This window comes from Tessaracoccus lacteus, from assembly GCF_029917005.1.
Taxonomy (GTDB): domain Bacteria; phylum Actinomycetota; class Actinomycetes; order Propionibacteriales; family Propionibacteriaceae; genus Arachnia; species Arachnia lactea.
Genome location: NZ_CP123967.1, coordinates 1,318,869 through 1,543,424 on the forward strand (window position 1 = coordinate 1,318,869; position 224,556 = coordinate 1,543,424).

Annotated in this window: 222 protein-coding genes, 6 tRNA genes, 1 other RNA gene, 9 pseudogenes, 1 riboswitch and 3 other annotated features (1 of these 242 cut by a window edge); of the genes and pseudogenes, 128 read left to right on the forward strand and 110 right to left on the reverse strand. The window is 69.0% G+C overall.

Annotated features, from left to right (window positions below; all coding sequences use genetic code 11):
* The 4 genes in view from QH948_RS05940 to QH948_RS05955 are tightly spaced (at most 59 nt apart) and all read left to right on the forward strand, a layout consistent with a single transcriptional unit that may run on beyond the window.
* Positions 1-709: the 3' portion of an AAA family ATPase gene (locus QH948_RS05940; RefSeq protein ID WP_438874125.1), read on the forward strand. 434 nt of this gene lie to the left of the window's left edge; 709 of the gene's 1,143 nt are visible here — the last part of the coding sequence; its start codon lies beyond the left edge, outside the window; the stop codon is at positions 707-709.
* A gap of 59 nt (positions 710-768) precedes the next feature.
* Entirely contained in the window at positions 769-1,791 is a 1,023-nt protein-coding gene (locus QH948_RS05945) for a DUF58 domain-containing protein (RefSeq protein WP_281146148.1), read from the forward strand.
* On the forward strand, positions 1,792-2,757 hold the full coding sequence (locus QH948_RS05950; RefSeq protein ID WP_281145930.1) for a VWA domain-containing protein: 966 nt from the start codon (positions 1,792-1,794) through the stop codon (positions 2,755-2,757).
* Positions 2,754-3,710, forward strand: a complete 957-nt coding sequence (locus tag QH948_RS05955) for a VWA domain-containing protein (protein ID WP_281145931.1) — start codon at positions 2,754-2,756, stop codon at positions 3,708-3,710. The genes QH948_RS05950 and QH948_RS05955 overlap by 4 nt, the downstream gene beginning before the upstream one ends.
* A 335-nt stretch (positions 3,711-4,045) precedes the next feature.
* Here the strand turns inward: QH948_RS05955 and QH948_RS05960 are convergent, their stop codons facing one another.
* A complete protein-coding gene (locus tag QH948_RS05960; protein WP_281145932.1) occupies positions 4,046-5,875 on the reverse strand; it encodes a prolyl oligopeptidase family serine peptidase in 1,830 nt (609 codons plus the stop codon).
* 187 nt (positions 5,876-6,062) lie between these two features.
* On the opposite strand from QH948_RS05960, the gene QH948_RS05965 reads away from it, so the two are divergent.
* The gene (locus QH948_RS05965) at positions 6,063-6,542 is read left to right on the forward strand and encodes a DUF3145 domain-containing protein (protein WP_281145933.1); all 480 of its coding nucleotides are present in this window, start codon (positions 6,063-6,065) and stop codon (positions 6,540-6,542) included.
* A gap of 116 nt (positions 6,543-6,658) precedes the next feature.
* Here the strand turns inward: QH948_RS05965 and QH948_RS05970 are convergent, their stop codons facing one another.
* From QH948_RS05970 to QH948_RS05990, 5 genes are all read right to left on the reverse strand, one after another.
* Positions 6,659-7,918, reverse strand: coding sequence for a beta-ketoacyl-[acyl-carrier-protein] synthase family protein (locus QH948_RS05970; protein ID WP_281145934.1), 1,260 nt, complete (start codon positions 7,916-7,918; stop codon positions 6,659-6,661).
* A gap of 101 nt (positions 7,919-8,019) precedes the next feature.
* Positions 8,020-8,265 carry an acyl carrier protein gene (locus QH948_RS05975; RefSeq protein ID WP_281145935.1) on the reverse strand — a complete coding sequence of 82 codons (246 nt, stop codon included), beginning with the start codon at positions 8,263-8,265 and terminating at the stop codon, positions 8,020-8,022.
* A 44-nt stretch (positions 8,266-8,309) separates the two neighbouring features.
* A complete protein-coding gene (locus tag QH948_RS05980) occupies positions 8,310-9,296 on the reverse strand; it encodes a beta-ketoacyl-ACP synthase III (protein WP_438874135.1) in 987 nt (328 codons plus the stop codon).
* 1 nt (position 9,297) lies between these two features.
* Positions 9,298-10,230 (reverse strand): ACP S-malonyltransferase, encoded by a 933-nt coding sequence (locus QH948_RS05985; protein WP_281145937.1) that lies wholly within the window; start codon positions 10,228-10,230, stop codon positions 9,298-9,300.
* Positions 10,231-10,389: 159 nt separating this feature from the next.
* The gene (locus QH948_RS05990) at positions 10,390-11,571 is read right to left on the reverse strand and encodes a PucR family transcriptional regulator (protein WP_219080017.1); all 1,182 of its coding nucleotides are present in this window, start codon (positions 11,569-11,571) and stop codon (positions 10,390-10,392) included.
* Between the two features lie 62 nt (positions 11,572-11,633).
* On the opposite strand from QH948_RS05990, the gene cobF reads away from it, so the two are divergent.
* From cobF to QH948_RS06010, 4 genes are all read left to right on the forward strand, one after another.
* Complete coding sequence (gene cobF, locus QH948_RS05995) at positions 11,634-12,368, forward strand: precorrin-6A synthase (deacetylating) (protein WP_281145938.1); 735 nt, start codon at positions 11,634-11,636, stop codon at positions 12,366-12,368.
* Positions 12,369-12,491: 123 nt separating this feature from the next.
* Positions 12,492-15,275: a pyruvate dehydrogenase (acetyl-transferring), homodimeric type gene (gene aceE, locus QH948_RS06000; protein WP_281145939.1), complete on the forward strand. Its 2,784-nt coding sequence runs from the start codon at positions 12,492-12,494 to the stop codon at positions 15,273-15,275.
* Positions 15,276-15,394: 119 nt separating this feature from the next.
* The gene (locus QH948_RS06005) at positions 15,395-15,832 is read left to right on the forward strand and encodes a DUF3052 domain-containing protein (RefSeq protein ID WP_438874126.1); all 438 of its coding nucleotides are present in this window, start codon (positions 15,395-15,397) and stop codon (positions 15,830-15,832) included.
* 17 nt (positions 15,833-15,849) lie between these two features.
* On the forward strand, positions 15,850-18,039 hold the full coding sequence (locus QH948_RS06010; protein WP_281146151.1) for a 6-phosphofructokinase: 2,190 nt from the start codon (positions 15,850-15,852) through the stop codon (positions 18,037-18,039).
* A gap of 9 nt (positions 18,040-18,048) precedes the next feature.
* Here the strand turns inward: QH948_RS06010 and QH948_RS06015 are convergent, their stop codons facing one another.
* A complete protein-coding gene (locus QH948_RS06015; RefSeq protein WP_281145940.1) occupies positions 18,049-18,858 on the reverse strand; it encodes a hypothetical protein in 810 nt (269 codons plus the stop codon).
* 97 nt (positions 18,859-18,955) lie between these two features.
* On the opposite strand from QH948_RS06015, the gene QH948_RS06020 reads away from it, so the two are divergent.
* Positions 18,956-19,801, forward strand: a complete 846-nt coding sequence (locus tag QH948_RS06020) for a TspO-related membrane protein (protein WP_281145941.1) — start codon at positions 18,956-18,958, stop codon at positions 19,799-19,801.
* On the opposite strand, the gene QH948_RS06025 is transcribed toward QH948_RS06020, so the two are convergent.
* Positions 19,792-20,826, reverse strand: a complete 1,035-nt coding sequence (locus QH948_RS06025) for a LacI family DNA-binding transcriptional regulator (protein WP_281145942.1) — start codon at positions 20,824-20,826, stop codon at positions 19,792-19,794. The two genes, QH948_RS06020 and QH948_RS06025, sit on opposite strands and share 10 nt — an antisense overlap.
* 83 nt (positions 20,827-20,909) lie before the next feature.
* Between QH948_RS06025 and QH948_RS06030 the strand changes: the two genes are divergently transcribed.
* The 6 genes from QH948_RS06030 (at position 20,910) to QH948_RS06055 (ending at position 27,538) form a co-directional block, all read left to right on the forward strand.
* Positions 20,910-21,911, forward strand: coding sequence for a Gfo/Idh/MocA family oxidoreductase (locus QH948_RS06030; RefSeq protein WP_281145943.1), 1,002 nt, complete (start codon positions 20,910-20,912; stop codon positions 21,909-21,911).
* A gap of 13 nt (positions 21,912-21,924) precedes the next feature.
* Positions 21,925-22,713: a TIM barrel protein gene (locus QH948_RS06035; RefSeq protein ID WP_281145944.1), complete on the forward strand. Its 789-nt coding sequence runs from the start codon at positions 21,925-21,927 to the stop codon at positions 22,711-22,713.
* Between the two features lie 47 nt (positions 22,714-22,760).
* A complete protein-coding gene (locus QH948_RS06040) occupies positions 22,761-25,235 on the forward strand; it encodes a phosphoketolase family protein (protein WP_281145945.1) in 2,475 nt (824 codons plus the stop codon).
* Positions 25,236-25,343: 108 nt separating this feature from the next.
* Positions 25,344-27,050 (forward strand): FAD-dependent oxidoreductase, encoded by a 1,707-nt coding sequence (locus QH948_RS06045; RefSeq protein WP_281145946.1) that lies wholly within the window; start codon positions 25,344-25,346, stop codon positions 27,048-27,050.
* An 18-nt stretch (positions 27,051-27,068) separates the two neighbouring features.
* Positions 27,069-27,338 (forward strand): metal-sensitive transcriptional regulator, encoded by a 270-nt coding sequence (locus tag QH948_RS06050; RefSeq protein ID WP_281145947.1) that lies wholly within the window; start codon positions 27,069-27,071, stop codon positions 27,336-27,338.
* A gap of 29 nt (positions 27,339-27,367) precedes the next feature.
* Complete coding sequence (locus tag QH948_RS06055) at positions 27,368-27,538, forward strand: DUF8730 family Cys-rich protein (protein ID WP_281145948.1); 171 nt, start codon at positions 27,368-27,370, stop codon at positions 27,536-27,538.
* On the opposite strand, the gene QH948_RS06060 is transcribed toward QH948_RS06055, so the two are convergent.
* On the reverse strand, positions 27,524-28,933 hold the full coding sequence (locus tag QH948_RS06060) for a dihydrolipoyl dehydrogenase family protein (protein ID WP_281145949.1): 1,410 nt from the start codon (positions 28,931-28,933) through the stop codon (positions 27,524-27,526). The two genes, QH948_RS06055 and QH948_RS06060, sit on opposite strands and share 15 nt — an antisense overlap.
* A gap of 104 nt (positions 28,934-29,037) precedes the next feature.
* Between QH948_RS06060 and QH948_RS06065 the strand changes: the two genes are divergently transcribed.
* The 7 genes from QH948_RS06065 (at position 29,038) to QH948_RS06095 (ending at position 33,540) form a co-directional block, all read left to right on the forward strand.
* Positions 29,038-29,850 (forward strand): ABC transporter ATP-binding protein, encoded by an 813-nt coding sequence (locus tag QH948_RS06065; protein ID WP_281145950.1) that lies wholly within the window; start codon positions 29,038-29,040, stop codon positions 29,848-29,850.
* Positions 29,847-30,533, forward strand: coding sequence for an ABC transporter permease (locus QH948_RS06070; protein ID WP_281145951.1), 687 nt, complete (start codon positions 29,847-29,849; stop codon positions 30,531-30,533). Before QH948_RS06065 ends, QH948_RS06070 begins: the two co-directional genes overlap by 4 nt.
* A complete protein-coding gene (locus tag QH948_RS06075) occupies positions 30,530-31,216 on the forward strand; it encodes an ABC transporter permease (RefSeq protein ID WP_281145952.1) in 687 nt (228 codons plus the stop codon). Before QH948_RS06070 ends, QH948_RS06075 begins: the two co-directional genes overlap by 4 nt.
* 13 nt (positions 31,217-31,229) lie before the next feature.
* Positions 31,230-32,141: an ABC transporter substrate-binding protein gene (locus tag QH948_RS06080; RefSeq protein ID WP_281145953.1), complete on the forward strand. Its 912-nt coding sequence runs from the start codon at positions 31,230-31,232 to the stop codon at positions 32,139-32,141.
* A gap of 87 nt (positions 32,142-32,228) precedes the next feature.
* Positions 32,229-32,480, forward strand: a complete 252-nt coding sequence (locus QH948_RS06085) for an SDR family oxidoreductase (RefSeq protein WP_281146152.1) — start codon at positions 32,229-32,231, stop codon at positions 32,478-32,480.
* Between the two features lie 32 nt (positions 32,481-32,512).
* On the forward strand, positions 32,513-32,872 hold the full coding sequence (gene cmtR / locus QH948_RS06090) for a Cd(II)/Pb(II)-sensing metalloregulatory transcriptional regulator CmtR (protein ID WP_281145954.1): 360 nt from the start codon (positions 32,513-32,515) through the stop codon (positions 32,870-32,872).
* On the forward strand, positions 32,869-33,540 hold the full coding sequence (locus QH948_RS06095) for a cation diffusion facilitator family transporter (protein WP_281145955.1): 672 nt from the start codon (positions 32,869-32,871) through the stop codon (positions 33,538-33,540). The genes cmtR and QH948_RS06095 overlap by 4 nt, the downstream gene beginning before the upstream one ends.
* A 24-nt stretch (positions 33,541-33,564) precedes the next feature.
* Here the strand turns inward: QH948_RS06095 and QH948_RS06100 are convergent, their stop codons facing one another.
* Both QH948_RS06100 and QH948_RS06105 read right to left on the reverse strand, forming a co-directional pair.
* Positions 33,565-34,266: a glutamine amidotransferase gene (locus QH948_RS06100; RefSeq protein WP_281145956.1), complete on the reverse strand. Its 702-nt coding sequence runs from the start codon at positions 34,264-34,266 to the stop codon at positions 33,565-33,567.
* Positions 34,267-34,702: 436 nt separating this feature from the next.
* Positions 34,703-35,859, reverse strand: a protein-coding gene (locus tag QH948_RS06105) for an IS3 family transposase (RefSeq protein ID WP_438874087.1) whose coding sequence is annotated in 2 segments (ribosomal slippage) — positions 34,703-35,595 and positions 35,595-35,859 — 1,158 coding nt in all. Because the reading frame shifts where the segments join, the coding sequence is not laid out codon by codon here.
* 183 nt (positions 35,860-36,042) lie between these two features.
* Between QH948_RS06105 and QH948_RS06110 the strand changes: the two are divergent.
* Positions 36,043-36,540 (forward strand): annotated as a pseudogene (locus QH948_RS06110) (helix-turn-helix domain-containing protein); the annotation flags it as partial.
* A 1-nt stretch (position 36,541) separates the two neighbouring features.
* On the opposite strand, the pseudogene QH948_RS06115 reads toward QH948_RS06110, so the two are convergent.
* From QH948_RS06115 to QH948_RS06145, 7 genes and pseudogenes are all read right to left on the reverse strand, one after another.
* A pseudogene (locus QH948_RS06115) lies at positions 36,542-36,751 on the reverse strand (helix-turn-helix domain-containing protein); the annotation flags it as partial.
* 155 nt (positions 36,752-36,906) lie between these two features.
* Positions 36,907-37,311, reverse strand: coding sequence for an arsenate reductase ArsC (locus QH948_RS06120; protein WP_281145957.1), 405 nt, complete (start codon positions 37,309-37,311; stop codon positions 36,907-36,909).
* Positions 37,312-37,327: 16 nt separating this feature from the next.
* Positions 37,328-38,320 carry a metalloregulator ArsR/SmtB family transcription factor gene (locus QH948_RS06125; protein WP_281145958.1) on the reverse strand — a complete coding sequence of 331 codons (993 nt, stop codon included), beginning with the start codon at positions 38,318-38,320 and terminating at the stop codon, positions 37,328-37,330.
* Positions 38,317-39,432, reverse strand: a complete 1,116-nt coding sequence (gene arsB / locus QH948_RS06130) for an ACR3 family arsenite efflux transporter (protein WP_281145959.1) — start codon at positions 39,430-39,432, stop codon at positions 38,317-38,319. The genes QH948_RS06125 and arsB overlap by 4 nt, the downstream gene beginning before the upstream one ends.
* Positions 39,429-39,752: a thioredoxin gene (gene trxA / locus QH948_RS06135; protein WP_281145960.1), complete on the reverse strand. Its 324-nt coding sequence runs from the start codon at positions 39,750-39,752 to the stop codon at positions 39,429-39,431. Before trxA ends, arsB begins: the two co-directional genes overlap by 4 nt.
* A complete protein-coding gene (gene trxB, locus QH948_RS06140; RefSeq protein WP_281145961.1) occupies positions 39,749-40,726 on the reverse strand; it encodes a thioredoxin-disulfide reductase in 978 nt (325 codons plus the stop codon). Before trxB ends, trxA begins: the two co-directional genes overlap by 4 nt.
* 147 nt (positions 40,727-40,873) lie before the next feature.
* The gene (locus QH948_RS06145) at positions 40,874-41,248 is read right to left on the reverse strand and encodes an ArsR/SmtB family transcription factor (RefSeq protein ID WP_281145962.1); all 375 of its coding nucleotides are present in this window, start codon (positions 41,246-41,248) and stop codon (positions 40,874-40,876) included.
* Positions 41,249-41,337: 89 nt separating this feature from the next.
* On the opposite strand from QH948_RS06145, the gene arsD reads away from it, so the two are divergent.
* From arsD to QH948_RS06165, 4 genes are all read left to right on the forward strand, one after another.
* Positions 41,338-41,784: an arsenite efflux transporter metallochaperone ArsD gene (gene arsD / locus QH948_RS06150; RefSeq protein WP_281145963.1), complete on the forward strand. Its 447-nt coding sequence runs from the start codon at positions 41,338-41,340 to the stop codon at positions 41,782-41,784.
* A gap of 12 nt (positions 41,785-41,796) precedes the next feature.
* The gene (gene arsA, locus QH948_RS06155; protein ID WP_281145964.1) at positions 41,797-43,548 is read left to right on the forward strand and encodes an arsenical pump-driving ATPase; all 1,752 of its coding nucleotides are present in this window, start codon (positions 41,797-41,799) and stop codon (positions 43,546-43,548) included.
* Positions 43,549-44,058: 510 nt separating this feature from the next.
* Positions 44,059-44,307: a restriction endonuclease subunit S domain-containing protein gene (locus tag QH948_RS06160; protein ID WP_281145965.1), complete on the forward strand. Its 249-nt coding sequence runs from the start codon at positions 44,059-44,061 to the stop codon at positions 44,305-44,307.
* Positions 44,308-44,312: 5 nt separating this feature from the next.
* Positions 44,313-45,613 (forward strand): IS3 family transposase gene (locus tag QH948_RS06165; RefSeq protein WP_281144193.1). Its coding sequence is split into 2 segments (ribosomal slippage): positions 44,313-44,604 and positions 44,604-45,613, totalling 1,302 coding nucleotides; the frame shifts between segments, so codons are not numbered across the junction.
* Positions 44,591-44,743: a sequence feature (AL1L pseudoknot), on the forward strand. Its footprint overlaps the gene before it by 153 nt.
* 203 nt (positions 45,614-45,816) lie before the next feature.
* Here QH948_RS06165 and QH948_RS06170 read toward each other — a convergent pair.
* Together QH948_RS06170 and QH948_RS06175 are read right to left on the reverse strand one after the other, a co-directional pair.
* Positions 45,817-45,893 (reverse strand) — tRNA-Val (locus QH948_RS06170).
* Between the two features lie 46 nt (positions 45,894-45,939).
* On the reverse strand, positions 45,940-46,398 hold the full coding sequence (locus QH948_RS06175) for a GatB/YqeY domain-containing protein (protein ID WP_281145966.1): 459 nt from the start codon (positions 46,396-46,398) through the stop codon (positions 45,940-45,942).
* Between the two features lie 82 nt (positions 46,399-46,480).
* Between QH948_RS06175 and prfB the strand changes: the two genes are divergently transcribed.
* The 8 genes and pseudogenes from prfB (at position 46,481) to QH948_RS14265 (ending at position 54,287) form a co-directional block, all read left to right on the forward strand.
* Positions 46,481-47,593, forward strand: a complete 1,113-nt coding sequence (gene prfB / locus QH948_RS06180; protein WP_281145967.1) for a peptide chain release factor 2 — start codon at positions 46,481-46,483, stop codon at positions 47,591-47,593.
* A gap of 118 nt (positions 47,594-47,711) precedes the next feature.
* A complete protein-coding gene (ftsE, locus tag QH948_RS06185; protein WP_219079959.1) occupies positions 47,712-48,398 on the forward strand; it encodes a cell division ATP-binding protein FtsE in 687 nt (228 codons plus the stop codon).
* A 19-nt stretch (positions 48,399-48,417) separates the two neighbouring features.
* Positions 48,418-49,320: a permease-like cell division protein FtsX gene (gene ftsX, locus QH948_RS06190; RefSeq protein WP_281145968.1), complete on the forward strand. Its 903-nt coding sequence runs from the start codon at positions 48,418-48,420 to the stop codon at positions 49,318-49,320.
* A 58-nt stretch (positions 49,321-49,378) separates the two neighbouring features.
* Positions 49,379-50,719: a M23 family metallopeptidase gene (locus QH948_RS06195; protein ID WP_281145969.1), complete on the forward strand. Its 1,341-nt coding sequence runs from the start codon at positions 49,379-49,381 to the stop codon at positions 50,717-50,719.
* Between the two features lie 19 nt (positions 50,720-50,738).
* Positions 50,739-51,221, forward strand: a complete 483-nt coding sequence (gene smpB, locus QH948_RS06200) for an SsrA-binding protein SmpB (RefSeq protein ID WP_219079953.1) — start codon at positions 50,739-50,741, stop codon at positions 51,219-51,221.
* Between the two features lie 64 nt (positions 51,222-51,285).
* Complete coding sequence (locus QH948_RS06205; protein ID WP_281145970.1) at positions 51,286-51,888, forward strand: DUF1707 domain-containing protein; 603 nt, start codon at positions 51,286-51,288, stop codon at positions 51,886-51,888.
* A 22-nt stretch (positions 51,889-51,910) separates the two neighbouring features.
* Positions 51,911-52,277: a transfer-messenger RNA gene (gene ssrA, locus QH948_RS06210) on the forward strand.
* Between the two features lie 955 nt (positions 52,278-53,232).
* Positions 53,233-54,287: pseudogene (locus QH948_RS14265) on the forward strand (AIPR family protein).
* Positions 54,288-54,513: 226 nt separating this feature from the next.
* Here QH948_RS14265 and QH948_RS06220 read toward each other — a convergent pair.
* Complete coding sequence (locus QH948_RS06220; RefSeq protein ID WP_281145971.1) at positions 54,514-54,870, reverse strand: hypothetical protein; 357 nt, start codon at positions 54,868-54,870, stop codon at positions 54,514-54,516.
* A gap of 241 nt (positions 54,871-55,111) precedes the next feature.
* On the reverse strand, positions 55,112-56,428 hold the full coding sequence (locus QH948_RS06225) for a glycoside hydrolase domain-containing protein (RefSeq protein WP_281145972.1): 1,317 nt from the start codon (positions 56,426-56,428) through the stop codon (positions 55,112-55,114).
* 230 nt (positions 56,429-56,658) lie between these two features.
* Between QH948_RS06225 and QH948_RS06230 the strand changes: the two genes are divergently transcribed.
* The gene (locus tag QH948_RS06230; protein WP_281145973.1) at positions 56,659-58,113 is read left to right on the forward strand and encodes an HNH endonuclease signature motif containing protein; all 1,455 of its coding nucleotides are present in this window, start codon (positions 56,659-56,661) and stop codon (positions 58,111-58,113) included.
* A 14-nt stretch (positions 58,114-58,127) separates the two neighbouring features.
* Here QH948_RS06230 and QH948_RS06235 read toward each other — a convergent pair whose 3' ends face one another.
* Positions 58,128-58,679 (reverse strand): type 1 glutamine amidotransferase domain-containing protein, encoded by a 552-nt coding sequence (locus QH948_RS06235; protein WP_281145974.1) that lies wholly within the window; start codon positions 58,677-58,679, stop codon positions 58,128-58,130.
* Between the two features lie 39 nt (positions 58,680-58,718).
* Positions 58,719-59,486, reverse strand: a complete 768-nt coding sequence (locus QH948_RS06240; RefSeq protein WP_281145975.1) for a DeoR/GlpR family DNA-binding transcription regulator — start codon at positions 59,484-59,486, stop codon at positions 58,719-58,721.
* Between the two features lie 134 nt (positions 59,487-59,620).
* Here QH948_RS06240 and QH948_RS06245 point away from each other — a divergent pair, with 134 nt between their 5' ends.
* From QH948_RS06245 to secA, 12 genes and pseudogenes are all read left to right on the forward strand, one after another.
* A complete protein-coding gene (locus tag QH948_RS06245) occupies positions 59,621-60,058 on the forward strand; it encodes a phosphotransferase family protein (protein ID WP_281145976.1) in 438 nt (145 codons plus the stop codon).
* 17 nt (positions 60,059-60,075) lie between these two features.
* Positions 60,076-60,381 (forward strand): hypothetical protein, encoded by a 306-nt coding sequence (locus QH948_RS06250; protein WP_281145977.1) that lies wholly within the window; start codon positions 60,076-60,078, stop codon positions 60,379-60,381.
* On the forward strand, positions 60,366-60,605 hold the full coding sequence (locus QH948_RS06255) for a hypothetical protein (RefSeq protein WP_281145978.1): 240 nt from the start codon (positions 60,366-60,368) through the stop codon (positions 60,603-60,605). The genes QH948_RS06250 and QH948_RS06255 overlap by 16 nt, the downstream gene beginning before the upstream one ends.
* Positions 60,606-60,611: 6 nt before the next feature.
* Positions 60,612-61,100: pseudogene (locus QH948_RS14215) on the forward strand (MATE family efflux transporter); the annotation flags it as partial.
* A gap of 362 nt (positions 61,101-61,462) precedes the next feature.
* Positions 61,463-61,948, forward strand: coding sequence for an MATE family efflux transporter (locus QH948_RS06265; protein ID WP_281145980.1), 486 nt, complete (start codon positions 61,463-61,465; stop codon positions 61,946-61,948).
* A gap of 27 nt (positions 61,949-61,975) precedes the next feature.
* Positions 61,976-62,539: a YqgE/AlgH family protein gene (locus QH948_RS06270; protein ID WP_281145981.1), complete on the forward strand. Its 564-nt coding sequence runs from the start codon at positions 61,976-61,978 to the stop codon at positions 62,537-62,539.
* A 171-nt stretch (positions 62,540-62,710) separates the two neighbouring features.
* Positions 62,711-63,349 (forward strand): MtrAB system response regulator MtrA, encoded by a 639-nt coding sequence (gene mtrA, locus QH948_RS06275; RefSeq protein WP_348634953.1) that lies wholly within the window; start codon positions 62,711-62,713, stop codon positions 63,347-63,349.
* Positions 63,350-63,401: 52 nt separating this feature from the next.
* A complete protein-coding gene (mtrB, locus tag QH948_RS06280) occupies positions 63,402-64,889 on the forward strand; it encodes an MtrAB system histidine kinase MtrB (RefSeq protein WP_281145983.1) in 1,488 nt (495 codons plus the stop codon).
* Positions 64,886-66,577 (forward strand): LpqB family beta-propeller domain-containing protein, encoded by a 1,692-nt coding sequence (locus QH948_RS06285; protein ID WP_281145984.1) that lies wholly within the window; start codon positions 64,886-64,888, stop codon positions 66,575-66,577. Before mtrB ends, QH948_RS06285 begins: the two co-directional genes overlap by 4 nt.
* A 57-nt stretch (positions 66,578-66,634) precedes the next feature.
* On the forward strand, positions 66,635-67,276 hold the full coding sequence (locus tag QH948_RS06290; protein ID WP_281145985.1) for a ComF family protein: 642 nt from the start codon (positions 66,635-66,637) through the stop codon (positions 67,274-67,276).
* A gap of 105 nt (positions 67,277-67,381) precedes the next feature.
* Positions 67,382-67,981 carry a ribosome hibernation-promoting factor, HPF/YfiA family gene (gene hpf / locus QH948_RS06295; protein WP_281145986.1) on the forward strand — a complete coding sequence of 200 codons (600 nt, stop codon included), beginning with the start codon at positions 67,382-67,384 and terminating at the stop codon, positions 67,979-67,981.
* A 145-nt stretch (positions 67,982-68,126) separates the two neighbouring features.
* Positions 68,127-70,925, forward strand: a complete 2,799-nt coding sequence (gene secA, locus QH948_RS06300; protein WP_498371060.1) for a preprotein translocase subunit SecA — start codon at positions 68,127-68,129, stop codon at positions 70,923-70,925.
* 4 nt (positions 70,926-70,929) lie between these two features.
* Here secA and QH948_RS06305 read toward each other — a convergent pair whose 3' ends face one another.
* Entirely contained in the window at positions 70,930-71,304 is a 375-nt protein-coding gene (locus QH948_RS06305) for an Rv3235 family protein (protein ID WP_281145988.1), read from the reverse strand.
* Positions 71,305-71,435: 131 nt separating this feature from the next.
* Here QH948_RS06305 and QH948_RS06310 point away from each other — a divergent pair, with 131 nt between their 5' ends.
* The 3 genes from QH948_RS06310 to QH948_RS06320 are packed head-to-tail and all read left to right on the forward strand — an operon-like array spanning position 71,436 to position 72,926.
* Positions 71,436-71,912 (forward strand): DUF6912 family protein, encoded by a 477-nt coding sequence (locus tag QH948_RS06310; protein ID WP_219079919.1) that lies wholly within the window; start codon positions 71,436-71,438, stop codon positions 71,910-71,912.
* 1 nt (position 71,913) lies between these two features.
* A complete protein-coding gene (gene ku / locus QH948_RS06315) occupies positions 71,914-72,720 on the forward strand; it encodes a non-homologous end joining protein Ku (protein ID WP_281145989.1) in 807 nt (268 codons plus the stop codon).
* Positions 72,720-72,926 carry a hypothetical protein gene (locus QH948_RS06320; RefSeq protein WP_281145990.1) on the forward strand — a complete coding sequence of 69 codons (207 nt, stop codon included), beginning with the start codon at positions 72,720-72,722 and terminating at the stop codon, positions 72,924-72,926. The genes ku and QH948_RS06320 overlap by 1 nt, the downstream gene beginning before the upstream one ends.
* 20 nt (positions 72,927-72,946) lie before the next feature.
* On the opposite strand, the gene QH948_RS06325 is transcribed toward QH948_RS06320, so the two are convergent.
* Positions 72,947-73,417 carry a DUF2505 domain-containing protein gene (locus QH948_RS06325; protein ID WP_281145991.1) on the reverse strand — a complete coding sequence of 157 codons (471 nt, stop codon included), beginning with the start codon at positions 73,415-73,417 and terminating at the stop codon, positions 72,947-72,949.
* A gap of 50 nt (positions 73,418-73,467) precedes the next feature.
* Between QH948_RS06325 and QH948_RS06330 the strand changes: the two genes are divergently transcribed.
* Both QH948_RS06330 and trpS read left to right on the forward strand, forming a co-directional pair.
* On the forward strand, positions 73,468-74,319 hold the full coding sequence (locus QH948_RS06330) for a PHP domain-containing protein (RefSeq protein ID WP_281145992.1): 852 nt from the start codon (positions 73,468-73,470) through the stop codon (positions 74,317-74,319).
* Between the two features lie 67 nt (positions 74,320-74,386).
* A complete protein-coding gene (gene trpS / locus QH948_RS06335) occupies positions 74,387-75,478 on the forward strand; it encodes a tryptophan--tRNA ligase (protein ID WP_281145993.1) in 1,092 nt (363 codons plus the stop codon).
* A 70-nt stretch (positions 75,479-75,548) separates the two neighbouring features.
* Here the strand turns inward: trpS and QH948_RS06340 are convergent, their stop codons facing one another.
* From QH948_RS06340 to ligD, 4 genes are all read right to left on the reverse strand, one after another.
* On the reverse strand, positions 75,549-76,997 hold the full coding sequence (locus QH948_RS06340) for a DEAD/DEAH box helicase (protein WP_281146153.1): 1,449 nt from the start codon (positions 76,995-76,997) through the stop codon (positions 75,549-75,551).
* 99 nt (positions 76,998-77,096) lie between these two features.
* A complete protein-coding gene (locus tag QH948_RS06345; protein ID WP_281145994.1) occupies positions 77,097-77,321 on the reverse strand; it encodes a DUF3107 domain-containing protein in 225 nt (74 codons plus the stop codon).
* A 44-nt stretch (positions 77,322-77,365) separates the two neighbouring features.
* Complete coding sequence (locus QH948_RS06350; RefSeq protein ID WP_281145995.1) at positions 77,366-78,181, reverse strand: PP2C family protein-serine/threonine phosphatase; 816 nt, start codon at positions 78,179-78,181, stop codon at positions 77,366-77,368.
* Between the two features lie 12 nt (positions 78,182-78,193).
* Positions 78,194-79,138 (reverse strand): non-homologous end-joining DNA ligase, encoded by a 945-nt coding sequence (gene ligD, locus QH948_RS06355; RefSeq protein ID WP_281145996.1) that lies wholly within the window; start codon positions 79,136-79,138, stop codon positions 78,194-78,196.
* Positions 79,139-79,199: 61 nt separating this feature from the next.
* Between ligD and QH948_RS06360 the strand changes: the two genes are divergently transcribed.
* The 3 genes from QH948_RS06360 to nudC are packed head-to-tail and all read left to right on the forward strand — an operon-like array spanning position 79,200 to position 86,274.
* The gene (locus QH948_RS06360; protein ID WP_281145997.1) at positions 79,200-82,289 is read left to right on the forward strand and encodes an ATP-dependent helicase; all 3,090 of its coding nucleotides are present in this window, start codon (positions 79,200-79,202) and stop codon (positions 82,287-82,289) included.
* Positions 82,286-85,447 (forward strand): ATP-dependent helicase, encoded by a 3,162-nt coding sequence (locus QH948_RS06365; RefSeq protein WP_281145998.1) that lies wholly within the window; start codon positions 82,286-82,288, stop codon positions 85,445-85,447. Before QH948_RS06360 ends, QH948_RS06365 begins: the two co-directional genes overlap by 4 nt.
* A complete protein-coding gene (gene nudC, locus QH948_RS06370) occupies positions 85,444-86,274 on the forward strand; it encodes an NAD(+) diphosphatase (RefSeq protein WP_281145999.1) in 831 nt (276 codons plus the stop codon). The genes QH948_RS06365 and nudC overlap by 4 nt, the downstream gene beginning before the upstream one ends.
* On the opposite strand, the gene QH948_RS06375 is transcribed toward nudC, so the two are convergent.
* Positions 86,261-86,461 (reverse strand): DUF7455 domain-containing protein, encoded by a 201-nt coding sequence (locus QH948_RS06375; RefSeq protein WP_219079895.1) that lies wholly within the window; start codon positions 86,459-86,461, stop codon positions 86,261-86,263. The two genes, nudC and QH948_RS06375, sit on opposite strands and share 14 nt — an antisense overlap.
* A gap of 163 nt (positions 86,462-86,624) precedes the next feature.
* On the opposite strand from QH948_RS06375, the gene QH948_RS06380 reads away from it, so the two are divergent.
* Positions 86,625-88,703, forward strand: a complete 2,079-nt coding sequence (locus tag QH948_RS06380; protein ID WP_281146000.1) for a DNA gyrase/topoisomerase IV subunit B — start codon at positions 86,625-86,627, stop codon at positions 88,701-88,703.
* 84 nt (positions 88,704-88,787) lie between these two features.
* Here the strand turns inward: QH948_RS06380 and QH948_RS06385 are convergent, their stop codons facing one another.
* The 4 genes from QH948_RS06385 to QH948_RS06400 are packed head-to-tail and all read right to left on the reverse strand — an operon-like array spanning position 88,788 to position 93,365.
* Complete coding sequence (locus tag QH948_RS06385) at positions 88,788-89,441, reverse strand: LutC/YkgG family protein (RefSeq protein ID WP_281146001.1); 654 nt, start codon at positions 89,439-89,441, stop codon at positions 88,788-88,790.
* Positions 89,438-90,922 (reverse strand): LutB/LldF family L-lactate oxidation iron-sulfur protein, encoded by a 1,485-nt coding sequence (locus QH948_RS06390; RefSeq protein WP_281146002.1) that lies wholly within the window; start codon positions 90,920-90,922, stop codon positions 89,438-89,440. The genes QH948_RS06385 and QH948_RS06390 overlap by 4 nt, the downstream gene beginning before the upstream one ends.
* Entirely contained in the window at positions 90,919-91,677 is a 759-nt protein-coding gene (locus QH948_RS06395; protein WP_281146003.1) for a (Fe-S)-binding protein, read from the reverse strand. Before QH948_RS06395 ends, QH948_RS06390 begins: the two co-directional genes overlap by 4 nt.
* A gap of 20 nt (positions 91,678-91,697) precedes the next feature.
* Entirely contained in the window at positions 91,698-93,365 is a 1,668-nt protein-coding gene (locus tag QH948_RS06400; RefSeq protein ID WP_219079884.1) for an L-lactate permease, read from the reverse strand.
* A gap of 141 nt (positions 93,366-93,506) precedes the next feature.
* On the opposite strand from QH948_RS06400, the gene QH948_RS06405 reads away from it, so the two are divergent.
* Positions 93,507-94,193: a FadR/GntR family transcriptional regulator gene (locus QH948_RS06405; protein ID WP_281146004.1), complete on the forward strand. Its 687-nt coding sequence runs from the start codon at positions 93,507-93,509 to the stop codon at positions 94,191-94,193.
* 6 nt (positions 94,194-94,199) lie between these two features.
* On the opposite strand, the gene QH948_RS06410 is transcribed toward QH948_RS06405, so the two are convergent.
* From QH948_RS06410 to QH948_RS06420, 3 genes are read right to left on the reverse strand one after another with little or no spacing between them, the layout of a single operon-like run.
* Complete coding sequence (locus tag QH948_RS06410; RefSeq protein WP_281146005.1) at positions 94,200-94,691, reverse strand: beta-class carbonic anhydrase; 492 nt, start codon at positions 94,689-94,691, stop codon at positions 94,200-94,202.
* Between the two features lie 21 nt (positions 94,692-94,712).
* Positions 94,713-97,217 carry a DNA gyrase/topoisomerase IV subunit A gene (locus tag QH948_RS06415; protein WP_281146006.1) on the reverse strand — a complete coding sequence of 835 codons (2,505 nt, stop codon included), beginning with the start codon at positions 97,215-97,217 and terminating at the stop codon, positions 94,713-94,715.
* A 59-nt stretch (positions 97,218-97,276) separates the two neighbouring features.
* The gene (locus tag QH948_RS06420) at positions 97,277-98,302 is read right to left on the reverse strand and encodes an App1 family protein phosphatidate phosphatase (RefSeq protein ID WP_281146007.1); all 1,026 of its coding nucleotides are present in this window, start codon (positions 98,300-98,302) and stop codon (positions 97,277-97,279) included.
* 42 nt (positions 98,303-98,344) lie between these two features.
* Between QH948_RS06420 and QH948_RS06425 the strand changes: the two genes are divergently transcribed.
* Genes QH948_RS06425 through QH948_RS06440 form a run of 4 tightly spaced genes read left to right on the forward strand, consistent with a single transcriptional unit; the run spans position 98,345 to position 101,910 of the window.
* Complete coding sequence (locus QH948_RS06425; protein WP_281146008.1) at positions 98,345-98,902, forward strand: DUF5998 family protein; 558 nt, start codon at positions 98,345-98,347, stop codon at positions 98,900-98,902.
* Complete coding sequence (locus QH948_RS06430) at positions 98,902-100,023, forward strand: alkaline phosphatase family protein (RefSeq protein ID WP_281146009.1); 1,122 nt, start codon at positions 98,902-98,904, stop codon at positions 100,021-100,023. Before QH948_RS06425 ends, QH948_RS06430 begins: the two co-directional genes overlap by 1 nt.
* A complete protein-coding gene (locus QH948_RS06435) occupies positions 100,020-101,267 on the forward strand; it encodes a glycosyltransferase (protein WP_281146010.1) in 1,248 nt (415 codons plus the stop codon). The genes QH948_RS06430 and QH948_RS06435 overlap by 4 nt, the downstream gene beginning before the upstream one ends.
* A complete protein-coding gene (locus tag QH948_RS06440; protein ID WP_281146011.1) occupies positions 101,260-101,910 on the forward strand; it encodes a thymidine kinase in 651 nt (216 codons plus the stop codon). The genes QH948_RS06435 and QH948_RS06440 overlap by 8 nt, the downstream gene beginning before the upstream one ends.
* Before the next feature lies 1 nt (position 101,911).
* On the opposite strand, the gene sepH is transcribed toward QH948_RS06440, so the two are convergent.
* Positions 101,912-102,811, reverse strand: coding sequence for a septation protein SepH (sepH, locus tag QH948_RS06445; protein WP_281146012.1), 900 nt, complete (start codon positions 102,809-102,811; stop codon positions 101,912-101,914).
* A gap of 197 nt (positions 102,812-103,008) precedes the next feature.
* On the opposite strand from sepH, the gene QH948_RS06450 reads away from it, so the two are divergent.
* Entirely contained in the window at positions 103,009-103,305 is a 297-nt protein-coding gene (locus tag QH948_RS06450) for a DUF4193 domain-containing protein (RefSeq protein WP_219079865.1), read from the forward strand.
* Positions 103,306-103,372: 67 nt separating this feature from the next.
* On the opposite strand, the gene QH948_RS06455 is transcribed toward QH948_RS06450, so the two are convergent.
* Positions 103,373-103,666: a DUF4235 domain-containing protein gene (locus QH948_RS06455; protein WP_281146013.1), complete on the reverse strand. Its 294-nt coding sequence runs from the start codon at positions 103,664-103,666 to the stop codon at positions 103,373-103,375.
* Between the two features lie 63 nt (positions 103,667-103,729).
* On the opposite strand from QH948_RS06455, the gene QH948_RS06460 reads away from it, so the two are divergent.
* The 4 genes from QH948_RS06460 to QH948_RS06475 are packed head-to-tail and all read left to right on the forward strand — an operon-like array spanning position 103,730 to position 105,749.
* Positions 103,730-104,191, forward strand: coding sequence for a DUF3093 domain-containing protein (locus tag QH948_RS06460; protein ID WP_281146015.1), 462 nt, complete (start codon positions 103,730-103,732; stop codon positions 104,189-104,191).
* Positions 104,188-104,649, forward strand: coding sequence for a dUTP diphosphatase (gene dut, locus QH948_RS06465; protein WP_281146016.1), 462 nt, complete (start codon positions 104,188-104,190; stop codon positions 104,647-104,649). The genes QH948_RS06460 and dut overlap by 4 nt, the downstream gene beginning before the upstream one ends.
* A complete protein-coding gene (locus tag QH948_RS06470) occupies positions 104,646-105,389 on the forward strand; it encodes a DUF3710 domain-containing protein (RefSeq protein WP_281146017.1) in 744 nt (247 codons plus the stop codon). Before dut ends, QH948_RS06470 begins: the two co-directional genes overlap by 4 nt.
* Before the next feature lie 3 nt (positions 105,390-105,392).
* Entirely contained in the window at positions 105,393-105,749 is a 357-nt protein-coding gene (locus tag QH948_RS06475) for an OB-fold nucleic acid binding domain-containing protein (RefSeq protein ID WP_281146018.1), read from the forward strand.
* A gap of 11 nt (positions 105,750-105,760) precedes the next feature.
* Here the strand turns inward: QH948_RS06475 and QH948_RS06480 are convergent, their stop codons facing one another.
* Complete coding sequence (locus QH948_RS06480) at positions 105,761-106,432, reverse strand: potassium channel family protein (protein ID WP_281146019.1); 672 nt, start codon at positions 106,430-106,432, stop codon at positions 105,761-105,763.
* Positions 106,433-106,448: 16 nt separating this feature from the next.
* Positions 106,449-107,096 carry a potassium channel family protein gene (locus tag QH948_RS06485; protein ID WP_281146154.1) on the reverse strand — a complete coding sequence of 216 codons (648 nt, stop codon included), beginning with the start codon at positions 107,094-107,096 and terminating at the stop codon, positions 106,449-106,451.
* A gap of 133 nt (positions 107,097-107,229) precedes the next feature.
* Between QH948_RS06485 and QH948_RS06490 the strand changes: the two genes are divergently transcribed.
* From QH948_RS06490 to dxs, 5 genes are all read left to right on the forward strand, one after another.
* A complete protein-coding gene (locus QH948_RS06490; protein ID WP_438874127.1) occupies positions 107,230-109,224 on the forward strand; it encodes an APC family permease in 1,995 nt (664 codons plus the stop codon).
* Entirely contained in the window at positions 109,221-110,345 is a 1,125-nt protein-coding gene (locus QH948_RS06495) for a class I SAM-dependent RNA methyltransferase (RefSeq protein ID WP_281146020.1), read from the forward strand. The genes QH948_RS06490 and QH948_RS06495 overlap by 4 nt, the downstream gene beginning before the upstream one ends.
* 274 nt (positions 110,346-110,619) lie before the next feature.
* Positions 110,620-113,295: an aconitate hydratase AcnA gene (gene acnA, locus QH948_RS06500; protein WP_281146021.1), complete on the forward strand. Its 2,676-nt coding sequence runs from the start codon at positions 110,620-110,622 to the stop codon at positions 113,293-113,295.
* Positions 113,296-113,387: 92 nt separating this feature from the next.
* On the forward strand, positions 113,388-113,777 hold the full coding sequence (locus QH948_RS06505) for a hypothetical protein (protein ID WP_219079850.1): 390 nt from the start codon (positions 113,388-113,390) through the stop codon (positions 113,775-113,777).
* Positions 113,778-113,847: 70 nt separating this feature from the next.
* Positions 113,848-115,767 carry a 1-deoxy-D-xylulose-5-phosphate synthase gene (dxs, locus tag QH948_RS06510; protein WP_281146022.1) on the forward strand — a complete coding sequence of 640 codons (1,920 nt, stop codon included), beginning with the start codon at positions 113,848-113,850 and terminating at the stop codon, positions 115,765-115,767.
* Between the two features lie 12 nt (positions 115,768-115,779).
* Here the strand turns inward: dxs and QH948_RS06515 are convergent, their stop codons facing one another.
* The 5 genes from QH948_RS06515 to QH948_RS06535 all read right to left on the reverse strand — a co-directional run bounded on the left by QH948_RS06515 (position 115,780) and on the right by QH948_RS06535 (position 118,975).
* Entirely contained in the window at positions 115,780-116,982 is a 1,203-nt protein-coding gene (locus QH948_RS06515; protein ID WP_281146023.1) for an HRDC domain-containing protein, read from the reverse strand.
* Positions 116,979-117,560, reverse strand: a complete 582-nt coding sequence (locus QH948_RS06520; protein WP_281146024.1) for a DUF3000 domain-containing protein — start codon at positions 117,558-117,560, stop codon at positions 116,979-116,981. Before QH948_RS06520 ends, QH948_RS06515 begins: the two co-directional genes overlap by 4 nt.
* A 48-nt stretch (positions 117,561-117,608) precedes the next feature.
* A complete protein-coding gene (gene msrB / locus QH948_RS06525; RefSeq protein WP_281146025.1) occupies positions 117,609-118,025 on the reverse strand; it encodes a peptide-methionine (R)-S-oxide reductase MsrB in 417 nt (138 codons plus the stop codon).
* Between the two features lie 37 nt (positions 118,026-118,062).
* Positions 118,063-118,833 (reverse strand): sirohydrochlorin chelatase, encoded by a 771-nt coding sequence (locus tag QH948_RS06530; RefSeq protein ID WP_281146026.1) that lies wholly within the window; start codon positions 118,831-118,833, stop codon positions 118,063-118,065.
* Between the two features lie 70 nt (positions 118,834-118,903).
* Positions 118,904-118,975: transfer RNA gene (locus QH948_RS06535), tRNA-Val, on the reverse strand.
* Positions 118,976-119,407: 432 nt separating this feature from the next.
* On the opposite strand from QH948_RS06535, the gene QH948_RS06540 reads away from it, so the two are divergent.
* The 19 genes from QH948_RS06540 to QH948_RS06630 all read left to right on the forward strand — a co-directional run bounded on the left by QH948_RS06540 (position 119,408) and on the right by QH948_RS06630 (position 132,164).
* Positions 119,408-119,480, forward strand: a tRNA-Gly gene (locus QH948_RS06540).
* Between the two features lie 48 nt (positions 119,481-119,528).
* Positions 119,529-119,599: transfer RNA gene (locus QH948_RS06545), tRNA-Cys, on the forward strand.
* A 1-nt stretch (position 119,600) separates the two neighbouring features.
* Positions 119,601-119,672: transfer RNA gene (locus QH948_RS06550), tRNA-Val, on the forward strand.
* A 157-nt stretch (positions 119,673-119,829) separates the two neighbouring features.
* The gene (locus QH948_RS06555; protein WP_281146027.1) at positions 119,830-120,714 is read left to right on the forward strand and encodes an EamA family transporter; all 885 of its coding nucleotides are present in this window, start codon (positions 119,830-119,832) and stop codon (positions 120,712-120,714) included.
* A complete protein-coding gene (ybaK, locus tag QH948_RS06560) occupies positions 120,671-121,156 on the forward strand; it encodes a Cys-tRNA(Pro) deacylase (RefSeq protein WP_281146028.1) in 486 nt (161 codons plus the stop codon). Before QH948_RS06555 ends, ybaK begins: the two co-directional genes overlap by 44 nt.
* Positions 121,157-121,165: 9 nt before the next feature.
* Positions 121,166-121,456 (forward strand): GNAT family N-acetyltransferase, encoded by a 291-nt coding sequence (locus tag QH948_RS06565; RefSeq protein ID WP_219079837.1) that lies wholly within the window; start codon positions 121,166-121,168, stop codon positions 121,454-121,456.
* A gap of 80 nt (positions 121,457-121,536) precedes the next feature.
* Positions 121,537-123,573, forward strand: a complete 2,037-nt coding sequence (gene thrS / locus QH948_RS06570; protein ID WP_281146030.1) for a threonine--tRNA ligase — start codon at positions 121,537-121,539, stop codon at positions 123,571-123,573.
* Positions 123,566-124,102 (forward strand): HIT family protein, encoded by a 537-nt coding sequence (locus QH948_RS06575; protein ID WP_281146031.1) that lies wholly within the window; start codon positions 123,566-123,568, stop codon positions 124,100-124,102. The genes thrS and QH948_RS06575 overlap by 8 nt, the downstream gene beginning before the upstream one ends.
* Before the next feature lies 1 nt (position 124,103).
* Complete coding sequence (locus tag QH948_RS06580; RefSeq protein WP_281146032.1) at positions 124,104-124,928, forward strand: LpxL/LpxP family acyltransferase; 825 nt, start codon at positions 124,104-124,106, stop codon at positions 124,926-124,928.
* Positions 124,925-125,953, forward strand: a complete 1,029-nt coding sequence (locus QH948_RS06585; RefSeq protein WP_281146033.1) for a glycosyltransferase family 4 protein — start codon at positions 124,925-124,927, stop codon at positions 125,951-125,953. Before QH948_RS06580 ends, QH948_RS06585 begins: the two co-directional genes overlap by 4 nt.
* Before the next feature lie 9 nt (positions 125,954-125,962).
* Positions 125,963-126,550, forward strand: coding sequence for a CDP-alcohol phosphatidyltransferase family protein (locus QH948_RS06590; protein ID WP_281146034.1), 588 nt, complete (start codon positions 125,963-125,965; stop codon positions 126,548-126,550).
* Positions 126,547-127,314, forward strand: a complete 768-nt coding sequence (locus QH948_RS06595; protein ID WP_281146035.1) for a DUF881 domain-containing protein — start codon at positions 126,547-126,549, stop codon at positions 127,312-127,314. Before QH948_RS06590 ends, QH948_RS06595 begins: the two co-directional genes overlap by 4 nt.
* A 9-nt stretch (positions 127,315-127,323) precedes the next feature.
* Positions 127,324-127,656, forward strand: coding sequence for a small basic family protein (locus tag QH948_RS06600; RefSeq protein ID WP_219079823.1), 333 nt, complete (start codon positions 127,324-127,326; stop codon positions 127,654-127,656).
* Positions 127,649-128,443 (forward strand): DUF881 domain-containing protein, encoded by a 795-nt coding sequence (locus QH948_RS06605; RefSeq protein ID WP_281146036.1) that lies wholly within the window; start codon positions 127,649-127,651, stop codon positions 128,441-128,443. The genes QH948_RS06600 and QH948_RS06605 overlap by 8 nt, the downstream gene beginning before the upstream one ends.
* Positions 128,444-128,539: 96 nt before the next feature.
* Positions 128,540-129,022 carry a double zinc ribbon and FHA domain-containing protein gene (locus QH948_RS06610; protein WP_281146037.1) on the forward strand — a complete coding sequence of 161 codons (483 nt, stop codon included), beginning with the start codon at positions 128,540-128,542 and terminating at the stop codon, positions 129,020-129,022.
* Positions 129,022-129,696, forward strand: coding sequence for a transcriptional regulator FtsR (gene ftsR, locus QH948_RS06615; RefSeq protein WP_281146038.1), 675 nt, complete (start codon positions 129,022-129,024; stop codon positions 129,694-129,696). The genes QH948_RS06610 and ftsR overlap by 1 nt, the downstream gene beginning before the upstream one ends.
* A 34-nt stretch (positions 129,697-129,730) precedes the next feature.
* Entirely contained in the window at positions 129,731-130,201 is a 471-nt protein-coding gene (locus QH948_RS06620) for a bifunctional nuclease family protein (protein WP_219079816.1), read from the forward strand.
* A gap of 170 nt (positions 130,202-130,371) precedes the next feature.
* Positions 130,372-130,920, forward strand: a complete 549-nt coding sequence (locus QH948_RS06625) for a MerR family transcriptional regulator (RefSeq protein WP_438874128.1) — start codon at positions 130,372-130,374, stop codon at positions 130,918-130,920.
* Between the two features lie 38 nt (positions 130,921-130,958).
* On the forward strand, positions 130,959-132,164 hold the full coding sequence (locus QH948_RS06630; protein ID WP_281146039.1) for a YhjD/YihY/BrkB family envelope integrity protein: 1,206 nt from the start codon (positions 130,959-130,961) through the stop codon (positions 132,162-132,164).
* Between the two features lie 54 nt (positions 132,165-132,218).
* On the opposite strand, the gene QH948_RS06635 is transcribed toward QH948_RS06630, so the two are convergent.
* Positions 132,219-133,439, reverse strand: coding sequence for a pyrophosphate--fructose-6-phosphate 1-phosphotransferase (locus QH948_RS06635; protein WP_281146040.1), 1,221 nt, complete (start codon positions 133,437-133,439; stop codon positions 132,219-132,221).
* Between the two features lie 152 nt (positions 133,440-133,591).
* Here QH948_RS06635 and QH948_RS06640 point away from each other — a divergent pair, with 152 nt between their 5' ends.
* The 3 genes from QH948_RS06640 to QH948_RS06650 are packed head-to-tail and all read left to right on the forward strand — an operon-like array spanning position 133,592 to position 135,021.
* Positions 133,592-133,951 carry a TadE/TadG family type IV pilus assembly protein gene (locus QH948_RS06640; RefSeq protein ID WP_281146041.1) on the forward strand — a complete coding sequence of 120 codons (360 nt, stop codon included), beginning with the start codon at positions 133,592-133,594 and terminating at the stop codon, positions 133,949-133,951.
* A gap of 14 nt (positions 133,952-133,965) precedes the next feature.
* Positions 133,966-134,367 carry a TadE/TadG family type IV pilus assembly protein gene (locus QH948_RS06645; RefSeq protein ID WP_281146042.1) on the forward strand — a complete coding sequence of 134 codons (402 nt, stop codon included), beginning with the start codon at positions 133,966-133,968 and terminating at the stop codon, positions 134,365-134,367.
* Between the two features lie 33 nt (positions 134,368-134,400).
* Positions 134,401-135,021 (forward strand): L-threonylcarbamoyladenylate synthase, encoded by a 621-nt coding sequence (locus QH948_RS06650; RefSeq protein ID WP_281146043.1) that lies wholly within the window; start codon positions 134,401-134,403, stop codon positions 135,019-135,021.
* A gap of 18 nt (positions 135,022-135,039) precedes the next feature.
* Here QH948_RS06650 and QH948_RS06655 read toward each other — a convergent pair whose 3' ends face one another.
* The 3 genes from QH948_RS06655 to QH948_RS06665 all read right to left on the reverse strand — a co-directional run bounded on the left by QH948_RS06655 (position 135,040) and on the right by QH948_RS06665 (position 137,037).
* Entirely contained in the window at positions 135,040-135,600 is a 561-nt protein-coding gene (locus QH948_RS06655; RefSeq protein WP_281146044.1) for a DUF4870 domain-containing protein, read from the reverse strand.
* Between the two features lie 5 nt (positions 135,601-135,605).
* Complete coding sequence (locus QH948_RS06660; protein WP_281146045.1) at positions 135,606-136,304, reverse strand: DUF937 domain-containing protein; 699 nt, start codon at positions 136,302-136,304, stop codon at positions 135,606-135,608.
* Between the two features lie 100 nt (positions 136,305-136,404).
* Positions 136,405-137,037, reverse strand: a complete 633-nt coding sequence (locus tag QH948_RS06665) for an MBL fold metallo-hydrolase (protein WP_281146046.1) — start codon at positions 137,035-137,037, stop codon at positions 136,405-136,407.
* A gap of 519 nt (positions 137,038-137,556) precedes the next feature.
* On the opposite strand from QH948_RS06665, the gene QH948_RS06670 reads away from it, so the two are divergent.
* On the forward strand, positions 137,557-139,089 hold the full coding sequence (locus QH948_RS06670; RefSeq protein WP_281146047.1) for a ParB N-terminal domain-containing protein: 1,533 nt from the start codon (positions 137,557-137,559) through the stop codon (positions 139,087-139,089).
* Positions 139,090-139,106: 17 nt separating this feature from the next.
* Here QH948_RS06670 and QH948_RS06675 read toward each other — a convergent pair whose 3' ends face one another.
* From QH948_RS06675 to QH948_RS06680, 3 genes are all read right to left on the reverse strand, one after another.
* Positions 139,107-140,009 carry a DNA adenine methylase gene (locus tag QH948_RS06675; protein ID WP_281146048.1) on the reverse strand — a complete coding sequence of 301 codons (903 nt, stop codon included), beginning with the start codon at positions 140,007-140,009 and terminating at the stop codon, positions 139,107-139,109.
* Positions 140,010-140,373: 364 nt separating this feature from the next.
* The gene (locus QH948_RS14155) at positions 140,374-140,856 is read right to left on the reverse strand and encodes a PIG-L deacetylase family protein (RefSeq protein WP_369076707.1); all 483 of its coding nucleotides are present in this window, start codon (positions 140,854-140,856) and stop codon (positions 140,374-140,376) included.
* 35 nt (positions 140,857-140,891) lie between these two features.
* Entirely contained in the window at positions 140,892-141,413 is a 522-nt protein-coding gene (locus QH948_RS06680) for a hypothetical protein (RefSeq protein ID WP_281146049.1), read from the reverse strand.
* A 119-nt stretch (positions 141,414-141,532) separates the two neighbouring features.
* On the opposite strand from QH948_RS06680, the gene QH948_RS06685 reads away from it, so the two are divergent.
* Both QH948_RS06685 and QH948_RS06690 read left to right on the forward strand, forming a co-directional pair.
* The gene (locus QH948_RS06685; RefSeq protein ID WP_281146050.1) at positions 141,533-142,675 is read left to right on the forward strand and encodes a hypothetical protein; all 1,143 of its coding nucleotides are present in this window, start codon (positions 141,533-141,535) and stop codon (positions 142,673-142,675) included.
* 391 nt (positions 142,676-143,066) lie between these two features.
* Complete coding sequence (locus QH948_RS06690; RefSeq protein WP_281146051.1) at positions 143,067-143,510, forward strand: PTS sugar transporter subunit IIA; 444 nt, start codon at positions 143,067-143,069, stop codon at positions 143,508-143,510.
* Between the two features lie 200 nt (positions 143,511-143,710).
* On the opposite strand, the gene lpdA is transcribed toward QH948_RS06690, so the two are convergent.
* Complete coding sequence (gene lpdA / locus QH948_RS06695) at positions 143,711-145,111, reverse strand: dihydrolipoyl dehydrogenase (protein ID WP_281146052.1); 1,401 nt, start codon at positions 145,109-145,111, stop codon at positions 143,711-143,713.
* A gap of 94 nt (positions 145,112-145,205) precedes the next feature.
* On the opposite strand from lpdA, the gene QH948_RS06700 reads away from it, so the two are divergent.
* The gene (locus QH948_RS06700; RefSeq protein WP_281146053.1) at positions 145,206-146,750 is read left to right on the forward strand and encodes a UDP-N-acetylglucosamine 1-carboxyvinyltransferase; all 1,545 of its coding nucleotides are present in this window, start codon (positions 145,206-145,208) and stop codon (positions 146,748-146,750) included.
* Here QH948_RS06700 and pdxY read toward each other — a convergent pair whose 3' ends face one another.
* Entirely contained in the window at positions 146,751-147,605 is an 855-nt protein-coding gene (gene pdxY, locus QH948_RS06705; RefSeq protein WP_281146054.1) for a pyridoxal kinase PdxY, read from the reverse strand.
* A gap of 51 nt (positions 147,606-147,656) precedes the next feature.
* Between pdxY and QH948_RS06710 the strand changes: the two genes are divergently transcribed.
* Together QH948_RS06710 and QH948_RS06715 are read left to right on the forward strand one after the other, a co-directional pair.
* Positions 147,657-148,427: a glycerophosphodiester phosphodiesterase family protein gene (locus QH948_RS06710; RefSeq protein ID WP_281146055.1), complete on the forward strand. Its 771-nt coding sequence runs from the start codon at positions 147,657-147,659 to the stop codon at positions 148,425-148,427.
* A gap of 59 nt (positions 148,428-148,486) precedes the next feature.
* Positions 148,487-148,828 carry an RNA polymerase-binding protein RbpA gene (locus QH948_RS06715; protein ID WP_281146056.1) on the forward strand — a complete coding sequence of 114 codons (342 nt, stop codon included), beginning with the start codon at positions 148,487-148,489 and terminating at the stop codon, positions 148,826-148,828.
* Between the two features lie 59 nt (positions 148,829-148,887).
* On the opposite strand, the gene QH948_RS06720 is transcribed toward QH948_RS06715, so the two are convergent.
* The 3 genes from QH948_RS06720 to lnt are packed head-to-tail and all read right to left on the reverse strand — an operon-like array spanning position 148,888 to position 151,734.
* Complete coding sequence (locus QH948_RS06720; RefSeq protein WP_281146057.1) at positions 148,888-149,361, reverse strand: FxsA family protein; 474 nt, start codon at positions 149,359-149,361, stop codon at positions 148,888-148,890.
* Between the two features lie 44 nt (positions 149,362-149,405).
* Positions 149,406-150,188, reverse strand: coding sequence for a polyprenol monophosphomannose synthase (locus QH948_RS06725; RefSeq protein WP_281146058.1), 783 nt, complete (start codon positions 150,186-150,188; stop codon positions 149,406-149,408).
* Between the two features lie 31 nt (positions 150,189-150,219).
* Positions 150,220-151,734, reverse strand: coding sequence for an apolipoprotein N-acyltransferase (gene lnt / locus QH948_RS06730; protein ID WP_281146059.1), 1,515 nt, complete (start codon positions 151,732-151,734; stop codon positions 150,220-150,222).
* A gap of 203 nt (positions 151,735-151,937) precedes the next feature.
* On the opposite strand from lnt, the gene QH948_RS06735 reads away from it, so the two are divergent.
* Positions 151,938-152,858: a 5'-3' exonuclease gene (locus QH948_RS06735; RefSeq protein ID WP_281146060.1), complete on the forward strand. Its 921-nt coding sequence runs from the start codon at positions 151,938-151,940 to the stop codon at positions 152,856-152,858.
* A 40-nt stretch (positions 152,859-152,898) separates the two neighbouring features.
* Here the strand turns inward: QH948_RS06735 and metW are convergent, their stop codons facing one another.
* The gene (gene metW / locus QH948_RS06740; RefSeq protein ID WP_219079775.1) at positions 152,899-153,501 is read right to left on the reverse strand and encodes a methionine biosynthesis protein MetW; all 603 of its coding nucleotides are present in this window, start codon (positions 153,499-153,501) and stop codon (positions 152,899-152,901) included.
* Positions 153,498-154,640, reverse strand: a complete 1,143-nt coding sequence (gene metX / locus QH948_RS06745) for a homoserine O-acetyltransferase MetX (protein WP_281146061.1) — start codon at positions 154,638-154,640, stop codon at positions 153,498-153,500. The genes metW and metX overlap by 4 nt, the downstream gene beginning before the upstream one ends.
* A 55-nt stretch (positions 154,641-154,695) precedes the next feature.
* On the opposite strand from metX, the gene QH948_RS06750 reads away from it, so the two are divergent.
* Positions 154,696-155,127 (forward strand): VOC family protein, encoded by a 432-nt coding sequence (locus QH948_RS06750; protein ID WP_281146062.1) that lies wholly within the window; start codon positions 154,696-154,698, stop codon positions 155,125-155,127.
* 124 nt (positions 155,128-155,251) lie between these two features.
* On the opposite strand, the gene QH948_RS06755 is transcribed toward QH948_RS06750, so the two are convergent.
* From QH948_RS06755 to QH948_RS06775, 5 genes are all read right to left on the reverse strand, one after another.
* Positions 155,252-155,665 (reverse strand): hypothetical protein, encoded by a 414-nt coding sequence (locus tag QH948_RS06755; RefSeq protein WP_281146063.1) that lies wholly within the window; start codon positions 155,663-155,665, stop codon positions 155,252-155,254.
* Between the two features lie 282 nt (positions 155,666-155,947).
* Positions 155,948-156,808, reverse strand: coding sequence for a carbohydrate ABC transporter permease (locus QH948_RS06760; RefSeq protein ID WP_281146064.1), 861 nt, complete (start codon positions 156,806-156,808; stop codon positions 155,948-155,950).
* 1 nt (position 156,809) lies between these two features.
* Entirely contained in the window at positions 156,810-157,778 is a 969-nt protein-coding gene (locus QH948_RS06765; RefSeq protein ID WP_281146065.1) for a carbohydrate ABC transporter permease, read from the reverse strand.
* Between the two features lie 73 nt (positions 157,779-157,851).
* Positions 157,852-159,243 carry an ABC transporter substrate-binding protein gene (locus tag QH948_RS06770; RefSeq protein WP_281146066.1) on the reverse strand — a complete coding sequence of 464 codons (1,392 nt, stop codon included), beginning with the start codon at positions 159,241-159,243 and terminating at the stop codon, positions 157,852-157,854.
* Positions 159,244-159,363: 120 nt separating this feature from the next.
* The gene (locus QH948_RS06775; RefSeq protein ID WP_281146067.1) at positions 159,364-160,080 is read right to left on the reverse strand and encodes a YggS family pyridoxal phosphate-dependent enzyme; all 717 of its coding nucleotides are present in this window, start codon (positions 160,078-160,080) and stop codon (positions 159,364-159,366) included.
* 113 nt (positions 160,081-160,193) lie between these two features.
* Between QH948_RS06775 and QH948_RS06780 the strand changes: the two genes are divergently transcribed.
* From QH948_RS06780 to QH948_RS06790, 3 genes are read left to right on the forward strand one after another with little or no spacing between them, the layout of a single operon-like run.
* A complete protein-coding gene (locus QH948_RS06780) occupies positions 160,194-161,285 on the forward strand; it encodes an LLM class flavin-dependent oxidoreductase (protein WP_281146068.1) in 1,092 nt (363 codons plus the stop codon).
* A 40-nt stretch (positions 161,286-161,325) separates the two neighbouring features.
* On the forward strand, positions 161,326-162,432 hold the full coding sequence (locus tag QH948_RS06785) for an AI-2E family transporter (protein WP_281146069.1): 1,107 nt from the start codon (positions 161,326-161,328) through the stop codon (positions 162,430-162,432).
* 52 nt (positions 162,433-162,484) lie between these two features.
* Positions 162,485-163,225, forward strand: a complete 741-nt coding sequence (locus QH948_RS06790) for a class I SAM-dependent methyltransferase (protein WP_281146070.1) — start codon at positions 162,485-162,487, stop codon at positions 163,223-163,225.
* A 1-nt stretch (position 163,226) separates the two neighbouring features.
* Here QH948_RS06790 and QH948_RS06795 read toward each other — a convergent pair whose 3' ends face one another.
* The 8 genes from QH948_RS06795 to QH948_RS06825 all read right to left on the reverse strand — a co-directional run bounded on the left by QH948_RS06795 (position 163,227) and on the right by QH948_RS06825 (position 168,269).
* The gene (locus QH948_RS06795; protein ID WP_219079750.1) at positions 163,227-163,586 is read right to left on the reverse strand and encodes a DUF2200 domain-containing protein; all 360 of its coding nucleotides are present in this window, start codon (positions 163,584-163,586) and stop codon (positions 163,227-163,229) included.
* Between the two features lie 24 nt (positions 163,587-163,610).
* Complete coding sequence (yddG, locus tag QH948_RS06800) at positions 163,611-164,519, reverse strand: aromatic amino acid DMT transporter YddG (protein ID WP_281146071.1); 909 nt, start codon at positions 164,517-164,519, stop codon at positions 163,611-163,613.
* Between the two features lie 63 nt (positions 164,520-164,582).
* Positions 164,583-165,242, reverse strand: a complete 660-nt coding sequence (locus QH948_RS06805; protein ID WP_281146072.1) for a VOC family protein — start codon at positions 165,240-165,242, stop codon at positions 164,583-164,585.
* A 259-nt stretch (positions 165,243-165,501) separates the two neighbouring features.
* Positions 165,502-165,981 carry an IS30 family transposase gene (locus QH948_RS06810; RefSeq protein ID WP_348634954.1) on the reverse strand — a complete coding sequence of 160 codons (480 nt, stop codon included), beginning with the start codon at positions 165,979-165,981 and terminating at the stop codon, positions 165,502-165,504.
* Complete coding sequence (locus QH948_RS06815; protein ID WP_255555829.1) at positions 165,978-166,223, reverse strand: hypothetical protein; 246 nt, start codon at positions 166,221-166,223, stop codon at positions 165,978-165,980. The genes QH948_RS06810 and QH948_RS06815 overlap by 4 nt, the downstream gene beginning before the upstream one ends.
* 4 nt (positions 166,224-166,227) lie before the next feature.
* Complete coding sequence (locus QH948_RS14090; protein ID WP_348634947.1) at positions 166,228-166,704, reverse strand: helix-turn-helix domain-containing protein; 477 nt, start codon at positions 166,702-166,704, stop codon at positions 166,228-166,230.
* A 13-nt stretch (positions 166,705-166,717) separates the two neighbouring features.
* On the reverse strand, positions 166,718-167,269 hold the full coding sequence (locus QH948_RS06820; protein WP_281146073.1) for a hypothetical protein: 552 nt from the start codon (positions 167,267-167,269) through the stop codon (positions 166,718-166,720).
* Between the two features lie 838 nt (positions 167,270-168,107).
* Positions 168,108-168,269 (reverse strand): hypothetical protein, encoded by a 162-nt coding sequence (locus QH948_RS06825; protein ID WP_219079745.1) that lies wholly within the window; start codon positions 168,267-168,269, stop codon positions 168,108-168,110.
* Positions 168,270-168,391: 122 nt separating this feature from the next.
* Here QH948_RS06825 and QH948_RS06830 point away from each other — a divergent pair, with 122 nt between their 5' ends.
* The gene (locus QH948_RS06830) at positions 168,392-168,790 is read left to right on the forward strand and encodes a hypothetical protein (RefSeq protein ID WP_281146074.1); all 399 of its coding nucleotides are present in this window, start codon (positions 168,392-168,394) and stop codon (positions 168,788-168,790) included.
* A 9-nt stretch (positions 168,791-168,799) separates the two neighbouring features.
* Here QH948_RS06830 and QH948_RS06835 read toward each other — a convergent pair whose 3' ends face one another.
* From QH948_RS06835 to QH948_RS06850, 4 genes are all read right to left on the reverse strand, one after another.
* Positions 168,800-169,255: a MarR family winged helix-turn-helix transcriptional regulator gene (locus tag QH948_RS06835; RefSeq protein WP_281146075.1), complete on the reverse strand. Its 456-nt coding sequence runs from the start codon at positions 169,253-169,255 to the stop codon at positions 168,800-168,802.
* Positions 169,256-170,866 carry an MDR family MFS transporter gene (locus QH948_RS06840; RefSeq protein WP_281146076.1) on the reverse strand — a complete coding sequence of 537 codons (1,611 nt, stop codon included), beginning with the start codon at positions 170,864-170,866 and terminating at the stop codon, positions 169,256-169,258.
* Between the two features lie 165 nt (positions 170,867-171,031).
* Complete coding sequence (locus tag QH948_RS06845; RefSeq protein ID WP_281146077.1) at positions 171,032-172,705, reverse strand: nuclease-related domain-containing DEAD/DEAH box helicase; 1,674 nt, start codon at positions 172,703-172,705, stop codon at positions 171,032-171,034.
* Positions 172,706-172,822: 117 nt separating this feature from the next.
* Positions 172,823-173,587: an SGNH/GDSL hydrolase family protein gene (locus QH948_RS06850; protein WP_281146078.1), complete on the reverse strand. Its 765-nt coding sequence runs from the start codon at positions 173,585-173,587 to the stop codon at positions 172,823-172,825.
* A gap of 109 nt (positions 173,588-173,696) precedes the next feature.
* Here QH948_RS06850 and QH948_RS06855 point away from each other — a divergent pair, with 109 nt between their 5' ends.
* Positions 173,697-174,407: an NYN domain-containing protein gene (locus QH948_RS06855; protein WP_281146079.1), complete on the forward strand. Its 711-nt coding sequence runs from the start codon at positions 173,697-173,699 to the stop codon at positions 174,405-174,407.
* A 24-nt stretch (positions 174,408-174,431) separates the two neighbouring features.
* Here the strand turns inward: QH948_RS06855 and QH948_RS06860 are convergent, their stop codons facing one another.
* Entirely contained in the window at positions 174,432-174,857 is a 426-nt protein-coding gene (locus QH948_RS06860) for an HAD family hydrolase (RefSeq protein WP_281146080.1), read from the reverse strand.
* Positions 174,858-174,927: 70 nt separating this feature from the next.
* Between QH948_RS06860 and QH948_RS06865 the strand changes: the two genes are divergently transcribed.
* Positions 174,928-175,782: an NAD-dependent epimerase/dehydratase family protein gene (locus tag QH948_RS06865; RefSeq protein WP_281146081.1), complete on the forward strand. Its 855-nt coding sequence runs from the start codon at positions 174,928-174,930 to the stop codon at positions 175,780-175,782.
* Between the two features lie 60 nt (positions 175,783-175,842).
* Here QH948_RS06865 and QH948_RS06870 read toward each other — a convergent pair whose 3' ends face one another.
* Entirely contained in the window at positions 175,843-176,205 is a 363-nt protein-coding gene (locus QH948_RS06870) for a hypothetical protein (RefSeq protein ID WP_281146082.1), read from the reverse strand.
* A 43-nt stretch (positions 176,206-176,248) separates the two neighbouring features.
* The gene (locus QH948_RS06875; protein ID WP_281146083.1) at positions 176,249-176,608 is read right to left on the reverse strand and encodes an iron chaperone; all 360 of its coding nucleotides are present in this window, start codon (positions 176,606-176,608) and stop codon (positions 176,249-176,251) included.
* 113 nt (positions 176,609-176,721) lie between these two features.
* Here QH948_RS06875 and QH948_RS06880 point away from each other — a divergent pair, with 113 nt between their 5' ends.
* Positions 176,722-177,468, forward strand: coding sequence for an FAD-dependent oxidoreductase (locus tag QH948_RS06880; protein WP_281146084.1), 747 nt, complete (start codon positions 176,722-176,724; stop codon positions 177,466-177,468).
* Positions 177,465-177,764, forward strand: coding sequence for a hypothetical protein (locus tag QH948_RS06885; protein WP_281146085.1), 300 nt, complete (start codon positions 177,465-177,467; stop codon positions 177,762-177,764). The genes QH948_RS06880 and QH948_RS06885 overlap by 4 nt, the downstream gene beginning before the upstream one ends.
* 592 nt (positions 177,765-178,356) lie before the next feature.
* On the opposite strand, the gene QH948_RS06890 is transcribed toward QH948_RS06885, so the two are convergent.
* A complete protein-coding gene (locus QH948_RS06890) occupies positions 178,357-178,929 on the reverse strand; it encodes an HNH endonuclease signature motif containing protein (RefSeq protein ID WP_281146086.1) in 573 nt (190 codons plus the stop codon).
* Between the two features lie 186 nt (positions 178,930-179,115).
* Between QH948_RS06890 and QH948_RS06895 the strand changes: the two genes are divergently transcribed.
* A protein-coding gene (locus QH948_RS06895; protein WP_438874087.1) for an IS3 family transposase occupies positions 179,116-180,272 on the forward strand; the annotation gives its coding sequence in 2 pieces (ribosomal slippage) (positions 179,116-179,380 and positions 179,380-180,272; 1,158 coding nt in all).
* On the opposite strand, the gene QH948_RS06900 is transcribed toward QH948_RS06895, so the two are convergent.
* Positions 180,248-181,102 carry a DUF222 domain-containing protein gene (locus QH948_RS06900; RefSeq protein ID WP_281146087.1) on the reverse strand — a complete coding sequence of 285 codons (855 nt, stop codon included), beginning with the start codon at positions 181,100-181,102 and terminating at the stop codon, positions 180,248-180,250. The two genes, QH948_RS06895 and QH948_RS06900, sit on opposite strands and share 25 nt — an antisense overlap.
* Positions 181,103-181,373: 271 nt before the next feature.
* On the opposite strand from QH948_RS06900, the gene QH948_RS06905 reads away from it, so the two are divergent.
* Both QH948_RS06905 and QH948_RS06910 read left to right on the forward strand, forming a co-directional pair.
* Complete coding sequence (locus QH948_RS06905) at positions 181,374-181,640, forward strand: acylphosphatase (RefSeq protein WP_281146088.1); 267 nt, start codon at positions 181,374-181,376, stop codon at positions 181,638-181,640.
* Between the two features lie 71 nt (positions 181,641-181,711).
* Positions 181,712-181,824, forward strand: a riboswitch (SAM riboswitch).
* A 34-nt stretch (positions 181,825-181,858) separates the two neighbouring features.
* On the forward strand, positions 181,859-182,692 hold the full coding sequence (locus QH948_RS06910) for a DUF3293 domain-containing protein (protein ID WP_281146089.1): 834 nt from the start codon (positions 181,859-181,861) through the stop codon (positions 182,690-182,692).
* Positions 182,693-182,740: 48 nt separating this feature from the next.
* On the opposite strand, the gene QH948_RS06915 is transcribed toward QH948_RS06910, so the two are convergent.
* Complete coding sequence (locus tag QH948_RS06915) at positions 182,741-184,552, reverse strand: phosphoenolpyruvate carboxykinase (GTP) (RefSeq protein ID WP_281146090.1); 1,812 nt, start codon at positions 184,550-184,552, stop codon at positions 182,741-182,743.
* Positions 184,553-184,679: 127 nt separating this feature from the next.
* On the opposite strand from QH948_RS06915, the gene QH948_RS06920 reads away from it, so the two are divergent.
* On the forward strand, positions 184,680-186,110 hold the full coding sequence (locus QH948_RS06920) for a helix-turn-helix domain-containing protein (protein WP_281146091.1): 1,431 nt from the start codon (positions 184,680-184,682) through the stop codon (positions 186,108-186,110).
* Positions 186,111-186,417: 307 nt separating this feature from the next.
* On the opposite strand, the pseudogene QH948_RS06925 reads toward QH948_RS06920, so the two are convergent.
* Together QH948_RS06925 and QH948_RS06930 are read right to left on the reverse strand one after the other, a co-directional pair.
* Positions 186,418-186,654 (reverse strand): annotated as a pseudogene (locus QH948_RS06925) (DDE-type integrase/transposase/recombinase); the annotation flags it as partial.
* Positions 186,655-186,938: 284 nt separating this feature from the next.
* Entirely contained in the window at positions 186,939-188,351 is a 1,413-nt protein-coding gene (locus QH948_RS06930; protein WP_281146092.1) for a ferredoxin reductase family protein, read from the reverse strand.
* Positions 188,352-188,456: 105 nt separating this feature from the next.
* On the opposite strand from QH948_RS06930, the gene QH948_RS06935 reads away from it, so the two are divergent.
* Complete coding sequence (locus QH948_RS06935; protein ID WP_281146093.1) at positions 188,457-189,392, forward strand: FAD:protein FMN transferase; 936 nt, start codon at positions 188,457-188,459, stop codon at positions 189,390-189,392.
* Between the two features lie 31 nt (positions 189,393-189,423).
* On the opposite strand, the gene QH948_RS06940 is transcribed toward QH948_RS06935, so the two are convergent.
* The gene (locus QH948_RS06940) at positions 189,424-189,801 is read right to left on the reverse strand and encodes a DUF2271 domain-containing protein (RefSeq protein WP_281146094.1); all 378 of its coding nucleotides are present in this window, start codon (positions 189,799-189,801) and stop codon (positions 189,424-189,426) included.
* Between QH948_RS06940 and QH948_RS06945 the strand changes: the two genes are divergently transcribed.
* Positions 189,791-190,060 carry a hypothetical protein gene (locus QH948_RS06945; protein ID WP_281146095.1) on the forward strand — a complete coding sequence of 90 codons (270 nt, stop codon included), beginning with the start codon at positions 189,791-189,793 and terminating at the stop codon, positions 190,058-190,060. The genes QH948_RS06940 and QH948_RS06945 overlap by 11 nt on opposite strands.
* 219 nt (positions 190,061-190,279) lie before the next feature.
* On the opposite strand, the pseudogene QH948_RS06950 reads toward QH948_RS06945, so the two are convergent.
* Positions 190,280-191,462 (reverse strand): annotated as a pseudogene (locus QH948_RS06950) (IS3 family transposase).
* 140 nt (positions 191,463-191,602) lie between these two features.
* Between QH948_RS06950 and QH948_RS06955 the strand changes: the two are divergent.
* The 3 genes from QH948_RS06955 to QH948_RS06965 all read left to right on the forward strand — a co-directional run bounded on the left by QH948_RS06955 (position 191,603) and on the right by QH948_RS06965 (position 193,305).
* A complete protein-coding gene (locus QH948_RS06955) occupies positions 191,603-191,992 on the forward strand; it encodes a DUF6933 domain-containing protein (protein ID WP_438874136.1) in 390 nt (129 codons plus the stop codon).
* Between the two features lie 85 nt (positions 191,993-192,077).
* Positions 192,078-192,857 carry an LEM-3-like GIY-YIG domain-containing protein gene (locus QH948_RS06960; RefSeq protein WP_281146097.1) on the forward strand — a complete coding sequence of 260 codons (780 nt, stop codon included), beginning with the start codon at positions 192,078-192,080 and terminating at the stop codon, positions 192,855-192,857.
* Between the two features lie 112 nt (positions 192,858-192,969).
* Complete coding sequence (locus QH948_RS06965; protein ID WP_281146098.1) at positions 192,970-193,305, forward strand: MazG-like family protein; 336 nt, start codon at positions 192,970-192,972, stop codon at positions 193,303-193,305.
* Positions 193,306-193,446: 141 nt separating this feature from the next.
* Here the strand turns inward: QH948_RS06965 and QH948_RS06970 are convergent, their stop codons facing one another.
* Both QH948_RS06970 and QH948_RS06975 read right to left on the reverse strand, forming a co-directional pair.
* The gene (locus QH948_RS06970) at positions 193,447-193,845 is read right to left on the reverse strand and encodes a GIY-YIG nuclease family protein (RefSeq protein ID WP_281146099.1); all 399 of its coding nucleotides are present in this window, start codon (positions 193,843-193,845) and stop codon (positions 193,447-193,449) included.
* The gene (locus tag QH948_RS06975) at positions 193,802-194,257 is read right to left on the reverse strand and encodes a hypothetical protein (RefSeq protein WP_281146100.1); all 456 of its coding nucleotides are present in this window, start codon (positions 194,255-194,257) and stop codon (positions 193,802-193,804) included. Before QH948_RS06975 ends, QH948_RS06970 begins: the two co-directional genes overlap by 44 nt.
* Before the next feature lie 238 nt (positions 194,258-194,495).
* On the opposite strand from QH948_RS06975, the pseudogene QH948_RS06980 reads away from it, so the two are divergent.
* Together QH948_RS06980 and QH948_RS06985 are read left to right on the forward strand one after the other, a co-directional pair.
* Positions 194,496-195,765, forward strand: a pseudogene (locus tag QH948_RS06980) (IS256 family transposase).
* Positions 195,766-195,904: 139 nt separating this feature from the next.
* Entirely contained in the window at positions 195,905-196,324 is a 420-nt protein-coding gene (locus QH948_RS06985) for a DUF6998 domain-containing protein (protein WP_281146101.1), read from the forward strand.
* A gap of 46 nt (positions 196,325-196,370) precedes the next feature.
* On the opposite strand, the gene QH948_RS06990 is transcribed toward QH948_RS06985, so the two are convergent.
* A protein-coding gene (locus QH948_RS06990) for an IS3 family transposase (RefSeq protein ID WP_281144193.1) occupies positions 196,371-197,671 on the reverse strand; the annotation gives its coding sequence in 2 pieces (ribosomal slippage) (positions 196,371-197,380 and positions 197,380-197,671; 1,302 coding nt in all).
* Positions 197,241-197,393 (reverse strand) — a sequence feature (AL1L pseudoknot). It overlaps the preceding gene by 153 nt.
* Before the next feature lie 381 nt (positions 197,672-198,052).
* On the opposite strand from QH948_RS06990, the pseudogene QH948_RS06995 reads away from it, so the two are divergent.
* Positions 198,053-199,317, forward strand: a pseudogene (locus tag QH948_RS06995) (IS3 family transposase).
* Positions 198,352-198,486: a sequence feature (AL1L pseudoknot), on the forward strand. Its footprint overlaps the pseudogene before it by 135 nt.
* A 224-nt stretch (positions 199,318-199,541) precedes the next feature.
* On the opposite strand, the gene QH948_RS07000 reads toward QH948_RS06995, so the two are convergent.
* From QH948_RS07000 to prcB, 10 genes are all read right to left on the reverse strand, one after another.
* On the reverse strand, positions 199,542-200,018 hold the full coding sequence (locus QH948_RS07000) for a hypothetical protein (protein ID WP_281146102.1): 477 nt from the start codon (positions 200,016-200,018) through the stop codon (positions 199,542-199,544).
* On the reverse strand, positions 200,015-200,596 hold the full coding sequence (locus QH948_RS07005) for a winged helix-turn-helix domain-containing protein (RefSeq protein ID WP_281146103.1): 582 nt from the start codon (positions 200,594-200,596) through the stop codon (positions 200,015-200,017). The genes QH948_RS07000 and QH948_RS07005 overlap by 4 nt, the downstream gene beginning before the upstream one ends.
* 436 nt (positions 200,597-201,032) lie before the next feature.
* A tRNA-Pro gene (locus tag QH948_RS07010) sits at positions 201,033-201,106 on the reverse strand.
* Positions 201,107-201,217: 111 nt separating this feature from the next.
* Positions 201,218-201,859, reverse strand: a complete 642-nt coding sequence (locus QH948_RS07015) for a class I SAM-dependent methyltransferase (RefSeq protein ID WP_281146104.1) — start codon at positions 201,857-201,859, stop codon at positions 201,218-201,220.
* 10 nt (positions 201,860-201,869) lie between these two features.
* The gene (locus tag QH948_RS07020; RefSeq protein WP_281146105.1) at positions 201,870-202,916 is read right to left on the reverse strand and encodes a YdcF family protein; all 1,047 of its coding nucleotides are present in this window, start codon (positions 202,914-202,916) and stop codon (positions 201,870-201,872) included.
* A gap of 27 nt (positions 202,917-202,943) precedes the next feature.
* Complete coding sequence (gene der / locus QH948_RS07025) at positions 202,944-204,272, reverse strand: ribosome biogenesis GTPase Der (protein WP_281146106.1); 1,329 nt, start codon at positions 204,270-204,272, stop codon at positions 202,944-202,946.
* An 80-nt stretch (positions 204,273-204,352) separates the two neighbouring features.
* A complete protein-coding gene (gene cmk, locus QH948_RS07030; RefSeq protein WP_438874137.1) occupies positions 204,353-205,021 on the reverse strand; it encodes a (d)CMP kinase in 669 nt (222 codons plus the stop codon).
* A gap of 11 nt (positions 205,022-205,032) precedes the next feature.
* On the reverse strand, positions 205,033-206,109 hold the full coding sequence (locus QH948_RS07035; RefSeq protein ID WP_281146108.1) for a prephenate dehydrogenase: 1,077 nt from the start codon (positions 206,107-206,109) through the stop codon (positions 205,033-205,035).
* Positions 206,102-206,749 carry a proteasome subunit alpha gene (gene prcA, locus QH948_RS07040; protein ID WP_348634955.1) on the reverse strand — a complete coding sequence of 216 codons (648 nt, stop codon included), beginning with the start codon at positions 206,747-206,749 and terminating at the stop codon, positions 206,102-206,104. The genes QH948_RS07035 and prcA overlap by 8 nt, the downstream gene beginning before the upstream one ends.
* Positions 206,750-206,751: 2 nt before the next feature.
* Positions 206,752-207,537, reverse strand: coding sequence for a proteasome subunit beta (gene prcB, locus QH948_RS07045; protein WP_281146157.1), 786 nt, complete (start codon positions 207,535-207,537; stop codon positions 206,752-206,754).
* Between the two features lie 108 nt (positions 207,538-207,645).
* On the opposite strand from prcB, the gene QH948_RS14220 reads away from it, so the two are divergent.
* Positions 207,646-208,710 (forward strand): GmrSD restriction endonuclease domain-containing protein, encoded by a 1,065-nt coding sequence (locus tag QH948_RS14220; RefSeq protein ID WP_438874082.1) that lies wholly within the window; start codon positions 207,646-207,648, stop codon positions 208,708-208,710.
* A gap of 3 nt (positions 208,711-208,713) precedes the next feature.
* Here QH948_RS14220 and QH948_RS07060 read toward each other — a convergent pair whose 3' ends face one another.
* The 4 genes from QH948_RS07060 to QH948_RS07075 all read right to left on the reverse strand — a co-directional run bounded on the left by QH948_RS07060 (position 208,714) and on the right by QH948_RS07075 (position 212,518).
* Complete coding sequence (locus QH948_RS07060) at positions 208,714-209,472, reverse strand: SDR family oxidoreductase (protein ID WP_281143769.1); 759 nt, start codon at positions 209,470-209,472, stop codon at positions 208,714-208,716.
* A gap of 12 nt (positions 209,473-209,484) precedes the next feature.
* Positions 209,485-210,504: an aldo/keto reductase gene (locus tag QH948_RS07065; RefSeq protein ID WP_281143770.1), complete on the reverse strand. Its 1,020-nt coding sequence runs from the start codon at positions 210,502-210,504 to the stop codon at positions 209,485-209,487.
* A gap of 1 nt (position 210,505) precedes the next feature.
* The gene (locus tag QH948_RS07070; RefSeq protein WP_281143771.1) at positions 210,506-211,390 is read right to left on the reverse strand and encodes an aldo/keto reductase; all 885 of its coding nucleotides are present in this window, start codon (positions 211,388-211,390) and stop codon (positions 210,506-210,508) included.
* A gap of 78 nt (positions 211,391-211,468) precedes the next feature.
* A complete protein-coding gene (locus QH948_RS07075; RefSeq protein WP_281143772.1) occupies positions 211,469-212,518 on the reverse strand; it encodes a zinc-binding dehydrogenase in 1,050 nt (349 codons plus the stop codon).
* A gap of 372 nt (positions 212,519-212,890) precedes the next feature.
* Between QH948_RS07075 and QH948_RS07080 the strand changes: the two genes are divergently transcribed.
* On the forward strand, positions 212,891-213,430 hold the full coding sequence (locus tag QH948_RS07080) for a GNAT family N-acetyltransferase (RefSeq protein ID WP_281143773.1): 540 nt from the start codon (positions 212,891-212,893) through the stop codon (positions 213,428-213,430).
* A 403-nt stretch (positions 213,431-213,833) separates the two neighbouring features.
* Positions 213,834-214,193, forward strand: coding sequence for a DUF3054 domain-containing protein (locus tag QH948_RS07085; RefSeq protein WP_281143774.1), 360 nt, complete (start codon positions 213,834-213,836; stop codon positions 214,191-214,193).
* A 755-nt stretch (positions 214,194-214,948) separates the two neighbouring features.
* Here the strand turns inward: QH948_RS07085 and QH948_RS14225 are convergent.
* Positions 214,949-216,543 (reverse strand): annotated as a pseudogene (locus tag QH948_RS14225) (HAD-IA family hydrolase).
* Positions 216,533-219,958, reverse strand: coding sequence for a methionine synthase (gene metH / locus QH948_RS07100; protein WP_281146160.1), 3,426 nt, complete (start codon positions 219,956-219,958; stop codon positions 216,533-216,535). The pseudogene QH948_RS14225 and the gene metH overlap by 11 nt, the downstream one beginning before the upstream one ends.
* 92 nt (positions 219,959-220,050) lie before the next feature.
* On the opposite strand from metH, the gene QH948_RS07105 reads away from it, so the two are divergent.
* Positions 220,051-220,887 (forward strand): proteasome assembly chaperone family protein, encoded by an 837-nt coding sequence (locus QH948_RS07105; protein ID WP_281143777.1) that lies wholly within the window; start codon positions 220,051-220,053, stop codon positions 220,885-220,887.
* Positions 220,888-220,900: 13 nt separating this feature from the next.
* Positions 220,901-221,551: an NAD(P)H-binding protein gene (locus QH948_RS07110; RefSeq protein ID WP_281143778.1), complete on the forward strand. Its 651-nt coding sequence runs from the start codon at positions 220,901-220,903 to the stop codon at positions 221,549-221,551.
* Between the two features lie 24 nt (positions 221,552-221,575).
* Here the strand turns inward: QH948_RS07110 and rpe are convergent, their stop codons facing one another.
* The 3 genes from rpe to fmt form a co-directional block, all read right to left on the reverse strand.
* Entirely contained in the window at positions 221,576-222,229 is a 654-nt protein-coding gene (gene rpe, locus QH948_RS07115; RefSeq protein ID WP_281143779.1) for a ribulose-phosphate 3-epimerase, read from the reverse strand.
* Positions 222,230-222,296: 67 nt separating this feature from the next.
* Positions 222,297-223,622 (reverse strand): RsmB/NOP family class I SAM-dependent RNA methyltransferase, encoded by a 1,326-nt coding sequence (locus tag QH948_RS07120; RefSeq protein ID WP_281143780.1) that lies wholly within the window; start codon positions 223,620-223,622, stop codon positions 222,297-222,299.
* Positions 223,619-224,530: a methionyl-tRNA formyltransferase gene (gene fmt / locus QH948_RS07125; RefSeq protein WP_281143781.1), complete on the reverse strand. Its 912-nt coding sequence runs from the start codon at positions 224,528-224,530 to the stop codon at positions 223,619-223,621. The genes QH948_RS07120 and fmt overlap by 4 nt, the downstream gene beginning before the upstream one ends.
* Between the last annotated feature and the right edge of the window lie 26 nt (positions 224,531-224,556).

The window sequence follows — 224,556 nt, forward strand, 5'->3', positions numbered from 1 at the left end:
GGACGAGATCAACCGCGCGCCCGCCAAGGTGCAGTCCGCCATGCTCGAGCTGATGGCCGAGAAGCAGGTCTCCATCGCGGGCAGGACCTACCCGGCGCCCAAGCCGTTCATCGTCATCGCCACGCAGAACCCCGTCGAGTCCGAGGGCGTCTACCCGCTGCCCGAGGCGCAGCGAGACCGCTTCCTGCTCAAGGTCGACGTGCCCTACCCGCGCGGCAACGAGGAGCTCGAGATCCTGCGTCGCATGAGCGTCTCCCCGCCCGAGGCCGACGTCGTGCTCAACCCCGCCGTGGTGCGCCACCTGCAGGACATGGCGAGCAACGTCTTCGTGCACAACCTGGTCGCTGAGTACATCGTGCGGCTGGTACTCGCGACCCGCACGCCGGCCGACTTCAACATGCCCGACCTCACCAGCGTCATCCAGATCGGCTGCTCGCCGCGCGCCACGCTCGGGCTGGTGGCCGCGTCCCGTGCTCTGGCCCTGATCAACGGCCGCGACTACGTGCTCCCGACCGACGTGCAGGCCGTGGCCCGCGACGTGATGGCGCACCGCATCGTGCTCGGCTTCGACGCGGTGGCCGACAACGTCTCCGTCACCGACGTCGTCGACCGGATCCTGGCGATGGTGCCCGCCCCGACGCCGGTGTGGAACGACCAGCAGCGCCAGGCCAGCCACCAGCAGCACGCCCACCAGCCCGGCCACAACTGAGACCCGTGGCCCGACCCGGATTCAGCCTCGACGGCCCCCCCGAGGGGCCGAGGCTCGCCGTGCCCGACCCGCAGGGCGCCGAGTTTTCGGTGCTCCGGGTCCCGACCGGGCCGACGGTGCCGCTGAACAAGCTGGCCCCCGAGGCCGCGCTGCGCCGCCTCGAGCTCACCATCGTGCGCCGCCTCGAAGGATTTCTGCACGGCGACCACCTCGGCCTGCTCCCCGGCCCCGGGTCCGACACAAACGACGCCCGCGTCTACCAGCCCGGCCAGGATGACGTCCGAAAGATTGACTGGGCCGTCACGGCCCGCACCACCGTCCCGCACGTCCGCGACACCATGGCGGACCGCGAGCTGGAGGTCTGGGCGCTGCTCGACGTGACCCCGTCGATGAACTGGGGCACCGAGGGCATCACCAAGCGCGACCTCGGGATCGCGGCCATCGCCACCATCGGCTTCCTCAGCCAGAAGATGGGCGACCGGTTCGGCGGCATGATGATGCGCCCCGATCAGGTCAAGAGGCTGCCGGCCCGCTCCGGCCGCACCGCCCTGTACGGGCTGCTGCGCAAGATGCTGACCGAGCCGATCGTCGCCGACCACGCGCCCGGCGACCTCGAACTGGCGGACGGCATCGAACAGCTCAACCGCTCGCAGCGTCGCCGCGGCATGCGGGTCGTCGTCTCCGACTTCCTGACCCCGGGCGACGCCGAGCTCGACCCCGAGGTCCCGCCGCCGTGGGAGCGGGCGATCCGCCGCCTGTCGGTGCGCAACCAGGTGCTGTGCATCGAGGTCGTCGACCGGCACGAGCTGGAGTTCCCCGACGTCGGCGAGATGCTCATCCGCGACCCGGAGACGTCGTTCGCGCGCTACGTCAACACCTCCGACGACGCCGCCCGCCGACGGATGGACGCCGCCTCCAAGGCACAGCGCGACCGTGTCCGGCTCGCGCTGCGCCGCGCCGGCGCCGGGCACATCCAGCTGCGCACCGACCGCGACTGGGTGGCCGACATCGCGCGCTTCGTGCTGAACTACCGCCGCGTCGCCGGCATGCTGCACCAGCCGCCGCAGGGGGTGAGCCGCTAGATGCTCGACTGGATCCCCGACTTCCAGAACCCGGACCGGCTGTGGACACTGGTGCTGCTGCCCGTCCTGATCATCGCGTACCTGATCCTGCTGCGGCTCAAGGGCCGCGTCGCGCTGCGCTACACCAACACCGGCGTGCTCGGCCGCATCGTCGGATCGCAGCGTCGCTGGACCCGGCACCTGTTCGTGGCGATGTCGCTCGCCTCGCTGATCGCGCTGGGCCTGGCCTACGCCAATCCCCTGGGCGTCGAGAAGCAGCCCCGGGAGCGGGCGACGGTCGTGCTCGTCGTCGACACGTCCCTGTCGATGTCAGCGACCGACGTCAGCCCCAACCGGCTGGCCGCCGCGCAGACCGCCGCCGTCGCGTTTATGAACGACCTGCCGAGCAGCTTCAACGTCGCCGTCGTCGGCCTCGACGGTGACCCGTCCATCGCGATCCCGCCGACCACCGACCGGGGCGCCACCCAGCGCGCGATCGAGGCGCTCCAGCTGAGCGACGGGACGGCGATCGGCGACTCCATCACGCAGGCGCTGAAGGCGGTCGACCAGGCCCCCGTCGGCGACGATGAGGAGGAGGCGCCCGCGATGATCGTGATGCTCTCCGACGGCACCAACACCGAGGGCGCGTCGGCGACGGAGGCCACCGCTGAGGCCCGCGACCGGGAGATCCCGATCTTCACCATCGCGTACGGCACCGAGAACGGGTACGTCGACGTCGACGGGCAACGCGAGAACGTCGCGCCGGACCCGGAGGCCCTGGAGCAGATCGCCACCGCCACAGGCGGGAAGTCAGTCGCCGCCGACGACCTCACCTCGCTCAAGGACGCCTACCGGCAGATTGGTTCCGTCCTGGGGTACGAGGAAGTGTCGAAGCCCATCACCGCGACCTACGCGTCCATCGCGCTCGGTTTCGCGGTCGTCGCGGCGCTCGGCGCGGTGTTCATGGCGGCGAGGTGGCCACGATGACCCCGCTCGCCATGGAGTTCCTCGCCGCGCCCCGCCTGTGGGCTCTGGTGGTGATCCCTGTGATCGCCGTGCTGTACGTGGTGCTGTCGGGTCGCACCGTGCAGCGGCCCATGAGCTCGCGGCTGCGGATCGTCGTCCCGAAGGACGCCGCCTGGAAGCGCCACGGGGCGGTGCTGCTCGCGCTGCTCAGCCTCGCGTCGCTCATCGTGGCCTGGGCGATGCCGACCGACCTCGTCGACAAGCCGAGGGACCGGGCGACGGTGGTCGTCGCCATCGACGTCTCGTGGTCCATGGAGGCCGAGGACGTCTCGCCGAACCGCATGCAGGCCGCCCAGACGGCGGCGAAGGAGTTCGTCGAGTCCCTGCCGGAGCGGTTCAACGTTGCGCTGGTCTCGTTCGCCGGCACCGCGTCCATCGCCGTGCCGCCGACCGTCGACCGCGACGTGATCGACCGCGCGATCGATGCGCTGGAGATGGGCCCGTCCACCGCGGTGGGCGAGGGCATCTACACGAGCCTCGAGGCGCTCACCCAGGTGCCGGAGGACCCCGACGATCCGGAGGCGATCGCCCCGGCGGCGATCGTGCTGCTCTCCGACGGCGCCACCAACATCGGCCGCTCGTCGGCGGGCGCCGCCGAGGTGGCCAAGGAACAGGGAGTCCCCGTCTACACCATCGCCTTCGGCACGGACAACGGCTATGTCGTGCAGGACGGGCAGCGCCAGCGCGTCGCCGTCGACCACTACGAGCTGAGCGAGATCGCCCGCATCTCCGGCGGCAAGAAGTACGCGGCCGCGTCGGCGGGGCAGCTGAACGAGGTCTACGAGGCCATCCGCCAGTCCGTGGGCACGGAGCAGGTCGCCGCGGAGGTCACCGACCGCTACGCAGGCCTGGCGATCATCTTCGCGGTCCTCGCTGCACTGGGCGTCATCTCGCTCGGCGCCCGCTGGCCCTGATCCTCCCGGTTCCCTGAGCTTGTGTCCCCGGTTCCCTGAGCTTGTGTCCCCGGTTCCCTGAGCTTGTGTCCCCGGTTCCCTGAGCTTGTGTCCCCGGTTCCCTGAGCTTGTGTCCCCGGTTCCCTGAGCTTGTGTCCCCGGTTCCCTGAGCTTGGTCGTTGGGCCCTGAGCGGAGCGAAGGGTTCTCCTCTCGCTTCGCTCGAGGCACCTCGACAGGCTCGGCGACCCGGTTCCCTGAGCTTGTCTCCTCGGTTCCCTGAGCTTGTCTCCTCGGTTCCCTGAGCCTGTCGAAGGGCCCTGAGCTTGTCGAAGGGTTCTCCTCTCGACAAGCTCGGCTACAGATTCTCGATCGGCAACACGGGCACGTCGGGGCTCTGGGGAAGGCCGAAGACCTGCTCCAGGAACGACACCTGCGCCTCGAGCGCGAGGCGGCGGGTCGCCATGGCTCGGAAGCCGTGACCCTCGCCCTCCAGCATGAGCAGCGCGACGGGCAGGTGCGCGGCGCGCACGGCGTCGGCCATCGCGACCGCCTGGTTCGGCGGGACCACCTTGTCGATGGTGCCCTGCAGGATCAGCATCGGCGTGCGTAACCGGTCGAGGTGGTTGATGGGGGAGCGGTCCTCGTAGACCTCGCGGCCCGCGGGCCACGGCGCGATCAGCGAGTGCGGGTAGCGCGACTCGGCCTTGTGCGTGTCGGTGACCAGCGTCGTGAGGTCGCCGATCCCGTAGCGGCTGACGCCGGCCGAGAAGACGTCGGTCGAGGTGAGGGCCCGCAGCGTCGTGTAGCCGCCGGCCGACCCGCCGGTGATGGCGACCCTGGCCGGGTCCGCCAGGCCACGGGAGACCACCTCGGCGACCGCGGCGGTCGCGTCGGACACGTCGTAGATGCCCCAGTTGCCCTTGAGGCGGTCGCGGTAGGCGCGGCCGAAGCCCGTGGAGCCGGAGTAGTTCACGTCCAGCACCCCGAAGCCGCGCGAGACCCAGAACTGGACGGTGGCGTCGAAGCTCGCGGTGGCCATGGAGGTGGGGCCGCCGTGCGTCATGACGATCAGGGGAGCCGGCGCGGCGCCGTCGGGCGAGTAGAGCCAGGAGTGGACCGGGCCGGCCTCGCCGTCGCACCACAGGGCAGCGGGGACCGTGACGTCGGCCTCCGGGTCGGTCGGCCCGGCGAGCTGAGTCACCGTGCCGTCGGCGGAAATGCGGTGCAGCGTCGCGGCGCGGTCGGCCCACTCGGCCACGACAAGGAGGTCCTCGCCGCTGACGGCCAGGGACTCGACGTAGGTGGTGCCGGGCAGCGGGCTGGCGACCTCGCCCGTGGCGGGGTTCCAGATGCCGACGGTGCCGAGGCCGTCATCGAGGATGAGCGACGCGATGCGGCCGCCGGGCAGCACGGCGGCCGCGGGCGGGTTCAGCACCCACGTCGGGGCGGCGCAGTCCAGGTCGGTTCGCCAGCGGGCCCCACCGTCGATGCGCCAGTTCCAGAACCCGCTGTCGTCGGCGACGAACGCGAGGTCGTCCGGCGCGACCCACAGCGGGTCCTTAGCCGAGACGTCGTCTCGGGTGTAGGCCGGGGCGGCGTCGGACGGGTCGGCGAGCGTGGCGGTCCACACCGAGCTGGTGTCCCAGCTCATGTTGGGGTGGTCCCACTGCATCCAGGCGACCTGACCGTCGAGGACCGTGATCGCCGCGTAGAAGTCGGCACCGGTGGCGATGACCCGACCGCCCGACGGGTTGTCGCCGTCGAGATCCAGGGCCACGATCTCGGTGCGCGCCTCCGGTTGAGCGTGGTGGTCCTCGCGGACGGCGAGCACGAGTCCCTCGGACGGCACCAGCTCCAGCCCGCCGTAGACGAAGCGGCGCTGGTCGATCGTGATGGGGCGTGTGCCGAAGGTGTCGCGGACCATGACCTTGCCGGTTCTGTCGTCGCAGAAGGCGAGCAGGTCCGCGGCCACCGCGTAGGCGCCGCCGCCGTACTCCATCGCGCGCGACCGCACGTTCGCGTCGGGGGTCAGGTCCTCCACGGCCCCGTCGCGGAGCCGGCGGACGGTGACCCGTCCGTCCTGGGCGGCGATCGAGGCGAGCCAGAAGACGGCGTCGTCGGTCGCGCGGACCTGCGAGATCGCGTCGGGGTAGTTCAGGACGGAGTCGAGCGAGCGTACTGCCATGGGTCAATTCCTACTTGCCCCCGCGTGGGCTTTCAAGGCCGGCGTTGCGCGTGGCCCCCGGCCACGGCAGAATTGGCCCCGCACCTGGACGGGCCCCGATCGCAGGGGAAGGCAATTAGGGCCCGACCAGGAGGTACCCACCATGACTGCTCGAACTCCTTCGACCAGCCAGCCCCAGGCGCGCGGGATGATCTACATCCACTCCGCGTCGGCGGCGCTGTGCCCTCATATCGAATGGGCGATCGGCGCGGTGGCGGGGGCACGCCTGCAGTTCGACTGGACGAATCAGCCCGCTGAGCGGGGAGCGCAGCGCGCGGAGGCCGCCTGGACCGGCGACATCGGCAGCGGCGCTGCGTTCGCGTCGGCGCTGGCGAGGCTCGGACAGGCGAGGTTCGAGATCACGGAGGAGCCGACGCGGTCCTCTGACGGTCAGCGGTTCTGCTTCACCCCGACGCTGGGGTCGTTCACGGCGATCGTCGGCATCCACGGAGACATCCACGTCCCGGAGGACAGGCTGAAGCACGCCGTCGCCACCGACGCGCTGGGCGGCGAGCCGATCCACAAGGCGCTCGAGAAGCTGCTGGGCGTGCCGTGGGATGAGGAACTCGATGTGTTCCGTTACGCGACGGAGGACGCCCCCATCCGCTGGTTGCACCAGGTCGTCTGACCCCGTCGCCCGAGGCCGCGATGAGCACATCCTCCTTCCCGTCGGGCTGAAACGGCCATGTGACCGTTCATCCTCGCGACGGGAAGTGTGTCGTGCTCATCGCACCTCGGGAGCCGTCAGTCGGTGACGTTCTCGTTGCTCACGACAATGGCGACGTTGTGGCCGCCGAAGCCGAAGCTGTTGTTGATCGCGACGAGGTCGCCGGTCGCGGGCAGGGCCCGGTTGGACGTGGCGACGTCGATCGGCAGGTCGGGCTCGATGTTGTCGACGTTGATCGTGCCGGGCACGACGCGGTTCTTCAGCGCCAGCACCGTCGCGACGGTCTCCAGTGCGCCGGCACCGCCGAGGAGGTGACCCGTCATGGACTTGGTCGAGTTGACGACGACGTGCTCGGCATCCGGGCCCAGGGCCTTGCGGATCGAGTGGGCCTCGGTGACGTCGCCCTGCGGCGTCGACGTGCCGTGCGCGTTGATGTGCACGACGTCGGCGGGCGAGATGCCGGCGTCGGCGACGGCGCGACGCATCGCGAGCGCCTGGCCGTAGCCGTCGGGGTCGGGCTGCACGATGTCGTGGCCGTCGGCGGAGATGCCGGAGCCGCGCACGGTCCCGTAGATCTTCGCTCCGCGGGCCTTCGCGGCGTCGAGGCGCTCGAGGACGAGCAGCGCGGCGCCCTCGCCGAGCACGAAGCCGTCGCGGTCGATGTCCCAGGGACGCGACGCGCGCTCGGGCTCGTCGTTGCGCCGCGACAGGGCCTGCATCTGGCCGAAGGCGCCGATCGGCAGCGGGTGGATGACGGCCTCGCCGCCGCCCACCAGGACGGTGTCGGCGCGGCCGAGGCGCAGCATGTCGAGGCCGAGCGAGATCGCCTCGTTCGACGATGCGCAGGCGGAGACGGGGGTGTGGATCCCGGCGCGGGCGCCCAGCCGCAGGCCGAGGTTGGCGGCGGGGGCGTTGGCCATCAGCATGGGGATGGTGAAGGGGGAGACGCGGCGGAGCCCCTTCTCCTTCATGACGTCCCACTGGCCGAGCAGCGTGTGCAGGCCGCCGATGCCGGTGGCCGCGACGACGCCGATGCGGTCGCGGTCGAGCTGGTTGTCCTCGCCGAGCCCGATGCCGGCGTCCGCCCAGGCGGCCAGCCCCGCGACCAGCATCAGCTGCGACGAGCGGTCGAGCTTTCGTGCCTCGACACGGTCGATCACCTCGAGCGGGTCGACCGCGGCCCGTGCGGCGATGCGGGTGGGCAGGGCCTCGGCCCATTCCTCGGTGAGGGAGACGACGCCGGAGCGTCCGGCGAGCAGGGCGTCCCAGGTGCTGGTGACGTCGCCGCCCAGCGGGGTGGTGGCGCCGATGCCGGTGATGACGATCGCGTCGGACATGTCTCTCCTGAACTCATAGCGGCGGGCCGATGGGCCCGGTGTGGGGGAGCGGCGCGGGGCGCCGGTCGGTGGGCGGCGACTGGCCGCCCACCGGTGAGGCGTCAGTTGGAGGCGCGCTCGATGTAGGCGACGGCGTCGCCGACGGTCTTGAGGTTCTTGGAGTCCTCGTCAGGGATCGAGACGCCGAACTTGTCCTCGCAGGCGTAGATGATCTCGACCATCGACAGGGAGTCGACGCCGAGCTCGTCGATGAAGGACTTGTCGAGCTGGACGTCGTCCGCGGCGACGCCGGCGATGTCGTTGACGATCTCGGCGAGGTCGGTGCGGATCTCTTCGGTGCTGGCCATGGTGGTTCCTTTTCTTGTTGGGTCTGTCAGGGATGGACGGTGGTTCAGGGGAGCAGCAGGGTCTGGCCCGCGAAGACCAGCCCGGCGCCGAAGCCGATGATCAGCGCGGAGTCGCCGCTCTTGGCCTGGCCGGATTCGAGGAGCTCCTCCATTGCCAGCGGGATCGACGCCGCAGAAGAGTTGCCCATGCGGATGATGTCGCGGCCGACGGTGACGGTCTCGGGGAGCTTGAGGTGGCGCAGCATCGAATCGGTGATGCGGTTGTTGGCCTGGTGCGGAATGAAGCAGTCAAGCTCGTCGGGGGTGAGGCCGGACGCCTCGAGTGCCTCGACGGCCTTGCCGACGATCGCCGTCGTGGCCCACTTGAAGACCTCACGGCCCTCCATGTGGATCTTGGGGCCCTCGTCGCCGGCGGTGCGCCAGTCATCGATCTCGATGACCTGGTAGGCCTCGGGCTTCGAGCCCCAGACGGTGGGGCCGATGGCCGGGGTGTCGGAGGGACCGACGACGACGGCGCCCGCACCGTCAGAGAACAGGAACGCTGTGGAGCGGTCGCTGAAGTCCGTGTAGCGCGACAGGGTCTCCGCGCCGAGCACGAGCACGTGTGTCGCGGAGCCGGAGCGCACCATCGACTCCGCCAGGGAGACGCCGTAGCAGAAGCCCGCGCAGGCTGCGGAGATGTCGAACGCGGCGGGGGCGTCCATGCCGAGCTTGGCGGCCATGATCGTCGCGAGCGATGGGGTCTGCTGGAAGTGGGACACGGTCGACACGATGATCGCGTCGATATCGGTCGCCTGCAGACCGGCCCGCTCGATGGCCTTCGACGCGGCCTCCAGCGCCAGGGTCTCGACATCCTCGCCCTCGGCGACCCAGCGGCGCTCGGTGATGCCGGTGCGCTGCGTGATCCACTCGTCGGTGGAGTCGATCATGGTGCACATCTCGGCGTTGGTGACCACGCGGCTGCCGCGCGCGGCACCCACGGACATCAGACGCGCGTACTGTGCGCCGGTAGAGCTCTTGAGGGGCACGATGTCACTCGCTTTCGGTGGTGGCGTGGGCAGCGACGAAGGCACGGGCCTCGTCGAGCTGGTCCGGGGTGTCGAGCTGGAAGGTATCGACGCCCTTCAGGTTCCTGGTGGCGATCTTCGCCAGGGTGCCGGCGGGCGCGAGCTCCAGCAGGCCGGTGACGCCCAGGTCGACGAGCGTGGCCATGCAGAGGTCCCAGCGGACCGGGTTCGCGACCTGGTTCACCATCCGCTCGAGCGCGTCCGCGCCGGAGGTGACGACGGCGCCGTCGCGGTTCGACAGCAGCGGCACGGCCGGGTCGTGCGTGGCGACCCCCGCGGCCACCGTGCGCAGGTGCGCGACCGCGGGCTCCATGTGCACGGTGTGGAAGGCGCCGGCGACACTCAGCGGCACGAGCCGGGCCCGGCGGGGCGGGTTCTCGGCGAAGGCGGCGAGCTGCTCGACCGTGCCCGCGGCGACGATCTGGCCCGTGCCGTTGTTGTTGGCGGCGGTCAGGCCGGCGGCCTCGATCGCGGCGAGCACCTCGTCGGCGTTGCCGGACAGTACGGCGGTCATGGAGGTGGGCCTGGCCGCGGAGGCCTCGGCCATCGCGCGGCCACGCTCGCGGACGAGTACCAGGGCGTCGTCGTCGGAGATGGCGCCGGCCAGCGCCATCGCGCCGAGCTCGCCGACCGAGTGGCCGGCGAAGGCACCGACAGCCGAGGTGTCGGAGCCCAGCAGCGCACGGCCGGTGAGCAGCGCGGCTGCGACCAGCAGCGGCTGTGCGACTGCCGTGTCGCGGATGGTGTCGGCGTCGGCCTGCGTGCCGTAGTGCGCGAGGTCCAGTTCGCTGACGGCGCTGAGGGCGGCCAGCTGCGCGGCGAGGGAGTCGTCCTCAAGCCACGGGGCGAGGAAACCGGGAGTCTGGGCGCCCTGACCTGGCGCGACGATGGCTAGCACATTGACTACCTTGCCCCCTCGGACCGGCCGAAGTTGGCTGCGAAACGTTGAAAATGCCGGGCGCGCGTTTGTGGGATCCCCACAAGGGGGTTGCGATGTGGACTCCGGGGACGGGCGTGGGCTTGTGGGGAGCGCTGAAAGCGTCCCGCCGAAGACGGCTCAGTCCTGCAGCCGCCCCAGGGTGATCGCCATCCGCAGGACGAACGCCTCGCGCGCGTCGGCGGGGTTGTAGCCGGTCAGGTCCTGGATGCGCTTGAGGCGGTAGCGCACGGTGTTGGGGTGCACGAACAGGGCGCGCGCGGTGGCCTCCATCGACGATCCGCAGTCGAGGAAGCCGACACAGGTCTCGAGCAGCTCCTTGCTGGCGGCCAGCGACGGGTAGACGTCGCCGGCCAGGATGCGGCGGGCATGTCCGTCTCCGGCGAGGGCCCGTTCCGGCAGCAGGTCGCTGGCGAGCAGTGTGCGGGGCCCCTCTGGCCAGGCCTTCGCCGCCCGGTAGCCGGACGCGGCGGAGCGGGCGGAACGGTGGGCGCCCGCGAGCCCGTCCACGGTGGGGCCGACGACGATCGGGCCGGGCGCGAAGAATTCGGCGAGCTGCCCGACCCGCTCGCAGGTCTCGACGGCGTCGCCGACGCCGGGGCCGCCGAGGATGCAGACCAGCCGGTCACCCTGCGGCGCTGCCAGCACCTCCATGCCCAGCCGGGACGCGCCGCGACGCAGGCCGTCGAGCTGCCTGGTGTCGGGGGCGCCGCCGATCGCGACGACGACCCTCGGGTCGGCCGGCCAGCCCAGTGTCGACGCCCGCGAGAGCACCGACTCGTCCGTCTCTGCCCGCACGACGGCGTCGACGATGGTCGCCTCGATACGGGAGTCCCATGCGCCGCGGGCCTCGGCCGCCTTGGCGTAGATGGCGGCGGCGGCGAACGCCACCTCGCGCGAGTAGTGCACGATGCCCAGTTGGAGCGGCTGCCGGTCGCTGCGGGGGAGCAGATGGGCGATCTGCTCCTCGACGACATCCGTGGTGGTGCGGACCAGGTCGACGGTCTGCGCGAGCGTGATGCGCCTGGCCATGGCGCGCGGCGCCGCGTCGAAGATGGACTCGGGGTCGAACTCCTCGCCGGCGAACCAGGTCACGAAGCCGTCGATGCCGGTGCGGGCCAGCACCCCGATCCAGGAGCGTGACTCTGGGTCGAGTTCGGAGAACCAGACGTGGCGCTCCGTCATGGCCGTCAGAGTCGCGGTGTTCATCTGGGCGGTGGCGGCCGTGAGTCTGCGGAGCATCGCCGAACGGGTGCGCGCGGAGGCGACCAGGGCTGGTGCGGTGCCGGGGCGGGGGTCCATCCCTGCACCCTAGTCCCCGCTCAGCACGCGTCGTGCGGCGGCGATCCACTATCGTGCGGCACGTGGCGCGCAACGTTTTCGTGATCGGTATGGGCCCCGGCGGGTTCGGGCACCTCACGTTGGATGCCGTCGACGCCATGAACAGCGTCGACGTGTTCCTGGTCGCGGACTCCGCCACCGACCAGGCCGACCTGGTGTGGCTCCGTTCGGAGTTGCTGCGTCGGCATGTGCGCCGTCAGCATCGCGTGATCACGGTGCTGGACCGGCCGGACGGCGGCGCCGTCGACGACCTGGATCAGGCGACGCTCGAGACCTATTCCGCCATCATCTCCGGGCTCGACGACGACGCATGCGTCGGGTTCCTCAGCTGGGGCGACCCGGCGCTGTACGACTCGATCCTGCGCATCGTCGACGCGTTGAGCTCGCGGCTGCCGCTGAGCGTCACCGTGATCCCCGGGGTGAGCGCGCCGCAGGTGCTGGCCGCGGCGCATCGCATCCCGCTCAACCGCACCGACGGCAGCGTCTCCTTCGTCAGCGGCCCGCGGCTGCTGAAGGACTTCGATCCGGCCCTCGGGGACGTCGTCGTCCTCAATGACACCGAGCTGGCCTGCCGCGGGCTCGTGGCGGAGTTCCCGGAGATCGAGGTGTTCTGGGGCGCCTACCTGGGCACCCCCGACCAGGTGCTGGCCAACGGGCCGCTCGGTCAGGTGATCGACGACCTGCTGAGGCTGCGGGAGCAGCTTGTCGCGCACCACGGGTGGATCCAGGACACCTATCTACTGAGGGTCCAGTCCTGACCTGTCCACCGCTTCGAGACGGGCCGTCGCGGGGTCCTTGCGGGGTCGACATGTCGGCGACGCGTTCCATAGCACGGTAGGGTGTCGGGAGCGGCAGCACCCCACGGTAAGGCTGCCGATCGTATGCGTGGAGAGGAACCAGAAGTGGCTCAGAACGAGGTCGGCCCGATTCTCAACGGCCTGCCAACCAATCTGCCCGACATCGACCCCGCAGAGACCGCCGAATGGCTGGAGTCCCTGGACGGCGTCATCGAGGCAGGGGGCAGGAACAGGGCCCGCTACGTGATGCTGAAGCTGCTGGAGCGGGCGCGCGAGCGTCAGATCGGCGTGCCTTCACTCACCGGCACCGACTACGTCAACACCATCCCCGCCAGCAAGGAACCGGCGTTCCCCGGCGACGAGACGCTCGAGCGCGGCATCCGTCGGCTGCTCCGCTGGAACGCGGCCATCATGGTGCACCGCGCGCAGCGCCCCGGCGTCGGCGTCGGCGGCCACATCGCCTCGTACGCCTCCTCGGCGACGCTCTACGAGGTGGGCTTCAACCACTTCTTCCGCGGCAAGGACCACCCCGGCGGCGGCGACCAGCTGTTCTTCCAGGGCCACGCGTCGCCCGGCATGTACGCCCGCGCGTTCCTCGAGGGTCGCCTGAGCGAGGACGACCTCGACGGCTTCCGCCAGGAGCACTCGCACTACGCCTCGGACGGGAAGCTGCACGCGCTGCCCAGCTACCCGCACCCGCACCAGATGCCGAACTTCTGGGAGTTCCCGACGGTGTCGATGGGCATCGGCCCGATCAACGCGATCTACCAGGCGCAGTTCAACCGCTACCTGCACAACCGCGGCATCAAGGACACCTCCCAGCAGCGCGTCTGGGCGTTCCTCGGCGACGGCGAGATGGACGAGGTCGAGTCGCGCGGCGCGCTGCAGCTGGCCGCAAACGAGGAGCTCGACAACCTGACCTTCGTCGTCAACTGCAACCTGCAGCGCCTCGACGGGCCGGTCCGCGGCAACGGCAAGATCATCCAGGAGCTGGAGGCGTTCTTCCGCGGCGCCGGCTGGAATGTCATCAAGGTCGTCTGGGGCCGCGGCTGGGATCCGCTGCTGGAGAACGATTCCGACGGCGCGCTGGTCAACCTGATGAACTCCACGACCGACGGCGACTTCCAGACCTACAAGGCCAACGACGGCGAGTTCGTCCGCAAGCACTTCTTCGACCGCGACCCCCGCACCTCCGCGATGGTCAAGGACTGGAGCGACGACGACATCTGGCGTCTGACGCGCGGTGGCCACGACTACAACAAGGTCTTCGCCGCGTACAAGGCCGCCACCGAGTTTACGGGCGCCCCGACCGTGATCCTGGCGCACACCATCAAGGGCTACTTCCTCGGCAAGCACTTCGCGGGCCGCAACGCCACTCACCAGATGAAGAAGCTGGCGCTCGACGACCTCAAGGGATTCCGCGACCGCGTCAACGTGCCCGTCACCGACGAGCAGCTCGAGGCCGACCCGTACCGCCCGCCGTACATCCACCCCGGCCAGGACGATCCCCGCATCCAGTACCTGCAGGAGCGCCGTCGCGAGCTCGGCGGCTACCTGCCGGAGCGTCGGGGTGACCGGAAGTTCATCTCGTTGCCCGGCGAGAAGGCCTACGCGTCGTCGAAGAAGGGATCCGGCAACCAGCAGGTCGCCACGACCATGGCCTTCGTCCGCCTCCTCAAGGACCTGATGCGCGACAAGGAGTTCGCTCCCCGCGTCGTCCCGATCATCCCCGACGAGGCGCGCACGTTCGGCATGGACGCGTTCTTCCCGACCATCAAGATCTACAACCCGCACGGCCAGAACTACACGCCGGTCGATAACGAGCTGTTCCTCAGCTACCGGGAGTCGAAGTCGGGCCAGATCCTGCACACCGGCATCAACGAGGCCGGATCGACCGCCGCATTCACCGCCGCGGCCACGTCGTACGCCACGCACGGCGAGCCGATGGTGCCGATCTACATCTTCTACTCGATGTTCGGCTTCCAGCGCACCGCCGACGCCATCTGGGCCGCCGCCGACCAGCTGTCGCGCGGCTTCCTGATCGGCGCCACCGCCGGCCGTACGACCCTGACGGGCGAGGGCACGCAGCACATGGACGGCCACTCGCCCATCATCGCCTCGACCAACACGGCCGTGGCCAGCTACGACCCGGCCTACGGGTACGAGATCGCGCACATCGTCGCCGACGGCCTGCGCCGCATGTACGGCGAGAAGCCCGAGAGCGTCATGTACTACCTGACGGTCTATAACGAGCCGATCGTCCAGCCGGCCGAGCCTGAGGGCGTCGAGGTCGAGGGCATCCTCAAGGGCATGTACCTGCTGAGGCCCGGCTCCTTCGAGGGCGTCGACGCCAACGCGCGTCGCGCGCAGATCCTCGCCTCCGGAGTCGGCGTCCCGTGGGCGCTCGAGGCCCAGGAGCTCCTGAAGAACGACTTCGGGGTGGTCGCCGACGTGTGGAGTGTCACCTCCTGGGGTGAGCTGCGCCGCGAGGGCCTGAGCCACGACAAGGCCAGGTTCCGCGACCCGTTCGGCCAGATCGAGCCCACCTGGATCGAGAAGAAGCTCGCCGACGCCCCCGGCCCCGTCGTGGCGGTGTCCGACTTCATGCGCGCGGTCCCCGACCAGATCCGCGAATGGGTCCCCGGCGACTACACGACGCTGGGAGCCGACGGATTCGGCTTCTCGGACACCAGGGCGGCCGCCCGCCGCTACTTCAACATCGATGGACCGTCGATCGCGGTCGCGGTGCTGCAGCGCCTGGCCGCCGCGGGCGAGGTTCCGCAGGAGTGGGCGACGCAGGCCGCCGCGAAGTACGAACTGGATGATGTGACCAAGGGGTCGTCCGGCAACGCCGGCGGCGACGCCTGACCTCCAGCCCGGATGCCCGACGGGGCCGGTTCCGAAAAGGCCGGCCCCGTCGGTCGTCCACCGGTCACTAGCGGGGGTCCCCGGTGAAAAGATGCGCACTATCTGGCAATCTTGAGTCCGTGGACAAGGCAGAAAGCAACGACCGCACATCGACCGATGCCCTCGCGGGCGCTGACCTCCTGGGGCTTGCACTCGGTCAGGTCGTCCAGGAGCTCGGGTGGGACGAGGACGTCGACGACGCGCTCCGCGACGACATCATGGACATCATCGACGCCGAGATGATCGAGGAGCCCCTCGAGGCCGTCGACGTCGTGGTGCTCTGGTGGCGCGACGAGGACGGCGACGTGGCGGACGGCCTCGTCGACGCCATGACGGACCTCTCCGGCAATGGCTGGATCTGGCTGCTCACCCCGAAGGTCGGCCGTCCCGGCTTCATCGATCCCGCCTCCATCGCCGAGGGGGTGACCGTCGCCGGGCTCTCGCTGACCAGCACCGCGAACTGCGCCGACGACTGGCAGGCAACCCGCGTCGTTCGCCCCAAGGGCGCGCGTCGGTGACGGCCCGCATCGGGGTCATGACCTCGGGCGGCGACGCCCAGGGGATGAACGCGGCGGTCCGCGCCATCGTGCGCGCGGGCATCCACAAGGGAGCCGAGGTCTTCGCGATCCGCGAAGGCTGGCAGGGGGCCATCGAGGGCGGGGACCACATCGTCCACCTCGGCTGGAGCGACGTCTCCGGCATCCTGAACAAGGGCGGCACCGTCATCGGGACGGCCCGCTCGACCGAGTTCCGCACGCCCGAGGGGCAGCTGAAGGCGGTCGAGAACCTCATCGCCCGTGGCATCGACCGCCTCATCGTCATCGGCGGCGACGGCTCGCTGACGGGCAGCCGGGCGCTGCTGCTCAGGTGGCCCGACTACGTCGCCCAGCTGCTCGAGCAGGGCCGGATCTCCCGGGAGCAGGCCGAGCGTCACCCTCGACTGTTCATCGCCGGCCTGGTCGGATCGATCGACAACGACATGGTCGGGACCGACATGACGATCGGCACCGACTCCGCGATGCACCGGATCACCGAGGCCATCGACGCGATCAGCTCCACCGCGGAGTCGCACCGGCGCACGTTCATCGTCGAGGTCATGGGCCGCCGCTGCGGCTACCTCGCGCTGATGACCGCCATCGCCGGCGGAGCCGACTACACATTCCTTCCGGAGTCCCCGCCCCGCGAGGGCTGGGAGGACCGCATGGTCGAGGTGCTGGGCCGCGGCCGAGCGGCGGGTCGCCGCGACTCGATCATCGTCGTCGCCGAGGGGGCCGCGGACCGCGAAGGCGAGCCCATCACCTCGCAGCGGATCCAGCAGGTCATGAAGGACCGCACGGGCGAGGAGGCCCGGATCACGATCCTCGGGCACGTCCAGCGCGGTGGCACCCCATCGGCCTACGACAGGTGGATGGCGACCGCGTGCGGCGTCGAGGCCGTCGACCAGGTGCTGAGCGCCAAGGCCGACGCAGAGCCGGTGCTCGTCGGCGTCAAGCGCGACCAGGTCTGCGCCCAGCCGCTGCTGAAGGCCGTCGAGGACACCACGAAGGTCGCCGACTTCATCGCATCGGGGGACTACGAGGATGCGGTCAAGGCCCGCGGCGCGGGATTCACCCGGATGATCGACATCTACCGGATCCTGATCGAGTCGACGCCCACGGTCGCCACGTCCGAGCATGCCAAGCGGATCGCGATCATGCACGCTGGCGCGCTGGCGCCCGGCATGAACCAGTTGGCCCGCGTGGCGGTCCGGGCCGGACTCGACCGCGGGTACCACATGATGGCCGTGCAGGGTGGCGTGCCGGGACTCGTGGCGGGCGAGATGCGCGAGGTGCTGTGGTCCGATGTCGAGGGCATGGCCAACACCGGCGGAGCCACGTTCGGCACCCGCCGCTACGTGCCGACCGAGGGCGACCTCTACCAGATGGCCCGCTCGCTCGAGGAGAACGAGATCGACGCGCTGCTGGTGATGGGCGGCCACCACGCCTACGCCACCGTCGACATCATGGAACGCGAGCGTCGCCGCTACCCGGCATTCAACATCCCGATCGCGCTGCTGCCGGCGAGCATCGACAACAACCTGCCGGCCTGGCCCATGGCGGTCGGCTCGGACACGGCACTCAACACGGTCGTCGATGTCATCGACATGGTCCGCATGTCCGCCTCCGCGTCCAAGCGGGCCTTCGTCGTCGAGACCATGGGCCGCGGCTGCGGCTTCCTGCCGCTGGTCGGCGGGCTGGCGGCCGGCGCGGAGAAGGCGTACACCCCCGAGGGCGGCATCACACTGGAGGAACTGACGCAGGACGTCGCGGCCCTGGTCGACTCGTTCGCGAGCGGTCGCTCCTTCTACCTCACCGTGATGGGGGAGGAGACCAGCGAGTTCTACACCAGCGACGTGGTGGCCAAGCTCTTCGAGGCCGAGGGCAGGGGCACGTACTCGGTGCGCCAGGCGGTCATCGGCCACATGCAGCAGGGCGGCACGCCCAGCCCCTTCGACCGCATCAACGCGACGCGGCTCGCCTTCATGGCCATCGCCAACCTCGATTCCCAGCTCTCCGAGGGCAGGAAGGACTATGTCGCGGCGGCCAGCGATGAGCCGGAACTGATGGCTCCCCTCCGCCGGGTGCTCGCGGGGATGGACTGGGACGTGCAGCGACCCCGCGAACAGTGGTGGACGGCACTTCGTCCAGTGTTCGACCAGCTCAGTCGCCGCCCCGGCCAGGAGTAGCGTCCCGTCTCAGTTGCAGCGGGTCAGATCGACGTCGAAGCTCGCCGCGGCCGAACAGATCAGCGCCTCCAGTTGGGCCGCGGCCTGCGTGTCGTCCGCGGCGGTGTCAGGCACGCTGGCGCGCAGCACCAGCGTGTGGGCGTCCGCGTCCCGGCGGAGGATCGTGAACGTGACCGTGCCGGGCTGTTCGTCGGAGGTCCGCTCGCCCCGGAAGCCGCAGCTGTAGCCCTCGCCCCCCGGCGCGACGGGGACGGTGAACGCCGTCGTCTGCGCCGGATCCGTGTAGTTCGACTCCAGTTCAGTCACCAGCAGGCCGCATGCCGTCGACAGGTCCCCGTCAACCGACGTGAGGGTCACGGCCTGCACGCGCACGCCGGTCCCGCCCTGTTCCAGCCGCACGAGCCGGCGGTCGTCCTGTACCTGCTCGTCGGCGTACACGTCCCAGCCCTCGGGGACCTGCAGCGTCGCGTCGTCCAGCGGGAGAGGGCTCGTCACGGCAGAGGGGCTCGGTGCCGGCGAAGCCGGTGTGGTGGGCGAGGCAGGGCGCGACGCAGTGGCCGTAGGGCCAGAGGAGCCGGGTAACCAGAACGCCGCGACCAGCGCTGCGGCAAGCAGCACACCCAGAGCGGCGAGCGGGACCCAGAACCGACGCGGGGACGGGTCCGGCGCGATGCCTCGTCGTGCCCCGCCGCGAGCGGACGGCTCTGAGGAGGCGGCCGGGCTGGCGGCGCCCCGGCGGGCCACCGTGGCGGGGGGCGCGTCCGCATCGGGTTCGTGGTCGTCGGCGGGAAGGCCGCGCCTGCCGAGCGTCTCGCCCATGGCCGCCTCCTTCAGCTCAGGTGTTCAAGCTTGCCATACGGGCGCCGGGCCGGGCGTGTCGGCACGGTCTGGGCGCCCCGACCCGTAGGCTCATCGCATGAAGGTCTCCCCGCCCACACCCTCGTCGGTCGCAGGCGGCCGGATTCTGGTGACGCTCGCCGCCGTGGTGTGGCTGCTCGGCACCGCCGTCGGAACCGGGATCCTCGGAGAGGGCGGTGTCGAGTCTCAGGCGGGAGGTCTGCTGTCGGACCACGCCACGCTCATTGCTCCCCACGGACCCGCATTCTCAGTGTGGCTCGTCATCTACGTCGGCATGGCCGGCTATGTCGTGTGGCAGTGGCTGCCACGTGCCACGACGTCGGTCTGGGCGTCGGCCACGCGCGTGCCCGCGGCCATCGCGCTGGCGCTGAACGGCATCTGGCTGCAGGCGGCCTTCGCGGGCCTGCTGGGGGTCTCGGTGCTCGTGATGGCCGGAATCCTCGTGTCGCTGTGCTGGATCGTGGCCATCGGCAAGCAGCTGCCGAAGGAGGGCCGCCAGGAGCTGGTGTGGGTGCAGGTGACCTGCGGGCTGTACCTCGGCTGGATCTGCGTGGCGACCGTGGCGAATGTCGCTGCCTGGCTGGTGGACCTCGGGGTCCCGCCGACGGGGGAGAACGCCGTCGGGCTGACGGTGGTGATGCTGCTGGTGGTCGTGGTGCTGGCGGCCGTCGTGTTGCGGTCGACCACCATGGTGGGCTTCCAGATCGGCTTCACGTGCACCGTCGCCTGGGGCCTCGCCTGGGTGGGTGTGGCACGGCTCACTGGGCAACTCATCAGCGCGCCCGTCGGGTGGGCGGCGGTGACCGCCGCGGGCCTCGTGCTCGTCGTCGGCACCATTCGCGTCGTCCAGCGCCTGGGGTCGGCCAAGGCACGCCCCGCCCAGCGGAGCGTGCCTCAGGGCTGAGGAGCCTCGGGCGCGTCGGGCACCCGAGGCCCGGTGCTCGTGCGCACCACGAGTGAGGTGGGGATCACCGCCGTGAACCGGTCCAGCCCCGGCGATGCGATGCGCTGGGCTGCCCGCGTCGTCGCCGCCCGGGCCAACGCCACGGGATCCTGCCGGATGCTGGTCAACTGCCGGTAGGAGAGGCTGGCCGTCTCGGAGTCGTCGATGCCCACGATGGAGACGTCGACTGGGACCCGCACGCCTGCCCGGGTCAGGACGTCCTGCATCCCGGCGGCTGCCGCATCGTTGAAGCACACGACCGCCGTCGGCAGCCCCTCGCGGGCCAGCAGCGTGCGCGCGGCCTCGGCCCCTCCCTCGATCCTCGATCCGCCCGCGACGACGTCTGGTGCCAGGCCGAGGTCATCCATGGCGCCGAGGTAGCCCGCCAGCCGCTCGGGATTGCCTCCGGACTCGGCCGACTGCGCGAAGGCGATCCGGGTGTGCCCCAGCGACGCGAGGTGCGCGACGGCCGCGCCGAGGCCGCCGGCGTCGTCGGAGACCACAGTGTCGACGCCGACCGCCTCGACGGTGCGGGCCACCGCCACGACGGGGATCCTGCGCGCCGTGGCCTCGAGGACGGCCCGGTCGAGACGGGAGCCGAGCGTGATGACCGCGCCGCAGCGCTGGCCGACGAGCGAGGCAACTGCGCGCTCCTCGTCGTGGCCTGGCGTGACCGCGGACAGGATCACCGGGTGGTCCGCCCTCCGGGCCGATTCGTAGATGGCGTCGATGAGGGCGGCGTGGAACGGCTGATCGGGCTGGAACGCGACGCCGATGGCGGCATTTCCCTGCCGCCTCAGGGCCTGGGCCCTGGCGTCCGGCACGTACCCGAGCCGCGCCGCGACCTGCTTGACGTGGGCGCGGGTGCGCTCGCTCGCGCCGGGGGCCCCGCGCATGATGATCGACACCAGGGCGCGCGAGACGCCCGCCTCCCGCGCCACGTCCAGCATGGTGGGGTTCCGTCCGGCGTCGGTCACGGGATCCATGGAACCACCCTACCGGCTCCTGTTGACACGATCTAGTGGATCGATCTAGTGTCGAGTCGTCGACCACTGCAAGGGAGCAGCCAATGGTGGAGGAAGCCGTCCGTATCGGACTCGTCGGTGTGGGCAGGATCGGCCGCAATCACGCGGAGATCCTTGCCCGCCACACACCGGGTGCCGTTCTGCAGGCGATCGCGGACCCGGATGCGTCGGCTGTGGCCGATGTGGCCGAGGCGCTGCGGGTGCCGCAGACCTGCTCGTCCTTGGCGGAGCTGCTGTCCTCGGGGGTGGACGGTGTGGTCATCGCCGCTGCGTCCACGTCGCACGCCGAACTCATCGTTTCGGCGGCTGCCGCCGGGGTACCCGTCTTCTGTGAGAAGCCCGCAGGCATGTCGCTGGCGGAACTGGACAGGGCCGCAGGGGCTGTCGATGGCTCAGGGGTGGTGTGCCAGGTCGGCTTCAACAGGCGCTTCGCACCGGGGTTTGCCGCGGCCCGCCGCGCCGTCGACGAGGGTCGGCTCGGCTCGGTGCAGTTGCTGCGGTCCACCACCCGCGATCCGCGGCTGCATGATCCCTCCGTCGTGCCGCCGTGGACCATCTTCACCCAGACCCTCATCCATGACTTCGACACGCTCAACTGGCTCAACCCCGGCGCCAGGGCTGTCCGCGTCTATGCTCAGGCCGATGCTCTGATCCGGCCGGACTTCCGCGGCGCAGGCCTGTTGGACACGGCGCTCGTCACCGTCGCGTTCGACAACGGTGCCCTCGCGGTGGCGGACGCTTCGTTCCAGGCGGCCTACGGCTACGACGTGCGTGCAGAGGTCTTCGGCTCCGGAGGGCTCGCGACAGCGGGACACGTGCGACGCACCGACCTCACCCTGTTCGGGGCCGACGGCATCTCCGTCGAGACCTCCCGCAGCGACACCGATCTTCTGCAGGACTCGTACCGCGCGGAGTTCTCGGCCTTCGTCGAGGCCGTCCGGACGGGTGTCGCCCAGGGCCCGACCCTCCACGACGCGCGCGCCGCCTTCGCCGTCGCCCAGGCCTGTATCGACTCCATCACCACCTCCCTTCCCGTCCACCTCTGACCAGGAGCCCTCCATGAGCACACCGTTCGTCCTCGCCGTCAGCGCCGAGACCATTCACACCGACCAGCCGTACACCGAGCGGCTGCGACGCATCGGTGCCCGCGGACTGGAGGCGGAGATCTGGGACTGGACGACCAAGGACATGCCGGCCCTGGCGGCCGTCGGCACGCCGATCACCTCGATGACCGGCTACATCCGCGGCGAACTTATCGACCCGGCAGGCGCGGACGAGCTGCTGCGGACCGCGGAGGAGTCCGCCCGGGCGGCCGAGATCATCGACTGCCCGCGCCTCAATGTCCACGGGACGGGCCTTGACGCGCAGGGACTGCCCGTGCGGCCGGGCGAGGCCACCGGTGGGGCCGACTGGCTGGCGGCGGCCAGGACGCTGGAGCGACTGGCCCGGCTGGGGGAGCGCGCCGGCCGGGTGTTCACGCTCGAGAACCTCAACCTGGCTGTCGACCATCCGGGCACGCCGTTCGCCCGCGCCCGGGACACCCTCGCGCTGGTCAGGGCGATCGACCACCCGAACCTCCGGCTCAACCTGGACCTCTACCACGCCCAGATCGGGGAGGGGAACCTCATCGAGCTGTGCGAGGAGGCGCTGCCGTGGGTCGGCGAGATCCAGGTCGCCGACGTGCCCGGGCGGATGGAGCCCGGCACCGGTGAGGTCAACTATCCCGCGGTGGCGTCGGCGCTGGCCCGGTTCGGCTACCGCGGCACCGTCGGGCTGGAGGCTTTCGCCTCCGGTGATGCCGAAGTGGCGGTCGACCGGTTCGTGGCGGCGTTCAGCCTTCCTGACTGACCGGCGGGTGCGTTTCAATGGGGCCCATGTCGACGAAAGGACACCCCATGACGAAGCGCTGGGCCCGCAGGGTGGAGGTGGCAACGACCGAAGTCAGCGATGAGAGACTGGGCGGCATCGACGCCTGGTGGCGTGCCGCGAACTACCTCTCGGTCGGCCAGATCTACCTACTGCGCAACCCGCTGCTCCGCGAGCCCCTCTCACGCGACGACGTCAAGCCGCGTCTGCTCGGGCACTGGGGCACCACGCCGGGCCTGAACTTCCTCTACGCCCACCTCAACCGCGTGATCGCAGAGCGCTCGCAGCGGACGATCTACATCGCCGGCCCGGGGCACGGCGGGCCCGGCATGGTCGCCAACTCATACCTCGACGGCACCTACACGGACTTCTACCCCGAGGTCTCGCGCGACGAGCAGGGCCTCCAGTGCCTCTTCAAGCGGTTCTCGTTCCCCGGCGGCATCCCGTCGCACGTCGCCCCGGAGACCCCCGGCTCGATCCACGAGGGGGGCGAACTCGGCTACTCCCTCTCGCACGCCTACGGCGCGGCCTTCGACAACCCCGACCTGCTGGTGTTCGCCGTCGTCGGCGACGGCGAGGCGGAGACGGGCCCGCTGGCCACCAGCTGGCACTCCAACAAGTTCCTCAATCCCGTCACCGACGGCGTCGTGCTGCCGGTGCTGCACCTCAACGGGTTCAAGATCGCCAACCCGACGGTGCTGGCCCGCATCCCGGAGGAGGAGCTCGCCGCGCTGATGGAGGGCTACGGGCACCGCCCGTACATCTTCACCGCCGGCTTCGACGACGAGTCGCACACGTCCATCCACCGTCGCTTCGCGAGCCTGCTGGACGAGGTGCTCGACGAGATCGCGGACATCCGCGGCTCCGCCGCCCAGGTAGACGCGGAGTCGGTCGAGCGGCCGCGGTGGCCCATGATCGTCTTCCGCACGCCGAAGGGCTGGACGGGGCCGAAGACCATCGACGGCAACAAGACCGAGGGCAGTTGGCGGTCGCACCAGGTGCCGCTGGCGAGCGCCCGCGACACGGCCGAGCACCTGCACGACCTCGACGCCTGGCTGAAGTCCTACCGCGCCGACGAGCTCTTCGACGAGGCGGGCCGCCTGCGCGAGGAGATCGCGGAACTCGCGCCCCCCGTCGGGCTGCGGATGGGCGAGCTCCCCGAGGCGAACGGCGGCCTGATCCGCGAGGACCTCCGGCTGCCGGACTTCCGTGACTACGCCGTCGAGGTGCCGACCCCGGGCGGCTCGGTCACCGAGGCCACCCGCCAGCTGGGCACCTGGCTGCGCGACGTCGTGAAGCTCAACCCGGAGCGGTTCCGGGTCTTCGGGCCCGACGAGACGGCCTCGAACCGGCTGCAGAACATCTACGAGGTCTCGGGCAAGCAGTGGCTCGCCGAATACGAGAGCCCGGACGTCGACCAGTTCCTCGTGCGGAAGGGGCAGGTCGTCGAGATGCTCAGCGAGCACCAGTGCCAGGGCTGGCTCGAGGGCTACCTGCTCACCGGCCGGCACGGGCTGATGTCCAGCTACGAGGCGTTCATCCACATCGTCGACTCCATGGTCAACCAGCACGCCAAGTGGCTGAAGGTCACCAACCACATCGAGTGGCGCCGACCGATCTCCAGCCTCAACTACCTGCTCAGCTCGCACGTCTGGCGCCAGGACCACAACGGCTTCTCGCACCAGGACCCCGGCTTCATCGACCACCTCGTCAACAAGAAGGCCGACGTCGTGCGCGTGTACCTGCCCGCCGACACCAACACGCTGCTCAGCACCTTCGATCACTGCCTGCGCAGCAAGCAGTACATCAACGTCGTCGTGGCGGGCAAGCAGCCCAACCCGAACTGGCTGACGATGGAGGAGGCTGTCAAGCACTGCGCCAGGGGGCTGGGGATCTGGGACTGGGCCGGCACGGAGGAGGTCGGCACCGATCCGGACGTCGTGCTGGCCGCGGCCGGAGACATCCCGACGATCGAGGTGCTCGCCGCAGCCGACATCCTCCGTCGCGAGGTGCCCGACCTGCGGGTCCGCGTGGTCAACGTCGTGGACCTGATGCGGCTGCAGGACGACTCCGAGCACCCGCACGGCCTCACGCAGCGGGACTTCGACACCATCTTCACCACCGCCAGCCCGGTCGTCTTCGCCTACCACGGCTACCCGTGGCTCATCCACCGCCTCACCTACCGCCGCAACGGGCACGCCAATATCCACGTGCGCGGCTACAAGGAGGAGGGGACCACCACCACGCCGTTCGACATGGTGATGCTCAACGACCTCGACCGCTTCCACCTCGTGATGGACGTGATCGACCGCGTGGAGGGCCTCGGCGCCCGGTACGCCGGGCTGCGCCAGAAGATGGTCGACGCCCGCCTGGACGCCAGGGCGTACGCCCGCAAGTTCGGCGAGGACGTGCCCGAGGTGCGCGACTGGGTGTGGCCCGACGCGAAGGGTGCCGTCGAGGACTCGGCGGCGGCCACCGTCGCGACAGGTGGAGACAACGAGTAGCGCCGGGGCCGATGTCGGTGGGTGGTCAGTCCCGCATGAAGCGCAACCGCTTCCTGGTGCCTGGGCTGGAGACTTGACACAGATACCCCCAGGGGTATTATTCACTTCATGAGTGAAGTTGGTCGCCGCAGGCGGATCGTTGTTGTCGGGGGAGTGGCCGGAGGGATGAGTTGTGCCGCGCGGGCGCGGCGCCTCGATGAGGAGGCCGAGATCGTCGTCCTCGAGCGGGGCGAGCACGTCTCCTTCGCCAACTGTGGGCTGCCCTATCACGTCGGCGGTGAGATCCCCGAGGAGAGCAGTCTGCTCGTTCAGACGCCCGCCTCGCTGCGGGCGGCGCTCGCGCTCGACGTGCGGCCCGGCCACGACGTCACCGCCCTCGACGTGGCGCGCCGCCGCGTCACGGTCGCGTCGGCCGACGGCGTGGAGGAGCTTTCCTACGACGCGCTCGTCCTGTCGCCGGGCGCGCGGGCATTCCGACCCGACATCGCGGGCATCGACTCGCCGCGCGTGCGGACCCTGCGCACGGTCGACGACGCCGTCGCGCTCAAGGGGCGCGTCGACGGGGGTGCCGGGCGGGCCGTGGTGCTGGGCGCCGGGTTCATCGGCCTCGAGGCCGCTGAGGCCCTCGCTCACCGCGGGCTGCGGGTCAGCGTCGTCGAGCTCGCCGACCACGTCCTCCCGCCCCTCGAGACGGAGCTCGCGCACCTGGTGGAGCGCGAACTGACCGACCTCGGCGTGGAGCTGCGCACGGGCGTCGCCGCGGCGGCGATCGAACCCGGGCCCGGCCACGACGTGGTCGTCCTCGCCGACGGCACGCGCATCGACGCCGACCTGATCGTGCTCTCGGTGGGCGTGCGCCCCGACACCGAGGTCTTCGAGGCGGCGGGCATCGCATGTGACCGCGGCGCGATCCTGGTGGACGACCACGGCCGTACGTCGGCCGAGGGCGTCTGGGCCGTCGGTGACGCGACCGCCACCACCGACCCGACGACGGGGCTGACCCGGCCTGTCCCACTCGCCGGCCCCGCCAACAGGGCGGGTCGCCTCGTTGCAGACGACATCATCCGCCCGGAGCTCGCCAGGCCGATCCCGCGGCCGCTCGGCACCGCGATCGTGAGGGTCGGGTCACTGACCGCCGCAATCACCGGGGCCAACGCGGCGACGCTGCGGGCGGCCGGAATCCCGCACGTCACCCTGCACCTGCACCCGAACCAGCACGCCGGCTACTTCCCCGGCGCGACCCAGGTCCACCTCGTCGTCCACATCTCGGAGGGCGACGGCCTCCTGCTCGGCGCCCAGGCCGTCGGGCTCGACGGCGTGGACAAGCGCATCGACGTGCTCGCCACCGCAATCCGCTCCGGGATGGCCGTCGGCGACCTGATCGACCTCGATCTCGCGTACGCCCCGCCCTATGGCCAGGCCAAGGACCCTGTGAACCTCGCGGGCATGGTGGGCAGCAACGTCCTGGATGGCACGCTGCGCCTCTGGTACGCCGACCAGCTCGACGACATCGCGTCGTCGTCGCTCGTGCTCGACGCGCGCAGCGCGGCCGAGTACGCGACGGGGCACGTGCCTGGATCGCTGAACATCCCCCACACCGAGCTGAGGGGGCGGCTGGACGAGGTCCGGGCGGCCGCCGATGGGCGACCGGTCCGGGTGCTGTGCGCCTCGGGAGTCCGCTCCGCCATCGCCCACCGCGTGCTGACTCAGGCTGGCTTCGACTCCGCGTCACTGTCCGGCGGGATGCTCACCCTGCGGGGACTGCTTGGACGTCGGGCCGACGAGGTGCTCGCCCGGTCCGTCCCCGTGGCCTGACCGAAGAGAGGAACCGACATGACTCCCGATCACACCAGCCAGCGCCGCATCGTCAACCGGCTGCGACGCGCCCGCGGCCAGCTCAACGCCGTCATCGACGCCGTGGAGGAGGGCGGCTCGTGCCGCGACGTCGTCACGCAGCTCGCAGCCGTCTCGTCGGCCCTCGACAAGGCCGGCTTCGCGATCATCGCCAGCGCCATGAAGAACTGCCTCGACGACCCCGAGGGTGTCACCGAGGACGGCATCACCGCCGAGGAGCTGGAGAAGCTCTTCCTCACCCTCGCCTGAACCGATATCACCAGAAGGAGAAACGAATCATGTGCAGAGCAGTCACCTGCAAGGTCTGCGGAAAGACCACCTGGGCCGGATGCGGCCAACACATCGAGTCCGTGAAGCGGACCGTCCCGCCCGCCCAGTGGTGCCAGGGACACGACCGGGCCGAGCAGGCGCAGCGCGGGGGACTGTTCTCCCGGCTACGCGCCCGCTGACCGGCGCGCCTCTCTGTCGGAGTCCAGCAGCCGGAGCCACAGCTCGGATGCGGTCGGATAGGACGGCACGGCGTGGGCGAGCAGTTCGAGCGGCACCTTCGCAGTAATCGCGATGGTCGCGGAATGGAGTAGCTCGGCGACGTCGGGCCCGACGAATGTCGCGCCCAGCACGGTGTCCGTGTCCTCGTCGATGACAAGGCGCGCGAAGCCGGCGGCGTCGTCGCGCAGGAGGGAGGCCCCCGCAGCCGAGCCGATGGGCACCTCGGCGATCCTCACCCGGTGCCCGTCGGCGCGAGCGGCCTCTACGGTCGGCCCGACGGCGGCGACCTGGGGATCGGTGAACACCACCTGGGGAACCGGGACGTCGTCGGGCACCGGGGCGGGGATGCGACCCTCCGCGAGCGCCGCGATCCGGTCGCCGACGAGCCTGGCCCGGTACTTGCCCCAGTGTGTGAGCGGGGCCTCGCCGCTCACGTCGCCGACCAGGTGCAGCCAGGTCGGCAGTGGCCCGTCGAGGTCCGCGGGCGTCAGGCCGATGCTCTCCAGGCCGAGGGCTTCCCTGGCCGGTCGCCGTCCGGTGGCGACCAGGACCTCGGCGTGCGTCGACTCGTGGCCATCGGCCTCCACCAGGCGGACCGGGCCGCCGTGGACCCGACCGAGGCCGGTGCGGCGCGCGTCCGGCCGACTGGCCTGGGCCAGCGCGACGCCGAAGCGCACCTCGACGCCTGCCTGCCTGAGCCCGTCGGCGACCGCCGCCGAGACGCCCGGCTCGAACCTGTCGAGCAGCCGCGGGCCGCGCACCAGCATCGTGACGTGCGATCCGAGGGCAGCCAGCCAGCGGGCCGCCTCGCACGCCACCACCCCGCCGCCGATCACGGCGATGGAGGCTGGCACCTCGACGATGCCGGTCGCGTCGCGCGAGCCCCACGGCAGCGCTGCGGCCAGGAACTCCGGTACGACCGGCCGCGAGCCCGTCGCCAGCACCACGGCGTGAGCGGCGCGCAGCCTGCGCGGTCCGTCGGGGCCGTCGACCTCGACGATGCGCTCGCCGCCGAGTCGGCCGGTGCCCCGCACGACGGTGATGCCTGCGCCCTCGGCCCACCCGACCTGCCCGCGGTCGTCGTAGAGGTTCACCCACGAGTCCCGCCGGCGCAGGAGGGCCGCCCGGTCGATGTCGATCCGGTGCGGCAGCCCTCCCAGGTGGGTGGCGGCCGCGTGCACGTCGAGGGGCTGCAGCAGCGCCTTGCTGGGCATGCACGCGTAGTAGGAGCACTCTCCGCCGACCAGTTCCGTCTCGATCAGGGCCGCGGTGCGGTCGCTGCCCCTGATCGCGTAGTCCGCCGCGTTCTCTCCGGCCGGTCCTGCGCCGATCACGACCACATCGAAGTCATCCATGGCCCCATTGTGTCGGCCGGGTCGTCCGGTGGCCGGGTACCGGGTAGCGTCGCTGGTGTTGCAGGCGTTGCCGCCCGGCTGTTGGCGCGTGTGGAGGAGGGGTGATGATCGAATTTGACGAGGTGACCAAGGAGTACCGACGCGGGTCCGTGGCCGTCGAGGCCTTCTCCCTGGAAATCCCGTCGCACCGCACGGTCGCGCTGCTCGGCTCCTCGGGATCGGGCAAGACGACGCTCCTGCGCATGGTCAACCGGATGGTCGAGCCGACCTCGGGCCGCGTGCTGATCGACGGCGAGGACGTGCGCGCCCGCGACGCCGTCGAGCTGAGGCGCTCGATCGGCTACGTGCTGCAGGCCGGTGGCCTCCTGCCGCACCGCACCGTGATCGACAACGTCGCCACCGTGCTGCGGCTGGGCGGCATGACGCGCAAACCCGCCCGCCTGAGGGCGGCCGAACTGATGGACCGCGTCGGGCTGGAGTCGTCGCTGGCCCGGCGCTACCCGGCGGAGCTGTCCGGCGGCCAGCAGCAACGGGTCGGCGTCGCCCGCGCCCTCGCGCCCGACCCGAACATCCTCCTGATGGACGAGCCCTTCGGCGCGGTGGACCCGATCGTGCGCCGCGACCTCCAGGACGAACTGCTGAGGCTGCAGGCGGAACTGGGCAAGACCATCGTGTTCGTGACGCACGACGTCGACGAGGCCTTCCGGCTCGGCGACGAGGTGGTCGTGCTGCGCGGCCACGGCGTCGTCGCGCAGCGCGGCACCCCCGCCGAGATCCTCGCCGCTCCCGCCGACGACTTCGTGGCCGACTTCATCGGCGCCAACCGGGCCGAGCGGAGCCTCAGCACCGTGGACATCGGTGGGCGCAGCATCGCCGTCGACGGGAACGGTCGCCCCGTCGGGGTGATGCAGAAGTGAGGTGGCTGGCGCTGAACTGGCCCCAGGTGCTCGAACTGGCCTGGGATCATCTTCTGCTCGCCCTGCCGTCCATCGTTGCGAGCGTGCTCATCGCGGTGCCGCTCGGCAGGCTGGCGCACCGGCGGCCCGCGGTCGGGGGACCGCTGCTCGCGGTAGCCGGCCTGATGTACGCGATTCCGGCGCTGCCGCTGTTGATCGTGATCCCCGCGATCCTCGGCATCGCGCTGCGATCGCCCGCGACGATGATCGTCGCCCTGACGGTCTACGGCGTCGCGCTACTGGTTCGCACGGCCGCAGACGCCTTCGCGGCGGTCGACGTGCGGACGCACGATGGGGCGGTCGCCATCGGCTACTCCCCGCGGGCGGTTTTCTGGCAGGTCGACCTGCCGTTGGCCGTCCCCGTGCTCCTGTCGGGAGTGCGCGTCGTGGCGGTGTCCACCATCTCACTGGTGACCATCGGGGCGCTGATTGGCGTGCCGAGCCTGGGGACGCTTCTGACCGACGGTTTCCAGCGCGGCATCGCCGCGGAGGTGGGCGTCGGCGTCGTGGCGACGGTGGCTCTCGCACTGCTGACCGATGCGGGGCTGCTGTTACTTGGGCGCCTCCTCACCCCGTGGCTGAGGCCGGCCCGCGACGGCCGACGAGCCGCCGCGAGCCCGGCGGGCCAGGGGAGGCGCGGATGAACCTGTTCTCCCAGGCGGTCGCCTGGCTGGGCGATCCGGCCAACTGGGTCGGCCCTGCCGGCATCCCCGTGCGGACGGCGCAGCATCTCCTGGTGACCGCCGTCGCGGTCGGCGCCGCCGCCCTGGTGGCGCTGCCCGTCGGGGTGGTGATCGGGCACACCCGGAGAGGGGCGGGGATTGTCGGCGCGATCGTCGGCGCCGCGCGTGCCATCCCCACGCTCGGCCTGCTCACGCTCTTCGGGCTCGCACTCGGCATCGGCATCGAGGCCCCGCTGCTCGCCCTGGTGCTGCTCGCCGTTCCGTCGTTGCTCGCCGGCGCCTACGCGGGTGTCCAGTCCATCGACCCCGCCATCGCGTCGGCGGCCAGGGCCGTCGGCATGAGCGGTCCACAGGTTATCGTCGGCGTGGAGTTGCCGCTTGCGTTGCCGGTGATGGTCGGCGGGCTGAGGGCGGCCACTCTGCAGGTGGTGGCCACCGCTACGTTGGCCGCCTACACCTCCGACACCGGGCTGGGGCGGTATCTGTTCGCGGGGCTGAAGTCGCGCGACTATCCGCAGATGCTCGCCGGGGCGCTGCTGGTCATCGCGCTTGCGCTGCTGCTCGAACTCGTCCTGGCCGCGCTCCAGCGGCTCTGCGCCCGCATCGCCGACCCCTCCCGCCAGCCCACCCGAACCCGATCCTGAGAGAGACACCACCATGACCCACCGCATCGCGCTCGCCGCGCTCAGTGCAGTCCTGGGAGCATCGCTGCTTGCCGGCTGCTCCGGGGCCGACCCGCTGGCCACCGAGACCGGCCAGAGCACGCCGTCGACCTCGATCGTGATCGGGTCCCAGGACTACTACTCCAACGAGATCATCGCCGAGATCTACGCGCAGGCCCTCGAGGGGGCCGGATACACCGTCGACAGGCAGTTCCGCATCGGCCAGCGCGAGATCTATCTCCCCGAGATCGAGGCCGGCAGCATCGACCTCTTCCCCGAATACACCGGCAACCTGCTCCAGTACTGGGAGCCCGACACCGACGCGCGGCTGGCGGACGACGTCTACGCGGCGCTGGAGGAGGCCACCCCCGACGGCCTGCGCGTGCTCGACCAGTCGGAGGCGAGCGACCAGGACTCCTACACCGTCACCCGCGAGTTCGCCGACATGTGGGACCTGACCACGATCGACGACCTGGCCGACGTCACCGAGCCGTTGACGCTCGGCGCCAACTCGGAGGCGGAGTCCAGGCCCTACGGCCCGAAGGGCCTGATGGACACCTATGGGATCGAGATCGGGTTCACCCCGATCGAGGATGCCGGCGGCCCGCTGACCGTCAAGGCGCTCAAGGACGGCGACATCCAGCTGGCCAACATCTACACGGCGGACCCGGCGATCAAGGCGAACGATCTCGTGTCGTTGCAGGACACCAAGGGTCTGTTCCTTGCCTCGCACGTCGTGCCGCTGGCCAGCGACAACGTCGACGACGCGGCGGCCGAGGTGATCAACACCGTCAGCGCCGCCATGACCCCCGACGACCTGATCGCGCTCAACGCCCGAAGCGTCGACGAGGAGCTTCCCGCCGCGACGATCGCCACCGACTGGCTCTCCGACGAGGGTCTGGCCTGACCCGGGCGGGCCCGCCAACCTCCGGAAGGAGTACCCCGTGACCATCGCAGTGGCGCGACCGGGGCCCTTGGCGGGCTCACCGCCCGGATTCTCGCCGAGCAGGGCGTCCCGCAGCGTCTGCTCGCCCACACGCCTGCCCGTGCGCCGCACCTGCCCGGCGCCACCGTGCACGCCTTCGACTATGCGGATGCGGACGCGTCTCGAGCAGCGCTGACGGGAGTGGACACGCTCCTGATGGTCTCCGCCCAGGCGCAGGTCAGTGACGCGGTGCGAAGCATCACGGGAACCGACCCGATCACGCTGGCCGACCACCTGAGGTCTCATCCGCCGACGGCGTGACAATTGGTCAGCGTCGGTTGTATGGTCAGCGCATGCTGACCATAACTACCCGGTTGGACGTCATGAATCGGCTCGGCCGCGCCATGGCGGATCCCACCCGATCCCGGATCCTGCTCGAGCTGCTCGACGGTCCTGGCTACCCGGCGACGCTTGCGGCGAACCTCGGGCTGACCAGGACCAATGTGTCGAACCACCTGGCCTGCCTCAGGGGCTGCGGAATCGTGGTGGCGGAGCCCGAGGGCCGGCGCACCAGATATGAGATGGCCGACGCCCACCTCGCCGCGGCCCTCCGGGCGCTGGTGGACGCGACGCTCGCCGTCGATGATGGAGTTCCCTGCATCGACCCGACCTGTTCGGTGGTCGGCTGCTGTGACGCGGGGGAGTCCCGGTGACCGCGACGGCCCTGGAGCCTGCCCGCAGGGACCTGCTCCGCCGCCGGATCCGGCTTGTCGTGGCGTTCACCATCACGTGGAATGTGCTCGAGGGTGCCGTTGCGCTCGTCGCGGGGCGGGCGGCCTCGTCTGCCGCCCTCATCGGGTTCGGCCTCGACTCCGTCGTCGAGGTCCTCTCCGCGGCGGCCGTGGCCTGGCAGTTCGCCTCGCCCGAGCCCGAGAAGAGAGAGCGCGCCGCGCTGCTCGTCATCTCCATCGCGTTCCTCGCGCTGGCCGCCTACGTCACCGTCGAGTCGGTCCTCGCGTTGACCGGGCTTCGCGAGCCTGAGCACTCGACCCTCGGCATCGTGCTCGGCGTGCTGAGCCTCGTGGTGATGCCCGTCCTGAGCTGGTTTGAGCGGCGCACCGGCCGCGAGCTCGGCTCCGCCTCCGCGGTCGCAGACTCCAAGCAGACGCTGATCTGCGCCTACCTGTCGGCCGCCCTCGTGGTCGGACTCGGGCTCAACGCCCTGTTCGGCTGGGCTTGGGCCGACTCGGTTGCCGCACTGTTCATCGCCGGGTTCGCGGTGCGGGAGGGCGTCGAGGCGTGGCGCGGCCGCGCCTGCTGCGCCGCCCCGGTGTCCTTACTGACGGGCGAGGTGCAGGCCTGCGACGATGGTTGCTGCTGAGGGCGGCCGGATTCACGGTGAGGTTCAGTCGGCGAGGCGGTCAAGCCAGGCGTCGATGACCCGGGTGGCCGCGCGGGCGAGGCCCGGCCCGAAGGCTGCGGCGTCGGTCCGGAGGCGTTGCGGGTCCACGCCCGCCGCGGCGAGCTCGTGGGCGTGGCCGATCAGCCAGCTCTCGATCCGGGTGTGATCGGCCTCGAGATGGAACTGGAGCGCCAGCACCGTGTTGCCCACCGCGAAGGCCTGGTTCGGGAAGCCGGGTGTCTCGGCCAGCTGCGTCGCCCCCTCCGGGATCTCGAACTGGTCCCCGTGCCAGTGCAGCACCGGGTGCCCCTCCAAGGGGGTGAGGACCGAAGCGCGCCCCTCGTTGGTGAGCGTCAGCGGCGCGTACCCGATCTCGTGGCGGCCGGTGGGCGCGACGTCGGCCCCCAGGGCCCGCGCGATCAGCTGGGCACCGAGGCAGACACCCATCGTCGGCAGACCCGCGTCGAGCCGGGCCCGGATCGCGCGCTGCTCCTCGACGAGGAAGGGGTACCGGTCGCCGTCGTAGACGCCGATCGGCCCGCCGAGCACCACCAGCAGAGCTGGTGCGAGCGCGCGCTCGGGCGGAATGCCGTCGAGGCCGGCTTCGAGGTACTCGATCTCGTAACCGTGCGCCTCGAGGGCGGGAGCGAGGATACCGAGGTCCTCGAACGGGACGTGACGGATCGCGAGCGCTGTGCGGGACATGGCGCGACCCTACTGCCGGAACGAGTCCCGGTCACCGGAGTCGAGCAGGCGGCCGGCACCGGCCCCAGCAGCCAGTCCGGATCCATGATGCTGCCCAGCTCGGGATCGTCCTCGGTCCCGATCACGCACGGGATGGCCACCCCGCACTCGTTGATGATCGAGACGATCTCCTCGAGATAGTCCAGCCCGTCGCCCTCGTCGTCATCCATCTCGAGCCCCCTTGCGTCAACAAGTGCTTCCCGAATGAGTGTGACGTAGCCTACCGACAGTTCCTGGTGGATCCTGTGGGCTGTGTGTGGGGGGAGGGGGAGCCGACAGGCGCAATCAGCAGGTCGGAAGACGGTGTGTAGAACCCGTGAGGCCAGCACCTCGCGCCGACCCTTTCCGCACAAAAAGGGACTGCCCCCAGTTTGCTTGACAGATTTCTAGGGGTGGGTCAGGCGGCCTGTGTGGTCGTGTGATGGACTGCTTCGAACTCTACTGGGGTGAGTTTGCCGAGACGCCGTTGGCGGCGTCGGCGGTGGTAAGACTTCTCGATCCAGGTGATCATGGCCAGCCGCAGCTCGGCCCGGCTGGTCCACGGGTGGCGGTTGAGGACGTTCTTCTGCAGCAGCGCGAAGAAGCTCTCCATGGCGGCATTGTCGGGACTTGAGGCGACCCTGCCCATGGAACCTGTGAGGTCGTGGACCTTCAACTCGGCCACATAGGTGTGGGCTCGGAATTGGCTGCCTCGGTCCGAGTGGACGATGCAACCAGCAACTGGTCCGCGACGTTGGACGGCCATGCGCAGGGCGTTGATCGCGATCCGCTTCTTCATGCGGGTGTCGATCGAGTACCCCACAATGCGGTTGGACCAGACGTCCTTGACCGCACACAGGTACAGCTTGCCCTCGCTGGTGCGGTGCTCGGTGATGTCGGTCAACCACAACCGGTTAGGCCCCTCGGCATGGAACTGGCGCTGCACCAGGTCATCGTGGACCGCCGGCCCGGGCTTCTTCCATGACCCGTTCTTGACCGAGTGGAACGAACGGATCCGCTGCAGCTTGCAGAGCCGGTGGACTCGGTTCTCACCAGCGGTGATGCCCATCTCGGGCAGGTCATCGGCGATGAGGCGATAACCCAGACCAGGGTCTTCGGCATGCAGGTCGATGGCGGCGTTGATCAGGTGTGCATCGTCCCAGTCGCGCTGCGAGACTGGGCAGGCGAGCCACTGGTAGTAGGCCTGCCGCGAGAAGCCCAGCACCCGGCAGGAGACCGCGACCGGCACCCGGAGCGTCCCCTTGGTCTGGGCCAGGTCGGTGACCAAGGGGAACATCATTTTGGGTTGATGTCGCGGGACAGGTAGGCGGCGGCGCGGCGCAGGACTTCGTTCTCCTGCTCCAGCAGCCGGATGCGCTTGTTGGCTTCCCGTAGTTCGGCTGCGGAGCGGTTGTCTGCGGCGGGGGCATCAACACGATCGGCCTTGGCCAGCCAGTTGCGCAGGCAGGACTCACTGATCCCGAAGTCCTTGGCGATCTGGCCGATCGGGGCCTCGCCCTTGCGGGCGACCGCGATCACATCATCGCGGAACTCTTTCGGATGGGGCTTGGGCATGACATGCATCCTCTCACCAGGCCCTCACGGACCTGAGATGTTGATGTCAACCAAACCCGGGGCAGTCCCAAATGGCTCTTGTGTCGGATGTGTGGGTGCCCAGTGGAGCTGAAAGTGGAGCACACCGCTGTCCGGCTGGGTTCTTTGCTGTCAAAGGGTTCAAGAACTAGAGCGGATAGCGGTGTGCAGAACTCAATCTTATGGCGTCGGCTGCTGGGTGTCGATCACACGATCATCGACGGTGTTGAACTCGACGATCAGGCGGGGGTGTTGGTGTGTCGTGTGCGGCCTGCGAAGCGGGCGAGAGGCAGGTGTGGGATCTGCTGGCGGCGATCTCCGGGCTATGACGCTGGTGGTGGTCGACGACGCTGGCGGGGCCTGGATCTGGGAACCATGAGGGTGTTCCTCGAGGCCGAAGCGCCGCGGGTGTCGTGCCGTGTCCATGGGGTGGTGGTCGCCTCGGTGCCGTGGGCCCGTCACGGGGCTGGTCACACGTAGGAGTTTGATGCTCAGATCGCGTGGCTGGTCACGCAGTGCTCGAAATCGGCTGCGTGTCAGTTGATGCGGATCGCGTGGCGCAGTGTCGGCAGCATCATCGAGCGTCACTGGAATGACCTGTCGAAGGAGCAGGACCGGTTCGCGAGGCTGCGGCGGATCGGTATCGATGAGATCAGCTACAGGGGCTGGTGCGGGTCGGCATGGTGTGTGGCCGCGACGACCGGGTCACCAAACCGGCTTCGCCGTCGGCGGCGTACCGGTCGAGCCAGGTCCTCACGCACTTGCGGGAGACACCCATCGCCGCAGCGATGTGGCTCTGAGGCCAACCGGCTTGATGGCGTTGAACGATCAGTAGTCGACCATGAACGGTCAACCGGGCACTACCGTGGGACACGAGAACCTCCGCGCTGGAATGGGCCGTAGACACGCCACATCCCATCCGGAGGTTCTCACCCGTTCAAGCAGACGCGCTGCTACCAACGTCCTGGCCGGGTACATCTAGGTCGGCGTGCAGCTGGAGGCGCTGCCTCCCGGCAGGGGAGGCAGCGCCTAGTTGCTGATGGAGACGATCAACTCCTGGATTCGGGCTTTGATCTCGTCACGAATGGGGCGCACGAGCTCGATGCCCTGGCCCGCCGGGTCATTGAGCTTCCAGTCCTCGTAGCGCTTGCCGGGGTAGAACGGGCAGGCGTCGCCGCACCCCATCGTGATGACGACATCGGAGGCTTGGACGGCCTCGGGCGTGAGCACCTTGGGCTGCTCCGCTGTGATGTCGATGCCCTCTTCGCGCATGGCTTCGACGGCGGTGGGATTGATCTGGTCGGCGGGCATGGAGCCGGCGGAGCGGACCTCGATCCGGTCGCCGGCGAGGTGGCGGAGGTAGCCGGCTGCCATCTGGGAGCGGCCGGCGTTGTGGATGCAAACGAACAGCACGGACGGCTTGGTGTCGGTCATTGTCGGGTCTCTTTCGTTAGCGGCTGGTGAGGGAGTCGAGCAGGGTGCGGACGCGGGCGGCGATGTCGTCGCGGATGGCTTCGACGCCCTCGGCAGAGGCGAGGGCGGGGTCTCCGACAGCCCAGTCCTCGTAGCGGACGCCGGGGATGATCGGGCACACGTCGTCGCAGCCCATGGTGATGACGACATCGGCGGCGCGGACCGCGTCGTCGGTAAGCGGCTTGGGGAACCGCTCGATAGCGGCGTCCTCTCCCTCGATCTCGGTGAGCAGCGAGCGCACGTGCGGGTGGACATCTGGTGCCGGTCGTGACCCGGCAGAGCGGGCGACGACCTTGCCATCGGCCATCTGGTTCACCAGCGCGGCCGCGAGCTGGGAGCGGCCGGCGTTCTGCACGCACACGAACAGCACCTGCGGTACACCCGTCTCGCGGTCGCGGGTGAGGTCGGCGAGGCGTTGACGGGCGAAGCGTTCGGTGAGCGGGACGAGGTGTCGGGCGACCTTCGCGGACCGTAGGAGACCGGCGTAGGACTCCCGCACCATAGTGACCACCAGGTCGCGACTCAGCGTGTTGAACTCGTTAGTCAGTTCTTGTGCGAGGCGGTCGATGACGTGTGCGTCGACCTCTCGGGGCGACTCGGGCCGGTCTCCGGTGGGATCGGCGGCGACGGTGGATGCGAAGCCGTCGAGGAGGGTCGTGACGGCGGTCTGCCTGGTTGGGACGATGCGGTAGTACACCCAGGTGCCGCGCCGCTCGGATGCGAGCAGGCCGGTGTCTTTCAGTACCTTCAGGTGGTGGGAGATGGTGGGCTGGGAGACGTCAGCGAGTTCGGCAAGGTCGCAGACGCAGGACTCGCCGCGCGGGTCGGTGGCGATGGCCGAGAGCATCCGCAGTCGGAGCGGATCGGCCAGCGCCTTCAACATACCGGCCACGGTGGTGGCCGCGTCCAGGCCGATTGCGTGCGCCTCGGCAGGCGCGCACGTCTCGACCGTTGTGGGTGTTTCGGTCATGGTGTCCTCCTCAGTTCGGTCGTGGCAGTGTCGGGAGCGTAGGGGTCGGTGTGGAACCAGGCGCGTGCGGCCCACAGCGAGACGTAGACGAGGCCGACGAGTACGGGGACTTCGATGAGTGGGCCGACGACCCCCGCGAGGGCCTGTCCAGATGCCGCGCCGAAGGTGCCGATCGCGACCGCGATGGCAAGTTCGAAATTGTTGCCCGCCGCCGTGAATGCCAGCGTGGTGGAGCGGGCATAGCCCAGTCCGAGACCCTTGCCGAGCAAGAGCCCGACGAACCATATCAGCGCGAAGTAGACCAGTAGCGGCAGGGCGATCCGGGCGACATCGAACGGACTGGATGTGATCGCTTCGCCTTGGAGCGCGAAGAGCAGCACGATGGTGAACAGCAACCCATAGAGCGCCCACGGCCCCACTCTGGGGAGGAATCGGTTCTCGTACCAGTCGCGTCCTCGGCGCTTCTCGCCGATCCACCGCGAGGCGAACCCGGCGATGAGCGGGACGCCGAGGAAGACCAGGACATTCAGCGCGATCTGCCCGACTGACACTTCCAGACCTTGGGTATCGAGGCCGAGCCAGCCGGGCAGTACGGTGAGGTAGAACCAGCCGAGCAGCGAGAACGCGACGACCTGGAAGATGGAGTTGATCGCGACCAGCACGGCGGTGGCTTCTCGGTCGCCACAGGCCAGGTCGTTCCAGATCACGACCATCGCGATGCAGCGGGCCAGTCCCACGATGATGAGCCCCGTGCGGTACTCCGGCAGATCAGGCAGGAACAGCCAGGCGAGGGCGAACATGACCGCCGGGCCGATGATCCAGTTCAGGACCAGGGATGAGACTAGGAGGCGCTTGTCGCCCGTGACGGCCGCGATCTTGTCGTAGCGGACCTTTGCGAGCACGGGGTACATCATCACGAGCAGCCCCAGCCCGATCGGTACCGAGATGCCTCCCACCTCCAGATGGGAGAGCACATCGGAGACGGCGGGGACGAGACGGCCGAGGAGGAGGCCTGCGATCATCGCCAGTCCGATCCACAGCGGCAGCCAACGGTCGAGGACGGACAGACGCGCCGGAGTGGCGCGTGTGGGCGCCGTTGCGGTCGCAGTCATGCCAGGAGTCCGTCGATCTTCGCGGCAATGGACGGCTTCGGGTGTGCGCCGATCAGCATGTCGACCCGCTCGCCGTCGCGGTAGAAGGAAAGAGTGGGGATCGAGGTGACACCAGCTGTGGTCACGGTCTCGGGATTGGCATCCGCGTCGATCTTGACGATCTTGACCCGGCCCGCATACTCGGTGGCCAAGTGCTCCAAGATCGGAGCGATGGCCTTGCATGGGCCGCACCACGCGGCCCAGATGTCGACTACGACCGGAAGGTCTGATTCGAGCACTTCGCTGACAAATGTGGCGTCGGTGACGTGGGTGATGCTCATGCGGAAACCTCCAGAGTGGGACTCTCGATCTGGGTGGGTAGATCGAGAGTCGACAGATAGTGCTGCGCGTCCATGGCGGCGGCGCAGCCTGTGCCGGCGGCCGTGATCGCCTGTCGGTAGTTGTGATCCACCAGGTCGCCGGCGGCGAATACGCCGGCCACGTTGGTGTGTGTCGTTGGATGGGCCACGATGACGTACCCCTCTGCGTCGGTGGACACTTGCTCGGCGACAAGCTCGGAGCGCGGGTCGTGCCCGATTGCGACGAAAATGCCCGACACATCCAGCACTCGTTCGGCGCCTGTGATCGTGTCGCGCAGTCGCAGACCGCTGACGTTCGTCTCGCCGAGGATCGCGGTCACCTCGTTGTTCCATGCGACCTCGATCTTGGGGTCGGCCAATGCCCGCTCGGCCATGATCCGGGACGCCCGGAAGTCGCCGCGCCGGTGGACGAGCGTGACCTTGGCGGCGAAGCGCGTCAAGAACAGTGCTTCTTCCATCGCGGAATCGCCACCGCCGATGACCGCGATTTCCCGGTCACGGAAGAAGAAGCCGTCGCAGGTCGCGCACCATGACAGGCCATGTCCCGAGAATCGGGCTTCCTCAGGGAGACCGAGCTTGCGATATGCGGACCCCATCGTCAGAATCACGGCGCGCGCCTGGAAGGTTCCGCTGCTGCTGGTCTCGATGAACTTCGTGGATTCGGTGAGTGCAAGACCGGTCGCGTCGTCGTAGATGATGCGGGCGCCGAAGCGCTCTGCCTGGGCGCGCATCGCTTCCATCAGCTCGGGGCCTTGGATGCCGTCGGTGAAGCCGGGGAAGTTTTCGACCTCCGTGGTCGTCATCAGCGCTCCGCCTGCCGTCACTGATCCGGCCAGGACGACCGGCGCGAGGCCTGCTCGCGCGGCGTAGACAGCTGCGGTGTATCCGGCTGGGCCGGACCCAACGATCACGAGTTCCACATCTTGCATCGACATGTATCTATATTGAAGGAGATCGAAGCAAGATGCAACCCGGGGGTGGCGGGTGCTGCTCGGCGCGATGGGCAGGCCTGTTGCCCCCATAGCGTCACAGCTTTCGGGGCGGTGTCGACTGTGGAGGGCGGCTGTCGTGGGTGTGGTGGGTCAGCAGGTGGTCGACGGGTCTGCCGAGCACTTGTCCGGGTCGGGTAATCCGGCGAGGAATGCTCGCACGGTCGCCAGGCCCTGCGGCGTGGCGTGGTAGTGCGCCCACTTGTGGCGCATCTCCCGGCTGATGAGCCCGGCCTTGACCAGTCGTGCCAGGTGGTAGGAGAGGGTTGGCTGGCTGATGCCAAGACTGTCGGGCATGTGACAGGCGCACACGCTGGAGCAGCAGTTCGCCGAGATGTGATGCAGCAGCTTGACCCGGACCGGATCAGAGAGCGCCTTGAAGGTGGCGGCGACCCGCTCGGCCTCCTCGTCGGCGAGCGTCGACCCCCCCTGCGGGGTGCAGTCGATGATCGGGAGGTGCTGAGCCATGTGTGCCAGCCTACCACCTCAGATTGACAGACGTCGATATGAGTCCTAGTCTTCATATTGACGAACATCAATCCGAGAGAGGCGTCCTCATGATCCAAGTCTTCGAAGGCCCGCTGTGCTGCAACACCGGGGTGTGCGGCCCCGACCCCGACCAGGCGCTGGTCGACTTCACCGCCGACCTTGACTGGCTCACCCGGCAAGGCGTGTCGGTGCGCCGGGCCAACTTGGCCCAGGACCCCGCCGCGTTCGCTGACAGCGCCGTCGCGCGGGCCTTCGTGCAGAAGGTCGGCGCGTCCGGGTTGCCGCTGATCGTCGTCGACGACGTGACGGTCGCCACCGGACGCTACCCCTCCCGCGCCGAGCTGGCACGGATCGCCGGCGTCGAGGCGCCCGCCGAGAATGCGGCGACTGGATGCTGCGGTAACGCCACGCCCATTCCGGCAGCGTCGGTGTGCTGTAGTGACGAGGCCCCGGTGTCGTCGGGATGCTGCGGTTCGGCCCAGTCGGTGACCATCCAGTCCGGTTCTCAGGCGTAGGGCTGATCGGAGATGATTGAGCTGCTGCACAACCCCCCGAGGTTCCTGTTCCTGACCGGGAAGGGCGGTGTCGGGAAGACGAGCATCGCCTGCGCCACCGCGGTCGACCTCGCACGCCGGGGCAACCGGGTCCTGCTGGTCTCCACCGACCCGGCCTCGAATGTCGGCCAGGTCTTCGGCCAGCGGGTCGGGTACACGATCACGCCGATTGTCGGCGTTGACGGGCTCGACGCGCTGGAGATCGACCCCGAGGCCGCCGCCGAGGAGTACCGCCAACGCGCACTCGCCCCAATCCGGGTCTTCCTCTCGGTCAAGGACCTCGCCGACGTCACCGAGCAGCTCTCCGGGTCCTGCACCACCGAGATCGCCTCGTTCAACGAGTTCACCGCCTTCCTGGCCGGCAACGACATCGCGCAAGGCTACGACCACATCGTCTTCGACACCGCCCCGACCGGCCACACCGTCCGGCTGCTCAAGCTCCCCGGCGAATGGACCTCCTTCCTCGAAGACGGGCTCGGCGACGCGTCCTGCCTCGGTCCGATGGCCGGCCTCGACAAGACCCGCACCACCTACGCCGACGCGCTCACAGCCCTGGCCGACCCGTCCGTGACGAGACTGGGCCTGGTCGCCCGCCCACAGACCTCATCGCTGGCCGAGGCGTCCCGCACCGCCGACGAACTCGCCGAAGCAGGCGTCCACGCCACCCACCTGGTCATCAACGGCATCCTCCCCAGCGAACCCATCCCAGATGACCTGGCCGACGCGATCCGCACCGAGGAGACCGCCGCCATCGCCGCCATGCCCGCCAATCTCGCCGGGCTGGCGATCGACCGGCTCACGCTGCGCACCCGCGACGTGATGGGCCTCGACGCCCTCACCACGCTGCTCTCCGAGACCCCGGACCACACCCCGGCGTTAGCCGCACCGCGCGCCAACACACCCGCCGACTCATCGGACTCTCTGGCCGCGACGATCGAGCAGCTGGCGGCCAAGGACCACGGATTGATCATGGTCGTCGGGAAAGGCGGCGTCGGGAAGACCACGATGGCCGCCGCGATCGCCGTCGGCCTGTCCGACCGCGGCAAGGACGTGCTGCTGACCACCACCGACCCCGCCGCGCATCTCGCCTGGACGGTCGGCGAAGCGGCACCGTTCGAGGTATCCAGCATCGATCCCGCCCAGGCCGTGGCCGACTACCGACGCCACGTCATGGACACCAAGGGCGCGAGCCTGGACGCCGACGGTCGGGCCAACCTCGCCGAGGACCTGCGCTCGCCCTGCACCGAAGAGGTGGCCGTCTTCCAGGCCTTCGCCGCAGCCGTCGAGCAATCCGCCCACCGATTCGTGGTCATGGACACCGCCCCCACCGGACACACACTGCTCCTCATGGACGCCACCGGCTCCTACCACCGCGAAGTCGTTCGCAACCTGCCCGAGCAGGCCGGGCTCACGCCCCTGGCCCGACTCCAGGACCCCGACAACACCAGCGTCATCGTCGTCACACTGCCCGAGACCACCCCCGTCCTCGAAGCCACCGGCCTGGCCGCCGACCTCACCCGAGCCAACATCACCACCTGGGGATGGATCGTCAACCGCTCCCTCACCCCGACTGGCACCACCAGCCCCCTGCTGACCGAACGGATCAACGCGGAGCAAGTGCCGCTCAAGCAAGTCAAGACACAGGCAAGCCGTGTGGCGATCACGCCCTACCGCAACACGCCCCCAGTCGGCATCAACCAACTCCGCCAGTTGATCACTGCGTAGCGCGCTCCTGAAGATCCCCGATGTGCGTGCAGACAGGCGCAGGACAGCGCGTCCAAGCGAGTTCGAACTGCCGGGCACGGCGCCTCATGCCGTCCTTGAGCATTCTGCACTACGAATCGCGAACACACTTCCCAACCGCACGACGATGAGGAAAGCATGGAGTCCAAACTGCTCATCATGGCGGCAGGCTGGTTCGTCTTGTCGAACACCTGCAAATGCTAGGGCTCGGGCTCCGCGTCACGGCCGTGCCCTACGTCGGCGCCTTTCAGTCCGACCTGGTCCACCAGACCCAACCGTTGTCACACCTTCGGAACGGAGCGATCGACCGGTTCGGTACTTGGAACTCAATGCGAGACAGTTTGGCCGCCCGCTCTCCAGAACCTCTGATGACTCACCGGAGAGTTCGACCGGCTCCACGCCACCGCCCGGCACGAGCGCCACGCCTACACCGCCGAACGCGACGCGCTCCGCGACGAGCGCAAGAAACTACTCCAAGCCCACTACGCCGGCATGATCCCGCTCGACCTGCTCGGCGAGGAACAAGAACGCATCGCCCGCCGCCTGGCCTTCCTCGACGCCCAGATCAACGCAGGAGACATGGAGTACGACCAAGCCAAGGCCCACCTCGAAGACTGCCTCGCCCTCGCCGGAGACTGCCACGCGATCTACATGAGCATTGACGACTCCCTACGACGCCTGGCCAACCAAGCCTTTGAAGCGTGCCGGGTTCGGTGGAGGCTCTCAACTCACGGAGGATGAGAGTCATGGCAGCACCGAAGAAGTACCCGGACGAGTTGCGTGAGCGCGCGACGCGGCTCGCGGTCGAGGCGAGGCAGGACCCCGCACGGAAGGCCGGTGCGCTGCAGCGTATCGGCGAGCAACTCGGGATCAACCCGGAGACGCTGCGGGGCTGGGTGAAGCAGGCCGAGATCGACGCCGGGCAGGCGCCCGGGATGACGACCGCGGAGGCGCAGCGGATCAAGGAGCTTGAGGCCGAGGTGCGGGAGCTGCGGCGAGCGAACGAGATCCTGAAGACCGCGTCGGCGTTTTTCGCCGCGGCGGAGCTCGACCGCAAGCTGAAGTAGCCGAGGTGCCGACCGCGGTGCTCGTCGAGTACATCGACGAGCACCGCGACCGGTTCGGGGTCGAGCCGATCTGCCAGGTCCTGCGTGACGCGGACGTCCAGATCGCCCCGAGCACCTACTACGCCGCCAAGGCGCGTCCGCCGTCCGCGCGGGCGGTCAGGGACGCGGAACTGACCGAGGACATCCGGGTGGTCCACAAGGCGAACCTTGGCGTCTACGGCGCCCGGAAGATCCACGCGGCCCTGAACCGGGAGGGCGTCGAGGTCGCCCGCTGCACGGTCGAGCGGCTGATGCGCGCCGCGGGCATCCAGGGCATCCGGCGCGACAAGACCCGCAAGACCACCTTCGGGGACGGCGCGGAGACCGATCGGCCCGCCGACCTCGTCAAGCGCGCGTTCACCGCGACGACACCGAACCAGCTCTGGGTTGCGGACCTGACCTACATCCGCACCCACGCCGGGTGGACCTATGCCGCGTTCGTCCTGGACGTGTTCTCTCGCCGTGTCGTCGGCTGGCAGGTGTCCACGTCGCTGCGCACCGATCTCGCCCTCGACGCGCTCGAGATGGGCCTCTGGGAGCGCCGCAGAGCAGGTCAAGACATCACCGGGCTGATCCATCACAGCGATGCCGGAGTTCAATACCGTGCGATTCGCTACACCGAGCGGCTCGCCGAAGCCGACGCGGTCGCGTCCGTCGGAACGGTCGGCGACAGCTACGACAACGCGATGGCCGAGGCGCTGAACTCGCTGTTCAAGGCCGAGTGCATCCGCAACCCCGTCATGCGCCCCAAGGGCGGGTGGGCGTCGGTCCGCGACGTCGAGATCGCGGTCGCCGAATACGTCGACTGGTACAACCACCGGCGCCTGCACGGCGAGATCGGACACATCCCGCCCGCCGAGTTCGAGGCCGCCCACTGGGCATCCCACGAGCCCGTCAGCTACGTTGGAGAACAGGTTCCCGTCGGAGCCGGTTCCAGATAACCGAGCCTCCACGAAACCCGGGGCGCTTCACTTCTTCGACAAGCTCATCGTCCGGCCCGACGACACCGTGGACGGGCAGCCCGGGGAACCGTTCAACATCCTGTTCAACCCGGACATCCAGCGCACCGCGCTTGCACGACAGCGAGCCACGGCGGAATCTGGACCTCAAACCGGAAACATCGCCGGTTTGAACAACGACGATCTGGTGGGCGCAGAGGGACTCGAACCCCCGACATCTTGCTTGTAAGGCAAGCGCTCTAACCAACTGAGCTATGCGCCCGAGGGATCCCCAGGGTAGCGGCTCACGCACCCTGGGGCATCCCGGATCAGGCCTGGAGGCGGGCACGCACGCGCGCCGCGACCTCCTTGCCCTCTGCGCGGCCGGCGGCCTGTGCGTTGACGGCCTTGACCAGGGCCCCCATGTGCTTCATGGTCGGGGCCTCGTCCAGCGCGTCGAAGGCCTCCGCGACGAGCGCGTCGAGTTCCTCGGACGTCAGGGGAGCGGGGAGGTAGCGGGAGATGAAGTCCGCCTCGCTGGCCTCCTTCTCCGCCAGCTCGGGTCGCCCGGCGTCCGCGTAGGTGGCGGCCGCGTCGCGACGCTGGTGCATCTCCTTGGTGATGACGGCGAGCTCCTCGGCGTCGGTCAGCTCACGGGCGGTGTCGCCTGCCACCTCGGCGACGGTGATGGCGCCCATCATCATCCGGATGTTCATCTTGGCGGCCTCGTCCTTGGCGCGCAGCGCGTCGGCCAGGTCCTTCTTGAGCTGGCTCTTGGTGGCTCCCATGTGGGTTGCTCCTCTTCTTCTGCAGATGCGCCAACCATTCTGACAGGTCGCGGACGCGGGCGGCACGGTAGAGTGGTCCACTGTGGCAAACGATGACCTGACCGCCCGGATTTCCGAACTGGCCCATTCCCTCGAGTCGATCGAGGCAGTGGCCGACCTCGACGCGCTCCGCAAGGAGATCGCCGAGCTGGAGGAGCAGGTCGCGGCACCTGACCTGTGGGACAACCAGGAGAACGCGCAGCGCGTGACCTCCCAGCTGTCCGCCAAGCAGGGCGAGGTCGACCGGATCACGGGCCTGCGCTCCCGCCTCGACGACGTCAAGGTCATGCTGGAGCTGGCCGACGAGGAGGGCGACCCCGAGGCGCAGGCAGAGGTCGAGCGCGACCTGGCCAAGCTGGGCAAGGACGTCGAGGCACTCGAGGTCCGCACCCTGCTGTCGGGGGAGTACGACGACCGCGACGCGCTCATCACCATCCGCGCGGAGGCCGGCGGCGTCGACGCCGCGGACTTCGCCGAGATGCTGATGCGCATGTACCTGCGCTGGGCCGACCGCCACCACTACAGCACCGAGGTCTACGACACCTCCTACGCCGAGGAGGCGGGCCTCAAGTCCGCGACCTTCGCCGTCAAGTGCCCCTTCGCCTACGGTACCCTCTCGGTTGAGCAGGGCACCCACCGCCTCGTGCGCATCTCGCCCTTCGACAACCAGGGCCGCCGCCAGACGTCGTTCGCCGGCGTCGAGGTCCTCCCCGTCACGGAGGAGACCGACCACATCGACATCCCCGAGGGTGACCTCCGCATCGACGTGTTCCGCTCGTCCGGCCCCGGCGGCCAGTCGGTCAACACCACCGACTCCGCCGTCCGCATCACGCACCTGCCCACCGGCATCGTCGTGAGCTGTCAGAACGAGAAGTCGCAGCTGCAGAACAAGGCCGCCGCACTGCGGGTCCTGCAGTCCCGTCTGCTCGAGAAGGTCCGCCAGGACCGCGAGAAGGAGATGAACGCGCTGAAGGGCGACGGTGGCAACTCCTGGGGTGCGCAGATGCGCTCCTACGTCATGAACCCGTACCAGATGGTCAAGGATCTGCGCACCGACTACGAGGTGGGCAACCCCGAGGCCGTCTTCGACGGCGACATCGACGGCTTCATCGACGCCGGCATCCGCTGGCGCAAGAAGTCGGAGGCGTCCGCCTGACGGCCGCGGCTGATGTCGGTTCTTCACCGCGTGTCAGTTCGCGGCCACGGAACCGGTGGCATACAATTCATCGAGTTCTGAGATTTTCTCAGGATCTTCCCCATCTGCCGGAGCCGCTGTGATCACGTTCGAGGACGTCACCAAGTTCTACCCGGGACAGGAGCGACCTGCCCTCAGGAACATCAACCTGGAGATCGACAAGGGCGAGTTCGTGTTCCTCGTCGGTCAGTCCGGGTCCGGCAAGTCCACCTTCCTCCGGCTCATCCTGCGCGAGTACAAGCCGACGAAGGGCACTCTCTACGTCGCCGGCAAGAACCTCGCGACCATGAACCAGTGGAAGGTGCCGCAACTCCGCCGCCAGATCGGGACGGTGTTCCAGGACTTCCGGCTCCTGCCGGGCAAGACGGTCTATGAGAACGTCGCCTTCGCGCTCCAGGTGATCGGCAGCCCCGCCAAGCACATCAAGCGGATCGTGCCCGACACGCTCGACCTGGTCGGCCTCGCCGGCAAGGGCGACCGCCCCTGCGAGGAGCTCTCCGGCGGCGAGCAGCAGCGCGTCGCGATTGCGCGGGCCTTCGTCAACCGGCCCAAGATCCTCATCGCCGACGAGCCGACGGGCAACCTCGACCCCGAGACCTCGGTCGGCATCATGAAGCTCCTAGACCGCATCAACCGGGCCGACACCACCGTGATCATGGCCACCCACGACTCGTCCATCGTCGATCAGATGCGCCGCCGCGTCCTCGAGCTCCGTTCCGGCGAACTCGTCAGGGATCAGGCCAAGGGCGTTTACGGCACGGCGTAGGACAGGAGAACTTTCTTTCATGCGGCATTCACTTCGCGAAACCTGGTCGGGTCTGCGACGCAACCTGGCCATGACCATCGCGGTCATCGTCACGATGGCTGTTTCCCTCACCCTGCTCGGCGCGGGATTCCTCACCGCAATGGAGGTCAACGTCGCCAAGGCGGACCTCTACCAGAAGATCGAGATCTCGGTGTATCTCTGCACCGAGAGCACACAGGGCGGGCAGTGCGAGGAGGGCAAGGGGACCACCGACGCGCAGCGGGAGCAGATCCAGGCCACCCTTGAGGCCAATCCCGAGGTCTCGACCGTGACCTACCAGTCCAAGGAGCAGGCCTTCGAGGAGTTCCAGAGGGTCTTCGCCAACTCATCCGCGGCAGCGTCGCGCACCGTCGATGACATGCAGGACTCCTTCACCGTCTCGCTGGTGAACCCGGAGAACTACGCGGGCGTCGTCAGCGAGGCCAAGGGGCTCACCGGCGTGCAGAACGTCCAGGACCTGCACAGCGTGCTCGACCCGATGTTCAACTGGCTCAGCACCCTGCAGTGGGTGACGCTGGTCATGTCCGGGCTCCTGCTGTTCGCTGGCGCCCTGCAGATTGCCAACACCATCCGGATGGCCGCATTCTCCCGTCGACGGGAAATCGGCATCATGCGGCTCGTGGGCGCCTCGAATATCTATATCCTGTTGCCGTTCCTGCTGGAATCCCTGGTTGCGGGTCTGATCGGCATCATCATCGCCGCGGTCGCGTTGACTGCGGGGTTCTGGTTCATCATCGTCCAGAACGCTCAACCCTCACTCTCTGCTTTAGCTTGGATTGGCTGGAGTCACCTCGGTGCTGCCATTGTGGGCACAGCACTGGTGGGAGTTGCGCTTGCCGTCATCCCCACACTCGTAGCCACCCGCAAGTATCTGAAGATCTGACTTCCCCAAAGGAGGCCGCGTGAACAGGGAACTTCCCCCCCAGCCCGTTCAGCGCAGCATGACCACTCGACTGGTCCGCGGCATCGTCGCCGCGACGGCCTCGGTGGCACTGATGTGCTCGATCTCCCTGCCCACGCAGGCCGATTCGCTCGATGACCGCAAGGAGCGGCTCGAGCAGGCCATCGATGAGCAGGAGCAGGCCGTCGACCAGGCCGAAGCCACCGCGGATGACGCTGCGGCCGCCGCCGAGACCGCCCGCAACCAGCTCGCGGGTGCCGAGGCCGAACTCGCCGCGGCCGAGGCCGCTACGGCGAAGGCGAAGAAACTCGACGAGCAGCGCGCTGAGGAGCTGGCCGAGGCCGAGCACAAGCTCGAACAGGCCAAGGCGAGCGTCGCGGCCGCGAAGGCCGCCGTCGATTCGGTCGACAAGCGCATGAACGAGGAGATCGTCGTCACGACGCAGACCAGCGACGGCCTGATGAACCTGGCCCTGCTGTTCAGCGACCTGACCACCGCGAACCTGAATGCGCGCGCTCAGATGGCCCAGACGCTGCTCGACTCGTCGCAGCAGCAGCTCGATGAGTTGGAGGAGCGTCGCCTGGCCCTCGAGACCGCCGAGCAGGAGGCCGACGCCGCAGAGCAGGCCGCCACCGAGGCCCGCGAGGCCGCCGCGAAGCAGCTCAAGGCCAGCCAGGACGCCGAGGCTCAGGCCGAGGATCTGCGCGCCGAGATCGCCGACCTCGTCAAGCGCCGCGACGCCGCCGAGCGCGAGGCCAACGCGCAGGTCGCGACGGAGACCCAGCGTCAGGCAGACCTCGAGTCCGAGGCCGCGTCCGTCGAGAAGCGCATCCAGGCCCGCATCGCCGCCGAGAAGAAGGCAGCGGCGGAGAAGGCGGCCAAGGAGAAGGCCGCGCGGGAGAAGGCCGCCTCGAGGAACAAGCAGCGAAGCTCGTCGTCCTCCTCGTCGTCATCCTCTTCCTCCTCGTCGAGTTCCTCCAGCTCGTCGGGCTTCATGTACCCGGTCAACGCGCGCATCACGTCTCAGTACGGCATGCGTCTGCACCCGGTGCTCGGCTACTGGAAGCTGCACGACGGCACGGACTTCGGCGCCGCCTGCGGCACCGCCATCAAGGCGGCAGGCGACGGCGTCGTCAGCGAGCGCTACTACAACGCGGGCTACGGCAACCGCCTGATGATCGACCACGGGAAGATCAACGGCCGCTACGTGACCACCGGCTACAACCACGCCACCCGCTACATCGTGAGCGTGGGCCAGCGGGTGAAGAAGGGACAGGTCATCGGCTATGTCGGCACCACCGGCTACTCGACCGGCTGCCACCTGCACCTGATGGTCTGGGAGAACGGCACCGTCGTCAACCCGATGAGCCGCTACTTCTGACAGCTGTCATACTGGACCAATGCCCAGAGAGACCGGAGAGAAGCTCGTCGCGCAGAACCGCCGCGCGCGGCACGACTACGCGATCGGCGAGACGTTCGAGGCCGGCCTCGTCCTGACCGGCACCGAGGTCAAGACGCTGCGCAACGGCCGGGCGACGCTGTCCGACGCGTACGCGACGGTCGACGACAACGGTGAGGCCTGGCTGATCAACGCGAACATCCCCGAGTACGAGTTCGGCACCTGGCGCAACCACTCGGCCAAGCGCAGCCGCAAGCTGCTGCTGCACCGCAAGGAGATCACCCGCATCCAGCGCGCCCTCGATTCCTCGGGCCGCACGCTGATCCCGCTGTCGCTGTACTTCAAGGACGGCTACGCCAAGGTCCAGATCGGCATCGCCACGGGCAAGAAGGACTGGGACAAGCGCCGCGACCTCGCGGAGCGCGACGCCAAGCGAGAGGCGGAGCGGGCGCTCGCATCCCGCAACCGCTACCGCAGGGGCTGAGCCGGGGTCCATCCAGGGGAGTTCCCGATGGTTCGGCCGACGGGCGCCGACCAGACTGGATGGCATGACCCAGCAGCCCTTCGGTACCCAGCAGCCGTTCCACCCCGGAGCCATCACCGAGCAGCAGCGCGAGCGTGCGATCTCGCACCTGCAGTCGCTGTACGCCAACGGCACTCTCGGGGAGGCCCAGTTCAACCAGCGCCTCGACCTGGCATTCGCCGCCCGCGACCGGGCCGAGCTGAGCCGCGCGCTGCAGGGCCTCGCCCGAATCGCCCCCGTCGCCCTCACGCGTCCCGCACCCGGGCAGCCGACGCCAGCAGAGAACGTGGCCGGAGGCCTCACGCATCTCAGCGGCTTCGTGACCTCGTTCATCGGCCCCGCGATCGTCCGCGCCGTCGCGACGCCCGGCTCCAAGCTGTGGTGGGAGGCCTCGCGGGCGTTCAGCCTCCAGCTGACCGCGTTCGCGCTGGGCGCCGCCGCGCTCGTCCTCACGACCATCCTCGGCTTCGGCGGCGGCATCATGACGCTCGGCTGGCTGGTCTGGGTCGGCGCGACGGTGTTCGCGGCCGTCAGGGCGTTCAACGGCCGGCCGGGCACCGACGGCTTCGGACACCTGCTCCTCGCACGCCCCAAGGCGCCGCAGGCATCCCTTGGCTACACGCGCTAAACTGGTGGGCGACAACTCAACAGGGGGTGACTGGTTTCGACTTGGGCGGTAGTCCCAGGGGAAGCGGGTCGAGGATCCACGCTTATCTCGTTAACGACGTGTGGAAACCAATAAGTGCCAACAACAACCGCACTGACTTCGCTCTGGCTGCCTGATCAGCTAACGAAGGGTCAACCCGAGGGTGCCTTCACCTCGGGACCTGGCCTCATTTAGAGGGCTTGCTGAGTAACCTGCGTGCCAGGGGTTGCTCGGGACTTTACTGGTACTGGGTCTGTCTGCGACATGCTGATGTGAGTGCAGGGACCGAGTAACGCGCCTAGTCAGCTGCACCCGGAGAAGCCCTGGTTCGTCTCTCAAGGACGCGGGTTCAATTCCCGCCACCTCCACCCCTGTGGCCCCTGTCAGCTCGCTGACAGGGGCTTTCCTCTTGCCGCCTCAATGACCCTGGGGAAGGGACCTGATGGCTTCGCCGGCCACCTGCCTGTCGTGCTCGCATCTGCCGATGGGTGGGCCTTCCGACTGAAGGATCCTCTGGCGTCATGCCGCCCACTATGATCCGACGGCCCCCGACCGGGCTCCGGGGCCGGGGCCGTTCCTTGGCTCCCGAGGCTTGAATGTTCCGTTGTGGGCCGTCGTCGGGACCATACCCGTGCCTGTGACTAGAATTGGTCGGTCCGTACCCGACCTTCGAGAGGACTTCAAGTGGAGCTGCAGGAGCGTCAGGTTCGTAGGCGGCTGGAGGAAGACTTCGAGCCTCACATCGACCTTTCCGACTATCAGCACCATCCGGAGGACGAACAGGCCAAGGCGCGCACGACCCGCGCCCTGGCGGCATTGACCGTGGCGGCACACGCGATGGTCTCCGTTGAAGATGCATGTGCCTCCGTGGTTGACGAAAGCAGTGACCAAGGAATCGATGCGATCGGAATTTCAGCGGCGCGTCGTGAGGTTTACGTCGTGCAGACCAAGACGTCCTCTGGTGGTCCCAGCCCGACTGAGGTCATGAAGTTCGCGCACGGCATTCGCCGCCTTCTCGACTGGGATTGGGATGCGCTCGGCCCAAAGGCGCGGCGCCGTCGCGGTGAAATTGAGGAGGCGCTGACGGACGCTCGAGTCATCGCCATCTTTAGTTACCTAGGTACGCAAGGGCCGAATGAGGATGCGTCTCGCCTGAGCACTCAGTTGACACAAGAAGTGAATTCGGCCGGCGATATTCTTGAGTTTCACTACGAAGGTCTGCGCGAAAACTACGAGCGTCGGAATATCGCAAGCGGTTTGTCGTCCCCTGACTCTGAACTGACCTTTGACAGGTGGGTCACGATGAGCGACTACAGGTCGGAGATTATGGGCATCGTTCCTGGAGAACAGTTGGCAACGATAACGGACCAGTTCAGCGAACGACTGTTCGACAAGAACATCCGAGCGATCCTTCGTTCAACCGAAACAAATGAAGTCCTCGACGAGACTCTTCGCAACTCTCCGTCAGACTTCTGGTACTACAACAACGGCATCACGATTGTCGCAAACTCGATCGGCTGCTCTCGCACCAGTCCGAGGTCCTCTAACGAGACCTTCTCATTGAAGGGCTTGAGTGTGGTCAATGGAGCTCAGACTGTGGCGCCCTTTCGCGAGCACTTCGTAGCAACTTACCCCTAGACGACGTTCACGTCACCGTCCGTGTCATCTCGACCGCAGGTCACCCTGAGGATTTCGAGAAGCAGGTCACTCGATACACCAATACCCAGAATCAAGTTAGCAACCGCGAGTTTGTAGCCCTGGATCCTTATCAGCAGGAGTTGAGCGACATTCTCTTGGCTGAGGCTATTCAGTACTCATTCCGCACCGGGCAAGCACTTGATGACGAGGAGTACGACTTCGCATTCGACCTCGAGGAGGCCACGCGTGCGCTCAGTTGTTGGTCCGGCGTGGACAACGCGACGCGAGCCAAGCGCGAAATCGGTCGCATGTGGGCAGACTTGAACGCTAGTCCGTACCTCGAACTCTTTCCGCGGGATCTAAATGCGGCCACAATGTATAACGCGGTGCGCTTCTGGCGATATTTCCGAGACTCCTATAATGCGTACGGTCGAGAGCGCGAGCACCGCGCGAAGAATATTGTCAAGAACTCTGAGTTCATGGCTACCGCGCTTTTCATGCAGTGGGCCCGGGCCAATGGTGCCGAATTCACGAATATCGATTGGGGCGTGGCGACGTTCATCGATGGGTGCGCGGAGCAAGTTCGCGTCTTGTCAGAGTGCGTAGTCGACCGGCATGAACGCGAGAATCCAGGCGGCTTTGCTATGTCATTCTTCAAGAACCAGCAAAAGGTCGAGCATTTTGCTCGTACAGTTCGCACTGATTTTCAGAGCCAACTCGGGGTGTCAGCGAGCAGCGCATAGGCCCGCTGTCGAGCCGACTGGCGTGTGCGGCATGTCCAGCTGCGGACTTGCACTCGTTCGCGCTATGCGTCAGTAGGACTTCCCTCTGCTAGGATGGATCGCGGAAACCGTTGAGAGCGGCCTTTGGCGCAATTCACTCACTCCGTGAGCACCTTTGGTCTGGTGCACGAGTAACCACGCGCGTGCCCCATTCCGCCGCGAGTGACGTACTCTCATGCCGCGAGGTTCAAGCGCGTATGGAAACCGACCAGTCGTGCCCAACAACGTAGAGGTCGATGCTCAACTCCCTGCGAACCCCCGCGGGCACCCCTTCCGCCGCAGCCGATGCATGCGTGGGCACGACAACGGCAAAGCGAGTGTCGGGGCCGGGACACTCGTCACGCATACGGCGGGGCAGTTGCCCGAACATCGTGTCCTCGTCCAAGCCGATCGCGACCGTACGTCCCTTCGCTTCTGCGAAAGTTCGTTGACCGTCCTTCTGCGCAACCGCGTCAACGCAGCCGATCTCGCGCTCGGTGACCCACTCCTGTTCGTCTAGGAACGCGCAGAAGGCTTGGATGACACGCTCCTCGTTGCCCCTCATTGGAACAACCTAGGGACGTTGAACGTACGGATCTGCCGCGATGAGGGTAAGACCTGGACCATTCATTGGCCCGTTGGTCTTGTCTGAGTCATGCGGCGGGCTGAATCAGCATCAGGTGGTGCCCGAAGGCACGGAGTTCGACACGTGCCCCCTGAGCTCCACCACCCCTGTGGGCATGAGGCCCCGTTCCCCTCGGGGAACGGGGCCTCATCTCTGTCTTGGCGTGGGTCGTCTCGTGTGGTCAGCAGCGCTGCAGCGGCGCGCTGTAAGTCGTGTTGCTGCGGTTGGTGACGTAGTAGTCGCTGACCCAGGTGGCGTCGTCGAGCTTGTTCCAGACGGTCGTCGTGCCGACCTTGCTGCCCTTCTTCTGGCAGACGACCGCGGCGAGCCCTCCGTTCGGGATCGACCCGACCGTGGCGTACGACGTGCCGGGTCCCGTGCGGACGTTCACCTTCGACGACACATCCACCTGGTAGCTGTGCCGGCATCGGGGGAGAGGCTTGCTCATGCCCGTGCCCGACGGCGTGCTGACGTAGTAGTCGCTGACGTAGGTGCCGTCGGAGAGTCGGTCCCACACCTTGGTGGTCTTCACCGTGCCCCCGTTCGTCTGGCAGACAATCTTGAGGCTCGTGCCGGCGGGGAGCTTCTTCACCGTCTCGTAGCTGGTCGACGGGCCGGTGCGCGCGTTCAGGGAGACCGGAGCGGTCACCTTGTAGCTGTACAGCACCGTCGCGACGGGGGCGTCGAACTGGTCGCTGTCGATGTTGATCGTCACGCCGCCGTAGGTCTCGGTGTGGTCGCCGCGGTACTGCTTGCCGCGCTGGTGCACCGCCCACTTCGAGTCCGAGATGCCGGCCCAGCCCTTCAGCGACGTGGAACCGTCCCACCGGGCGATCCAGATCGCGTCGGCACGGGCGTAGGACGTGGAGGTGTAGACCCCGGCGGTGTCGGCAGCGCCGCGCGTGAGGTTCAGGTACAGGCCGGACAGGTAGCCCTTGGCGTGCAGCTGACGCGTCCAGGCGGACTCGAACGTGAGGACCGCCTTGACGTCGTTCGTGTTGCCGCGGTCGTAGGCCTCCACGTCGTAGTAGATGGCGCTGCCGGCGATCATACCGAGCGCCTTCGCCTGCGCGATCGCGTCGTCGGCCGCCGCCCTGCCCTGTGCCGAAGCCGTCGACAGCTTGATCGTCGAGCCACGGGGCCGGTTCGCGCTGGAGGGCTGTGGGCCGAGGTAGATCGGGATCAGCTTCCAGCCGAGCCTGCTCACCGCACCTACCCACGACTTAGTGAGGTTCGGCTGGGCGCACGTGCGTCCGTCGCCGCCGATGTAGACCCCGAGTGCCCGGTAGGGCGAGTCCTTCCAGGCCCGGATTGCATCGAGCGACGGGGCCGTGCAGGTGTCGAAGGCCCTGCCCGTGTAGCGCGTGTTCGACGATGCGGCCGGGTAGGAGATCGATGTCGCGGGGTCGGCGGCCGCGGGGGGCCTCTGCCCCCACGAAAGACCGAGCGCCAGCGCTGCCGAGGCTCCGATGATGAGCAGTCTCTGCGTGAGGTTCATGATGGCTCCAGCCACTCACTTCGCCCGCCGCGCCATCGCGACGAGACGTTACCCTTGGGCCAATTCTAGGTCCGTCCGGGCGGAAAAGCTCCGGCGGGAATCGACGTAGCCAGGCCGCCCGGCGACGCACCTGTTCGCCTCTGGTGAACACCGCGAGAAACATCACGATCAGTGCTCTGGACAGCCGATTCTGGGCAGTTTCTGTCGGTGCCGGGTGGTGGACTGGAGTCATGGCTGGGGGCGGCATGGTGGCGGGGCTCGAGGAGTATCTGGACGGTGCTCTGGAGGAGCTGTCCGCCCTGCGCTCGCACGATGACGACGCGGTCGCGCTGGTGGAGATCGCCGCGGTACTCGACCGGTTCGGCGAGCGCCTGCAGGCTCTCCGGGTCGACGTGATCCGGCGCGCCGACCTCGTCGCGGACGAGCACACCGACGTGAAGATCCTGGTTCACGCCTCGAACTTCATGACGCAGGCCGAGGCCGGCGCTCAGGTGAACCTGGCCAGGGCACTGGAGAGGCTGCCGCTGCTCCGCGACGCGTGGCGCGCCGGGACGCTCTCCAGGGCGCAGGCCCAGGGGATCCTCCGGGGCCTGAAGCAGGTGCCCGTCGCGCTCGGGCCGGCGCTGCTGGAGCGGGCACAGGAGGAACTGCTGGCCTGGGTCGGCCAGCTGGACCCGAAGGGCCTGGAGGTCCTCGCGGCGTCCCTCGGGGACCTGCTTGTGCCGGAACTGGCGGAGGAACGCGAGCGGGAGCGCGTCGAGCGTGACGCGCGGATGGCACGCGACCGTCGGGAGCTGATGCTGGCGAGCGACCACCACGGGTCGATGACCATCCGGGGCCGCGTTCCCATCGCGGTCGGCGAGGCCTTCCGCGCGCAGCTGCAGGCGCTGGTGCCGACGTCCCAGTCGTACCGCGAGGCTCACGAGACGCCCCCGTCGATGGCGGCGCGGACGGCTGACGCGCTCGAGGCCTGGACCTCGATCGTCTCGGGTGTCGACAAGGACGCGATGCCGTCCCGCGGAGGGGACCGGCCGACGCTGTACGTCACCGTCAGCGAGGAGGGGCTACTCGCCCGCGATGCCCAGGCCCGGCTACTGGACGATCAGACCCGGCTCGATGCGCCGGAGACGCGGCGCATCGCGTGTGACGCGAGGCTGGCTCGCCTCGTGTTCTCGGCGGAGGGCGCCATTGTCGACCTCGGGCAGAGTCGGCGCCTGTTCACAGGGCCCCTGCGCCGTGCGCTTGCGGCCAGGGACCGTGGCTGCGCGTTCCCGGGCTGCGACATGCCCGCCGTCGCCTGCGAAGGGCACCACATCGTTCCCTGGCAGTCCGGCGGCTCGACCTGCCTGGATAACGCGGCGCTCCTGTGTCCGCGTCACCACCGGCTGGTGGAACCCGATCCCGGTCGCCCGGCGCACCTCCAGTGGCAGGTCCGCCTCGATCCCGAGACAAGGCTCCCCGTGTTCATCCCGCCCTCCGGGGGCGGCGAAGAGGAGAAGCCCCATCTCCACCATCGATTCCTCCGGCGATACCAGCCCCCACCCGGTGATGGGGAAGTGGAACCGTCCGACCAGCGGCCCACCGGCAGGGCGGCAAGCCCGCCCACACGCCAGGGAAGAGGTGCGCCCGGATGCTGGGGGACGAGTGCGCCCGCGAGCCAGCGGACAGGTGCGCCCCGATACTAGGGACGAGTGCGCCCTCAGACTCCCGCAGCCTGTTCGAAGGCCCGGATGATGCCGGCGTTGAACGCCTCGATGTCGCGGGGGCTGCGGCTGGAGAGCAGGTTGCCGTCGGCCACGAACTCCTCGTCGACCCAGGTGGCGCCGGCATTGCGCAGGTCCGTGCGGATGCGCGTGGTCGAGGTGAGGGTGCGGCCGCGCACCGCGTCGATTTCGATCAGGATCCACGCGCCGTGGCAGATCGGGGCGACGGGCTTCCCGGCATCCATGAACGCCTTGACGAAGGCCTGTGCGGCCTCGTTGGTGCGGATCTTGTCCGAGTTGAGCGTCCCTCCGGGCAGCACGAGGCCGAGATAGTTGGCGGGGTCCGCGTCGTCGAGCGTGACGTCGACGGTGAAGTCGTCGCCCCGGTCCCAGTCACCGACCAGCGCGGTGATGGTGCCGGCCTCCTCGCCGACGAGCACCGGCTCGCCGCCGGCCTCCAGCACCGCCCGCCAGGGTTCGGTGAGTTCGGGTTGTTCGACTCCGCGCTTGCAGAGGAACGCGATCCTGTGTCCGGTCAGCTGTGCCATGCGGCCATTCTGCCCCCGGCGGGGTGCTCGGGCCAGGGGTCAGTCCTCCTGCTCGACGAGCTGCACCTCCACACCCTCGGCACGCAGGTCCTCGAGCACGACGGGTGACGCGTGCGGGGTGGTGAGGACCACGTCGAGGTCGGCAAGGCGGCCGAACCGGTGGGCGGCGGTGCGGGAGAACTTGTCCGCCGTGGCCACCAGCACCGTGCTGCGCGCGGAGGCCAGAGCCGCCCGCTTGACCCGTGCGTCATTCCAGTCGGCGACGGTGAGCCCGCTGGCGGGATCGGCGGCGCAGGCCCCGATGAAGGCAACGTCGAACCGCATGGCCTCGACGGCCTCGGCGACACCCGCCCCGGTGAAGGACAGGTCGTCCGGCCCGACGGTCCCTCCCGGCACGATGACCTGGTTTCCGGGCACCCGGGCCAGGGCGGCCGCCGCGTGCAGGGACAGGGCCATGGCGGTGATGCCCAGCCCGGCGAGCAGGTCGGCCACGGCCAGCGCGGTCGTGCCGTTGTCGATCAGCACGCTGTCTCCGGGGCGAACGCGCGCGGCCGCGGCCGCGGCCAGCGCCTGCTTGGCCGGGGCATCGGAGGTCTGGCGGAGGCCGAAGGGGTACTGCGTCCCTCGCTGGACGACGGGGGCCGCGCCGCCGCGGATCCGCCTGAGGGCGCCCTGCTCGGCGAGCTCGGTCAGGTCGCGGCGGATCGTCACCGGCGACTGTCCGGTCAGCGTCACGAGGTCGGCGATGCTGCGGGCACCACTGTCCACCGCCCGGATGATCACTCTGTGCCGTTCTGATCGTTGCATGCGATCACTCTAGGTCGTAGCGTCCCTCGAACCATGCGGATCCTCCATGAACTGCTGGCGCGGCCGCCCGGCCGCTGCGAGACTCGTGGCACCCGCTGGCACTGCAGCCACCACGGTGTTACCAGGAGCAGCTTATGGAGAGCCTCACCAAGAACCGCCAGTCGACCGAGACGCTGCGCTGCCTCATCGAGCGCGCGTACGGACCGGGGCAGGTGCCCACGGACGAGGGCTTCGCCGAGGAGATCACCGAGGGCTGGTTCAACGTCGCCTACCGCATCACCCTGCGGGACGGTCGGCGCGTGGTGCTGAAGATCGCCCCGCCGCCCGGCGTCGAGGTGCTCACACGCGAGGTCGGGATGATGAGCGTCGAGCTTGAGGCGATGCGGCTTGTCTCCACCCTGACGGCCGTCCCCGTGCCGCACGTCGACCACGTCGACACCTCCACGAGATCGTGGACGCCGACCTCTTCTTCATGGAGCACGTCGACGCAGACAACTTCGGGCTCGCAGCCGACGCCGGACGTCTCAGCCCGGAGACAGTCTCAGCTGGACACCGTGAGCTCGGCGCGCTGAACAGGGAGATCAACTCCGTGGTCGGGCCCCACTTCGGGCCGCTGCTGGGGGAGGGATACGCCACCTGGCGGGAGGCGTTCACGCGGCTGGTCACCGACATCCTCGACGACGGGAGCCGGGTCGGCATCGACCTCGGCTGGGATCCCGACGAGATCCGCGCGGTCCTGGCGGAGAACTCGGACGCACTCGACGAGGTGACCGTGCCGCAGCTGATCGAGGTCGACCACTGGAGCAAAAACTCCATGATCCGCGACGGGCACATCTCGCGATCCTTGACCACGAGCGGGCGCTGTTCGGGGATCCCCTTATGGAGGCGGGGCTGACCGGGATGGACATGCCGGCGTTCGGGGATCCGACGGACTTCATGGCTGGCTTCGGGATCGACACGCTGACGGAGTCGCAGCGGACCAGGCGGCGCCTCTACTCGCTGGCGCTCGCGATCGTGATGGTCGTCGAGACGAAGTACCGCGGTCACACCGACACCGAGGTCTACGACTTCGGCCGCGAGAACCTGGACACCCTGATGTACGCCTTCGGGCGGGACTAAGGAGCGATGGCGGGCCGTGACGCCGCCGCGGAGCTCGCGACGCGCCCCGTCGGGCACCTGCTGTGGTGGGCGTGCACGCAGACGACGCTGTCGGTGGGCGCCTACGGCATCTACGCCGTCACCAGCGCCTGGTTCGTCTCGCCCGGCGTTGGGGAGGTGGCGCTGGCTGCGGTGAACCTCGCCGCGCCGCTCCTGCTGCTTGTCGGCGCCGTGTCGACGACGGTGGGGGTGGGCGGCGCGTCCCTGGTGTCCAGATCGCTCGGCGCCGGCGACCGCGGACGGGCGGCCCGGGCCGCGGGCACCTCCTTCACGATCTTCTGGCTGGTGGCGGTGCTCACCAGCGTGCTGGGCATTGCGTTCGTCGAGCCGCTGCTGCGCCTGATCGGGGCCACGGACCAGACGCTGCCCTATGCCGTGCCGTACGCGATCGTCATCCTCGGCGGCGCCATCCTCTCGACGGGGTTCTCGTCGATCGTGCGCGCCGAGGGCAGGCTCACGTTCTCGCTGCTGCTGTGGGTCATCCCCGTGGTCGTGCAGGTTCTCCTCGACCCCCTGCTGATCTTCGGGCTGGGCGTCGTCGGCGCAGGGCTGGGCACGGTCGGCGGCCAGGCCGTGTCCGCGGCGATGGCCGTGTGGCTCTTCTTCCTGCGGCGGGACCGGGCCTACCGGATCCGGGCCCGCGACCTCGTGCCCGACCCGCGGTTGGCCCGCCAGGTGATCGCGGTGGGCGCGCCGTCGTTCCTCGCCAGCTTCGGGGCGACCATCCTCGCGGTCGTCATCAACACCACCCTGGCGGCTGCCGGCGCGGTGGCGCTCGCCGCGTACGCGGTCAGCGCCGCGTCCAGACCCTGGCCACGATGCCGCAGCTCGGCATCACCCAAGGCGCGCAGCCCGTCATCAGCTACAACGCGGGCAGCGGACACCTGCTCCGGGTGGACAGTGCCCGCGTCCTGTCGCTGCGGGCCACGGTTGTCTACAGAGCCTGCGCGGCGGCGCTGGTCGCGGGGTTCGCGCAACCGCTGGCTGGCTTCTTCCTCTCCGACCCCGGGGCGGTGGAGTTGGCGGCCGGTGGCCTGCGGATCATCGCCGTCGGGTTCCTGTTCTCCGGCGTCACGCCGCTTGTCTCCGGCTACTTCCAGGCGCTCGGACGCTCGACCCCCGCCTACGCCCTCTCGCTCGGCACGCTGCTGGCGATCCGCCTGCCGCTGGTGCTCGGCCTCGGAGGTCTCGGCCCGGCAGGCGTCTGGGGAGCGTTGGCCCTGGGCGAGGCGGCCTCGGCGCTGGTGGCCTGGCTCGTCCTGCGGGCCGCGACCCGCACCCGGCCCGCCGCGTGCCGCCCCTGACGACGGCCTCCTTGTAGGATCGACGGCGTGGAACACACTGGAGCAATCGGCGTCGGGCAGTTGCTCATCGCGACCCAGCCCGGCCGCGGCGGCTTCTTCGACGGGGCCGTGGTGCTGCTGATAGAGCACCGTTCCGAGGGCACAGTCGGACTCTGCCTGAACCTCGTGTCCACCGCGGTCAGCGACGAGGTTCGCGCCGAGATCGAGCAGTTCAACACGGCGCCAGGGCGTGTCATGGACGGCGGGCCGGTCAACCTGGACGTGGTCGTCGCGCTGGGGGAGCCCGCCAACCCCGAGGCCCCACCGCCCGGCTGGGACCGTGTGATCGGCGACGTCGGGGTGGTCGACATCAACTTCCCCCGCGAGCTCCTCGAGACGTCCTTCTCCCAGCTCAGAGTATTCGTCGGGCTCTCGTGCTGGGCGCCGGGCCAGCTGGAGGGTGAGCTCATCCGCGGCTCGTGGTTCCGGACGACGGCGCGGACCGAGGACGTGTTCGCCGACCCGGAAGGCCTCTGGAGGCAGGTGCTGCGGCGCATCGGTGGCGCGACAGGCCGCTGGTCGACGTGGACCGAGGACCCGGAACTCAACTGATTTCGCTGGCCGCGTGGGTCTCGCGCGGCCGTGACCTTCCCGTGACCTTGAGCTGTCGCGGCTGGATGGCCCTCGCTACCATGGTCGGCAACGCAAGGAGGCTGTGAGGTGACAGAGGTTAGGTCCCGTCCCAAGATCCTGGTCGTCGACGACGATGCCGCGCTCGCTGAGATGCTGCAGCTCGTCCTCCACCAGGAGGGGTTCGACACGGTCCGCTGCGCCACCGGCGATGCCGCGCTGCAGGAGTTCCGCGCGTCGAACCCGGACCTCGTGCTGCTCGACCTGATGCTGCCCGGGCGTGACGGGGTCAGCGTGTGCCGCGACATCCGTGCCGAGTCGGGCGTGCCGATCGTCATGCTCACGGCCCGCTCGGACACCGCCGACGTCGTGAGCGGCCTGGAGGCCGGTGCCGACGACTACATCGCCAAGCCCTTCAAGGCGAAAGAGCTCGTCGCCCGCATCCGCACCAGGCTGCGCCGCACCATCGCCGACGCAGGCAAGGACCAGCTCGCCATCGGGGACCTGACCATCTCCGTGTCGGCGCACCAGGTCAAGCGCGGCACGCGGCCCCTGACGCTCACGCCGCTCGAGTTCGACCTCCTCCTCGCGCTGGCCAAGCGGCCGAACCACGTATTCAGCCGCGAGGCACTCCTCGACGAGGTGTGGGGCTACCGCAACGCGGCCGACACCCGGCTCGTCAACGTCCACGTCCAGCGACTGCGCGCCAAGGTCGAGAAGGACCCGGAGAAGCCGGAGATCGTGATCACGGTCCGCGGCATCGGGTACCGGGCCGGTGAGCCGACGGCCTGACCCGCGGGGACGGCTCAGGTCCCTGTGGTGGGGCTCGCTCCCGCTGCGCGTCATGTTCACCACGCTCACCCTCTCCGTCGTCCTGCTCGTGCTCGCCGGCGTGCTGCTCCTGCAGCAGGCGACAGCCGGGGTCGTGGAGGCGAAGAAGGAGGCCTCTCTCAACGAGGCGGCCGGCGTGTTCGAGTTCATGCAGGAGCAGCTCCGCACCCCCGACGTCCGGGGCGCCGCCGTGCACGAGGCGCTCAACCAGCTGGCCGACCTGGCCGACGCGCAGGCGGCGCAGTACCGCGTCGTCATCCTGGGCCCCACGTCGACGCTCGTCTCCGCCGGGATCAGGGCCGAATCGGTGCCCGATGACCTGCGATCCCGGGTCGAGGAGTCGCAGGGCATGTTCATCACCCCCACCGAGGTGGTGTTCACCGACACGACGGTGGACCCCGAACCCGGCTGGGCGATCGGCGCCTCCCTGGTCGGCACCAACGGCGAGCGCTACCCCGTCTTCTACATCTTCCCGATGACGTCCGAACTCAAGACGCTGCAGGCCCTGCGCAGCGCGGTCCTGGTGACAGGTGCCGCCCTGATCGTGGCGCTGGCGGCCGTCGCCTACCTGGTGACCGCGCAGGTCGTCGGCCCGGTCAGGAAGGCGAGCACCACGGCCCTGAAGCTCGCCTCCGGGCAGCTGGGGGAGCGGATGCCTGTGCGAGGGACCGACGACCTGGCCTCGTTGGCACGCTCCATGAACCGGATGGCCGCCCAGCTGCAGCAGCGCATCCGCGAGCTCGAGATGCTGTCGACCCTGCAGCAGCGGTTCGTCAGCGACGTCTCGCACGAGCTGCGCACGCCGCTGACCACCATCAAGATGGCGGCAGACGTGCTCTACGAGGCGCGCGACGAGATGAGCGCCCTGCCCCGTCGGTCCGCCGAGCTGATGGCCACGGAGATCGACCGCTTCGACGTGCTGCTCGCCGACCTCCTCGAGATCTCGCGGTTCGACGCCGGCGCCGCGGTCCTGGCGCTCGACGAGGCCGATGTCGCCGCGCTGGTCGACGCCGAGGTGGCAGCCGTCGTACCGCTGGCCGACACGCTGGGCGTGGAACTGAGCGTGGAGCGGCGCACACCGGACAACACCGCGGCGGTGGACCCGCGCCGCATCCGGCGGATCGTCCGCAACCTGGTGACCAATGCCGTCGAGCACGCCGAGGGTCGTCCGGTGACGATCACGCTGGCCTCGGATGCCGACTGCGTTGCGGTCACCGTCCGCGACCACGGCGTGGGCTTCGAGGCCGAGGACGCCAGCCGCGTCTTCGACCGGTTCTGGCGGGCCGACCCGAGCCGCAACCGGGTCGTCGGCGGATCCGGTCTCGGGCTGTCGATCTCGCTGGAGGATGCACGCCTGCACCGTGGTCAGCTGAGTGCCTGGGGGCGCCCTGGACGCGGCGCCCAGTTCCGGCTCGTCCTGCCGCGAGAGCCTGGGCGCGGCATCAGCCACCCTCCGCTGCCGGTGATCCCTGTCGATGACGCACCGCAGGAGGTCGCGTGAAACGCCTGCTGGCCGCCATGACGGCCGTCGCCGTCCTCACCCTCGTCGGATGCGCCACGCTCCCCACATCCGGGGCCGTCGAGGAGGTGCCGTTGTCCGCCCAGCCACCGGGCATCGACGTCGCGCCGGAGCCGCCGGCGGACGGGGTGCTCCCCGGCAGGCTCGTCGAGGGCTTCCTCCAGGCTATGGCGGACCCCAGCGACGACTACGCGGTCGCGAGGCAGTACCTCACGGGCGACGCTGCCCGTGTCTGGGAGCCGACCAGCGCCGTCATCTACAACGGTTCCGTGTCGTCGGACAACAGCGCGGCAGGCATCGACGGTCAGCTGCTCGGCCGACTGGACTCCGGGGGCCACTACACCGCCGCGAATGACACCTTCACCTTCGACTTCGGCGTCGTGGAAGAGAACGGCCAGTGGCGCATCGGAACACCCCCCGCCGGCCTGCTGCTCTCCAGCTACATCTTCGATCGCTACTACTCCCTCGTGTCGCTCTACTACATGGCGCGGGCCGGCACGCACGTCGTCCCCGAGGCCATCCACCTGCCCGAGACGCTGGTCACGCCCACCTCGGTGGTGCTCGCGCTCCTGGAAGGCCCGTCGCCGACCATCGAGCTGAACGTCAGCAACGCCATCCCCGCTTCGGTCGGGCTCGGACCGGAACGGGCGACCATCGATGCCCAGGGCGTGGTCACCGTCGACCTGACGGGCCTGAGTGACGATCTGAGCACCGACGCGCGCCGTCGCCTCGGCGCGCAGCTGATCTGGTCGCTGACGTCCGTGGCCCGGATGACGGGTCTCGTCGTCACCGTCGACGGCATGCCCTACGCGCTTCCGGGAGCCACCGCCGACGGCGTCCTCGAACTGTCCGGCCAACAGGGCTACCAGGTGCTCTCCCGCGGCTCCAGCCCCGACCTGTACGGCGTGCGCCAGGGCGTCGCCGGGCAGCTGAGCGAGGCGGGCGACCTGATCCCCATCTCGCCCCGCCCGGACGAGGTCAGCGAGGTCGCCATCTCGCTGGACGGCGTGAGCCTCGCCTACGTCGACACCGACCGCACCCGGCTCCTGATCGGCTCCTCCGGAGGCGAGCTGACCAGCGTGGAGACGGGCCTGACGAACCTCAGACACCCCCAGTATGTGCTCGGGACGCTCTACGTCATGGGCGATGAGGACGGCGTCGCGCGCATCGCCGAGGTCGACCGGTCCGGGACGGTCGAGATGCTGGACCTGGATCTCCCGAACGGCGCCGTGCTGGCGGGCTTCGCCGTCTCGCCGACGCAGGCCCGCCTCGCGCTGGTCGTGCAGACCGCCTCGGAACGCAGCCTCGGCGTCGTCGGGCTGCTGCCCGATGGCACCTCGACCACGCCCTGGCAGAAGCTCGAGCTGGTCAGTTCCACCGGCCAGGAACTCACCGACGTGCACGCGGTCGCCTGGCAGGCCGAGCTGTCGCTGGCGGTCCTCGCCACGGGCGCCAGCATCCGGTCCGTCTACACCACCGAGGTGGACGGCTCACTGATCGAGGACCTCGGGCCCGTCTCGACCGACGTCGACGACGTCTCCGCCATGGCGCGCCTCGGCGGAGGCAACGTGGCCATCCGGACCGGCCTCGGCGTCGTGTGGCGCTACGAGGCCCGCACGCGCTGGACGCGGGTGGCCGACGAGATCTCGGCCATCTCCTACAGCTCCTGAGTCCACAGCCGGTCGGGACGGTGACCCAGACCCACCAGAAGGCGTCATCACGGGTGCATGCACCCGCTCCTCAACGCCGCCGCCGACCTGCTGCTCGGCTCCTCCTGCCCTGGCTGCGATGCGCCGGGTTGGGGCATCTGCCCCGACTGCCGCGCCGCACTGGAGCGGGCCCCGCTGATCCTGGGCGGATCACCGCCGGTGGTCGCCGCCTGCGACTACCGCCCGCTGCTGATGCGCATCATCCCGCGCTACAAGGACGACGGGGCCCTGCACCTCGCGGGCGCGCTCGGGAGTCTGCTTGCCCTGGCCGTTGAGGTACTCGGGGTCGAACCGGGCGCGGCCCTCGTTCCCGTTCCGTCCCTGCCGTCGGTGGTGCGGTCCCGCGGCCTCGACCATGCCGCCCGCCTCGCCGCGGTGGCCGGGCGGAGGACGGGCCGACCCGTCGCCCGGATCCTGCGGCGCCGTGCCGTCGGCGGGCACCAGCGAGGCCTCGGTAGGTCGGGGCGCGCGGCCAATCTCAGTGGATCCATGACAGCCCGGCCGCTCCCCGGACGGGTCGTCCTGGTAGATGACGTCATGACCACGGGCGCGACGCTGCGGGAGGCGACCAGGGCGCTCTCGGCGGCCGGGATTCCCGTGGCGGGGATCGCCGTGGTGGCCCGCGCGGACAAATCGCGCGACTCTGCTGCGATGGGCTGACATGCCTTGAGGGGAACGGTAGCGTTGGCGCATGGAGACGCCGCAGGGCCCACGAAGTGGGAACCGACCTGCGGCGTTTCGTGCCCCACGAAAGATGGAGGAACCATGGATATCGTCGTCACCGGCCGACACTGCACGATCAGCCCTGAGCTGAGGGAGGTCGTCACCGACCGCCTCGCCACCGTCTCGCGTCTGCGCGACAGGGTGATCCGCGTCGAGGTCGACTTCAACGTCGATGACAACACCAGGGATCCCGCCCACGCGACGAACGTGCAGCTGACCCTGCGGAGCAAGGGCCCCGTGATCCGTGCGGAGGCGATGGCCAGCGACAAGATGGCCGCGTTCGACATGGCCCTCGACAAGCTGAAGGCCCAGCTCCGCAAGGCCGCGGACCGTCGCAAGACCCACCGCGGGCTCCGGACGGCGCTGGTCGCCGACGCGGTGTCCACGACCGCGCAGCAGCCCGAGCCCGACGGCGTGGAGACGCGCGAGATCGCGGGCATGGTCGTCACCGGAGACGGGCCGCTGGTCGTGCGCGAGAAGGAGTTCGACGCGACCCCGCTGACCCTGGCCCAGGCCCTGGATGAGATGGAGCTGGTCGGCCACGACTTCTTCCTCTACCAGGACAAGGACTCCGGTCGCCCGTCCGTGGTCTACCGCCGCAAGGCCTACAACTACGGTGTGCTGCACCTGAACGTCAGCTGAACCACCCGCTGACAAGACAACGGCCCGCCCGGCCGGTCCACGGACCGGCCGGGCGGGCTTCGTTCAAACTTGCCGCTGGGGGATAGGATGGCGGGCGCATCGTCGCACGCGCGTGCGGCGCGACCTGGACAGAAGGACACAACCCGTGGGTTTCATGGAATTTCTGAGCGGCCTCGGCTCGGGAGCCCAGCTCCGTAAGCTGCAGAAGGTGGCCGATCAGGTCAACTCCATCGAGGAGGACTTCCAGGCGATGTCCGACGCGGAGCTCCGCGCCGAGACCGACAAGTTCCGCGAGCGGATCGCCGACGGCGAGTCCCTCGACCGGATCATGCCAGAGGCCTTCGCCGTGGTGCGTGAGGCCTCCGTCCGGGTGCTCGGGAAGAGGCACTTCGATGTGCAGCTGATGGGCGGCGCGGCCCTCCACTGGGGCAACATCGCCGAGATGAAGACCGGTGAAGGCAAGACTCTGGTCGGCACGCTCCCCGCCTACCTGAACGCGCTGACGGGCCGGGGCGTGCACATCGTCACCACCAACGACTACCTCGCGAAGTACCAGTCGGAGCAGATGGGCCGCATCCACCACTTCCTCGGGCTCGAGGTCGGCGCGATCCTTGCGCAGATGACCCCCGAGGAGCGCCGCGAGGCCTACGCCTGCGACATCACCTACGGCACGAACAACGAGTTCGGCTTCGACTACCTGCGCGACAACATGGCGCTGCGCAAGTCCGACATGGTGCAGCGTGGCCATCACTTCGCCATCGTCGACGAGGTCGACTCCATCCTCATCGACGAGGCCCGCACGCCGCTGATCATCTCCGGTCCCGCCGAGGACAACAAGGAGTGGTACCCCGTCTTCTCGCGGCTCGCGCGCACGCTGACGCGCGACACCGACTACGAGGTCGACGAGAAGAAGCGCACCATCTCCGTGCTCGCGCCGGGCATCGAGAAGGTCGAGGACCGGCTCGGCATCGAGAACCTGTACGAGTCCGCGAACACCCCGCTGATCGGCTACCTGAACAACTCGATCAAGGCGAAGGAGCTGTTCAAGCGCGACAAGGACTACGTCATCGCCGACGGGGAGGTGCTGATCGTCGACGAGCACACCGGCCGCACGCTGGCGGGGCGCCGCTACAACGAGGGCCTGCACCAGGCGCTCGAGGCGAAGGAAGGCGTGAAGGTCAAGGACGAGTACCAGACGCTCGCCACGATCACGCTGCAGAACTACTTCCGCATGTACGACAAGCTCGCGGGCATGACCGGCACGGCCAAGACCGAGGAGTCCGAGTTCCAGAAGATCTACGGGCTGGGAGTCATCCCGATTCCGACCAACAGGCCGATGGTCCGCATCGACCAGCCCGACCTGATCTACCGCACGCAGGAGGCGAAGTACGACGCGATCGTCGCCGACGTCGTCGAGCGGCACGCCAAGGGTCAGCCGGTCCTCATCGGTACCGCCTCGGTGGAGAAGTCCGAGGTGCTGAGCGCGCTGCTGAAGAAGGCGCAGGTCACGCACACGGTCCTGAACGCCAAGCAGCACGAGCGTGAGGCCGCGATCGTCGCGGAGGCGGGCCGCAAGGGCGCCGTCACCGTGTCGACCAACATGGCAGGCCGAGGCACCGACATCATGCTGGGTGGCAACCCGGAGTTCCTTGCCGACCTCCAGCTGCGTAAGGAGGGCCTCGACCCGGTCGACACCCCCGAGGAGTACGAGGCGCGGTGGAACGACACCCTCGAGGCGCTCGAGAAGCAGACCCAGGTCGAGCACGAGGAGGTCGTCGAGGCCGGCGGCCTGTACGTCATCGGCTCCGAGCGTCACGAGTCCCGACGCATCGACAACCAGCTGCGTGGCCGTTCTGGCCGCCAGGGCGACCCGGGCGAGTCCCGCTTCTACCTGTCGCTGAGCGACGACCTGATGCGCCTGTTCCGTCCTGAGCTCCTCGAGCGTGCCCTTCTGATGATGAAGGTGCCTGACGACGTCCCCATCGACATGAAGTCGGTGTCGAAGTCCATCGAGGGAGCCCAGAAGCAGGTCGAGGGCCAGAACTTCGAGATGCGCAAGAACGTCCTGAAGTACGACGATGTCATGAACCGCCAGCGGCACGCCATCTACGGCGACCGTCGTCGGGTGCTCGACGGTGCCGACGTCTCAGAGCAGCTGCGCAGCACGTGCGAGCGGGTGGTTGCGGACGTCGTGCGGGCGCACACCGTCGGGATCCCGGAGGACTGGGACTTGGAGACGATGTTCACCGAGCTGAAGACCCTGTACCCCGTCAGCATCTCCGTCGAGGACGTCGAGGACGAGATCCCCGAGCAGGGCGAGCTCATCGAACTGGTGCAGGCCGATGCACTCAAGGCCTACGACGCGCGCGAGGCGGAGCTCGGCTCCGAGACCATGCGCGAGCTGGAGCGCCAGGTGCTGCTGACCGTCCTGGACAGGAAGTGGCGCGAGCACCTCTACGAGATGGACTACCTCCGCGAGGGCATCGGCCTGCGTGCCATGGCGCAGCGCGACCCGCTGGTCGAGTACCAGCGTGAGGGCGGCGACATGTTCAACGCCATGATGGAGGCGTTCATGGAGGAGGTCGTCGGCTTCCTCTTCAACCTCGAGGTCAAGCCCCGCGCGGTCGCCGACGCCCCGCAGGTCGGCGTCGTCACCGACGAGCACGGCAACCGCGTCGACATCGGCACGTTGACGGCTGCCCTCGACGCCGGCGAGGCAGATGAGGCCGCCGACGAGCCCGAGCCCGAGCCTGCCGCGCCGCTGGCCAAGGGCCTCGAGCGTAAGGCCGACGCCAACCTGTCCTACTCGGCGCCCAGCGAGACCGGGGAGGCGACCGACGTCAGCGGGGCCGCGAAGGCCGAGCCGAAGGTCGGACGCAACCAGCCCTGCCCCTGCGGCTCCGGCAAGAAGTACAAGTTCTGCCACGGGCGCGCCGGCGCCTGACCCGTCACGCCGCGGCGGTCCTGGGTGCGAGGATGACGAACTCGCTGCACATCCAGGACCGCCGCGTCGCGTCCAGCCGGATAACGCAGCTGACCCACCGGTCGCCGCGCATCAGCGACACGGTCGCCTCCACGGCCTGTGGCGTGGGCATCTGCGCCCTCAGCCGCCCGGGCGGCATGCGTCGATACACGCCGGCGCCCGCGTGGAGCGCCAACTCGAGGAACGCGCGCTCGGACAGGCGGGGACGCACCTGGTGCAGGGCACGACGCCCGGTCATTGCCTCCAGGGTGGCCAGGATGAGGGCGAGGGCGCCGGGCGGGACCTCCTGGTCCGGGTGGATCGCCGAGGCGCTGGGCCGGGGTGAGAGCATCGTCGTCATGCAGGGACGCTAGGAGCCGCCCTGCGGCACCGCCGGGACGCCCCCCGCTCCGGACAACACCGCCTCCGTCCCTGACAACACCTCCCTGGTTCCGGACACGACCTGGGATCGTCCGGCACTAGGCTGAGGCCGTGAAGCGACAACTGGTTTTCATCCCCGTCGGCCCCGATGAACTGGGCGTCATGAGCGGTGACCCCGCCATCGTGCAGCGCACCGCCTACACCGTCACCGACGAGCTCGTCGCCGAACTCGGCTACGAGGCCAAGGACGCCGAGGACGCCGAGTACGCCGCGCTCGTGCTGGCATCGGTCGCGGCGCTGTGCAGCTACGGGGCGCGGACGGTCGTCGTGGCGGAGGTCGATCCGGCCCTCGTGTCGGGGGGAGTGGACCCGGTCAACGGGCAGATCGTGCTCGCCTCCTGTCCCGTCGGGGCGATCACCTCGTGGTTCGCCGACGAGCCCGGCGCCGATGTCGCCGACGCCGCGGCCATCAGCCGGGGACTCACGATCGACCAGGCCTGGGACCAGCCGGCGGTGCAGGCACTCCTGAACTCGCATGATCTACTCTGGAACGACGTCGTCGAGTACCGGCGAGGTGAGGAGGGCTGACATGCCGCGGGCCATCTGGAAGGGGGCCGTGTCCTTCGGGCTGGTGAGCATCCCCGTGAAGCTGTACGGCGCCACCGAGGACAAGGACGTCTCGTTCCACCAGGTGCACTCCCTGGACGGAGGACGCATCCGGTATCAGCGGATCTGCGAGAGATGCGGCGAGGTCGTGTCCTTCGCCGACATCGCCAAGGGCTTCGAGGCCGCGGACGGCCGCACCGCGATCCTGACCGACGAGGACTTCTCGCATCTCCCGCTGTCCACGCTGAGGTCGGTCGACGTCGTCCAGTTCGTGCACGCCGACGACATCGACCCGACCTATATCGACCGCACCTACTTTCTGCAGGCCGACAGCGTCGGGGTGAAACCCTACGTGTTGCTGCGAGAGGCCCTGACCAGTGCCGGCCAGGTGGCGGTTGTGAAGGTCGCGCTCCGGCAGCGTGAGTCGCTGGCGTTGATCCGGGCCCGCGACGACCTGCTGCTGCTGCACACGATGTACTGGCCCGACGAGCTGAGGGACGGGTCCTTCGCGGCGCCGCCCGCCGACGTCACCGTGACCGACGACGAGGTCGCTCTCGCGAAGCTGCTGATCGGCCAGCTGGAGGGGTCCTTCGATCCCGAGGCCCACAGCGACTCCTACCGCGAGGCGCTGTTGCAGGTCGTCGAGGCGAAGCTCTCCGGCGGCGAGGCGCCGGCCCCGGCGGAGCAGGGGGGTGGCGGCGACGTGGTCGACCTCATGGCTGCGCTGAAGGCGTCGGTCGAGGCGGCACGGCAGCGGCGCGAGGACGCGGCGAAGGCGAAGGCGAGCTGATGCGCCCGACCACGATCACGTTCGACGACGCGGACGAGGCGGCCGCGACGTTCGCCGCGCTCGAGGCCGCCGGCTGGTACGTCGAGGCGGACAGGGACCGGTTCCTGGGCGAGGACGACGACGAGGAGGTGGTGTTCCTCGTCCTGACCGACGCGAGCGCCGATGAGGTGAGGGCGCACGTGGCGGGCGACGGGTTCGTCGTCTGAAGCCGTCGCCCGGTGAGCTGTCAGCGGGCCAGCCAGGCGGCGGCGCGGCGCTCCAGGCCGCCGAAGGCATCGCGGATGAAGGGCTCCACCTGCTTCTCCACCTTGCGTCCGACCAGCGGGATCTTCACGGTCAACGTACCCGCATAGTGGGCCACCGTGGTGCCGCCGGTGGGGGTCAGCAGCGCGCGGGCCGCCACATCCACGGGCAGACCGGCCACGTCCACGTCGACCGTTCCCGTGACGCTGCCGTCAGCGGCGGGCGGCTGGAACCGGAAGGTCATCTCCAGCGAGATCGTCGCGCCCACGAACTTCGCCAGGCTCTCTGGGACGGGCAGCTTCATCGCGAGAAGGGTCTTCTCCGGCCCCACCTCGACCGTGTGCGACACCGCTCCGGCGTGGGTGGCGACGTCGTCGATGAACTCCTCGGTGCGCATCAGGTCGACGACTTTGTCGGGTGTGGTCGCGTACGTGTGGGTGTAATCGAACTGCATGCTGCCAACCCTACCCATGAGCCCCGCCTGACCCCCGTAAGATGGCGCCCATGAAGATCGACCTCCACACGCATTCGCGGGTCTCCGACGGGACGGATACGCCGACCGGCCTTGTCATGCGGGCCTTCGACGCAGGGCTCGACGTTATCGCGCTCTGCGACCACGACTCCTTCGGCGGCGTTCCGGAGGCGCAGGAGGCTGGCAAGCGCATCGGGGTGAAGGTCATCAGTGGCCTCGAGATGTCCACCGAGTACGCGGGGCGGTCCGTGCACCTTCTCGGCTACGGCTGCGACCCCTACGACCGGGGGCTGGGGGAGGAGCTGGCCCGCATCCGCGTCGGCCGCACCGAGCGCATTCCTGCCATGCTGCAACGGCTGGCCGAGCTCGGCCTGCCCGTCACGGTCGAGGACCTGCAGGCCGCGGCCCACGGCGCCCCCGTCATCGGGCGGCCGCACGTCGCGGACGCGCTCGTGGCGAAGGGCTACGCCGCCGACAGGGACGAGGCGTTCGCCCGCTGGCTGCACGACGGGGGGCCGGCCTACGTCTCGCGATACGCCTGCCCTCTGGAGCGTGCCATCGACCTCGTGCACGACGCACGCGGCGTGGCGGTGATCGCCCACCCCTGGTCCCGGGGCACCCGTGAGGTGCTGACGGCGCCCTACCTGGAGTCGCTGGTCACGACGCATGGCCTCGAGGGGATTGAGGTCGATCATCCGGACCATGACGAGGACACGAGGTCTCTGCTGTTCGAGATGGGTGCCCGGCTCGGTCTGATCCGCACCGGGTCGAGCGACTACCACGGCACGGGCAAGAAGAACAACCCCCTCGGCGCAAACCTGACGCGACCCTCGGCGTACCGGGACCTGACCTCGCGGATCAGGCGCCGAGGCGGCGTCGTCTGACCCGGACGACGGGCGGTAGGGTAAGGGACGTTTGACAGCACTCCCACCCGCAAGGCAGGTCCCGTCCATGTCGCTCGAGCCGAACACGCACGATTTCGAAGCCTCCCTGGCGCGCTCCACGCAGCGCAGCCGGGAGATCGAGGCTCAGGTGGCCAAGGACCCCTCGAAGTGGCGCGTGCTGACGGGGGACCGGCCGACGGGACACCTGCACATCGGACACTACTTCGGGTCGCTGCAGAACCGGGTGCGGCTTGCCGGCCTCGGGATCGACACCATGGTGCTGATCGCGGACTACCAGGTCATCACGGACCGCGACGGCGTCGGTCCCATCAAGGAGCGCGTGTACTCGCTGCTGACCGACTACATCGCGGCCGGCATCGACCCCGAGAAGGTCACGATCTTCACCCACTCGGCCGTCGCGGCCCTGAACCAGCTGATGCTGCCGCTCCTCTCGCTGGTCACCGACGCGGAGCTGCGGCGCAATCCGACCGTCAAGGCCGAGCTGGACGACACGGGGGACCGCCCGATGTCGGGCCTGATGCTCACCTACCCGGTCCACCAGGCCGCAGACATCCTGTTCTGCAAGGCCAACCTCGTGCCCGTCGGCAAGGACCAGCTGCCGCACCTGGAGCAGGCCCGCGTCATCGCCCGCCGCTTCGACGAGCGCTACGGCCGCTTCGACCCGGACGCGCCCGTGTTCCCGGAGCCGGAGGCCCTGCTGAGCGCGTCGGGCACCATCCTCGGCCTGGACGGCACGAAGATGAGCAAGTCGAAGGGCAACACGATCGAGCTGCGCATGACCGCCGACGAGACCGCCAAGCTCATCAAGCGGGCCGTGACGGACTCCGACCGCCACATCACGTTCGATCCGGAGAACCGGCCCGAGGTGTCCAACCTCATCAACATCGCCGCGCTGTGTCTCGACCGCGACCCCGTCGAGATCGCCACGGAGATCGGCGACGGCGGAGGCGGCGGCCTGAAGAAGCTCGTCACGGCCGCCGTCAACGATTACTTCGCGCCGCACCGCGCCCGACGCGCCGAGCTGGAGGCCGACCCGGGCTACCTGCACGACCTGCTCGCGGCCGGCAACGCGAAGGCCAACGAGATCGCGGAGGCGACGCTGCACGAGGTGCGCGTGGCGATGCAGATGGACTACTGAGGCCCGACTCAGACGCGAGGGGCGCCCCACCGGAAGGTGGGGCGCCCCTCGTTCGTCGGAGGCGACGCGGTCACTCGGCGGCGGGAGTCTCCGTCGCCGGCTGCGTGCGCGGCACGTCGACGCCGCCGCGCGTGCGGCGGCGACGTCGCGGACGACGCTCGCCCTCGGCGCTGCCGGAGCCCTCGGCCGGGCGGTCGCCCTTGGCCTCGGTGCCGCGGGTGCGGCGCCGGCCACGGCCTGCCTCGCCGCCCTCGGTCCGACGCTCGGTGCGTTCGCGCGCCTTGGGCGCGGTGCCGGGCATGCGGCCCTTGGTGCCCTCCGGGATGTCGAGGTCCGTGTAGAGGTGCGGCGACGTCGAGTAGGTCTCGACGGGCTCGGGGATGCCGAGCTTCAGCGCCTCGTTGATCAGCTTCCAGCGGTGCACATCCGACCAGTCGACCAGCGTGACGGCGACGCCCGTGTGGCCGGCGCGGCCCGTCCGGCCGATCCGGTGCACGTAGGTTGCGTCGTTGTCGGGGCACTCGTGGTTGATGACGTGGCTGACGCCGGAGATGTCGATGCCGCGGGCGGCGACGTCCGTGGCGACGAGCACGGAGATCGTCCCGGCGCGGAACTTCTTCAGGGCACGCTCACGCGCCTGTTGATTCAGGTCGCCGTGGATGGAGGCCGCCGGGAAGCCGCGGTCGACCAGGTCGTCGGTCAGTCGCTGCGCCGCGCGCTTGGTGCGGCAGAAGACCATGACCTTGGTGGTCTCGCGTCCCTGGAGGATGCGGCCGATGATCTCGGGCTTGTCGAGGTCGTGCGCCTGGTAAACGAACTGCGTGATGTCCGGGACGGTCATCTGTGCGTCGGCGCCCTCGGCGCGGATGTTGATCGGGTGGTTCAGCGTCGCGCGGGCCAGGGCCAGGATCGGGCCGGGCATGGTGGCGGAGAACATCATCGTCTGGCGGGATGCGGGGGTCTTGCGCAGCAGACGCTCGACGTCCGGCAGGAAGCCAAGGTCCAGCATCTCGTCGGCCTCGTCGAGGACGAGGACCTGGATCTCGCTGAGGTCGAGGGCGCCACGGTCCGCGAGGTCCAGCAGACGACCCGGGGTACCGACGGCGATGTCGATGCCCGCCTCGAGGGTGCCGAGCTGCTCGTCGTAGCCGGTGCCGCCGTAGATGGTCAGGACCCGCATTTTGAGGTCCTTGCCTGCGACGTCGAGGTCGCGGCCGACTTGCAGCGCGAGCTCACGCGTCGGGCAGACCACCAGCGCGCGGGGCTTGCCGTGGGACGGCTTCACCCCGTCGGACAGCGTGACCATGCGGTGCAGCAGGCTGACGCCGAAGGCCAGCGTCTTGCCGGTTCCGGTGCGCGCCTGCCCGATCAGGTCAGAACCGCCGAGCGCCAGGGGGATGGCGAGGGTCTGGATCATGAACGGGTGGACGATGCCGGCCTCGGCGAGAGCCGAGGTGATGGATTCATGCACTCCAAGGTCGGCGAACGTCTCGTCGACCGGATTCTCGTTGTCGCTCAGGGCTCAACCTCTGTCAGGAGAAGAACTCACGGCGCGCCGGGCGCAGCCGGAGGCAGGCCCATCTGAGGGCCCGCTGCCCGAGAGTCTATCGCAGAGCGCTCAGACGGCGCCGAAACCCACCGCGCGAGCCGTCGGGCTGCCCAGGTCAACGTAGCCGATGCGGTCGCCCGGGATGAGGATGCGGCGTCCCTTCTCGTCGACCAGATCCAGCAGCGTCTTGTCCTCGACGGCCTTGCGCACCAGCTCGGAGACCTCCTCCGGGGTGGCGGTGGACTCCAGCGCGACCTCTCGTGAGAGGTGGGCGATGCCGATCTTGATTTCCATGGTGCTCACTCTAGTCACCATGTAAAAGCGGGCGCGGCGACTCCTCAGGGGTCGATGCGGGCCACGATGACCGTGATGTTGTCGCGGCCGCCGCGCTCGATGGCCCATGCCACCAGAGCCTCGGCCAGCGCGTCGGTCGGCGTACTGGTCGCCGCGACGCGGGCGAAGAGCGCCGACATGTCGTCGGGCGAGCTTGCATAGTTCCAAAGCCCGTCGGAGCACAACAGCAGCCACCCCGGTCCGACGGGCTGCAGCGTCGTCACGCTGGGGGACGCATTCATCGACTGCCGGCCCAGCCACTTCGTGATGGCGTGGGCCTGGCTGGACTGCTCTGCCTCAGCGCGCGACATGCCGAGCATGATCCGGGCCTGGGCCATCGAGTCGTCGGTGCTGAGCAGCTGACACGACCCGTCCTCGCCGACCCAGTAGGCGCGCGAGTCGCCGACGTTGCCGACGGCGATGGTGTTTCCCGCGACCATCGCGGCGATCAGCGTGCAGGCCGACGGGTCGTCACCCGCGTCGAGGACGGCCTGGTTGGCCTCGGCGAAGGCCTTCATGAACACGACGTTGGGCGCGTATCCCCGGTCGTGGCCCTGCGTCATGAACTCGATGGCCGTCTCGGTGGCGACGGCCGATGCCACCTCGGAGCCGTGCGCGGTGGTCACCCCGTCGGCCAGCGCCAGCATCGCGGCGTGGGGTTCGCCCTCACGAACCGCCATGCACAGGGCATCCTGATTTGTGCGGTGCCTGAGCCCCGTGTCGCTGCAGCCGGCGATCCAGGGAGCCGGAAATCTGAGGTAGTGGGAACGCTCCGACCGGCCAGCCTGCTCGTGCATCGGGTTCCCTTCCGTCAGGTCCATGGGCGCATTGTGTCAGGTCGCGAGGGTTGGCAGGGGAGCTGAGGCGTCACCGCGGAGCGCTGCCTGCCACAGATCGCCGTTCCTGGACACCCGGTCGAGCACCTGGGCGGGGGTGATCCTCAGGGGTTGCGTCCGACGGGTGAGGCCGCCGACCTCGTCCCAGGTCAGCGGCGTCGCCACGGCAGGGGTCTCGACGCCCCGCACCGAGTACGGGGAGATCGTGTTGCGCGCGGCCAGGTTCTGGCCGAAATCGACATACACCAGCCCGGCGCGGGCGGCCTTCGCCATGGTCGCGACGAACGTCTTCGGATGTCGACGCGCCAGCAGCCCGGCCAGGCCCCGCGCCCACGCGTGCGCCTCGCTGCAGGGGGTGGGCGCGATCGGCACGCTCAGCTGCAGGCCCTTGTTCCCGGACGACTTCACCAGGGGCTCCAGCCCGAGATCGGCCAGCGTCGTGGCCGCCAGGATCGCGGCGGTCGCAGAGTCGGCGATCGTCAGCCCCTCGCCAGGGTCGAGGTCGACCATGAGGGTGCGTGTGAGGGGCTCGTCGGCGCCGTCGAGGACGACGCCGTCGGGGCCGAGGGTCGCGTCGCCCGCGCGCCACTGGGGCGTGTGGAGTTCGACGGCAGAGAGGTTGGCGAGCCAGGCCAGCGTCGGGCGGTCCTCGGCCAGCACATAGGGCAGCGGGCCCGACGACGTTGCGACGGGTAGCGTCCGGACCCAGGTGGGGGCGCCGGCCGGCACGTTCTTCTCATAGAACGACCCTCCGACGGTGCCCTGCGGGAACCTGACGCGCGTGATCGGCCGCCCGGCCAGGTGCGGGAGCAGGACGTCGGCGACCTCCACGTAGTAGGAGATGAGCTCGCCCTTGGTGAAGCCATCGGGGAACAGCGGACGGTCCGGGTGGGTCAGGGCCAGCGTCACCCCGTCGAGGCTGGTCGTGATGGTCCCGCTCATGGCTGCCTCCTCAGGTCGCCTCGCTTGGCCAATTGTCGGGGGCGGATGGTTGCATGGTGCCATGAGCTCGCGCATTCTCCCGCACAGACACCTCGAGTCGCCGGAGCTCACGGCCGGGCAGGCGGCCGCGGCCGGGCCGCACGACGGGGTCCGTGTGGTGCTGGGCGGTCCCGGCACAGGCAAGACCACCGTCGCCGCCGCGGCCGCCGCGGCGCGGGTCGCCGCTGGCAGCGACCTCGAGCGCACGGTGGTTCTCGCCAACTCGAGGGCGGCCGCGCAGACGCTCAGGCGCGACATCACGCGGCAGCTGACGCACGCCCAGACCTCCGCCCAGGTCACGACGGTGCACGGACTCGCGCTGGGGCTGATGCGCCGGTTCCTGCCCCACGGCGAGTCGCCCTGGCTGCTGCTGAGGGCCCCAGAGCAGGAGGCGCGCATCCGTGAGCTGCTGGCCGGCATGAACCCCACCGCGTGGCCGGAGGGGCTGCGCGCCGCGGTCGGGACCCGGGCCTTCGCCCGGCAGCTGCGCGACGTGCTCGCCCGCACCCGGCAGCTCAACCTCGACGCGGAGATCCTCGCCCGCCTCGGGTCCGAGGCCGGCGACGAGGGTTTCATGGCAGCGGCCGCGTTCATGGAGGAGTACCTCGTCGTCGGCGACTTCTCCGGGCATCTGGACTACGCCGAGCTGGTCTACCGCACCCGACTGCTCCTGCAGGAGCCGCAGGTGGCCGACGCCGTGCGCGCGTCCTTCGACGAGGTGATCGTCGACGACGCGCAGGAGCTGGACCCGTCGCAGGGAGCGCTCATCGCCGACGTCGCACGGGCGGGTGTCCCCGTGCTCGCGCTGGGGGACCCGCACCAGTCCATCGGCTGGTACCGCGGGGCATCGGCCACCGCGCTGCGGGATCTGGCCAGGGCCACCGACGCCGAGGTCCTGACGCTGACGGACGGCTTCCGACTCGGCGAGGAACTGGGCGTGGCACTGGCCAGCCTCGGCACGCGGCTGGGGGCGCGCGACGCGGCCCCGGCCCCCGGCCCGGCCCGGGCCGGCGGCACCGTCGACGTGCGGGTCTTCGACGACGGCTCGGCCGAGCTGGCCCACGTCGCGGCGGAGCTCCGTGAGGCCGTGACGCGCGGGGGGCTGCAATGGCGGGACCTCGCCGTCGTGACCCGGGCCGGACGGGCCCAGCTCAGCCTCGTGGCGCGGGAGCTCGTCCGCCTCGGCATCCCGGTAGACGTGTCCGGCGACGAGATCGCGCTGGCGGAGCAGCCAGCGGTCGCGATCCTGCTGCTCGCCCTCGGCGTGGCCGCCCGCGGCGCGACCCCGGGCCAGGAGGAGGCGAGGCAGCTCCTGGCGTCCCCGTTGGCGGGCCTCGACGGCGTAGCGCAGCGGCAGCTCGGCCGCGCGCTGCTGCGGGCCCATCCGGGGCTTGGTACCTCGGCGGCGCTGGTCACCCGGGCACTGGCCGAGCCGCAGCTGCTCGCCGGCGACGAGTCGGATGCGGCGGGGCGGGTCCGCGACCTCGCCGCGCTGCTCGGCCGCGCAGCGAAGATGCTGGCGGACGGCGCCGAGGTGCAGGTGGCCCTGTGGGAGCTGTGGGACGGCACCGGGTGGCCGGAGCAGCTGCGCGGCCAGGCGCTGCGCGGCAGCCGCCGGGCCGGCGCGGATCTCGACGCCCTCGTCGAGCTGTTCGAGACGGCCGCGCGTGCGGACGACCTCCGCGGGTCCGCCGGGGCCCAGACCTTCCTGGGCGAGGTCTCGGCGCAGGAGATCCCGGCAGACACGGGCCGGGAACTGAGCCCCGAGTCGCGCGGCGTGCGCGTGGTGACAGCCCACCGGACCCGCGGCCTCGAATGGGAGCGGGTCTGGGTCATCGGCGTGCAGGAGGGCCAGTGGCCACGCTCGTCGCGAGGCGGGCTGCTGCTGGACGCGCAACGCATCACGGCCGATGTCCTGGAGCCGCCCGACCCGCTGGCGCACCTGCGCTCCGAACGGCAGCTGTTCCTCGTCGCCTGCTCGCGCGCCCGCAGCGGGCTGAGCGTCAGCGCCGTGCAGGGCATCGACGGGGAGGGCGGCCGTCCCTCGCGTTTCCTCGCCGAGCTCGGCCGCGGCGTGACCCGGGTCCACGGCCGACCCGACCTGCTCCTGTCGCCCGCCTCGCTCGTCGGCGACCTGCGTCGCACGCTCGCCGACGAGTCCGCGTCACCGTCGCTGAGGAGGGCCGCCGCGCTCCGGCTGGCCGACCTCACGCGCGTCACGACGCCCGACGGCGGGCCCGGCTTCCCCGGCGCGCATCCCGCCGCGTGGTGGGCCACCGGCGACCTCACGTCGCAGCCGCCGGCGCTCGACGGGCCCGTCACCATCACCGGCTCGTCGCTCGAGGCGCTGCTCGAGTGCCCACGGCGCTGGTTCCTTGCCAGGCGGGCGCAGGCGGAGGGCACGCGGCAGTCCAGGGCCTCCGTCGGCGACGTCGTGCACCTGATCGCCAGCCAGGCCGGCCGCGAGGGCATGGACGCCGAGGAGATGCACCGACATCTCGACGAGGTCTGGGACCGGATCGGCTTCGAGACCGAGTGGCTGTCCGCCACGGAGAAGGTCGAGATCGACGCCGCCATCGACCGGTTCGCCCACTACCAGTCGTCCGGTTCGGAGGAGCTGTTGGCCGTCGAGAAGGAGTTCCGCGTGGGCCTGCGCGTCGCGGACACCGATGTGGTGCTCGTCGGCACGGTCGACCGCCTGGAACGCGACGCCGAGGGCCGGCTCAGGATCGTCGACCTCAAGACCGGCCGCAGGGCGCTCAAGGCCGCGGAGGTCGCCGACCATGCCCAGCTGGGCGTCTACCAGCTGGCCGCGAGCCTCGGCGCCTTCGACGACGTCGCGCCGGGGCAGCGGCGCGTCGCGCCCCCCGCGTTGGCCTTCCTGCGCGCCGGGGACACCTTCCCCGGGCTGGTCAGCCAGCCCAGCATCGACGAGGCCCCGGCGCTCAAGGGCGAGGACCTCAAGGAGGGACCCACCTGGGTGCACGACCGGATCGCCACCGCCGTCGGCGTCCTGCGCTCCGGCGAGTTCCAGGCCGTCGAGTGCGGGTCGTGCCGCTTCTGCCAGTTCACCGACACCTGCCCGGCACTCAGGACGGAGACCAGCCGATGACCCGCAGCGTCCGGATCGAGACCCCGGCCCAGCTGGTCGAGGCGCTGGAGATCCCCTTCTCCGACGAGCAGCTGACCGCCATCTGCGCACCGCTGGAGCCGGCCGTGATCATCGCGGGCGCCGGCAGCGGCAAGACCACGGTGATGGCCGCGCGCGTCGTCTGGCTGGTCGGCACCGGGCAGGTGCTGCCCGGGGAGGTGCTCGGTCTGACCTTCACCCGCAAGGCGGCCGCGGAGCTGGGCGGCCGCGTCTCGGCCGCGCTGGACCGCGCGGGCGTGCTCGTCGACAAGGAGGGCGAGGGGGCCGAGCTCGTGATGACCTACGACTCCTTCGCGGCCCGGCTCGTGAGCGAGTTCGGCCTGCGCATCGGGCTCGACCGCGACCCGGTCATGGTCACCGGCGCCAGCCGCTACCGCCTCGCCGCCCGCGTCGTCGCCAACGCCCCCGGCCCCTTCCACCGCATCAGCCGGCTGAGCCACCACAACATCCCGGAGCGGGTGCTCGCGCTCGACGCCGAGCTGCAGTCGCACCTCGTCGGGATCGAGGACGTGCGGGCGTTCTCGGAGACGGCGCGGGCGCGGTTCGAGGCGGCGCCGCTGTGGCGCGGCAGCCCCTACAAGGACGTCCGGGACGCGCTCGCCGCCACCGACGAACGCCTGGAGCTGCTTGACCTCGTCGCTGACTACCAGCGGCTCAAGCAGTCGCTGGGCGTCGTGGAGTTCGCCGACCAGCTCCGGGAGGCCGTCCGGCTGGTGGGCCGCGTCCCGGACGTGGGCCGCGAGCTGCGTCACCGTTTCAAGGTGGTGCTGCTCGACGAGTACCAGGACACGTCGTCGGCGCAGGCGATCCTGCTGCGTGAGCTGTTCGGCGGCGCGTCCGGGAGCGCAGGCTTCCCCGTCACGGCCGTCGGAGACCCGTACCAGGCGATCTACGGCTGGCGCGGTGCGGCCGCCGGCAACATCCTGGAGTTCCCCCACCAGTTCCCGAAGTCCGACGGCGCGCCCGCGGGGCGCTTCACGCTGAGCGTCAACCGCCGCAGTGGGCAGCGGATCCTCGACGTCGGCAACGCACTGGCAGCGGGCCTGCATGCCGCCCCCGGCGAGGATGGCGTCTCCCTGATCGCGCCCGTCGGCGCGCAGGCCGGCGAGGTGTGCGCAGCCACGTTCGACACCGCCCCCGACGAGGTCGCCTGGCTGACCGGCCGCATCGTCGCCCGTCACGACGAGGGCACCCAGTGGCGGGAGCAGGCGGTGCTCGTGCGGCGCAACGCCACCCTCACGCCGGTCTTCACCGCACTGCGCGACTCGGGGGTGCCGGTTGAGATCGTCGGCCTCGGGGGGCTGCTGACGCTGCCCGAGATCGCGCCCATCGTGTCCACGCTGCGCATCCTCGACGACGTGACGGCCAATCCCGACGTCGCCGCGCTGCTCACCGGACCGCGCTGGTCCATCGGGCTGAAGGACCTGGAGGCGCTGGGAAGACGGTCCCGTGAGCTGGCGGCCGACGCGGCGGAGGCGCCGTTGTGGGACTTCGACGCCGAGCTCGCCGCGACCGTGACCCACACGGACCCGGGGGAGAGGCCGTGCCTGCTCGACGCCGTCGCCGACCCGGGCGACGCACCGCTGAGCCCGGAGGCCAGGCGGCGGATCGCCCGCTTCCACGCGGAGATCTCGGGGCTGAGGAGGCACGCCGGCGACCCGGTGGCGGACCTCGTGACGCGCGTCGTCGCGGTCCTCGGCCTCGAGGCGGAACTCCTGTCCACGGGCAGCGCGCTGAACCAGGTGGCGCGCTTCGTCGACGAGGTGTCCACCTACGTCGACGTCGACGGGGACGGGTCGCTCAGCGGGCTGCTTGCCTACCTCGACGCGGAGGAGGAGCACGGCGAGGGGCTGATGCAGGCGGTCGTCACCTCGGAGGACTCCGTCAAGCTGATGACGGTGCACCGTGCCAAGGGCCTCGAGTGGGACACCGTCTACCTGCCGTCCCTCGCCGACAAGGTGTTCCCCTCGCAGCCGCGCTCGGGGGTGTGGCCGCAGCGCGCCGAGTCGCTGCCCTCGCCGCTGCGCGGCGACGCGGACTCGATCCCGCAGCTGGCCGACTACACGAAGGCCGGGCTCGCCGAGTTCCGCGCCGCGTTGGCCGCGGAGCACCGGCTCTCGGAGGACCGGCTCGCCTACGTGGCCGCCACCCGCGCCAAGTCGCTGCTGGTCGGCACCACCCACATCTGGACGCCCGGCACCGCGCGGCCGCGTGACGAGTCGCCCTACTTCGCCGTCATCCGGGAGGCCGCGGAGGCGCGCGGCCGCTACGAGGACCACGCGACCAGAGGCTCCGACTCCAACCCCATCCCTGCCGAGCCGGTGCGCGCGGCCTGGCCGGAGGAGCTCAGTCAGGAGCGGCTCGCGGTACGGCGCGAGGCGGCGAAGCTGGTGGCGGAGGCCGCTGCGCTGCCTGCCGAGCCCGAGGAGCGCGACGCCTGGGTCTGGCGGTCCGGGCTCCTCGACCCGTCCGACGCGGAGAAGGTCGCCGCCTGGGACGACACGGCCCGGCACCTGACCGCTCTGCTGCAGGAGCGTGGCCAGCGCCGGATCGAGCTGCCCGACGGGCTGTCGGCCACCGCTCTGATGGCGCTGCGCAGCGACCCGGACGAGTTCGTCGACTCGCTGCTGAGAAGGATGCCACGGCGCCCGTCGACCGCGGCCCGGGTGGGCACCCGCTTCCACGCGTGGCTCCAGGAGCGGTTCGAGCTGCCCGCATCCCTCGAGGAGCTGGTGCCGGACAACGCCCCTGCCCCGCCGGGACTGCGGAGGCTCATCGAGGCCTTCGAGCAGGGGCGGTTCGCCGACCGGGTGCCGATCGGCGTCGAGGTGCCGTTCCTGATGCACCGCTCCGGGGTGGTGCTGCGCGGCAGGATCGACGCGGTCTACGACGGCGCCGCAGAGGGGTACGCCTATCTCGTGATCGACTGGAAGACCTCAGGGGCGGAGGCCGATCCCCTGCAGCTCGCCGTCTACCGGCAGGCCTGGGCCGAGGCCCGCGGCGTCGACCCCTCGCGGGTGGGTGCGGGGTTCTACCATGTGGCACAGGACCGGCTGCGCCTCATCGACGCCCCTGCCAGCCTGATCGACGACGCCATCGCAGCGGGAGTGCAGACGTGACCCAGTGGACAGACCCCTCGACCCTTGACCGGATGCCGCTGGAGCGCGGCGAGGCGGACCTGGACGGGGCCTGGCGCGGGGCCCTGGTGCTGCGGGTCGATCCGGAGGGGCGCATCGCCGCCGCCGACGGCATCCCCGAACCCCTGGCCGCGCCGGGTCGGCGTCGGCCGTCCGACATCCTGCTGGGTCGCGCCCGCGACCACGTGTGGTTCGCCCGACCCGTGGATCGGATCGTCGGCGAGTCTATCGGGTGGAGGCAGGCGGCGGCCGCCGACCAGGACGTCCTGGCGTCGGCGGTGGCGCTGGGCCGCTGGCACGGCAGCGCGCCCGCCTGCGAGCGGTGCGGCGCCGCCACCATGACCCACCAGGCCGGGGCCAGCCGACGATGCACGCACTGCGGGGAGCTCGCCTTCGCGCGCACGGACCCCTGCATCATCATCGCCATCACCGACCCGGACGACCGGCTGCTGCTGGCGCACAACGTGGCGTGGGAGGCGAGCCGGGTGTCCATCGTCGCGGGCTTCATCGAGGCGGGGGAGTCCGCTGAGCAGGCCTGCTTCCGCGAGGCGCAGGAGGAGGTGGGCATCACGCTCGACTCGGTGCGCTACATCAGTTCGCAGCCGTGGCCGCTGCCCCGCTCGCTGATGCTGGGGTTCGTCGGGCGCACCGTGGACTCCCGGATAACGGTCGACGGCGACGAGATCGCAACCGGTGCCTTCTACACCAGGGAGGAGCTCGTCGCCGCCGTCGAATCGGATGAAGTTGTCCTGCCTCAGCGGGCCTCGATCGCGCGCTCGCTGATCGAGCAGTGGCTCAGCGGTCGCTGAGCCTGCTGGTCTCGTCCTGAATCCGCGCCGCCACCTCCACGAGCTTCTCGCGGTGCGCGGCAGCGTGGTGAGCGCAGAAGAGCAGCTCGCCGCCTGAACGTAGGAAGACACGAAGGTAGGCCTGGGCGCCGCATCGGTCACAACGATCGATAGCGGTCAGAGTAGGATCCGCAGCTAGTTCGGTCATGGTCGCCTCCCATCGGTGTTGTTGTCACAGTGTGCAACGAATGCCGGTCACGGTTTGTTCCCGTCTTGCTCCGCGACCAGTCTCCGCCGGACTGAGCCCCGATCCTAGCGCCGCGCCCAAGGGCTTCGGTGCGCGACGCGGGGAGCCACGGTAATCTGGCGCGGTGCAGACCCCGACCGCCAAGCAGACCCACTCGCGCGACTACGAGGCCAAGAACCTCCTGGTTCTCGAAGGACTCGAGGCCGTGCGCAAGCGCCCGGCCATGTACATCGGCTCGACGGACACGCGCGGCCTCATGCACTGCCTCTGGGAGATCATCGACAACGCGGTCGACGAGGCACTGTCCGGCTTCGGCACCCGCATCGCGGTCTCGCTCAACCACGACGGTTCCATCACCGTCGTCGACAAGGCACGCGGCATCCCGGTGGACACCGAGCCGCGCACCGGGCTGAGCGGCGTGGAGGTGGTCTTCACCAAGCTGCACGCCGGAGGCAAGTTCGGGAACTCGTCCTACAACGCCACCGGCGGCCTGCACGGCGTGGGCGCCTCCGTGGTCAACGCGCTCAGCTCGCGGCTCGACGTCGAGGTCGACCGGGACGGCGCCACCTGGGCGATGAGTTTCCGCCGCGGCACCCCCGGCGTCTTCGACGGCGAGGGCCCGGACGCACCCTTCACCCCCGGCGGCGGGCTGCGGAAGGTGGGCCGCGTCCGCAGCAGGGCGGTCACCGGAACGCGGGTCACCTACTGGCCGGACCGGCAGATCTTCCTCACCGATGCGCAGCTGTCGGTGACGCAGCTGCACGACAGGGCCCGCCAGACGTCCTTCCTGGTGCCCGGGCTCGAGCTTGAGGTGACCGACGCGCGCGGCGACGAGGCGGCCACCGAGTCCTTCCTGCACGAGGGCGGCATCGCCGAGTTCGCCGACTTTCTGGCCGCGGATGCGCCGCTGACCGACATCATCCGGCTGCAGGGCACCGACTCGTTCGTCGAGACCGTTCCGATGCTCGACGACGCCGGCGCCATGACCGCGACCGACGTCGAGCGGCAGCTCGAGGTCGACATCGCGGTGCGCTGGGGAACCGGTTACGACACAGTCGTGCGCAGTTTCGTCAACATCATCGCCACCCCCAAGGGCGGCACGCACGTCACGGGCTTCGAGCGCGGCCTGACCAAGGCCATCGTGAAGTCCTTCGAGGGCACCCGCGGCCTGCTCAAGGCCGGCGAGGAGGTCATCAAGGAGGACTGCCTCGAGGGCATCACGGCCGTGGTGACCGTCCGGCTGGCCGAGCCCCAGTTCGAGGGCCAGACGAAGGAGGTGCTGGGCACGCCCCCCGTCCGCGCGATCGTCGCGCGTATCGTCGAGTCCGAGCTGACGGCCTTCATGAACGCCCCGAAGACGAAGGCGGTGGCGCGCCAGCTGCAGGAGAAGGTCGTCGGCGCCGCGCGCACCCGCGTGCAGGCCCGCAACCACAAGGAGAACCAGCGCCGCAAGAACGCGCTGGAGAGCTCCACGCTGCCTCCGAAGCTCAAGGACTGCCGCTCCAACAACGTCGACCTGACCGAGCTGTTCATCGTCGAGGGCGACTCCGCACTCGGGACGGCCAACGTCGCACGGGACTCCGAGCACCAGGCGCTGCTGCCCATCCGCGGCAAGATCCTCAACGTGCAGAAGGCCTCCGTCGGCGACATGTTGAAGAACGCCGAGTGCGCCGCGATCATCCAGGTGGTCGGCGCCGGATCCGGCCGCACGTTCGACGTGGACAACGCGCGCTACGGCAAGATCATCTTCATGGCCGACGCCGACTCCGACGGCGCGCACATCCGCTGCCTGCTTGCCACCCTGTTCTTCCGCTACATGCGGCCGATGGTGGAGGCCGGGCGCGTCTACTCCGCCGTCCCGCCGCTGCACCGCTTCGAGCTGACGAACCCACGCAAGGGCCAGGAGAAGTACATCTACACGTACTCGGACGCCGAGTACCAGCGCAAGTTGGCCGAGCTGACGAGGCGGGGCACCAGGTTCAAGGAGCCGCAGCGCTACAAGGGCCTCGGCGAGATGGACGCGCACCAGCTGGCCGACACCACGATGAGCCCGAAGCATCGCACGCTCAGGCGGCTGACCGTCGACGACGCGCTCGCGGCGGAGCGGGTCTTCGAGATGCTGATGGGCAACGACGTCGCCCCCCGCAAGGAGTTCATCATCGAGGGCGCCTACCAGCTGGACGCCGAGCGGATCGACGCCTGAGCACCGACGCTCGATCAGCCCATAGGCCCCCGGCACCCGTGTAGACGGGTGCCGGGGGCCTATGGCGGTCGTGGTGGTCGACGGTCAGTCCTCGACGAGGATCACCGACAGGTGGCGGGGCCCGTGGACACCCTCGACACGGCTGAGCTCGATATCCGAGGTCGCTGAGCCGCCGGAGAGCCAGGTCACCGGGCTACCTGCCCGGATGGCCGGCGCCAGGCGGGCGATGCCCTCGGGCACGTCGCTGACGACCTGATCGGCCCGGATCACGCAGATGTGACGGTCCGGCAGCAGGGACAGGGCGCGGCGGCCCTGGCCGACTCCGTGGTCGAGCGCGATCGTGCCGGAGTCGGCCATGCCGACGGCGGTGGTCGTCAGCACGGCGTCGATCGTGTTGAGCTGGGCGTGCGTGAGCTGCGGCTCGTCGCCGTGTGTCACGATGCCCGCCGCCTCGACCGCCGCGATCCACTCGGTCGGCAGCCCGGCGGGGAGCACGACGCTCGTCGTGTCGAGGGCCTGCATGGCCTCCACGATGGTGGCGGGCACCGCGTCGGCCTTCACGCGACGCACGGCCGCCTTGTAGTCCTCGACCTTCTCGACGAAGTCCTCGAGCACGTCGGGCGTGGCCAGGGGCTGGCCATAGGCCCAGTCGACGGGTACGTCCCTGTCCGGGTCCTTCTCGGTCACGTCGGCGGTGGCTCGGCGGACCCGGGCCAGCACCTCATCGCGGGCGCTCATCGCTGCCCTCCTTCGCGGTTCTTCTTCCACCACTGGCGGAAGTTCTGGGTGGGCAGCGGCTCCAGGTCGCGGCCCTTCAACCATTCCTTGGCGATAGGGATCGGGCCCATGGGGCCCAGCCACTTGCCGCGGAAGACGCGGCCTCCGATGCGCTCGCCCGCCTGGACGGTCGCCAGGTGGCTGCCGTCGGCCATCACCCAGCCGGCGCCCTTCATGATCCCCTGCTCGACCGTGGGGTGCTTGGCCGTCTTGTACTCGACGACCTTGTGGCGCAGGTGCACGAGGATGTCGGTGAACGGGATCCGCACGGGGCACACCTCGTTGCAGGCACCGCACAGCGACGACGCGAAGGGGAGCGCGCGGTCGCGCTCGTCCTCCATGCCGCGCAGCTGCGGGCCGAGGATCGCGCCGATCGGGCCGGGGTACGGGTTGCCGTAGGCGTGGCCGCCGACGCGCTCGTACACCGGGCAGATGTTGAGGCACGCGGAGCACCGGATGCAGCGCAGCGCGGCGCGGCCCTCGGGGTCGCTCAGCACGTTGCTGCGGCCGTTGTCGAGCAGGATCACATGCAGGTCCTGAGGACCGTCGCCCTCGGTGACGCCCGTCCACATGGAGGTGTACGGGTTCATCCGCTCGCCGGTCGAGCTGCGGGGCAGCAGCTTGAGGAAGACCTCCAGGTCCTCCAGGGTGGGGACGAGCTTCTCGATGCCGACGACCGAGACGAGCGTCTCGGGCAGCGTCAGGCACATGCGGCCGTTGCCCTCGGACTCGACGATCACCAGGGTGCCGGTCTCGGCGACGATGAAGTTGCCGCCGGACACGGCCATCTTCGCGCGGAGGAACTTCTCGCGAAGGTGGACGCGGGCCGCGGCGGCGAGCTCCTCCGGGTTGTTCGAGATGCCCTCGGGGGCGGGGGTGCCGTACAGGCCCATCTCGCGGGTGAAGATGTCCTGCACCTCGTCACGGTTGCGGTGGATCGCGGGGACGAGGATGTGGCTCGGCAGGTCGTGGCCCAGCTGGACAATCAGCTCGGCCAGGTCGGTCTCCCAGGCCGCGATGCCCTCGGCCTCGAGGGCCTCGTTGAGGTCGATCTCCTGCGTGACCATCGACTTGATCTTGACGACCTCGTCGACGCCCTTCGCCTTGGCGATCTCGGCGACGATCTGGTTGGCGTCGGCGGCGTCGCGGGCCCAGTGGACCGTGATGCCCGCCTTCGTCATGGCCTCCTCGGCCTGCACGAGGTACTCGTCCAGGTGCCGACCGACGCGGTCCTTGATCTGGGCGCCCGCGGTGCGAAGCTCCTCCCAGTTGGGGACCTCGGAGGCGCGCACGACGCGCTTGGCCCGGATGGTAGTCGTGGCGTGCCGCAGGTTCCTGCGCTGCGTCTCGTTGGCGAGCTCGCCGGGGGCGGCCTTGGGGAAGGCCGGGATGCCGAGCCAGGAGCCGGGCTCCGGCGTGCGGCGGGTGGGTGTGGCGGTCATCGCGCGTCCTCCTTCGTGGCTGCCAGGATCTCGACCAGGTGGATCGGGGTGATGTGCTGGCCGTTGCGGTGGGCCACGCCGCCGATGTTCATCAGGCAGGCGTGGTCGCCGCCGGTGATGTACTCGGCGCCGGTGGACACGGCGTTGTTGGCCTTGTCCGTGGCCATCGCGATGGAGACGTCCGAGTTCTTGACCGAGAAGGTGCCGCCGAACCCGCAGCAAGACCTCGCGTCGGGGAGGTCGACCAGCTCGATCCCCTCGACCGCGCTCAGCAGCCGCTCTGGCCGGTCACCCACGCGGGTGATGCGCAGGCCGTGGCACGAGGGGTGGTAGGTCACCTTGTGCGGGAAGTAGGCGCCGACGTCGGTCACGCCGAGCACGTCGACGATGAACTCGGTGAGCTCGTAGGTGCGCGCCGCGACGGCGCCGGCCTCCTTCTCGAGGCCGGCGTCGCCGGCGTGGCGGGCCAGCATCGTGTGCTGGTCCCGCACGGACCCCACACAGGAGCCCGAGGGGGCGACGATGTAGTCGTACTCGCCGAAGGTCTCGACAAAGTTACGCACCGTCGGGACCGCCTCGTCGAAGTAGCCCGTGTTCGTCATGATCTGACCGCAGCAGGTCTGCTTCGCGGGGTACTCCACCCGGCAGCCGAGCCGCTCGAGCAGCTTGACCGTCGCGATGGGCACGCTCGGCTTGACAGTGTCGGTGATGCAGGTGGCGAACAGGGCCACCTTGGCTCCGGTGAGGGGTGCCATGGTTTACTCCTTTACTTGACTCAGCGGACCGGGAGCATCCAGGAGAGCACCGGGGTGGACTGCAGTCCGATGAGGATGCACAGCACCAGGAGCAGCCCGAGGCTCCAGAGGACGACCTTGCGGAAGAGCAGCGACTCGGCGCCGACCAGGCCGACGGCGGAGCAGGCGATGGCCAGGTTCTGGGGGGAGATCATCTTGCCGACCACGCCGCCGGAGGTGTTGGCGGCCACGAGGAGGTACTCGTCGACGCCGATCTTGTTGGCCGTGGTCTGCTGCAGGGTGGCGAACAGCGCGTTGGCCGAGGTGTCCGAGCCCGTGACCGCGGTGCCGATCCAGCCGAGGATCGGTGAGAGGAACGCGAACGCGGCGCCGATGCCGGCGACCCAGTAGCCGATGGTGGTGGTCTGGCCGGACAGGTTCATCACGTAGGCCAGGGCGAGCACGGAGGCGATGGTGAGTGCCGACCAGCGCATCTTGTGCATGACGGCCCACAGCTCGCCGACCATGTTCTTGAAGGAGACGCGGTAGATGATGCCGACCAGGATGGCCGTGATGACCAGCAGGGTGCCGGGGCTCGACAGCCAGCCGAAGGTGTAGATCGCCGAGGTCGACGGCTCGCCGTCCTTCAGGAGGTTGCCGTAGAGGCCGGGCCAGTGGATCTTGAGGTCCGTGCTGGCGAGGAAGGCCTTGACGGGGCCGACGAGCTTGGCGACGGTGAAGATCAGGATGACCAGCAGGTAGGGGACCAGGGCCATGAAGATACGACCAGTGGTGAGGGCGCCCGCGGGGGCGTGCCCCACGTGCGCGGGCTCGACAGCGTCGGCGACCTTGGAGTTCTCCCGCTCCACCGCCATGCGCTGCAGCGCCTCGGCACCGCCCTGCGGCTTCCAGAAGCGGAGGAACACGACGCCGACGGCCAGTGCGGTCAGCGAGGCGACGATGTCGGTCAGCTCGGTGGAGAAGTAGGTGGCCGACAGCCACTGGGCGATCGCGAAGGAGACGCCGATCACGACGGCGGCCGGCCAGGTCTGCTTCAGGCCCTTCTTGCCGTCGGCGAGCAGCACGAGCAGGCAGGGGACGAACAGCGCGAGCACCGGGGACTGGTGGCCGACGTAGGCGCCGATGGTGTGGTAATCGAGGCCGGTCAGACCGCCGGCGGTGATGATCGGGGTGCCGACGGCGCCGAAGGCGACGGGGGCGGTGTTGGCCAGCAGGACGACCATGGCGGCGCGGACGGGGGAGAAGCCGATCGACATCAGCATGACGCCGGTGATGGCGACGGGTGCGCCGAAGCCGGCAAGGGCCTCCATCAGGCCGCCGAAGCAGAAGGCGATCAGGATCGCGAGGATGCGCGGATCATCGGAGATGAGGCCGAAGGTGGCTCGCAGATCCTCGAAGCGGCCGCTGACGACGGTCACCTGATACAGCCAGATGGCGGTCAGCACGATCCAGGTGATGGGGAACAGGCCGTAGACGGCACCCTCTGCGCCCGACAGGAGTGCGAGACCCACGGGCATGTTGAAAGCGGCCACGGCCACGATGATTGCGGTCAGCAGCGAGGCGAGGCCGGCCCAGTGGGCCTTCCACTTCAGGCCGCCGAGGGTGAGGAACATCACCACGAGTGGCAGGAGCGCCACCAGGGCCGACAGCGCCAGGCTCCCGAGAGGCGCTAGTTCAGGTTGGTACATGTAAGGACTCCGTTGTCGAAAACGTCAGTTCACCGGCCGTCGTTGGCCTGCCGCACCAAGATAACAGGCGACTTCCATCTGGTCAGACCAGCCCCGACATAATTGTTCCAAATCTCCCGGATTGCCGTCACAATGAGTTCCATGACAGTGAGTGTCGGCGGTTTTGAATCCGCCCTTGACTATCTGACGGGGGAGATCCTGGAGGGCAACGTGGCCCCGGGGGAACGCCTCCCCAATGAGCGTGAGCTCGCTTCGCAGCTCGGTGCGAGCCGGTCCGCGGTGCGCGAGGCGATCAAGGTTCTGCAGGCTCAGGGCGTAGTCACGTCACAGACGGGGCCGCGAGGGGGCACGCGGGTGGCAACCGGCCAGGGCGTCGCGCTCGCTCGCGTGCTGCGCCTCCACGTCGCTCTGGGGGCCATCTCGTTCGACGAGGTGACGTCGACGCGCGTGGTTCTCGAGCGGGCCGCGGCCGAGGCGGCGGCCCACTCCATTGACGACGACGGCGTCAGATTACTGCAGGAGATTGTTGCGGAAATGCAATCCACGGAAGGCGTGGAGGAGTTCAATGAGCTCGACACCCGCTTCCATGTCACCATCGCGCTCCTTGGCGCGAACCGCCTTGTCCGCGACCTGACCATCGCGATCCGGGAGGCGGTGGAGGCACGCATCCTCGAGGGGGAACGCGAGAGCGACTGGGAGCCTCTGCGGACCCGTCTCAACGAGGAACATGCGGGCATCCTTGAGGCGCTGAGGATGCGGGACGGCCGACTGGCGACCGAGCGCTGTGAGGCCCACATCCGCGGGGCTCACCGGGCGATCTTCGGCTGAGCCGGTTCAGATGACCTGACGGAGCAGGCCGCTGTCGACGTCGTAGACGAAGCCTCCGACCTCGGCTTCGCCGCGGATCAGGGGGTGGCTGCGGACCCGGTCGACGTCCTCGTGGAGCCGGCCCATCTGGTCCGGGTTCGCGCCGAAGTCGATCCAGCTGGTGTCCTCCCCGGTGCGCTCGGCGATCCGACGGCGGATGTCGGCGTCGGTGCCGGAGGCCATGGCGCAGCGGGTGTGCGGCACGATCATGATGCGCGTGACCTGCAGTAGCTGGACGCTCAGCACGCATCCGGTCAGCGTCGAGGTGGTGACGCGACTGCCCGGCGTCCGCAGGATCTTGGCGTCTCCCAGGTGCAGGCCGAGCATCGCGAGCGGCTCGATGCGTGAATCCATGCAGGTGACCATGGCCACGCCTGCCTTGGCGACGCCGTCGAAGAATCCGTCGTGGAAATCGGCGGCGTAGCGCTCGTTTGCCTCAAGCAGGTCGTCAAAGGCCATGGTGAGCTCCTGTCAGTGGTCCTAGAACAGGGACTCTACCGCCGACTCGCCGTCCCCGTTGGCGTCATCTCGGCCGGCCGGGGCCGCCGCTGCCTGGTCGCCGATGCGCCCGGCGATCATCGTCACGGGCTGGGCCAGCGCGACGCCTGAGCCGTCGCGGCGGGGGTCGACGGCGGGCAGGTCGACGGCCGAGCCGCTGGCGGCCGCGGCCACCAGCGGGCGCGGCCCGATGGCCGCGATCAGCAGCGCCCCCTCGCCCTTCAGGAACCGGTGGCAGCGCACGCCACCCGTGGCCCTGCCCTTCGCCGGGTACTCGGCGAGGGGGGTGACCTTCGCAGTCCCGGCCTCGGTGCCCGGCAGGGCGTCCGCGGAGCCGGAGACCGTCACGACGTCGTCCAGATCCGGGTGTGTGGTGCCGAACCAGATGACCTTCGCCTTGGCGGCGAGCTTGATGCCCGCGACGCCGCCGCCGGCGCGGCCCTGCGGGCGCACTGCGGAGGCGGGGAAGTGCAGGAGCTGGGCGTCGCTGGTGACGAAGGCCAGATCGGCGGCCTCGTCGTCGGCCATCGCGCCGACGACCTCGTCTCCGTCCTCGAGCCTGATGACGTCCCAGGCATCCTTCGCAAGGACCTCGTTGTTGACGCGCTTGACCACGCCGAGGCGGGTGCCGAGCACGAGGCCGGGCGCGTCCTCGGTGAGCGGCACGAGCCCCAGCGGGCGCTCGTTCTTCGCCAGCGGCCACAGCTCGTGCGCCAGGCTGCCGCCCTGCAGGGACGGCGCGGTGGCGGTCAGCGGGACGGTCGGCAGCTCGATCGCGCGGCAGCGGATCAGACGCCCGAGGTTGGTGACGACGCCGAACTCTGCCTGGGCCGTGGTGCGGCAGCTGGCCACCACGACGTCATGCCGGGACCGGCCGGACGTGGGCAGCGGGTCGGCGGAGTCGGTGCGCGCGACGAGTCCCGTGCCGCTGAGCAGGACCCAGCAGGGGTCGTCTGGCACCTCGAGTGGGCCGACCGCGGTGGCCGGGGCCCCGCCGGAGGCCAGCAGGATGGTGCGGCGCGGGGTGCCGAACTGCCTGGAGACCTGGGTCAGCTCGTCGCCGACGACCCGGTGCAGCACGGACTCGTCGTCCAGGATCAGGCGCAGGGAGGCGATGGTGGTCGAGAGCTCCTCGGCCTCCTTCTCCAGTTCGATCGTCGAGTAGCGGGTCAGCCTGCGCAGCTGCATGTCGAGGATGTAGTTCGCCTGGATCTCTGTCAGGTCGAAGGCGCCCATCAGGCGCTCGCGCGCCTCGCCGGCGTCGGCGGAGCTGCGGATGATCGCGATGACGTCGTCGATGTCGGCGATGGCCGTGATGAGGCCACGCACGAGGTGCAGCCGGTCCTCGGCCCGGGTCAGCTGGTGGCGGGTTCGCCGGGTGGTGACCTCGATGCGGTGCGCCAGGTAGACCTCGAGCATCTCTTTGAGCGGCATGGTGCGCGGCTGACCCTCGACGAGCGCGACCGCGTTGATGGCGAAGGTGTCCTCGAGTTTGGTCGCCCGGTAGAGCTGCTGCAGCAATGCCTCCGGGTTGATGCCGTTCTTGACCTCGATGATCAGCCGGGTCCCGTGCTTGAGGTCGGTAAGGTCCTTGACGTCGGCGATGCCCGTGAGCTTCTTGTCATCGACGCCCTTCTTGATCTGCTCGATGATCTTCTCCGGACCGACCATGTACGGCAGCTCGGTGACGATGATGCCCATCCGGCGCGGGGACACCTTCTCGATGCGCGTGGTGGCGCGGATCCGGAAGCTGCCCCGGCCCGTCGCGTAGGCGTCGCGGATGCCGTCGAGCCCGACGATCTTGCCTCCCGTCGGGAAGTCGGGGCCGGGGATGTGGCGCATGAGAGCGTCGAGGTCGATGCCCGGGTCCTTCAGCAGCTGCTTCAGGGCCGCCACCACCTCGATGAGGTTGTGGGGTGCGATGTTGGTCGCCATGCCCACCGCGATGCCGGTGGCGCCGTTGACCAGCAGGTTGGGGAAGGCCGCGGGCAGGACGGCCGGTTCGGACTCCTTGCCGTCGTAGTTCGGCTTGAAGTCGACGGTGTCCTGGTCGATGCCCGCTGTCATGGCCAGTGCCGCGGGTCCCATCCGGCACTCGGTGTAGCGCATGGCGGCCGGGCCGGCGTCGAGCGAGCCGAAGTTGCCGTGCCCGTCGACCAGCGGGAGCCGCATCGCCCACGGCTGACCCATGCGCACCAGCGCATCGTAGATGGCCACGTCGCCGTGTGGGTGGAGAAGGCCCATGACCTGGCCCACGACGCGGGCGCACTTGACGTGGCCCCGGTCGGGGCGGATCCCCATCTCGTCCATCGAGAAGAGGATGCGCCGCTGCACAGGTTTGAGGCCGTCACGGGCGTCCGGGAGTGCCCGGGAGTAGATCACCGAGTAGGCGTACTCGAGGAAGCTGGCCTCCATCTCGGCCGTGACGTCGACGTCGAGGATATTCTCCTCTTCGAGGGCGTCATCGTCGATCGTGGGCTTCGCCATGCGAGCGGCCTCCTGGTGTCGGTTCAGTTGACGGGTGCGAGGGTGAGGATATCGCGCCGTCAGAGGATCTCGGCCAGCTGGTCGGCGAGGCCGTCCCCGTCGGGTGCCCGGACCTCGGGTGCCGTCTCCGGCTCCCATTGCTTGTCCGAATCGGGGACCTCCATCGGCAGGCCGTGCGCCAGGGCGTGCTCGCCGGGAGTGAGCTGGCGGATGGCGCGCGCCCGGACATGGCGGGGCTGCAGCGCCGCGAACTCCGCGTAGAGGTCCGGATCGCGCTGGCCGTCGTCGCCGACGAGCAGCCAGGCAATGTCGGGAAAGTCCCGCGCGAGCTCGCGCAGGCAGCGGCGTTTGTGGTCTACGCCGCTGCGGAACCACCCCGTGTTGGTGGGTCCCCAGTCGGTCAGCAGCATCGCCCCGGCAGGGATGCCGTGGCGGGCGATGAAGCGCGAGATCATGGGGTAGGTGTTCCAGGCGCCGGTGGAGACGTAGATGATGGGCGAGCCCGGGTTCTCGGCGAGAAGCCTCTGATACATGCGCGCCATGCCCGGAACGGCCTGCCGGGCCTGCTCGGTCAGGATCAGCGAGTTCCAGGCGGCGATGAAGAGCCGCGGCAGCCAGGTGGACAGGATCGTGTCGTCGATGTCGCTGACGATGCCGAAGGTGACGTCGTCCCCGATGACCTGCACCCGCGCCGTGGCGCTCGCATCGCCGGCGACGAGCTGGACGTCGTGCCAGCCGGGCCCGAGCCCGGGGTTGACGATGCGCACATCAATGTAGCCGCCGCGGTCCGCGGTGACGGGGAAGTGCGTGTCGCCGATGACGACGGTCACCTTCGCACCGACCTTCGCGGCGTTCATGAAGTTGCGCCAGCCCCGGCGCCACAGCAGGGCGTTGGCAGCCTGGACGATGCCGAGTTCCTGCGACGGGCGCAGCACGACGCGGGCCAGGATGCGCAGCTGCTCGCTGGTCCCGTAGCCGATGAACGGGATGATCGACTCCTGCCATCCGCGCCGCTCGAGGGCGCGGCCGAGCAGCCCGTTGAAGCGGTCCTCGACACGGGCGGCGATGAAGGGTCGCGATGCCATGGCTCCTAACCTAGTCCAGCCGCGACATGACATGATGGACCGGTGACCCGACCCGACCAGTCCCAGCTGCCCGCTGATCTTGCCGCTGAGATCGCGCAGAGCGGCTTCTATCCGAACCTCGTCGCCGAGTCGGTCGAACTGGGACTCGGCGGCCGCGAGGTCCTCGACCACCTCGTGCAGCACGAGGCGACGTTCGCCGGCCGCGAGCTGCACCGTCACATCACCGTCCTGGTCCGCACCGCGACGCAGCTCCTGCTCGTCCACATCGACGAGGGGGAGGGGACCCGCGAGGAGGCCCTTGCCACGACCGAGGTCGTCGCGCTGCGGGCGATCGACTCGGTCGTGCTCACCCGCTCGCTGACCGACCCGGAGAACCTCACTGGGCTGAACGAGGCGTGGCTGTCGATCGTGTGGGGTGCCGCCCGGCGCGTCGACCTCGGCCCCGCCGCCTGCGAGGACCCGAGCTGCGAGGCCGACCACGGCTACACCGGAGTCATCCAGCCCGACGACATCACGGTGCGGATGAGTCCCCAGGCCGACGGTGACAACGCCCGCAAGCTGATCGGATTCGGGCTGAGACTGCAGGGGGCGATCGGCTGATGGGCGGCTCCTTCATCGAGCCCCGCTACGCCGACCACGCGCTCGTCAACGTCCTGGGAAGCGTCCAGGCTCGGATCACGGGCGCCCACCCCGTGCTGCAGCTTCCGCACGCCTCGCGATACGTGGTGCTGCTCGTCGACGGTCTCGGGTGGCACCAGCTCGCCGCGTTCGCCGACCATGCGGAGACGATGGGCACCCTGCAGGCAAGGGCCGACCGGCTCACGTGTTCGGTGCCGTCGACCACCGCGACCTCGCTGACCTCGCTGGGCTGCGGGGCGCCGCCGGGAGAGCACGGCGTCGTGGGCTACAGCTTCCGCGAGCCGAGCGTGGACCGCGTCATCAACGCGCTGACCTGGGAGGGCGGGCCGGCCGACGTCGACGCGTTCGCCTCCGTGCCGACCGTCTTCCAGCAGCTGGCGGCCGAGGGCATCGGCTCCGCGACCGTCACCCTCGACAGGTTCTCCGGCAGCGCGCTCACGCGCCTCGCCTTCCGCGGCGCCACGCCGGTCCCCGTCACGCGGGAGGGCGACGTCGAGCACGTCGCCGGCCGCATCACCGAGGCGCTGCGGAGCGCCCGGCTGGTGTACGCCTACGAGCGGATGCTCGACCACGACGGCCACGGGTTCGGCGTCGGGTCCTGGCAGTGGCTCGACAGGCTCGGCGCCGTCGACGACCTCGTGGACCATCTGATCGGGCAGCTGCCCGACGACGTCTGCCTGCTCGTCACGGGCGACCACGGCATGATCAACGTGCCGGAGAGCTCCCGCATCGTGCTGGAGGACGAACCGAGGCTCGTCGGGCACGACGCGGTGGGTGGCGAGCCGCGTTTCCGCCACGTCTACGGCGACGACGCGCGCGCCCTGGCGGTTGCCTGGCGCTCGTGTCTCGGCGAGCGCGCCCAGGTGCTGCTGCGCGACGAGGCCATCGAGGCAGGCTGGTTCGGGCCGCTGGTCCGCGACCGTAGCCAGGCCCGCATCGGCGACGTCGTGGCGGCGATGACCGAGGACCACGCGGTGATGAGCCGGGCCACCCCCAAGGAGTTCGGCCTGGTCGGGATGCACGGGTCGCTGACCCGGGACGAGATGGAGGTCCCGCTCCTGGTGGCAGGTGGCGTTTCGTGAGTGGGCTGCGGATCGCGCTCATGATCGACGACTTCTTCCCGTCCTCCGGTGGCATCGGACGGTCGGTGCAGACCCAGATCGAGGAACTGACGGCACTGGGCCACCACGTGTCGCTGATCGCCCCCGACCGGCACCTGCAGAAGCCGCGGCTGGCCAGGGTCATCGAGTGCCCGACGATGTACATCGAGGGCCTGCCCGCGCACCTCAGTATCCTGCACTGCAGCGCCCGCCGGGCGCGGCTGATCACGGACATCGCGGCGTTCGACGTCGTCCACAGCCAGACCGAGCGCGGCGCGCTGATCCTCGGCGCGCGCATCGCACGCCTCCAGGACATCCCGCACCTGCACACCTTCCACGCCAACATCGCCGGCACGCACCGCGCCATCAAAGCCGCGGTGTTGGGCACCTGGAGCTATCAGGCGCTCGTCCTCCCGCTCCTGCGCCGGGCCGCGCCCCTGGAGATCGTCCCACCGACCAGGCTGCCGTCAGCCAGACACGAGACAGGGGGCTTCTTCGCCCGCACCGACTGGCGTTCCTTCGCGCGCATCGCGCAGCGCGTGGACGCCTACGCCGTGCCCAGCCCGTTCATGCGTGGCCTGATCGACGAGGCGGCCGGCCAACCCCTGCCCAGCTACGTGGTCCCCACCGGCTACAACCGCGACCTGCTCGCCGCCGTCGGGAGGGCCCGCCGAGAGAGGGTCGACGGCCGCGTGCGGTTCCTGTCCATCGGCCGGCTTGCCAAGGAGAAGCGCCTCGACGTGCTCGTGCGGGCCTTCCGACGCGCCGATCTGCCGGGCGCCGAACTGGTCATCGTCGGAGACGGCGACCAGCGGGACCTGCTCAGACGGCTCGCGAAGGGCGCGGACAACATCGACTTCCGCGGCCATCTCTCCAGCCTGGACGCGATCGCCTACGAGCTCGTCAACGCCGACGCGCTGGCTCTCGCCTCCCACCGCTTCGACTCCCAGGGGCTCGTGATCGCCGAGGCCGTGTCTGCGGGCCTGCCGGTCATGTACTGCGACGACCGGCTCACGGTGGGTCTGTCGCCCGACAGCGCGCTGCTGACCGGCCCGGACGTGGCCTCGATGGCGTCAGGGTTCCGGGTGCTGATGGACCCGGCCCGACGCCGGTCGATGGCCGAGGCGTCGACCTTGTTGCTGCCGGATCTCGCGCCGGAGCGCACAGCGGAGAAGTACGCGCAGGCGTATCAGGATCTCATCTCACGAAGGGAGCCACGTGGCTGAGCTCGTCTTCCACACCGGCCCGATGGACTGCGGCAAGTCGACACTTGCCCTGCAGCTCGACTACACGCAGTCGAGCCACGGCCGCCGAGGCCGTGTCTTCACGTCGCAGGACCGTTCGGGCAGCGGCGTCATCACGTCGCGGCTCGGGCTCAAGGTCGCCGCGCTGGAGGTGGATGCGGAGTTCGACTTCTGGCGATACGTGATCGGTGAGCTGACCCAGGCGCGCCGCGTCGACTACATCGTGTGCGACGAGGCCCAGTTCTACACCCCCGAGCAGGTCGACCAGTTGGCCCGGATCGTCGACGAGCTCCAGCTGGACGTGTACGCGTTCGGCATCCTCGCGGACTTCCGCACGCACCTGTTCCCCGGATCGCAGCGGCTTGTCGAACTCGCGGACCGGATGGAGACGCTGCCGATCGGACCGCTCTGCTGGTGCGGCGCGCGGGGTACGCACAACGCGCGCACCGTGGGCGGCCTGATGGTCACCGAGGGGACCCAGGTGGTGGTGGGGGACACGGTCGCGGGGTCCGAGGTCCGCTACGAGGTGCTCTGCAGGGCGCACCACCGCCGCCGGATGACCGCGGTGCGTGCCAAGGCGACCCTGAACCCGGAGCCCCTGCCGTTCGATCCGGAGAACTTCTAGCTCAGCTGGTCGGCCCGCCGAACATGATCTCGTCCCAGCTCGGGACCGAGGCGCGGCGCTTGCGGGGGCGTGGGGCCTTCTTCGGCTCGTCGCTGTCCACGAGGGCCTCCTGCGTCGGCTCCTTGTCTACCTCGACCTGCACCGTCGGCTCGTCGGCCTCCGGGTCGTGTCCCGGTGCCGCCTCCTCATCGGGCTCCGGCCGGGCGGCGGGCTCGGACCCCGGTGCCGGGGCCTCCTCCTCGTCGTCGCCGACGGGGTCGAGGATCCCGGTGTAGATCCGCACCGAGTCCTCGCTGATCCCACTCAGCATGTCGTAGAGCCGGTCGAGCTGCGAGGTGTCCTCGTTGCCGTCCAGCATCAGCTCCGAGCTCGGCACCTCGTCGCCGGGCGGTTCCGGCTGGGTGACGGCACGCACGAGGGCGAGCTCGTCGTGGAAATCGACGGTGATCTCCTCCTCGGGCCTCGACCCGGCGCGGGACTCCTCGCCGATCATCCAGCGGGCATCCTCGTTGTCGGCGATCGAGAACCGCGCCTTCGGATCGAAGATGAACTCGGCAGAGCGTGACTCTGGTTCCGGGTCGGCCTGCAGGCGGGCGGCGACACGCCACTTGAGATCCACCTGACGCCAGGCGTCCCACGTGACGGCCTCCGGGTCGATGCCCCGGGACAGGAGGCGCTGTGTGATCAGCTCACCGAGCTTGCGGTGCGAGCCGGTCTCGCCGCGGCGGCGGACCGTCGCTGCCTGCGCGGCGCCCGCGATGTGCTCCCGTTCGGCGAGGACGGGCCCTGCGAAGGCCTCGATGCGGGCGGCGTCCATGCCCGACTCCTCGGCGACATCGGCTACCGAGGCGCCCGAGCGGATCCTGGTCTGGATCTCGCGGGGGGTCAGAGCGTTGTCCATGGTTCCTCGTCGGTGGTGATGCTGTGGGTGAGCACAACCTACCAGCGCGGGGCGACCGCGTGCGTCTGCCTCTCCGGGCGCCCCCGTTTGGCCGCCGGAAGCTCGCGCGGCACGGTTGGTGCCAGGCTGCCTGTTGAACTCGACCGGGGATGTGGTACACATATCCGCGTCGCGGCGAAGGAAAGGAAACACACTGGATGGCTACCGACTACGATGCACCTCGCAAGACCGACGAGGAGATGAGCGAGGACTCGCTCGAGGAACTGAAGTCGCGCCGCAACGACAAGAACTCCGGCAAGGTGGACGAGGACGAGGTTGAAGCGGCCGAGTCCTTCGAGCTTCCCGGGGCGGACCTCTCCCATGAGGAGCTGACGGTCCGGGTTCTCCCGCGCCAGGCGAACGAGTTCACCTGTGCCTCGTGCTTCCTCGTGAAGTCGACGAGCCAGCTGGCCGAGACCCGGGGCGGCAAGCAGTACTGCGTGGACTGCGTCTGAGCGACGATCCGACACATGAGACCGGCGGGGCACCTCAGGGTACCCCGCCGATTCCATGCTCGCTGCGTCAGATGTCCAGCTTGTTGCGCAGCTTGCCGGGCGACGCGTGGTTGAAGTTGCGTACCCAGCGGCGCTGGACGAAACGGTTCATGGTCAGTTGCGCGATCCCCACGCCGAGGCCACTCGCGACGGCCCAGATGAGTGCCTGGGTCAGAGGCGTGTCGGGGTCGTTGGGGTCCGGAGGAGTATCGCCGGTGGAGGCGACCCACACCTGCGTCACGACCTTCTGCGCCACGATGGTCGTCACGGCCCCGAGGGCACCGGCGTAGACCTTCCACATCAGCTTCTCTGTCATCGCCATGGGGGCTCCTCTCACGCGTCTTCGATCCGCGTCCCATTATGCACAGAAGGCTAGGCTGGCTACGTGACGTACTCTGAAAGACTCCACGCCCCTTGGACGTGGTGGCTGGTGGGCCTCGGATTCGAGGTGTGTATCGCGGTGGCGGTGCTCGCCTACCTTCCGCTGCCTGCCGGCATCGCCGTCTGCGCCCTCTTCCTGGTGGCGGTCATCGCGGGGATCCTGGCCTACGGGGGCATCGTGGTGAGGGTCGACGAGAGCGGCCTCAGCGTCGGCCGGTACCGTCTCGAGTCGCGCTACATCGCCGCGGCAGAGCCCTACGAGGGGGAGGCGGCCCGGGAGGCGCTCGGCCCCGCTGCCGACCCTCGTGCCTTCCTGTTCACGCGACCCTTCATCACCGACGTCGTTCGCATCGATCTCGACGACGTCGCGGATCCGCACCCCTACTGGCTGGTCAGCACGCGCCGACCGAAGGACCTGGCAGCCGCTCTGCGGGCCCTGCCCGCGAAGGAGGTGACCGTGCGATGAGGATCGAGATCGTCGCCGACGACGCGTCCCGCCCGACCTACGCCCGTCCGGGAGACGCCGGCGCTGACCTGCGCGCCACCGAGGACATCGAGCTGGCCCCCGGCGAGCGCCGCCTCGTCGGGACCGGCGTACGGATCGCCATCCCCGAGGGCCACGTGGGACTCGTCACGCCCCGCTCAGGGCTGGCCGCCCGCGTCGGCCTGAGCATCGTCAACTCGCCCGGCGTCATCGACTCGGGTTACCGCGGCGAGATCAAGGTGTGTCTGGTCAACCTGGACCCTCAGACCCCTGTCTCGCTCGCTGCGGGGGACCGGGTCGCACAGCTGCTCATCATGCCGTTCGTGACCGCCGACTTCGTGCCCACCGACACCCTCGATGACACACAACGGGGGCAGGGTGGTTATGGTTCTACGGGCGGTTTCACCCGCCCTGACGAAGACGTGAAGGACATGCAGTGATTTTCGGACGCAGGAAGCGCGCAGCCACCGAGACCCTCGACCAGCTCGACGAGGTCCTCGCCGACGAGGAGGGGGCGACGGTCGAGGCGGAGGGGGAGACCCCGCCCAGCCAGGCCGACGACGCGTTGGCAAGGGCTGAGAAGCAGGCCAGCGAGTGGGACGCCGCCTTCGGCCGGGACGAGGGCCCGTTCGACGTCGAGGAGGTCGATCTGGAGGCGGACGCCGACGAGGTGACCCGCATCGACTTCGGCTCGCTGATCGTCACGCCCTTCGAGGGCATGACGATGCAGCTGCAGATGAACCGTCAGACCGAGGCCGTGCAGGCCATCCTCGTCGGGGACGGGGAGTCGGCCCTGGAGCTGTCCGTCTTCGCAGGCCCTGCCCGCACCTCGCTCGCCCCCGAGGTCCGCAGCGACATCATCGCCGCCACCGCCCGGCAGAAGGGCCGGGTCCAGCTCGCCGAGGGACCCTTCGGCGCCGAACTGCGCCGGATGCTCCCGGTGACCGACGCGGAGGGCAAGCAGGGCATGCACGTGTCGCGGACCTGGCTCGTGCCCGGCCCCGGCTGGCTGCTGCGCGGCGTCGTCATGGGCAGGGCCACGCTGGAGACGACCAACGAGGATGCCCAGCTCAAGCTCACCGAGTTCTTCAGCAACGTTGTGGTGCGGCGCGACGGCCGGCCCCAGGCGCCCGGCAGCCTGCTGCCGCTCGTCGTCCCTCAGAAGCCCACCGAGGACTGAGCGATGCCTGAGAAGACCTTCTCCGAGAAGGTGCGTCGGGCCTTCGCGCCCGCGGAGGAACTGGAGGCCGAGGAGCTGCGGGAGCAGGCCGCCGACTGCGGCGCCCAGCAGCTCACCGGCTGCGCCCCTCGCTCGAACGTCACGATCCGGGGCACCGTGGTCTCCGTCACCTCCGACGCCGACAACGGGTGGCTCGAGGCCGAGGTCACCGATGGCACCGCGAAGGTGCGGCTCGTCTGGATGGGGCGCAGCCGCATCGAGTGCTTGCTGCCCGGCCGTAACGTGCTGGTCCACGGCCGGCTGGCGGTCGACCACAAGGCCTATGTGATCTACAACCCGGACTTCGAGATCGTCCCCTGAGCCGAGTCGGCTCAGCCCTCAGGACCCTCGTTGGCGAGCATCTCCGCCAGGTCGGCCTCCGCGTCCTGCGTGACGATGAAGAGCATCTCGTCCTCACCCTCGAATGCGCGGTCTCGCTCCGGGGTGAGCGGTGCCCCGTCGCGGATGATCGCGACCAGCACCGCGTCGCCGGGGAAGGATACGTCCCGTACCCGACGCCCGACGAGCGTCGAGTCGTCCGGCAGCGTGAACTCCGACAGGTGCGCAGTCGACCTCTTGAACGTCAGCAGGCGGATGAGGTCGCCCGTCGAGACGGCCTCCTCCACCAGCGCTGAGAGCAGCCGCGGAGTGGACACCGAGACGTCGACGCCCCACTGCGCGTCGAACATCCACTCGTTGCCGGGATGGTTCACGCGGCCGACGGTGCGCGGGACTCCGAATTCGGTCTTGGCGAGCAGCGAGAAGACCAGGTTCGACTTGTCGTCACCGGTGGCGGCGATAGCCACGTCGTAGGTGTCGAGCCCGGCCTCCTCCAGGGACTGCAACTCGCAGGCGTCGGCGTGCTGCCAGGTCCCCCCGGGCACCGAGTCCGGCTTGATGGCCGCCGATTCCTTCTCGATCAGCAGGACCTTGTGCCCGTTGGCGATGAGCTCGCGGGCGATGGAACGCCCGACGTTGCCGGCCCCGGCGATTGCGACTCGCATCTTCGACTTCTCCTTGTTACGGCTTCACCGGCGGGTTGGCGAAGAGCGACTCGACATCGTCGGTGCGCTCGACCATGCACGCGACGTAGATGAGGTCGCCGTCCTGGTAGATGGTGTCCCGGTCGGGCACGATGCCGCGACCCACGCGCAGGACGAAGGGGATGGGGCAGTTCGCGTGGTTCGACAGGTCACGGATCCTGTGACCCACCCACCCGCTGTGCACGCGCACCTGCAGGAGCCGGGCGTCGCCGGTGGGATCGCGCCACACCGGCTCGCTGCCTTCGGGAAGCAGCCGACGCAGCACCTGCATCACGGTCCACCGAACGGTCGCGACGGTGGGGATGCCCAGGCGCTCGTAGACGGCGGCGCGGCCCTGGTCGTAGATGCGGGCCACCACGTTCTCCACGTGGTAGATCTCGCGGACGACGCGGGCGGCCAGGATGTTGGAGTTGTCGCCGCTCGACACGGCGGCGAAACCGTCGGCCTTACGGATGCCCGCCGCCTCAAGGACCTCGCGGTCGAAACCGACACCCTTGACCGTCACGCCCTTGAACTCGGGGCCGAGTCGGCGGAAGGCGTCGACGTTCGAATCGATGACCGCGACGCTGTGGCCCCTCTTCTCGAGGCCTGTCGCGAGCATGGCGCCTACCCGCCCACAGCCCATGATGACGATGTGCACGCTGGGTCCTCCTTGGGGTCCAACAGAAGATAGCAGGATCGTCCGTGTCACCGTCGCCGGGCGCCGATAGGGCGGGACCCGACCTGACAACGCACTGCCCAGGGTCTACCGTAACCGGGTGAGTGTTCTCTCGGGCGTCAAGCGCCTCCTTGTCGGGCGTCGTCTCGCGTCCAATCAGATGGGCGAGACCCTGCTCCCAAAGCGCCTCGCGCTTCCCGTGTTCGCATCGGATGCGCTGAGTTCCGTGGCCTATGCCCCCGATGAGATCCTCATCACGCTCTCCCTGGCGGGCATGGCGGGCTTCATGTTCTCGTGGCCCATCGGCCTGATGGTCGGCATCGTCGTCGCCGTGGTGGTGATGTCCTACCGGCAGACCGTCTACGCCTACCCCAACGGCGGTGGCGACTACGAGGTGGCCAAGGAGAACCTGGGCCGCCATGCCGGCCTGACGGTGGCCTCCGCGCTGCTGGTCGACTACGTGCTGACCGTGGCAGTCTCGGTCTCCTCGGGCGTGATCAACGCCAAGGCGATGTTCCCGTTCCTGGAGGGGCACGAGGCATGGACGGCCGTCGGCGTGATCGTGCTGCTGACCATCGTGAACCTCCGCGGCGTGCGGGATTCCGGCGGCGCGTTCGCGATCCCCACCTATGTCTTCATGATCTCGATGCTGCTGATGATCTTCATCGGGCTGTTTCGGATCTTCGTGCTGGGCCACGAGCTGCTTAGCGAGACGGCGAATCTCGAGGTTGTTCGGCCGGACGGCTCCGGTGACCTGGTCGGCTGGGCGCTGATCGCGATCCTGGCACGCGCATTCTCGTCCGGCTGCGCCGCGCTCACGGGCGTCGAGGCCATCAGCAACGGCGTGCCCGCCTTCAAGCCGCCAAAGAGCCGCAACGCGTCGACGGTGCTCGGGGCGCTCGGCCTCATCGCCATCACGATGCTGCTCGGCATCATCGCCCTGGCGAACCTCACGAAGGTGCACCTGATCGACGAGCTGACGGGCACGCACTACATCAACGAGGCGGGTGAGACGATCCACACGGCGGCCACGACCGTCGTCGGTCAGCTCGCCGCCGTAGTGTTCTCCGACTGGTTCCAGCCCGGCTTCTACATCATGGTCGCCGCCACCATGCTGATCCTGTTCCTGGCCGCGAACACCGCCTTCAACGGGTTCCCGGCCCTGGCGTCGATCCTCGCGCGCGACTCCTACCTGCCCGTCCAGCTGCACACACGCGGCGACCGTCTCGCGTTCTCCAACGGCATCCTGATGCTGTCCGTGGCCGCGATCGTCCTGGTGCTCGCGTTCAACGCGTCGGTCACCGCGCTGATCCAGCTGTATGTGGTCGGAGTGTTCATCTCCTTCACCCTCGGCCAGATCGGCATGGTCCGGCACTGGTCGGGGACCCTACGCACCGAGCGTGACCCTGCCGTGCGTCGCCGCCAGCAGCGCTCCCGCGTCATCAATATCGTCGGCGCGACCATGACCGGGGTTGTCCTGATCGTCGTCCTGATCTCCAAGTTCACGCACGGCGCGTACCTCGCGCTCGTCGCAATGGGCCTGATGTACGTGCTGATGCTGGGCATCTCGAACCACTACCGCGCCGTGGCGGAGGAGGTGAAGCTCACGCCGGAGTCGGACAGGGCACTGCCGAGCCGCGTGCGCGCCGTCATTCTGGCGCAGAACGTCAACCTGCCAACCATCAAGGCCATCGCCTTCGCCCGCGCCACGCGCCCCACCACCCTGACCGCGGTGTGCGTAGCGATCGACGACGACCAGGTCGAGACGATCCTGGACGAGTGGGAGGCCGAGGACTTCGGCATCCCGCTCAAGGTCATCGCGTCCCCCTACCGGGAGGTCACGGGACCGTTCATCAAGTTCGTCAGTCAGCTGCGCACCGAGAACCCGCGTGACGTCGTGAGCGTGTTCATCCCCGAATACGTCGTCGGGCACTGGTGGGAGCAGGTGCTCCACAACCAGACGGCGCTCATGATCCGCACGCGCCTGCACTTCATGCAGGGCGTCATGGTCACGTCCGTGCCCTACCAGCTGGAGAGCTCCGACCGCCGCCGTGACCGCGCGCGGACGCTCACCGAGAACCAGGTGCGCCGGTGACCGTGGAGCTTCAGCTCGAGCGCGTCGCCCACGGCGGCTTCGTCGTCGGGCGGGCCGACGGCAAGGTCGTGTTCACCGTCGGCGGTCTGCCGGGCGAGCGCGTGATCGTCGACATCACGGAACGGGGCTCGCGCTTCGACCGCGGACAGGTCACCCGGGTGCTCGAGCCGGCTGCAGGCCGGGTCTGCGAGGGCTGGCCCGTGCCACCAGAGTGCGTCGGGACCGACTGGTTCTACGCGGACCGGGACACGCAGCTCGAGCTGAAGACGGCCGTCGTCGCCGAGCAGCTGCGGCGGCTGGCCGGACTCGAGTGGGACGGGCAGGTCGAGGCCGCCCCGGGCGGCCTGACGCACTGGCGCACCCGCATGCGCTACGCGATCGACGACGTTGGCCGGGTCGGGCTGCGCGCCCACCGTTCGCACCAGGTCGTCGCGCTGCCGCCCGAGGGATCGGTGCTCGCCGTGCCGCACCCGCTCGATCCCGTCGCCGAGGTCGGACGCCCCGGCGACGAGGTGATCGTCGCGATCTCCGACGACGGGCTCACCTGCTCCGGGCCCCGTCGCACCACCGGCCCCGATCCGGTGCACCAGAGCGTGCTGGGTCGCACCTTCGAGGTGTCCGCACGCGGCTTCTGGCAGGTGCACACACATGCGGCCGAGCAGCTCGGCAGCGTGGTGCTCGACGCGCTGGACCCGCAGCCGGGGGAGCGGGCACTCGATTTGTACTGCGGCGTGGGACTGTTCGCCGGCGCCCTGGCGGACCGGGGCTGCGAGGTGATGGGGCTGGAGTACGGCCGCGACGCGGTGGCCCACGCCCGGCGCAACGTGCCGGAGGGGCAGTTCCACGTCACCGACCTGAACCGCGGCGTCCGCGACATCCCCACCGATGCGGACCTCGTGGTACTCGACCCGCCCCGCAAGGGGGCCGGCGCGCGCGTGGTGAGGGCCGTCGCGGAGGCCGGCCCGCGGGCCGTCGCCTATGTCGCCTGCGACCCCGCGGCGCTGGCCCGCGACCTGGCGACCTTCGAGGCCGCCGGCTACCGCCCCGACTGGATCCGCGGCTTCGACCTGTTCCCCCTGACGCACCACGTCGAGTGCGTCGCCCTGCTGACCCGCCCCTGACCTGGCCAACCCCCTCCGCGACGCCAACGAAAAATCCCAGACGCCAACGAAGTTCACCGACGCCAACGATATTTGCGCGAATACCGTTGGCGTCCGTGCATACCGTTGGCGTCTGCGGGGGGAGGGGCGGCTTCCTGAGTCATCCTTGCCGAACTCCCGCCGACGGGGTCCCGACTGCCTAGGATGGCTTACAGGTGCGGCGACGCCGACCTTCACTCTGCGTGGTATCTTGATGTCAAGATAACTTCGTGGATAGCTGACGATGAGGAGAACGATGAGCGTCAACAGTTTCGGGGCACGGTCGAGCATCGACGTGGACGGCACCCAGTACGAGATCTTCCGCCTGGATGCGGTCGAGGGTTCCGGGAAGCTGCCCTTCAGCCTCAAGGTGCTGCTGGAGAACCTGCTGCGCACCGAGGACGGCGCGAACATCACGGCAGACGACATCTCCTTCCTCGGCAACTGGGACCCGACGGCGGAGCCTGACCACGAGATCCAGTTCACCCCGGCGCGCGTCGTCATGCAGGACTTCACCGGCGTGCCGTGTGTGGTCGACCTCGCGACGATGCGCGAGGCCGTGTCTGCGCTGGGCGGCGACCCGACCAAGGTCAACCCGCTCTCGCCGGCCGAGATGGTCATCGACCACTCCGTCATCGCCGAGGTGTTCGGCATCTCTTCGGCCTTCGAACAGAACACCGACATCGAGTACCAGCGCAACCGCGAGCGTTACCAGTTCCTCCGCTGGGGCCAGACCGCCTTCGACAACTTCAAGGTCGTCCCCCCGGGCACCGGCATCGTGCACCAGGTCAACATCGAACACCTCGCCCGCGTGGTGTTCCCCCGCACCGTCGACGGTGTGCTGCAGGCCTACCCCGACACCTGCGTCGGCACCGACTCGCACACCACGATGGTCAACGGTCTCGGCGTCGTCGGCTGGGGCGTCGGCGGCATCGAGGCCGAGGCCGCCATGCTCGGCCAGCCCGTCTCGATGCTCATCCCGCGCGTCGTCGGCTTCAAGCTGAGCGGCAAGCTCAACGAGGGCACCACCGCCACCGACCTCGTGCTCACGATCACCGAGATGCTGCGCAGGCACAAGGTCGTCGGCAAGTTCGTCGAGTTCTACGGTGAGGGCGTCACCGCCGTCCCGCTCGCCAACCGCGCCACCATCGGCAACATGAGCCCCGAGTACGGCTCGACCATCGCGATCTTCCCGATCGATGACAAGACCATCGACTACATGCGGCTGACCGGCCGCGACGAGCACCAGCTCGCCCTGGTCGAGGCCTACGCCAAGGCGCAGGGCCTGTGGCACGACCCGGCGCACGAGCCCGTCTACTCCGAGTACATCGAGCTGGACCTCGGCTCGGTCGTCCCGTCGATCGCCGGTCCGAAGCGCCCGCAGGACCGCATCCTGCTCAGCGAGGCCAAGGAGAACTTCGAGGCCAACGTCCCGACCTACACCTCCGACCCCGACAAGGTCGTGCCCGTCACGCTGGCCGACGGCACCTCATTCGAGCTCGGAAACGGCGCTGTCACCGTCGCGTCCATCACCTCGTGCACCAACACCTCCAACCCGAGTGTCATGATCGGCGCGGCGCTGGTCGCGAAGAAGGCGGTCGAGAAGGGCCTGACCCGCAAGCCGTGGGTCAAGACGTCGCTGGCCCCCGGATCCCAGGTCGTCACGGACTACTACGACAAGGCGGGCCTCACGCAGTACCTCGACGCCATCGGCTTCAACCTCGTCGGATACGGCTGCGTCACCTGCATCGGCAACACCGGCCCGCTGATCCCCGAGATCTCCAAGGCCGTCAACGACGAGGACCTCGCCGTCGCCGCGGTCCTGTCCGGCAACCGCAACTTCGAGGGTCGCATCAGCCCCGACGTGAAGATGAACTACCTCGCCTCGCCGATGCTCGTGATCGCCTACGCGCTGGCCGGCACGATGGCCATCGACCTGCTCAACGACCCGATCGGCACCGCCACGGACGGCTCGGAGGTCTTCCTGGCCGACATCTGGCCGTCGCAGGCCGAGATCGAAGAGGTCATCGGCACCTCGATCAACTCCGAGATGTTCGCGGAGCGCTACGCCGACGTGTTCCGCGGCGACGAGCGGTGGCGCTCGCTGCCGACCCCCGAGGGCAACACGTTCTCCTGGGACGACGACTCGACCTATGTCCGCAAGGGCCCGTACTTCGAGGGCATGCCCGCCACCCCCGATCCCGTCACGGACATCTCCGGCGCGCGCGTGCTGCTGAAGCTCGGCGACTCCGTCACCACCGACCACATCTCCCCGGCGGGCAACATCAAGCCCGACTCGCCGGCGGGGAAGTACCTCTCGGAGCACGGCATCGAGCGTCGCGACTTCAACTCCTACGGCTCCCGTCGCGGCAACCACGAGGTGATGATCCGCGGCACCTTCGCCAACATCCGCCTGCGCAACCAGATCGCCCCCGGTACCGAGGGCGGCTTCACGCGCGACTTCACGCAGGCCGACGGGCCGGTCACCACCGTGTTCGAGGCCTCCGAGGCCTATGCGGCCGAGGGCACCCCCCTGGTGGTCCTCGCGGGCAAGGAGTACGGCTCCGGTTCCTCGCGTGACTGGGCGGCCAAGGGCACCGCGCTGCTGGGCGTCCGCGTCGTCATCGCCGAAAGCTACGAGCGCATCCACCGCTCGAACCTCATCGGCATGGGCGTCCTGCCGCTGCAGTTCCCCGAGGGCCAGTCCGCCGCCTCGCTCGGCCTGACCGGCGAGGAGACCTTCTCGGTCGCCGGCGTGACGGAGCTCAACGACGGCGTGACCCCGAAGACGATGAAGGTCACCGCGGTGGCCCCCGACGGTACCCTGACCACGTTCGACGCGGTCGTGCGCATCGACACCCCCGGGGAGCGCGGCTACTACGTCAACGGAGGCATCATGCAGTACGTGCTGCGGAACCTAGCCGCCGCCTGACCCGCCAACTGACCTCGACGGGGTCGCGTCCCTTGACGCGGCCCCGTCGCCGCGTCTGGATTCTGTCGGCCCCCGGGTGTTCAATGGAACGCATGTTCGATGAAGAAGATGTGATCCGCGTCTACGTGCCGCCCGGCTGGCCGGGCTCGGTCCGCCCGCCGGGCTCGCCCGGATGGCAGTCCAGCGCCGAGAGCTTCCTGCTCGACTCCTGTCCGGCCGAGTACCGCGGCTACCCGGTGCTGCGTCGACATCCGGTGGTGCTCGCACGGCTGGCGAAAGAGTTCCTCGCGTCGCAGCTGGCGGCCACCCGTTCCGCGCTGGCGGGGGTGCGCACGTCGCTCACCGGGCTGGTCGACACCGGCACGGTCGATCAGACGGCCGCCGTGCTGCAGCAGGAGGAGGCGCGCCTGGTGCGGGTCGCCAGGGGAGTGGATCTGGTGGATCAGGCGCTGCGCGACGTCCGGTTCGTGCCTCGGCTGTGAGCCGTCGCCGTCCGGAGCCGATGGGGCGCGGCGTCAACCGGCCGGTTCGCTTGGCCGTAAGATGACACCTATGTCGTTGTTGGAGTCGATCAGCAGTCCCCGTGACCTGCGGGCGCTGTCCCGGCGTCAGCTGGAACAGCTCGCCGACGAGATCCGCTCCTTCCTGATCACCAAGGTCAGCCGGACGGGAGGGCACCTCGGGCCCAACCTCGGCGTCGTCGAGCTGACCATGGCCATCCATAAGGTGTTCGACTCGCCGCGCGACCCGATCATCTTCGACACCGGTCACCAGAGCTACGTCCACAAGATCCTCACCGGGCGCGCCGCGCAGTTCGACAACCTGCGTCAGCGTGGCGGCCTGTCGGGTTACCCCGAGCCGGCTGAGTCGGAGCACGACTGGGTGGCCAACTCCCACGCATCCACCGCGCTGAGCTGGGCGGAGGGCATGGCCAAGGGGTTCAGGCTGAGCGGCGAGGAACGCACGGTCGTCGCGGTCGCGGGCGACGGCGCCCTGACCGGGGGCATGGCCTGGGAGGCGCTCAACGACATCGCCGACAACGACGACCTGAGGCTCGTCATCATCGTCAACGACAACGGTCGCTCCTACACACCGACGGTGGGCGGGTTGGCGAACCACCTGGCAGGCCTGCGCACCGACCATCGCTACGAGCAGACGCTGTCGCTCATCAAGCGCTCGGTGATGCGGATGCCGATCTTCGGCCGCCCCGTCTACGACCTGATGCACGGGTTCAAGACGGGCGTGAAGGACGTCCTGGCGCCGCAGTCGATGTTCTCCGACCTGGGCATCAAGTACACCGGCCCCATCGACGGGCATGACATCACGGCGCTCACAAACCACCTCGAGCAGGCCAGGCAGTATCCCGGTCCGGTCATCGTGCACTGCGTCACCCGCAAGGGGCGCGGGTTCCTTGCCGCGGAGCAGAACGAGGAGGACCGCTTCCACGCGGTCGGCAAGATCAACGAGTTCACCGGCGAGCCGCTGTCCGCCTCCGTGCAGGCCACCTGGACCGACGCGTTCGCCGAGGCCATGGTGCGGCTCGGTCAGAGGCGTCGCGACGTCGTCGCCATCACCGCGGCCATGCTGAACCCCGTAGGGCTGGGCCGCTTCGCAGCGGCCTTCCCTGAGCGCATCTTCGACGTGGGCATCGCCGAGCAGCACGCCATCACGTCGGCCGCCGGCATGGCGAGGACGGGGCTGCACCCCGTTGTCGCGCTGTACGCCACCTTCCTCAACCGCGCCTTCGACCAGGTGCTGATGGACGCTGCGCTGCACCGGGTCGGCATCACCATCGCACTCGACCGCGCCGGCGTCACCGGCTCCGACGGCCCAAGCCACAACGGGATGTGGGACATGGCGATGCTCGGCATTGTGCCGGGGTTGCAGCTCGCGGCCCCTCGCGACCAGGCCCGCCTCGTCGACGCACTCGACCGCGCGGTCGACGTCGACGACGCCGTGACGGTCGTGCGCTACTCCAAGGAACGGCTCCCCGACGAACTGCCGGCCGTCGCACATCATGGGGAGGCGCTTGACCGCGTCGACGTTCTGCACCACGGTGAGGACGCGACGGTCCTCATCGTCGCCATCGGACAGTTCGCCGGGCTCGGGCTGGCCGTGGCCGACAGGCTCTGCAGCCAGGGCATCACCGCCACGGTCGTCGACCCGCTCTGGGCGCTGCCCGTCAGCGGCACACTGGTCGGGCTCGCGTCGTCCCACGACCTGGTCGTCACGCTCGAGGACGGGCTGATCGACGGCGGCGTCGGGGAGCGCGTGGAGGCGGCTCTGCGCAGGATCGGCGTCCCGAGCCGGGTGCTGGCCTTCGGTGTGCCGAAGCAGTTCCTCAGCCAGGGCTCCCGCGATGAGGTCCTGGACGAGATCGGTCTGACGGCGCCGAAGATCACCCTCGCGGTGCTCGACGCCGTCCTCGGTGCCGACGACGCCAGCGGCGTCTCCCGGCAGCGCTCGGCCTGACGGGCCCGTCGGTCAGGCGCCGAGCGCCTGGTCGATCAACGGTGCGAGGAACTCCACCTGCCAGGGGCGGGCGCCCAGCCGCGTCAGGTCGTCGGCGCTCGGATGCGCCTCGGTGAAGAGGGCCTCCTGCAGCACCTGCGGGGGAGCGATCAGGCTCGCCTGCAGGCCACCGAGATCGCAGGCCAGCTCCTCGACCAGTGGCCGGACCAGAGACCATCGCCGGGCGGCGTCCGGATTGATCCGTTCCCAGGTCCTGGGCTGCGGGATGCCCGTCGTCCTGACCCGGCGCGGAGGGTACGTCGACTCGGGGGCGTCGCGCAGGTCGTCGAGGGCGCGAAGCCAGTCGTTCATCCACCTGGCGCCCGGTGTTCCGGCGAAGGCGGAGACCCGGCGCAGCGACTCCCGCGTCGGGATCTCGTCGCGCGAGCGGGAGGCCGCCTCGATGATCGCGGAGTCCGGGAGGATCCAACCAGGGGGGCGGTCTCGCCGCTGCGCGATCGCGTCCCGTGCCTCCCACAGGGCCCGGGCGACCGCCAGCTGTCGGACTGTCTTCAGTGTGGTGATCTCCTTGAGGCGACGCCAGGGATCGACGCGCGGGACCGGGGGTGCCGTGTAGCGCACGAGTTCCTCTGCGCTCTCCTGCAGCGCCCACTCGAGGCGTCCCGTCGCTTCGAGCTGCGTCGAAAGAGTCTCGGCCAGCTCGATCAGGTAGTCGACGTCGAGGGCGGCGTAGATGAGCCACGCCTCCGGCAGCGGTCGGCGTGACCAGTTGTCAGCAGAGTGGGCCTTCCGGAGCTGGATGCCGAGTTCCCCCTCGAGCAGCGGGCCGAGGCCGGCCCCGGGCTTGCCGAGGAGTCGGGCGGCGAGTTCGGTGTCGAAGACGCTGGGAGGCACGATGCCGAGTTCCGTCATGCACGGCAGGTCCTGGCTGGCCGCGTGGATCAGCCAGGTGGCGTCGCGGCAGGCTGTGACGAGGTCGGAGAGGTCGGTGCGGGTGCCCTCGAAAGCGACGGGGTCGATCAGCCAGGTCCCCGCCCCCTCGCGGCGGATCTGCAGAAGATAGGCCTTGGGCCAGTAGCGGTGGCCGTGGGCGCGTTCGGTGTCGAACGCTACGGGGCCCGTCGCGTCGGCCATCGAGACGAGGCAACGGTCGAAGTCGTCGGCCGTCGAGACGACGGGCCGCAGAGGCTCGCGGGAGGATTCGATGTAGCTCATGAGCGGCGCCCCGTCGGGAAGGCCGCGATGTCGGGCGGCAGTGGTGGTTCTCCGGCGACCATCAGCAGAAGCTCCTGCCAGGCCTCCAGGTGCGGTGTGAGAGGGTGATTCGGATCGAGTCCCGGCGTCCAGGAACTGCGCAGCTCGACCTCGGCCCGGTCGGCGTCGGTCATCTCGCCGAAACCGCGGCCGTACGACGCGGTGACGGTGCCGGCCAACGCATCGGCCGAGCAGTCGTGCGTCTGCAGGGCGTCGGTGAACCACGACCAGGCGACGTCGGGCAGCAGAGGGTCCACGACCATCTCGAGGTCGACCTCGGCCCGGACGTAGGTGACGAGTCGGAACGTGCCTCCCCATGCCTGGTTGCCGAGCGGGTCATGCAACAGGATGAGCCGCCCGGTGGCCAGCGGGTCGTCCGGCCCTGTGAGCTCGCCGGCGATCGCGACGGAGTGGGGCGCGATGCGCTGCGGAGAGCCGATCTCGTCGATGCGGAGGTCGCCTCGCCAGTGCATGTCCCGCAGCTCGGTGAGAGCGCGGGCGAAGCCCTCGGGGACGAGGCTTGTCACGTTGGCTGCCACACAGGAAGACTAGGGCCGTGCGGCCTGGATCGACGGTGGACGCGCCGGTCAGTCGCGCCGAAGGCACAGCGACACGGAGTTGATGCAGTACCGCAGATCGGTGGGGGTCTCGTAGCCCTCGCCCTCGAAGACGTGACCGAGGTGGGAGTCGCAGGCGGCGCAGCGGACCTCTGTGCGGACACGGCCGGGGAGCGAGTCGTCGCGCAGGTAGCGGACGCGGTCCTCGGCGAGCGGCGCGAAGAAGCTCGGCCAACCGCAGTGCGACGCGAACTTCGTGGTGCTGCGGAACAGCTCCGCGCCGCAGGCTCGGCATTCGTAGACGCCCTCGTCGACGGTGTCGGTGTACTCACCCGTGAACGGCGCCTCGGTGCCGCCCTGGCGGAGCACCTGGTACTCGAGCTGGCTCAGTTGTTCACGCCACTGACTGTCCGGCCTGGTGAGCTTCGGCATGTACTCCTCGGTCATGCCCGCGATCGTAGCTCGCCGGGCAACCGGACAAGGCTCACGCGTCCTCGTCGTCGTCCGACTCGAGCGGCAGCTGCGTCGGGGTTCCGTCGAGCAGTTCCATGGCGCCGAACGCGTACCGTGCCAGGATCAGCAGCCTCAGCTGCTCGGAATCGCCGATGGGCGCGGTCACCGCGATCGCGCCGGCGCGGGCGCCCGCGTGTGCCATCGTGTGGTACTGCACCGTGGGTGTGAGGTACATGGCTGCCACGGTGATGTGCCGGCGGCCCTGGGCGCGCAGCGACGCGACTGCCGTCGCGGTCGCTCGACCGTCGCCGTCGTCGGTGGCCAGCTGCACGGGCAGGCGGTGATGCGCGGCCCACTGCCGTGCGCGGCGGCCGAGCAGGGACGTGCCGCGCAGGTCTCCGTGGGCCGGGGCCGCGAGCACGAGCCCGTCGATCTCGAGCGCCCCGTTGCGGTGCAGCGCCTCCCGCACCCGCCCGTCGAGGATGTTCAGGAGTTCGCTGGCCGGCCCGATGGGGCGTGACACGGCCACCCGGATGTCAGGGGAGTGCACCAGTGTGGCGAGGCGTTCGTCGTGGCTGGCCGCGGACACGAGGTCGAGCGGGACGAGGACCGCCTCGGCGACGTCGCGGCTAGCGAGGCCCGCCAGGATGTCGGAGATGCTGGGCTCGCCGTCGACGCGCCCGATATGCACCTTCAGGTCTCGACGCGCATGGCGCAGTGACGTGACGATGGTGGTGAGGGTCTCGGCGACGCCGGGCTCTTCAGGGCCGGAGGTCACGAGCACGATGGCAGGTGCTGTCATGGCCTCGCTTTCCGACGTACCCGCGCACCGTTGCACGCGGCGGGGTAGTGGGTTCCGTCAGGAACCAGCGTGGGCGATGGCGGTTTCGAACCGCCGACCTCTTCGGTGTGAACGAAGCGCGCTACCACTGCGCCAATCGCCCCAGCGAGAAGGGAGTCTAGTGCAACCTTGTCCGGATTGCGAACCGGTGATCTCGACAGTGGCGAAGGGGTGACAATGCCGCCCCGTCGTCGACCCCGGCCAGCCCTCCTGCGTCGGCCTTCCCGAGGACGCCAACGAAATCAACGGACGCCAACGCTATTCACGCACATATGGTTGGCGTCGGTTCGTTGGCGTCGGTGAACTTCCTTGGCGTCTGGGGGGATCGAGGCGGCCCGGCGGCGAGGCGACACGCCGGGGCGGGGTCCTCCCGAGAAGCCGAGAACAGCCACCTGGCAAGGGGTGACGCCCTTAAGGCGACGGGTGGGTGGCGCCCGACCGTGACCCCGATTTGTCATCCCAGGCACGGGTGGTCTAATGTTTTCCATGCGCCGAACGGAGCAGGCCAAGGGCCGGTAGTAAAGTTCAGCGCAATGCGGACGTGGCTCAGTTGGTAGAGCATCACCTTGCCAAGGTGAGGGTCGCGAGTTCGAATCTCGTCGTCCGCTCGGAGATCAAGTCTCTCCCCCCACTCCGGGAGGGTGAACCTCCATCCCGGTGGAGTGGCCGAGAGGCGAGGCAACGGACTGCAAATCCGTGTACACGGGTTCAAATCCCGTCTCCACCTCGGGCGGTTGGCGCAGTGGTAGCGCGCTTCCTTGACACGGAAGAGGTCGCCAGTTCAAACCTGGCATCGCCCACCGACGATGAACCCCCAGCTCAGCTGGGGGTTCTTTCGTTTCCTGTCCCATCCCCATCCGGAGCGCCACGCAGGCGCGGCTGTCCGTTACCCAGGGTCTCGGCTGCCGCCTCGGACACGGTCAGGACTGAGAGGGAGCGGCGCGGTAGCGTGCCGGCATGGCACGAGTAGCGGCGCACCCCGTGGGGCTGGTCCTCATCGCGATCGCGTCGGTGCAGTTCGGAGCCGCGCTGGCCAAGGGTGTCTTCGACGAGGCCTCGCCCTGGACGCTGGCCTTCCTCCGAGCCGCGGTCGCCAGCGTCGTGCTGCTCGCCATCGCCCGGCCCCGCCTCCGCGGGCGCGGCGGGCGGGACTGGCTGCTCGTCGTCGCCTACGGGCTGTCCCTCTCTGGGATGAACCTGGCGATCTACCTGAGCTTCGAGAGGATTCCGATCGGCGTCGCAGTCACGCTGGAGTTCATCGGCCCCCTCGCGCTGGCAGTGATCGGATCCCGACGGCTGATCGATCTTCTGTGGGTCGCGCTGGCGGCGGGCGGGGTCGTGCTGCTCGGGGCATTCGGGGCGGAACTGGACCCCGTCGGCGTCGCGTTCGCGCTCCTCGCGGGGGTGCTGTGGGCCTGCTACATCGCGCTGGCCGGGCCGCTGGGCACCCGGTGGGCCGGGGTGGAGGGGCTGGCGGTCGGCAGCAGCCTGGGTGCGCTGACTCTCGCCGGCCCCGTACTCGCGATGGGCGGCGTCGGGCTGGGCAGCGCTCACGTGCTGGTGGTGGGAACCGCGGTCGCGCTGCTCAGCAGCGTCGTGCCCTACGCACTGGAGCTCAACGCGCGGCGCACGATCAGGGCATCGACGTTCTCGATCCTCATGAGCCTCGAGCCCGCGGCCGCGGCCGTGTTCGCGTGGCTGGTGCTCGGTGAGGTGCTGGGATATACAGAACTCACGGCGATGGCCGCCGTCGTCGCGGCATCGGTGGGAGCGGTCCGGACGGCCGGAAGGAGAGGTCATGGCACGCAGGCAGCAGGGAACGCCGGCGCTCAAGGCGCTTGAGGCGGCCGGCGTCGAGTTCGTCACACACGAGTACGAGCACGACCCCCGGGCCGACAGCTTCGGCCTCGAGGCCGCCGAGGCTCTCGGATTCCCCGCGGCCCGCGTGTTCAAGACGCTGCTCGCGACGAACGGCCAGGCGCTGGTGGTAGGCGTCGTGCCCGTCACGGGCAGGCTCAACCTCAAGTCGCTGGCGCACGCGGCGGGACACAAGAAGCTCGAGATGGCCGACCCCCGCCTGGCGGAGCGGAGGACCGGGATGGTCGTCGGGGGCATCAGCCCGGTCGGCCACCAGCGCCGGCTGCCCACCGTCTTGGACGCCTCCGCGATGTCACACGACACCATCCTCGTGTCCGGGGGACGGCGCGGGCTGGACGTCGAGCTCGCCCCCGGCGACCTAGTCAGGCTGACCGGGGCGACCGTCGCCGACATCGCCGCGGGGTAACATCACCAGATGAGCGACAACGACGTGACCCTGACCAAGAACGACACCGCCAACCGATTCGAGCTGCGCGTCGGCGAGAACCTCGTCGGCCTCATCGACTACCGCGCGCTCGCCAGCGGCGCCGTCGACATGTTCCACACCGAGATCGATCCTGCCTATGGCGGTCAGGGGCTGGGGCAGCGCCTCGCGGCGTTCGCGCTGGCCGACGCCCGCGAACAGGGCTACCAGGTGGTCCCCAGCTGCCCCTTCATCGACCGTTACCTCGACCGTCATCCCGAGGACGCCGAACTGCGCGCCTGAGGACCGGCGCGCGGCCCCGGCGCGCTTGCGGCACAATGGACCACGCGCAGACTGCGCGCCCATGAGAACAAGGAGCACCGATGAGTGGAGTCATCACCGTCCGTCGTCACGGCAACGCGGAACAGGTGGAACTGACTCAGACCACCACGGGGCTCGACATCTTCGGCGACGACCGCACGGTTGTCGCGATGCGCGTGGCCGGGACGACCGTCGACCTGCAGCGCGAACTGAGCGACGGAGACGTCGTCGAGCCGGTCCTGATCAGCGAGCCCGAGGGACTCTCGATCCTGCGCCACTCTGCCGGCCACGTCACCGCCCAGGCCCTCCAGTCCCTGTTCGTGGAGGCGAAGCTCGGCATCGGTCCGCCCATCACCGACGGCTTCTACTACGACTTCCAGACCTCGCCGCTGACCCCCGAGGACCTCAGGTCGCTCGAGAAGAAGATGGGTCAGATCGTCAAGGAGAAGCAACGCTTCGTGCGCCGCGTTGTCACCGACGACGAGGCCCGCGGCGAGCTTGCGGAGGAGCCGTTCAAGCTCGAGTTGATCAGCGACAAGTCGAAGGCATCCGACGACGACGGCTCCTCCGTCGAGGTGGGCGCGGGCGAGCTGACCATCTACGACAATGTCCGCCGCGACGGCAGCGTCGCGTGGAAGGACCTGTGCCGCGGCCCCCACGTCCCTAACACCGGCTACCTCGGTAACGGCTGGGCACTGACGCGCACGTCCGCCGCCTACTGGCGCGGCGACCAGGCCAACGCCGGGCTGCAGCGCGTCTACGGCACCGCCTGGGCGAGCAAGGACGACCTGCAGGCCTACAAGGCCCGCCTCGACGAGGCCGCGAAGCGCGACCACCGCAAGCTCGGCCAGGAACTCGACCTCTTTAGCTTCCACGAGATCGTCGGCTCCGGCCTGCCGCTGTTCCACCCCAAGGGCGGCGTCATCAAGCGCGCCATGGAGGACTACGTGCGCGCCCGCCACATCGAGGAGGGCTTCGACTACGTCGGGACCCCGCACATCGCCAAGGAGGAACTCTTCTACACCTCCGGGCACCTCCCGTACTACGCCGAGGGCATGTTCCCGCCCCTCCTGGAGGACGCGGAGCGCGACGAGCAGGGCAACGTCGTCAGGGGCGGCACCGCCTACCGGCTGAAGGCCATGAACTGCCCGATGCACAACCTGATCTTCTCCTCGCGCGGGCGCTCCTACCGCGAGCTGCCGCTGCGGTTCTTCGAGTTCGGCACCGTGTACCGGGACGAGAAGTCCGGCGTGGTGCAGGGACTCACCCGCGTCCGCTCCATCACGCAGGACGACTCCCACAGCTACGTCGCCAAGGAGCAGGCCCCCGACGAGGTCCGCCACCTGCTGCGCTTCATCCTGTCGCTGCTCCACGACTTCGGGCTCACCGACGTCGCGCTCGAGGTCTCGACCCGCGACGAGGACGGCAAGAAGAAGGACAAGTTCATCGGCTCCGACGAGCAGTGGACCGAGGCGACGGCCATCCTGCAGCAGATCGCCGACGAGTCCGGCCTCCCCGTCGTCCCCGACCCGGGCGGCGCCGCCTACTACGGCCCGAAGATCTCGATCCAGGCGAAGGACGCCATCGGGCGCATCTGGCAGATGTCGACCATCCAGTACGACTTCAACCAGCCCGAGCGCTTCCACCTCGAGTACACGGCCCCCGACGGCTCCCGCCAGCAGCCCGTCATGATCCACTCGGCCAAGTTCGGCTCGATCGAGCGGTTCATGGGCGTGCTGATCGAGCACTACGCCGGCGCGTTCCCGGCCTGGCTCTCGCCCGTCCAGGTCGTTGCGGTGCCCGTCGCGTCCGAGTTCGACGAGTACCTCGCGGGCGTGGTCGAGAAGCTGCGCGCGCAGGGTGTGCGCGTCCACTTCGACGACTCGGACGACCGGTTCGGCAAGAAGATCCGCAACGCGACGAAGGAGAAGGCCCCCTTCATCCTCATCGCCGGCGGCGAGGACCGCGACACCGGTGCCGTCTCCTTCCGCTACCGCGACGGCTCGCAGCACAACGGCGTCCCCGTCGATCAGGCGGTCGCCGACATCGTCGACTTCATCGCGTCGCGGTCCAACGCCTCGCCGTCGGCGAATGCCTGAGATCGAGGACGCGGCCTCCCTCCCCGGGGTCCCGGATGCCTTCCAACGTCTGTGGACCCCGCACCGCATGGTCTATATCAATGGTGAGGGTAAGCCGAAGGACGCGGCGCAGTGCCCGTTCTGCTCCTCGCCGGGGCGCGACGACGCTGACGGGCTGGTCGTGCACCGCGGGGAACACGCGTTCGTCGTGATGAACCTGTTCCCGTACTCACCCGGCCACCTGCTGGTGTGCCCGTACCGACACGTCGCCGACTACACGGACCTCACGACCGACGAGACCCGTGAGGTCGCCGAACTCACGCAGCAGGCGATGCGGGTCGTGCGGCGCGTGTCTGGTCCCGACGGCTTCAACCTCGGCATGAATCAGGGGGCCGTCGCCGGGGCGGGCATCTCGATGCACCTGCACCAGCATGTGGTGCCGCGCTGGGGTGGGGACATGAACTTCCTACCGATAGTCGCCCAGACCCGGGCCGTTCCGCAGTTGCTCGGCGACGCCAGGCAGCTGCTGGCCGACGCTTGGCGGGAGTGAGGTGGGCCTGACCGGCGTCGCCTGGGCGGTCGGCGGCAGGATCCCGCGGCGCGTCGGCGATGGGCTCGCGCGTGTCCTCTCCGCCCCGCTGGCGCTGCTGCCGCTGCCGGGCGTCGAGGCCTGGGCGGACACGGTCGCCACCGCCACCGGACGTCGGCCGGGGCTGCGCCGGCGCAGGAGGCTGCTGGAGAACTGGCTGCGCAACACGCTGTGGTCGCTGAGCCTGGAGCGGTGGAGCGACGCCGACGTGCTTGCCGTCGCCGACATCCCCGACGTTGACGTCGTCGGTCTGCGCGAGTCGCTGGCCGGCCCCGGGCTGGTGCTTGCCCTTCCCCACATGGGCTCGTGGGACCTGGCCGGCGCGTGGTGCGCCCGCGTCGGGATCAAGGTCGTCTCCGTCGCGGAGCGGCTGCCGGACGGCCTGTTCGAGCGGTTCCGTGACGCCAGGGCGGCGATGGGGATGGACATCTACGCCGTGGACCAGCCGGACCTGATGCGTCTCCTCGCCCGCGATGTCGCCGACCGACGGGTGGTTTGCCTGCTCAGCGACCGCGACCTCAGCTCGCGCGGGGTGGCCGTCGCCTGGCCGCGCGGTGGCGCCCGGCTCAGCGTCCCGGCCGGGGCGGCCCTCCTGGCGCGCCGCACGGGGGCCGACCTGCGGGTGGTCAGCACGCGCTTCGACGGCGCCCGGCTGCGCATACGGGTGTCCGCGCCCGTGCGCGGCGACACACTCGAGGCGGTGCTCACCGGCATGGTCGCCGGATTCGCCGCGGCTGTCGAGGACTCTCCGGAGGACTGGCTCATGCTCCGGCGGGCGTTCGCGTGAGGGTCGCGCTGCTCTGCCCCTATTCGCTCGACGTGGCCGGAGGAGTCGGCACCCATGTCCTCGGCCTGGCGGACTGGCTGGCAGGGGAGGGGCATGACCCGGTCGTGGTGGCACCAGGAACCCGCGAGCCCTCCGTGCCCTCCGTGTTGCTCGGCGGCGCCGTCCGCCTACCCTTCAACGGCTCGACCGCCAGGCTCGCACTCGGCCGCGGCCAGGTCCGGGCGGCCCGGCGTGCGGTGGAGACGGCCGACGTCGTCCACGTCCATGAGCCCCTGACACCCGGCGTGGCCTTCGGGGTCGCACGGACGGCGCGCCGCCTGGTCGTGACCCACCACGCGAGCTTCGCACCCGGGCCTCTTATCCCGCTGCTGCGTGCCAGGGCCGCGCTGCTGGCTCCCGACCGCGTCCCGCTGGCCGTGTCTCGCGCAGCAGCAGACACCGCTGCCGCCGCCACGGGGACGCGCCCGCCGGTCGTGCCCAACGGCGTCGTGCTGCAGCCCCCTCCCACGCCGCGGACCGGGCGACCGGTCGTGGTCTTCGTCGGGCGGCTCGACGAGCCACGCAAGGGCTACGCGTTGTTCGCGCGTCTCGCGCAACAGGGGCTGGACGCCGATTTCGTCGCCGTCGGGCGCGGAGGGACGGGGGCCGAGGGTGTGGTGGAGCTCGGCGGAGTCGCAGATGCGGCCCGCGACGCGCTCCTTGCCCGTGCGAGCGTGCTGGTCGCCCCCAACCGCTTCGGCGAGTCATTCGGCCTGGTGCTTGTGGAGGCGCTCGGGGCCGGATGCGCGGTGGTCGCGTCCGACCTGCCCGCGTTCCGCGACGTCGTCGATGACCCCGCCGTGGCGACGTTCTTCCCGCCCGACGACCTGGCAGCCGCGACCGCCGCCCTGCTCGCGCGGCTCGCCGACCCCGCCGACGTCCACCGCGCCCGCAGCGTCGCCGAGCGGTACGGCTGGGACCGCGTCGGGCCGAGGGTCCTGGCTGCCTACCAGGAAGCCGGGGGAGGGCCGACGACCATGGCATAGGCTGGGGACGTGCCTTCATCGCTCGTACCGCAGCAGCAGTGGGATACCGACGCGGTCTGGACCATCCCCAACGTCATCTCCTTCGTGCGGCTGCTCGGCATCCCCGCGTTCTGCTGGCTCATCGTCATCGGCAACGACCTGGGGGCCATCATCCTGCTGGTCGTGTTCGGCGCGACGGACTGGGTCGACGGCTTCGTCGCCCGCCGACTGAAGCAGCGCACCCAGCTCGGCGCTCGGCTCGACCCGATCGCCGACCGGCTCTACATCCTCGCGACCGTCGCTGCCCTGATGTTCCGCGGCCTGGTGCCGTGGTGGTTCGTGATGATCCTGTTCGCCCGCGACGTGATGCTCGCCTGCCTGCTGCCGATTCTGAAGAGGCACGGCCTAGTGTCCCTGCCGGTCAACTACGTCGGAAAGCTCGGCACGCTTCTTCTGCTTTTTGCACTCCCGCTGATCCTGTTGGGGGGGCACTCGTCGATCGGTTGGCCGGCCGCTCACTGGATCGGCTGGTTCCTCGGCGTCGCCGGTGCCCTCGCCTACTGGGCGGCTGGCCTCCTCTACGTGCGTGAGACCCTGCACCTGGCGAAGGACAGATGAACCGCCCCGACGCCAGCATGACCCTTCTGCGTGACCTGCAGGAGGGCGCACTGGAGCCCGAGTACCGGGAAGGGTCGAGGCGCCCGCCGAGTCGGCTGCGGTTCGGGTTCACAGTCACGCTGCTGGTGCTCCTGATCACGGTCGCTGCCCTGCAGACGACCCGCGGTGCCGGCACGGCCGCCGATCAGCGTGCGCAGCTGCTGGAACGCATCGCATCGGCCCGCACTCAGCAGGCCGAGCTCTCTTCCCAGGTCACCTCGCTGGAGGGGGAGATCCGCGATCTGGGCGACGCCGCCATCGGCGACCCTGCCGAGCAGCAGAGACAGGAAGCGCTCGAGGCGGTCACGGGTGCCGTCGCAGTCTCCGGGGAGGGGGTCATCGTCGAGGTCGGCGACGCGCCGGGCGCAAGTAACGCGCAGGGTCTGGTCCTCGACAGCGACCTCACCAGGCTGGTCAACGGTCTGTGGGAGGCCGGCGCGGAGGCCGTCAGCATCAACGGTCAGCGGCTCACGGTGCTGACCCCCATCAGGTCGGCGGGCGCCGCCATCACCGTCGACTACGTCTCCCTCAGCCCGCCCTACACGCTGCAGGCCATCGGCAACCCCGCCACACTGCCGGCGCGATTCAACGAGACCGACGCCGCCCAGTGGTGGCACTATCTGACTCAGAACTACGGGCTGACGCTCAGCATCAAGGTGTCCGAGGACGACCTTGAGCTGCCGGCCGATTCTGGCATGACGCTACGCTACGCGGAGCGGGGATAGGAGGATTTCGTGTTCGCGATTCTTGGGCTGATCGCCGGCATCGTGCTCGGTGTCGTGCTGCAGCCGAGCCTTCCGGTGGCGCTGACCCCCTACCTTCCGATCGCCATCGTCGCAGCCTTCGACGCGATCCTCGGCGCCACCCGCTCCTATCTCGAAGGCGTCTTCTCCGACCGGGTGTTCCTCGTCTCGTTCCTCAGCAACGTGCTCATCGCGGGTCTCATCGTGTTCGTCGGCGACCAGATCGGCGTCGGCTCCCAGCTGTCGACCGGCGTCGTCGTGGTCCTCGGGATCCGCATCTTCACCAACGCGGCGGCCATCCGGAGGGCGCTGCTCCATGCCTGACACCGAACCCACCCGGCCGCCTCAGCCGACGGGTCCCGCGCCGGCCGACGGCGCCCGGCGCGCGGCCGAGCCCAGGCGTACGGTCATCATGCGCGACTTCCTCCGTCCCGGTCGCGGACAGCTCGTGGTGGGCGCGGCGCTGTTCCTCACCGCCTTCATCGTCGTCATCACACTCCAGTCGCAGGCCTCGCAGCCGGAGTTCGCCAACGTGCGCCAGGCCGACCTGATCCAGCTCCTCGACAACGTCACCTCGGAGACACGGCGGCTCGAGGACCAAGTCCGCGAGCTCGAGTCGGCCCGCTCCGAGCTCCAGAGCGGCGTGGACAGCGACAAGGCAGCCAGGCAGGAGGCCGCCCGCCGGATCGAGCAGGCCGAGATCCTGGCGGGTACCGTGCCGGCCACCGGCCCTGGCATCAGGATTCAGATTAGCGACCCCGAGAGGGCCGTCACCGCCGCGCTGCTGCTCGACGCCATCGAGGAGCTGCGCGATGCCGGAGCGGAGGTCATCGAGCTCAACGACTCGGTGCGGGTCGTGATGCGTACCTTCTTCACCACGGCCGACGACGGGAGCATCGTGGCCGACGACGTCACGCTGACGGCCCCGTTCACCATCGAGGCGATCGGGGACCCGGCCACCCTGGAGGCCGGCGCCAGGTTCCGCGGGGGACTTGTCAGCGAGATCGAGGGCGAACGCGTCGGGGGGAGCGTGCAGATCACACAGCTGGACCAGGTCTCCATCGACACCACCGTCGAGGTGGTGGAGAACCAGTTCGCCCGTCCGCGTTAGCCGATATATCTCAGGGTGGCCACGACACAGGTGATAGATTCTACGGGTAGCGTTGGCCGTAGTTGTCCCGACTTGCAGATCAGGAAGAGTGAATCAATGAAGTGCCCCAGGTGTGGATCTGTCAGCCCGGCCGAGGCGCGGTTCTGCAGTGTGTGCGGAGCGCAGCTCGTCGATCATTCCGGCGACACCACAACGATGTTCGCTGTGACGGGCGAGGGGGCCCCCACCACCGAGTCGCTGTCCGAGGCCGAGCACGAGAAGGTCCGCCGCGATCTGCCGGCCGGCAACGCCCTGCTGGTCGTCACGCGGGGCGCGGGTGACTCGAACCGATTCCTGATCGACCACGACGTCACGACCGTCGGCCGTCACCCCGAGTCGGACATCTTCCTCGACGACATCACGGTCTCGCGGCACCATGCCAAGTTCGTGCGCAGCGGCGGCCACCTGTACCTGGAGGACCTCGGCAGCCTGAACGGCACCTACGTCAACCGGACGCTGCTCGACGGCAGGTCGCTGATTCGCGACGAGGACGAGATCCAGATCGGTAAGTACCGCGCCATCATCTCCCTGGGTGAGTGATGGCCGGCGCGGCACGCACCATCGGCCGCGTCCTGGAGATGCTTCGTCCGGAGTTCCCGGACATCTCCGTGTCCAAGCTCCGGTACCTCGAGGCTGAGGGGCTGGTTGCACCGGACCGGCAGCAGCCCTCCGGGTATCGCAGGTTCTCCCAGGCCGACATCGACAGGCTCGTCTACGTGCTCCGGGCCCAGCGCGACCGTTACCTGCCGCTGAAGGTCATCCGCGAGGAACTGGAGGCCATCGACCGCGGGGAGGAGCCGCCCACCCATCCCGCACCGTCGGAGGATGAGCCGCAGCCCGAGCCGAGCCGCAGCGGACGCTCAGGCGGCAAGGGGCTCGTGACCCGCCGTCAGGTGATGTCGCAGTCGGGGCTTGGCGAGGCGGCGCTGATCCAGCTGGAGCGCCTCAAGATCATCGTCCCGAGGCGCGGCAGCCAGTTCTACGGCCCGGAGGCCGTCGCGCTCGCTCAGGCTGCCAAGAAGCTCGCGGGCTACGGCATCGATCTGAGGCAGCTCAGGGTCCTGCAGCAGGCCGCCGGGATGGAGGCCGCGATCGTCGAGCAGGCGATCGAGCCCTACCGACGGCGCTCCGGCGTTCCCCAGGACATCGTCGTAGACCTCTACCGCGTCGTGATGCAGGCGCACGCGGCCCTGCTGCACGGCCAGATCCACTGACCGCGCGTCGATCTCCTGAGCTACGGTGGTGGACATGATCGGCCTTGACGTGATCGGGATACGGCTCGTGTCGCCGGAGGATCCCCCGGTGCTCCTGCTGCAGGAGGAGGGGGGCACCAGATGCTTGCCGGTATGGATCGGCACGCAGGAGGCGGCGGCCATCGCGTCGGCCCTCGAGGGTGAGCTGCCGGCGCGGCCCATGACACACGACCTCTTGGCCGCGCTGCTCGTCATGATCCGCCCCGAGGGCGGAGAGGTACTCATCACGGGCATCGAGGAGGGCGTCTACCAGGCTCGCCTGCAGCTCGGTGATGTCAGCATCGACGCCAGGCCGAGTGACTGCGTGGCGGCCGCGCTGCGCCTCGAGTGGCCCATCCGGTGCCCCCGCGAGCTGATGGATCAAGTGGGGGTTGAGGTTTCCGAAGGTGCCCCGGACGAGGTCGAGGCGTTCAAGGCGTTCCTCGACTCCGTCAACGCGGACGACTTCGAGGATGAAAACCCCTAGTCGGACCCGTTTGATGGTCCGGGCTCCGCCGATGCCCTCCAACGCGGGTAAGTTTCCTGCAGATGAATCGGATGGTGGTTGGGCGTGTCGTTGACCCGGCGGTCGGCGGGCGGTTAGCGTTTCGGGGTCGGTTCTTTTGGCCGACGGACCTGCTGGGTGAGTGAGGAATCGTGGCTGAGAAGCGTGCGCTGCAGGGGTTGCTGTTCGACGGTGACTTCGCCCCCGTGCCCAGCGACACCGGCTACCGAGGTCCGATCGCGCATCGCGTCGCAGGCATCACCTATCGACAGCTGGACTACTGGGCGCGCACCGGTCTGGTCGTGCCCAGCATCCGCAACGCCGAGGGGTCGGGGACCCAGCGCCTCTACTCGTTCCGTGACATCCTGCTCCTTCGCATCGTCAAGCGCTTCCTGGACGTCGGCATCTCTCTGCACCAGATCCGCGTCGCCATCGATCACCTCCGCGAGCGCGGCGTCGATGACCTGACCGAACTCACTCTGGTCAGCGACGGGTTCTCGGTCTACGAGGTCACGTCGGCCAACGAACTGTTCGACCTGACACGCGGCGGCCAGGGGATGTTCATGATCTCCGTCAGCAGCGTGTGGCGCGAACTCGAGGGCACGCTGTCGACGCTCCCCGGGGAACGGACCGTCAGGGACCAGGTCGAGGAGCATCCCGACGACGAGCTGGCCGCCCGGCGTCGCTCGCACGCCGTGTGACGGAGTCCGCGGACTCGGTTCCCGGTAGGCTCACTCCGGTGAAGGACTGGATAGCGCGCACCATCGACCGCCCCGTCGTGGCCCACGCCATGAGCGCAAACACACGCTACGCTCAGCGCCTCGGCGCGCAGTTCGCCGCCGGTGTCACCTACTTCTCGGTGCTGTCGCTGATCCCGATCCTGATGCTCACCTTCTCTACGCTCGGCCTCACCCTCACGGTCCTGCGTCCGGACATGCTCGACCAGCTGAAGTCCTACATCGACGAGCAGCTCGGCGACGCGAACGACCTGGCAACGGCGCTCACCAGTGTGATCGACCAGGCGCTGAGCAACTGGCAGTCGATCGGCATCGTCGCACTCTTCACCGCCGCCTACTCCGGGTCCAAATGGGCGGGGAACCTCAAGCGCGCCGTGCGCGTCATGTGGTCCGAGACCTTCGAGGATGCGATCGAGAAGAAGAACTTCGTCATCGAGCTTGGCGTGAACCTGCTGATCTTCCTCGGCCTGATCACCTGCATCGGCGTGGGGCTCGGCGTGTCCTCCATCGGAACCAGCTTCTCCACCCAGGTGATCGCGTGGCTCGGCTGGCAGGACGTTCCCGGAATCGAGCCGCTCGTGCGGATCGTGGCGGTCCTCGGGACGTTCGTGGCCTGCTGGCTGCTGTTCGCCTTCCTGTTCATCGTGATGCCCAATGAACCGGCCGCGCCACGGACCTGGCTGTTCGGCACCCTCATCGGGGCGTTCGGGGCCACCGTGCTGCAGTCGCTCGTCGGAATCCTCGTGCGCCTGATGTCGGGCAACGTGTCGGCCGCCATCTTCGGCAACATCATCATCTTCATGCTCCTGTTCAACGTGCTGGCCACGCTGATCCTCATGACCGCGTCGTGGGTGGGCACGGAGAAGGTCTGGCGCGGCGAGCGGGCGGACCGGAGGGCCGAGCGGGCGCGCGCCCTGCTGGACAGCCCGGACCCGACGCAGTTCATCGATGTCCCGGCATCCACCGTCGTCGCGGCGACGCCCATCGGGCCGACCATGCGTTTCGCCGGGCGGCACAACGCCGACGAGGTGCGCGAGCCGGTCACCCGGGTGCCCGAGCCCGACCCCGACGCGTATGTCCGACAAGGCGTGGCACGTCGAGGCATGCAGACGAACCTCGCGGTGGGCTACGGCATCGGCACCGCCACCGGACTCGGATTGGGCGCCCTGCTCATCAGCCTCCTCTGCCGCTTCTCGAAGCGAAGCTGACAAGCACAGACGCCGGCCACCCACGAGGGGTGGCCGGCGTCGGCTCGCTCAGGGTCAGTGCGCCTCGGTCTGCACCGGGAACTCCTGGCCGATGCCGGCCAGCATGTCGGAGTACCAGTCCTGGTTGATGTCGAACGGCTTGCCGCCCTTGATGCGGTCAAACGCGATCGCGGTCAGGACATCGCCGTTCTCCTCATCGTGGCCGATGACGCCGGGCTCACCGCGCAGCGCGGAGTCGACGGCGAGGTCGGTGCACTGCTTGATGAGGGCCAGGTCGGCGTCGTTCGCGGCGGCGGAGCGGGCGAAGTAGCCGGACTTCTGGATCATGACCTTCTCGGCGTCCAGCTTCTCGGCGAACTTCGACGCGAACCAGGCACCGGGGTTGATCTTGTCGAGCTTGACGTGGCCGAAGGGGTCGCGCGGGACCTCCTCGCCGTCCGCCTCGAGCTCGGCGACGATGGCGTCGAGGCCGGCGCCCTCGGAGAGGAAGATCGTGACGTTGCCGACCTCGTCCATGACCTTCTTCAGGCGCTCGGACTCCTTGGCGATGTCGATGACGCCCTCGGGAACGTACACGCCGTGGACGTCCCAGGCCTCCCTGCTCAGGCCGAGCTCGGGGAGCCACTCCTGGGTGTCGAGCCACTCACGGTACTTCTGCGCGGTGGCGGCGGTCAGCCAGCCGCAGTGGCGGCCCATGACCTCGTGCACGATGAGCATGCGGGAGCCGGAGTTGTGCTCGCCAACGATGTTCTGCGCGAACACCGAACCCTGCTCGGCGGCGGTCCAGGCGCCCAGCGACTGACGGATCGGGATGACGTCGTTGTCGATGGTCTTCGGGAGGCCGACGACGGTCAGGCCGTAGTCGTGCTCGGCGAGGTAGGCGGCCAGGTCGGCGGCGGTCGTATTGGTGTCGTCACCGCCGATGGTGTGCAGGACGTCGACGCCGTCGGCGACGAGGCGGTCGGCCGCGACCTTCAGGGGGTTCTCGCCCTCGGCGACAAGTCCACGCTTGACGAGGTCTGCGGCGTTGGTCAGCTTGACGCGCGAGTTGCCGACAGGGGAGCCGCCGAACTTGTGCAGCAGCGCCGCATTGGCGCGGACGGTGTCCGTGACGACGAGGAAGTCGCCCTTGAGGAGGCCCTGGTACCCGTGGCGGTAGGCGATGATCTCCACCTCCGGCGCGACCTGCGTGTAGCGCTCGATCAGCCCGCCGATCGCCGAGGAAAGGCAGGGAGCGAAGCCGCCGGCCGTGAGGATGGCTACCTTCTTGACCATGAGTGTCCTTTCGTGAGTCTGCGACGCAAACGCGTCAGACCCCAGCCTATTGCACGGCGACGGACAGCTTCCCGACGGGTCACGCGACCCGCCCGTCCACAGGGTCGGCATCGGCGCCCGAGGTGACCCGACGCGGCGGGAAGATGGTGAGCATGTCTGACCAGCGGGGGATGAGCGAGTCGGTGCAGCTCGCCGTGCTGCTTCCGCTCCTGATCGGCATCTTCCTGCTGCTCCTCCAGTGGGCGTTGATCAGCTGGGCTCAGTCGACGGCGACATCGGCGGCCCAGGAGTCGGCCGCGGCCGCGGCCCTGCACGGGGCCCGCGAGGCCGACGGGCTGGCCGCGGGGGAGCGGGCCCTGTCCAACGGGTCGCTCAGCCGGGCGAGCGTCCGCGTCGAGAAGGGGGCCACGATCACGAGGTCCGTGGTCCGTGGCCGCGCCGTCGCCGTGCTCTTCCCCTACGAGGTCGTCGCCGAGGCAACCTCGCCTACGGAGCGGGTGACGGTCCCGTGAGGGACGAGCGGGGGATGTCGGCGTCGGTGGAGACGGCGCTCATCCTGCCAGCCGTCGTGCTGTTCGTAGGCCTGCTGCTGACGCTGGCGCGCATCGCGATCGCGGACCAGCATGTCGAGGCCGCGGTGGCTGCCGCGGCGCGGGCGGCCTCCCTCGAGCGCAGCGTCGCCGCGGCCCAGACCGCGGCCGGTGAGGCCTTGGAGCGGTCACTGGGGGAACGCGGGATCGACTGCCTGAGTACAGGGCTCACCGTCGATGCGTCAGGGGTGGCGCGCGAGCTGGGGGAGTCTGCGACGGTGTCGGTCACCGCCACCTGCACCGTCGGGTTGGGGGACGTGAGCCTGCCGTTCGTGCCCGGATCGGTGAGGGTGGCGGGCTCGCACGACTCTCCGGTCGATCCCCTGCGTGGCAAGTGACCTAGTGAAGTCGCACGACGCTAGCCTTGCAGCATGGCTCAGTACTTCGACGTGCATCCGGTCAACCCTCAGCCCCGGGCGCTGGCGCAGACGACGCGCATCCTCGAGAACGGTGGTCTGATCGCGTATCCCACCGACTCCTGCTTCGCGCTGGGTTGCATGCTCGGCAACGCCGACGGTATCGAACGCATCAGGAGGATCAGGAGGCTGGACGCCAAGCACCACTTCACGTTGGTGGTCGACGAGTTCGCCAAGCTCGGGCGTTTCGTGGAGATGGACAACTGGGTGTTCCGGGCCGTCAAGGCCGTGACGCCCGGTCCCTACACCTTCATCCTGCGGGCCTCGCGCGAGGTCCCGAAGATGATGCAGCACCCGAAGAAGCACACCGTCGGCGTGCGCATCCCGGACCATCGCACCACGCTGGCGCTGCTAGAGACCGTCGGGGCGCCGCTGCTGAGTTCGACGCTGCTGCTGCCTGACTACGACGAGCCGCTGACCGACGGATGGACGATCAAGGAGGTCCTCGATCACGAGGTCGACGCCGTCCTCGACTCGGGCGACTGCGGCGTGGAGCCGACCACCGTCGTCGACCTGACCGGGGACGAGCCCATCGTCGCGCGGGTCGGCGCGGGGGACCCGTCCCCGTTCGAATGACGGGTCCGGCGTCCAGCGTCAGCTGATGAAGCGGAAGTTCCAGGGGTAGCGGTACTGCTGGCCTGCCTTGTAGGAGTCCGGCCCGTTGAGTGCGCCCATGATGCCGATGATCAGCGTCGCGACGCTCGCGATGGCTCCGAGGATCCACCCGACGACCGGAATCGCCCAGATGACCCCGGCGATGACGCGGACGATGCCGAAGTTCAGCACCTCCTTGAGGTGGTCGTCCAGGAGCGGGGTCTTGTCCTTGTCGATGGCCCAGAAGATCACGGCCGGCCAGCCGAAGATGGCCGTGAGCCAGTAGTTGAGCTGCACGTTGGTCAGCGTCGAGTCAGCGGAGTAGGCGGGCACCTGCTGCGGTGTGTAGCCGGGGGGCGGGCCTGTCGGGGTTGAGTACTCGACCCGGGGCGGCGGAGCGTAGTTGGCCTGCTGCTGCGGGGGAGGGGCGCTGTCCTCACGCTGCTCCTCCGCCTCCTGCTGCTCGGGTGCAGGGGCAGGAGGCACCGTCGGATCGTCGACGGGCTGGGTGAGGTCGTCGCGGCTGATCTGCTGATCGTCGGGCTCGGGATGCGTGCTCATGGCCGTCACCGCTTTCCGCCGCCGAGTAGGCCGCCCAGCAGGTCGCCGAGGATGCCGCCGCCGAGGAGGTCGCCCAGTCCGCCGCCCGAGGTAGTGACCGTTGTGGACGAGGAGGTGTCGGGCATCGGGATGGTGGGGGCGCCCGTCGTCGAGGCCGACTCGGTCTGTGTCTTGAAGACCCCGCCGGAGGTGGACGTCGACTGCGCGGTTTCGGACGAGGCCGCGGCCCCGCCGCCGAGGATCGATCCCAGGATCCCGCCGAGGATCCCGCCTCCCGCGGAGGAACCTGAGGACTGGCCCTTGTCGACATTCATCAGCTTGCCTGCCAGCCACGCCATGACGATCGGGGCGAGCATGGGCAGGAGCTTGGAGATCAGGCCCTCGTCTGCGGGGGTGGCCGAGCCGAGCTTCGAGACGACCGCCTGCTCGTTGTCGCCGAAGACGTTGCGGGTGATCTTCTCCCCATCCGAGACGTCGATGTCACCGACGTTCACGCCGCCTTGGAGCAGAGTCGGGCTGTGTCCGCTGACCGCCCTCGCCAGGGACGCCTCGCCCGCGGGATCCTGCGCGTTGGCGTCCATGCCCATGAGGAGTGCGGGGAGCGCACTCTGCACGGCCTGCCGGACCTCGGCAGGGCTCGCCCCGACCTGCGTGGCCAGTTGATCGATGGGCAGTTGCTCCAGAAGATCCTGGATGTCTGACATGCATGTCTCCCTTCCTTGCGCGCTTCTGATGGCGCTCGAGGATCACGCTAGGACCAGTGGGGGCCAACCAGGCGGGGCTCCGTGCCGGACGGGCCGGACCTCACATCTCGATCGGGACCTCAGGTCGCGCCCGGGAGAATCGCTCGCCGAGCACACCGTCGAGGATCCTGTCCGCGAGCCCGATCCCGGGGGCCGAGAGCAGGGCGTCGTGGATGGGATGGACCTTGGCCGACGGGTAGCGCTGGGCGAAGTCGATGGCGTCGGCGAGCTTCAGCCAGGGACCAGAGATGGGGATGAGGACGTGCTCGACTGAATCGGGGTCGCCGATGTGCGGGAAGGCGTCGCCGGGGACCAGGAGTCGGCCGTCGACCAGGTAGCTGGCGTTCAGGGGAGTGGGGATCCCGGAGTAGATGACGGCGTGGTTCCCGACGGCTGCGGTGATCCTGAGCGACCCGAACGTCAGTGCCGCGCCATCCTCGACGACGTGGAGGCGCTCCTCGGGGATGCCCTGGTCGCGCAGCGCGTCGATGGCGTCGCGCGGGGCGTAGATCGGGGCGCTGGTCTGCGCGAGGTAGCCGGGCTCGGCGTGGTCGGCGTGCTGATGGGTGATGAGCATCGCGTCCGGGCGGCCGACGTCGTCGAGCTTGCTGAAGGCACCTGGGTCGACGAGCACGTTGGCGTCCTCAGCGACGATGCTCAGGCAGGCGTGACCGTGGAGTGTGAACTTCAGCATGAGCCAACGATAGTCGCTGGGTGGCCGGCGGAGGGGAGATGTGACTCTTCACGCCGGCCGCGGAAGTGTGACGCGCCAATAGACATGGCGTAGAGCGTCACGTTCATGGCAGGACTTTGTACGTCGGGGTCTCGGAACACGCGGTAGCGGCGTGACAGGAGAGTTGACATTCTCGTCGCGGCGGACAGGTAGGACCGGATGGACGTCCGTCGTGCCGAGGAGGACTGCACGTGCAGTAGAGCAGTATCCGCCGGGCCGGGGCGGCGGCATGCCGTAGCGGCTGCGATCAGGGGGAGGGCGCGGCCGGCTGCCCACAGTCCAAACCGCCGCTTCCGTTCCCCTCGTTGGTTGACGCCAAGTAGCGCGGACCAATCGGAGGTCTTGGTCGAGCGCCGGTCGGGCGGGTCCGGCGAGCCGCCGCCGTTCGGAGGGACTGCCGTGCTGTAATGAGACGTGCCCGACGCCCGGGCCAGTCCTTCGTCTTGACCCCGTCCGGGCCCTGACGAGAGGAGACGGGCTGTGGAGGACGACCGTTGGCCCATCGAGGAGCGCGACCTGAGCGAGTTGTGCCTCGACCCGTTGAACGTGCGGATCGCGAACCCGCAGGCCGGCGAGAGCTCGATCGCGGCGTACCTGGTCGCAGCCGAGGACGTGGCGGTCCTCGCGGTGGGTATCGCGCGCGACGGCTACCTGGACAACGAGCTGCCGGTCGTCACCTTCGAGGACGGCCGCTTGATGGTGCTCGAAGGCAACCGCCGGGTCACGGCATTGAAGCTGCTCACCGGCACCTTGGCCGCGGACGATCCGGGAGGGGTCGCGTTCAGCGACGTGGGGGTGGAGCGAGTCGCCCGCCGGTACCCGCGCGAGCTTCCGACCAGCATCCGTGTGATGGTGGCCCCGTCGCGGGAGGCAGCGCAGCCGCTGCTGGCGAGGTTGCACACGTCGAACCCGAAGAAGTCGTGGCTGCGTGAGCAGCAGGCGATCTTCTACCACGCGCAGCTCGACCGCGGACGCACCGTGGACGACCTGCGCGTGCAGTTCCCCAGTGCCGACGACATCCCGCGGTTTATCCGCATGGGCGAAATGCGGGCCCTCATCCGAGGGCTCGACTTCAAGGATGACGCGCTCAAGGACTGGATCCTGGAGAGCAGGCTCCCGATGACCTCGTTCGAGTACGCGTACCGCTCGCCCGACGTGCTCTCGGCGCTCGGCCTCGCGTTCACCACCGACGGGCTCCTCGTCGACAGCACCCTCACCGAAGGACAGTCCGACGCGATCCAGTACCTGCTCGCACGGTTCAAGGACAAGACCCTGAACACCCGTTCTCTGGAGTTCAAGGCCGGGAAGAAGGGCGAGGCACCGAACGCGGCCCGGACCGCGTTCCTTGACGCACTCCGCGGCATCGTCAACGGCGAGAACCCCGAACCTCCCGCCGGCGACGACCGCGACGGCGACCAGGACGCGCCCGACCCCGTCAACCCGGGTACCGACGCCGTCGACGGTGACAGCAGTAGTCCGCCCGACGGCGCGGGCGGCTCGGCGGGCGACGGTATCGGCGGAGGCGACCCCGGCACCGGGGGCTCTGGCACGGGGGCCGGCAGCCGAGGGCCCAACCGTGGGGACACCCGCAGACGTCTCGACATGAACGGCTTCGCCTACCAGGGCGCGTCACCGGGGATGCGGCGACGGTTCGAGGAACTGCGCCAGATCGACGTCGAGACGTTCGCCAACGCGGCGTACGACCTGCTCCGCACGGTCCTCGAATGCTCCGGGAAGGTGTACCTGCGTGCCCACGCGCCGGCCCGGCTGCAGCCGGGCGCGACCCTGACAGGGGTGCTGACCGCGCTGAAGCAGGAGTTCGCGTCTGACTCCTACGTGCGTGGCATCCTCAACCAGATCGACGCTGGCGGGCCTCGGTCCTCATCGGCGTACGCTGGGACGGCTCAGTCGCTCAACGCGATGAACCACGAGCCGGACCACTTCGTCCGGCCGGCCGAGGTGCATGCCGCGTGGGACCGGATCAAGCCACTCGTTATCCGCCTTCTCGCCTGAGCAGGCGGCTTGGTTCGCTACCCGGCGTCCGCGTGCCCGGTCGCGACGACGCCGGAGACCGACGGTGACAGGACCGCGAGCTCGGTCGAGCGCACGGCCCGGTGCGCGCTGTAGTAGAGCGCGTACGACTGCACCGCCTCGCCTTCGTAGAGGCGCCGGATGTACGGGGCATCGTCGTAGGTGACGACCCAGTTCCCGTGCGGGTACGCGCGGACCGTGGCGGCGAGGTCGGCGTGGTCGCGGTGTGTGAACGCGTTCAGGTAGAGGCTGCCGCCGGCCGCGAGGTACGGCGGGTCGATGTAGAGGAACGCGTTCGGGTCGCTTGCGTGCTCCTGGACGATGCTCCGCCCATCCTTGTTGGACACTGTGATCCGGTGTGCGCGCTCGCCGATCGCCTCCAAGCGGCGGACGAGCTCGGGCCGGTTGAACCGGGCGTCGATCTTGTAGTTTCCGGTCTGATTCACCCCGCCGATGGGACCGGCGTTCAGGATGCCGGACCGGTTCGTCCTGTTCAGGTAGAAGAACGCAAACCCGAGCGCCAACGGGTCGGTGTCGTCCGCCGCCCGGTACACGGCCTTCTGCCTTCGCCACTCCTCGACGGTGAGGGGCTTGTCGGCCACGAGTGCGCAGAGCGCCTCGCAGTGTTCGGTCGCGGCGACCCAGAACGAGTGCACGGCAGGGTCGAAGTCGTTCACCACGAGCCGGTCGACGTGACCTTCGACGAGCAGCGCGACACCCGCTCCTGCGCCGCCAGCGTACGGCTCAACGTACGTCGGGTCGGTCAGATCCAGCGCCTCGATCACGTCGGCGAAGAACCCCGCGAGCGATGCCTTCCCGCCCGGGTACCGCAGCGGGCTCAACGTGCCGTAGCGGCGCGCAGCTCGCACCTGCAGGAGCGTGTCGGTGTGGGCGGCGTTCACGGTCTCCCCACGAAGGCAGATCCAAGGGGCACCGTTGTCTCACCACGCATGAGGCAACTCTAGCCGTCAGTCGATCTCGGAGGAGGGTCGCCCGCCGGCGAGATCCAAACGCCCCAAACGTGACTATTGAAGAGGATGCCTGGCGTCCAAGACTCGGGGTGCGCAGGGCACCAGGCGCGAATCCACGACCTGGAACTCCGCGAGGAGGTCAGCATACGGAAGGCTCGACGCCGAAGTCGCTCCGAAACCGAATACGCGCTCACTGCCCAGGACCTCCGCGGCTGTCGCTCTGGCGGGGTAAAGCATGTCGAAGCCGTTCCGAGCGTTCTCCCCCTCGTATGCCGCCACCGAGTGACTCACCCTTTCAAGGGTCCTGTCCGTGAACGGGGCATAGAGCGTCGGGCGTGGGAGGTCCGCCCACAGACCCCATTGCCACCATGGCGGTGCCATGGGCCGAAGGTCCAGCAGGGCATCTGCCACGGCCCGCCCGACCGCCTCGTGGGCGTGGTGCCCGTCCTTGGGGTGGGGCGAAACGACCAGGGCCCGCGCCCGTCTCCCTAATGACGGAGGCGACAGCTTCCGCAACGTATTCCTGAGCCGCCGACAGGTCGTCGCTGCTCGACAGCCCCGCCAACGGGTCCATTACGCGAGGCTCGAAGCCGACGCGTCCAGTGGCTTCGAGGAGTTCCACCCTCCGGCGATCGTGATCGCCCAGTCGCCCGAGCGTGCAGGTGAGAGCCACGACTCGCCACCCCTGCTGCCTTAACATCACGAGAGTTGCGCCAGCACCCAGAATCTCATCGTCGGGGTGCGGTGCGACATGTACGGCAACCGAGTCAGCACTCATCTCTTCACTCCACCGGAGCCCGTTGAGGTCGGATTCTAGGCCGAGGCCGTAAGAACCCGTTCATGTTCTTGCTGCAGATCCTTGACCTGAGTACTAAGTGCCTCGTTGCGCAGTTCCTTGCCTACATACCGGGTGACAGCGGAACGCAGTTGCTCGGCGAGGGTCGTATCGTCCATCAGGCCGAGCGCGGTCATAAGGTCGCACTCGCGGTTCGGAATCCTGAGGGTGATCGACTTCTGGCGGACCGGACGCTTTGAGGCGTCTCCACCTTCCGGGCCTGCGGTTGCCCTTGCGGTGCCGGGATCCAAGAGATGACCTAGCATGGCAGCCTGTCGCTCTTGCGCTGCGGCGACCTGCTGCGGCAAGGTCGATTGCGAGAGTCGCCACTCCAAATACTCCTCGACGGCAGTCCGTATCTGCTGAGCCAGGGTCGTCTCAGCGAGTAGGGCCAATGCCTGCAGGAGGTCGACCTCGCCGGCCGCGATCTTTACGGTGACCGGTCGCTCGGCCCGCCGAACCTTACGGTGAGGCGCGGACGAGGATTCAGTAGTGGACATGCGGGCAGCCCTTCTTGGGAAGCGTTAAGCTCTCGACGTCAGCGTCAGCCTACTGCCGAGACCATGTAATCGTGTTACATGGCCGTCGGCGTGTCAAGTCAGCCGTTCGGAGGGCCCCTGTGGCAGTGCACACCACCCTGGAGCAGCGAGCCACGTGGCTCCTCGGCATCCTCGACAGTGCGATCGCCCTCGCAACCGCCGACTTGGCCGTGCCTAGTTCGCTCGCGGCCGAGGACGCGGAGTCTGTCATGGCGGCTGGTCTGCCAGAGAAGCGGCAGCAAGATCTGAAGGCGAACTACGAGAGCTGGGTGCACAGGTACAAGGCTGGTGAGCCTGGGGAGCGGGAGAGCACTGTCGGGTTGGAGCAGATCGAGGCTGATGTCAAGACTCACGGCGTCATCGAACAACTCATTCTCGCAGACGAGCCCGACGCGATCGTCGTAGGTGAAGAGGCGCTGCCAGCGGCTTGGGATGCCTGGGAGGCAGCGTCGCCGGGAACTGTCATTTACAGCGTCGATTCGATCGACGGCAGTTCTCCCTACGACTCCTTGTCGTTCGGGTTCTCCACCAATCTGTTGATGTACGTCCGACAGCAGGACGGTTCGGACATTCTGACTATGACAATCGTGATGAACTCGTCCAGGCTGGGACTCGTTTACCTGACTCCCAACAGCGTGTCGCCGGCCTACCTGGACGGGCGTCGTGACCCGCTTACTGAGCCGGCCTTTGGCGACGAGGACGTACGCCCTGGCTTCTGTGCCGTTGTCGGTGCGAGCCCCAAGCAGCGGCGACTTGCTGCACAGATCCTCGATACCACTCTCGGGTGGGGGCTCCCTCCGTTGGTCACGGGCGGCAAGGTTGAGGAGGACCCCCCCTTGACGGTGTTTACCTTGGGGGGAGCTCCAGCCACTTGGGGGATCGCGATGGGGAAACTCGACGTGTTCATTTGCCCGTTCCCTCAGACCGTACATGACACGGCCGGAGTGCCGGCGCTTCTCGCACTGGGTCTCAAAGCATTCGGCAAGGATGGCGAGCCCTACGAGAACAGGGAGCTCCTGGCTCGCTTCAATCAGCTCGCGCGACCGAAGTCCGAGAACTATCAGCCCATTCCTCCGCTGGTCATCGGCCGCAGCGAAGAACTCGCTTCGCTCATCGCCCGGCGTCTCTGGTCGTCTGGGGCGCAACGCCTAGTCGCCCAACCATCCGACGACGGATCGCCGGCGACCGGCCTGAGACTGGTACCTGCCCCCAGGGATGTCTGACCCGCTGACTGCGGGGCTGGCCGGGCTGGGGAGCGCGCTGCCCACGGCGAGAGGCACGGCCGCCTCTGCCGGGTAGGTCGTGTTGCCGGTTCGGCGAGTCTGCTTCGCTGCGGGGGCTGCGCCCTGTGGACTGGGGGCATGGCGGCGGATTGGTTGTTGTACTTGCTCATCGACCCGACCACAGGCCCGTCGTCGCGGTCGGACGGGACGGTGTTCTACGTCGGGTTGTGGGGCTTGTGAGGTGATGAGGATTTCGTCAGCCAGAATGACATAATGTGGCTTATCGGACTTTTATCGGTGTGTTCAGGGCGTTTGGGCGTCGGGCCTTCCCGCGGTGTCGCGCCGGCGCTAAGGTCGCTGGCAGGCATCGATGTAGAACCGAGGTTCACCCATGCAGGTACTCGCGCCGTGTCCAGGACACGTCATCCCGATCACCGAGGTCGGCGACCCGACGTTCGCCGGGCAGATCGTCGGGCCGGGCGTCGGAATCAATCCGCCTCCCGGATATGCCGAGGTCGTGGCGCCCGCCGACGGGATGCTCCTGAAGGTTGATCCTCACGCCTTCATCCTGCTGGTTGACGGAGAGGTCGGGATCCTGGTGCACATCGGCATCAACACGGTGCGGCTCCAGGGCCGTGGCTTCGAGGTGTTGGCCGCCAAGGGCGCGACGGTCAAGGCCGGCTCCCCCATCGTCGCCTGGGTTCCCGGCGACATCGACGACCCGGAGATCAGTACGACCGTCGTCGTCGTGGCGATGGACCACGCGCCCGACTCGATCACGCCGCTGGCCAACGGCACCGACGTCGTCGCCGGTGACCCGATCTTCACCGTCTGAACGCCTCCGGTCACCGTCACCGACCAGGTCTCGATGAGCACATCCTCCTGCTCGTCGGCCCGAAACGCCCATGTGAACGCTGCCAGACGCAACGACAAGTGTGTCGTGCTCATCGCGACTCCCCGCACACGGCACTCGGCCCGGGCCATCAGGCCCGGGCCGAGTCGTGTTGCGTCGCAGTCGCCCGCTGGCGGATTCGATCAGAAGTTGATCATGTGGCCGGCGATGCCGTGCGCGGCCTCCTTGATGGCCTCCGACAGCGTCGGGTGCGCGTGGATGTTCGACGCGACCTCGTCGGCGGTCAGGTCGAAGGCCTGCGCCAGCGTCAGCTCGGGCAGCAGCTCGGTGACATCGGGGCCGATCATGTGGGCGCCGAGGATCTCGTTGTAGCGGGCGTCCGCGACGATCTTCACGAAGCCGCCGCCGTCGCCAAGCCCCCAGGCCTTGCCGTTGGCCGCGAACGGGAACTTGGCGACCTTGACCTCGTAGCCCTTGTCCTTGGCCTGCTGCTCCGAGTAGCCGAACGAGGCGACCTGCGGCTGGCAGTAGGTGGCGCGCGGGATCATGTCGTAGTTGATCGGGTGCGTCTCGACGCCGGCGATGGTCTCGGCCGCGACGATGCCCTGGGCCTCGGCGGTGTGCGCCAGCATCATCTTGCCCGTGCAGTCGCCGATGGCGTAGATGTTCGCGACGTTGGTGCGCATGAAGTCGTCGATCGCGATGGCCTTGCGCTCCGTGAGCTCCACGCCCGTCTTCTCCAGGCCGTAGCCTTCGACGCGCGGCGCGAAGCCGACGGCCGAGAGGAAGCGGTCGGCCTCGAGGACCTGGGACGCTCCCCCGGCGGCCGGGCTGACGGTGACCCGCACGCCCGAACCAGTGTCCTCGATGGTCTCGACCTTGGTGGAGGTCAGCACCGTGATGCCGAGCTTCTTGTAGGCCTTGGCGAGCTCGGCGGAGATCTCCGCGTCCTCGGTCGGCACCATGCGGTCGAGGTACTCGACGATGGTGACCTTGGCACCGAACTGGCTGAGCACGTAGGCGAACTCGGTGCCGATGGCGCCGGAGCCGCCGATGATGATGGAGCCGGGCACGGCGTCGGAGAGGATCTGCTCCTCGTAGGTCACGACGTTCGCGGAGCGCGAAGTGCCGGGCAGCATGCGGGTGGTGGCGCCAGCCGCGACGATCGCGTTGGTGAACGTGACGCTCTGCTTCGAGCCGTCGTCCCCGACGACCTCGATGGTGTTGGCGTCGACGAAGGTGCCCCAGCCGTCGATCTCGTCGATCTTGTTCTTCTTCATCAGGAAGTGGATGCCCTTGGTCATCCGCTCCGAGACCTGGCGGCTGCGCTTGAAGGCCTTGCCGTAGTTGAAGGTGACGTCGCCTTCGATGCCGAACGTGTCCTTCTCGTGGTTGAAGATGTGCGCCAGTTCGGCGTTGCGCAGCAGGGACTTGGTCGGGATGCAGCCGACGTTGAGGCAGACACCGCCCCAGTAGCGCTTCTCGATGATGGCGACCTTGAGGCCGAGTTGGGCGGCGCGGATGGCGGCTACGTACCCACCGGGGCCGGCGCCGAGGACAACGACATCGTATGCAGAGCTCATGGGGCTCACTCTAGCCATGCCGGGCGGGACTTTTGGACACTGCGACCGGAGCTAGGATGTGGCTTTATCTCATCCATGAGATAGTCTGCTGGGTATGAGCAGTGCAACGAGTGAATCTGTCGGTCGAATGATCCGCGACGGGCGAACGGCCCGCGGCTGGTCGCAGAAGCGGCTCGCCGACGAGCTCGGGACGGTACAGAGCGCGGTGCACCGCATCGAGACCGGGCAGCAGAACCTGTCGCTCAGCATGATCAACCGGCTTGCCGAGGCTCTCGAGATGCCGCTCATCCAGACGGCCACGCAGGGCGACGTGAACCTCAGGATCGAGGGTCCCACGACGTTGTCCGGCGAGATCGACGTGCGCACCTCCAAGAACGCTGCGATGGCGCTGCTGTGCGCCAGTCTGCTGAACCACGGCCGCACGGTCCTGCGAGGCATCGCCCGCATCGAGGAGGTCGACCGCATCTGCGAGGTGCTCGCCTCCATCGGCGTGCAGCTGACCTGGATGGGCGACGGCAACGACCTGGAGATCGTGCGCCCCGACGTGCTGACCCTCGACGACATGGACGAGCGCGCCGCGCGACGCACCCGTTCCATTCTGATGTTCCTCGGCCCGCTGCTGCACGAGTTCCCCGACTTCCGCCTCCCCTACGCCGGCGGCTGCGACCTCGGCGCCCGCACGGTGCACCCGCACCTGGCCGCGCTGCAGCGCTTCGGCCTGACGGTCGAGGCCACCGAGGGCGCCTACCACGCCACCGTCGCCGACCAGCGCCCGCAGGAACGGCGCATCACGCTGATCGAGCGCGGTGATACCGTCACCGAGAACGCCCTGATGGCCGCCGCCGGCATCCCCGGCGTGACCGTGATCCGCAACGCCTCGGGCAACTACATGGTCCAGGACCTGTGCTTCTTCCTGCAGCGCCTCGGCATCGAGGTCGACGGCATCGGCACCACGACGCTGACCATCCGCGGCATCGAGCACATCTCGGCGGACGTCGAGTACCACATCTCCGAGGACCCGATCGAGGCCATGAGCCTCCTGACTGCCGGCATCGTGACCCGCTCCGAGATCACCGTGCGCCGCTGCCCCATCGAGTTCCTCGAGGTCGAGTTCGCCGTCCTCGACGAGATGGGCCAGAAGTTCGTCGTCTCCCCCGAGTACCCGAGCCTCAACGGCAAGACCCGGCTGGTCGACGTCACCGTCATCCCGTCGGAGCTGCGGGCGCCGCTCGACAAGATCCACCCGATGCCGTTCCCGGGCCTGAACATCGACAACCTGCCGTTCTTCGCCGTCATCTGCGCGACGGCAACCGGGCAGAGCGTCATCTACGACTGGGTATACGACAACCGCGCGATCCACCTGTCGAAGCTGTCCGCGCTGGGCGCCAACATCCAGCTGATGGACGCGCATCGGCTGCTGATCATCGGCCCGACGAAGTGGCGCGGCCGCGACATCGACACTCCCCCAGCGCTGCGCCCCGCGGTGTGCGTGCTGCTGGCCGCCATGGCGGCCCGTGGGACCACGAACCTGATGGACGTCTACGTCATCAACCGCGGCTACGAGGACCTGCCGCACCGCCTCAACGCGCTGGGCGCCAACATCAAGATCTTCTGGGGCACCCCGGACTCCGACGACTGATCAGCTGAGGCGCGTCGCCTCGAACCGGTGGCGCGGCGCGACGATGTCCTCCTGCGCCGCCACGAGCCGGAGCTCACGGTGCTCGGCGGCCGCCGTCGCCTCGAGGACGGAGTAGACGATCGACGCGGTCGCGCCGAGTGCGCCGCCAAGGTCCTTGTCCCGCAGCCAGTGGGCCAGGAACATGGCGGTGGTCAGGTCGCCGGACCCCGTGAAGGTACGTTCGAGCAGCGGCGTCTCGACGATCCAGGCGCCGTCGTCGCCGAGGGCCAGCATGCGGACCACGTCGTCGGGCATCCCCTCCCCCACCACCGACGTCACGACGACGATCTTCGGGCCGCGCGCTCGCAGCTCGGCGGCGGCCTCGACGACCTCGGCCAGCGTCGACGTGGTGCGGCCGACGAGGAACTCGAGCTCGAACAGGTTCGGCGTCATGATGTCCGCCTTCTCCACGACGCTGTCGCGCCAGAACTCCGGGATGCCGGGGCGCGCGTAGAAGCCGCGGCCGACGTCGCCCATCACTGGGTCGGCGCAGAACACCGCGCGGGGGTTGCGCTCCTTGACCAGGCCCGCGGAGTCGAGGATCACCTGGCCGACTTCCGGAGTCCCGAGGTAGCCGCACAGCAGTGCGTCGGCCTGGTCGAGGACGCCGCGGTCGTCGATGCCCTGCACGACCTCCCACACGTCTGAGGCCGGCAGCAGCGGGCCGCGCCAGGAGCCGTAGCTGGTGTTGTTGGAGAAGTTGACGGTGTAGACGGGCCATACATCGACGCCCAGTCGCTGGAGCGGGAAGACGGCTGAGGAGTTGCCGGCGTGGCCATAGGCGACGGCCGACTGGATCGAGAGCACGGTGGTCATGCGGACCATCCTTGCACTGCCGACGAACGCCCGGCACTAGACTCCCGGTTCATGGCACAGGTGCACACGGACTACCTCGCTCCGAAGTTTATTGCGATGGCGCATCGGGGCGGCGCGCTGCTCACCGCGAACCTGGGCATCGAGAACACGGTGAAGGCGTTCAGCAACGCCGTCGCGCTCGGTTTCACGTACCTGGAGACCGACGTGCACGTCACGGCGGACGGGCATCTCGTCGCCTTCCACGACGCCGACCTTGAGCGCGTGACCGGCTACACCGGGTCGCTGTCCGACCTGCCGCTGGACGAGGTGCTGGAGCTGCGCGTCGGGGACCGGGAACCGATCCCCTCGCTCGACGAGCTGCTTGACACCTTCCCCGACATCAACTTCAACATCGACATCAAGCAGCCGACCGCCATGCAGCCGCTGATCGACGCCATCCGTCGCCACTGCGCCGAGCGGAGGGTGTGCGTCGGCTCGTTCAGCCGCACGTCGATCCGCCGCTTCCGGGCGGGCCTGCCGGAGGTCCCGACGGCGGTGTCCACCGTGGGTGTGGCGGCCCTGGCGATGGGCACGATGCCCCCCAACGGGCAGGTCTTCCAGATGCCCATGAAGTTCACCGTCGGCCCCGTCAACGTGGACCTGGTGACGCCGCGCAACATCCAACGCATCCACTCCACCGGCCGCCGGGTCCACGTCTGGACGATCGACGAGCCCACCACGATGCACCGCCTGATCGACTGGGGCGTCGACGGGATCATGACTGACCGGCCGGATCTGCTCAAAGGCGTCCTCCGTGCACGGGGTATGTGGTCTACTCGTTGAGGGAACGTTTCGGCACCCCGACGCGTTGTCATCTGTGAGTAGACGAAGGAGGGGAAAATATGGCAGATCGTGCACTGCGCGGCGTCGGCCTCGGCTCGAAGACCTTCGAGGATGAGCAGGGCGTCGAGTTCGCTGAGCGTCAGAGTCTCGCGTTCGACTGTCCCAAGGGGCACCACTTCGAGGTGACGTTCTCCGTCGAGGCAGACCTTCCCACCGAGTGGGAATGCAAGAAGTGCGGCCTCACGGCCGTGCGATCCGATGGAGTCGTCGGCGAGGAGAAGGTCACGAAGCCAGTTCGGACCCACTGGGACATGCTGCGTGAACGGCGTTCGATCCCCGAGCTTGAGGAGATCCTGTCCGAGCAGCTGACCAAGCTGCGCGAGTCGGACCGGATCTACTAGGTCCGCGAGACACCGACAACGCCCCGGCCCGCTGGCCGGGGCGTTGCGCTTGTCGGGGGTCAGTCGTCGTCGCGTGAATCCACGACGGTGCCCTCGATGACCCCGGGGATCAGGGTGTCGTCGGTCGTGGTCGTCGTGCCGGTGACGACCTCGCCCTCTATCACGACCCCGCCGGACTGCCCCGCCCTGCGGAGGGTGCGGCCGGCGAACCAGCTGAGCCCGGAGCGCACGAACTGGCGGGTGAACGGGATCAGCAGCAGGAGCCCGAAGACGTCGCTGATCACCCCGGGGATCAGCAGCAGCAGGCCGCCGATGAGGATGAGCGAGGCGTCGGCGAGTTTGCCGGGTGGCAGGTGGCCGGTGCGGGCGGACTCGACAAGCGCGCCCCACACCTTCGACCACTGCCAGCGCATCAGCGCCAGGCCGAGCACGGCCGAGACGGCCAGCAGCACCAGCGTCCACCAGCGGAGCTCGCCGGCGACCCACACGAGGGCCGCGATCTCCGCGCCGACCATCAGGAGCAGGACCAGCACGGGGATTAGGAGGGGCCACGTCGACCCTCGTTCCCTCACGTCACTCACGCCTTCCGGAGCAGCTGGCGGGAGGCCTTCCTGCCGAGCCCGAACAGCTGCTTCGCGCGGTACTCGATGCCCCACAGCGTCGTGCGGAGCAGTGCCTCGACGACGATGTTGCGGCTCATCTTGGAGTCCCCGAACTCCCGCTCGACGAACTCGATGGGCACCTCGACGACGGTGTAGCCGTTCCTGATGGCTCGCCAGACAAGGTCGATCTGGAAGCAGTAGCCGGCGGAGGCGACCTCATCGAGGCTGATGCCGCGCAGCGTGGAGGCACGGAAGGCGTTGAAGCCGCCCGTCGCGTCCTTCACGGGGATACCGAGCCACAGCCGGGTCCAGAGCGACCCCCCGCGGGAGATGAACTGGCGGCTCTTCGGCCAGTTGATGACGGAACCGCCCTTGACCCAACGGGACCCCTTGACCATGTCGGCTCCTGCCCGGATCGCCTGCAGCAGCCGGGGAAGTTCCTCGGGCTGGTGCGAGCCGTCCGCGTCGTGCTCGACCAGGATGTCGTAGCCCTCGTCGAGGCCCCAGTGGAATCCGGCCAGGTAGGCGGCCCCGAGGCCCTCCTTGCCCTTGCGGTGCATGACGTGGATATGGTCGTCGTCCGACGAGAGGCGGTCCGCGATGTCACCGGTGCCGTCCGGGGAGTTGTCGTCCGCGATCAGGATGTGCGCGTCGGGCACTGAGCGGCGCAGCCGGTTCGTGATGCTCTCGATGTTCTGCGACTCGTTGTAGGTCGGGATGATGACGAGCACCCGGTCGAGCGATTCCTCGCTGGTCATGAAGTTCCTCTGTGTCGGTTGTCCCACCATGTTACTTGGCCCGGCGACGGCCCATGACGACCGCGCAGGCGAAAGCGACGAGCGTCAGGACGCCCGCCCCCACCGAGATGGCCGGGCCCACGTGTACCGACAGGTTCACGTTGTAGCGCAGCGGGACCTCCGCGAAGCGGGTGGCCGACGTGAACTCGGTGGTCGGGTCCAGCACTCGGCCGTGCGTGTCGATCGGCGACGACACCGAGTTGAGCGTCGAGGCGAGGACCTCCCGTCCGAGTTCCATCGCCCGCACGCGGTTGATCGTGAGCTGTTGAGACACCTGGAAGGTGCCGCCGTAGGTATTGGTGTTGGACTGGCTGACGATGAGCTGAGCCCCAGCGAGCACGGTCTCATAGCTCGTGTCGTCGTAGGCAAGCTCGAAGCAGATGATGGTGCCGATCTGCAGGTTCGGGTGCCCGAGCAGCGGGGCCGTCACCACTCCGGGTGCGTCCCCGGGGATCGACTGTCTCCCGATCTGCTTCAGGATGGGCAGCCGGGGCAGCAGGAAGTCACGGAAGGGGATCCACTCGCCGAAGGGGACGAGATCGCGCTTGTGGTACGTCGAGCCAGGGCCGTCGACCGGGTCCCACCAGATGCTGGTGGTCTGCCGGGTGTCCTCCTGCTCGCCGTCGGTCACGGCACCTACGAGGATGGGCACCTGCGCCAGTGATGCCGCGGTCTCCACCAGCGATCGGGTCTCCGCGTCGTTGATCGGGTCGACGTCGGTCGCGTTCTCCGGCCACAGCACGAAGTCGATGTCCGTGGCCTGCGTGCGCGCCGTCGCGACGGCGAAGATGGTCTCGCTGAGGGCGTTGTTGGTCACGGAGCGGGCGTAGCTGGAGGTGCCGTGCTCGTTCCGGTTGACGTTCGGCTGCACCATCGCGACCGTGACGGACTCCTGCGGGGTGGCCCGGGGTACGAGGTTCAGGAGGCCGCCGACGACGAAAAGCGTGAGCACCACGGCCGCTCCGCGGCGCCACCTGGCCCGATCCAGCGCGACGTACAGCAGGGTCGTGCCGAGGACAGCGACGAGCAGGCTCACGCCCGCCAGCCCGATCCAGGCGTACCAGCCGCTCAGCGGGGTGTCGACGGCCGTGTAGCCGAGCCGGGACCAGGAGAACCCGCCGAAGGGGACCTTGCCGGAGGCGTACTCCATCGCCACGAATGCGGGCGGTACCAGGAGCGGCCACCAGCGCAGCCGCAGGAGTTGAGAGATGAACAGGCCGAGGAGGCCCCACCACAGCGCGAGGAACGCGATCAGCGCGACGCCCACGGCGGCCCCCAGCACCGAGATCCACGACACCGTGAGCGTGTTCATCGCGGCGCCGGTCAGGTAGCCGAGGCCGAACGCACGACCGGGGCTGCGGTCGATCAGGAGCCACGTGAATCCGGCCACCCCGAGGATGGTCAGCGGCCACAGCCCCATGGGGGCCTGTCCTGCGCCGATCAGCAGCCCGGAGGCGACGGCGAGTGCGAGCGAGAGGACCGGATGGAGGGTGGGGCGGGTCGGCACGGGGGCACTCTACCCGAGCGTGTCGGGTCGCCCGTCGGCCGGCAGCGGGCGCCTGCGGCTGTGCGGTGCTGGTCAGCAGGTCCATCCACTGCGGCGCGTAAACCGGGAATACGCCTCCCCATGCCTGCCCCCCGAGCAGGTAGTACCCGACTGCCCGGCGAGGCCGAGCAGCACGGCGCAGACGAGCATGCCACGATTGCGCCATGGCAACGCTGATGGCATTCGACACGTCGTACCTGTACTTCCGCGCGTTCTTCGGCGTGCCCGCCAGCTTCCGCTCCCCCGATGGGCACCCGGTCAACGCGATTCGCGGCACGATGGACTTCATCTCGAGGCTTGCGACCCAGTACGGGCCCGATCAGCTCGCCTGCGCCTGGGACGATGACTGGCGCCCGCAGTGGCGGGTGGACCTCGTGCCCTCGTACAAGACCCACCGCGTCGCCGAGGTGACGGCGGACGGCGCCGTGGAGGAGGCCGACGACGACCTCGGCTGGCAGGTCCCCCATATCCGGGCCTGCCTGGCGGCCGTCGGGATCCCCGTCATCGGGGCGAAGCACCACGAGGCGGACGATGTCCTCGCGTCGCTGGCGGCCCGGCACGACGGCCGGACGCTGGTCGTCACCGGCGACCGCGACCTGTTCCAGCTCGTCGACGACGAAACGTCGGTGGTGTACGTCGCCCGCGGCGTGGCTAAGCACGAGCTCGTCACACCGGATCTGCTCAGGGCGAAGTACGACCTCGTCGCAGGGCGATATGTCGACTTCGCGGTGCTCCGGGGCGACCCCTCCGATGGGCTGCCGGGCGTGAAGGGCATCGGCGAGAAGAGTGCAGCAACGCTGGTCGAGCGCTATCCCACCCTCGAGGCGATGGTCGAGGCCGCGGCCGACCCGGCGTCGGCCATGACGCCGTCGGTGAGGTCGAAACTGCTGGCCGACGTCGACTACCTGGCTCGCGCCAGGGAGGTCGTCACGGTCGTCAGGGACCTGGCCATTCCCACGCCTACGTACACCCCCGTCGACCAGGGCCGGGTGGACGACCTGACGAAGGCCCTCTCCCTTGGCGGCTCGCTGCGGCGGCTGGCCGACCACCGCCTCGCAGCCGGCCAGGAGCCCTCCGCGTCCTGAGAGCCTCCGCACGAGGCTCTCCCCGGCATCGCGGGCCGCGTCAGCGCCGGGCGTGCAGCAGGTACAGCGACGAGCTCGCCGCCCAGTTGGCCGCGAGATTGCCGAGCCGGTGCGGGTGGCCCTCCGCGTCGAGCGGGATCCGCCGGTCGATCTCCATCTCTAGGCTCCGGAAAAGCGGCTCCAGATCCGGCAGCGAGGAGTGGTGGAGGTTGGGCGTGTCGTACCAGTGGTACGGGAGGTCCTTCGACATAGGCATGTGGCCGCCCAGCAGCCGCAGCCGGTTGCGCCAGTAGGCGAAGTTCGGCATGGACACCACCGAGTGCACGGCGATGCGGCCCATCTCACGGAGGACCTCGCGCGGCCGGTGCACGGTCTGCAGCGTGCGCGAGAGCACGACGAAGTCGAAACTGTCGTCGCCGAACTCGGTGAGCTGGGTATCGAGGTCGAGCTCGATCACGTCGACCCCGGCCCGCAGACATGCCAGCACGTTGACGGGGTCGAGGTCGACTCCGACGCCTGTGCAGCCCTTCTCCGCGAGCAGCTGCAGAGTGTCCCCGTTGCCGCAGCCGAGGTCCAGCACGCGTGACCCCTCGGGCACGAGGTCGGCGATCAGTGTGAGGTCCGCCCGGAACTGCAGGCTCATGCGATCTCCTCCGCCGCCCGGTCCATGAATGCCCGCACCGAGGCGTGGTAGTCATCGATCTCCAGCAGGAAAGAGTCGTGCCCCCACGGCGAGGAGATCTCCCTGAACGAGGTCGGCAGCCGAGCCCCCTCCAGGTGGCGCACGATCCGCCGCGAGTGAGCGGTGGAGAACCGCCAGTCGGTGTCGAAGCTCATGATGAGGAAACGGACGGGGTCCGCGACCAGCAGGTCGAGCGCTCCGTCGCGCGAGAAGGGGTCGAAGTAGTCCATCGCCCTGGTCAGGTACAGGTAGCTGAGCGGGTCGAAGCGGCTGAGGAACCGTTGACCCTGGTGCTCGAGATAGCTCTCGACGGCGAAGTCGACGCCGAAGTTCGGCGACAGCTCGCCCTCTTGTGGAGAGCGGCCGAACTTCTCCTGGAATGCCTCCTCGGAGAGGTAGGTGATATGCGCCATCATCCGCGCCACCGACAGCCCCTTGCCGGGGAAGGCGCCCTGCGAGATGAAGCGGCCGTCGTGGAAGTCCGGGTCCCGCATGATCGCCTGGCGCCCTACCGCCGAGAAGGCGATGTTCTGAGCCGTGAGCCGACTCGAGGCAGCCAGGATCACGGCCCGGTCGAGGTCCTCGGGGTGGGTCAGGGCCCACTGGAGTACCTGCATTCCGCCGAGCGATCCCCCGACGACGGCGGCGAACCGCTCGATGCCCAGATGACGGGCGAGGCCGCGGTGCACCGAGACGAAGTCGGCCATGTCCAGCAGCGGGAAGTTCAGCTCATACGGCCGGTCGGTGCGCGGGTCGATCGACGACGGCCCCGTGGTGCCCTGGCAGCCACCCAGGATGTTGGAGGCCACCACGAACCAGCGGTCGGTGTCGATCGGGCGGCCGGGCCCGATGAGGTTGTCCCACCAGCCGGGGCGGGTGTCGCCGACGTGGTAGCCGGCGGCGTGCGCGTCGCCGGTCAGCGCGTGGCAGATGTAGATCGCGTTGCTGCGTTCGTCGTTGAGGGTCCCGTACGTCTCGTAGGCCACGTCGACGCGCGGCAGAGTGGCCCCGCTCGCGAGCACCAGCGGGTCGCCCGCGTCGAACACGCGCGCGGTGTGCGTCTCGACCACGCCAAGGCCTTCGGCAGCGGAGCTAGTCACGCGGTCATTGTTGCAAACTCTTGACCGCGGCGATCCGCTCGTTCATCGTGGGCAGATGAGTAGACACCCCTTTCACCTGACCCTCGACGCGAGTGACCCCACCGCCCTCGGCGAGTTCTGGGCACTGGCCCTCGGCTACCGCAGGGAGGACCCGCCCGCCCCGCACTCCACGTGGGAGGAGGCGCTGACCGCCTGGGGGCTGCCCGAGGAGCGGTGGAACGACGCCAACGCGATCGTCGACCCGACCGGCGCCGGTCCCCGCATCTTCATCCAGAAGGTCCCCGAGCCGAAGACAGCGAAGAACCGGCTCCATCTGGACGTGGTCGTCAGCGAGTCGGCCGAGGGCAAGGACAGGGGCGCGCTGCGCGCGAAGGCCGACGAGCTGGTGGCCGCCGGTGCGACCGAGACGCTGGTCTTCGACGACCCGATGCTCGGCCATTGGATCGTGATGGCGGACCCGGAGGGCAACGAGTTCTGCGTCATCTGAAGGCGCCGCGACACCGACCGTTGGCACGGCATGACGCGATACGCCCGACTTTGCAGACCTCGACGGACGCCTCAGGAGCACCGCTGTCGATCATGGCGAATACTCCGCCAATCACTCGGGAACGTCATAGTTCGACCCTGTACCAGTTGTAGAAGAAGAAGACGGACATTTCAACGGTGCCACCCGGTCCCTCCAGAGTGAGCGTGGACCTGCTGCCGTCTTCGTCACCCAGCCGCATCTGGACCTGATCCGCCGAGGAGGGCGCTCCCAACTGCTCGCGGACCTCCACTGCCAGTTCTTCCAGTTGCTCATCGGTCAGCTTGTCGACCAGGACCGCACACATGGCGGCAGGGTCTGAGGAGACCAGGGCATCCGTGAACTCCTGAGCAGCGACCACAGGCGTTGAGGCGCCACTGGGCAGCCCGTCGCACGAATAGACAGTTTTCGGGGTCCACCAAAGCTGCCAAAACGCCACGGCAGACAACGCGACAGCAGCCACAAGTAGTGCGCTCAGGAATGCAAGCACCCACCGCTTCATGAACCCCAGCTAATCACCGAACCGGAACCCTCAGTTCCGGGCCGGTGGATCGCCGCGCAGGTGTTCCTCGCCTCGCCGCAATCGACGTATCGCGCGACCGCATGCAGGCGCGGGCCTCCAAGTAGAGCTGGCGGATCGGATCACCCCATCCAGAGGCTGGCCGCCCCGATCAGATCCGGCCCGGCGGACAGGTCCGAGCTCGATGCCCCTGGACGGTGTCGGAGGAGGTGGCTGTGGGGCAGGCTCCGGCTCCGAGAAGGTTACGTCGCCGACGGGCCTCGCCTACCCCTTCAGGCCGCCCGCCAGGAGGCCGCGGACGAAGTACTTCTGCAGCGACAGGAACACGATGACCGGCACGATCATGGAGATGAACGCGCCGGCGGACAGCAGGTACCACTGGCCGCCGAGGGTGCCGGACATCTCTGCGACGCGGACCGTCAGCGGCGCGTTCTGCCGCGACGGGGCGAAGATCAGCGCGACGAGCAGATCGTTCCAGACCCACAGGAACTGGAAGATGCCGAAGCTCGCCAGTGCTGGCTTCATCAGCGGGAGGATGATGCGGAAGAAGATCTGGTTGTGCCCTGCGCCGTCGACCCTTGCCGCCTCCATGAGGTCGGGCGGCAGGTCCTTCATGAAGTTGTGGAGCAGGAACACCGCCAGCGGCAGCGCGAAGATGGAGTGCGAGAGCCAGACCCGCCAGAACGGCGTCAACTCCAGCACGTTGTAGACCTGCTGCAGCGGGATCAGCGCCACCTGCAGCGGGACGATCTGCAGGGCGAAGATGCCGACGAACAGCCAGTCGCGGCCGGGGAATTTCGTCCACGCGATCGCATAGGAGGCGAGGGCTGCGAGCAGCAGCGGGATGATCACCGCAGGGATGGTGATCACGATCGAGTTGATGAAGTAGTCGATCAGGCTCGTGGAGCCCCCGAAGAGCGCCTCCTGGTAGTTGCGCATGGTGAACCAGGGGTTCGTGAACGCTGTCCACCAGCCGGTGGTCTGGATGTCCTCCTGCGTACGGAAGGACGTGATGAGCAGCCCGAGGGTCGGCGTCGTCCAGGCCACGGCGAGCAGGACGGCCACCACGGAGGCCCAAGGGGACGAGATGGCGCGGGCGGCGTTGCCCGCTGCGGTCCTTGCCATGTCAGGCGTCCCTCCTCATCTGGATGACGTTGTAGATGACGATCGGCAGCACGAGGATGAACAGCAGGACCGCGATGGCGGCTCCCGTGCCGTACTCGAAGTACCTGAACGAGTAGTTGTAGAACTCCAGCGCGAGCACCGAGGTGTCGAACTGGCCGCCGGTCATGGTCCGCACGACGTCGAATACCTTCAGGGTGGCGATGCCCACGGTCGTCAGCACGACGACGACTGACCCGCGGATGCTTGGCAGCGTGATGCTGCGGAAGAGCCGCCAGCCGGTGCTGCCGTCGATCTTGGCTGCCTCGACGACTTCGTCCGGGATGGCCTTGATGGCGGCCGAGAGGACGGTCATGGCGAAGCCGGCCTGGATCCACACCATGACGACGATGAGCCAGAAGGTGTTCCACGGCCGCGACTGCATGAAGTCGACGGGGTCTCCCCCGAAGGTCGTGATGATGGCGTTGAAGAGGCCCGTCTGGGCAGCGCCGGCCGGGCGGTACTCGTAGACGAACTTCCAGATGATGGATGCGCCGACCATGGAGATGGCCATGGGCAGGAAGATGAGGGCCTTGGCGAAGGCCTCGAAGCGGGACCGGTCCACCAGCACGGCGTAGGCCAGCCCGACCACCGTGGCGAGCACCGGCACCGCGATCACCCAGACGGCCGTGTTGATCAACGGGCGCAGCAGCTCTGGGCTCGTGAAGATGTTCGCGAAGTTGGTCAGGCTGAAGCCGACGTCGCCCGTCGGGCCGCCGAAGGCCTGGCGGATCGTCAGGAGCGCCGGGTACACCAGCCCGGCTGCGAGCATGAGGACGACTGGGGCGACGTAGACGACCCCCTGCAGCCGGTCCGACGAGCGCGAGCGCAGCCGGCCGACGAGCCAGGCGATGCCCACGATGAGGGCGACAACCACGGCGAATAGCGCGATCGCGACGAACATCGCGAGGAACTTGTCAACGATCTGGTTCACGGAGTGTCTCCTGTCCGGACGGACGCCGGTGGGGCGGCTCTCAGGCCCGCCCCACCGGCCGAGTCAGATGGGGTCACGAAGGCCAGGACGATTCGATGAAGTCGAGGGTGTCCTGCGTGGACTGGCCGGTGATCCAGTCGGTCATGCCCTTCCAGAAGGTGCCGGCTCCCACCTTGGCAGGCATCATGTCGGAACCGTCGAAGCGGAACACCGCCGCCTCGTCCTGCAGCGTCGAGGCCGACAGCTGGTCCATCGGAGAGACGAGGTTGTTGATGTCGAGGCCCTTGTTCGCCGAGACCCAGCCACCGTTCGGGGTGTCCTTCGCCTTCTCGTTGGCCCAGTCCGCGCTGGAGAGGTAGGTCTGGAACGCCTGCACCTCTGGGCGGTCAGCGAAGGCAACGACGAACTCGCCACCGCCGAGGACCGGCTTCGCGGCGCTCGGGTCGACGGCCGGCAGGTAGAACGCCCACGCGTCGCCATTCTCGGAGACGTCGGTGCCCTCCGGCCAGTTGGCGGCGTAGAAGGACGCCTGGCGGTGCAGGTAGCACCCACCGGTCAGGATGGGCTGTCCGCCGTCCTGGAACGTGGTGGTCGCGATGGAGTTCACGTCGCCGAAGCCGCCGTTGACGTAGGCGCTGTCCTTGAGGATCGCGCCGACGGTGTCGAGAGCCTCCACGACCTGCGGGTCGTTGAACGGGATCTCGTGCGCGACCCACTGGTCGTAGACCTCCGGGGAGGCCGTGCGCATCAGCACATCCTCGAGCCAGTCGGTGCCGGGCCAGCCGGTGGCGTCGCCCGATCCGAAGCCCGCGCACCAAGGCTTGGCGTCAGGGTCGTCGGCGGCGATCTGCTTGGTCAGCGCCATCAGGTCGTCCCACGTCTCCGGAGTCTCGTAGCCCTTCTCCGCGAAGACCTTGGGCGAGTACCAGACGTACGACTTCACGTTCGCGCCCAGCGGGGCGGCGTAGAAGGTCCCGTCGACGGAGCCGTACTCCTTCCAGGCGGGGTCGAAGAACTCGTCGACGTTGGCCGCGGTCGCGTCGGGAGCGGCGACGACCTTGCCGGTGTCGTGGACCAGGGTCTGCAGAAGGCCGGGTTGCGGGACGTACGCGATGTCGGGCGCGTTGCCGCCCTTGACGCGCACGATGAGCTGGGCCTCGAACTCCTTCGAGCCCTCGTACTGCACGTCGACGCCCGTGCAGTCCTCGAAGGGCTTCCACGAATCGATGTGCGGCTGGTCCTCGGGGGCGACGATCGACGTGTAGACGGTCACGGTCGTGCCGTTCAGATCGCCGAAGGCCTCATAGGGCGAGCAGTCGAACGAGCCGGCCTCGCCGGCGCTCCCGGAGGTGGTGGCCTCGGCGGTGGTCGTGCTCGATTGCTGGGTATCTGCGCAGGCGGTCAGAAGCGCGGAAACTGCGACTCCTGAGGCCAGCAGGATCGCGGGGATTCTGCGACGTGCCACGGTGACTCCTTTGTTCCTGTGGTCGGTCTATGCAGGTGACAATAGGCCGCATCGGGCCTAGTAGGAACATGAAGGAGTCACATTATTGTAACGATGGGTATCGCGTACCACGCACGCGGCTCACTTCGTGGGAAGCGCTCTCACGCCGAAGAGGGCAGTTCCGATCCGCACGCAGGTCGCGCCCTCCTCGACGGCTGCTTCGAAATCTCCGGACATCCCCATGGACAGCTCTCCGTCGCCCACCAGTGACTCGTCCCGCCCGCGGTCGCGAAGCTCGCGCAGCAGCCGGAAGCAGCGCCGGACGGACTCCTCGTCCTCGGACCGGGCCGCCAGCGTCATGAGCCCGTTGACGCGCAGCGACGAAAACGGCCGGAGCGCTCGCAGTAGGTCGAGGGTCTCCCCCGGCGCGACGCCGGACTTGCTCGCCTCTCCGGAGGTGTTGACCTGGACGAGCACGACCATCCCGCGCCCCGCCGCCTGGAGGCGCCGGTCCAGGGCCTCGGCCAGCCGCAGTGAGTCGAGCGCCTGGAACTCGGTCGCGAAGGCGGCGACGTTGCGCGCCTTGTTGGTCTGCAGATGGCCGATCACCGCCCACTCGATGTCCAGGTCGGACAACTCGTGGTGTTTGCGGGCCGCCTCCTGCACCTTGTTCTCCCCCAGTCGGCGGCAGCCGGCCGCGACGGCCTCCCGCAGCCGGGCCGACTCCACGGTCTTGGTCACAGGGAGCAGCCGGATATCGACGGGGTTCCGGCCTGCGGACCTGGCGGCCAGGTCGATGCGTTCGCGGATAGCCTTCAGCCGGGTGGCGAACCCGCTGTCAGGGGTGGAATCAACCATGAGTTCATCCTCCCACGTCGGCACCGTCCGCGGACCTGGGCTACAGTGGCGCTGCGCCGAATATCGCGCAATGTCGGTTGTCAAATAGCTTCACCTTGTAGAGAGTGACCTCGATGAGACGCCTCAAGATCGGGTTGTGCCTTTCGCCGTCGTGGCTCCGCGGCGACACCTGGCGGCGCCCTGACTCGCGCGTCGAGGAGCTCTTCACGGCGGACTTCCATGTCGACGTCACCCGGCTGGCCGAGGCGGCCCATCTCGACTTCGTGTTCAAACCCGACGCCCTGTTGCTCGACCCGCGTGCCCTGGAGGAGGGGCCCGGCCTCAGCAGCCTTGAGCCACTCGTCCTCATGGGCCTCCTTGCGGCACACACGCGGCACATCGGGCTCATCGCGTCGGTCTCCGCGGCATACGCCCAGCCCTACACAGTTGCCCGTCAGCTGCAGTCGCTCGACCTGGTCTCCGGGGGGCGGGCCGGCTGGAACGTGATGGCCTCCCTGGGTGGCGCCGACAACTACGGCAATGTCCGACGCCCCCAGGATCCGCAGGCCAACGCGAGCGACTTCATCGAGGTTGTCGAGTCGCTGCGCCAGAGCTTCCCCGCCGACGCCCTGAGGATGGATCGCGCGACCGGTCAGTTCGCCGACGTCCGCAGGATCCGACGTGTCTCCCAGATCGGGCGCTACGCGTCCGCTGGGCCACTGACGACGCCCGCCCGCGACGAGCGGCGCCTTCCGCTCCTGCACGCTGGGGCGGCCCCCGGCGCCGAGGGATTCGCCGCCCGGCACGCCGCCGCCGTGTTCGTGATGCAGCCCGACGCGGAGACGGGGTTGGCGCAGGTCCGGGGCCTTGACGACGCCGCGGACTCGCTGGGGCGGCCACGACGGCCCCTCGTACTCCCGGGACTCTCCGTATGTCTGGCCGACACCCGGGAGGCGGCGCAGGCGCTAGCCGGCCGCGCGGACCTGGTCCCACGGGCCGGGAAGGCACGGCACTGGAGCATCGTCGGCACGGTGGCCGATGCCGTCAACGCCATCGTCGAGAGGGCGCGCTCCGGCGCCATCGACGGGCTCATCGCGTTGCCCGCCGGTTCGTGGCAGTCCCTGGAGTTGTTCACCACCCAGGTTGTGCCCGCCCTGGCCGCCGTGGGGTTGTTCCGTGAGGACTACTCCGGCTCGACGCTGGCGGAGCATCTCGCGGAGTACTGATCCGCGTGCGCACGCCCGTCGCTGGACTAGGGTCATGGGCATGTCAGAGGAGAACCTGCCAGGCGATGTGATCCGCACCCCCCGCAGGGCCATCGCCGGCCCGTTGCGGCTGGGCTTCACCGTTACGGTGGGTGGCCTGATCGCGCTGGCCCTCGGCGGTGCGCTCGCCAGCCTGTCCTCGGTGCTGGTGACCGTCGGCGTGGCTCTCTTCGTCGCCATGGCACTGGAGCCGCTCGTCCAGAAGCTGCAGAAGCGCGGCGTGGGCCGCGGCCTCGGCATCGTCATCGTGTTCGTCGTGTTCGCGCTGCTGATCGTGGGCCTGCTGGCGATCGTCGTTCCGGTGGCCTTCTCACAGATCGGCGAGCTCATCGTCCAGGCTCCGGCATTCATCCGTTCGCTGGAACAGCAGGCCTGGTACGAGCGGATCGTCGATGCGACAGGGCAGGCGGACCTGTATAGCGAGCTGCTAGCGCAGCTTCAGAGGTGGATCAGCGACCCCGCCAACCTGGCGGCTCTCGGCGGCGGGGCGCTCGCCATCGGGAGCAGCTTCGTCGAGGCGCTGTCCGGCGGTCTGCTGACCCTCGTCCTGACCCTGTACTTCCTTGCCTCCCTTGAGCAGGTCAAGGGGGCCGTGGTGCGGTTGAGCCCTGCCTACGTGAGGCCGCGGGTCTCCCGCGTTACAGACCAGCTGACGACCGCCGTCGGCGGCTACGTCTCCGGGATGGCCGTCCTGGCTTTCTGCAACGCTGTGGTCTGTTTCCTGATGCTGTCTGCCATCGGCGTCCCCTTCGCCGCTCTGCTCGGGGCGCTGGCGTTGGTCGTGACAATGATCCCAATGATCGGTTCTGTCATGCAGTGGATCATCGCCAGCATCGTCGCACTCTTCACGGTCGGGTGGATCGCGCTCGTCTTCGTGATCGTCTACTTCGCGTATATGCAGGTCGAGGCCTACCTGATGACGCCAAGGATCATGACCAAGGCCGTGTCCGTACCTGGCGCTCTTGTGCTCATCGGAGCCCTTGTGGGTGGCGCGCTCCTCGGGCTGCTCGGCGTGCTGATCGCCGTGCCGATCACCGCGTCGATCCTCATGGTCATCAACGAGATGGTCGTCCCGGTCCAGGACGCCAAGACGACTGCTGAGCTCTGAGCCGTTCCCCCGCGGAGACCATCCCGGTCTGAGGGCTCGGTAGGGTCGCGGCATGGCACTTGATCTCTCCCGATCCTTCGGCCAGGCGGCCTCGTCCTATGAGGCCGGCCGACCCGACTACCCGCCGCACGCGGTCGCCTGGCTGCTGGAGCGCGTTGCCGACCGACGCCCGCTCAGGGTGGCCGACGTCGGAGCCGGGACCGGCAAGCTGGCGCGGGTCGTCGGCCAGCTGGGAGCCCAGGTGGTGGCGGTCGACCCGGACCCGGCGATGCTCGTGGCACTCAACATGGCCGTGCCGTCCGTGCCCACGTTCCTCGGCACCGCCGAGTCCCTCCCCCTCCCGGACGACTCCGTCGACGCGGTCGTGCTCGGCCAGGCCTGGCACTGGGTCGATCCGGCCGCCGCGTCGCTGGAGGTCGGCCGCGTGCTGCGCGCGGGCGGCGCGCTCGGGCTGATCTGGAACTTCCGCGATGAGAACGTCGGCTGGGTCGCCGACCTCGGTGAGATCGTCGGTCCCAACGCCGCCGAGACGATGGACGCCGTCGGCGGCCCGCGCGTCGACGAGCCCTTCACCGGGCTCGAGGCGCGCACCTGGCGCTGGACCCGCACGGTGGACCGGGCGGGCGTCAGGGCCATGGTCCACTCGCGCAGCGGCTTCATCACGGCCACGACCGAGGAGAAGGTGCGCATCGACAGGGAGTTGTCGAGGCTGCTGGACTCCGTGAGAGCCGTCGGGGAGGCGACGGTCGAGCTGCCCTATGTCACGCGGGCCTACCGCGCGGTGCGCCCCTGAATCAGGAGCGCAGGATCTTCTCCATCGCCTTGCCCTTGGCCAGTTCGTCGACGAGCTTGTCCATGTAGCGCAGCTTGCGCATCAGTGGCTCCTCGATGTCCTGCACCCGGACTCCGCACACCACTCCCGTGATGAGGGAGGCGTTCGGGTTGAGGGTGGCCTCCTCGAAGAACTGCTCGAAGCTGGTCTCCTCGGCGACGAGCCGAGCGATGTCGTCGTCGTCGAAACCGGTCAGCCACGAGATGACCTGATGCAGTTCGGCCACCGTGCGGCCCTTCCGCTCCACCTTGTTGACGTAGTGCGGATACACCGATCCGAAAGGCATCCGGTAGACGCGCTCGTTCCTCGTGCTCGTGTCCATGGAGGCGATCGTAGCGGGGGCGGGTCACCGTCCCGCGCGCCGAAGGGCCCACCAGCAGAGCAGGGAACCGACGGCGACCAGCGCGACACCCTGCCAGAACGTGGGACTCAGCGCGGCACCGAGGATGATCGAGGCCGCCGCGGCCTGCAGGACCGGCGCGGCATACGAGGCGACGGACAGCACGTTCATGTTGCCCTTCCCGATCCCGACGTTCCAGCACGCGTACCCGGCGGCGATCACCGCCGCGCCTGCGATCAGGCTGAGCACGCCGCGCGCCGTCACGGCGTCGGGGGCGGGCGCGCCGCCGGCGAGCCACAGCACCCACAGCGCGACCGCGACCGAGCACATGAACAGCGTGATGCCGTCGTGGCCCTTGGCGAGCGGAGGCACCAGCACGCTGTAGCTGGCCCAGGCGACGGCGCCGCTCAGCGCCAGGGCGTAGGGCAACGGGTTCGTCGCGATGTTGGCGATGATGCCCACCGGGTTGAGTCCCCGTTCCCCGCCGACGACCCAGGCGACGCCCGCCGTCGCGACGACCAGGCCGGGGACCAGCGCCCACACCCCGCGGCGGCCGGGCCTGATGAGGACGGTGAGGAGGACGGTCAGCGTCGGCCACAGGTGGTTGACGATGCTGACCTCGATGGCCTGGTTCGGCCCGTGCGCGAGCCCGATCGCCAGCGACACGGCCACCTCGTAGAAGACGAACAGTCCCCCACCGATCAGCAGGTATCGACGGGGCATGGTGGACAGGGACCGGGGACGCCGCGTGACCCACAGCGCAGCCCCGGCCAGCGTGTAGAGCAGCGCCGCGCCGAGCGTCGGGCCGAAGGCGTCTGCGGCGACGCGGATGAATCCGACGTAGCCTGCCCAGATCACCAGCGCCGACAGTCCGATGAGCGTGGCGCTGCGGGAGACGGGCGGCCGGGAGTGCATGCGCACACGCTAGTGGGACCGGATTCGGCGGGCGGCACCCCAGCGGATCGGTCCGTCAGGCGGTCAGGAGACGTAGGGCGTGCCCACGGTGTGGAACGTCTCGATGGTCTTCAGTCCCCAGGCCTGGCCCTTCTTCCGTTCCGCCTCCGTCCAGGTCACGAGCGGCCAGTCGGGCGCGAGGACGGGGCGCGTGAGCGGGTTGCACAGCTCGATGCGGTTGCCGCCCGGCTCCCAGACGTAGAGGAAGAAGGTCTGCTGGATGGCGTGCTTGTGGAGCCCGGTCTCGATCTGGATGCCCGTGACGATGGCGAGGTCACAGGCGCGCAGGAAGTCGTTCCGCTCGTCGGTGGCGAAGGCGATGTGGTGGAGGCGGCCGCGGGAACCCGTCCAGTCCTCGGTGTAGACCACGTCGTATGACTTGTTGTTGTAGCTGAGCCAGCGTGCCGCGACGCGGCCGGAGTCGAGCTGGATCTGCTCGGTGGGGCGCCCGCCGAGCAGCTTCTCGTGGAAGTCCGAGTTGGCGAGGACGTCGGCCGCGAGGAAGTTCACGTGATCGAGCCTGCGGACCCCCACCCCGCGGTTCGGCTTGGCCTGGGCCTGATTCTTCAGCGCGGGCCGCTGGGCCTCCGGGGCGGTGTACCGGGTGGTGTCGTAGTACAGGTCCAGCGGGTGTCCGTCGGGGTCCTGGGTGCAACGTCCGCCCGATGCCCGCGGTGGCGTCACCGTCGACCCACCGGCCGACCCCGCCGGCGTCGAGCACGGCGCGCGCCCGCCGCTCGAGGGCGGCGGCGCTCGAGGCGTGCAGCGAGATCCGGCCGAAGCCCGGAGTGTCGCGGCCCGTCACGATCAGGCTCGTCTGCTTGTAGTCAAGGAGCGACGAGACGCGCTTGATGAAGGCGACGGGAAGCGCTGCTCAGTCGGCCATATGTCCGGCGCTTTGCAGTGGTTGCTCCGAAGGAGAAGGCGCTCTGGAGTTCTCTCCTCAAGTGGTCCACGGTGGTGTCAAGGCGTGGAAGCAACATGGGGTTCGCCGGCCAGTAGCCGGGTGAAATGCCTCTGTCGGGGTGAGGTAGCCCAGCCGGCGGCGGGGGCGGTTGTTGATCTCCCCGGCGATCGCGGTGAGGTAGGGCTGATGATCGGGGATCTTCGTGCCCTTGGGAAGGTACTCCCGGTAGAGCCGGTTCGTGTTCTCGTTCGATGGTCGCTGCCAGGGCGAGTGGGGGTCAGCGAAGTAGACCGGCATCGCGGTCGCGAGGGTGACCTTGGCGTAGTGGGCCATCTCGCTTGCCTGGTCCCAGGCCAGCGAGGCCCGCATCATCTCAGGCAGAGCGTTGAAGTACTTGATAACGGTATCCGCAGCGTGTTCGGCGTGTTTCGAGGGCAGGGCCAGCAGTCCGGTGAAGCCGCTCATCCGCTCCACCAGCGTTGCCGCGCAGGAGGCGCCGTTTTTCCCGATGATCAGGTCCCCTTCCCAGTGGCCGGGGACCGGCGCTCGGCGGCGTCCTCGCCCCGTTCGGAGAGTGGAACCATTCCGATGATCGGCCCGCCCCGTGACCGGCCCGTGGTGCGCGGCTTCCGCGTGGTCCTCTTGGATTGCAGGAAGATGCCCTTGCGGGCGAGTTCTCCGCGGGGGATGGCGTAGATGTACTGGTAGATCGCCTCGCCGGAGACGGTCCGGCCTGCTGCGTCGGGAGAGTTGCCCATGCGCTCAACGGTCGGGTCTGCGGCTTCCAGACGCAAGTGGCCCGCGATCTCGTTCGGGGTCCACGACGGCCAGGTCCGCTTCCACGCGGGCCTGGAGCACCGGGTCGGCGGCGACCTTCCGCGCCCGGAAGCGGGAACGGCGGCGCTGCGCGGCCACGTCCGCGGTCACGGCCTGGCAGCCGCGAGTCTTGGTAGTGTTCCGGTGGATCTCCCGGAAGATCGCCCAAGCGCAACTACCCAGGTGACGAGCGAGCTTCCGGACTCCCCAGCCGGCCTCCGACGCGGTCGAGATATCCGACCGATCAGAAAACGACAACGCCATCCGCACCATCCGAGCACCCCGATCGATCGCCCACGCCAGCCAGGGGGTGTTCCTACGACGCCAAGACACCGCCCACGTGGTCTCCGTGGAATGTAGGTCTGAGTAGCTCGGGGAGGAACCGGACAATGGTGGTGCCGGCAATGTCTCCTGCACCACCATTGTCTGATGTGAATCAGTTGATGGTGATTGCCTTGGACGACTTCGTGAGCTCAAGTCCAACGCTGTTGTAGCCGATATTCAGGCCTCCCCAACCGGCGCTGACCGAGACGACTGATCCACCCTGATTGGCTTCGTAGTCGAAGGCGGCCTGAACCTTCTTGGAGCCGCATCCCTTGGTGTCGTACTTCACCGTGAAAGCGCCGACGTCAGCCTGATTTGCGAACCCTGATGTGGTTGCGTTGACGTTCCAGATCGGGGAGTTGGTGCCGACACCTGCAGATCGGAGCGATGTGCGCTTGGTTGAAGCACCGGTAACGCTCTTGGTCGAGGAGGCGTGTCCAGACATGGTCCCACAGCCACTGCTGAACCGGAGCGCAGCGAAATCCAGCGGTGCCCCCTGCCCGGAGAAGCTGTCTCGCCAGTTGAAGGAGCCCGTCACAACCTTGGTCGTGCCGACCGACCCGGAGACGATGCTCACAGTGAACACGTCGTCGGGGAAGTTGCCGCACGCCGTCGGACCTCCGGGGGTCACGGTTGTCGGGTCGAGTCCAGGTACCTCGTCCACGAAGAGAGTTTGGGTGGAAGCGGTCGACGTGCCTCCCAGTGACCGGACGAGTTCCTGGAAACCCTCGACGTCAGCCGGGTGTTCGTCCGCGTAGGCGGTGACCTGTGCGATGAATTCCTTCTCGCTAACTGTATCTGACGCGAATGCTCCGGTCGGGACGAGGAGCGCGCATGCGCTGAGAGCCGCAGTGGATGCTGCAAGCGCTCGCTGAATGTGTCAATTCAAGAAAATCTCCTAGAAACTCAGACCTCCGCGTTGAGGTGTTCGCCATACTAGCAGTGGGAATCTGGCGGCGGCAACGGGTGGTATCTGCCTGGCATGCCCGCGGGGTGGGCGTCTGAAAGTCGTCTGCTCCGAACGAGTTCCGTGGTGGCGTCGTGCGCGGCGATGGGCCGCGATCCCAGTGTATTTGTCAAGAAGTCCGCAATATACTTTATTGTTCAATCCATCACCCTGTGGAGGTGGAGGGATCGCACATTCACGATATGGGCACTGGGTCTGGCCGGCCCTGCGCAGACGGCACTGAACTGTGCGAAGCTGGCAGATGAATCCGTCGGGGGGAAGGTGAAGACAGAGGCTCTTCGGCGCATACCGGGATGCCTGTGGCCGGGGACCCTGCAGGGAAAGCGACCCCGACTGTCTGTGACGCAGCCTGCTGCCACTGGTATCCCAGCGGCAGTGCGGTATCGAGCACTCGAGTCCGCCAATCTGCTCTACTGCCGGCGGCCGGCGAACCCCAGACACCACGAACGAGGTTGGCAGCCCAGCCTCTTGACCGCCGCGACGCTGGGTCCCAAGAGGGCAACGCGACGCGGAGAAGCGTGCCGTTCGCGCGGCGCTACCGGGGGACGTCGTTGGTGGTCGCCCCCGGAGCGATGTCCGCAGTGCTCGCGGCGTCGCGGATCCCACCGGCGACAGCCCTTCGAACCACCCAGTAGAGGACGTAGAAGGCGACAGCGGCCGTGACGACAGTGAAGACGATGCTTGTGAGCGGGTCCATGCTCCCAATCTCCCACATGTATCTCTCGGACGGCCACAGCCTGCTCCGTGGGGAGCCCCTTTGTATGCTGCGAAACCTTGCGGGCAGCGCCGGTGTCCACAACTCAGAAGAGAACCGACGGCATGAACGAGACAGAGACTGCCCCGGCAGCGACTCGATGGTCGAAGTACCCGCGAGACCCACCCGCTCAACCAGCAACCAAGACGAGCCGCCAGCCGGTCGTCGGTTCGGTGTTCGCCTCCAACCTGGCCGGGCTCCTCGCGGAGCGCATGCCCGCGGAGGCCGCGGCGAGCGTCGCAGACACGAGCAGCTTCACGCCCGAGCTGGTCCACTCCCTGCCGGACGCGGTGCAGAGCATCATCGTCGGCGCCCACAACGACGCCCTGACCCCCGTCTACCTGTGGCTGGCCCCGCTGGCGGCCGTTGCGGTCGTGGTGCTGGTGTTCATCCGCCCGAAGCCGCTCGCCACCTCCATCGACCGCGCGGTCAAGGATGCCAGGAAGCTGAAGGAAGCCGCCTGAGCCGTCGGCTCACCCGCCGGCCGGGGTGGCCCTCAGGCCGGCGGCGAGGTCGGTGATCAGCGAGCTGAGCCGCTCGACCTGGTCGACCGGCCAGTCGCCGAGCCCGCCGGCCATCATGTGCTCGTAGCTGACCCGCACAGCGTCGAGTCGGCGGGTGGCCTCTGGCGTGACGACGAGGCGCCGCACCCTCCGGTCCGCCTGGTCGACCAGGCCGAGACGCACGAGGTCGCTCACGTGCCGGCTGCACAGCCCCTTGTCGAGGCGCAGCCGCTCCGCGACGGCCGAGACCGTCGTCGGGCCCATCCGGTCGACCATGATGAGTGCCCGGAACGTCCCGACGGCCATACCGGGGCTGATCAGCTCCGCGGCGTGCGCGTAGAAGCGCCGGAACTCGGACATGAGGTCAAGGAGCGCGCCCTCGAGCTCCTTGACCGCCACGTCACGGTCGGTTGGGTGCGGGTTCATCTACCCATTGTCCACCGCGACCGCCGACTCCTCGGCGCGCTGACTGGTGGTCATCCGGGTCAGCGGCGCGTTCGGGAGGAAGGCGATCGCGAGGATGCTGAGCACCGCGAACGGCACGGCCAGCTGGAACGCGTGCGAGATGCCTTGCGCGTAGACGTCCTCGAAGATGACCCGGATCGGCTCCGGCATCTCGGAGACCTTGGGCACCGAGGTCGACTGGAGCTGCTGGCCCCAGTAGGCGGCCTTGTCGCCGAGGCTGGCGACCGCCTGCATGAGCTCGCCCTTGCGCTGGGTGAGCTGCTCGGTCACATGGGACGCCAGGCCGGCGCCCATCACCGTGACGCCGATGGTGCCGCCGAGACTGCGGAAGAACGTCACGCCCGAGCTGGCGACGCCGATCTGGGAGGGCAGGGCCCGGTTCTGGACGACCAGCACGAGGTTCTGCATCGTCATCCCGACGCCTGCGCCGAGCAGGAACATGTACACGGACACGAGCGCGAAGTTCGTGTCGTAGTGGATGGTCGACAGCAGGGCCGCGCCGGCCGTCAGCAGCACGCTGCCGACGACGAGATAGGGCTTCCAGATGCCATGCCTGGAGATGAGCCCGCCGACGACGATCGACGTGATGAGCAGGCCGGCGATCATCGGGATGGTCATCAGGCCGGCCTCGGTGGGGGTCGCGCCGCGGGAGAGCTGCATGTACTGGCTGAGGAAGACCGAGGCGCCGAACATGGCGATGCCGGTCGCGATCGACGCGATGACGGCGAGCGTGAAGGTCGCGTCGCGGAACAGCGTGAGCGGGATCAGCGGTTCGCTGGAGCGCAGCTCGACGATGACGAACGCGACGGCGCAGATCACCGCGCCCCCGACCATCCAGAGCGTCGTGGTGCTCCACCAGTCGTAGGAGTCGCCGGCGTAGGTGATCCAGATCAGCACGAGCGACACGGCCACCGCGAGAAGGACGATGCCGAGGTAGTCGATGCTCGCCTTCCCCGGGCGGCGCGGCGGGGTGTGCAGGGTGAGCTGCACGATCACGAGCGCGAGGATCGCGACGGGCAGGGCGACGAAGAAGTTCCAGCGCCAGCCGATGGAGTCGGTGATCAGGCCGCCGAGCAGCGGACCGCCGATGGTGGACACGGCCATGACGGCCCCGAACAGGCCCATGTAGCGGCCCCGCTCCCTGGGGCTGAGGATGTCGGCCATCAGGACCTGGCTGACGGCGGCGAGGCCGCCGGCTCCGATTCCCTGGATCGCGCGCATGGCGATGAGCATGGCGGCGCTCTGGGAGAAGCCGGCTGCGGCGGTGGCAAGCACGAAGATCACGATGGCCAGCTGATAGAGCAGCTTGCGGTTGGTGAGGTCGGCGAGCTTGCCCCAGATGGGCGTCGAGATTGCTGTGGTCAGGAGGGTGGCGGTGACCACCCAGGTGTAGGAGTTCTGGTCTCCCTCGAGGTCGTGCACGATCACCGGAAGGGACGTCGAGACGACTGTGGAGGCGAGCATGGACACGAACATCCCAAGGATGAGTCCGGCCAGCGCCTCCAGCACGCGGCGGTGCTCCAACGGAGTCTGGGTGGGGGCGCTTGAGGGCGCAGTGGTATCAGCTGACATGCAGGAAGGGGCTCCTTCGGTGAGAATGGGCGTGGTTGGCGTCACAGAAGAAATTGACCGGTCAATAGTTGACCGGCGTCAACCATATGCTCCGCCAAGGTCCAGCGCAACACGACTGCGCGGCCCCGGCCGTCAGGGCCTCAGGCAAGGTGTGCCCCCGTGGAATCAGGCCCCGGTGACGCCCTCGCGGAGGCGACTCAGGACATCGGGGCCTCCGACCCTCTCGATGACGTCCGGGTCGCCGACGACGATCAGCTTGTCGGTGGCGCGGGACAGGCCTACGTAGAGACGCTCCCTGCCGCGCTCGCGGTTGCCGTGCTCGTTCAGGCAGAGGACGACGGCGCGTCGTTCCATGCCCTTGAACCCGAGGACGTGCCCGTAGAACACGTCCTCCTCGGACCAGAAGTCCTCCCAGTAGGCCGCGAACCCGAGGGCCTCCTGCTGCTCCTTCTGCACCGGGTGCCTCGCGCCGGTGGTCAGCAGGGCGATGTCCCCCGGCCGCCAGCCCTCATCCATGAGGCGCTCGACCTGGTCGTCCGCGGCATCCAGCGCGTCGGCGACGTCCACCTCGACAAACTCGACCTCCGGCCCTTCTCCGCCACGCAGCACCATCGACGTCGGGGCGAGTGAGGCGAAACTCTGCGCGATCTGGCGGGTGTTGCGCAGGTTGTGGTCGAGGACCAGCGGCACCAGCGCCACCGATGGACGCCCGAAGCGGGCGAAGACCCTCTGCCTCTCGTCGCTGTAGGCGAAGATGCCCCCGGTCTCCTCGTCTCGGAGCGCGGCCAGCAGCGGCGTCCACCAGTCCTCCGCGAAGTCCTGGGCCTCGTCGACGATGAAGGCATCGAACTTCTGGCCGTCGGTGAGCGTCGTCGCGCGCTCGGCCATCAGCCGCGGCAGCGTGTCCTCCCAGAACTCCGAGTCGTCACGCGACCCGGCGATCTCGATCCCCCACGAACGCGCGAGGTCCTCGAAGGTGCCGACGAATGATGGCCGCTTGCCCCTGGAGCCCACTTCCAGGTGGCGCTTCAGGTGGTGCGCCAGCCCGTAGCTGTAGCAGACGACCGCCACCCGCTGCCGCTTCCCGGTCACCCGTCCGGCCGCCAGCTCGAGGGCCTGACTGATGGCGAGGACTGTCTTGCCGCTGCCCGCCGCGCCGCGGATCTCCATCCGGTTGAGCAGCCGCGTCACCTTCAGCAGGTTGGTCTGCTCCATGGTCAGTCGGTCGGCGAGCTCGGCGCGGTCCTCGGCAAGCGCCGACTCGTCCCTGGTGGGTAGGTGTCGCCCCCGGAGGATCTCCTGGATCAGCTCGACGTCGTCGCGCGTCGGCGGGCGCGCATCGGTGCGGTGCAGGGAGGTCGTGTCCCAGATCCGCTCGCCCAGGTTCTCGAGGTCGCCCTGCCCGGAGACCTGCCAGCGCGGGCAGTCCGGTGTGGCGAAGTTCGCGTCCAGCTCGGTGCGCGCCAGGACGACGTGGTGGCTCCACCTGATTCGCGTGCGCGACCCCCAGCGGGGATCGGACTCCACGTAGTTGCGCAGGGCGTAGGTTGCGTCGCGGGCCTGATCGATGGGGTGGATGCGTTCCTCGCGGTCATTCCGCTGGATCATCCACCCGCCGTCAGCGTCAGTCCAGACGTGGCTGCCCTTCACCTCGATGACGACGATGCCGGAGTCCGGCATGAGCACGACGAGGTCGGCCTCATGGTCCTTGTGCTGGTCACTGAGGCGGTAGTTCGCCAGCAGCACACAGTCAGGGCCGAGCTGTCTCCGCAGCTTCTGCCACACCTCCTTCTCGGAGGTCGTGGTGAACGCGGGCTGCTCGGGGACGCAGGTCGCCATGCGGGTCTCCTCGGGGACGATCGGCCGTCGATCGATTGTCTTCACAGGAGCGTATCGGGCCTGACGAGGGTCGGAGCCGGTTCCCAGATCCATTCCGACCAGGCGACCTACGGGGACTCAGCGGTTGGCAATGCCGGCCGCCACGCGCTCGGCGATCGCCGCGTGCCCCTCGTCGTTAGGGTGGGCGCCGTCGTCGGCAAGCAGGTCAGCGGACAGGACCGGTGGGTCGATCAGCTGGACGAAGGTGGCATCTATGGAGGCCGCGGCGGCCTGCACGACAGCCGACATGCCTATGACTGTGGGGCCGACCTCCCACGGCGTGGACGGGCCGACCACGATGATCTTCGCGTCGGGGAGTTCGGCGCGCAGTGCGCTCAGCGTCGAGTCGATCGCCGCCGTGACCTTCGCGCTGTCCTCCTTCCAGGCGTTGAAGTCGTTCTGGCCACCGGCGATGACGGCGATGTCGGCGTCGACGGGAAGTTCCTCGGCGATCATCTCCGGGTACGAGGGGCAGTACTCGAGCCCACAGCCGCTGACCCCCGCGGTGGAGACGTAGCCGGTCCCGCCGCGGCCGAGGTTGACCTCGGTCCAGCCCTCGTTGGCGGCAAGCAGCGTCGTCCATCGCACGGCCTTGCTGGTGGCGCCGACTCCCTGCGTGTACGAGTCGCCGAGGAAGACCGCCACAGGCCGCTCCCCCGCCGCGACGCTCATGGTTGGCGACGCCGACGAGGTGGCCTGCGTAGTCAGGGGGTTCCGGATCGCCACCGCAACCCCCCAGACAACGAGCCCGGCCACGACGGCCACGGCAAGGGCAATGATCCACTTCCGGTTGCGAGGGCCCTCCGACGAGCGTCGCGGCCCCCGACGCGACTGCATGTCCATGCGTCGAGACTAGGCCCGGATCGAGTTTGGGGGGCCGATTTCGGGGTGAGTGTCGCCTCCGCCGTGACACGCCGGCCGTACCGGTCTGCGGGCGGCTAGTGTGCCGAGCGTGATCAGTTCCCCGCAGACCGTCGCCCTCCTCGTGGACGCCGACAACGCGCCCTCCGCCAGCATCGACAAGGTGCTGGCCGACCTCGCCAAGGTCGGTGATGTCCGGATCCGCCGGGCCTATGGCAACTGGTTCAAGCCCGCGCTGCGGGCCTGGGACGCGGAGCTGACCAGCCGAGGCTTCCGGGCGGTGCAGCAGTCGGATCCGGTCAAGGGCAAGAACGCCACGGACCTCGCGCTTGTCATCGACGCGGTCGACATCTTCCACTCGCTGCGGCCCGACGTGTTCGCCATCGTGTCGAGCGACTCCGACTACACACCGCTCGCGAACTACCTCCGTGAGCGGGGCGCGATCGTCCTCGGCTTCGGCCGCGTCGACACGGCCGCGTCGTTCCGGGCTGCGTGCACGTCGTTCAAAGTCCTGGCGGGCAAGACGGAGGAGCCCGCCGCCCAGGCTGGCACGAAGAAGAAGGCCGAACCGAAGCGCGAACCCACCCTGAACGAGATCCTGGCGCAGGTGATCGCGCGGAATGCCGACAAGCAGGGCTGGGCGCGGGTCAGCACTGTCGCGAACCAGATCCGGCAGCAGCACGGGCAGTCCGCCAAGGACCACGGCAAGCCGACCTGGACGAAGGTGCTGAAGTCGCTGCCGGGCTTCGAGTTCCGCGACGAGGGGACGACGAACGTGGCGGTGCGGCTCCAGGCGAAGTGACTTGGGGCAGCGCTGTTGGCCCTGTCAGATGAGCCCCTGCGACCGGAAGGCGTGCCAGATGCCGTCGTCCAGGATGGCGCTCGTGGTCTCGTCGGCGGCCGACTTCGCGGCCGACGAGGCGTTGCCCATCGCGATTCCGACGGCGCAGTAGTCGAGCATCTCGAGGTCGTTGGACCCGTCGCCGATCCCGATCGTCGCCGCGTGGTCGATCCCCAGGTGCCCGATCACCGCCTCGATCGCGGTGGCCTTGTTCACGCCCGGCTGGCACAGCTCGCCCGAGAGATCGCCGAAGAGTGGGACCGTCCCGGCGATGATGTCGAGCTGACCTTCGAAGGCCGCCCGCACCTGGGACATCGACGTGTCGCCGAAGCCGACGAACGTCGCCTTCCCGACGCCCTCGCGCTCGAAGGGGCCGCGGTAGGCGAGGTTGCGGGCGAAGTCGCTGGCCATGAATCCGCCGTTCAGGCGCGCCTCCCGTTAGTGGACTGACCACAGGTCGCTCGTTGCTAGGGTTGCCCGCATGACTCGCGTACTCGTCACAGGCAGCAGCGGAAAACTCGGTCGGGCCGTCGTCCGACACCTTGTCAGCGAGGGGTACGACGTCCTCGCCACCGACCGCACCGCGCCCGCTCCCGGCACGCCCGGCACCTTCGTGCTGGCCGACCTCACCGACGCAGCCCAGGTGTTCGACCTCGTGACCGGCGTCGATGAGCGGGGCGGCCGCGTCGACGCGGTGGTGCACCTCGCCGCGGTGCCCGCCCCTGGGCTGGTGACCAACACGGCGACGTTCCACAACAACGTGCCCGCCACCTTCAACGTCTTCCAGGCCGCCCGCGTGGCCGGCGTGAAGAAGGTCGTGTGGGCCTCCAGCGAGACCGTGCTCGGGCTGCCCTTCGACGAGGAGCCGCCGTACGCCCCCGTCGACGAGGAGTACCCCGTCCGCCCCAACTCCACCTACTCCATGGGCAAGGCCGTCGAGGAGGAGATGGCGCGCCACTTCGCCCGCTGGGACCCGGAGTTGTCCATCATCGGGCTCAGGTTCTCCAACGTCATGGAGCCCCACGACTACGCGACCTTCCCGACCTGGCAGGGCGACCCTCAGGTGCGCCGCTGGAACCTGTGGGGTTACATCGACGCCAGAGACGGCGCCCAGGCGGTCCAGCGCGCGCTCGAGACGGAACTGCCCGGCTTCGAGGCGTTCATCATCGCCAACGCCGACACCGTGATGGAGACCGACAGCGCCGACCTGATGGCGGAGCTGTTCCCGAACGTGCCCCTGCGCGGCGTCGAGGGCACCCGGACCCTGCTTGGCATCGACAAGGCCCGCCGTCTCCTCGGCTTCGAACCACAGCACACCTGGCGCGACGAGGCGTAGCGCGGGAACCGGGTCCCTCGGAGTCCGCGCCAGGCGTCGTCGGCGATGAGCCTGGCGGGGCTAGAACTCCAACAGGTCCGCGTCAGGAAACTCGGTGTAGCGGGTGCCCTCACCATGCGGTGCGAGTTCCAGATAGCTCGGGGTGCCCCCGTCGACGAAGAGGAGGACCAACGCGTCGCTGAGGCCCGCGCCCAGGACCGCGCGTTCCGCTCCTGGGACTCCGGCAGGTACGGAGGCCGGGGCGAGAGAGACGCTGGGACAGTCTCCGCATTCACACACGGAGTCGACCAGGAGGCTGGGGACCTGGGTGCGCCAGGATTGTCGGGCAGCGGTGGTGGGCCGGGGTTCCCCGTCGAACGGCTCGGCGTGATCGATCATGGCCACGAGAACCAGCCGTTCTCTGCTGCTGAGTGGACGTGGCATGCAGGCGACTCTAGCCAGCCCCGTCGTGCCCACGGCGCCTCCGCTACACGCCGAGGTGCCGCCGGGCGGATCGCAGCAGCCGGTCCAGGAGGTCATCCGGGATCGGCCGGGCGACGGTGAACGTGACGCCCGTCTTGGAGCGCTTCAGCCCGGCGGCCGTCAGGGACTCGGCCTGCCCGGTGATGGCCTCGGCCGGCAGGTAGAGGCCGCACTGCCTGCTGAAGGCGGCGTATCCGACGACGGTGACGCCGGCGATGCTGAAGCCCGGCATGCCGTATCCCATGACCTCGTCGGCCTCCGGCAGGGCCGCAGCGACGCAGCCGCGCAGCTCCCGGAGGATCGGCCTGAACCGCTCCGGGGCCCGTGCGATGTACTCGTCGTGCGCTGATGAGACCCGCGCCACCTCGCCATCCTCCCAGACCGCCGGCACCCGACGTCCGTCACGCCGACAGCGATTTGCCAGTTCAGCAAGAATCGTTGCCTGCTGAGCCGGCGGGACCGACGATGACCGCATGGATGTGCAGCACTCTTCAGTCCTTGTGGGACTCGATGGTCGTCGGAGGCGGGGCGGCCGGTCTGTCGGCGGCCATGGTGCTCAGTCGCGCGGGCCGGCACGTCCTGGTGATCGACGCAGGCAGCCAGCGCAACCGGTTCGCCGCTCACATGCACGGCGTCCTCGGTCACGACAGCCGCTCTCCCCTCGATCTGGTCCGCGCCGGCCGGGAGGAGGTCGCCGCCTACGGGGTCCGGTTCCTCGACGGGGCTGTGGCAAAGGTCGGTGACGGCACGGACGGGGTGACGGTGACCACCGGTACCGGTCAGGAGCTCCGGGCCCGTACTCTCATCGTCGCGACGGGCATCACGGACGTGCTGCCCGAGGCGCCGGGGCTCGCGGACCGGTGGGGAGTGGACGTGCTGCACTGCCCCTACTGCCACGGCTGGGAGGTCCGCGGCCAGCGGATCGGGGTCCTCGCGACCTCCCCGATGAGCCTGCATCAGGTCCGCATGGTCCGCCAGTGGACCGACGATCTCGTGTACTTCGCTGCGGCAGCCGGACCCCTCGAACCAGCCGTTCGCCAGCGGCTGGCCGCTCGTGGCATCGAGGTGGTCGACAGCCCGGTGACCGGGATCGTTGTCGCCGACGACGCCCTCACCGGAGTCAGCACGGCCGACGGCCGGACCACGGCGGTGAGCGCGATCTTCACGGCCGCTCCTCTTGTCGGTCACGACGGTCACGCCGTCGTACTCGGACCACGCCGGTGAGCGCGCTCATAACCGCCGTTCCCCCGAGTCCCCACGACGGGTTCCTGGACAGTCTCGACCTGGCCAGGGCCGAGCCCATGCCCGGCGCCGGGATGACCCTCGCCGTGGCTAGCACGGGAAGGACGAGCCACCCCCGCATCTGGGACGTGGGCAACGTGCTCCCACCCGGCGCGAACGTCCCCATGTCCATGGGAGCCGCCTCCTTCACCGGCGGCGCGGTCAACGGCTGGCTCGTCGAGGACGCCTTCGACCTCGCGGTCGCGGGTCGGGTCGTTGAGCCTGTCGAAGCGCCCTGAGCACAGGGAAGGGAACACCCGCCCGGCAGACCTCTCGGCTCCGCTCGAGGCACCCCGAGAAGCGATGTGCTGAGCTAGTCGAAGTGCATGTGCTGAGCTAGTCGAAGTGCATGTCCTGAGCTAGTCGAAGTGCGTGTGCTGAGCTCGTCGAAGTGCATGTGCTGAGCTAGTCGAAGTGCTCGGCGACCCGGACTGAGCCTGACGAAGGGACCCGCGAACCGGATCGCTGAGCCTGTCGAAGCGCCCTGAGCGCAGCGAAGGGACCGACCCCGCCCCGCGCTACTGTGGCCGAGCGCGGCATACGGAAACAGGCCGCGTGATGTGGGCCAGGCCACAGTTGCGCACCACGACGACGCGCCAGACACCTCTCCACAAGCTAAAAGCCCGCTCTCGTCAAGCCGGCACCTGGTCCGCAGACTGCCGAGACGCCCTGAACGCAGCCGGGGAAGTCCGAAGCCGGTCCGACCTCTCGCTCCGCTCGAGGCACCTCGACAAGCGTGTGCTGAGCTCGTCGAAGTGCGTGTGCTGAGCTCGTCGAAGTGCATGTGCTGAGCTAGTCGAAGTGCTCGGCGACCCAGGATCAGTGGGGCGGTCAGCCGGTGTCCGGCTCCACGACGACGGGTCGTCGGGTGGCGGGGTCGATGACGATGCGCCAGCCGTCGCGGTTCTCGACTCCGCTGGTGCGGGTGGGTTCCAGTTTGGCGTGGTGGAACGGGCACACGAGCGCCAGGTTCTCCAGCGACGTCGGTCCGCCTGCCCACCACGGAACGATGTGGTGGGCTTCGCACTCGACAGCCGTGGCCCCGCAGCCGGGGAAGATGCAGCCCCCGTCACGGATCACCAGCGCCTGCCGGAGCGCGGGCGTGACCCACCGCTCCGACCTGCCAAGGTCGAGGATCTCGGAACGCCCGCCCAACACCACCGGAATCACCTCGGCGTCGCAGGCGATCCTTCGCAGCTCCCCCGCCGGGATCCTCTGACCGGACGCCAGGACGCCACCCGCGTACCCTTGGCACAGCAGTTCCTCGTAGCTGACGGTCACCACGAGCGTCGGCCGTGCCCGTGCACCGGGTGGGACAAGCGTCGGCTGCGGCGGCGCACCAGCCGATCCGGCCCCGGCCACGTCCTTCTCCGGCCGGGCGGGTGCCGCAAGCTGAGCGGCCACCACAGAAGCCTCGTTACCGGCCTCAGGCTCAACCGCGACTGCGGGAGCCTCAGCAAGCGCGGCAGGGTCAACGAACAGCGCAGAAACCTCATCACTCGACTCGGCGCGAACCTTCCCGGGACTGCCCCGGGTTTGGTTGACATCAACATCTCAGGTCCGTGAGGGCCTGGTGAGAGGATGCATGTCATGCCCAAGCCCCATCCGAAAGAGTTCCGCGATGATGTGATCGCGGTCGCCCGCAAGGGCGAGGCCCCGATCGGCCAGATCGCCAAGGACTTCGGGATCAGTGAGTCCTGCCTGCGCAACTGGCTGGCCAAGGCCGATCGTGTTGATGCCCCCGCCGCAGACAACCGCTCCGCAGCCGAACTACGGGAAGCCAACAAGCGCATCCGGCTGCTGGAGCAGGAGAACGAAGTCCTGCGCCGCGCCGCCGCCTACCTGTCCCGCGACATCAACCCAAAATGATGTTCCCCTTGGTCACCGACCTGGCCCAGACCAAGGGGACGCTCCGGGTGCCGGTCGCGGTCTCCTGCCGGGTGCTGGGCTTCTCGCGGCAGGCCTACTACCAGTGGCTCGCCTGCCCAGTCTCGCAGCGCGACTGGGACGATGCACACCTGATCAACGCCGCCATCGACCTGCATGCCGAAGACCCTGGTCTGGGTTATCGCCTCATCGCCGATGACCTGCCCGAGATGGGCATCACCGCTGGTGAGAACCGAGTCCACCGGCTCTGCAAGCTGCAGCGGATCCGTTCGTTCCACTCGGTCAAGAACGGGTCATGGAAGAAGCCCGGGCCGGCGGTCCACGATGACCTGGTGCAGCGCCAGTTCCATGCCGAGGGGCCTAACCGGTTGTGGTTGACCGACATCACCGAGCACCGCACCAGCGAGGGCAAGCTGTACCTGTGTGCGGTCAAGGACGTCTGGTCCAACCGCATTGTGGGGTACTCGATCGACACCCGCATGAAGAAGCGGATCGCGATCAACGCCCTGCGCATGGCCGTCCAACGTCGCGGACCAGTTGCTGGTTGCATCGTCCACTCGGACCGAGGCAGCCAATTCCGAGCCCACACCTATGTGGCCGAGTTGAAGGTCCACGACCTCACAGGTTCCATGGGCAGGGTCGCCTCAAGTCCCGACAATGCCGCCATGGAGAGCTTCTTCGCGCTGCTGCAGAAGAACGTCCTCAACCGCCACCCGTGGACCAGCCGGGCCGAGCTGCGGCTGGCCATGATCACCTGGATCGAGAAGTCTTACCACCGCCGACGCCGCCAACGGCGTCTCGGCAAACTCACCCCAGTAGAGTTCGAAGCAGTCCATCACACGACCACACAGGCCGCCTGACCCACCCCTAGAAATCTGTCAAGCAAACTGGGGGCAGTCCCCCCTGTCACGACGGCGACCAGTGCGTCGGCCTGGCGCTGCTGCCAGGTAGGAGTCAGGTCCCGGTGTCGCTGACGGCGCTCGGCCCGCTTTCGATCCGCGACCTCCGCGGTGATCGCGTTCACCACGATCTCGGCCTCGAGTACAGGCAGGGAGCCCTTGAAGAACCAGGATCCAGGATGCTCGGGATCGGGCGCGTAGACCAGGTGACGACGCTGGAGCGCCCGCTCACGCTGCCGACGCAGCTGGGCGTCGACCTGCGCGGGAGTCGGCAGCAGTTCCGGCGCCACCGCCTGCAGCACCTCGTCATGGGTCTCGGCCACCTGCCGCGGGGTGGCCGAACGCGCCTTCTCCAGCAGGAACCCGCGGGCGCTGGCCCGCTGCTCCTCGGTCAGCGCGAGGGGCAGCCGCCCGAGCGCCTCGCCGACGCTGACGGCATGGCCCGGGCTGAGGGTCCCGTCCACCACGGCCCTCGCCACGTCGGAATGCCGGGCGATCCGCCCCGCCTGACCCACCTGACGGCGAGCCTCACTCCGGTCGAGGTGCTCCTCCCTGCCCAACAGGCTCGAGAGCTGCGTCCCGCTCACCACCTCCGCCGAGCCGCGCTCCTCGGCCTCCGAGATCAGGCATGCCTCCAACCCGGCCAGCCGGTCCTTCGCGCGACGCACCTGCCGCAGCAGCTCCAGCCGTTCACGGTGGTCGATCCCGGTGCGCTGGGAGTGATCGATGGAAGAAAGCGCGCCGTCGATCGCGACCAACGCCGCGCTCGTCGACAACTGCTCATCCCCCATAACGCGAGGCTACGGACCCCCACTGACAGTTTCTGAACGACCTGTGTCGATTCGTGGCGCATTCACTCACGGCGAACAACCTCGGCTGAATCCCCTTGCCAACGGCCACATGGATAGCAGCGAGGCCGCCACCGGAGTCCGGCGGAGGCCTCGGCGGCTGTGCGGTGTCGCGTCCGACCTCAACGGTGGTTGCCTCGTCGGCTCTGGGGACCGACGATGTCTGCATGGAGCATTCTTCGATGGCGTCGGGCTCGATGGACGTGTGGACCGGATGAGGCGCGTCGAGGTCGTCATTCGCGGCCGGGTGCAGGGCGTCGGCTTCCGGTATCACTGCCGCAGCGAGGCGCAACGCCTGGGCCTCGTCGGCTGGGTCCGCAACGAGCCGGATGGCACGGTGCGGGCCGAGTTCGAGGGGCCGGACGATGCCGTGGTGGCGATGGTCAGCTGGTCTCGGCAGGGGCCGGACTACGCACGCGTGACGAGCGTCGAGGTGAGGGAGATCGCGCCGACTGGCGGGAGCGGATTCACCGTCGGCTGACCGGTACCGCCCACCGCGTATTTCGCACAGATCCGCACAGTTGTCGGAGGTCGTCGGCATACTCAGTGTCAGGTCAAGAGTCGCGGCCCCAACTCCTCGGGGTGGTCGCGCAGCAACCGGGGCCGCTCCGGTGCTTCCCGAGGAAGACCCGGCCCCGGCAGACAGCTGAGGTCAAGCGGCCTCGTCCCGACGAGGCTCGGAGACGAGGAGATCCCTCCATGACCAGACTTCCGCTCCGCCCCGGGCATGGCACCTTCCCCGACGACCAGATCCCCAACCCGTCGATCCCATCACGGCACTGGGCGCGGGTCGACGGCGTCGTCCGACGACCCCACGCCGAGAGCGTCGAGGATTCCTACCGCTCGAACATCGTGCGCCTCTGGCCGGCCGGGGCCTCGGTTGGAGCTGTCGACCTCGTCCCTGGCACGGCATCCCCCTCCTCCTCACCGTCCGAGGTGTTCGGCACCGGCTGCCGGGAGGCGTTCATCATCGCCGGGACCCACGCGGCCGGGCGCCTGACGAGCCGCGAGGACGACGACGCCACCCTGCTCGGGCTCAGGTGCTTCCTGGGCTTCAACGAATGGCGGTGGTCCCCCACCGTGACCACATCCCCCGACCGCAGCTGGGTCGAGCCGGGGGCGCTCATCCGGGGCGTGCCGGAGGACGAAGTGGCGGATCAGGCCGCCTACCACGGGCAGGCGGTGATTCTGCGCTGGGACGCCGATGGGCTCGCCCCTCGCGCCACCATGCAGGGAGTGAATGTGGGTGACCCGACACCGACCCCCGTCGCGCTGGTCCCGGCGCTCATCGGCTGCCCGCTCCGGCGGGGCGCCGACGGGGTATGCAAGGCCCACGGTGGCGGATGGACCAGCGGATCACGTGAGGCCTACCTGGCGTGGAGGCTGCACCGCTCCCTGCTCCTGGACGCCTTCGGCTGCGGCGTGTGCCAGGGGGAGGGCCCTCAGGGACCGGACAGCTCCGAACACTTCACGCCTTCGCGTGAAGGTGGCTGGCAATGGGGTCCGCCCCGGGTGGTGCGAGGAGAAGAGTGATCTCCCTACCCGGGGCGGACCGGATCGCCGCGACGCTGCGGCGGCTTCTCAGAGGCCGTCGGTGAACAGCTGGTGCTGGCGCCAGACGGCGGCCGGCACCTTCGCGCCCATGCGGGCCAGGAAGACCTCGGTGTCGTCGGCCTCGGCGCCCAGCGCTTCGGCATCGAGCGCGTAGAGCGCCTCCCAGTCCTCGTCGCTGACGTCGGCCGCCACGTGGTCGATCGCGCCCTCGACGGGCACGAGGCCGTAGAGCGAGTCCTCCGCTTCGGCGCGACCTTCGATGCGCTCGGTGATCCAGGCCAGGACGCGGGAGTTCTCCGAGAAGCCCGGCCAGAGGAAGCGGCCGTCCTCGCCGCGCCGGAACCAGTTAACCTGGAACATCAGCGGCGCGGCGGCGCCCAGGCCCTCCCCCACGTTCAGCCAGTGCTGCCAGTGGTCGGCCATGTGGGTGCCGGAGAACGGCAGCATCGCGAACGGGTCGCGACGCAGCTCGCCCAGCGTCCCCTCGGCCGCGGCGGTGCGCTCGGAGGCGAGCGTCGCGCCGATGTAGACGCCGTGCTCCCAGTCCCGGGCCTGCGCCACAAGAGGCACATTGGTCGCGCGTCGCCCGCCGAAGATGATGGCGTCGATCGGCACGCCGGCCGGATCGGCCCAGGTGTCCGCGATGCTGGGGCACAGATCCGCCGCGACGGTGAAGCGAGCGTTGGGGTGGGCGGCCGGCTCGTCGGAGTCGGGCGTCCAGTCCCGGCCCTGCCAGTCGGTCAGGTGCGCGGGCGCCTCGTCCGTGAGGCCCTCCCACCACACGTCGCCGTCGTCGGTCAGGGCGACGTTGGTGAAGACGGTGTCGCCCTTGATCGTCTCGATGGCGGTGGGATTGGTGGAGTAGCCCGTGCCAGGAGCCACGCCGAAGAAGCCGGCCTCCGGGTTGATGGCGCGCAGCCGGCCGTCGGGACCGGGGGCCATCCAGGCGATGTCGTCGCCGATCGTCTCGACCTTCCAGCCGGGCATCGAGGGCCGCAGCATCGCGAAGTTCGTCTTCCCGCAGGCGCTCGGGAAGCCAGCGGCGACGTGGAAGGACCTGCCGGCGGGGTTGGTCACCTTGAGCAGCAGCATGTGCGCCGCCAGCCAGCCCTCCTTCTCCCCGATCTTGGAGGCGATGCGGAGCGCGAAGCCCTTCTTCGCGAGGATCGCGTTGCCCCCGTAGGCGGAGTCGTAGGACCAGATCTCCAGCGTCTCGGGGTAGTGCACGATGTACTTGGTGTCGCTGCACGGCCATGCGACGTCGACCTCGCCCGGGGCCAGCGGCGCCCCGACGGTGTGGACGGCGGGCACCCACTCGGTGTCCGGGCCGATCTGCGCCAGCGCCGCGGCGCCCATCCGGGTCATGATCGAGGTGCTGATCACGACGTACGGGGAATCGGTGACCTGGACGCCCAGGCGGGCAAGCGGGCTCCCGACGGGGCCCATGGAGAACGGCACGACGTACATCGTCCGGCCCCGCATCACCCCGCGGAACAGGCCGCCCAGCGTCTCGCGCATCTCGGCGGGCGGCGCCCAGTTGTTGGTCGGGCCGGCGTCGTCCTCATGCTCGGAGCAGATGAACGTCCGCGACTCCACCCGCGCGACGTCGCTCGGGTTGGAGCGGGCCAGGTAGCTGTTGGGGCGCTTCTCGGGGTTGAGCTTGATGAGCGTGCCGGCGGCGACGGACTCGTCGATCAGGCGCTGGCGCTCCTGGGGTGAGCCGTCGCACCAGACGATCTGGTCGGGCTCAGTGAGTTCCGCGATCGAGGTCACCCAATCGATGACACTGGAGTCTGCGTACTCGGGTGCGGTCTCGGTGTATGTGGCGATGGCGGTCATGGGTCTCTCCAACCTGGTAGTTCGCGTCGTTGTAGAACTGGGTTGTCTTCACCATAAGGAACTAATCCGACCTGAATCCCAGATGATGAGGGTGAAATTGGGCCGATCTTCACATAGTGTGAACCCCGTGACAGATCTCTCCACTCTCGGGCACCGCATCAGGCACTTCCGCGTGAAGGCGGGCATGACCCTTGAAGAACTCGGAAACATCACAGGAACGGCCCCCAGCCAGCTCTCCATGATCGAAAACGGGCGACGCGAGCCGCGCCTGTCTCTGCTGGAGGCGTTGGCGTCGGCGCTGGGTGTGGCGGCGTCGGATCTCCTGGAGGGCGAGGCTCCGTCTCCGCGTGCCGCGTTGGAGATCGAACTTGAGAGGGCCCAGGCCGCGCCCGCGTACCGGGAGCTCGGCCTGCCGGTCCTCCGACCGTCACGGGGCATGTCCGACGCGGTCCTCAGCACCATCGTCGGGCTGCACCGCGAGCTCGGCCGCCGGGCGCGCATGTCGATCGCCACGCCGGAGGAGGCACGCCGCGCCAATACGCAGCACCACGCCATGATGCGGGCGAAGAACAATCACCTGCCCGAGATCGAGGAGATTGCGGAGCAGACCACCAACGGAGTCCGGCACACCACCGGCGCGCTCACGCACCGCAGCGTCGCGGAGATCGCCAAGCGGGTGGGGCTGACCATCGTGCACACCAGCGACCTCCCCCACTCCGCCCGCGCGGTCGTCGACCGCGAACATGGGCGCATCTACATCCCGCCCGTCTCGATTCCGGGCGGCCACGGGCTGCGCTCACTGACGCTGCAGGCGGTGGCGAATACGGTCCTGGGACACCAGGCCCCCGTCGACTACGCCGACTTCCTCAGGCAGCGGCTCGAGGTCAGCTACTTCGCGGCAGCCTGCCTGATGCCCCGGGCCGCCTCGTTGGAGTTCCTGGAGCAGGCGAAGAAGGACCGCAACATCGCCATCGAGGACTTCCGTGACACATTCGGAGTCACCCACGAGGCAGCGACCCTGCGGTTCACCAACCTCGCCACCCAGTACCTCGGCATTACGCTGCACTACCTGCGCGTCGACGGCGGCGGCGCCGTGATGGCCGCGTACGAGAACGACGGCCTCCCCCTGCCGCAGGACGCGACCGGGTCAACGGAGGGCGAGATGGTATGCCGGTACTGGAGCGCCAGGAGAGCCTTCGCCAGGACGACGCGCACCAGCGAGCACCACCAGTACACCGACACCCCGGTGGGCACGTTTTTCGAGTCGACGCAGACCGGCACCGGCACCACCGGGGACTTCTCCATCACGCTCGGCGTCCCCTACGCGGAGTCGAAGTGGTTCCGGGGTCGGGAGTCGCAGCGGCGCGAGAGTTCCACGTGCCCGGCCGCCAGTTGCTGCCGACGGCCTGAGGACGGGCTCATGGAGCACTGGCAGGGACAGGGCTGGGCCTCACCCAGGGTGCGCAGCCACCTGTTCGCTCCCCTGCCGCACGGTACCTACCCGGGCGTCGAGGACCGGGAGCTGTACGAGTTCCTCGAGGCGCACGCCGGCGACTGAGCCTCGAACCGTCCCCTGTCCACGTGGGGGGCTCCGAGGCTCGCCGCGGCGTGGAGCCGGGCGTACGCGCTGCCCGGTTGCTGAACCAGCTCGGCGTGGGTGCCGCGCTCGATGACGCGCGACAGTCACGCCAACCGCCAACGACGCCTCCACAGTCGTGACGCCCGTCGCGATCGCACGGCAGAACTGCCGCTGCACGACCCTGGAGGGATCAGGCCGTCATCGCTGATCTTCTTGCTCCATTCCGCCAACGCCACCGTTGAACCCCTCCGCAATCAAGGAGTTGCGACGACCAGTTGAATCCGCCTTGCGATCCGCGGTCGGAGTGGACGATTGAGCCGGCGAAGTCTCCGCGGCGGGCCACGGCACTGTCTAGTGCGTTCACTGCGATCCGGGACTTCATCCTGGAGTCGATCGACTAGCCGACGATCCGGTTGAATTTGACGTCCTTGATCGCAAACAGGTAGAGCTTGCCTTCGGCGGTCCTGTGTTCGGTGATGTCGGTCAGCCAGAGCTCGTTGGCCGCGTTGGCCGAGAAGTCGCGCCGCCCGATCGAATGGGCCCTACGCCGCGTCGCCGGCAAAGCCGGCGCCACCGACGTGAACCGCGCAGGCCGCTACCCGCACCGCCACCTGGTCACCCCGATCAATGGACCCCAGGGCAACAGTCAGACACGATGGGCGGCGCGGCGGAAGCTGGCCCTCAACCTGTCTGGCCGGCGTTCAGGGCGCTGGTGTAACGCGACGCGTCCTACTCGGCCTTGTTCGCCGCCTCGATCAGCGCGCTGTGCGGTGGCGTCGTTCGTTCACGCCTGTGGTCGGTGGTTGTCTACCAGTCGTACTTCTCGGTGTGTATTCGCCCAGACGACGCCCCCGCGGCCCGCGCCTCGGCTACGACAGAGTCGATGAAGCCGGCCGGACCGCAGACGTACAGGTCGGTGTCTGCAACGTTCGGGATCAACTCCCCGATCGGCGTCTCGGCAGCGGTGGCCGGAACCCAGCGGCCGGGCGCACGCTGCCCGGTGAGAGAGATCAGCCGGGCTCCCTTGCGTTGGCAAAGACGCTTGATCTCGTCGAGCAGGTAGAGCTCGCCGGGCGTCGAGGAGCGCAGGATCACGGTGACGTCGCCTGGGGCGAACCGGGCGTCTTCGAGGATCGCGCGGATCGGAGTGATCCCAATTCCGGCGGCGACCAGGGCCATGCGGCGGCCCGTGCGCCGGGAGGCGGTGAAGGTTCCGTACGGGCCTTCCACCATCACCCGGGTGCCCGGGCGCAGCCCCTGTAGTTGGGCGGTACCTCGGCCCAGCGTGCGTACGGTGACCCGGAGTTGATCCCTCCTGGGCGCGGCGGACACGGAGAACGGGTGCTGGTGCCACCACAGGCCCTTGGCGAGGAACCGCCAGTGCAGGTACTGGCCGCCCTGGATGCCGAGCCGGTCGAGCGAGCGTCCGGTGAACTCGATGCTGTAGGCGTCGGGTCCGGCCGTCCGGACCGCGGCGACGCGGATCTGGTGACGCAGCGACGTCACGAGCGGGACGAGAAAGCGGAACACCAGCAGGGCCGCACCGGTGACCACCAGGATCGCGATCCAATAGGCGCGCTGCCAGGCGCCCTGCGCCAGCAGCCCGCTCATGGAGAACATGTGTGGGATGGACAGGCCGACCGCCGCGTAGCTGACCAGGTGGATGGCGTGCCAGACCTCGTACGGCAGGCGGCGCCGCGCCGCCACGATCGAGGACAGCACGACCACCAGCAGCGTCGTCATGCCGGCGACGGCGAGAATGAAGTCGGTGCCCTCGCCCCAGAGCAGACCGAACTCATCCAACCAGGAGATGCCATCCATCAGGGAGTAGCCGACAAGGACGAACACGGCGTGGACGCCGAGACCCGCGACCACCCAGTCACCCAGCTTGGAGTGCAGCGCCGTCGCGCGGGGCTGCCCCAGCGTCTTGTCGATGAAGGGAACCCTGGCCGACAGCAGCAGCATCAGCAGCAGCGCGTTGGTCGCGGTGAGGCCGGCGATGATCCCGACCGCGGTGAGCGAACTGCCCAGGTTGCTGAACCGCCCCAGCCCGTCCTCGGCGAGGAACAGCACGACGCACATAGCCATGCTCAGCCAGCCGGTCGCGGTGAGAGCCACACTGCGCAGCCTGCGCACCCGGGCACCCCGCGCGAGGTGGACGGAATCGGCCCACGGCTGGCCATCGACGGTAGCGGCGGGCACGGTGGTGAACGAGCTCATGAGTTCAGCGTTACGGAGCTTCTTGTGCGGTTTCTGTGTGCGGCCTTCGGGCGGGTTGTGGGTCCCGATGATCGGCCCGGATCCCGAGTCGGCTAGGGTGCCGCCGTGAAGGACAGCCGGTCGACGCAGCGCAGGGTCTCCCAGGGCCTGTACCACCCGTTACTGGGCACGAACGTGGAAATCAAGGTGGTCGCCGATGCCGCTGACGCAGCGGCCGCGCAGACGGCGGCGGAGGAGGCCGAACGACGAGCGCTGGACGAGATGGAGCGCTTGCAGGCCGTCTTCACCGTCTTCGATCCGGACAGCGAACTGTGTCGCTGGCGGTCTGGGCGAGTCGAGGAGGCGTCCGTGGAGCTGACTGAAGTGCTCGAGGCCGCGCAGCACTGGTGGGCAGTCTCGGGTGGGGCCTTCCATCCTGGCGCAGCGCAGCTACGGGCACGCTGGCTCCGGGCGGAGGCCGAGCAGCGGCTGCCCGCCGCGACGGAGCTGGACGTGCTGGCGGAGCGACTGCGCGAACTGCCGTACCACTGCGCGGCAGGGATCGTGGTTCGCACGGGCGACTGCTCGGGGCTGGATCTGAACGCCATCGCGAAGGGGTACATCGTCGACCGCGGGGTCGCGGCTGCGGGTGCGGTCGCGGGTGTGGTGGACGTGCTGGTGAACGCGGGGGGCGACCTGCGCCACGCTGGGGTCACACCGATCAGGGTGGGCGTGGAGGATCCCCGCTCCCCCGGTGGTCGGCCGATCAAGCTCATCGAACTCCGCGATGGCGCGATCGCGACCAGCGGGCCCGTCCACCGAGGATTCCGGATCGGCGATGAGTGGTTCGGGCACGTCCTCGACCCCAGAACGGGTCACCCGGTCTCGGACCGTCCCTCCACCACCGTCCGGGCGGACGACGCGATGACTGCGGACGCGTTGGCGACGGTCGTGGGCGTCCTCGACTGGGCGGAGGCATCCGCCGTGCTCATGCATCTGTCCGGGATCGGGGCGCTCGCAGTGCTGCCGTCCGGCGAAGTGCGCAGCCTTGGCCTGCCGTGACCATCCCGAGGTGCACGGCTCCGCTGAGCACTCAGGCGGTGTAGTCGACGGCAGCGGCCGTGATCTGGCCGGCCGGGGTCAGCGTGGTCTTCGCCGACTTGGATCCGAAATCGACCTGCTGCCGGACCAGACTCTGCGAACCGTGCTCCACGACCGTCTCGATGCAGACGTAATAGGAGCCTTCGGAGGCCCTGCCCCCAGCGGCCGTGGAACCGTCCCAAGTGGTCGTGAAAGTGCCGGCCGGCTGGGTTCCGCTGGTGGTCGTGTCGGCGCCTCCGGAGGACTGGTACCAGGCGGTCAGGCTGTTCAGCCAGTTGTCCCCAGTGGTCTTGTGGTAAAGCGCCAGCGTGGCGACGAAGGTGCCGCCCGCGTCCTCGATCCACACCGCCATGTAGGGATTGCGGGACATCCCGCCACTCGAGGCGAAGGTCCACGAGACCGTTGCCTTCGCGCTGGCCGGCAACTCGGTGCGCGAAGCCTTGGCTGTGGCGGAAGCTGACGCCGAGGCGGTCGCGGACGCGGACGCTGTGGCGGACGACGACGCGGAACCCGTTGCGGTCGCGGTGGGACTGGACGTGGAGGTGGCCGCAGCGGCACACCCGGCGAGGCCGACGATAGCCGCGGTGGAGAGCCCACTGAGGAAGGCCCTACGGGTGACCGCGGAGTAGCGGGACTGGGTCATGGGTGGCACCTTTCGTCAGGGGAATCGCTGCAACGAGCCTGACCCTACGGAGACCGACTGTGAGCCTTGCCTGACCCGCCTGTGGTCAGTCTGTGGACGCTCGGCCGCAACCGGACGGGCCGGGCCACTAAACGGCCCCGGTGTGTCCGGAGACAAAGAACCGGGCTGCCGCGGTGATTTCGGACAGCGGAGTTGATGGTTTCTCTTACGCTGCCAGTGCTGGCTGTTGGTAACTGTAGTGGACCTCGTTGGGCCTGCGGTAGCCGAGGGCGGAGTGCCGGCGGCGGTTGTTGTAGAACCCCTCGATGTAGGCGATGACGTCACGTCTGGCACGTTCTTTCGTCGCGTAGACGGTGCGGTAGACCCGCTCGTTCTTCAACGCGGAGAAGAACGATTCGGCCATCGCGTTATCCCAGCAAACGCCCGTGCGCCCCATCGAGGACCGCATGCCCAGCCCTGCCACCAGTGCCCGATAACCGGCCGAGGTGTAGACGCTGCCGCGGTCGAAGTGGAAGATCGCGTCAGGCTCGATCACGGCCGTCGCGGCCGCGTTACGCAGCGCAGTCTCCACGAGTTCGGTGCGCATGTGATCAGCGATCGACCAGCCGACGACCTTCTTCGAGTAACAGTCGATCACCGTGGCCAGGTAGATGAAACCCTGCCAGGTGTGGATGTAGGTGATATCGCCGACGAACTTCACCCCGGGCCGCTCGGCAGTGAAGTCCCGTTCCACCAAGTCAGGCATGCATGCCGCAGCTTCCGCGTCTGCTTGGGTTGTGACCCGGAACGGGCGCGGTTGGCAAGGCACCAGGTGTTCCTGCCGCATGATCTGGCGCACCAGCTCCGGTGAACACTCCACGCCCTGCGCCGCAAGGTCGGCGTGGATGCGTCGATAGCCGTAGGTGCCGTCAGAGGCCGTGAAGAAGTGCCGGACCCGTGCAGCCAGTGCTTCCCGGCGCGCGGCGGTCGCTGACTGCGGGCGCTTGAGCCAGTCGTAGAACCCCGAGGTTGACACCGCCAACCACAGGCACATCTTCCACACTGGGGTCGTCTCGGTCGGGTCGTTTCGGAGGGAATCGATGTACTCGTACTTGCCCACTACCGCGGTTCCCTCGCGAAGTAGGCCGCGGCGTTTTTTAGGAACGCCGTCTCCGCACGGAGCTCCTGATTCTCCCGCTCGAGTTCCTTCAACCGAGCACGCTCGGTGACCGTCAGCTCCGTCTCGGTGCCCCCGTGCGCGTCGCGGTACTTGATCAGCCAGTTTGCAGCGTCTCCGGGCCGACACCGTAGGCCTCAGCGACCTCCCGGATCGGTTTCGAGGTCGAGATCACCTCCTGACACAGCTCGTCCTTGAACTCCTGGCTGAATCGCCGTCGTGATGCAGTCATCCTGCCGATCTCTCTTTCAGTAGCGCCCTCAGCTTAAGAGGGCCCACCGTCCGAAATCCCTAGGCCACCCAGACCCGCCAGCCGGCTCGAGCCTGCTCGGGGACTGGTACGCCACCTACCTCCACCGGCGCCCACGCCAGATCGCGCTGCTGATCAACGAACACACCCTGCTGCCGCTGTTGATGCCCCTCGCCCCCGCCCGCACCCTCCTCCAGCGGTTCCCCGACCAGCTCGCCGAACTCCTCGACGCCCACCACACACCCCCGCACGTGACCGCGGCGGAGGTCGCCGCCGCGCGGCAGGTCTTCCTGGCCGCCATCGCCAGCCGCAGCCTCGTTGGGTCACTCAACGAGTTCGCATTCCTCGCCGACCACGACCGAAACGGCCCAGAGCCGCTCGATCTGCTCGGACTGTCGCTGAAGCTCTCCCGCGTCCCCTGCGGGCCGCTCTTCAAACGCCACGTCAGCCCCGACCGCGAACTCGCCGCCCTCCTCCACGACCTGCCGCCAGGTGGCCCGGTCTTGTCGTGACCCCAGAGCCGGCGATCCCTCAAGCGGTGCGGTAATCAGCGCTGCGCGCGAGTGTCGGTCGTGCGGGGCGCCTATGCTCGTGATCGTGGCCGACGACCTGCGCATCCCCGGTGAAGTCGCGGCCGTGCTGCGCTACTACGTGTACGCCCTCAGAGACCCCCGCGACGGCCGCGTCTTCTACATCGGGAAGGGCATCGGCGACCGCATCAACGCGCACACCCGCGAAGCAGGCAAAGACCCCGCATCCGAACGCGCCAAACTCCGCACCATCCTCGACATCGAAGCCACCGGGCAACCCGTCGAACTCCTGTTCCTTCGCACCGGCATCGACGACGAGGCCACCGCCTTCATCGTCGAACAAGCCGTGATCGACGCCTTCCATGCCGACGGCCAGCCCCTGACGAACCTGGTCCGAGGCCACGACTCCGGCGCCCTTGGGCTCGCCGCCCTGCCTGAAGTCATTGCCCGCCACCGCGCCGACCCGTGCCCGCCCATCAACCAGCCGCTCATCATGGTCAAGATCCAGAAGGGCTGGCGCCCCGACTCCAACCCGCAGCAGATCTACGACCAGACCCGCGGCCACTGGAAGATCGCCGGCTGGGTCCGAGACCGCGCCCACTACTGCCTCGGTGTCGCCCACGGCATCGTCCGCGGCGCCTACCGCATCGACACCTGGTTCCCCTCTCAGATGCCGACCGACCAGGGCCAGAATCGGTGGGGCTTCACAGGCCACCCCGCATCCGAACTCGACCACGTAATCGGCACCCAGGTCCGCGACGTGTTCGGCGGACGCGTCATGTACCGCAGATACCTCGACGGCTACCCCGGCGCCCAACCCGACCAGTCCCCCAACGAGCACGCATAGCCGGAGTCGCCGACCGCAGGGAGAAGCTCTCCCCCCGAGGCCGCTGAACCGGCACCAGCACCCCGGCCACCGCACTCATCGAGATGGGCCGGCGTCATGGCAGGATGGGGCTATGACGATCGAGCGGATCTCTGACGGCCTGGCCGAACTGAGCCGGTGGATCGACCAAGGCAACAACGACAGACACCCCGAGGCCGCCACATGGGCCCGGCTCGCGAAGATCACCGAAGAAGCCGGAGAAGTCGTGTCCGCCTACATCGGCGCGACCGGACAGAACCCCCGCAAAGGCATCACCCATCAACTGTCCGACGTCCAAGACGAACTCCTCGACGTCGCGATCACCGCCCTCACGGCTGTAGAGCACCTCCGAGGCAACGACGGCCGCAGTCTCGAAGCCCTCCAGGACAAGCTCAACACCACGCTTCACCGCGCTGGCCTGCGAACCTGATCGGAACCACCAAAGCCCGTCCAGCCAGGTCAAGCATCCCGATGTCCGGAGTCGCATCGCACTCCCCAGGACGCCGCCCACCCCGCATCAGCAGTCCCGAAGGAGAGCCTGTGACGTGGAAGGCTCAGCACCTTGAGCTGGTCAGTTGCGGTTCAGCCCGTGCCGACGCGAGTCCAGAGCGTGCTTGTAGTGGCTCTCGGCAGCGTTGATCTGGCCCGTCGGGGTGGCCGGGTCGAACACCCTCAACACCGACAATCGGAAGCTGGACGGATCCAGGCCACGTAGTTCCACGTTCCCGCCATGCCCGTTCACCGAGTACGCAGCCCACCGCTGGAGCACATTCTCCGCCCCGTCCGCTCTCCCCACGTAGTGACGTCCATCCCGGGTATCGGTGATCAGATAGATCCCCACCACCGAAGCCAGAGCCGTCCGCCACGCCGCGTAGCGGTGCTCACGCATCACCGCCTGCAACTGCGGATAGTCCAAGATCAGCGCATCAAAGCCCGGGAACGGCACCGGCTGAGCGTCGGCGATCTCCATCACCGGATACGTCGCCGCCGTCGTCGCGTTGATCCGCCACGTCCGCGGAGACCCGCCAGCCGATCACCAGCCGATTCCGCAAATCGCCCATCACGTCACTACGTTCCAGATCGAACGTGCGCAGCACGCCGTCGTTGGCGACCTCGCCACGATTGACCACCACCGACCACAGCCGCGCGCGATCCCCACCCTCAGGAACAAACACGATCCAGTACCCGGGCGCAGCCTTCGGGAACCTCCGGGGATCGGCGTCCTGCACGCGGGTGTAGGCCAAGATCTCCTCATCCGACGAATCACCATGGATACCGGCGGACCCATCCTCATGCTCACGCACGTACGCATGACGGATCACCAGGGCCTCCCGCGCCTCGATACCCGCGTCGGCCATGACTGCAGCAAAGGTCAACGTCACCCTGCGCCACCTCCCAATCTCTACGTTCACAGCTATCACACTCCACCGACCCCCGATCACTCCCCCGGCCCAAGTGACAACTTCCTCTTGCGACGCCGATGGTCGCGACACCGATCCAGGAAGGGTGAGTCCCATAGCGTGGTGTCAATCCTGCGGGGGTTCTCGTCGTCGAAGACGTTGAAGGGCCACCGTGGGATGACCAGTTGTTTCCGGCAAGAAGCAAGGAAGAGATCCCACGATGACCCAGTACCAGTGGGCCCTTTCGACCCTGATCGGTGAAGTCCTGGCCGATCCCGACCTCGCGCATCAGGACGTGTTCCGCCGGATGCTGCAGGCCGGCCTGCAAGACCTCGTCGACGCGGAAGCGACCGCGAAGATCGGCGCCGCCCGTTTTCGAGCGCACCCCGGAACGGACCACCCGCCGCAACGGCACCCGCCCGAAGACGCTGGCGACCCCGGCCGGGGAGGTCGACCTGCAGATCCCGAAGCTGCGGGAAGGGTCGTTCTTCCCGAGCCTGTTGAACCCGCGGCGGCGGGTCGATAAGGCCCTCTACGCGGTGATCTGCCAGGCCTGGATCGACGGGGTCTCGACCCGCAAGGTCGAGCACCTGATCCGGGCCCTCGGCAACGACACCGGCATCTCCCGCTCGACGGTGTCGCGGATCTGCGGCGAGATCGATGAGGCAGTCCACGAGTTCCTGCACCGCAGACTCGATCACACCTGGTTCCCGTACCTTTTCCTCGACGCCACCTACCTCGACGTCCGCCACCGCGGCCGGGTCGTCTCCCAAGCACTGGTCGTCGCGACCGGTGTCAGCGGTGAGGGCCGACGGGAGATCCTCGGGATGGCGCTCGGTGACGCGGAGACCACCGACTTCTGGACCGAGTTCCTGCGCTCGCTGCGCGGCCGCGGCCTCAAAGTCGCCACCGATGCGGACCCGCTCGGGGTGACCCTGGTCACCTCCGACGCGCACTCCGGGCTGAAAGCGGCAGTGAAAGCGATCCTGCCCGGAGCGGGGTGGCAGAGATGCCGGGTCCACTTCGCCCGCAACGTCACCCAGAAGCTCGGATCGGCCCACTCGAAACCGGTCAACGCGCTGATCTCCACGATCTTCGCGCAGACCACCACCGAAACCGTGATCGCGCAATACAAGGCCGTCACCGACAGCCTCCGCAACTCGTTTCCCGAGGTCACCGCGATGCTCGAGGCCGCCGAAGCGGACCTGACCGGGTTCGCGACGCTGCCGCGTGAGCACTGGCAGAAGGTCTGGTCGAACAACCCCATCGAGCGCCTCAACCGCGAAATCAAACGCCGCGCCGACGTCGTCCAGATCTTCCCCGACCAGGGCAGCGTCACCCGCCTCATCGGCGCCGTCCTCCAGGAACAGCACGAAGAATGGAGCTACGGCGAACGCCGCTACTTCTCCGACATCTCCATGCGCAAACTCGTCCACACCCTCCACGAACACACCGAACCCGCCCACCACGAGCTCTACCTCACCGCCTGACCACCACCCACCAACAGGAAACAACCGAATGACACCACACCACGGGACTTGACCTCCAGGAACACAGTCACGGGTATCGACGCCACGCTTGCGGAGACAGGTGCAGGCTGGACACCACCAGATTGAAGGAGGCAAGCACGTGCAGGGCCGTGACGCCCGAACCGCTCGCACCGCGAAACTGATCGAACAGCTCCTCGGCGTCGTGCGGGAACTTGAGGCGATGCACCCGGGCCGCAAGTTTCCCCTCGACGGCCACCTCGTCGGCTCGATCGGCGAAGCCGCCGCCGAATCCATGTTCAGGAGCGCGCTGCTGACTGCTTCGACCCCCGGGCACGACGCAATCGCCGACGACGGCCGAAAGGTCGAGATCAAAGCCACCTTCGGAACCCGCTCAGTTGCCATCCGGCCGACATCAAGCGAACACGCAGGCGCGACCCTGATCGTGCTGAAGCTCTCAGAACACCCAGGCACTGCCCATGAAGTGATCTACAACGGGCCGCTCGAACCCGCCCTACAGAGAACGCAGGGCCACTCCAAAGCAACGGCCAGGCGGTCATAACCCTCTCCCGACTCCCTGAAGCGCCCCGGGTTTCGTGGAGGCTCGGTTATCTGGAACCGGCTCCGACGGGAACCTGTTCTCCAACGTAGCTGACGGGCTCGTGGGATGCCCAGTGGGCGGCCTCGAACTCGGCGGGCGGGATGTGTCCGATCTCGCCGTGCAGGCGCCGGTGGTTGTACCAGTCGACGTATTCGGCGACCGCGATCTCGACGTCGCGGACCGACGCCCACCCGCCCTTGGGGCGCATGACGGGGTTGCGGATGCACTCGGCCTTGAACAGCGAGTTCAGCGCCTCGGCCATCGCGTTGTCGTAGCTGTCGCCGACCGTTCCGACGGACGCGACCGCGTCGGCTTCGGCGAGCCGCTCGGTGTAGCGAATCGCACGGTATTGAACTCCGGCATCGCTGTGATGGATCAGCCCGGTGATGTCTTGACCTGCTCTGCGGCGCTCCCAGAGGCCCATCTCGAGCGCGTCGAGGGCGAGATCGGTGCGCAGCGACGTGGACACCTGCCAGCCGACGACACGGCGAGAGAACACGTCCAGGACGAACGCGGCATAGGTCCACCCGGCGTGGGTGCGGATGTAGGTCAGGTCCGCAACCCAGAGCTGGTTCGGTGTCGTCGCGGTGAACGCGCGCTTGACGAGGTCGGCGGGCCGATCGGTCTCCGCGCCGTCCCCGAAGGTGGTCTTGCGGGTCTTGTCGCGCCGGATGCCCTGGATGCCCGCGGCGCGCATCAGCCGCTCGACCGTGCAGCGGGCGACCTCGACGCCCTCCCGGTTCAGGGCCGCGTGGATCTTCCGGGCGCCGTAGACGCCAAGGTTCGCCTTGTGGACCACCCGGATGTCCTCGGTCAGTTCCGCGTCCCTGACCGCCCGCGCGGACGGCGGACGCGCCTTGGCGGCGTAGTAGGTGCTCGGGGCGATCTGGACGTCCGCGTCACGCAGGACCTGGCAGATCGGCTCGACCCCGAACCGGTCGCGGTGCTCGTCGATGTACTCGACGAGCACCGCGGTCGGCACCTCGGCTACTTCAGCTTGCGGTCGAGCTCCGCCGCGGCGAAAAACGCCGACGCGGTCTTCAGGATCTCGTTCGCTCGCCGCAGCTCCCGCACCTCGGCCTCAAGCTCCTTGATCCGCTGCGCCTCCGCGGTCGTCATCCCGGGCGCCTGCCCGGCGTCGATCTCGGCCTGCTTCACCCAGCCCCGCAGCGTCTCCGGGTTGATCCCGAGTTGCTCGCCGATACGCTGCAGCGCACCGGCCTTCCGTGCGGGGTCCTGCCTCGCCTCGACCGCGAGCCGCGTCGCGCGCTCACGCAACTCGTCCGGGTACTTCTTCGGTGCTGCCATGACTCTCATCCTCCGTGAGTTGAGAGCCTCCACCGAACCCGGCACGCTTCACCCAACACTCAACGAATCCGTCAAACGCGATCAGCGAATCCCCCTCCGAGGCAACTGACACGTGGGACCGCACAGTCCCGCGGGCACTAAAATTCGGGAACCCGCCGTCAGGCTTGCGTCGCACACAGCCATGAGCGGAGTACTCCTCGCCGAGTTGGCCGGGGCCTCTTCGGAGGGCCAATGGAAGCGGCCGACCGTGTCGCTGGACGCGTGTCGCGTTCCCTGAGACCATCAAGAAGGCAAAGACTGGGACGGCAACCCGAAGGACCGTGACATTGAACCGCACTGAGTTTGTTGGAGACTCCTGACCTTGGAAACGAGGATGGGGTTATGCCGAAAGAGCAGACAGCAGGGAAGCCGACGACGCGTCGGTACTCGCCGGAGGAGAAGGCCGCCGCGGTCCGGATGGTGCGAACGTTGCGGGCCGAGCTGGGGACCGAGCATGGGACGGTGCAGCGCGTCGCCGCGTAACTCGGATACGGCGTCGAGTCGGTGCGGTCGTGGGTCAAGCAGGCCGACATCGATGAGGGTCACGTCGCCGGCGTGACGACCGTCGAGGCCCGGCGCGTGCGGGAGCTCGAGCAGGAGGTCCGCGAGCTTCGCCGAGCCAACGAAATACTCAAGCGCGCAGCGAGTTTCTTCGGGGCGGAGCTCGACCGCCAACACCGGAAGTAGTCGCATTCATCGACGCGAACAAGGACGACATGGTTGAGGGTCGCCCGCTCGGAGTCGAGCCCATCTGCAGCGTGTTGCAGGTGGCTCCGAGTACCTACTACGCCGCCAGGGATCGTGTCCCGTCGGCGCGGTCGATCAGCGACGCTGTCCTGGTCCCGGAGCTGGTGAGGCTGTGGGAGGACAACTATCGCGTCTACGGTGTCCGCAAGCTGTGGAGAGCCGCCCGTCGTGCCGGGATCGACATCGGCCGTGACCAGACCGGCCGGTTGATGCGTGCCGCCGGTATCGAGGGCGCCACGCGTTCTAGGCGAGTCACGACCACCAAGGCCGATCCAGCCGCCCCCAGGCACCCGGACCTGGTGCAGCGGGAGTTCACCGCGCCGGCACCGAACCGGCTCTGGGTGACCGATCTGACGTTCGTGGCGACGTGGGCCGGGGTGGCCTACGTGTGCTTCATCATCGACGCGTTCTCCCGGATGATCGTCGGCTGGCGATGCGCTTCACACATGCGCACCGAGATGATCCTCGACGCGATCGAGATGGCCCGCTGGGGTCGCGGCACCCACCACGACGACCTGCGCTGTCACAGCGACGCGGGCAGTCAATTCACATCGATCCGCTACGGCGAACGGCTCGCCGAGATCGGCGCCACCCCCTCGATCGGGACCGTCGGCGACAGCTACGATAACGCCCTCGCCGAGACCGTGAACGGCTACTACAAGGCCGAACTCGTCCGCGGACCCGCCCGACCAGGCCCCTGGAAGACCGCGGAGGACCTCGAACTCGCAACCCTGGGCTGGGTGCACTGGCACAACACGCAGCGCCTCCACGGCTACCTCGGCGACATCCCGCCCGCCGAGTTCGAGCAGGCGTTCTATGCTGGCCGAACCGACCGCAAACAGCTGGTCGGAATCAAATAGCACGAGTCTCCATCAGACCCAGTGCGGTTCAAAGCCGCCCCAGACCTAGTGGTCCAGCCCAACCGAAACGAAAAGCCGCTCTGACCGACCGTTTGGCTTTGTCAGAGCGGCTTGCAGATGGCTCCCCGGACTGGACTCGAACAAGTACGGGGAGCTCCCCGGGCACTGGCTTGCTGAGCCAGACCCAGCGAGATCTCAGCCGGCGACAGCTTGGCGCTACGACGTCACGCCTGGTCTGTCTGCTCAGCGCCGGCCATCAGAGACCGCGCGGCGTCAACGAGCGCCTGTGCCGTGACCTGGGCGGTTCTCGCGCCCGCCGCCCCCACGGGTCTCGCGTCGTAGCGCTGCTGGTTGCGCTCGCGCCGCAACTGCTCGAAACGATTGGCAGCCCTGTTCGCCGGAGGGGTATCGAAGATCGCTACCAGGAACCGCCCCAAGGCTTCGTGCTGCCCCCTCCCCGACGCGGTGCGGTACCCGAACGCCGCGAGCATCGCCTCACCCACGTCGTGGGCAGCGTCGTAGGCAAGGTTGTACGCATTCTGCGGGCGCGTCAGGTTCGGCACGTCAGCAAGGGCATCCTCCGCCTGTCTCAGGAACCCCTCCGCGCGGGCCAGATCGACGGGAACCGCCTCGATGCGTCTGGCCCGCACGAGGGCTGTCAGTTCGACCTTCTGGCGAGCCGTCGGTACCGGTGTCCTCACGAGTCACCGCCGATCACGGCCACCATCGGGGACTGGCGAACCCGCGTCAGGAACCCTGACTCCTCGGCCCACTCCTGCGCGGTCAGGATCGTCGGATTCACTGGGCGCCCCACCACCGACTCGACGCGGCCTGCTGCGTCGTAGACGGCGACCGGGTCGGGCGAGCCGATCACCATCAGATCGATATCGGCCGGGACGGCCCCCGGCACGCCGCTCACCCGGGCGGCGAACGAGCCGTACAGGAACGCGCGATCGACCCCAGGGATGACGGCAAGTTCCTCGGCCAGCAGCACCACCGGACCCGTGGCGACGAGCAGGATCTCGCGCAGCGGGGCCACCAGCGGGCTGTCCTCGTTGCCCCGGATGAGCCGCGTCCGGCCCACCTGCCGCTCCGCCAGGACGCCGGCATCGATCAGCCGTGCCACCTCACGATGCGCAGTCGGGTACGCGAGGTGTGCCCGCTCGGCAAGGTCCGTGATGCTCAACTCCTCGCCACCGGGCAGCAACAGGGCAGCCAACAGCCGCGCCTGGCCGTCCGAGCGGAAGACCGGCGCAAGTAACGGCGCCCCAGTTCTCATATAACGGATGATATTATCCATGAAACCAATAGTCCAGTGTCCGACGGGACCCATGCCCGACATCAAGCGATTCGCCGTCCCCACCGGCTGAGTGCCGGCACCACACAGGCTCGCCAGAACGGTGGATCTGCGGACCAACCACCTCGAGCCGAACTCGTCTCGCGTTCTTGGTCCAGGGCCTCACCGGCAATGCCTCAGGCAACTGGCGACACACACCGGGACCGGAAGTCGCTCACGCACCGAGCGGCACCGCGGCCTGGCGTGGGTACCGATCGGCACTCATGTCCACTAATGTCCCAAACGCCTCGAACCAAGCCGGCACTCACGGGTACTTGGGGGCCCTCAAGTCCACTTCTGGGACGTAGCGATGGAAGCCTAGGGATGCAAAATCCAACTTCGCGGGGCGTACACCTCGATTGACAAGGTGTTTCACTTGTCGGGCTGACAGGATTTGAACCTGCGACCCCTTGACCCCCAGTCAAGTGCGCTACCAAGCTGCGCTACAGCCCGCCGACCCGTTGCCGGATCAACAGTGGACCGTTCCCGATCCGAGAATGAACTTTAGCGGACGACCCGCGGAAAGGTCCAACCGAGGTCGTGTCGGAGCGTCTGCTCCGTGGATCACAGGCGTCGCAGCAACACGACGGAGTCGTCGAAGTCCTGCTCGACGTTGTCGCGGAGTCCGACGCGGGTGCGGACCTCCGCGACCTCGACGGCCCACTGGTCGGCGGGGAGCTCGAGCGCGGCCAGCTGAGCGTCGGGCTGGAACTCGGCGAAGTCCTGGTCCTCGTGGCCGGAGCCCTTCGGCGCGGCAGCGTGCGACGTGACGAGCAGGTGTCCACCAGCCCGGACCAGGTCCGCGGCGCGTCGGAGGACGACGTTGCGAGGCAGCTCCACGGGCGACTGGAAGAAGCTCGCCGTAACCAGGTCGAAGGGGCCTCGGACGTCCAGATGGGCGAGGTCCTCGACGAGGAACTCGGCCTGCCCCTCCCCCAGCCCGAGGCTCTGCGCGGCGGCCCGGGCGCGGGTGATCGCCGTGGTGGAGATGTCGATGCCGATGGCGCGCCACCCCTGCTGGGCGAGCCAGATGACGTCGCCGCCCTCGCCGCAGCCGAGGTCGAGGGCCAGCCCGGGCTTCAGGTCCGCGGCGACGTCGGCGAGTGCCTTGTTGACCTTGCCCGTCCAGATCTGGTCGCGCTCGCCGTATCGGGCCTCCCAGAAGGCGACCGGGTCCTGCGCGGGCTCGTCGTGGTGGTGGTTCATGGGGTTCTCCTCAGCCGAAGGCGGACGTGACGATGTTGACGGTGTAGAGGACGAGCGGGAGGCAGAGCAGCCCGACGATGACGAGGTTGACCCGCGAGTGCTCGAGCAGGATGGCGATGAACTCCCGCAGCGTCGCGCTCGGCCAGTAGTAGCGCGCCGTCCGGCACCCGACGGTGTACCCGCGGATGCCGGCCTTGCGCATGATGATCGCCGCGCGGAACGCGTGGTAGTCGCTGGTGGCGACGGCGACGCGGCCGGAGCGCTCGTCCGCCCGGATCAGGTCACCGGAGAACTCGAGGTTCTCCGCGGTGTCGCGAGACTGGTCCTCGAGCTCGAGGGGCCCGGTGAAGCCGTCGCCCGCGAGCCAGTCGGCCATCGCGCGCGCCTCGCTGACCTGCTCATCCTCGCCACGTCCGCCCGAGACGACCAGCACCGGTGAACGCCCCGCACGGACGGACCGCTCGAAGACCTGGCGCCCCTTGCGCAGCCGGCCTGCCAGCAGCGGCGTGACCCGCTCTCCCCCGCCGAGGCCCGACCCCAGCACGACGACGGCGTCGACGGGCCGACCGAAGCGGTTCGAGAACCACACGTACTGCAGCGAGTAGATCAGGAAGGAGACGAAGATGAAGGCGACGTATGCGGCCGGCAGTCCGATGAACAGGAGCCAGGGCACGAGGGCCGACAGGTTGAACACGACCGCCGCCACACCGGCGACCACGTACGCCGCGATGGCGACGCCAGCCAGCCCGGAGATCCCCGGGGCGAGCCCGAGCCCCTCCTTCCGCCACATCGTGATGGCGTTGACGACGAGGAAGGCCCCGAGGACGGCAACCCCGGCGACCACCAGGAGGAAGACGACGAGCAGGCCAATCGCTAGGGTCTCGTCGCCGCCGACCGCCCTCAGCGCGTCGCCGGAGTAGACGAGCCCGAGCGAGGCCACGAGCCCGATCAGGATCGTCAGGACTATGCCGTGCCCGAGTCGACGTGGCTCGACGAGGACCCCGACGAGCAGCCCCACAGCGATCACAGCAGCGGGCAGCCATGAAACGAGGTCCATGGCTGCGAGACTACCGATGCCGCGTCGTCAGCGCTCCGAGCGCTTGGCCCGGGGCCGGATCTCGACGTGCACCGGGGAGCCCTCGAAGCCGAAGTCCTCGCGCAGCCGTCGCTCGATGAAGCGCTTGTAGGTGTCGTCGAACTGACCGCTGGTGAACAGCGCGAACGTGGGAGGGCAGGCGCTGGCCTGCGTGCCGAACAGGATGCGCGGCTGCTTGCCGCCCCGCAGCGGATGAGGGTGGGCGGCGGCCAGCCGCCCGAGGAACGCATTGAGCTTGCCCGTGGAGATGCGGGTCTCCCAGCCGGCGGCGGCGGTCTCGATGGCCTTGCTGATCTTGTCGACGTTGCGGCCGGTCAGCGCGGAGATGTTGACGGTGGGAGCCCAGCGGAACGCGACGAGGTCGCGCTCGATCTCCCGGTCGAGGTAGCGGCGACGCTCCTCGTCGGTCAGGTCCCACTTGTTGAACGCGATCACCAGCGCACGGCCGGCGTCCTCGATGGAGCTGAGGATGCGGAGGTCCTGGTCGGTGACCGGCTCGGAGGCGTCGATGACCATGATGCAGACCTCGGCCCGCTCGATAGCCGTCTGGGTCCTGAGGCTCGCGTAGTACTCGTGGCCCGAGGCCTCCTTGACGCGCCGACGGATGCCGGCGGTGTCGATGAGGCGGTAGACCTGCCCGCCGACCTCGACGATCTCGTCGACTGGGTCGACAGTGGTGCCGGAGATGTCGGACACGACGACCCGCTGCTGCGCGGCCAGCTTGTTCAGCAGCGACGACTTGCCGACGTTCGGCTTGCCAACGATGGCGACGCGGCGGGGGCCGGCCTCCTCGACCTCGCGCTCGCGCGGGGCCTCGGGCAGCGCGTCCAGCAGCGCGTCGAGCAGGTCGCCGGAGCCGCGGCCGTGCATGGCGGAGACGGCGTACGGCTCGCCGAGGCCGAGGTTCCACATGGTGGCGGCCATGGCCTCGTGGCGCTGGTCGTCGACCTTGTTGGCCGCCAGCACGACGGGCTTCTTGGAGCGACGCAGCACGCGAACGACGGCCTCGTCCTCATCGAGGGTGCCGACGGTCGCGTCGACGACGAACAGGACGGCGTCGGCGGTGGAGATTGCGAGCTCGGCCTGCTCGGCGATCTGCAGCGCCATGCCGGTGGCGTCGGAGGCCCAGCCGCCGGTGTCGACGAGGATGAACTCGCGGCCGTTCCAGTTCGCGTCGTAGCTCACGCGGTCACGGGTCACGCCGGGCGTGTCCTGCACAACGGCCTCACGGCGCCCCAGGATGCGGTTCACCAGCGTCGATTTGCCGACATTCGGCCTGCCGACGACGGCGACGATCGGCTTCACGGTGTCTGTCACTGGGTGCTCCTTGGCGCTTGCGGACGCCCCAGTCTAGTGCTCAGGGGCAAGCTGACCGCATTCCGCCGCGGCGCCGGCCCTCAGCGGGCAGCCTCGGCCAGCGAGATGATCTGGTCGACGACCTCGTCCGGGCTGAGGAACGTCGAGTCGATGACCGTGACGCCCTCGGCGGCGTCGGTGAAGTTCGACACCGTCGAGTCGTCGCGGTCGCGGCGCAGCACCTGGTCGGTGACCTCCGCGGCGGTGGCCTTCCCGGCGACCTCGGCGGCACGGCGGGCGACGCGCGCCTGCGGGTCGGCGACCAGCAGCACGCGCACGTCGGCGTCGGGCGCCACGACGGTGGTGATGTCGCGTCCCTCCACCACGATCCGGCGCTGGTGGTCGCTGATCACCTCGCGCATCCGCTGAGTGAGCGAGCGGCGCACGGCCAGGATGGTTGCCACCCGGGAGACGGCGGCCGCGATGCGGGGCTCGCGGATCTCGGTGGTGACGTCGATGCCGTTGATCGCGAACCGGGGCGCGTCGGGGTCGGTGCTGACGGTGAACTCGGCACCCTCGACGAGCGCGACGACGTCCTCGTCCGTGGCGGACTCCGGGAGGCTCCGCAGCACCTCGGCCGTCGCCGCGCGGTACATGGCGCCGGTGTCGAGGTAGCCGAGGCCCTGCCGCCGGGCCAGCAGCTTCGCGGTGGTGGACTTGCCCGACCCGCTCGGCCCGTCGATCGCGACCAGGAACGATCCAGATTCGATCATTGTCGAAATTACCTTCCCCGGCTGGCAGCCCATGCGTGCCAGCCTCCCTCTGTGATGGCGCCGCGGAGCTTCTCCGCGACCTCCCGCTCGACGGCGATCGACAGGTAGCCGACCTCCCGGACCGGGTCGTGTGTGAGTTCGAAGTCCTCGACGTTGAAGCCGGCCTCGCCGATGTCGTTGAAGAGGCGGGCGAGCGCGCGCGGCTCGTCGGGGATCTCGACGGTGACCTCGAGCATGTCGATCGGGTCCTGGCCGTGCTTGCCGACCAGCGACAGGGCGCCGGCCTGGCCGAGGCCGAGGAACTTCTCCAGCTCGTCGCCGTCGTCGAGCACCTGGATCAGGTAGGACAGGTCGCGCGAGACCTCGAGCAGCTCGTGCCGGACCGCGGCCGCGTTGGAGGTGAGGATCTGGCGCCACAGGGCGGGGTCGGACCCGGCGATGCGCGTCACGTCGCGGATGCCCTGCCCGGCCAGCCGCAGGTTCGGCTGCGGGACCTCGCGCAGGTGGCTGGCGGTCAGGATGCTCATCAGGTGCGGGACGTGGCTGACCTGCGCGACGGCCTCGTCGTGCAGCGGCGCGGGCATCGTCACGACGCGGGCACCGACGTCGCGCGCGAGCCGCTCGACGACGGCGACGTCCTCAGGGGTGTTGCCCTCCTGCGGCGTGACGACCCAGGTGCGGTCGCGGAACAGGTCGCCCGAGGCGGTCAGCGGCCCGGTGAACTGGGAGCCGGCCATCGGGTGCGAGCCGACGTAGCGGTGGTGCTCCGGCGCGATCCGGTCGACGGCGGCCAGGATGGGCGCCTTGACGGAGCCGACGTCCGTGACGACGGCGTGCGGGAACTTGCCGAGCACCTCGGCGACGAGTTCGGGGATGACGTCGGGCGGGGTGGCGACGATGACGACGTCGGGGTTGTCGGTGCTCTCGTCGGAGACCTCGCCGGCGCCCAGCCCTGCGGCGACGACCGCGTGGGACGTGGCGATGTCCCAGAGCCGCACGTCGTAGCCGGCGCGGGTCAGCGCGAGGCCGAGCGACGAGCCGACCAGGCCGGCTCCGAGGATCAGGACGTGGGTGGGCTCAGCCACGGCGGGCCTCCTGCCTGGGAAGGCGGCGGAACGTGCGGCGGCGGCCGGTGCCGCGCTCGAGCACCGCGGCCTCGATGGAGCTGGAGCCCAGCGCCCTGCGGGCGGCCGCGAGCGCCTCGTCGAGGCTCGCCTGCGGGTCGAACCCGGCGCGCAGCCGCTCGGCGACGTGCTCGACGTCTCCGCCGATGACAGCCAGGTCGGTCTCGTCGGTGATGACGCCGTCGTAGCTGACGCGGTAGAGCACGTCGTCGGCGGAACTCTCCCCCAGCTCGGCGACGATCAGCTCGACCTCGAACGGCTTTTCGGCCCCGGAGAACGCCGCGCCGAGCTGGGCGGAATAGGCGCCGGCCAGGCTGCGCGCGGTGACGTCGCTGCGGTCGTAGGCGTAGCCGCGCAGGTCCGCGTGGCGGATTCCCGCGACGCGCAGCGCCTCGAACTCGTTGTAGCGGCCGACGGCTGCGAAGCCGATGCGGTCGTAGATCTCGGAGACCTTGTTGAGCGTCGTGGAGTGGTTGTCGGCGACCATCGCGATGCCGTCGGCGTAGCGCAGCACCACGACGGCGCGGCCGCGGGAGATGCCCTTGCGGGCGAACTCGGCCCGGTCCAGCATCAGCTGCTCGGGGTTGACGTAGAACGGCATGCTCACAGCGCCCTCCCGCGCGGTCCGTCGGGTCGGCCGATGCGTGCGGTCACGATGGCCTCGGCCACCTCGCGCACGCCATCCTCGGACCAGCGGGCGACGCCGTCGGCGGAGGCGCGCATGACGAGCGGGAAGATGCCCCGGGTCAGGTCGAGGCCGGAGGTGGCGGAGTCGTCGTCGGCCGCGTCGTATAGCGACTGCAGCAGCGTCGCGACGGCTGTGAGCTCGTCGGCCTCCGGGTCGTGCAGCTTCTTGAGCGCCCCACGGGCGAACGCCGAGCCGGAGCCCACCGAACAGAAGTCGTGTTCCTCGTAGCGGCCACCGGTCGCGTCGTAGGAGAACATCCGCCCGCGTCCGGCGCGTTCGTCCCAGCCGATGAACAGGGGCAGGACCACCATGCCCTGCATTGCCTGGGCGAGGTTGCCGCGGATCAGGGCGCCGAGGCGGTTGGCCTTGCCGTCGAAGCTCAGCCGGGTTCCCTCGACCTTCTCGAAGTGCTCGAGTTCCACCTGGAAGAGGCGGACGAGTTCGACGGCGATGCCGGCAACGCCGGCGACTCCGACGATGGAGTGGTCGTCGGCGGAGAAGACCTTCTCGATGTCGCGCATGGCGATGGCCGACCCCATGGTCGCCCGCCGGTCCCCTGCCATGACGACGCCGTCGCGATACCGCGCGGCGACGATCGTGGTTCCGTGCACGGCAGGCAGGTCGGGGTGGCCCGGCCCGGGGAGGGCCTCGGGGGCGACCAGCCGCAGGTACTCGGCGAACGAGGCGCTGAGGTGGGGCATCTGAGTCACCGGGCCATTGTGTCAGACGAGATCCACCCCGCCTGTCACGGGCACGGAGGTGGCTTGCCATGATGGAGTCGCCGGTGCGACCGGCGGAACTGGAGAATCATGCAGGCTCGGAAGCGTCGCGCCGGCTGCGGCGGCACCGTCATGGTGGTCGTCGGAGGGCTCATCGGACTAGGCCTGCTGGGATCGCTGTTCGGGGGCGACGACGACGTCGCCGAGCCCGCGTCGAGCCTGTCTCCGACGGCCCTGGCCACCGCGGTCACGGAGGCGGCCGAGGGTGCCGAGGCGGAGGCCGCTCCCACACAGACCACGTCGACGGCGGCCGCGAAGGCGACGGATACCGCGAGCGACGACGCATCGTCGAAGACGGAGGGAACCGCGGCGAAGCTGCTCGAGACGCTGGACATCAAGGGCCGCGCGGCGAAGACCGGCTACTCCCGCGACGAGTTCGGAGCCAGCTGGGCCGACGTGGACCGCAACGGCTGCGACACCCGCAACGACATCCTCAGCCGCGACCTCACGAAGGTCACCTACAAGGACGGCACGCACGACTGCGTCGTCCTCACGGGCAGGCTCAGCGACCCCTACACGGCGACGAAGATCAGCTTCGTCCGCGGCCAGGACACGTCCACTGCGGTGCAGATCGACCACGTCGTCGCCCTGTCGGACGCCTGGCAGAAGGGCGCCCAGAAGCTCGACGAGGACACGCGCAAGGCGTTCGCGAACGACCCGCTGAACCTGCTGGCCGTCGACGGGCCGGCGAACCAGGCCAAGGAGGACGGCGACGCCGCCACCTGGCTCCCGCCGAACAAGGCGTACCGCTGCCAGTACGTGGCGCGGCAGGTGGCGGTGAAGGCGAAGTACGACCTGTGGGTCACCCAGGCCGAACACGACGCCATCGCCAGGGTGCTCAAGTCCTGCCCGGACCAGTCGTTGCCGGACGACGACTCCCACGGCACGGTCAAGGTCACGGCCACCGTCACCCCGTCAGCCAAGGCGACGAAGAAGGCCTTGGCGAAGGCGACCCCGAAGGCCACCGAGGCGGAGTCGGTGTACTACGCGAACTGCACCGCGGCCCGGGAGGCCGGCGCTGCCCCCGTCCGGAAGGGCGACCCCGGCTACTCGACGCGGCTGGACCGCGACGGTGACGGCATCGGCTGCGAGTAGGCCTCAGCTTCGCGTCGCGTGGTCCGTGACCGCCTCCAGGTCGGCGCGGACGTCGGCCGGTTCTCCAGCCAGCGGCAGGTTGGCCGTGTCGTCGGCGCCGTCCAACCCCTTGTCGGGGGCCAGTGCGGCGAAGAGCGGGTCGAGGTCACTCTGGGCCGGGCCGCGCTCCGCGACCAGTTCCAGGGTCTTCCCGTCTGCCCCGGGCGAGGTCAGCGACGCGACGAGCACGTCGGCAATCTGCTCGCGCGCGATGACCCCGTCGGCCGGGCTGCCGGCCCAGCGGCGGTCGCCCTGCAGGAAGTGCAGGCTGTGCTGGTCGTCGTCGTTGCAGTCGAACCAGCCGGGCCTGACGATCGTGTACGGGTGCCCGCTCGCCCGGACCAGCCGCTCCGAGCGGCGCTTCCAGTCGTGGTAGCCGCCGGCACGGTTCGTGACGCCGATCGCCGTCATCAGCGCGATGCGGACAGGTCGGTCGCCGATGGCAGTCAGCACGTTGAGCACTCCCCCGTAGTCGACGTCGCGGACCTTCGGGCTCTGGTACGGGGCGCCGTGCGTGAACACGACCGCGTCGATGCCCTCGACGGCCGCGGCAAGCGTGGACGCATCCGTGAGGTCGCCGGCGACGGCCTCGGTGCCCGCGGGAGCCGAGGCAGGCCGGCGGGTCAGGACCCGGACGGTGTGCCCGTCGGCGAGCGCGCGTCGGGCGACGAGGCGTCCGATGCTGCCGGTGCCGCCGACGAGCAGGATGGTCAGTGGTGTCATGGTTGCTCCTCCTCAGCGGCGACGGGCCGCGGGCAGCAGCTCGTGGTCGCCGTAGCTGTTGTCGTCGGGGTTGATGGTGACGCCGGGCGCGACGATCTGGTCGATGCGGTCGAGGACGTCGTCGGACAGGGTCAGCGACGCGGCGGGGAGGTAGGCCCGGAGCTGCTCCATCGTGCGGGGCCCGACGATCGCCGAGGTCACGCCGGGGTGCCGGATGATGAACGCGATGGACAGCTCGATCAGGGACATGCCGGCTTCCTCCGCGAGCAACGCGAGGTCCTCGACCGTGTCCAGCTTGCGTCGGTTGTCCGGCGACGACATGTCGAAGCGTGCCTTCGGCCGGGCGGCGGAGGTCGGCGTCGATGCGCCGTGCTTCCGCCACTTGCCGGACAGCCACCCGCCGTCGAGCGGGCTGTACGTGAGCGATCCCATCCCGTGCCGGAGCAGCGTCGGGAGGACGTCCTGCTCGATGCCGCGCACCAGGATCGAGTACGGCGGCTGCTCCGTGACGAAGCGCTCGAGGTGCCGGTCGCGGGAGACCCACTGGGCCTCGACGATCTGCGACCCGGAGAAGGACGACGACCCCAGGTAGCGGATCTTGCCCTGGTGGACGAGGTCCGTGAGTGCGCCGAGGGTCTCGGAGATGTCGGTGTCGGGGCTCGGGCGGTGCACCTGGTAGAGGTCGATGTGGTCGGTGCCGAGGCGCCGGAGCGAGTTTTCGACCTCGTGGATGATCCAGCGTCGGGAACCACCGCGGTGGTTCGGCTCGTCCGGGTCCATGGGCATGAAGAACTTGGTGGCGAGCACGACGTCGTCGCGGCGCCCCTTGAGCGCCCTCCCGGTGATCTCCTCGGAGATGCCGCCGGAGTAGACGTCGGCGGTGTCGACGAAGTTGATGCCGGCGTCGAGGGCCGCGTGGATGATCCGGACGCTGTCGTCGACATCGCTGTTGCCCCACGGGCCGAACATCATCGTGCCGAGGCACAGCGGGCTGACGCGCACACCGGTGCGGCCGAGGTTGCGGTACTCCATGTCAGGCCTCGTCGATGACGAAGTCGAACATGGCCTCGCGCGCCTCGTCGGGGTCGGGGCCGCCGCGCACGCCGGTGTCGAGGGCGTCGATGCGGGCGATCTCGTCGGCCGTGAGCTCGAAGTCGAAGACGTCGAAGTTCTGGGCGATGCGTGCGGGGTTGACGGACTTCGGGATGACGGAGCGTCCCTCCTGGATACCCCAGCGCAGCATCACCTGAGCCGGCGACTTGCCGTGGGTCGTCGCGATGTCGCCGATGGTCGGGTCCTGCATGACGCTGCGCTTCCCGTCGCCCCAGCCGGGGTAGAACGTGATGCCGCCGATGGGCGACCACGCCTGCGTGAGGATGCCGTGCGCGGCGTTGGCGCGCTGGACGTCCAGCTGGCTGAAGTATGGGTGCAGCTCCACCTGGTTGACGGCGGGCACCACCTCGACCTCGACTAGCAGCCGCTCCAGGTGGTGGGGCATGAAGTTGCTGATGCCGATGGCGCGCACCTTCCCGTCGTCCAGGAGCTGCTCGAGCGCCCGGTAGGCGGCGACGGTCGCGTCGAACCGCGACGGGGCCGGCTGGTGCAGGATCAGCAGGTCGAGCGTCTCGACGCCGAGCTTGCCCGTGGCCTTCTCGAAGGCGTGGAGGGTCGTGTCGAGGCCGTAGTCGGAGACCCAGACCTTGGTCTCGATGAAGATGTCCTCGCGTGCGACGCCGGAGCGACGGATGCCCTCGCCCACCTGGCGTTCGTTGCGGTACGCGGCCGCGGTGTCGATGTGCCGGTAGCCGACGTTCAGCGCGGTCTCGACCGCGGCTGCGGTCTCCTCCGGGGGGCTCTGGAAGACGCCGAGTCCAAGCGTCGGCATCGTGACGCCGTTGTTGAGCGTGAGTTCGATCATGGTTGTGCCTTCCCTTCGGGGAGTTCGTAGATGCCAGGTGCCTCTCCTGGAGCTACCCAGGTGAGGCCGGTCGGAGGGTCACACCGTGACCATGACCTTGAGGGCCTCGCGGGCGTCCATGGCCGCATACCCGCTGGAAACCTGGGCAAGCGGCACGGTGCGGTCGAAGACCCGCCCCGGGTCGATCCGGCCCGACAGGACGAGCGGGATCGCCTCGTCGAGGTATGCCCGCACGGGGGCAGGTCCGCCGGCCAACCGCGCGTTCCTGCCGAAGAGCGAGCCGAAGCCGATGGGGGCCTCCTCATACTGCGGTACCCCGACCCGGCTGATGATCCCGCCGGGACGGACGATGCCGTAGGCCTGCTGGTAGGCGGGCATGAGGCCGACGGCCTCGAGCACGATGTGGCTGCCCTCGCCGTCGGTGAGTTCCAGGACCTGCGCGACGCCGTCGGCTCCACGCGCGGCGACCACGTCGGTGGCGCCGAACTCACGCCCGAGGTCCGTGCGGTCGGTGTGGCGGCCCATCAGGATGATCCGCTCGGCGCCGAGCTGGCGCGAGGCCAGCACCGCGGAGAGGCCGACTGCCCCGTCGCCGATGACCGTGACGGTCTTCCCCGGTTCCACCTGCCCCATGTGGGCCGCGTGGTGGCCGGTGAGGTAGACGTCGGAGAGTGCGAGCAGCGAAGCGAGCAGGCCTTCGTCGGCGGTGGTGGGGTCGACATCGGGGACCTTGACCAGGGACCCGTCCGCGAGTGGGATCCTCGCCAGGGTGGCCTGCAGCCCACCGGTCTCGACGGAGCCGTACCAGCCGCCGTGGATGCAGGAGGTCTGGAAGCCCTCCCGACAGAACACGCAGGTGTTGTCCTGGAAGGCGAAGGGGGCGATGACGAAGTCCCCTGGCTTCACCGTGCGCACGTCGGCGCCAATCTCCTCGACGACAGCGATCAGCTCGTGGCCCATCGGGGTGCCCTGCGACGAGGCGGGCATGGAGTGGTACGGGTGCAGGTCGGACCCGCAGACGCACGCGCGCACCATGCGCACGATCGCGTCGGTCGGCTGCTGGATGAGCGGGTCGGGGACGTTCTCGACGCGGACATCGCCGGCGCCGAACATGAAAGTGGCGAGCATGAGACCTCCTGGTTGGCTCGCCACCCATTCAAGCCTCGACGTCCTGCCCGGAACAGACACTGCTGAGGCAGGTACTGACAGGGCCACCCTCGTCAAGGCGCGCAGTGGCTGTGGGTTCCCACTGGCCGAGCTCGGAGATGCCGAGGAAGAGAAAGGGAAGGGCGAGGGCGGCGAGCATCAGGCAGCTCTGCTCCGTGAGCCGGGCTGCGTCCGCCTCTGTGCCCGGGGCCCTGGTCCCGCCCGACGTGCCTGAGCTCCACGCGAACTACCACCGCGCAGTCATCGGCCCTAGGACCCTGACTTCGACCGCGCTCACCTCCCCGGTTCCGGCCCAGGCACGCATCCCGGCGCGTTAGCCCTAGTATCTGCCACATGGACCTCGTCTTTCGCACCGCCGACGTCGACGACGTCGACGACATCGTCACGCTCGTGACCGCCGCCTACCGGGGCGACTCCAGCCGTGAAGGGTGGACGACGGAGGCGGACCTGCTCGAAGGCCAGCGGGTGGATTCCGAGGGCGTCGTCGCCGACATCCAGAAGCCGGGCAGCCTGATCCTGCTCGGTGAGTCCGAGGGTGAGACCGTCGCGTGCGTCCACCTGGAGCAGGAGGCCGACGCCGGGTACTTCGGCATGTTCGCCGTGCACCCGAGGATGCAGGGCAGCGGCCTCGGGAAGGCTGTCATGGCGGAGGCCGAGCGCATCGTCCGCGACGACTGGGGCCTCCCCGCCATGCGCATGACCGTCATCGATGTGCGCGACTCCTTGCTGGCGTTCTACGAGCGTCGCGGCTTCGTGCGTACCGGCGAGACCGAGCCGTTCCCTTACGGCGACCCGCGTTTCGGCATCCCGCAGCGCGACGACCTCCGCTTCGCCGTCCTCGTGAAGCGCCTCGACGGCCGGTCCGGCAGCTGACCTCGGGCCGCCGGCAGCTGACCTCGGGCCGCCGGGTCGCCGCACCTGTCCCGGATCACCAGGTCTACTTCGATGCACAACATGCCCCAGATCGCCGTTCCGTCGGCCGTGTCTTTGCCGAGCCCGCTCAAGTCCCGCGCACAACGATGCCCATGCCGGCTCTGTTCTTCCTATGTTGCAGCGGCGCAGAGATAGGCATTGCTGTGCCGGACAGAGGGCGAGGCGGGAGGGTGCCCAGGGTGGCCGGAGGCACTCAGGGGACCGGGCCGGGTCAAGTCCCGTTGCGCGGGCGCCCGCGGGCGTCGCGGGAGTGCGCACACTATGTGTTCCTGGGCCGGTGCCCGGGCTCTGACCCTGCGTTGAGGCGGCCGTCGACCAGCGGCAGGCCGCTACGCTGGCGGGCATGAAGCGACTCCTTCCCCTCGTGATAGATCTGGTTCTCGTCCTCGCCTTCGCCGTCATCGGGCGGGCATCACACGACGAGAATCCCGTCGTCGGGGCACTCGGCACGGCGTGGCCGTTCATCGTCGCGTGCCTGATCGGGTGGGGCATCGTCCTGCTTCTGGAGGACGATGGGTTGGGTCTTCGTGGCGGGGCCATCATCTGGTTCTTCACCCTGGCTGGCGGCCAGGCGCTCCGCGTCATCTCCGGCGGCACCACCCAGGTCAGCTTCATCCTCGTCACTGCGATCGTGCTGGGCGTGTTCCTGGGCGGCTGGCGTCTCGTTGCGTGGCTGCTTCGACGACGTCGCGCGACGGCGTAGGGACTTCATCGGGCTGGGGTGGGGGCCGCGAGCAGGCCTTGGGCGTGTAGTGGCGGGCTCGGGTGGGACCCCTTCGCTTCGCTCAGGGCCCTTCGACAAGCTCAGGGCCCTTCGACAGGCTCAGGGAACCGGTGTCCAGACCCTTGCGAACCCAGGGGACAGAGCCGAGGTCAGGCAATCGTCGGGTCGCCGAGCTTGTCGAGGTGCCCTGAGCGCAGCGAAGGGTCTCGCCTGCCTGGGTGGCTGGCCCCAGGATTTGCTGTGCGGGTGGGACCCCTTCGACAGGCTCAGGGAGCCGGTGTGCTGACCCTTCGACAGGCTCAGGGCCCTTCGACAGGCTCAGGGAACCGGTGTGCTGACCCTTCGACAGGCTCAGGGAACCGGTGTGCTGACCCTTCGACAAGCTCAGGGACCGGTGTCCAGACCCTTGCGAACCCAGGGGACAGTGCCGAGGTCAGGCAATCGTCGGGTCGCCGAGCTTGTCGAGGTGCCCTGAGCGCAGCGAAGGGTCTCGCCTGCCTGGGTGGCTGGCCCCAGGATTTGCTGTGCGGGTGGGACCCCTTCGCTTCGCTCAGGGCCCTTCGACAGGCTCAGGGAACCGGTGGTCAGACCCTTCGACAAGCTCAGGGAACCGGTGTGCTGACCCTTCGACAGGCTCAGGAAACCGGTGTGCTGGCCCTTCGTCAGGCTCAGGGAACCGGAGAGGGCTCTGACCCTTCGACAGGCTCAGTGGCCCGACAGGCCCGCGACCCCCGTCAGTCCTGGAGCGGGGCGCCACCGAGCTCGACGGGGATGTTGGCCGGGCGGGGGCCGTGGTAGTCGGGCCCGTAGGCGCCGGGCGACGGGCGACGCTTGCGCATCGGGGCGCGCTGGCCCGGGGCCAGGCGGCGGGAGATCGCGAGGAAACCCGTGTGCCCGGACGTGCCGTGGCCAGGGCGGATCGCGAGCCCTTCGGCGTGCCAGTCGCGCACGGTCGTCTCGGTGAGGTGAGGCTCGGTGAACCCGCCGTGGGCTCGCAGCGTGTCCGCGACCCGACCGAGCTGCGTCGCGGTCGCGACGTAGCACGTCAGCACGCCGCCGGGCACCATGCGCTCGGCGACGGCGTCGATGCACTCCCAGGGGGCGAGCATGTCGAGGACCGCGCGGTCGATCGGCTCGTCCTCGATGGCCTCGACGAGGTCGCCGACCGTCAGTTCCCAGGCGGGGTGCGGCCCGCCGAGGAAGGTCTCGACGTTCTTGCGGGCGACATCGGCGAACTGCTGGCGCCGCTCGTACGAGTGCAGCTTCCCCTCGGATCCGATCGCGCGCAGCAGCGCCAGCGACAAGGCCCCGGACCCGACCCCGGCCTCGAGCACGCGGGCGCCCGGGAAGATGTCGGTCCACATCAGGATCTGGGCCGCGTCCTTCGGGTAGATGACGGCCGCGTCGCGGGGCATCGACACCATGAACTCGCTGAGGATCGGCCTAAACGCGAGGTACTCCTGGCCGCCGTGCGACGTGATCGTGACGCCCTCGGGCCCGCCGATCAGGTCGTCGTGCTTCACGACCCCCTTGGTGGTGTGCCACTCTCCGCCCTCCCGCAGGACAACGGACTTGCGGCGGCCCTTGGCGTCGGTGAGCGTGACGCGGTCGCCGGCCTGCAGCAGGTGGGGGTTCTTGACTCCGGAGAGGTTCATGCGGTGATCTCGCTTCTTGTCCGCCATACGTCGGCGAGCTCGTTCCAGCTTGTGGTGGTCAGGCCCGTCGACGACACGACGAGGCGGGGATCGGTGGTCAGCGCCACGCGCCCGTTCACGGCGTAGACGATGGCTCCGGCGGCCAGCCCTGAGGTGACGCCTGGCAGGGAGTCCTCCAGGACGACGGTCTCGCGAGGGCTCAGCCCCAGGGCCCGCGCGGCCATCATATAGGGCTCGGGATGCGGCTTGGTATGCGTCACGTCGTCAGACGTGACGATCAGCTCGACGTTGGCGGGCAGCCTGGCGTGGGCGGCGTCGACGATTCGACGGTTGCTGGCGGTCACGACGGCGCATGGCACGCCCAGGTCGCTGAGCTCGGACATCAGGCGCCGAGCCCCGGGGAGCCACGGCAGCTCATGGCTGTAGACGTGCTCGCACAGGCGCTCGTGCAGTTCGTCGTAGACCTCGAGCATTTTCGTGGGCGTTCCGAAGGCGTCGGCCAGCATCTGTGCGGTGATCCAGGCCGACTGCCCGTGCATTGAATCGAGCACGTCACGCGTGAACGTCAGCCCGCGCTCGGCCAGCATCTCGAGCTCGACCATGGTCCACACCGGCTCGGTGTCGACCATGGTGCCGTCGAAATCCCACAGGACGGCGCGGGGTTCAGCCTGCATTGAAGTACTTCGCCTCCGGGTGGTGAACGACGATGGCGTCGGTGGACTGCTCGGGGTGGAGCTGCAGCTCCTCGCTCAGCTCGACGCCGATGCGCGACGGATCCAGCAGCCTGACAAGGGTCGCACGGTCGTTCAGATCCGGGCACGCCGGGTATCCGAAGGAGTAGCGCGAACCCCGGTACGCCTGGTCGCGGATGGCCGCGTCGACGTCGCCCTCCCCCGCGGTCAGCCCGAGCTCCTCGCGGACGCGGTGGTGCCAGAACTCGGCAAGCCCCTCCGTCAACTGCACCGACAGGCCGTGCAGCTCCAGGTAGTCGCGGTAGGAGTTGGCCTCGAACAGCTTCTGCGTTCCCTTGGCGACCTCGGCGCCCATCGTAACGAGCTGCATCGCGAAGACGTCGGGCCCAAGTTCGGCGGCCTCCTCCTTGTCGCGGAAGAAGTCCGCCAGGCAGAGCCGACGACCGCGACGCTGTCGCGGGAACGTGAACCGGGCGATCTCGCGCGACGGGTCCTCGGGGTCGCCGAGGATCAGGGTCTCATCCTCGGAGTGCGCCGGGAAGTAGCCGTACACGACGCCGAAGTTCGCCAACGATTCCGTCTTGACGCGGTCGAGCCACATGCGCAGCCGCGGCATCGCCTCGGTCTCGACGAGTTCCTCGTAGCTGGGTCCGTCCTTGAGCGATTTGAGGCCCCACTGACCCATGAACGTCGCCCGGTGGTCCAGCCAGCCCGCGACGTCGGCCAGCGGGATGCCCTTCACGACGCGGGTGCCCCAGAACGGCGGCGTCGGCACGTCGATGCGCCGCGCGACGTCGGACCGAGCGCCCGGCTCGGGCTCGACGAGTTCAACGAGTGACCCCTTGGCGTGCCGTCTCTGACGGGGCTCGGGCAGCGCGGCACCGGGCACGCCCTGCTTGACCGCCATCACGGCGTCCATGAGCGCGAGCCCCTCGAAGGCGTCCTTGGCGTAGCGGACCTCGCCATCGAACACTTCGTTCAGGTCGTGCTCGACGAAGGAGCGGGTCAGCGCGGCACCGCCCAACAGGACGGGGTAGCGCTCGGCAAGCCCGAGACGGTTGAGCTCGAGGAGATTGTCCTTCATCACGAGTGTGGACTTCACGAGCAGGCCGGACATGCCGATGGCATCGGCGCCGTGCTCAGCGGCCGCGTCGATGATCGCCTGGATCGGCTGCTTGATGCCGATGTTGATGACCGTGTAGCCGTTGTTGCTGACGATGATGTCGACGAGGTTCTTGCCGATGTCGTGCACGTCTCCGCGGACGGTGGCCAGCACGAGCGTGCCCTTGCCCGCCCCGGACTCGGATGCCTCCATGTGCGGCTCGAGGTGCGCGACGGCGGCCTTCATCACCTCGGCGGACTGCAGCACGAACGGCAGCTGCATCCGGCCCGACCCGAACAGCTCGCCGACGACCTTCATGCCGGCCAGCAGGTCCTCGTTGATGATGTCGAGGGCGGGTTTGCCGCCGAGCGCCTCGTCGAGGTCGGCCTCCAGGCCCTTGCCCTCGCCGTCGATGATGCGGCGCTGCAGGCGTTCCGCGAGGGGTAGCGCGGCCAACTCCGCCGCTCGGGAGGCACGGGCGGAGGCAGCGGTGACGCCCTCGAACAGCTCCAGGAACTTCGACAGCGGGTCGTAGTCCCCGTCGCGACGGTCGTAGACCAGGTCGAGCGCGACGGAGCGCTGCTCCTCTGGGATGCGGTCCATCGGCAGGATCTTGGCGCTGTGCACGATCGCGGAGTCGAGGCCGGCCTCGACGCACTCGTGCAGGAACACGGAGTTCAGCACGATGCGCGCGGCCGGGTTGAGGCCGAACGACACGTTGCTGACGCCCAGCGTCGTCCGCACCCGCGGGTAGCGGCGCTTCAGCTCGCGGATGGCGTCGATGGTCTCAATGCCGTCGCGGCGCGTCTCCTCCTGGCCGGTCGCGATGGGGAACGTGAGGCAGTCGACGAGGATGTCGCCGACGTCCATCCCCCAGTCCCTGACGAGCGTGTCGATGAGTCGGGAGGCGACGCGCACCTTCCACTCCGCCGTGCGGGCCTGGCCCTCCTCGTCGATCGTCAGCGCGACAACGGCGGCTCCGTGCTCGACGACCATCGGCATCACCCGCTGGAATCGCGACTGGGGCCCGTCGCCGTCCTCGAAGTTCACCGAGTTGATGATCGACCGGCCGGCCAGCCGCTCGAGGCCGGCCTGCAGCACGTGCGGCTCGGTGGAGTCCAGCACGATGGGCAGCGTCACCGCCGTCGACAGCCGCGAGCTGAGCTCAGCCATGTCGGCGGCGCCGTCGCGGCCGACGTAGTCGACGCACAGGTCGAGGATGTGCGCGCCGTCGCGGGCCTGGGCCTTGGCGATGTCGACGCACTCGTCGAAGTTCGCGGCGAGCATCGCCTCGCGGAAGGCCTTGGAGCCGTTCGCGTTCGTGCGCTCTCCGATGCTGAGGTAGCTGGCGTCCTGCGCGAATGGCACCTCGATGTAGAGGCTCGAGGCGGAGTTCTCCGCCTCGGGACGCCGCCCGACGACGTCACGGCCGCCGAACCGCTCAGCCAGCACGCGGATGTGCTCCGGCGTGGTGCCGCAGCAGCCGCCGATCACGGCCAGCCCGAAGTCGTCGAGGTAGTGGCCGAGCGCGTCGGCCAGCGCCTCGGGGCCCAGCGGGTAGCGGGCCCCGTCGGCCGTGAGCTCCGGCAGGCCGGCGTTGGGCATGGCCCCGACGGCCGCCCTCGCCCGGCGGGCGAGATGCCGCAGGTGTTCGCTCATCTCGGCGGGGCCGGTGGCGCAGTTCAGGCCGATGCAGTCGACGCCCAGTGCATCGAGCGTCGTCAGCGCGGCGCCGATCTCCGAGCCGAGCAGCATCGTGCCCGTGGTCTCGACGGTGACGTTGACGAGGATCGGCAGCTCGACCCCGGCCGCGGCGCGGGCGCGCTTCGCCGCGATCACGGCGGCCTTGGCCTGCAGCAGGTCCTGGCAGGTTTCGATCTGCACGGCATCGATGCCGCCGCGGATCATGGCCGCCACCTGGGCCTGGTAGGCGTCGCGGATCGCCGCGAACTCGATGTGCCCGAGCGTCGGCAGCTTGGTGCCCGGACCCACCGATCCGAGCACAAACCGGGGCCGTTCGTCGGTAGCGAACTCGTCCGCCACCCCACGCGCGATGCGGGCCGCGGCCTCCGCCAGCTCCTCGAGCCGGTCGATGATGTCGTACTCCCCCAGCGCCGCGAGGTTCGTCCCGAAGGAGTTGGTCTCGACGGCGTCCGACCCCGCCTCGAAGTAGGCACGGTGGACCGCCGCCACGACATCGGGCCTAGTCACGTTGAGGATCTCGTTACACCCCTCCAGCCCGAGGAAGTCGTCCTCCAGCGAGAGCTCGCCGAAGGACTGCAGCATGGTGCCCATCGCCCCGTCGGCGATGAGGACGCGGCGGTTCAACAGTTGGGCTAGTGAGTTCGGCACCCGGCAAGGTTAGCGGCACCGGCTAGGCTGGGGCGATGCAGTTCGTACCGCTGGAAGGCCTGAACAACCCGGTCGCCGTGGTCGCCTTCTCCGGATGGAACGATGCCGGGGACGCGGCCAGCGACCTCGTCCGGCACCTCCACGCCACCTACCTCGGCAATGATCTCGGCGTGATCGACGACGAACGCTACTTCGATTTCCAGCACACGCGGCCCATGCTCAACCGCACCGCCGACGGACCGTGGCTCGAGTGGCCCGCCGTCAGGCTGCGGGTGGTCCACCACCCCGTCCGCGACATCGTCACGGTGCTGGGCCCGGAACCCAACCTTTTGTGGCGCAGCTTCGCCCGGGATCTCGTCGACCGCATGTCGAAGGTCAACCCCGAGCTGGTCGTGTTCCTCGGCGGCATGCTGTCGGACACCCCCCACTCGCGGCCGCTGCCCGTCGGCGTGTTCTCCTCCGACCCGGCGATCCGCCAGCGGTTCAGCATGGAGGTCAACGACTACTCCGGCCCCACCGGCATGACCGGCGTCGCGAGCCAGATGATGACGCTGGAGCGGATCCCCACCGCGTCGCTGTGGGTCTCCGTGCCGCACTACGTTTCCACTCCCCCGAACCCCAAGGCGCAGGACGCGCTCCTCACCGAGCTCGAGAACCTGATGGGCGTCGAGTTGGACCACGCGGAGATCCCCGCCGAGGCCGTAAAGTGGTCCGAGGCCGTCGACGAGCTTAGCCAGCAGGACCCCGAGATCGCCGAGTACATCGGGCAGCTCGAGGAGGCCCGCGACGCCGAGGAGGTGGAGGGCGCCACCGGCGACACCATCGCCGCCGAGCTGGAGAAGTTCCTCCGCCGTCGAGTGGACGACGACTGACTAGGCTCGCCACATGGCGAGAATCATCATCATCGGGGGCCACGGCAAGGTGGCCCTCATCGCGGAGCGGCTGCTCACGGCCGCGGGTCATGCGGTCGACGCGGTCATCCGCAACCCCGACCAGAGCGCGGACGTCGCGGCGACCGGGGCGCGACCGCTAGTTGCCGACGTGGAATCCATGGACACCGACGCGCTCGCCCGGCTACTGGCCGGCCATGACGCCGTCGTCTGGTCGGCGGGCGCAGGTGGGGGGAACCCTGCCCGCACGTACGCCGTCGACCGCGACGCGGCCATCCGCAGCATGGACGCCGCCGAGCGCGCGGGCGTGTCCCGGTACGTCATGGTGTCCTACCTCGGCGCCTCGGTGGACCACGGAGTCCCGCCCGAGGATCCCTTCTTCGCGTACGCGGAAGCCAAGGCCGCGGCCGACGAACACCTGCGCGGCAGCGACCTGGCATGGACCGTGCTCGGCCCGGGCTCCCTGACGCTCGGGGCGGCAACCGGCAGCATCGACGTGGACCCGACCGCGGGCGGCAGCGTGACTCGCGCCGACGTGGCAGCAGTGGTGGCGGCCACGCTCGAGGACGATTCCACCATCCGTCGCACCATCGGGTTCATCGGCGGACGGACGCCGATCGCAGCGGCCATCGGCGTCCCGCGCTGATTCCGGAGCACCGCTGCTCGGTGGTCAGTGGGCGCAGGCCGCCTGCGCGGTCTCGCGCAGCATGGTGACCATCGCGTTGGGATCGGCGGAGCGGTAGACCGCCGACCCGGCGACGAACGTGTCCGCGCCGGCCTCCGCGCAGCGTGCGATCGTCTCGGCGCTGACACCGCCATCGACCTGCAGCCAGATGTCCCGGTCGCCGATCAGCCTGCGCGTGGCCCGGATCTTGGGCAGCACCATGTCGAGGAACGCCTGGCCTCCGAAGCCGGGCTCGACGGTCATCAGGAGCACCATGTCGACCTCGCCGAGGAGGTTCTCGACGATCTCGATGGGGGTGGCGGGGCTGAGCGCCATGGAGGCCCTGGCGCCGAGCCTGCGGATCTCGCGGGCCAGCCTGACGGGGGCGTGCGCGGCCTCGACGTGGAAGGTGACCGACTCGGCGCCCGCCTCGGCGTAGGCCGGGGCCCAGCGGTCGGGGTCGGTGATCATGAGGTGGATATCCAGGATGTGGTCCGTGTGGCGACGGATTGACTCGACGACGGGCAGGCCGAGGGTCAGGTTCGGCACGAAGGAGTTGTCCATCACGTCGATGTGCACGGCGTCGGCGTCGGGGATGCGTGAGATCTCGCTCGCGAGGTTGGCCAGGTCCGCGTTGAGGATGCTTGGCGTGATGCGCATGTCCGTCACCTTAGCGAACTCGCTTTCCCAGCGGCCCCGGTGGTCTGGTTGAGGGCGAAACCGCAGGTCAGCGAGGCGACGTGACGCGCAGCAGGCTGAGGAACATCGCGTCGGTGCCGTGCCTGTGTGGCCACAGCTGCACGTCGTCGCCCACCGCGCAGTCGGGCACCTCGGGCAGCGCATCCGCCGCGCGCAGCCTCGTCACCTCGGGGCGGGCGGCCAGCACGTCGTCGACCACCGCGGTGGTCTCGGCGCGGTGTGGCGAGCACGTCACGTAGGCCACCACTGCCCCGTCGACGGCCGCGTCGAGGGCACTGTGGAGCAGGAGTCGCTGCAGATCGCCGAGCGAGGTCACGTCGTCGGGGGTGCGCCGCCAGCGGGACTCCGGCCGACGGCGAAGCGCGCCCAGCCCGGAGCAGGGGACGTCGACCATGATCCGGGAGAAGGCGCGATCCCAGGCCGGGCGGGTCCCGTCGGCGGTGATCGCCTGCCAGCCGTCGGGGTAGGCGGCCAGCGCGGACCGGACGAGTCGGGCCCGGTGTTCCTGGGCCTCGGACGCGAGCAGCCATGAGCCCGCCTCGCGGGCGAGCCCTGCGAGCAACGCGGCCTTGCCGCCGGGACCGGCGCAGGTGTCGAGCCATGGCCCGGACGGGGCCTCGGTGCGCGAGAGCGCCCAAGCGACGAGCTGGGAGCCTTCGTCCTGCACGCCCGCGCGGCCGTCGCGGACGGTGGCCTGGTCGGCGGGCGTCCCCGGCGCGGTGGCGCCGAACGGGGAGAACCGGGTGGCGGTGGCGCCGACGAGGTCGTCGATTCTCGCCAGTGAAGGTCGCAGGACCAGCGTCGGGTGTGGGGAGACGTTGTTGGCGGCGAGAGCCGCCTCGAGCTCGTCGGCTGGCAGCAGGTCCGCGTAGGCTTCGACGATCCAGCGGGGGTGGTGGCCGCGGATGGCCAAGGCCCCGATCCGGTCCTGTTTCGCGGCCAGCTGGTTCAGCCACTCGTCCATGGTGCGGGCGCCGATCCTGCGCGACACGGCGTTGACCAGCCCCGTGACGCGCTGACCGACCGTCGCGCGGGCGAGGTCGACGGTCGCGGCCACGGCGGCGTACTTCTTGACCTGCATGGTCAGCAGCTGGTGGGCGGCAAGGCGGAGCAGGTCCACCACGGCCGGCTGGAAGGAACCGAGCTTCCGCCCCGCGGCGGCCGCGATGATGCGGTCGTAGGTCCCCATCAGGCGGCAGGTGCCGGAGACGAGTTCGGTCACGAGGCCGGCGTCGCGCGGGTCCAGGTCGGCGGTCGCGAGGCGTTTGGCGAGGGCCAGGTTGGCATAGGCGTCCTCGCCGGTGACCTGGCGCAGCACGTCGAAGGCAACGCGGCGGGGGTTCTCGCGGCTCATGAGAGGACCTTGCCGGTCACGCCCTGACGCGCCCAGTCGATCGCGGCCATCCGCTTCCTGCCCGGCGCCTGGACCTCCAGCAGCTCGAGCGTGCCGTCGCCGGTGCCGACGAACAGCTGCCGTTTGGTGGTGCCGAGCTGGCCTGGGGTGAGGTCGAGGGGCTCGGCGACGCGGGCCCGGTAGATCTTGAATCGGTGGCCGTCGAGCTCGCACCAGGCGCCGGGGTCGGGCGAGCAGCCCATGATCTGGTTCCGCAGCTCGCCGGCGGGGCGGCGGAGGTCGAGCCGCGCCTCCTCGACGGTGATCTTGGCGGCCAGTGTGACGCCGTCGTCGGCCTGCGGCGTGGGGTGGATGCCCGCCGCGATCAGGTCGATGGTCCGGGTGAGCTGTCGTGCGCCGCTCACGGCGAGCTGGGCCAGCAGTTCGCCCGCGGTCGCGTCGGGCATGGGGAACGACTCGGTCAGGTAGACATCGCCCGCGTCGAGGGCGCGCACGATCTCGAAGCAGGACGTGCCGATCTCCGCGTCGCCGGCCATCACCGCCCGCTGCACCGGGGCTGCGCCGCGCCATCGGGGCAGCAGCGAGAAGTGGAGGTTCACCCAGCCGTGGGTGGGGATGTCGAGCGCAGACTGCGGCAGCAGCGCCCCGTACGCGACGACGGGGCAGACGTCGGGGGCCAGCTCCCGCAGCCGGTCCTGAAAGTCCGCGTCGCGGGGGTGCGCAGGCTTGAGGATCTCGAGCCCCAGCTCCTCGGCGCGTGCGGCGACCGGCGACGGCGTGAGCCTGCGGCCGCGGCCGGCGGGCGCGTCCGGTCGCGTGAGGACCGCGACCAGCTCGTGGGCTGAGTCCGTGAGCGCATCGAGCGCCGGGACCGCGACGTCCGGGGTGCCGGCGAACACGAGCCGCATGGTGACCTCCTGAGGGTGGCGGGTGC

Coding starts and splice junctions, on each gene's coding strand:
- QH948_RS06330 (WP_281145992.1), top strand. CDS start 73,468: ATGAAGATCGACCTCCACACGCATTCGCGGGTCTCCGACGGGACGGAT.
- QH948_RS06450 (WP_219079865.1), top strand. CDS start 103,009: ATGGCTACCGACTACGATGCACCTCGCAAGACCGACGAGGAGATGAGC.
- QH948_RS06515 (WP_281146023.1), bottom strand. CDS start 116,982: ATGAGCTACATCGAATCCTCCCGCGAGCCTCTGCGGCCCGTCGTCTCG.
- QH948_RS06120 (WP_281145957.1), bottom strand. CDS start 37,311: ATGACCGACACCAAGCCGTCCGTGCTGTTCGTTTGCATCCACAACGCC.
- QH948_RS06665 (WP_281146046.1), bottom strand. CDS start 137,037: ATGCTGAAGTTCACACTCCACGGTCACGCCTGCCTGAGCATCGTCGCT.
- QH948_RS06775 (WP_281146067.1), bottom strand. CDS start 160,080: ATGGTTGATTCCACCCCTGACAGCGGGTTCGCCACCCGGCTGAAGGCT.
- QH948_RS06225 (WP_281145972.1), bottom strand. CDS start 56,428: ATGAACCTCACGCAGAGACTGCTCATCATCGGAGCCTCGGCAGCGCTG.
- QH948_RS07005 (WP_281146103.1), bottom strand. CDS start 200,596: ATGAGAACTGGGGCGCCGTTACTTGCGCCGGTCTTCCGCTCGGACGGC.
- QH948_RS07080 (WP_281143773.1), top strand. CDS start 212,891: ATGGACCTCGTCTTTCGCACCGCCGACGTCGACGACGTCGACGACATC.
- QH948_RS06345 (WP_281145994.1), bottom strand. CDS start 77,321: ATGGAAATCAAGATCGGCATCGCCCACCTCTCACGAGAGGTCGCGCTG.
- QH948_RS06760 (WP_281146064.1), bottom strand. CDS start 156,808: ATGGCAAGGACCGCAGCGGGCAACGCCGCCCGCGCCATCTCGTCCCCT.
- QH948_RS06415 (WP_281146006.1), bottom strand. CDS start 97,217: ATGGCGAAGCCCACGATCGACGATGACGCCCTCGAAGAGGAGAATATC.
- QH948_RS06825 (WP_219079745.1), bottom strand. CDS start 168,269: ATGGACCCGCTCACAAGCATCGTCTTCACTGTCGTCACGGCCGCTGTC.
- QH948_RS06830 (WP_281146074.1), top strand. CDS start 168,392: ATGAACGAGACAGAGACTGCCCCGGCAGCGACTCGATGGTCGAAGTAC.
- QH948_RS06660 (WP_281146045.1), bottom strand. CDS start 136,304: ATGTCAGACATCCAGGATCTTCTGGAGCAACTGCCCATCGATCAACTG.
- QH948_RS06395 (WP_281146003.1), bottom strand. CDS start 91,677: ATGGCACCCCTCACCGGAGCCAAGGTGGCCCTGTTCGCCACCTGCATC.
- prcA (WP_348634955.1), bottom strand. CDS start 206,749: ATGCCGTTCTACGTCAACCCCGAGCAGCTGATGCTGGACCGGGCCGAG.
- QH948_RS06160 (WP_281145965.1), top strand. CDS start 44,059: ATGATCCCGCTCGACCTGCTCGGCGAGGAACAAGAACGCATCGCCCGC.
- QH948_RS06555 (WP_281146027.1), top strand. CDS start 119,830: ATGGCACGAGTAGCGGCGCACCCCGTGGGGCTGGTCCTCATCGCGATC.
- QH948_RS06040 (WP_281145945.1), top strand. CDS start 22,761: ATGACGAAGCGCTGGGCCCGCAGGGTGGAGGTGGCAACGACCGAAGTC.
- trpS (WP_281145993.1), top strand. CDS start 74,387: ATGTCGCTCGAGCCGAACACGCACGATTTCGAAGCCTCCCTGGCGCGC.
- QH948_RS06035 (WP_281145944.1), top strand. CDS start 21,925: ATGAGCACACCGTTCGTCCTCGCCGTCAGCGCCGAGACCATTCACACC.
- QH948_RS06565 (WP_219079837.1), top strand. CDS start 121,166: ATGAGCGACAACGACGTGACCCTGACCAAGAACGACACCGCCAACCGA.
- QH948_RS06060 (WP_281145949.1), bottom strand. CDS start 28,933: ATGGATGACTTCGATGTGGTCGTGATCGGCGCAGGACCGGCCGGAGAG.
- QH948_RS06610 (WP_281146037.1), top strand. CDS start 128,540: ATGAAGTGCCCCAGGTGTGGATCTGTCAGCCCGGCCGAGGCGCGGTTC.
- QH948_RS05950 (WP_281145930.1), top strand. CDS start 1,792: ATGCTCGACTGGATCCCCGACTTCCAGAACCCGGACCGGCTGTGGACA.
- QH948_RS06780 (WP_281146068.1), top strand. CDS start 160,194: ATGAGACGCCTCAAGATCGGGTTGTGCCTTTCGCCGTCGTGGCTCCGC.
- QH948_RS06020 (WP_281145941.1), top strand. CDS start 18,956: ATGAAGGTCTCCCCGCCCACACCCTCGTCGGTCGCAGGCGGCCGGATT.
- QH948_RS06475 (WP_281146018.1), top strand. CDS start 105,393: ATGCCTGAGAAGACCTTCTCCGAGAAGGTGCGTCGGGCCTTCGCGCCC.
- QH948_RS07110 (WP_281143778.1), top strand. CDS start 220,901: ATGGCGAGAATCATCATCATCGGGGGCCACGGCAAGGTGGCCCTCATC.
- trxB (WP_281145961.1), bottom strand. CDS start 40,726: ATGTCGATGCAAGATGTGGAACTCGTGATCGTTGGGTCCGGCCCAGCC.
- QH948_RS14220 (WP_438874082.1), top strand. CDS start 207,646: ATGCAGGCTCGGAAGCGTCGCGCCGGCTGCGGCGGCACCGTCATGGTG.
- dxs (WP_281146022.1), top strand. CDS start 113,848: ATGTCGTTGTTGGAGTCGATCAGCAGTCCCCGTGACCTGCGGGCGCTG.
- QH948_RS06905 (WP_281146088.1), top strand. CDS start 181,374: ATGAGGCGCGTCGAGGTCGTCATTCGCGGCCGGGTGCAGGGCGTCGGC.
- QH948_RS05970 (WP_281145934.1), bottom strand. CDS start 7,918: ATGTCCGACGCGATCGTCATCACCGGCATCGGCGCCACCACCCCGCTG.
- QH948_RS06710 (WP_281146055.1), top strand. CDS start 147,657: ATGGCACAGGTGCACACGGACTACCTCGCTCCGAAGTTTATTGCGATG.
- QH948_RS07070 (WP_281143771.1), bottom strand. CDS start 211,390: ATGATCGAACTCACGCTCAACAACGGCGTCACGATGCCGACGCTTGGA.
- QH948_RS06075 (WP_281145952.1), top strand. CDS start 30,530: ATGAACCTGTTCTCCCAGGCGGTCGCCTGGCTGGGCGATCCGGCCAAC.
- fmt (WP_281143781.1), bottom strand. CDS start 224,530: ATGCGGCTCGTGTTCGCCGGCACCCCGGACGTCGCGGTCCCGGCGCTC.
- ybaK (WP_281146028.1), top strand. CDS start 120,671: ATGGCACGCAGGCAGCAGGGAACGCCGGCGCTCAAGGCGCTTGAGGCG.
- QH948_RS06530 (WP_281146026.1), bottom strand. CDS start 118,833: ATGACAGCACCTGCCATCGTGCTCGTGACCTCCGGCCCTGAAGAGCCC.
- QH948_RS06880 (WP_281146084.1), top strand. CDS start 176,722: ATGTGCAGCACTCTTCAGTCCTTGTGGGACTCGATGGTCGTCGGAGGC.
- lpdA (WP_281146052.1), bottom strand. CDS start 145,111: ATGAGCTCTGCATACGATGTCGTTGTCCTCGGCGCCGGCCCCGGTGGG.
- QH948_RS06870 (WP_281146082.1), bottom strand. CDS start 176,205: ATGCCACGTCCACTCAGCAGCAGAGAACGGCTGGTTCTCGTGGCCATG.
- QH948_RS06965 (WP_281146098.1), top strand. CDS start 192,970: ATGACGATCGAGCGGATCTCTGACGGCCTGGCCGAACTGAGCCGGTGG.
- QH948_RS06865 (WP_281146081.1), top strand. CDS start 174,928: ATGACTCGCGTACTCGTCACAGGCAGCAGCGGAAAACTCGGTCGGGCC.
- QH948_RS06595 (WP_281146035.1), top strand. CDS start 126,547: ATGAACCGCCCCGACGCCAGCATGACCCTTCTGCGTGACCTGCAGGAG.
- QH948_RS06050 (WP_281145947.1), top strand. CDS start 27,069: ATGACTCCCGATCACACCAGCCAGCGCCGCATCGTCAACCGGCTGCGA.
- QH948_RS06430 (WP_281146009.1), top strand. CDS start 98,902: ATGGGCGGCTCCTTCATCGAGCCCCGCTACGCCGACCACGCGCTCGTC.
- dut (WP_281146016.1), top strand. CDS start 104,188: ATGAGGATCGAGATCGTCGCCGACGACGCGTCCCGCCCGACCTACGCC.
- QH948_RS06360 (WP_281145997.1), top strand. CDS start 79,200: ATGAGCTCGCGCATTCTCCCGCACAGACACCTCGAGTCGCCGGAGCTC.
- rpe (WP_281143779.1), bottom strand. CDS start 222,229: ATGCGCATCACGCCAAGCATCCTCAACGCGGACCTGGCCAACCTCGCG.
- QH948_RS06790 (WP_281146070.1), top strand. CDS start 162,485: ATGGCACTTGATCTCTCCCGATCCTTCGGCCAGGCGGCCTCGTCCTAT.
- QH948_RS06045 (WP_281145946.1), top strand. CDS start 25,344: ATGAGTGAAGTTGGTCGCCGCAGGCGGATCGTTGTTGTCGGGGGAGTG.
- QH948_RS07105 (WP_281143777.1), top strand. CDS start 220,051: ATGCAGTTCGTACCGCTGGAAGGCCTGAACAACCCGGTCGCCGTGGTC.
- QH948_RS14090 (WP_348634947.1), bottom strand. CDS start 166,704: ATGGTGGTGCAGGAGACATTGCCGGCACCACCATTGTCCGGTTCCTCC.
- QH948_RS06265 (WP_281145980.1), top strand. CDS start 61,463: ATGCCGCAGCTCGGCATCACCCAAGGCGCGCAGCCCGTCATCAGCTAC.
- arsD (WP_281145963.1), top strand. CDS start 41,338: ATGATCCAAGTCTTCGAAGGCCCGCTGTGCTGCAACACCGGGGTGTGC.
- QH948_RS06195 (WP_281145969.1), top strand. CDS start 49,379: ATGACCACTCGACTGGTCCGCGGCATCGTCGCCGCGACGGCCTCGGTG.
- QH948_RS06645 (WP_281146042.1), top strand. CDS start 133,966: ATGTCGGCGTCGGTGGAGACGGCGCTCATCCTGCCAGCCGTCGTGCTG.
- QH948_RS06245 (WP_281145976.1), top strand. CDS start 59,621: ATGGAGAGCCTCACCAAGAACCGCCAGTCGACCGAGACGCTGCGCTGC.
- mtrB (WP_281145983.1), top strand. CDS start 63,402: ATGTTCACCACGCTCACCCTCTCCGTCGTCCTGCTCGTGCTCGCCGGC.
- QH948_RS07015 (WP_281146104.1), bottom strand. CDS start 201,859: ATGAACCACCACCACGACGAGCCCGCGCAGGACCCGGTCGCCTTCTGG.
- QH948_RS06505 (WP_219079850.1), top strand. CDS start 113,388: ATGTTCGATGAAGAAGATGTGATCCGCGTCTACGTGCCGCCCGGCTGG.
- QH948_RS06930 (WP_281146092.1), bottom strand. CDS start 188,351: ATGAGCTCGTTCACCACCGTGCCCGCCGCTACCGTCGATGGCCAGCCG.
- smpB (WP_219079953.1), top strand. CDS start 50,739: ATGCCCAGAGAGACCGGAGAGAAGCTCGTCGCGCAGAACCGCCGCGCG.
- QH948_RS06305 (WP_281145988.1), bottom strand. CDS start 71,304: ATGACGACGATGCTCTCACCCCGGCCCAGCGCCTCGGCGATCCACCCG.
- metW (WP_219079775.1), bottom strand. CDS start 153,501: ATGAGCCTGCAGTTCCGGGCGGACCTCACACTGATCGCCGACCTCGTG.
- trxA (WP_281145960.1), bottom strand. CDS start 39,752: ATGAGCATCACCCACGTCACCGACGCCACATTTGTCAGCGAAGTGCTC.
- QH948_RS05990 (WP_219080017.1), bottom strand. CDS start 11,571: ATGGACCCCCGCCCCGGCACCGCACCAGCCCTGGTCGCCTCCGCGCGC.
- QH948_RS06410 (WP_281146005.1), bottom strand. CDS start 94,691: ATGGCCTTTGACGACCTGCTTGAGGCAAACGAGCGCTACGCCGCCGAT.
- arsA (WP_281145964.1), top strand. CDS start 41,797: ATGATTGAGCTGCTGCACAACCCCCCGAGGTTCCTGTTCCTGACCGGG.
- QH948_RS06025 (WP_281145942.1), bottom strand. CDS start 20,826: ATGGATCCCGTGACCGACGCCGGACGGAACCCCACCATGCTGGACGTG.
- QH948_RS05955 (WP_281145931.1), top strand. CDS start 2,754: ATGACCCCGCTCGCCATGGAGTTCCTCGCCGCGCCCCGCCTGTGGGCT.
- QH948_RS06030 (WP_281145943.1), top strand. CDS start 20,910: ATGGTGGAGGAAGCCGTCCGTATCGGACTCGTCGGTGTGGGCAGGATC.
- QH948_RS06915 (WP_281146090.1), bottom strand. CDS start 184,552: ATGACCGCCATCGCCACATACACCGAGACCGCACCCGAGTACGCAGAC.
- aceE (WP_281145939.1), top strand. CDS start 12,492: ATGCGTGGAGAGGAACCAGAAGTGGCTCAGAACGAGGTCGGCCCGATT.
- QH948_RS06015 (WP_281145940.1), bottom strand. CDS start 18,858: ATGGGCGAGACGCTCGGCAGGCGCGGCCTTCCCGCCGACGACCACGAA.
- QH948_RS06815 (WP_255555829.1), bottom strand. CDS start 166,223: ATGGGCAACTCTCCCGACGCAGCAGGCCGGACCGTCTCCGGCGAGGCG.
- QH948_RS06900 (WP_281146087.1), bottom strand. CDS start 181,102: ATGGGGGATGAGCAGTTGTCGACGAGCGCGGCGTTGGTCGCGATCGAC.
- QH948_RS06175 (WP_281145966.1), bottom strand. CDS start 46,398: ATGGGAGCCACCAAGAGCCAGCTCAAGAAGGACCTGGCCGACGCGCTG.
- ligD (WP_281145996.1), bottom strand. CDS start 79,138: ATGAGCGGGACCATCACGACCAGCCTCGACGGGGTGACGCTGGCCCTG.
- QH948_RS07060 (WP_281143769.1), bottom strand. CDS start 209,472: ATGACACCACTGACCATCCTGCTCGTCGGCGGCACCGGCAGCATCGGA.
- yddG (WP_281146071.1), bottom strand. CDS start 164,519: ATGCACTCCCGGCCGCCCGTCTCCCGCAGCGCCACGCTCATCGGACTG.
- QH948_RS06850 (WP_281146078.1), bottom strand. CDS start 173,587: ATGGACATGCAGTCGCGTCGGGGGCCGCGACGCTCGTCGGAGGGCCCT.
- QH948_RS06575 (WP_281146031.1), top strand. CDS start 123,566: ATGCCTGAGATCGAGGACGCGGCCTCCCTCCCCGGGGTCCCGGATGCC.
- QH948_RS06365 (WP_281145998.1), top strand. CDS start 82,286: ATGACCCGCAGCGTCCGGATCGAGACCCCGGCCCAGCTGGTCGAGGCG.
- prcB (WP_281146157.1), bottom strand. CDS start 207,537: ATGCCCCACCTCAGCGCCTCGTTCGCCGAGTACCTGCGGCTGGTCGCC.
- QH948_RS06725 (WP_281146058.1), bottom strand. CDS start 150,188: ATGACCAGCGAGGAATCGCTCGACCGGGTGCTCGTCATCATCCCGACC.
- QH948_RS06325 (WP_281145991.1), bottom strand. CDS start 73,417: ATGCAGTTCGATTACACCCACACGTACGCGACCACACCCGACAAAGTC.
- msrB (WP_281146025.1), bottom strand. CDS start 118,025: ATGACCGAGGAGTACATGCCGAAGCTCACCAGGCCGGACAGTCAGTGG.
- QH948_RS06715 (WP_281146056.1), top strand. CDS start 148,487: ATGGCAGATCGTGCACTGCGCGGCGTCGGCCTCGGCTCGAAGACCTTC.
- QH948_RS06385 (WP_281146001.1), bottom strand. CDS start 89,441: ATGAGCGCCCGCGATGAGGTGCTGGCCCGGGTCCGCCGAGCCACCGCC.
- sepH (WP_281146012.1), bottom strand. CDS start 102,811: ATGGACAACGCTCTGACCCCCCGCGAGATCCAGACCAGGATCCGCTCG.
- QH948_RS06485 (WP_281146154.1), bottom strand. CDS start 107,096: ATGGGCTGTGGGCGGGTAGGCGCCATGCTCGCGACAGGCCTCGAGAAG.
- QH948_RS06205 (WP_281145970.1), top strand. CDS start 51,286: ATGACCCAGCAGCCCTTCGGTACCCAGCAGCCGTTCCACCCCGGAGCC.
- QH948_RS06755 (WP_281146063.1), bottom strand. CDS start 155,665: ATGAAGCGGTGGGTGCTTGCATTCCTGAGCGCACTACTTGTGGCTGCT.
- QH948_RS06420 (WP_281146007.1), bottom strand. CDS start 98,302: ATGGCATCGCGACCCTTCATCGCCGCCCGTGTCGAGGACCGCTTCAAC.
- QH948_RS06065 (WP_281145950.1), top strand. CDS start 29,038: ATGATCGAATTTGACGAGGTGACCAAGGAGTACCGACGCGGGTCCGTG.
- arsB (WP_281145959.1), bottom strand. CDS start 39,432: ATGACTGCGACCGCAACGGCGCCCACACGCGCCACTCCGGCGCGTCTG.
- QH948_RS06750 (WP_281146062.1), top strand. CDS start 154,696: ATGAGTAGACACCCCTTTCACCTGACCCTCGACGCGAGTGACCCCACC.
- QH948_RS06640 (WP_281146041.1), top strand. CDS start 133,592: ATGTCTGACCAGCGGGGGATGAGCGAGTCGGTGCAGCTCGCCGTGCTG.
- QH948_RS06320 (WP_281145990.1), top strand. CDS start 72,720: ATGCGCCCGACCACGATCACGTTCGACGACGCGGACGAGGCGGCCGCG.
- QH948_RS06910 (WP_281146089.1), top strand. CDS start 181,859: ATGACCAGACTTCCGCTCCGCCCCGGGCATGGCACCTTCCCCGACGAC.
- QH948_RS14155 (WP_369076707.1), bottom strand. CDS start 140,856: ATGAGTGCTGACTCGGTTGCCGTACATGTCGCACCGCACCCCGACGAT.
- QH948_RS06055 (WP_281145948.1), top strand. CDS start 27,368: ATGTGCAGAGCAGTCACCTGCAAGGTCTGCGGAAAGACCACCTGGGCC.
- mtrA (WP_348634953.1), top strand. CDS start 62,711: ATGCTGCAGCTCGTCCTCCACCAGGAGGGGTTCGACACGGTCCGCTGC.
- cmtR (WP_281145954.1), top strand. CDS start 32,513: ATGCTGACCATAACTACCCGGTTGGACGTCATGAATCGGCTCGGCCGC.
- QH948_RS05960 (WP_281145932.1), bottom strand. CDS start 5,875: ATGGCAGTACGCTCGCTCGACTCCGTCCTGAACTACCCCGACGCGATC.
- QH948_RS07085 (WP_281143774.1), top strand. CDS start 213,834: ATGAAGCGACTCCTTCCCCTCGTGATAGATCTGGTTCTCGTCCTCGCC.
- thrS (WP_281146030.1), top strand. CDS start 121,537: ATGAGTGGAGTCATCACCGTCCGTCGTCACGGCAACGCGGAACAGGTG.
- pdxY (WP_281146054.1), bottom strand. CDS start 147,605: ATGACCACCGTGCTCTCGATCCAGTCGGCCGTCGCCTATGGCCACGCC.
- QH948_RS06835 (WP_281146075.1), bottom strand. CDS start 169,255: ATGAACCCGCACCCAACCGACCGTGACGTGGCGGTCAAGGAGCTCGAG.
- QH948_RS07065 (WP_281143770.1), bottom strand. CDS start 210,504: ATGGAGTACCGCAACCTCGGCCGCACCGGTGTGCGCGTCAGCCCGCTG.
- QH948_RS06655 (WP_281146044.1), bottom strand. CDS start 135,600: ATGAGCACGCATCCCGAGCCCGACGATCAGCAGATCAGCCGCGACGAC.
- QH948_RS05965 (WP_281145933.1), top strand. CDS start 6,063: ATGATCTACATCCACTCCGCGTCGGCGGCGCTGTGCCCTCATATCGAA.
- QH948_RS06350 (WP_281145995.1), bottom strand. CDS start 78,181: ATGGACCTGACGGAAGGGAACCCGATGCACGAGCAGGCTGGCCGGTCG.
- QH948_RS06795 (WP_219079750.1), bottom strand. CDS start 163,586: ATGGACACGAGCACGAGGAACGAGCGCGTCTACCGGATGCCTTTCGGA.
- QH948_RS06680 (WP_281146049.1), bottom strand. CDS start 141,413: ATGTCCACTACTGAATCCTCGTCCGCGCCTCACCGTAAGGTTCGGCGG.
- QH948_RS06080 (WP_281145953.1), top strand. CDS start 31,230: ATGACCCACCGCATCGCGCTCGCCGCGCTCAGTGCAGTCCTGGGAGCA.
- QH948_RS06620 (WP_219079816.1), top strand. CDS start 129,731: ATGATCGGCCTTGACGTGATCGGGATACGGCTCGTGTCGCCGGAGGAT.
- QH948_RS06100 (WP_281145956.1), bottom strand. CDS start 34,266: ATGTCCCGCACAGCGCTCGCGATCCGTCACGTCCCGTTCGAGGACCTC.
- QH948_RS06700 (WP_281146053.1), top strand. CDS start 145,206: ATGAGCAGTGCAACGAGTGAATCTGTCGGTCGAATGATCCGCGACGGG.
- QH948_RS06840 (WP_281146076.1), bottom strand. CDS start 170,866: ATGTCAGCTGATACCACTGCGCCCTCAAGCGCCCCCACCCAGACTCCG.
- QH948_RS06125 (WP_281145958.1), bottom strand. CDS start 38,320: ATGACCGAAACACCCACAACGGTCGAGACGTGCGCGCCTGCCGAGGCG.
- QH948_RS06375 (WP_219079895.1), bottom strand. CDS start 86,461: ATGACCGAACTAGCTGCGGATCCTACTCTGACCGCTATCGATCGTTGT.
- QH948_RS06690 (WP_281146051.1), top strand. CDS start 143,067: ATGCAGGTACTCGCGCCGTGTCCAGGACACGTCATCCCGATCACCGAG.
- QH948_RS06635 (WP_281146040.1), bottom strand. CDS start 133,439: ATGGTCAAGAAGGTAGCCATCCTCACGGCCGGCGGCTTCGCTCCCTGC.
- QH948_RS07020 (WP_281146105.1), bottom strand. CDS start 202,916: ATGGACCTCGTTTCATGGCTGCCCGCTGCTGTGATCGCTGTGGGGCTG.
- QH948_RS06650 (WP_281146043.1), top strand. CDS start 134,401: ATGGCTCAGTACTTCGACGTGCATCCGGTCAACCCTCAGCCCCGGGCG.
- hpf (WP_281145986.1), top strand. CDS start 67,382: ATGGATATCGTCGTCACCGGCCGACACTGCACGATCAGCCCTGAGCTG.
- QH948_RS07075 (WP_281143772.1), bottom strand. CDS start 212,518: ATGCTCGCCACTTTCATGTTCGGCGCCGGCGATGTCCGCGTCGAGAAC.
- QH948_RS06220 (WP_281145971.1), bottom strand. CDS start 54,870: ATGAGGGGCAACGAGGAGCGTGTCATCCAAGCCTTCTGCGCGTTCCTA.
- QH948_RS06290 (WP_281145985.1), top strand. CDS start 66,635: ATGCACCCGCTCCTCAACGCCGCCGCCGACCTGCTGCTCGGCTCCTCC.
- QH948_RS05975 (WP_281145935.1), bottom strand. CDS start 8,265: ATGGCCAGCACCGAAGAGATCCGCACCGACCTCGCCGAGATCGTCAAC.
- QH948_RS06845 (WP_281146077.1), bottom strand. CDS start 172,705: ATGGCGACCTGCGTCCCCGAGCAGCCCGCGTTCACCACGACCTCCGAG.
- QH948_RS06605 (WP_281146036.1), top strand. CDS start 127,649: ATGCCTGACACCGAACCCACCCGGCCGCCTCAGCCGACGGGTCCCGCG.
- QH948_RS06010 (WP_281146151.1), top strand. CDS start 15,850: ATGACCTCGGGCGGCGACGCCCAGGGGATGAACGCGGCGGTCCGCGCC.
- ftsX (WP_281145968.1), top strand. CDS start 48,418: ATGCGGCATTCACTTCGCGAAACCTGGTCGGGTCTGCGACGCAACCTG.
- QH948_RS06255 (WP_281145978.1), top strand. CDS start 60,366: ATGGAGGCGGGGCTGACCGGGATGGACATGCCGGCGTTCGGGGATCCG.
- QH948_RS06455 (WP_281146013.1), bottom strand. CDS start 103,666: ATGGCGATGACAGAGAAGCTGATGTGGAAGGTCTACGCCGGTGCCCTC.
- QH948_RS06390 (WP_281146002.1), bottom strand. CDS start 90,922: ATGACCGCCACACCCACCCGCCGCACGCCGGAGCCCGGCTCCTGGCTC.
- QH948_RS06240 (WP_281145975.1), bottom strand. CDS start 59,486: ATGCAACGATCAGAACGGCACAGAGTGATCATCCGGGCGGTGGACAGT.
- QH948_RS06940 (WP_281146094.1), bottom strand. CDS start 189,801: ATGTCCCGCAATCCCTACATGGCGGTGTGGATCGAGGACGCGGGCGGC.
- acnA (WP_281146021.1), top strand. CDS start 110,620: ATGAGCGTCAACAGTTTCGGGGCACGGTCGAGCATCGACGTGGACGGC.
- QH948_RS06480 (WP_281146019.1), bottom strand. CDS start 106,432: ATGCGAGTCGCAATCGCCGGGGCCGGCAACGTCGGGCGTTCCATCGCC.
- QH948_RS06230 (WP_281145973.1), top strand. CDS start 56,659: ATGGCTGGGGGCGGCATGGTGGCGGGGCTCGAGGAGTATCTGGACGGT.
- QH948_RS06860 (WP_281146080.1), bottom strand. CDS start 174,857: ATGGCCAGCGACTTCGCCCGCAACCTCGCCTACCGCGGCCCCTTCGAG.
- QH948_RS06785 (WP_281146069.1), top strand. CDS start 161,326: ATGTCAGAGGAGAACCTGCCAGGCGATGTGATCCGCACCCCCCGCAGG.
- QH948_RS06235 (WP_281145974.1), bottom strand. CDS start 58,679: ATGGCACAGCTGACCGGACACAGGATCGCGTTCCTCTGCAAGCGCGGA.
- QH948_RS06735 (WP_281146060.1), top strand. CDS start 151,938: ATGGCAACGCTGATGGCATTCGACACGTCGTACCTGTACTTCCGCGCG.
- QH948_RS06405 (WP_281146004.1), top strand. CDS start 93,507: ATGACAGTGAGTGTCGGCGGTTTTGAATCCGCCCTTGACTATCTGACG.
- QH948_RS06970 (WP_281146099.1), bottom strand. CDS start 193,845: ATGGAGATCGCCGACGCTCAGCCGGTGCCGTTCCCGGGCTTTGATGCG.
- metH (WP_281146160.1), bottom strand. CDS start 219,958: ATGGGCACCATGCTGCAGTCCTTCGGCGAGCTCTCGCTGGAGGACGAC.
- ku (WP_281145989.1), top strand. CDS start 71,914: ATGCCGCGGGCCATCTGGAAGGGGGCCGTGTCCTTCGGGCTGGTGAGC.
- ftsR (WP_281146038.1), top strand. CDS start 129,022: ATGGCCGGCGCGGCACGCACCATCGGCCGCGTCCTGGAGATGCTTCGT.
- QH948_RS06400 (WP_219079884.1), bottom strand. CDS start 93,365: ATGTACCAACCTGAACTAGCGCCTCTCGGGAGCCTGGCGCTGTCGGCC.
- QH948_RS07120 (WP_281143780.1), bottom strand. CDS start 223,622: ATGAGCCGCGAGAACCCCCGCCGCGTTGCCTTCGACGTGCTGCGCCAG.
- QH948_RS06145 (WP_281145962.1), bottom strand. CDS start 41,248: ATGGCTCAGCACCTCCCGATCATCGACTGCACCCCGCAGGGGGGGTCG.